Source organism: Mesorhizobium sp. EU05-FHT14A09, assembly GCF_058790995.1.
Window position 1 is genome coordinate 1 of sequence record NZ_JBYTDF010000001.1, and the last position, 226437, is coordinate 226437.

At 63.3% G+C, this 226437-nt stretch carries 205 protein-coding genes (1 of these 205 only partly in view); 124 read left to right on the forward strand and 81 right to left on the reverse strand.

Features of this window, described 5'->3' with window-relative positions; translation table 11 throughout:
- The coding region (locus tag AC3WTO_RS00005) for a filamentous hemagglutinin family protein (protein WP_492558399.1) at positions 1-11529 on the forward strand (11529 nt) is incomplete at its 5' end.
- A gap of 517 nt (positions 11530-12046) precedes the next feature.
- Positions 12047-12529: an SRPBCC domain-containing protein gene (locus tag AC3WTO_RS00010; RefSeq protein WP_492458638.1), complete on the forward strand. Its 483-nt coding sequence runs from the start codon at positions 12047-12049 to the stop codon at positions 12527-12529.
- A 180-nt stretch (positions 12530-12709) separates the two neighbouring features.
- Here the strand turns inward: AC3WTO_RS00010 and AC3WTO_RS00015 are convergent, their stop codons facing one another.
- Complete coding sequence (locus tag AC3WTO_RS00015) at positions 12710-13126, reverse strand: nuclear transport factor 2 family protein (protein ID WP_492458639.1); 417 nt, start codon at positions 13124-13126, stop codon at positions 12710-12712.
- A 112-nt stretch (positions 13127-13238) separates the two neighbouring features.
- Here AC3WTO_RS00015 and AC3WTO_RS00020 point away from each other — a divergent pair, with 112 nt between their 5' ends.
- The 10 genes from AC3WTO_RS00020 (at position 13239) to speD (ending at position 22671) form a co-directional block, all read left to right on the forward strand.
- Complete coding sequence (locus AC3WTO_RS00020) at positions 13239-14126, forward strand: LysR family transcriptional regulator (protein ID WP_492458640.1); 888 nt, start codon at positions 13239-13241, stop codon at positions 14124-14126.
- A 295-nt stretch (positions 14127-14421) separates the two neighbouring features.
- Entirely contained in the window at positions 14422-15429 is a 1008-nt protein-coding gene (locus tag AC3WTO_RS00025) for an SPFH domain-containing protein (protein ID WP_492458641.1), read from the forward strand.
- A gap of 77 nt (positions 15430-15506) precedes the next feature.
- Positions 15507-16184, forward strand: coding sequence for a DUF4178 domain-containing protein (locus tag AC3WTO_RS00030; protein ID WP_492458642.1), 678 nt, complete (start codon positions 15507-15509; stop codon positions 16182-16184).
- A complete protein-coding gene (locus AC3WTO_RS00035; protein ID WP_492458643.1) occupies positions 16184-17488 on the forward strand; it encodes a DUF4178 domain-containing protein in 1305 nt (434 codons plus the stop codon). The genes AC3WTO_RS00030 and AC3WTO_RS00035 overlap by 1 nt, the downstream gene beginning before the upstream one ends.
- A gap of 10 nt (positions 17489-17498) precedes the next feature.
- Complete coding sequence (locus AC3WTO_RS00040; protein WP_492458644.1) at positions 17499-17636, forward strand: hypothetical protein; 138 nt, start codon at positions 17499-17501, stop codon at positions 17634-17636.
- Between the two features lie 9 nt (positions 17637-17645).
- The gene (locus tag AC3WTO_RS00045) at positions 17646-17873 is read left to right on the forward strand and encodes a DUF350 domain-containing protein (RefSeq protein ID WP_492458645.1); all 228 of its coding nucleotides are present in this window, start codon (positions 17646-17648) and stop codon (positions 17871-17873) included.
- Between the two features lie 36 nt (positions 17874-17909).
- A complete protein-coding gene (locus tag AC3WTO_RS00050; protein ID WP_492458646.1) occupies positions 17910-19421 on the forward strand; it encodes a polyamine aminopropyltransferase in 1512 nt (503 codons plus the stop codon).
- Between the two features lie 111 nt (positions 19422-19532).
- A complete protein-coding gene (locus tag AC3WTO_RS00055) occupies positions 19533-21167 on the forward strand; it encodes an FAD-dependent oxidoreductase (protein WP_492458647.1) in 1635 nt (544 codons plus the stop codon).
- Complete coding sequence (locus AC3WTO_RS00060) at positions 21167-22291, forward strand: hypothetical protein (protein WP_492458648.1); 1125 nt, start codon at positions 21167-21169, stop codon at positions 22289-22291. The genes AC3WTO_RS00055 and AC3WTO_RS00060 overlap by 1 nt, the downstream gene beginning before the upstream one ends.
- Positions 22291-22671: an adenosylmethionine decarboxylase gene (gene speD, locus AC3WTO_RS00065; RefSeq protein WP_492458649.1), complete on the forward strand. Its 381-nt coding sequence runs from the start codon at positions 22291-22293 to the stop codon at positions 22669-22671. Before AC3WTO_RS00060 ends, speD begins: the two co-directional genes overlap by 1 nt.
- A gap of 179 nt (positions 22672-22850) precedes the next feature.
- Here the strand turns inward: speD and AC3WTO_RS00070 are convergent, their stop codons facing one another.
- The gene (locus AC3WTO_RS00070) at positions 22851-23744 is read right to left on the reverse strand and encodes a LysR family transcriptional regulator (protein WP_492458650.1); all 894 of its coding nucleotides are present in this window, start codon (positions 23742-23744) and stop codon (positions 22851-22853) included.
- Between the two features lie 149 nt (positions 23745-23893).
- Between AC3WTO_RS00070 and AC3WTO_RS00075 the strand changes: the two genes are divergently transcribed.
- Positions 23894-25417: an MFS transporter gene (locus AC3WTO_RS00075; RefSeq protein ID WP_492458651.1), complete on the forward strand. Its 1524-nt coding sequence runs from the start codon at positions 23894-23896 to the stop codon at positions 25415-25417.
- Positions 25418-25646: 229 nt separating this feature from the next.
- Positions 25647-26726 carry a ribosome small subunit-dependent GTPase A gene (rsgA, locus tag AC3WTO_RS00080; protein ID WP_492458652.1) on the forward strand — a complete coding sequence of 360 codons (1080 nt, stop codon included), beginning with the start codon at positions 25647-25649 and terminating at the stop codon, positions 26724-26726.
- A 114-nt stretch (positions 26727-26840) separates the two neighbouring features.
- Here rsgA and AC3WTO_RS00085 read toward each other — a convergent pair whose 3' ends face one another.
- Entirely contained in the window at positions 26841-27329 is a 489-nt protein-coding gene (locus tag AC3WTO_RS00085; RefSeq protein WP_492459992.1) for a hypothetical protein, read from the reverse strand.
- Between the two features lie 135 nt (positions 27330-27464).
- Positions 27465-28043 carry a TetR/AcrR family transcriptional regulator gene (locus AC3WTO_RS00090; RefSeq protein ID WP_492458653.1) on the reverse strand — a complete coding sequence of 193 codons (579 nt, stop codon included), beginning with the start codon at positions 28041-28043 and terminating at the stop codon, positions 27465-27467.
- 301 nt (positions 28044-28344) lie between these two features.
- On the opposite strand from AC3WTO_RS00090, the gene AC3WTO_RS00095 reads away from it, so the two are divergent.
- The 7 genes from AC3WTO_RS00095 (at position 28345) to AC3WTO_RS00125 (ending at position 35457) form a co-directional block, all read left to right on the forward strand.
- On the forward strand, positions 28345-30309 hold the full coding sequence (locus AC3WTO_RS00095) for an oleate hydratase (protein WP_492458654.1): 1965 nt from the start codon (positions 28345-28347) through the stop codon (positions 30307-30309).
- A gap of 239 nt (positions 30310-30548) precedes the next feature.
- Entirely contained in the window at positions 30549-31334 is a 786-nt protein-coding gene (locus tag AC3WTO_RS00100; RefSeq protein ID WP_492459993.1) for an amino acid ABC transporter ATP-binding protein, read from the forward strand.
- 43 nt (positions 31335-31377) lie between these two features.
- Entirely contained in the window at positions 31378-32175 is a 798-nt protein-coding gene (locus tag AC3WTO_RS00105) for an ABC transporter substrate-binding protein (RefSeq protein ID WP_492458655.1), read from the forward strand.
- A gap of 167 nt (positions 32176-32342) precedes the next feature.
- Complete coding sequence (locus tag AC3WTO_RS00110; RefSeq protein ID WP_492458656.1) at positions 32343-33050, forward strand: amino acid ABC transporter permease; 708 nt, start codon at positions 32343-32345, stop codon at positions 33048-33050.
- Positions 33047-33727, forward strand: coding sequence for an amino acid ABC transporter permease (locus AC3WTO_RS00115; RefSeq protein WP_492458657.1), 681 nt, complete (start codon positions 33047-33049; stop codon positions 33725-33727). The genes AC3WTO_RS00110 and AC3WTO_RS00115 overlap by 4 nt, the downstream gene beginning before the upstream one ends.
- Positions 33728-33742: 15 nt before the next feature.
- Positions 33743-34429 carry a helix-turn-helix domain-containing protein gene (locus AC3WTO_RS00120; RefSeq protein WP_492458658.1) on the forward strand — a complete coding sequence of 229 codons (687 nt, stop codon included), beginning with the start codon at positions 33743-33745 and terminating at the stop codon, positions 34427-34429.
- Positions 34430-34455: 26 nt separating this feature from the next.
- The gene (locus tag AC3WTO_RS00125) at positions 34456-35457 is read left to right on the forward strand and encodes a 1-aminocyclopropane-1-carboxylate deaminase/D-cysteine desulfhydrase (RefSeq protein WP_492458659.1); all 1002 of its coding nucleotides are present in this window, start codon (positions 34456-34458) and stop codon (positions 35455-35457) included.
- Between the two features lie 38 nt (positions 35458-35495).
- Here AC3WTO_RS00125 and AC3WTO_RS00130 read toward each other — a convergent pair whose 3' ends face one another.
- The 5 genes from AC3WTO_RS00130 to AC3WTO_RS00150 all read right to left on the reverse strand — a co-directional run bounded on the left by AC3WTO_RS00130 (position 35496) and on the right by AC3WTO_RS00150 (position 39745).
- A complete protein-coding gene (locus tag AC3WTO_RS00130) occupies positions 35496-36287 on the reverse strand; it encodes an ABC transporter ATP-binding protein (RefSeq protein WP_492458660.1) in 792 nt (263 codons plus the stop codon).
- A 118-nt stretch (positions 36288-36405) separates the two neighbouring features.
- Positions 36406-37101, reverse strand: coding sequence for an ABC transporter permease (locus AC3WTO_RS00135; protein ID WP_492458661.1), 696 nt, complete (start codon positions 37099-37101; stop codon positions 36406-36408).
- On the reverse strand, positions 37098-37817 hold the full coding sequence (locus tag AC3WTO_RS00140) for an ABC transporter permease (protein WP_492458662.1): 720 nt from the start codon (positions 37815-37817) through the stop codon (positions 37098-37100). Before AC3WTO_RS00140 ends, AC3WTO_RS00135 begins: the two co-directional genes overlap by 4 nt.
- The gene (locus AC3WTO_RS00145) at positions 37814-38668 is read right to left on the reverse strand and encodes a transporter substrate-binding domain-containing protein (RefSeq protein ID WP_492458663.1); all 855 of its coding nucleotides are present in this window, start codon (positions 38666-38668) and stop codon (positions 37814-37816) included. Before AC3WTO_RS00145 ends, AC3WTO_RS00140 begins: the two co-directional genes overlap by 4 nt.
- A gap of 177 nt (positions 38669-38845) precedes the next feature.
- Entirely contained in the window at positions 38846-39745 is a 900-nt protein-coding gene (locus tag AC3WTO_RS00150) for a LysR substrate-binding domain-containing protein (protein ID WP_492458664.1), read from the reverse strand.
- Positions 39746-39869: 124 nt separating this feature from the next.
- Between AC3WTO_RS00150 and AC3WTO_RS00155 the strand changes: the two genes are divergently transcribed.
- On the forward strand, positions 39870-40415 hold the full coding sequence (locus AC3WTO_RS00155; RefSeq protein WP_492458665.1) for an Lrp/AsnC family transcriptional regulator: 546 nt from the start codon (positions 39870-39872) through the stop codon (positions 40413-40415).
- Positions 40416-40442: 27 nt separating this feature from the next.
- Here the strand turns inward: AC3WTO_RS00155 and AC3WTO_RS00160 are convergent, their stop codons facing one another.
- The 6 genes from AC3WTO_RS00160 to AC3WTO_RS00185 all read right to left on the reverse strand — a co-directional run bounded on the left by AC3WTO_RS00160 (position 40443) and on the right by AC3WTO_RS00185 (position 47023).
- The gene (locus AC3WTO_RS00160) at positions 40443-41594 is read right to left on the reverse strand and encodes an NAD(P)/FAD-dependent oxidoreductase (protein ID WP_492458666.1); all 1152 of its coding nucleotides are present in this window, start codon (positions 41592-41594) and stop codon (positions 40443-40445) included.
- The gene (locus AC3WTO_RS00165; RefSeq protein ID WP_492458667.1) at positions 41578-43011 is read right to left on the reverse strand and encodes an FAD/NAD(P)-dependent oxidoreductase; all 1434 of its coding nucleotides are present in this window, start codon (positions 43009-43011) and stop codon (positions 41578-41580) included. Before AC3WTO_RS00165 ends, AC3WTO_RS00160 begins: the two co-directional genes overlap by 17 nt.
- Before the next feature lie 2 nt (positions 43012-43013).
- A complete protein-coding gene (locus AC3WTO_RS00170; protein ID WP_492458668.1) occupies positions 43014-43313 on the reverse strand; it encodes a (2Fe-2S)-binding protein in 300 nt (99 codons plus the stop codon).
- Between the two features lie 112 nt (positions 43314-43425).
- Positions 43426-44940, reverse strand: coding sequence for an argininosuccinate lyase (argH, locus tag AC3WTO_RS00175; protein WP_492458669.1), 1515 nt, complete (start codon positions 44938-44940; stop codon positions 43426-43428).
- A gap of 11 nt (positions 44941-44951) precedes the next feature.
- Positions 44952-45422 carry a cupin domain-containing protein gene (locus AC3WTO_RS00180; protein WP_492458670.1) on the reverse strand — a complete coding sequence of 157 codons (471 nt, stop codon included), beginning with the start codon at positions 45420-45422 and terminating at the stop codon, positions 44952-44954.
- Positions 45423-45586: 164 nt separating this feature from the next.
- The gene (locus AC3WTO_RS00185) at positions 45587-47023 is read right to left on the reverse strand and encodes an aldehyde dehydrogenase family protein (RefSeq protein WP_492458671.1); all 1437 of its coding nucleotides are present in this window, start codon (positions 47021-47023) and stop codon (positions 45587-45589) included.
- A gap of 221 nt (positions 47024-47244) precedes the next feature.
- Here AC3WTO_RS00185 and AC3WTO_RS00190 point away from each other — a divergent pair, with 221 nt between their 5' ends.
- Positions 47245-48372 carry an aminotransferase class I/II-fold pyridoxal phosphate-dependent enzyme gene (locus tag AC3WTO_RS00190; protein ID WP_492458672.1) on the forward strand — a complete coding sequence of 376 codons (1128 nt, stop codon included), beginning with the start codon at positions 47245-47247 and terminating at the stop codon, positions 48370-48372.
- Positions 48373-48385: 13 nt separating this feature from the next.
- Here AC3WTO_RS00190 and AC3WTO_RS00195 read toward each other — a convergent pair whose 3' ends face one another.
- The gene (locus AC3WTO_RS00195; protein ID WP_492458673.1) at positions 48386-49342 is read right to left on the reverse strand and encodes a Rossmann-fold NAD(P)-binding domain-containing protein; all 957 of its coding nucleotides are present in this window, start codon (positions 49340-49342) and stop codon (positions 48386-48388) included.
- A 377-nt stretch (positions 49343-49719) separates the two neighbouring features.
- On the opposite strand from AC3WTO_RS00195, the gene AC3WTO_RS00200 reads away from it, so the two are divergent.
- Positions 49720-50757: an ABC transporter substrate-binding protein gene (locus tag AC3WTO_RS00200; RefSeq protein ID WP_492458674.1), complete on the forward strand. Its 1038-nt coding sequence runs from the start codon at positions 49720-49722 to the stop codon at positions 50755-50757.
- Positions 50758-50854: 97 nt separating this feature from the next.
- On the forward strand, positions 50855-52612 hold the full coding sequence (locus AC3WTO_RS00205; protein WP_492458675.1) for an ABC transporter permease: 1758 nt from the start codon (positions 50855-50857) through the stop codon (positions 52610-52612).
- Positions 52613-52931: 319 nt separating this feature from the next.
- On the opposite strand, the gene phnF is transcribed toward AC3WTO_RS00205, so the two are convergent.
- Positions 52932-53669 (reverse strand): phosphonate metabolism transcriptional regulator PhnF, encoded by a 738-nt coding sequence (gene phnF, locus AC3WTO_RS00210; protein ID WP_492458676.1) that lies wholly within the window; start codon positions 53667-53669, stop codon positions 52932-52934.
- A 103-nt stretch (positions 53670-53772) separates the two neighbouring features.
- On the opposite strand from phnF, the gene phnG reads away from it, so the two are divergent.
- The 13 genes from phnG (at position 53773) to phnN (ending at position 64535) form a co-directional block, all read left to right on the forward strand.
- Complete coding sequence (gene phnG / locus AC3WTO_RS00215; RefSeq protein ID WP_492458677.1) at positions 53773-54228, forward strand: phosphonate C-P lyase system protein PhnG; 456 nt, start codon at positions 53773-53775, stop codon at positions 54226-54228.
- On the forward strand, positions 54228-54839 hold the full coding sequence (gene phnH / locus AC3WTO_RS00220) for a phosphonate C-P lyase system protein PhnH (protein WP_492458678.1): 612 nt from the start codon (positions 54228-54230) through the stop codon (positions 54837-54839). Before phnG ends, phnH begins: the two co-directional genes overlap by 1 nt.
- A 3-nt stretch (positions 54840-54842) precedes the next feature.
- Positions 54843-55952, forward strand: coding sequence for a carbon-phosphorus lyase complex subunit (locus AC3WTO_RS00225; protein ID WP_492458679.1), 1110 nt, complete (start codon positions 54843-54845; stop codon positions 55950-55952).
- A complete protein-coding gene (locus tag AC3WTO_RS00230; RefSeq protein ID WP_492458680.1) occupies positions 55949-56878 on the forward strand; it encodes an alpha-D-ribose 1-methylphosphonate 5-phosphate C-P-lyase PhnJ in 930 nt (309 codons plus the stop codon). The genes AC3WTO_RS00225 and AC3WTO_RS00230 overlap by 4 nt, the downstream gene beginning before the upstream one ends.
- Positions 56879-56931: 53 nt before the next feature.
- Complete coding sequence (gene phnK / locus AC3WTO_RS00235) at positions 56932-57690, forward strand: phosphonate C-P lyase system protein PhnK (RefSeq protein ID WP_409934620.1); 759 nt, start codon at positions 56932-56934, stop codon at positions 57688-57690.
- A gap of 9 nt (positions 57691-57699) precedes the next feature.
- Positions 57700-58407 carry a phosphonate C-P lyase system protein PhnL gene (gene phnL, locus AC3WTO_RS00240; RefSeq protein ID WP_492458681.1) on the forward strand — a complete coding sequence of 236 codons (708 nt, stop codon included), beginning with the start codon at positions 57700-57702 and terminating at the stop codon, positions 58405-58407.
- A 2-nt stretch (positions 58408-58409) separates the two neighbouring features.
- A complete protein-coding gene (locus AC3WTO_RS00245; protein ID WP_492458682.1) occupies positions 58410-59108 on the forward strand; it encodes a DapH/DapD/GlmU-related protein in 699 nt (232 codons plus the stop codon).
- A gap of 126 nt (positions 59109-59234) precedes the next feature.
- Positions 59235-60086, forward strand: coding sequence for a phosphonate ABC transporter ATP-binding protein (phnC, locus tag AC3WTO_RS00250; protein ID WP_492458683.1), 852 nt, complete (start codon positions 59235-59237; stop codon positions 60084-60086).
- Positions 60087-60112: 26 nt separating this feature from the next.
- Positions 60113-61105: a phosphonate ABC transporter substrate-binding protein gene (gene phnD, locus AC3WTO_RS00255; protein ID WP_492458684.1), complete on the forward strand. Its 993-nt coding sequence runs from the start codon at positions 60113-60115 to the stop codon at positions 61103-61105.
- A 186-nt stretch (positions 61106-61291) separates the two neighbouring features.
- On the forward strand, positions 61292-62110 hold the full coding sequence (phnE, locus tag AC3WTO_RS00260; RefSeq protein ID WP_492458685.1) for a phosphonate ABC transporter, permease protein PhnE: 819 nt from the start codon (positions 61292-61294) through the stop codon (positions 62108-62110).
- Complete coding sequence (locus AC3WTO_RS00265; protein WP_492459994.1) at positions 62110-62835, forward strand: DUF1045 domain-containing protein; 726 nt, start codon at positions 62110-62112, stop codon at positions 62833-62835. Before phnE ends, AC3WTO_RS00265 begins: the two co-directional genes overlap by 1 nt.
- A gap of 1 nt (position 62836) precedes the next feature.
- Positions 62837-63970 (forward strand): alpha-D-ribose 1-methylphosphonate 5-triphosphate diphosphatase, encoded by a 1134-nt coding sequence (locus tag AC3WTO_RS00270; protein ID WP_492458686.1) that lies wholly within the window; start codon positions 62837-62839, stop codon positions 63968-63970.
- Positions 63963-64535: a phosphonate metabolism protein/1,5-bisphosphokinase (PRPP-forming) PhnN gene (gene phnN / locus AC3WTO_RS00275; RefSeq protein ID WP_492458687.1), complete on the forward strand. Its 573-nt coding sequence runs from the start codon at positions 63963-63965 to the stop codon at positions 64533-64535. The genes AC3WTO_RS00270 and phnN overlap by 8 nt, the downstream gene beginning before the upstream one ends.
- 25 nt (positions 64536-64560) lie before the next feature.
- Here phnN and AC3WTO_RS00280 read toward each other — a convergent pair whose 3' ends face one another.
- The 9 genes from AC3WTO_RS00280 to AC3WTO_RS00320 form a co-directional block, all read right to left on the reverse strand.
- On the reverse strand, positions 64561-66168 hold the full coding sequence (locus AC3WTO_RS00280) for a GMC family oxidoreductase (protein WP_492458688.1): 1608 nt from the start codon (positions 66166-66168) through the stop codon (positions 64561-64563).
- On the reverse strand, positions 66165-67679 hold the full coding sequence (locus tag AC3WTO_RS00285) for an FGGY-family carbohydrate kinase (protein WP_492458689.1): 1515 nt from the start codon (positions 67677-67679) through the stop codon (positions 66165-66167). Before AC3WTO_RS00285 ends, AC3WTO_RS00280 begins: the two co-directional genes overlap by 4 nt.
- A 161-nt stretch (positions 67680-67840) precedes the next feature.
- Entirely contained in the window at positions 67841-68680 is an 840-nt protein-coding gene (locus AC3WTO_RS00290; protein WP_492458690.1) for a class I fructose-bisphosphate aldolase, read from the reverse strand.
- Positions 68671-70389 (reverse strand): glycerol-3-phosphate dehydrogenase/oxidase, encoded by a 1719-nt coding sequence (locus AC3WTO_RS00295; RefSeq protein WP_492458691.1) that lies wholly within the window; start codon positions 70387-70389, stop codon positions 68671-68673. The genes AC3WTO_RS00290 and AC3WTO_RS00295 overlap by 10 nt, the downstream gene beginning before the upstream one ends.
- A 19-nt stretch (positions 70390-70408) precedes the next feature.
- On the reverse strand, positions 70409-71398 hold the full coding sequence (locus AC3WTO_RS00300; protein WP_492458692.1) for an aldo/keto reductase: 990 nt from the start codon (positions 71396-71398) through the stop codon (positions 70409-70411).
- Positions 71395-72375, reverse strand: a complete 981-nt coding sequence (locus tag AC3WTO_RS00305; protein WP_492458693.1) for a sugar-binding transcriptional regulator — start codon at positions 72373-72375, stop codon at positions 71395-71397. The genes AC3WTO_RS00300 and AC3WTO_RS00305 overlap by 4 nt, the downstream gene beginning before the upstream one ends.
- 5 nt (positions 72376-72380) lie before the next feature.
- A complete protein-coding gene (locus AC3WTO_RS00310) occupies positions 72381-73364 on the reverse strand; it encodes an ABC transporter permease (protein WP_492459995.1) in 984 nt (327 codons plus the stop codon).
- A 16-nt stretch (positions 73365-73380) separates the two neighbouring features.
- Positions 73381-74919: a sugar ABC transporter ATP-binding protein gene (locus AC3WTO_RS00315; protein ID WP_492458694.1), complete on the reverse strand. Its 1539-nt coding sequence runs from the start codon at positions 74917-74919 to the stop codon at positions 73381-73383.
- 78 nt (positions 74920-74997) lie between these two features.
- Entirely contained in the window at positions 74998-76029 is a 1032-nt protein-coding gene (locus AC3WTO_RS00320; RefSeq protein ID WP_129411012.1) for a substrate-binding domain-containing protein, read from the reverse strand.
- Between the two features lie 265 nt (positions 76030-76294).
- Between AC3WTO_RS00320 and AC3WTO_RS00325 the strand changes: the two genes are divergently transcribed.
- The 6 genes from AC3WTO_RS00325 (at position 76295) to AC3WTO_RS00350 (ending at position 82955) form a co-directional block, all read left to right on the forward strand.
- Positions 76295-77326, forward strand: a complete 1032-nt coding sequence (locus AC3WTO_RS00325) for a DmpA family aminopeptidase (protein WP_492458695.1) — start codon at positions 76295-76297, stop codon at positions 77324-77326.
- Positions 77327-77761: 435 nt separating this feature from the next.
- On the forward strand, positions 77762-79081 hold the full coding sequence (locus tag AC3WTO_RS00330; protein ID WP_492458696.1) for an NAD(P)H-dependent oxidoreductase: 1320 nt from the start codon (positions 77762-77764) through the stop codon (positions 79079-79081).
- Positions 79082-79093: 12 nt separating this feature from the next.
- Entirely contained in the window at positions 79094-80128 is a 1035-nt protein-coding gene (locus AC3WTO_RS00335) for a thiamine pyrophosphate-dependent dehydrogenase E1 component subunit alpha (RefSeq protein ID WP_492458697.1), read from the forward strand.
- Entirely contained in the window at positions 80128-81126 is a 999-nt protein-coding gene (locus AC3WTO_RS00340) for an alpha-ketoacid dehydrogenase subunit beta (protein WP_492459996.1), read from the forward strand. Before AC3WTO_RS00335 ends, AC3WTO_RS00340 begins: the two co-directional genes overlap by 1 nt.
- A 2-nt stretch (positions 81127-81128) precedes the next feature.
- Positions 81129-82469 carry a pyruvate dehydrogenase complex dihydrolipoamide acetyltransferase gene (locus AC3WTO_RS00345; RefSeq protein WP_492458698.1) on the forward strand — a complete coding sequence of 447 codons (1341 nt, stop codon included), beginning with the start codon at positions 81129-81131 and terminating at the stop codon, positions 82467-82469.
- A gap of 147 nt (positions 82470-82616) precedes the next feature.
- A complete protein-coding gene (locus AC3WTO_RS00350) occupies positions 82617-82955 on the forward strand; it encodes a hypothetical protein (protein WP_492458699.1) in 339 nt (112 codons plus the stop codon).
- Between the two features lie 134 nt (positions 82956-83089).
- On the opposite strand, the gene AC3WTO_RS00355 is transcribed toward AC3WTO_RS00350, so the two are convergent.
- Together AC3WTO_RS00355 and AC3WTO_RS00360 are read right to left on the reverse strand one after the other, a co-directional pair.
- Positions 83090-83764 carry an HAD family hydrolase gene (locus AC3WTO_RS00355; RefSeq protein ID WP_492459997.1) on the reverse strand — a complete coding sequence of 225 codons (675 nt, stop codon included), beginning with the start codon at positions 83762-83764 and terminating at the stop codon, positions 83090-83092.
- Between the two features lie 71 nt (positions 83765-83835).
- A complete protein-coding gene (locus tag AC3WTO_RS00360; RefSeq protein WP_492458700.1) occupies positions 83836-84477 on the reverse strand; it encodes a hypothetical protein in 642 nt (213 codons plus the stop codon).
- Positions 84478-84758: 281 nt separating this feature from the next.
- Between AC3WTO_RS00360 and AC3WTO_RS00365 the strand changes: the two genes are divergently transcribed.
- The 5 genes from AC3WTO_RS00365 (at position 84759) to ptsP (ending at position 89625) form a co-directional block, all read left to right on the forward strand.
- Positions 84759-85196 (forward strand): transcriptional regulator GutM, encoded by a 438-nt coding sequence (locus AC3WTO_RS00365; RefSeq protein WP_492458701.1) that lies wholly within the window; start codon positions 84759-84761, stop codon positions 85194-85196.
- Between the two features lie 153 nt (positions 85197-85349).
- Positions 85350-86111, forward strand: a complete 762-nt coding sequence (gene srlA, locus AC3WTO_RS00370) for a PTS glucitol/sorbitol transporter subunit IIC (protein ID WP_492458702.1) — start codon at positions 85350-85352, stop codon at positions 86109-86111.
- 15 nt (positions 86112-86126) lie between these two features.
- Positions 86127-87134 carry a PTS glucitol/sorbitol transporter subunit IIB gene (gene srlE / locus AC3WTO_RS00375; protein WP_492458703.1) on the forward strand — a complete coding sequence of 336 codons (1008 nt, stop codon included), beginning with the start codon at positions 86127-86129 and terminating at the stop codon, positions 87132-87134.
- A 25-nt stretch (positions 87135-87159) separates the two neighbouring features.
- Positions 87160-87540 carry a PTS glucitol/sorbitol transporter subunit IIA gene (locus AC3WTO_RS00380; RefSeq protein ID WP_492458704.1) on the forward strand — a complete coding sequence of 127 codons (381 nt, stop codon included), beginning with the start codon at positions 87160-87162 and terminating at the stop codon, positions 87538-87540.
- 108 nt (positions 87541-87648) lie between these two features.
- On the forward strand, positions 87649-89625 hold the full coding sequence (gene ptsP / locus AC3WTO_RS00385; RefSeq protein WP_492458705.1) for a phosphoenolpyruvate--protein phosphotransferase: 1977 nt from the start codon (positions 87649-87651) through the stop codon (positions 89623-89625).
- A 42-nt stretch (positions 89626-89667) separates the two neighbouring features.
- Here the strand turns inward: ptsP and AC3WTO_RS00390 are convergent, their stop codons facing one another.
- A complete protein-coding gene (locus AC3WTO_RS00390) occupies positions 89668-90459 on the reverse strand; it encodes a hypothetical protein (RefSeq protein ID WP_492458706.1) in 792 nt (263 codons plus the stop codon).
- 260 nt (positions 90460-90719) lie between these two features.
- On the opposite strand from AC3WTO_RS00390, the gene AC3WTO_RS00395 reads away from it, so the two are divergent.
- Entirely contained in the window at positions 90720-91631 is a 912-nt protein-coding gene (locus tag AC3WTO_RS00395) for a sugar-binding transcriptional regulator (protein WP_492459998.1), read from the forward strand.
- 16 nt (positions 91632-91647) lie between these two features.
- Here AC3WTO_RS00395 and AC3WTO_RS00400 read toward each other — a convergent pair whose 3' ends face one another.
- Positions 91648-92637: an AraC family transcriptional regulator gene (locus AC3WTO_RS00400; protein WP_492458707.1), complete on the reverse strand. Its 990-nt coding sequence runs from the start codon at positions 92635-92637 to the stop codon at positions 91648-91650.
- 75 nt (positions 92638-92712) lie between these two features.
- Here AC3WTO_RS00400 and AC3WTO_RS00405 point away from each other — a divergent pair, with 75 nt between their 5' ends.
- A complete protein-coding gene (locus tag AC3WTO_RS00405) occupies positions 92713-93924 on the forward strand; it encodes an MFS transporter (protein WP_492458708.1) in 1212 nt (403 codons plus the stop codon).
- An 83-nt stretch (positions 93925-94007) separates the two neighbouring features.
- Here AC3WTO_RS00405 and tolA read toward each other — a convergent pair whose 3' ends face one another.
- From tolA to AC3WTO_RS00425, 4 genes are all read right to left on the reverse strand, one after another.
- Positions 94008-94937, reverse strand: a complete 930-nt coding sequence (gene tolA, locus AC3WTO_RS00410) for a cell envelope integrity protein TolA (RefSeq protein WP_492458709.1) — start codon at positions 94935-94937, stop codon at positions 94008-94010.
- On the reverse strand, positions 94934-95389 hold the full coding sequence (gene exbD, locus AC3WTO_RS00415; RefSeq protein ID WP_492458710.1) for a TonB system transport protein ExbD: 456 nt from the start codon (positions 95387-95389) through the stop codon (positions 94934-94936). The genes tolA and exbD overlap by 4 nt, the downstream gene beginning before the upstream one ends.
- Positions 95390-95399: 10 nt before the next feature.
- The gene (gene exbB, locus AC3WTO_RS00420) at positions 95400-96506 is read right to left on the reverse strand and encodes a tonB-system energizer ExbB (protein ID WP_492459999.1); all 1107 of its coding nucleotides are present in this window, start codon (positions 96504-96506) and stop codon (positions 95400-95402) included.
- 319 nt (positions 96507-96825) lie between these two features.
- The gene (locus AC3WTO_RS00425; RefSeq protein ID WP_492460000.1) at positions 96826-97320 is read right to left on the reverse strand and encodes an Lrp/AsnC family transcriptional regulator; all 495 of its coding nucleotides are present in this window, start codon (positions 97318-97320) and stop codon (positions 96826-96828) included.
- Between the two features lie 201 nt (positions 97321-97521).
- Between AC3WTO_RS00425 and AC3WTO_RS00430 the strand changes: the two genes are divergently transcribed.
- From AC3WTO_RS00430 to AC3WTO_RS00445, 4 genes are all read left to right on the forward strand, one after another.
- Positions 97522-98727, forward strand: coding sequence for a diaminopropionate ammonia-lyase (locus AC3WTO_RS00430; RefSeq protein ID WP_492458711.1), 1206 nt, complete (start codon positions 97522-97524; stop codon positions 98725-98727).
- The gene (locus AC3WTO_RS00435; RefSeq protein WP_492458712.1) at positions 98724-99887 is read left to right on the forward strand and encodes a M20 aminoacylase family protein; all 1164 of its coding nucleotides are present in this window, start codon (positions 98724-98726) and stop codon (positions 99885-99887) included. The genes AC3WTO_RS00430 and AC3WTO_RS00435 overlap by 4 nt, the downstream gene beginning before the upstream one ends.
- Positions 99888-100208: 321 nt before the next feature.
- Positions 100209-101948, forward strand: a complete 1740-nt coding sequence (locus tag AC3WTO_RS00440) for an ABC transporter permease (protein ID WP_492458713.1) — start codon at positions 100209-100211, stop codon at positions 101946-101948.
- Between the two features lie 23 nt (positions 101949-101971).
- Positions 101972-103282, forward strand: a complete 1311-nt coding sequence (locus AC3WTO_RS00445; RefSeq protein ID WP_492458714.1) for an ABC transporter ATP-binding protein — start codon at positions 101972-101974, stop codon at positions 103280-103282.
- Positions 103283-103297: 15 nt separating this feature from the next.
- Here the strand turns inward: AC3WTO_RS00445 and AC3WTO_RS00450 are convergent, their stop codons facing one another.
- The 3 genes from AC3WTO_RS00450 to hemN all read right to left on the reverse strand — a co-directional run bounded on the left by AC3WTO_RS00450 (position 103298) and on the right by hemN (position 106236).
- Positions 103298-104170 (reverse strand): undecaprenyl-diphosphate phosphatase, encoded by an 873-nt coding sequence (locus tag AC3WTO_RS00450; RefSeq protein ID WP_492458715.1) that lies wholly within the window; start codon positions 104168-104170, stop codon positions 103298-103300.
- Positions 104171-104294: 124 nt separating this feature from the next.
- Positions 104295-104822 (reverse strand): DedA family protein, encoded by a 528-nt coding sequence (locus AC3WTO_RS00455; protein WP_492458716.1) that lies wholly within the window; start codon positions 104820-104822, stop codon positions 104295-104297.
- A gap of 67 nt (positions 104823-104889) precedes the next feature.
- Positions 104890-106236 carry an oxygen-independent coproporphyrinogen III oxidase gene (gene hemN, locus AC3WTO_RS00460; protein ID WP_492460001.1) on the reverse strand — a complete coding sequence of 449 codons (1347 nt, stop codon included), beginning with the start codon at positions 106234-106236 and terminating at the stop codon, positions 104890-104892.
- Between the two features lie 163 nt (positions 106237-106399).
- Between hemN and AC3WTO_RS00465 the strand changes: the two genes are divergently transcribed.
- Complete coding sequence (locus tag AC3WTO_RS00465; RefSeq protein ID WP_492458717.1) at positions 106400-107128, forward strand: Crp/Fnr family transcriptional regulator; 729 nt, start codon at positions 106400-106402, stop codon at positions 107126-107128.
- Positions 107129-107144: 16 nt separating this feature from the next.
- On the opposite strand, the gene AC3WTO_RS00470 is transcribed toward AC3WTO_RS00465, so the two are convergent.
- Positions 107145-107612 carry a hemerythrin domain-containing protein gene (locus AC3WTO_RS00470; RefSeq protein WP_492458718.1) on the reverse strand — a complete coding sequence of 156 codons (468 nt, stop codon included), beginning with the start codon at positions 107610-107612 and terminating at the stop codon, positions 107145-107147.
- Positions 107613-107801: 189 nt separating this feature from the next.
- Here AC3WTO_RS00470 and ccoN point away from each other — a divergent pair, with 189 nt between their 5' ends.
- From ccoN to AC3WTO_RS00570, 20 genes are all read left to right on the forward strand, one after another.
- The gene (ccoN, locus tag AC3WTO_RS00475; protein WP_492458719.1) at positions 107802-109412 is read left to right on the forward strand and encodes a cytochrome-c oxidase, cbb3-type subunit I; all 1611 of its coding nucleotides are present in this window, start codon (positions 107802-107804) and stop codon (positions 109410-109412) included.
- Between the two features lie 10 nt (positions 109413-109422).
- Positions 109423-110154, forward strand: a complete 732-nt coding sequence (gene ccoO / locus AC3WTO_RS00480; RefSeq protein ID WP_492458720.1) for a cytochrome-c oxidase, cbb3-type subunit II — start codon at positions 109423-109425, stop codon at positions 110152-110154.
- A gap of 12 nt (positions 110155-110166) precedes the next feature.
- Complete coding sequence (locus AC3WTO_RS00485; RefSeq protein ID WP_129410980.1) at positions 110167-110325, forward strand: cbb3-type cytochrome c oxidase subunit 3; 159 nt, start codon at positions 110167-110169, stop codon at positions 110323-110325.
- The gene (gene ccoP, locus AC3WTO_RS00490) at positions 110322-111185 is read left to right on the forward strand and encodes a cytochrome-c oxidase, cbb3-type subunit III (RefSeq protein ID WP_492458721.1); all 864 of its coding nucleotides are present in this window, start codon (positions 110322-110324) and stop codon (positions 111183-111185) included. The genes AC3WTO_RS00485 and ccoP overlap by 4 nt, the downstream gene beginning before the upstream one ends.
- 143 nt (positions 111186-111328) lie before the next feature.
- A complete protein-coding gene (gene ccoG, locus AC3WTO_RS00495; protein WP_492458722.1) occupies positions 111329-112888 on the forward strand; it encodes a cytochrome c oxidase accessory protein CcoG in 1560 nt (519 codons plus the stop codon).
- On the forward strand, positions 112885-113382 hold the full coding sequence (locus AC3WTO_RS00500) for a FixH family protein (protein ID WP_492458723.1): 498 nt from the start codon (positions 112885-112887) through the stop codon (positions 113380-113382). The genes ccoG and AC3WTO_RS00500 overlap by 4 nt, the downstream gene beginning before the upstream one ends.
- Positions 113379-115649, forward strand: a complete 2271-nt coding sequence (locus tag AC3WTO_RS00505) for a cation-translocating P-type ATPase (RefSeq protein WP_492458724.1) — start codon at positions 113379-113381, stop codon at positions 115647-115649. The genes AC3WTO_RS00500 and AC3WTO_RS00505 overlap by 4 nt, the downstream gene beginning before the upstream one ends.
- Positions 115646-115801, forward strand: coding sequence for a cbb3-type cytochrome oxidase assembly protein CcoS (gene ccoS / locus AC3WTO_RS00510; protein WP_492458725.1), 156 nt, complete (start codon positions 115646-115648; stop codon positions 115799-115801). The genes AC3WTO_RS00505 and ccoS overlap by 4 nt, the downstream gene beginning before the upstream one ends.
- A 194-nt stretch (positions 115802-115995) precedes the next feature.
- Entirely contained in the window at positions 115996-117039 is a 1044-nt protein-coding gene (locus AC3WTO_RS00515) for an isopenicillin N synthase family dioxygenase (protein ID WP_492458726.1), read from the forward strand.
- A gap of 38 nt (positions 117040-117077) precedes the next feature.
- The gene (locus AC3WTO_RS00520) at positions 117078-118403 is read left to right on the forward strand and encodes an O-acetylhomoserine aminocarboxypropyltransferase/cysteine synthase family protein (RefSeq protein WP_492458727.1); all 1326 of its coding nucleotides are present in this window, start codon (positions 117078-117080) and stop codon (positions 118401-118403) included.
- A 46-nt stretch (positions 118404-118449) separates the two neighbouring features.
- Positions 118450-119481 (forward strand): ABC transporter substrate-binding protein, encoded by a 1032-nt coding sequence (locus tag AC3WTO_RS00525; protein WP_492458728.1) that lies wholly within the window; start codon positions 118450-118452, stop codon positions 119479-119481.
- A gap of 11 nt (positions 119482-119492) precedes the next feature.
- Positions 119493-120482: an ABC transporter permease gene (locus AC3WTO_RS00530; protein WP_492458729.1), complete on the forward strand. Its 990-nt coding sequence runs from the start codon at positions 119493-119495 to the stop codon at positions 120480-120482.
- On the forward strand, positions 120476-121264 hold the full coding sequence (locus tag AC3WTO_RS00535) for an ABC transporter ATP-binding protein (RefSeq protein ID WP_492458730.1): 789 nt from the start codon (positions 120476-120478) through the stop codon (positions 121262-121264). The genes AC3WTO_RS00530 and AC3WTO_RS00535 overlap by 7 nt, the downstream gene beginning before the upstream one ends.
- Positions 121265-121281: 17 nt before the next feature.
- Positions 121282-121596, forward strand: coding sequence for a hypothetical protein (locus AC3WTO_RS00540; protein WP_492458731.1), 315 nt, complete (start codon positions 121282-121284; stop codon positions 121594-121596).
- Positions 121593-122618 (forward strand): isopenicillin N synthase family dioxygenase, encoded by a 1026-nt coding sequence (locus AC3WTO_RS00545; RefSeq protein WP_492458732.1) that lies wholly within the window; start codon positions 121593-121595, stop codon positions 122616-122618. Before AC3WTO_RS00540 ends, AC3WTO_RS00545 begins: the two co-directional genes overlap by 4 nt.
- A 337-nt stretch (positions 122619-122955) precedes the next feature.
- On the forward strand, positions 122956-123990 hold the full coding sequence (locus AC3WTO_RS00550; protein ID WP_492458733.1) for an amino acid ABC transporter substrate-binding protein: 1035 nt from the start codon (positions 122956-122958) through the stop codon (positions 123988-123990).
- A gap of 21 nt (positions 123991-124011) precedes the next feature.
- The gene (locus AC3WTO_RS00555; protein WP_492458734.1) at positions 124012-125202 is read left to right on the forward strand and encodes an amino acid ABC transporter permease; all 1191 of its coding nucleotides are present in this window, start codon (positions 124012-124014) and stop codon (positions 125200-125202) included.
- The gene (locus tag AC3WTO_RS00560; RefSeq protein WP_492458735.1) at positions 125199-126278 is read left to right on the forward strand and encodes an amino acid ABC transporter permease; all 1080 of its coding nucleotides are present in this window, start codon (positions 125199-125201) and stop codon (positions 126276-126278) included. The genes AC3WTO_RS00555 and AC3WTO_RS00560 overlap by 4 nt, the downstream gene beginning before the upstream one ends.
- A 31-nt stretch (positions 126279-126309) precedes the next feature.
- Complete coding sequence (locus tag AC3WTO_RS00565) at positions 126310-126777, forward strand: GNAT family N-acetyltransferase (RefSeq protein ID WP_492458736.1); 468 nt, start codon at positions 126310-126312, stop codon at positions 126775-126777.
- Between the two features lie 53 nt (positions 126778-126830).
- Positions 126831-127202, forward strand: coding sequence for an endonuclease domain-containing protein (locus AC3WTO_RS00570; protein WP_492458737.1), 372 nt, complete (start codon positions 126831-126833; stop codon positions 127200-127202).
- A 205-nt stretch (positions 127203-127407) separates the two neighbouring features.
- Here the strand turns inward: AC3WTO_RS00570 and AC3WTO_RS00575 are convergent, their stop codons facing one another.
- From AC3WTO_RS00575 to AC3WTO_RS00620, 10 genes are all read right to left on the reverse strand, one after another.
- A complete protein-coding gene (locus AC3WTO_RS00575; RefSeq protein WP_492458738.1) occupies positions 127408-128577 on the reverse strand; it encodes a cystathionine gamma-synthase in 1170 nt (389 codons plus the stop codon).
- Positions 128574-129962, reverse strand: coding sequence for a pyridoxal-phosphate dependent enzyme (locus AC3WTO_RS00580; RefSeq protein ID WP_492460002.1), 1389 nt, complete (start codon positions 129960-129962; stop codon positions 128574-128576). The genes AC3WTO_RS00575 and AC3WTO_RS00580 overlap by 4 nt, the downstream gene beginning before the upstream one ends.
- A 289-nt stretch (positions 129963-130251) precedes the next feature.
- The gene (locus AC3WTO_RS00585) at positions 130252-131007 is read right to left on the reverse strand and encodes an MBL fold metallo-hydrolase (RefSeq protein WP_492458739.1); all 756 of its coding nucleotides are present in this window, start codon (positions 131005-131007) and stop codon (positions 130252-130254) included.
- 144 nt (positions 131008-131151) lie between these two features.
- Positions 131152-131943, reverse strand: coding sequence for an ATP-binding cassette domain-containing protein (locus tag AC3WTO_RS00590; RefSeq protein ID WP_492460003.1), 792 nt, complete (start codon positions 131941-131943; stop codon positions 131152-131154).
- A 4-nt stretch (positions 131944-131947) separates the two neighbouring features.
- A complete protein-coding gene (locus AC3WTO_RS00595; protein ID WP_492458740.1) occupies positions 131948-132838 on the reverse strand; it encodes an ABC transporter ATP-binding protein in 891 nt (296 codons plus the stop codon).
- Positions 132835-133686, reverse strand: a complete 852-nt coding sequence (locus tag AC3WTO_RS00600; RefSeq protein ID WP_492458741.1) for an ABC transporter permease — start codon at positions 133684-133686, stop codon at positions 132835-132837. The genes AC3WTO_RS00595 and AC3WTO_RS00600 overlap by 4 nt, the downstream gene beginning before the upstream one ends.
- A complete protein-coding gene (locus AC3WTO_RS00605; RefSeq protein WP_492458742.1) occupies positions 133679-134689 on the reverse strand; it encodes an ABC transporter permease in 1011 nt (336 codons plus the stop codon). Before AC3WTO_RS00605 ends, AC3WTO_RS00600 begins: the two co-directional genes overlap by 8 nt.
- 47 nt (positions 134690-134736) lie before the next feature.
- Positions 134737-136272, reverse strand: a complete 1536-nt coding sequence (locus tag AC3WTO_RS00610; protein ID WP_492458743.1) for an ABC transporter substrate-binding protein — start codon at positions 136270-136272, stop codon at positions 134737-134739.
- A 59-nt stretch (positions 136273-136331) separates the two neighbouring features.
- Positions 136332-136733 carry a RidA family protein gene (locus tag AC3WTO_RS00615; protein ID WP_492458744.1) on the reverse strand — a complete coding sequence of 134 codons (402 nt, stop codon included), beginning with the start codon at positions 136731-136733 and terminating at the stop codon, positions 136332-136334.
- 57 nt (positions 136734-136790) lie between these two features.
- The gene (locus AC3WTO_RS00620) at positions 136791-138359 is read right to left on the reverse strand and encodes a phytoene desaturase family protein (protein WP_492458745.1); all 1569 of its coding nucleotides are present in this window, start codon (positions 138357-138359) and stop codon (positions 136791-136793) included.
- Between the two features lie 138 nt (positions 138360-138497).
- Here AC3WTO_RS00620 and AC3WTO_RS00625 point away from each other — a divergent pair, with 138 nt between their 5' ends.
- The 7 genes from AC3WTO_RS00625 to AC3WTO_RS00655 all read left to right on the forward strand — a co-directional run bounded on the left by AC3WTO_RS00625 (position 138498) and on the right by AC3WTO_RS00655 (position 146448).
- The gene (locus AC3WTO_RS00625; RefSeq protein WP_492458746.1) at positions 138498-139289 is read left to right on the forward strand and encodes a cyclase family protein; all 792 of its coding nucleotides are present in this window, start codon (positions 138498-138500) and stop codon (positions 139287-139289) included.
- Between the two features lie 11 nt (positions 139290-139300).
- Positions 139301-140866, forward strand: a complete 1566-nt coding sequence (locus AC3WTO_RS00630) for a phytoene desaturase family protein (protein ID WP_492458747.1) — start codon at positions 139301-139303, stop codon at positions 140864-140866.
- Positions 140863-141348 (forward strand): MarR family winged helix-turn-helix transcriptional regulator, encoded by a 486-nt coding sequence (locus AC3WTO_RS00635; protein WP_492458748.1) that lies wholly within the window; start codon positions 140863-140865, stop codon positions 141346-141348. The genes AC3WTO_RS00630 and AC3WTO_RS00635 overlap by 4 nt, the downstream gene beginning before the upstream one ends.
- Before the next feature lie 107 nt (positions 141349-141455).
- Positions 141456-142052 carry a VOC family protein gene (locus AC3WTO_RS00640; RefSeq protein WP_492458749.1) on the forward strand — a complete coding sequence of 199 codons (597 nt, stop codon included), beginning with the start codon at positions 141456-141458 and terminating at the stop codon, positions 142050-142052.
- 12 nt (positions 142053-142064) lie between these two features.
- Positions 142065-144218: a thiamine pyrophosphate-dependent enzyme gene (locus AC3WTO_RS00645; protein ID WP_492458750.1), complete on the forward strand. Its 2154-nt coding sequence runs from the start codon at positions 142065-142067 to the stop codon at positions 144216-144218.
- Entirely contained in the window at positions 144215-145786 is a 1572-nt protein-coding gene (locus tag AC3WTO_RS00650) for an indolepyruvate oxidoreductase subunit beta family protein (protein WP_492458751.1), read from the forward strand. The genes AC3WTO_RS00645 and AC3WTO_RS00650 overlap by 4 nt, the downstream gene beginning before the upstream one ends.
- Positions 145787-145935: 149 nt before the next feature.
- Positions 145936-146448: a MarR family winged helix-turn-helix transcriptional regulator gene (locus tag AC3WTO_RS00655; RefSeq protein WP_492458752.1), complete on the forward strand. Its 513-nt coding sequence runs from the start codon at positions 145936-145938 to the stop codon at positions 146446-146448.
- 60 nt (positions 146449-146508) lie between these two features.
- On the opposite strand, the gene AC3WTO_RS00660 is transcribed toward AC3WTO_RS00655, so the two are convergent.
- The 3 genes from AC3WTO_RS00660 to AC3WTO_RS00670 form a co-directional block, all read right to left on the reverse strand.
- Entirely contained in the window at positions 146509-147432 is a 924-nt protein-coding gene (locus AC3WTO_RS00660; protein WP_492460004.1) for an ABC transporter permease, read from the reverse strand.
- Complete coding sequence (locus AC3WTO_RS00665; protein WP_492458753.1) at positions 147432-148211, reverse strand: ABC transporter ATP-binding protein; 780 nt, start codon at positions 148209-148211, stop codon at positions 147432-147434. Before AC3WTO_RS00665 ends, AC3WTO_RS00660 begins: the two co-directional genes overlap by 1 nt.
- Before the next feature lie 176 nt (positions 148212-148387).
- The gene (locus AC3WTO_RS00670) at positions 148388-149374 is read right to left on the reverse strand and encodes an ABC transporter substrate-binding protein (RefSeq protein WP_492458754.1); all 987 of its coding nucleotides are present in this window, start codon (positions 149372-149374) and stop codon (positions 148388-148390) included.
- Between the two features lie 178 nt (positions 149375-149552).
- Here AC3WTO_RS00670 and AC3WTO_RS00675 point away from each other — a divergent pair, with 178 nt between their 5' ends.
- From AC3WTO_RS00675 to AC3WTO_RS00705, 7 genes are all read left to right on the forward strand, one after another.
- Positions 149553-150293, forward strand: a complete 741-nt coding sequence (locus AC3WTO_RS00675; protein WP_492458755.1) for a GntR family transcriptional regulator — start codon at positions 149553-149555, stop codon at positions 150291-150293.
- 389 nt (positions 150294-150682) lie between these two features.
- Entirely contained in the window at positions 150683-153007 is a 2325-nt protein-coding gene (locus tag AC3WTO_RS00680) for a bifunctional salicylyl-CoA 5-hydroxylase/oxidoreductase (protein ID WP_492458756.1), read from the forward strand.
- Complete coding sequence (locus AC3WTO_RS00685) at positions 153004-153783, forward strand: SDR family NAD(P)-dependent oxidoreductase (protein WP_492458757.1); 780 nt, start codon at positions 153004-153006, stop codon at positions 153781-153783. Before AC3WTO_RS00680 ends, AC3WTO_RS00685 begins: the two co-directional genes overlap by 4 nt.
- 24 nt (positions 153784-153807) lie before the next feature.
- Positions 153808-154263 (forward strand): cupin domain-containing protein, encoded by a 456-nt coding sequence (locus AC3WTO_RS00690; protein ID WP_492458758.1) that lies wholly within the window; start codon positions 153808-153810, stop codon positions 154261-154263.
- Positions 154264-154374: 111 nt separating this feature from the next.
- Positions 154375-155217, forward strand: coding sequence for an enoyl-CoA hydratase family protein (locus tag AC3WTO_RS00695; protein WP_492458759.1), 843 nt, complete (start codon positions 154375-154377; stop codon positions 155215-155217).
- Positions 155218-155219: 2 nt separating this feature from the next.
- Positions 155220-156410, forward strand: a complete 1191-nt coding sequence (locus AC3WTO_RS00700; protein WP_492458760.1) for an acyl-CoA dehydrogenase family protein — start codon at positions 155220-155222, stop codon at positions 156408-156410.
- A gap of 11 nt (positions 156411-156421) precedes the next feature.
- A complete protein-coding gene (locus tag AC3WTO_RS00705; protein ID WP_492458761.1) occupies positions 156422-156859 on the forward strand; it encodes a RidA family protein in 438 nt (145 codons plus the stop codon).
- A 239-nt stretch (positions 156860-157098) separates the two neighbouring features.
- On the opposite strand, the gene kynA is transcribed toward AC3WTO_RS00705, so the two are convergent.
- Genes kynA through AC3WTO_RS00720 form a run of 3 tightly spaced genes read right to left on the reverse strand, consistent with a single transcriptional unit; the run spans position 157099 to position 160747 of the window.
- Positions 157099-157935 (reverse strand): tryptophan 2,3-dioxygenase, encoded by an 837-nt coding sequence (gene kynA, locus AC3WTO_RS00710; RefSeq protein WP_492458762.1) that lies wholly within the window; start codon positions 157933-157935, stop codon positions 157099-157101.
- Positions 157932-159125 (reverse strand): kynureninase, encoded by a 1194-nt coding sequence (gene kynU / locus AC3WTO_RS00715; RefSeq protein WP_492458763.1) that lies wholly within the window; start codon positions 159123-159125, stop codon positions 157932-157934. The genes kynA and kynU overlap by 4 nt, the downstream gene beginning before the upstream one ends.
- Before the next feature lie 2 nt (positions 159126-159127).
- A complete protein-coding gene (locus AC3WTO_RS00720; protein WP_492458764.1) occupies positions 159128-160747 on the reverse strand; it encodes an AMP-binding protein in 1620 nt (539 codons plus the stop codon).
- Between the two features lie 230 nt (positions 160748-160977).
- On the opposite strand from AC3WTO_RS00720, the gene AC3WTO_RS00725 reads away from it, so the two are divergent.
- Complete coding sequence (locus AC3WTO_RS00725) at positions 160978-161808, forward strand: hormone-sensitive lipase (protein WP_492458765.1); 831 nt, start codon at positions 160978-160980, stop codon at positions 161806-161808.
- Between the two features lie 4 nt (positions 161809-161812).
- Here the strand turns inward: AC3WTO_RS00725 and AC3WTO_RS00730 are convergent, their stop codons facing one another.
- The 5 genes from AC3WTO_RS00730 to AC3WTO_RS00750 are packed head-to-tail and all read right to left on the reverse strand — an operon-like array spanning position 161813 to position 165423.
- A complete protein-coding gene (locus AC3WTO_RS00730; RefSeq protein ID WP_492458766.1) occupies positions 161813-162313 on the reverse strand; it encodes a V4R domain-containing protein in 501 nt (166 codons plus the stop codon).
- A complete protein-coding gene (locus AC3WTO_RS00735) occupies positions 162310-163071 on the reverse strand; it encodes an HpcH/HpaI aldolase family protein (protein ID WP_492458767.1) in 762 nt (253 codons plus the stop codon). The genes AC3WTO_RS00730 and AC3WTO_RS00735 overlap by 4 nt, the downstream gene beginning before the upstream one ends.
- Before the next feature lie 13 nt (positions 163072-163084).
- Entirely contained in the window at positions 163085-163615 is a 531-nt protein-coding gene (locus tag AC3WTO_RS00740) for a flavin reductase family protein (RefSeq protein WP_492458768.1), read from the reverse strand.
- Entirely contained in the window at positions 163615-164709 is a 1095-nt protein-coding gene (locus AC3WTO_RS00745) for an LLM class flavin-dependent oxidoreductase (RefSeq protein ID WP_129410939.1), read from the reverse strand. Before AC3WTO_RS00745 ends, AC3WTO_RS00740 begins: the two co-directional genes overlap by 1 nt.
- Positions 164710-164712: 3 nt before the next feature.
- Positions 164713-165423 carry a GntR family transcriptional regulator gene (locus AC3WTO_RS00750; protein WP_492458769.1) on the reverse strand — a complete coding sequence of 237 codons (711 nt, stop codon included), beginning with the start codon at positions 165421-165423 and terminating at the stop codon, positions 164713-164715.
- A 262-nt stretch (positions 165424-165685) separates the two neighbouring features.
- On the opposite strand from AC3WTO_RS00750, the gene AC3WTO_RS00755 reads away from it, so the two are divergent.
- The 3 genes from AC3WTO_RS00755 (at position 165686) to AC3WTO_RS00765 (ending at position 168628) form a co-directional block, all read left to right on the forward strand.
- The gene (locus AC3WTO_RS00755) at positions 165686-166900 is read left to right on the forward strand and encodes a pyridoxal phosphate-dependent aminotransferase (protein WP_492458770.1); all 1215 of its coding nucleotides are present in this window, start codon (positions 165686-165688) and stop codon (positions 166898-166900) included.
- 69 nt (positions 166901-166969) lie between these two features.
- Positions 166970-167773 (forward strand): ABC transporter substrate-binding protein, encoded by an 804-nt coding sequence (locus AC3WTO_RS00760; protein WP_492458771.1) that lies wholly within the window; start codon positions 166970-166972, stop codon positions 167771-167773.
- A gap of 180 nt (positions 167774-167953) precedes the next feature.
- On the forward strand, positions 167954-168628 hold the full coding sequence (locus AC3WTO_RS00765) for an amino acid ABC transporter permease (protein WP_239366173.1): 675 nt from the start codon (positions 167954-167956) through the stop codon (positions 168626-168628).
- A 168-nt stretch (positions 168629-168796) separates the two neighbouring features.
- Here the strand turns inward: AC3WTO_RS00765 and AC3WTO_RS00770 are convergent, their stop codons facing one another.
- Positions 168797-169555, reverse strand: a complete 759-nt coding sequence (locus AC3WTO_RS00770) for a YbaY family lipoprotein (protein WP_492458772.1) — start codon at positions 169553-169555, stop codon at positions 168797-168799.
- A gap of 235 nt (positions 169556-169790) precedes the next feature.
- On the opposite strand from AC3WTO_RS00770, the gene AC3WTO_RS00775 reads away from it, so the two are divergent.
- The 3 genes from AC3WTO_RS00775 to AC3WTO_RS00785 all read left to right on the forward strand — a co-directional run bounded on the left by AC3WTO_RS00775 (position 169791) and on the right by AC3WTO_RS00785 (position 173980).
- Complete coding sequence (locus tag AC3WTO_RS00775) at positions 169791-170768, forward strand: sugar-binding transcriptional regulator (protein WP_492458773.1); 978 nt, start codon at positions 169791-169793, stop codon at positions 170766-170768.
- A 94-nt stretch (positions 170769-170862) separates the two neighbouring features.
- Positions 170863-172920 carry a bifunctional aldolase/short-chain dehydrogenase gene (locus AC3WTO_RS00780; protein ID WP_492458774.1) on the forward strand — a complete coding sequence of 686 codons (2058 nt, stop codon included), beginning with the start codon at positions 170863-170865 and terminating at the stop codon, positions 172918-172920.
- Positions 172921-173113: 193 nt separating this feature from the next.
- Entirely contained in the window at positions 173114-173980 is an 867-nt protein-coding gene (locus tag AC3WTO_RS00785) for an NmrA family NAD(P)-binding protein (protein WP_492458775.1), read from the forward strand.
- Between the two features lie 73 nt (positions 173981-174053).
- Here the strand turns inward: AC3WTO_RS00785 and AC3WTO_RS00790 are convergent, their stop codons facing one another.
- The 3 genes from AC3WTO_RS00790 to AC3WTO_RS00800 form a co-directional block, all read right to left on the reverse strand.
- The gene (locus AC3WTO_RS00790; RefSeq protein ID WP_492458776.1) at positions 174054-175109 is read right to left on the reverse strand and encodes a substrate-binding domain-containing protein; all 1056 of its coding nucleotides are present in this window, start codon (positions 175107-175109) and stop codon (positions 174054-174056) included.
- Between the two features lie 32 nt (positions 175110-175141).
- Positions 175142-176131 (reverse strand): ABC transporter permease, encoded by a 990-nt coding sequence (locus AC3WTO_RS00795; RefSeq protein ID WP_492458777.1) that lies wholly within the window; start codon positions 176129-176131, stop codon positions 175142-175144.
- A gap of 177 nt (positions 176132-176308) precedes the next feature.
- The gene (locus AC3WTO_RS00800) at positions 176309-177820 is read right to left on the reverse strand and encodes a sugar ABC transporter ATP-binding protein (RefSeq protein ID WP_492458778.1); all 1512 of its coding nucleotides are present in this window, start codon (positions 177818-177820) and stop codon (positions 176309-176311) included.
- Positions 177821-177958: 138 nt separating this feature from the next.
- On the opposite strand from AC3WTO_RS00800, the gene mtnK reads away from it, so the two are divergent.
- The 5 genes from mtnK to AC3WTO_RS00825 all read left to right on the forward strand — a co-directional run bounded on the left by mtnK (position 177959) and on the right by AC3WTO_RS00825 (position 184725).
- A complete protein-coding gene (mtnK, locus tag AC3WTO_RS00805; protein ID WP_492458779.1) occupies positions 177959-179230 on the forward strand; it encodes an S-methyl-5-thioribose kinase in 1272 nt (423 codons plus the stop codon).
- Complete coding sequence (gene mtnA, locus AC3WTO_RS00810; RefSeq protein WP_492458780.1) at positions 179227-180321, forward strand: S-methyl-5-thioribose-1-phosphate isomerase; 1095 nt, start codon at positions 179227-179229, stop codon at positions 180319-180321. The genes mtnK and mtnA overlap by 4 nt, the downstream gene beginning before the upstream one ends.
- Positions 180322-180773: 452 nt before the next feature.
- Complete coding sequence (gene deoC / locus AC3WTO_RS00815; protein WP_492458781.1) at positions 180774-181787, forward strand: deoxyribose-phosphate aldolase; 1014 nt, start codon at positions 180774-180776, stop codon at positions 181785-181787.
- 11 nt (positions 181788-181798) lie between these two features.
- Positions 181799-184174: an aldehyde dehydrogenase family protein gene (locus tag AC3WTO_RS00820; protein WP_492458782.1), complete on the forward strand. Its 2376-nt coding sequence runs from the start codon at positions 181799-181801 to the stop codon at positions 184172-184174.
- A 203-nt stretch (positions 184175-184377) separates the two neighbouring features.
- Entirely contained in the window at positions 184378-184725 is a 348-nt protein-coding gene (locus tag AC3WTO_RS00825; protein WP_492458783.1) for an ArsC family reductase, read from the forward strand.
- Positions 184726-184745: 20 nt separating this feature from the next.
- On the opposite strand, the gene AC3WTO_RS00830 is transcribed toward AC3WTO_RS00825, so the two are convergent.
- From AC3WTO_RS00830 to AC3WTO_RS00840, 3 genes are all read right to left on the reverse strand, one after another.
- Positions 184746-185090 (reverse strand): DUF488 domain-containing protein, encoded by a 345-nt coding sequence (locus tag AC3WTO_RS00830; RefSeq protein WP_492460005.1) that lies wholly within the window; start codon positions 185088-185090, stop codon positions 184746-184748.
- 84 nt (positions 185091-185174) lie between these two features.
- Positions 185175-186431: an aminopeptidase gene (locus AC3WTO_RS00835; protein WP_492458784.1), complete on the reverse strand. Its 1257-nt coding sequence runs from the start codon at positions 186429-186431 to the stop codon at positions 185175-185177.
- Positions 186432-186677: 246 nt separating this feature from the next.
- Complete coding sequence (locus AC3WTO_RS00840) at positions 186678-187598, reverse strand: LysR substrate-binding domain-containing protein (RefSeq protein WP_492458785.1); 921 nt, start codon at positions 187596-187598, stop codon at positions 186678-186680.
- Between the two features lie 89 nt (positions 187599-187687).
- Between AC3WTO_RS00840 and AC3WTO_RS00845 the strand changes: the two genes are divergently transcribed.
- From AC3WTO_RS00845 to sbmA, 3 genes are all read left to right on the forward strand, one after another.
- Entirely contained in the window at positions 187688-187888 is a 201-nt protein-coding gene (locus AC3WTO_RS00845; protein ID WP_492458786.1) for a hypothetical protein, read from the forward strand.
- Between the two features lie 61 nt (positions 187889-187949).
- Positions 187950-189146, forward strand: a complete 1197-nt coding sequence (locus AC3WTO_RS00850) for a YbfB/YjiJ family MFS transporter (protein WP_492458787.1) — start codon at positions 187950-187952, stop codon at positions 189144-189146.
- A 110-nt stretch (positions 189147-189256) separates the two neighbouring features.
- Positions 189257-190528 (forward strand): peptide antibiotic transporter SbmA, encoded by a 1272-nt coding sequence (gene sbmA / locus AC3WTO_RS00855; RefSeq protein WP_492458788.1) that lies wholly within the window; start codon positions 189257-189259, stop codon positions 190526-190528.
- Between the two features lie 62 nt (positions 190529-190590).
- Here the strand turns inward: sbmA and AC3WTO_RS00860 are convergent, their stop codons facing one another.
- Complete coding sequence (locus AC3WTO_RS00860) at positions 190591-191634, reverse strand: polysaccharide deacetylase family protein (RefSeq protein WP_492460006.1); 1044 nt, start codon at positions 191632-191634, stop codon at positions 190591-190593.
- A gap of 296 nt (positions 191635-191930) precedes the next feature.
- On the opposite strand from AC3WTO_RS00860, the gene AC3WTO_RS00865 reads away from it, so the two are divergent.
- Positions 191931-192596: a tetratricopeptide repeat protein gene (locus AC3WTO_RS00865; protein WP_492458789.1), complete on the forward strand. Its 666-nt coding sequence runs from the start codon at positions 191931-191933 to the stop codon at positions 192594-192596.
- 6 nt (positions 192597-192602) lie between these two features.
- A complete protein-coding gene (der, locus tag AC3WTO_RS00870) occupies positions 192603-194039 on the forward strand; it encodes a ribosome biogenesis GTPase Der (protein WP_492458790.1) in 1437 nt (478 codons plus the stop codon).
- Positions 194040-194048: 9 nt separating this feature from the next.
- On the opposite strand, the gene AC3WTO_RS00875 is transcribed toward der, so the two are convergent.
- Positions 194049-194963 (reverse strand): LysR substrate-binding domain-containing protein, encoded by a 915-nt coding sequence (locus AC3WTO_RS00875; RefSeq protein WP_492458791.1) that lies wholly within the window; start codon positions 194961-194963, stop codon positions 194049-194051.
- 137 nt (positions 194964-195100) lie between these two features.
- On the opposite strand from AC3WTO_RS00875, the gene AC3WTO_RS00880 reads away from it, so the two are divergent.
- The 7 genes from AC3WTO_RS00880 to AC3WTO_RS00910 all read left to right on the forward strand — a co-directional run bounded on the left by AC3WTO_RS00880 (position 195101) and on the right by AC3WTO_RS00910 (position 200770).
- Positions 195101-196402: an MFS transporter gene (locus tag AC3WTO_RS00880; protein ID WP_492458792.1), complete on the forward strand. Its 1302-nt coding sequence runs from the start codon at positions 195101-195103 to the stop codon at positions 196400-196402.
- 224 nt (positions 196403-196626) lie between these two features.
- A complete protein-coding gene (locus AC3WTO_RS00885) occupies positions 196627-197811 on the forward strand; it encodes a cell wall hydrolase (RefSeq protein ID WP_492458793.1) in 1185 nt (394 codons plus the stop codon).
- Between the two features lie 228 nt (positions 197812-198039).
- Complete coding sequence (locus AC3WTO_RS00890; RefSeq protein WP_492458794.1) at positions 198040-198429, forward strand: AtpZ/AtpI family protein; 390 nt, start codon at positions 198040-198042, stop codon at positions 198427-198429.
- 67 nt (positions 198430-198496) lie between these two features.
- On the forward strand, positions 198497-199261 hold the full coding sequence (locus tag AC3WTO_RS00895; RefSeq protein ID WP_326895627.1) for a F0F1 ATP synthase subunit A: 765 nt from the start codon (positions 198497-198499) through the stop codon (positions 199259-199261).
- A 65-nt stretch (positions 199262-199326) separates the two neighbouring features.
- The gene (locus tag AC3WTO_RS00900; protein ID WP_492458795.1) at positions 199327-199554 is read left to right on the forward strand and encodes a F0F1 ATP synthase subunit C; all 228 of its coding nucleotides are present in this window, start codon (positions 199327-199329) and stop codon (positions 199552-199554) included.
- Positions 199555-199667: 113 nt separating this feature from the next.
- Positions 199668-200267 (forward strand): F0F1 ATP synthase subunit B, encoded by a 600-nt coding sequence (locus tag AC3WTO_RS00905; RefSeq protein ID WP_129410912.1) that lies wholly within the window; start codon positions 199668-199670, stop codon positions 200265-200267.
- A gap of 11 nt (positions 200268-200278) precedes the next feature.
- Positions 200279-200770 (forward strand): F0F1 ATP synthase subunit B, encoded by a 492-nt coding sequence (locus AC3WTO_RS00910; RefSeq protein ID WP_492458796.1) that lies wholly within the window; start codon positions 200279-200281, stop codon positions 200768-200770.
- An 88-nt stretch (positions 200771-200858) separates the two neighbouring features.
- Here the strand turns inward: AC3WTO_RS00910 and rnhB are convergent, their stop codons facing one another.
- Together rnhB and AC3WTO_RS00920 are read right to left on the reverse strand one after the other, a co-directional pair.
- On the reverse strand, positions 200859-201530 hold the full coding sequence (rnhB, locus tag AC3WTO_RS00915) for a ribonuclease HII (RefSeq protein WP_492458797.1): 672 nt from the start codon (positions 201528-201530) through the stop codon (positions 200859-200861).
- 313 nt (positions 201531-201843) lie between these two features.
- Complete coding sequence (locus tag AC3WTO_RS00920) at positions 201844-202998, reverse strand: PA0069 family radical SAM protein (RefSeq protein ID WP_492458798.1); 1155 nt, start codon at positions 202996-202998, stop codon at positions 201844-201846.
- A gap of 145 nt (positions 202999-203143) precedes the next feature.
- Here AC3WTO_RS00920 and AC3WTO_RS00925 point away from each other — a divergent pair, with 145 nt between their 5' ends.
- Positions 203144-203650, forward strand: a complete 507-nt coding sequence (locus AC3WTO_RS00925) for a glycosyltransferase (protein WP_492458799.1) — start codon at positions 203144-203146, stop codon at positions 203648-203650.
- 7 nt (positions 203651-203657) lie between these two features.
- Here the strand turns inward: AC3WTO_RS00925 and AC3WTO_RS00930 are convergent, their stop codons facing one another.
- Positions 203658-204686, reverse strand: coding sequence for a substrate-binding domain-containing protein (locus AC3WTO_RS00930; protein WP_492458800.1), 1029 nt, complete (start codon positions 204684-204686; stop codon positions 203658-203660).
- Between the two features lie 345 nt (positions 204687-205031).
- Between AC3WTO_RS00930 and AC3WTO_RS00935 the strand changes: the two genes are divergently transcribed.
- The 5 genes from AC3WTO_RS00935 to AC3WTO_RS00955 all read left to right on the forward strand — a co-directional run bounded on the left by AC3WTO_RS00935 (position 205032) and on the right by AC3WTO_RS00955 (position 211711).
- Positions 205032-206390 (forward strand): ABC transporter substrate-binding protein, encoded by a 1359-nt coding sequence (locus AC3WTO_RS00935; protein WP_492458801.1) that lies wholly within the window; start codon positions 205032-205034, stop codon positions 206388-206390.
- A gap of 330 nt (positions 206391-206720) precedes the next feature.
- Complete coding sequence (locus tag AC3WTO_RS00940; RefSeq protein WP_492458802.1) at positions 206721-207728, forward strand: carbohydrate ABC transporter permease; 1008 nt, start codon at positions 206721-206723, stop codon at positions 207726-207728.
- Position 207729: 1 nt separating this feature from the next.
- Complete coding sequence (locus AC3WTO_RS00945; RefSeq protein WP_492458803.1) at positions 207730-208896, forward strand: carbohydrate ABC transporter permease; 1167 nt, start codon at positions 207730-207732, stop codon at positions 208894-208896.
- Entirely contained in the window at positions 208896-210569 is a 1674-nt protein-coding gene (gene bglA / locus AC3WTO_RS00950) for a beta-galactosidase BglA (protein ID WP_492458804.1), read from the forward strand. The genes AC3WTO_RS00945 and bglA overlap by 1 nt, the downstream gene beginning before the upstream one ends.
- 29 nt (positions 210570-210598) lie before the next feature.
- Positions 210599-211711: an ABC transporter ATP-binding protein gene (locus AC3WTO_RS00955; RefSeq protein WP_492458805.1), complete on the forward strand. Its 1113-nt coding sequence runs from the start codon at positions 210599-210601 to the stop codon at positions 211709-211711.
- 80 nt (positions 211712-211791) lie between these two features.
- On the opposite strand, the gene AC3WTO_RS00960 is transcribed toward AC3WTO_RS00955, so the two are convergent.
- The 5 genes from AC3WTO_RS00960 to AC3WTO_RS00980 form a co-directional block, all read right to left on the reverse strand.
- Positions 211792-212439: a dihydrofolate reductase family protein gene (locus AC3WTO_RS00960; RefSeq protein WP_492458806.1), complete on the reverse strand. Its 648-nt coding sequence runs from the start codon at positions 212437-212439 to the stop codon at positions 211792-211794.
- Positions 212440-212600: 161 nt separating this feature from the next.
- Positions 212601-212849: a DUF680 domain-containing protein gene (locus AC3WTO_RS00965; RefSeq protein ID WP_492458807.1), complete on the reverse strand. Its 249-nt coding sequence runs from the start codon at positions 212847-212849 to the stop codon at positions 212601-212603.
- 405 nt (positions 212850-213254) lie between these two features.
- Entirely contained in the window at positions 213255-213458 is a 204-nt protein-coding gene (locus AC3WTO_RS00970; RefSeq protein ID WP_492458808.1) for a DUF680 domain-containing protein, read from the reverse strand.
- A gap of 46 nt (positions 213459-213504) precedes the next feature.
- Positions 213505-213720 (reverse strand): DUF680 domain-containing protein, encoded by a 216-nt coding sequence (locus tag AC3WTO_RS00975; RefSeq protein ID WP_492458809.1) that lies wholly within the window; start codon positions 213718-213720, stop codon positions 213505-213507.
- A gap of 531 nt (positions 213721-214251) precedes the next feature.
- Positions 214252-214473, reverse strand: coding sequence for a DUF680 domain-containing protein (locus AC3WTO_RS00980; RefSeq protein ID WP_492458810.1), 222 nt, complete (start codon positions 214471-214473; stop codon positions 214252-214254).
- A 460-nt stretch (positions 214474-214933) separates the two neighbouring features.
- Between AC3WTO_RS00980 and AC3WTO_RS00985 the strand changes: the two genes are divergently transcribed.
- Positions 214934-216382 (forward strand): aldehyde dehydrogenase family protein, encoded by a 1449-nt coding sequence (locus AC3WTO_RS00985; protein WP_492458811.1) that lies wholly within the window; start codon positions 214934-214936, stop codon positions 216380-216382.
- Between the two features lie 120 nt (positions 216383-216502).
- Here the strand turns inward: AC3WTO_RS00985 and AC3WTO_RS00990 are convergent, their stop codons facing one another.
- The 4 genes from AC3WTO_RS00990 to AC3WTO_RS01005 form a co-directional block, all read right to left on the reverse strand.
- Positions 216503-217213, reverse strand: a complete 711-nt coding sequence (locus tag AC3WTO_RS00990) for an MBL fold metallo-hydrolase (protein ID WP_492458812.1) — start codon at positions 217211-217213, stop codon at positions 216503-216505.
- A gap of 7 nt (positions 217214-217220) precedes the next feature.
- Positions 217221-218387: a diphosphate--fructose-6-phosphate 1-phosphotransferase gene (locus AC3WTO_RS00995; protein ID WP_492458813.1), complete on the reverse strand. Its 1167-nt coding sequence runs from the start codon at positions 218385-218387 to the stop codon at positions 217221-217223.
- A gap of 216 nt (positions 218388-218603) precedes the next feature.
- Entirely contained in the window at positions 218604-219401 is a 798-nt protein-coding gene (locus AC3WTO_RS01000) for a L,D-transpeptidase (RefSeq protein ID WP_492458814.1), read from the reverse strand.
- Positions 219402-219466: 65 nt separating this feature from the next.
- Positions 219467-219718, reverse strand: a complete 252-nt coding sequence (locus AC3WTO_RS01005; protein WP_492458815.1) for a hypothetical protein — start codon at positions 219716-219718, stop codon at positions 219467-219469.
- A gap of 143 nt (positions 219719-219861) precedes the next feature.
- Between AC3WTO_RS01005 and AC3WTO_RS01010 the strand changes: the two genes are divergently transcribed.
- Positions 219862-220485 carry a LysE family translocator gene (locus AC3WTO_RS01010; RefSeq protein ID WP_492458816.1) on the forward strand — a complete coding sequence of 208 codons (624 nt, stop codon included), beginning with the start codon at positions 219862-219864 and terminating at the stop codon, positions 220483-220485.
- A 31-nt stretch (positions 220486-220516) separates the two neighbouring features.
- On the opposite strand, the gene AC3WTO_RS01015 is transcribed toward AC3WTO_RS01010, so the two are convergent.
- The gene (locus tag AC3WTO_RS01015) at positions 220517-223300 is read right to left on the reverse strand and encodes an autotransporter family protein (RefSeq protein ID WP_492458817.1); all 2784 of its coding nucleotides are present in this window, start codon (positions 223298-223300) and stop codon (positions 220517-220519) included.
- 259 nt (positions 223301-223559) lie between these two features.
- On the opposite strand from AC3WTO_RS01015, the gene AC3WTO_RS01020 reads away from it, so the two are divergent.
- Both AC3WTO_RS01020 and xylB read left to right on the forward strand, forming a co-directional pair.
- Entirely contained in the window at positions 223560-224885 is a 1326-nt protein-coding gene (locus tag AC3WTO_RS01020; RefSeq protein ID WP_492458818.1) for a tetratricopeptide repeat protein, read from the forward strand.
- 216 nt (positions 224886-225101) lie between these two features.
- A protein-coding gene (xylB, locus tag AC3WTO_RS01025) for a xylulokinase (protein WP_492458819.1) crosses the window boundary here: on the forward strand, positions 225102-226437 show its 5' portion. Its footprint extends 116 nt past the window's final position; the window shows 1336 of its 1452 coding nt (coding positions 1-1336); it begins with the start codon at positions 225102-225104; its stop codon lies beyond the right edge, outside the window.

Sequence of the window (226437 nt, forward strand, 5' to 3'; positions counted from 1 at the left end):
CTGGCCGGCCGCACCGTCGAGCAGAACGGCATCCTGGTTGCCTCGACCTCGGTCAACACCCGCGGCACCATCCATCTGCTCAATTCCGCGACCGACAAGGCCGGCAGCGTCACGCTCGGCGCCGGCAGCCTCACCACCATCATCCCCGAGCTGGAGAGCAAGGAGACGGCGCTCAACTCGCAGCGTGACGCGCTGATCAAGGCATCGGCCGGCGCCAACGCCCAGCGCAGCCAGTCGGCCAGCGGCGCCTTCGACAACCTGTCGCTGCTTGCCGACCGGCTCGACCAGTCGCGCATCGAGATCGTCAGCGGCGGCAATGTGGTCTTCAAGGGCGGGGCCGCCGGCTCGCTGACCATTGCCCAGGGCGGGCAGACGGCGGTATCGGCGGGGGGACGCATCGTCACCGAGGGCGGCGCCACGATCGACGTGTCGGGCGTGCGCGATGTCGTGCTGGCGATGGCGACCAACAATCTGAAGGTCAACATCCAGGGCAACGAGCTGCGTGACAGCCCGGCCAACCGCGACAAGAACGATCTGAAGAACAAGGATGTGTGGGTCGACATCCGCGACCTGATCTATGTGCCGGCCGGCACCGGTGGCTATGACGCGGACCGCTATTACACGCGCGGTGGCCTGCTCGAGGTCGGCGGCTATCTCACCAACACCGCCCATTCGATCGGCGAATGGTCGACGGTCGGCGGCACGATCACGCTGGCGGCGGCGGAGGTGGTGGCGCAGGCCGGCTCGGTGTTCGACATCTCCGGCGGTTCGCTCAAATATGAAAGCGGGGCGATCCGCACGACGAACTTCCTGGGCCGCGACGGGCGTCTCTACAACATCGACAATGCGCGCGCCGACATGACGTTCTACGGGCTCGGCCAGGGCCATGTGCGCGAGCATGCACGCTGGGGCTTCACCGAGGTGTGGACGGGTCCGTTCGGGAAGGGCCGCGAGCATGTGAGCTGGGAGGCGGGCTACACGATTGGCCGCGACGCCGGCCAGGTGATCCTGTCGACACCGACGGCGGTGTTCGAGGGCAACATTCTCGCCGATGTCGTCACGGGCACGCGCCAGCGGCAGGCACGCCCGGACGGCACCTCGGACGGCTACAAGCTCGGGCAGACGCAGGTGGCCAGGGCGGGTCAGCTCCTCGTCGGCAGCTATGGGGCGCAGGGGCGGCTCGACGCGCACAACTCCGCGATCATCATCGGCGACATCGCCGGCATCACGAAGGGTCTCGACACGAGTGCTGCACTGCCATCCACGCGCAACGGCACCTTGTGGTTCGATGCCGGACATCTCAACGCGCAGAAGCTCGGCGGGCTCGACCTTGCCACGCGCGGCAAGATCAGCATCGAGCGCGACCTCACGCTCGCCGATGGCGGCTCCCTCAACCTCGTCGCGCCTATCGTCGACTTCAAGGCCGGTCTCACGGCGCGTTCGGGCAGCGTCAGCGTCAGCAATATTCTGAAGCCGGATGTTGCATCCTCCAGCCCCATCATTCTGACCACGGGCGGTCTTGCGCAACTGACGCTGCACAGCGGCGCCACCATCGATGTGCGCGGACGTTGGATCAACGCGCTGATCAATCCGAACGAGCTGCCAGGCCAGGCCCTCCTCAATGGCGGCAACGTCACCTTCGGCTCCACGCAGAACGTGACCATTGCCGCGGGCAGCACCATCGATGCGACCTCCGGCGGAGCCATTCTTCCAAATGCCAGGACAATGGGCGGCAAGGGCGGCAACGTCACCCTGATAGCCGACAATTCTTCGCTCGGAACCGCAAGCACCAGCGGGGCGCTGGTCCTCGACGGCACAATCCGTGCCTACGGCGTCAACGGTGGCGGCAAGCTCACCATCGAATCCGGCCGGGCCGTCGTCATCGGCGGCAAGGCCCTCGAAAACAATGGTATGCTTGGCGCCGGAGAGAAGGCGCCGGCCAATCTGACGGCGACGGAAACGTTTGTCGTGCGCGCCGGCGAGATCCTGCCCGCTGACTATCGCTACATGAAGACGTTTGCGCTGCCGGGCGAAGTGCTTGGCGGAGCGCCGATGTTCTCAGGCAGCGCACCGGTCGTGCTTGCGGACAAGTGGACGCCGCCGGCCCCAACCACTTTCAGCTACACGCTGGTGGTGGACGGTGTCCAACACCAGGTCCTTGCATGGGCGCTGCCGACATTCCCGGCGGGAGCAAGGGTCTCGGGCATTATCGGGGCAGGAGATTTCCCGACGACTTTCGTGGTCCCCGGGAATGTGTTTCCTGCCGGTATTCCCATCGTGCCCACGTCGGCCACACTCGCGGCCGGCAACATCGCGCCTGTCGATGCGACCTTTGCAGCCGGCACGCAGATCGTTGCGGGATCGAGGCTGTCGCAGAGCGTCACCGTCAAGCCGCTGCTCAACATCGCATCCGGGCTGCTGCAAACCGGCTTCTCGAATTATGAGGTCAACGGACATCAAGGGCTCGTTGTCGTGCCGGGGGCAAAGCTTGACGTTGCAATGCCGGTCTACCGCTTCACCAAGGACAGCCATTCCATACCGGGCGGCAGCGATCCAACAGCCGGCTTCGAACTGTGGACACCGCCGCTGTTTCTCGAAAATCCGCTGAAGGCGGAGCTGACGCAGAGGCGCGGTGCCGGCGTGACGTTCAGATCCGACTCCAACAAGCTGGGCGGGCCGATCAGCATCGGCACAGGATCCGTCGTCTCGGTCGACCCGGGGCAGTCGATCAATGTTCTCGGCGCGGAAGGAAGCCAGGTCACGGTTGACGGCACGCTCAACGCATGGGGTGGCAAGGTTACGATCGATATCATCCGCGCCGGGGCCGATCTCGGAAACGGCGCCGCAAGCGCACGCTCGATATGGATCGGCGAGCATGCGGTTCTCGATGTCGCGGGACGGGCCGCAACCGCTGTCGATTTTCGCGGGCGTCGTTATGGCGTTGCCGCAAAGGGAGGCACGATCAGCATCGGTGGAGGGCTCGACTGGGAGGAGAAAGGCGAAGCCTTTGCTGCAGATACCTTTGTCGTGATCCGTGCGGGTGCTGTGCTGGATGCCTCCGGCACAAGCGCGGTGTTCGACCTGCCGGGAAGTGGCCGCGATCTCTATCGTGCGACAGTCGCCAGCGATGGCGGTTCGATCATCCTCAAATCGAACAACGGTCTCTATCTCGACGGTAGCCTGCGCGCGCGGGCGGGCGGCACGGGAGCGGCCGGCGGAACGCTCGCACTTGCCCTGGAAACGCCGAACTATCTGCTTTCGGGAGGTGTGGATAATGCGGTCCGCAAACCGCGCGAGTTCATTCTTGCCCAGGCGCATGGCGGCAGTCGTCTGGACGTCGCGCTGCAGCCCGGCGAAAACAACCAGACGCTGACCTACGGCTCGGCGCGACTGGGTGTCGACAAGATCGCGGCGGGCGGGTTCGACAACCTGTCGGTTCTGGTCAACGGCCTGTTGAGCTTCGACGGCGACACGTCGCTGCGCATGGGGCAAAGCCTGCGGTTCTATGCCGGCGCATACGGCCTGTCGCAGAATTCTGCGGCAAACAGCCGGGTCGATCTTGCAGCGCCCTATCTGCGTATGGCGGGCGCGACGCGGGCCGCACGTGATTTTCACATCATGCCAACCGTCATGACGATATCGAACGGCTTGTCGAAACAGAGCGACAACGCTTCTCTCTCGATGACTGCGGAAATGGTCGACATTCGCGACGACGTCGGCTTCGGCGCAAGTGCCACGATCGCGCAAGCCAGCGGGTCTGCGATTGTCGTCGACCGTCGCGGTTTTGCGACGATCGATCTTTTGAGCCATGGCGATTTGCGGTTCCTCAAGAACACAACGCTGAACAGGGTCGGCGGCAGCGACGCGGAGTTCTCCGGGCCGAAGGACCTGACCATAACCGCCGGGCAGATCTATCCGGCTACGGAAGTCAAGGCCGAAATCAAGGCCGGCAAGGTCTTGACTGTCCGGAAGGCCGAGGGAGCAACACCCGACGCGCCCTGGTCGGTATTCGGCAAGCTTTATCTCGATGCCCCGGTCATCAATCAGGGTGGTGTGATCCGCGCGCCCGGCGGCGCGCTCGAGATCGGGCGTACCGGCAACATCACGACGCTGCTGCCAGGCAGCGTCACGTCGATATCCATGGCCGGCGTGCTGATGCCCTACGGTGGCACGGTCGACGGTCTCATCTACAAGTACAACGGCCAGGACGTGACCTTTGCGGGTCTGGTTACGGACGATGTCCAGACACGCGCGACCAAAGGCATCAGCATCGGTGGCGCGAGGATCGCGGTCGAAGCCGGGGCAGTACTCGATCTCTCCGGCGGCGGTGACATTCTCGGTGCCGGCTTCGTCAGCGGACGTGGCGGCTCTGTTGACGTGCTGCGCCATGCGCTGGCCGACTCTAACCCCAGTTTGGCCTACAGCGCGTCGGGCAACACGGTCTATGCCATTGTCCCGAGCTTCAAAGGCAGTTACGCGCCGGCTACACTTGATGCCGCGAATCCGGCCATCGGTCAGCAGATCACCATCCCTGCAGGTGTCCCGGGGCTTGCCGCCGGCACCTATACGCTGCTGCCTTCCACCTACGCCCTCTTGCCTGGCGCTTTCCGCGTCGAAGTCGGCCGCAGCAATGCTTCATTGATGCCGACCACCGCGGAGCTCGGCAACGGATCCTATCTTGCCAACGGGCACATGGGTGTTGCCAATACGGCCATTCAATCCGGGCTGCCGGCACAACTCATCCTGACGCCCGCCACGGCGGTGCGTACGTATTCGAATTACAACGAGACCAGCTATGCCGCATTCGGCATCGCGCGGGCGCGGGATCTCGGTTGGGCGCGGCCGTGGACCGCGGCGGATGCAGGAAATCTCAGCTTCCTCTTCAATCTGGACGATGCCAACCCCGGCAGCGCGCTCCGCTTCGACGGCAAGGTGTTGCAGGCGGGCGCCAACGGCGGTTTCGCCGGCCAGGTTTCCGTGCGCGCGCGAGCGGATGGCGGCAAGATCGAGATCACGGCGCCCAGCTCAGCGCGTCAGGCGGGTTATGTTTCGATCAGCGCGGGTGAACTCAATGATATCGGGGCGTCCCGCCTCGTGATCGGCGGCTCGCTTTGGCAAAGGAACGGTGACTTCGGTCGCGGCCCGTATCCGGGCTCGGTGATCTCCGTCGAATCGCGTGGCGGCGAACTGGTCGTGCGCCGCGGCGCGGTGCTATCCGTGGCCGACGTTCTGCTCGTTTCGGGATATCGCCAGTCGGATATCGTGGTCGAAGCCGGAGCGTCGATCGACACGATCGGAAAGGGGGCGTCGCCCTACGATTCTTCAGCGGGCTACCTGTTCGATCCTGTAGCAGCAAGCGTGGTCGCTGTGTCGAACGGATGGCTCGAGTTCCTGCCGCCGCAAAGCGGCGCTGGCGGCCTCTTTGGTGGCGGCAATGTCAGGATCGGCACGTGCGCAGGGTCGATCTGTAGCGGCGAGACGGGCCTCTACTCGCAAGGCACCATCGCGTTTTCCTCGCAGCAGACGATCAGCCTCGCCGATTCCGTTCGCTACGGCACCAAAAATCTCGTGCTTGGCGTATCGACCGTCAACATCGGCAGCGAAGCGTCGCTTGCGGATGCCGCCAGCCGCAATGTTCTGGCGCCCGGCCTGTCGTTCAATCAAAGCATTCTGGAGCGTCTGCTTGCCGGTAACCGGGGCGTGGGCATTCCCAAGCTCGAAAGCCTCGTCCTGACCGCGCGTCAATCGGTCAATTTCTACGGAACGGTCAATCTCAGCACCGTCGATCCGGCGACCGGGCAGTCCAGCCTGAAGCAACTGGTGCTCAGCACGCCCGCCATCTATGGCTACGGCAATGCCGGCGACGTCGCGAGCCTGACCACTGGCAACCTTGTCTGGACCGGCATCAGCTCCGGAAGTTATGAAACCGGCAGCCTGCCATCGAGCGTACCGCCAGGAGCCGTCATTCCGGGTGGTGCGGGAACCGGCCGGGGCACGTTGAATATCGTCGCCGATTCAATCGAGCTCGGCTATGCCGACCGCGTGCGTGCCGATAACCAGGTCACGGTCGATCGTTTGCTTCTGGGTTTCGGTACCGCCAACCTCAATGCCGCGAAGCGCATCGGCGGCAACGCCAAGGGCACTCTCTCTGTCTACGAGACACAAGGCACCTATGTCGCTGGCAAGGGCTACAGCTACACTGGTGGCCATCTCAATCTGGTCACGCCGCTGCTGACGGGCGGAGCCGGCTCCGTGACCTCCATAACCGTCGGCGGCATGTTCAACATCTCCGCGCCGCAGGGCGAGCTTTCGAAATCGAGCGGCGACGCACTGGGCGCGACGCTCAATCTCAAGGGCAAGGCCATCAATGTCGCCGGTGCCGTGGTATTGCCGAGCGGCAAGCTCAGCCTGTCGGCTTTCGGCGACGTCACCCTCACGGACAATGCGCGCATCGACATGTCTGGCCGCGCGATCAAGATGTTCGATGTCACCAAATATAGTTGGGGCGGTGACGTCTCGATCGAGAGCGATCAAGGCAATGTGACGCAAGCGACGGGATCCGTGATCGATCTGTCGGCGCTGAACAATCAGGCCGGCAAGCTGACCGTCATCGCGCTCGGCGGCAGCGCGGGTCATATCGATCTTGCTGGTTCGATCCGAGGGACGGCGTCCGGCCGGTACGACGTCGGGGCCGGCGTGCTTACGGATTATCCGTCGGGCCGGGTGGACACACGCGGCCAGACAATCACGGACTTCGCCGGTCTCAATCAACGTCTCGGCGCTGGTGGGCTGTTCGGCGAACGCTCGTTCCAGATCAAACAGGGTGACCTCGTCGTCGGCGATGACTTGAAGGCCAACACGGTCAATCTGTCGATCGATGGCGGACGCCTGACAGTAACGGGCCATGTCGACGCCAGCGGCGAACGCGTCGGCGCCATCCGCCTCGCTGCGCGCGACGGCGTGACGCTCGGCTCCAGTGCCGTGCTTGACACCCATGGCACGGTGTTGCGCGTCGACAGCGACGGCAAGGCGATCGACGCGCCGAACCGCGCGACGGTGGAACTGACCAGCAGTCAGGGTACGATCGCGTTGCAACCGGGCGCGGCCATCGATCTGCGCGCGGCTGACGGTATCGCGCGGGGTACGCTGACGCTCAATGCCTCGCGACGCGGCGGCACGGGCACTCCGGCTGGCGCGAGGGGCATCGACGGCGCCAATGACATCGCCATCGATGCCGTCGGTCCGCTCGCCATTCGCGGTGCCAGGAGCATCGTCGTCAACGGCTTCCGCCGCTACACCGACGCGCCGCTGGCCACCGAAACGGACGTCAACGGCCGCTACAGCCAGGTCATCACCCAGGACTATCTCGATGACATCCACGCCGACAGCGAGGCTTTCATCACAGCTGCTTCGAGCAATGCGTCGCTGCGGTCGCGCCTGAGCGGATTGAGCAGCTACCGGGATGCGTTCCATCTGCGGCCGGGTGTGGAGATCGCTGGCGACACGGCCGATCGCGACCTGCGGATCGGCGGCGATCTCGATCTGTCGGGTTATCGCTATGACAGCCTCAATCCGCACTTCGCGCGGACCAGCATCTACGGTTCCGGCGAACCGGGCTCCCTCGTCATTCGCGCCGGCAGCAATCTCGACATCTACGGCAGCATCAATGACGGCTTCGCGCCGGTCGACACGCCGGACGGCAATGGCTGGGTCCTGAAGAGCGGAGTGGAGGATTACGCATCTCCCACCGTTCTGCCGACGGCCGTAACGCTGAAGGGCAGCGCGAGCGGCGCGACGACGAGTATCGCCCTCTGGGGGCAGCGCAGCCTCAACTATGACATTCCCATTCGCGCGACGACCGTGAGGACAGGCATTGTCCTTCCGATGGATGTCGCCATTGCCGCCGCGATCAACCTGCCTGTGGGAACGGTGTTGCGGGCGCCCGTCATCCTTCCCGACGGCACGGTCTTGAATGCTGGAACGATCCTCAACAGCACTACCGCGCTGCCCGCAGGTACGCGCCTTGCCGCCGGCAACCTGGTTCCGACATCGGTCGGCGAGGCGTTCGGTGTGCAGGCGATGACCGTGCCGGCGGGCACGCCGCTTAATGTCTTCGCGGCCATGATCCTTTATCTCAGTACCAATCTGACGCTGAAGGCCGGCTCCTTCATACCATCGAACAGCAATGTCCTGTTTGCGTCGGGGCCCGAGGTCGATCTGCGGCCCACGGGACCGGACGGCAAGCAGGGCAAGAGCTATGTGGTGGCGCCAATGTTGGCGCCGGGCTCATTGTCCTGGGATATCGGCCTTGTCGCCGGGGGTGATCTCGCCGCCGCCGATAGCCGCATGCTGCGTACCAAGTCTGATCTGGGCGGTCGTGGAAACATGACTTTGTCGGATCGGCACTATATGCCCGACATCACATCCGGCACCTATCTGGCCCCGATGATCACCAGTGTGATCCGCACTGGCACCGGTGATCTCAGCCTTCTGGCTGGAGGGAACTACAACCAGATATCGCTCTACGGTATCTATACCGCCGGCACGCAGTCCATGCCGATCCTCGATAAGAGCGGCGCCAACCCCTACAACCTGCCACGCGGGAAATGGGACCCAGACGCGGACTGGTCGGGCGTCAGTCCGGTGCTCGGTCCGTATTTCGGCAGCTATTCGCCCGACTACGAAGCGCTGGTCACGGGCGACAATTATCAAGCCTGGTATCCCGAGCACGGCGGCAATCTTCTCATTGCCGCGCAGGGCAATCTGGTCGGCGTCATCCAGAACGGCACCAACCCTCCGTCTTCAAATCTCAGCAGTCTGGCCGGCAACTGGCTGTGGCGCCAGGGCAGCGAGGAGGGCGGACAGAAGACAGCCTGGTGGATCAACTTCGGCACCTATGCTTCGCCCTACTACACGTATATGGGTGACTTCATTCCCCAGATGCCGGCGTTCTCGGGCTTCGGCGCGTTGGGTGGCGGCAATGTCGCGGTCAGGGCCGGCGGCGATGCCGGCGTCCAATCGGGGCGTGGCGGTTCGACTTTCCGAAGCAGCCAGGGCTTGAATATCGCCGTCGGTTCGACCGGCCGCGTGCTGGCCGACGGCAGTATCATGCGCACGGGCGGCGGCGACATTTCCGTCGATGTGGGTGGGGCGATCAACCCGCTGCATCCAAGGGAGAATGCGAGCGGCACCACCGGTCTTCAGAACGATCTTAACGGTGCTCTCGTCAACCTGCGCGGCGCGGTCGACGTTCGCGCCGGATCAATGGGCCGTATCGACCTCACATATGGTGTAACCGGCGCTACGGATCCGCGCGCGCCGGATGCTTTCTCTGCCAACAAGGGCGTGTCGAACGGCGGCATGGTGCTGGTACTGGGCGATGCAGCCACCCGCTTAGCCGCGCGCGGTGACCTTGTGCTCGGCGGCGTAGTTGATGCCGGGCTGGGACCTCAGGTCATGAACACGCCGTATACAAAGGACGGGGTGTCCTATGACGGCGGTGGCTACACCGCCTTCTCCCTATGGACGTCCGCTACTGGGTTCGACCTGTTCTCCGCGGGTGGCAACCTGACGCCCCTTGCGCGCAGAACCGCGACAGGAAATGCCTTCTCGAACGATCAGGGCTCCAGTTCGCTGCTTCCCGCGCGGATGCGTGTCGTGGCGGCGACGGGCAGTATCTATCTCGACGACGGCGGATCTCTCGTTCCATCTCAAACGGCACAGGTTGAGTTCCTTGCCGGACAGTCGATATACGGCAATGGCGCCGGGATTCATCCAAGCGCGGCTGGTCCGGATGGTATGACCAGCCCGCAAAAGCCTTACTTTTATGCCGGCTGGAAAAATGAAGCTGAGGATACTGCCTATAAATCGCCAAACGAAGGCGGGATCGGAAACCTGCGTGGAAATGACCGCGATCCCTTGCGTTTCTATGCGATCAAAGGCGATCTCGTCGGCTTGACGACGGGGCAGTTCGTTCCCGCGGGGTTTTATCCGGCCCGTTACTACGCGGCCAAGCCAGTCTCGATGCGGGCTGGCCGCGACATCGTGAGTGCCGGCGGGTTCTTCCTGCACGACAACATCGACGAAATCTCCATGGTCTCCGCGGGACGCGACATCATCCATGCCAGTTTCCAGGTCGCGGGTCCCGGCCAGCTTCACGTCGCGGCGGGGCGCAACATCTACCAGGCGGACAAGGGCCAGATCATATCGCTGGGCGCTGTCGTTCCGGGCGACAGCCGTCCCGGCGTGAGCGTCCTGATGCAGGCGGGTGTTGGGGCAAACAAGCCTGACTATAAGAAGCTCGTCGCGCTTTACCTCGACCCGGCCAACCTGGCAGTGGCGGGCGTGCCGCTCGCCGATCAGCCTGGCAAGGTCGCCAAGACCTACGGCAAGGAACTGGCCGCTTGGCTCAAGGAGCGCTATGGCTTTACGGGAGCCAGCGATGAGGAGCGTCGCGGCTATTTCGATGCGCTCGCCGCGGAGCAGCAATACGTCTTCTCGCGCATGGTGTACTTTGCCGAACTGCGCGAGAGCGGCCGCGAATACAATGATGCATCGAGTTCGCGGCACGGCTCCTATCTGCGCGGCCGTGTCGCCATCAATGCGCTGTTCCCCGAGAAGGATGCAGGCGGAAACAGGATCGTGCGCGCCGGCGACATCACAATGTTCGGCGACACGGGTGTGAAAACCCTGTTTGGTGGCGACATTCAGATGATCGCGCCGGGCGGGCAGATCGTGGTCGGCGTCGAAGGCCAGGTCCCGTCGTCGACCGCAGGCGTCGTCACGCAGGGAGCGGGCGATATCGCCATGTACTCCCAGGGCTCGGTCCTGCTCGGCTTGTCGCGCATCATGACGACCATGGGCGGAAACATCGTCGCCTGGTCGGCCGAGGGAGACATCAATGCCGGGCGTGGCGCCAAGACGACCGTGGTCTATGCCCCGCCGCGGCGGGTCTACGATAACTACGGCCATGTCACCGTCTCTCCGGGCATCCCGTCGTCGGGCGCGGGTATTTCCGCCTGCAGTACGATCGGCGGAATTGCCTGCGGCGATGTCGACCTGATCGCACCGCTCGGCACGATCGACATCGGCGAGGCAGGTGTGCGCGGCCTTGGAGTGAACGTCGCGGCGCTGCATGTCGTCAATGCCGCCAACATCTCGGCGCAGGGCAGCGTCACCGGCGTGCCGACGATCCAGGCCCCCAATATCGGCGGCCAGACGGAGGCTTCCAACACCGCCGGCGCGGCGTCTAAGGCGGCGGCCAATCCGGCCCAATCCGGAGCCAACGAGCAGCCGTCGATCATCATCGTCGAGGTGCTCAGCTTCGGCGGCGGGGAGGGAAAAGACGTGCAGCCTGCCAACCCACAAAAGCGAAGCCGTCAGAGACAAAGCAGTAACACCAATTACGAGCCCACCGGCATGGTCCGTGTCCTTGGCGACGGCGCTGTCACAGCCGAGGGGATGACACAGTTGACACAGGAGGAGCGCACTACGTTGGCCAGCCAGAAGGACTCGCCGGGCTCGCCCTGAGCAGCGGCGCAGAAGATCGTCTGGTCTGTCGGCGCCGTCGCGACCTCACACCGACGCCTGTGCTGCGGCACCATCAAAGACGACAGTGCGAGCTACGCTCGCCGCGCTTGTCAAACGCGGCCACAAGTTGTCTGAGAACGCGAGTCTCACGCCCTTCCGTGCGCCGGCGCAGCCTCAGCTCCGATCCTCTATGATGGACTCGACAAAGCTGTTGCAGCCGCGCTTGATGCGCTACCGAACTGCAGCGCGCGACGGTGTGAATTGAGTTCGGCGTCGCATGGAGGAACACGCGAAGCATCAACGACGGTAACATGGAATTCCTCGGCCGTGCCGCCACCCGCATAACTCGCTGGCGGCTTTATCTATCCGGAGTAGAGTTTGGCCGCGACGTCCGCGTGACAGGGGTCGCGAAGCGTAGCGGGTTGGCCATAGTTCCCACCTTGCCGTCCTCCGCCGGTAAAGCCTAGTTTGCGTCTTTGAAAATTTTCGTCGAATAGCGAGCATTTGGACCGAGTTTATGCCCTTTCGCACGGTTACTCAGTCCATTCGCATTGCGGCCGAACCTCGACAGATATGGGCAGCCGTCATAAGCCCCGATGCGGGCGCGAATTGGCGCAACGCTGACTTCAAAACCGATTGGCGAGTGGGCGACGCAATAGAGATCGAAGCTTTCATCGGGACAAAGCGCTACCGCGACAAAGGGCAAGTCGTGCAAGTTCAGCCCCACTCGATGCTCCAATACACCTATTGGTCAAGCGTTTCCGGTCTGCCGGAAATTCCTCAATCCTATTCGACCATCACCATGATGCTCGATCCCTGCAGCGTCGACACGGACCTGACGGTCGAACAACAGGTGCCGCCTTCCCCCGTGCGTCGCGGCAAAGGGTGGGAGATCGGCGAGGACTCTGGATGGAGACACGTGGATTTCTACTGGCGAACGACGCTCCCGATCCTGAAGCGGTTCGTGGAGCAAGAGCAGAAAAGAAATCGGCCAGGATAGATGGCATTGCTGATGCGGCGGAGAGTTGGCGATCCTCCCGATGCCGATGCGATCGATATCCAGAAGATCCCTCAGGACCGGCTTCCACGACGTTGCCTGTCGCGCTTTGCCGTTGCCGGTAATGGGTGTCGTGGCGGAGGAGCGTGCCATCACCGCCTCCTCCGCTCTGCCAAAAATTGCTCACGCGTTCGATGTCATCACCTTCTGCGCGATTTTCCAGCTCCCGTTCACCTTCAGGCACGACAGCAGATCCGTGAAGGAACGCGGCGGAACGCGCAGCTTCAATTTCACGAGCGCGAGATCGCGTTCAGCGTCGATCGACAGGATCTGGTCCTCGCGCTCGAAGCCCTGCTGCTTCGGGGCTTGCGCGCTACGCACCGCAGCCAGCCACGCCGCAATCGGCGTCACGCTCACATTGCCGTCATCGGCGACCTTCGTCACGGAACTCGACGGGTCGAAAATCAAGGCGAATTTTTCTGCATCCATCTCATAGGCGGCATCGAGATATATCTGCGCGAGCGCGCGCAGAGCTGACACGTCCGTATCCTGCAAAACCGGCATTTCGTTCCCTATCGATTGACTGTTCACACCGAGCATCAACCTGCCGGACAAATCGCGGCGGCCATCTCGTTGCCTCAACCTATGGCAAGGTCGATCATGAGTGTATCCGCATTGCATTGCATGGTTTTATGACTCATATTCATGATCGATGACCAGCCAGCTCGACGAACTTGCAACATTGGCGATCGTTGCCGCGGAGCGGAGCTTCACACGAGCCGCAGCAAGGCTGGGGGTGTCGCAATCCGCCCTGAGCCATACGATTAGGAGGCTTGAGCAGCGTCTCGACGTGCAGTTGCTTGCCCGGACGACCAAGAGCGTCGCGCCGACAGCGGCCGGCGCGGCACTCCTGCAAGAGCTGGCGCCGGCTCTCGAGCAGATCAATCGCGCGCTCGACAGCGCGCGCAGCAATCGCCACAAGCCTGCCGGGCGTCTCCGCATCATGATGTCCCGTTCGGCGGCCGAGATGGTGCTGTTGCCGCGGCTCGCTGCCTTCGCGGAAGCCTATCCCGACATCGTGCTGGACGTCGTCACGGCGACAGGCCCCAGCGACCTCGTCGCGGGTGAGTTCGACGCAGGCATCCAGCTCGGCGAGTACATCCAGAAAGACATGGTCGCCGTCCGGGTCACATCCGAATTGCGACTGGCGGTGGTCGGCTCGCCGCTCTATTTCGCCGCGAGGCGGGTTCCGCAGACGCCGAAGGATCTCACCGACCATCGGTGCATCGGCCTTCGGCTTGCGGGCGGGCCGTATCGATGGGAGTTCGAGAAGCGAGGAAAGTCGCTGTCGATAAGCGCGAATGGCCCGCTTCTGGTCGACGACACGCATCTGGTGATCCAGGCAGCGCTTGCCGGCGTCGGACTCGGGCTCGGCTATGAGGAGCAGGTCGCGGACGATATCGCGGCGGGCCGTCTCATCCGCGTGCTGGAAGATTGGACGCCGCCCATTCCGGGCTTCTTCCTGTACTATCCCAGCCGCCAGCATCAGCCGGCCGCACTGGCGGCGCTTGTGAAGGCACTGCGGTTCTCCGGTTCGTAGCGCGTTGCAGCGGACAACAAGCCGGCCTCTCGTTCGCTTCTTTCATCGTGTGGAGACAAACGTCACCGATCTCCGATCGGAGATTGCGTTTGTGCAATGCCTGCAGAATCTGCTTATTGAACAACGAGCGGTCGAACTTATCTAACAAAGTAGTTGTTGCAGGCTCTGGCGGATCGTTACTTAAAGAGCTAGTTGTCGCAGTGTTTCGAGGTGCGTTAGTCTTCCTCATATGTCGGCGGTGGTGGGTCGGATAGGCTGTCTCAGGCTTCAAATCCGGCCAAGGGGGTGAGCAGGCATGGGCATTCTGGACTTCATTTCCAAGCAATTTATCGACGTCATCCAGTGGACTGCCGACGAGCCGGGCGTGCTGGCTTATCGTTTCCCGATGTCCGGCATGGAAATTCAGAACGGCGCTCAGTTGGTGGTGCGTGAGACGCAGCGGGCAGCCTTTTTCAACGAAGGCAAGATCGCCGACGTTTTCGGACCAGGCACCTATACGCTCAATACCGAGACACTGCCGGTGCTGACCTATCTGAAGAACTGGGACAAGTTCTTCGAGTCGCCCTTCAAATCGGACGTCTATTTCTTCGACACGAAGGATCAGATCGATCGCAAATGGGGCACCACACAGCCCCTGACCATCCGTGACAAGGAATATGGGCCGATCCGCATCCGCGCCTTCGGAAATTTCTCCTACGCCATCAGCAACATCGAGGCGTTCTGGACACGCTTGGTCGGTACGGCCGAGCGCTCGACCTCCGAGATGATCGAAGGCCAATTGCGCGGCATCGTGTTGACCGCCATCGCCACGAGGCTGGGCCAGGGTAACGTCGCCTTTCTCGACATGGCGGCCAACCAGGAGGCATTCTCGCAGCAGCTTGCGGAGGCGATCGCCCCTGCGCTCCAGGCCTACGGCATAGAGGTCAAGAGCTTCTACGTCCAAAGCCTGTCGCTGCCCGAGGAGCTTCAGCGCGTTCTGGACAAGGTCAGTTCGATGAACATGCTCGGTGATCTTAATCGCTATGCGCAGTTCCAGACCGCCGAAGCGATCCCGCTCGCGGCGGAGAATCCGGGCGGCCTTGCGGGGGCAGGGGCAGGCCTTGGAGCCGGATTGGCAATCGGGCAGGCCATGGCGCAAGGCTTCGGCACGGCTGCCGCCCCGGCATCCCAGGCCGCACCGGCTCAGCCCGCAGAGGATCCGATCGAGCTTCTCGAGAAGCTGGGTGGCTTGCTGGCCAAGGGAATCCTGACACAGCAGGAATTCGACGCCAAGAAGGCCGAACTGCTGTCGCGGATCAAGTAGCCCGGGGCGGGTTCTGCCTCGGAAGCCTTGTCGGTGCCGGGATCTCCGGTGAAGCCAATCACCAACTCAGGGTACTCATGCGCAAGTTCGACTGCCCGTCCTGCGGTGCGGATGTGATCTTCCGGTCGGCGCAATCGATCTATGCGGTGTGTGCCTATTGTCAGTCCATGGTGGTGCGCACGGATATCGACGTGAAGTCGATCGGGGTGATGGCCGCCTTGCCGGACGACATGAGCCCGCTGCAACTGGGCAGCGGCGGTGATTGGGACGGGCAACCTTTCACGATCATCGGCAGGCTGAAAATCGGCTGGCGTGACGGACTGTGGAACGAATGGCACCTCCTGATGGCGGATGGCCGACGCGGCTGGATCGGCGAGGCACAAGGCTCCTTCTCCATCAGTTTCGAGATGGAGGGAACCTTGCCGCACGACGCCAAGGCGTCCCTAGACAACTGCCTGCCATTGCTGACAGGGGGGAAGGGTACCGATGAGGCGAAACCCGGTTTCTGGGTCGATCTCGGCGGCACCAGGCTGCGCGCGGTGGACATCAAGCTGGCGACCTGCCTGGGGTCGGAGGGCGAACTGCCCTTCGCTGCGCCCAAGGGACGCCGCACGATCGCGATCGACTGCGTAGGCCGGAAAGGTGAGTTCGCCACACTCGACCATGATGGCCACAAGGCCAAAGCCTATCTCGGCCGCTATGTGGAATGGGATGAGTTCCGCTTTACCAACCTGCGGCCTCTGGAGGGATGGTGATGGACGAGCAGCCTTCGATCACGCCGCCCGACCAGCCGGCGCCACGCGCGTCGGGCAGGCCGCGTACCTTCGACTGCCCGAATTGCGGGGGTGCGGTCACGCTGCGTGCGGTTGGCCTGTCTATCACCGCCACCTGCAGCCAATGTTCGTCCGTGATCGACGTCGCCGACAAGAACCTGCGCATCATCGAGGCCGCGCATGTAGCGATGCGGCATTCCGAGATTCCGATCGGTGCGCGTGCCCGGCTCAAGGACATCGAATGGGAAGTCGTCGGCTTCATGCGACGCAGCGACGGGCTGTTCTGGTGGACTGAGTACCTGCTGTTCAATCCCTACCAAGGCTATCGTTTCCTGACCGAGGAATACGACCACTGGACCCTGGTGAAGACTCTCAACCGCGACGTGCAGGGTGCAGGCAGTCAGGGCTGGGTCGAGGCAATGGGGCGCAGCTACCAGTACTTCGGGAGCGGCAACGCGCGCACCAGTTATGTTGCCGGCGAGTTCTACTGGCGAGCATCGACCTCAGACGTGACCGCCGTAACCGACTATATCGCGCCACCCTACCGGCTTATGGTGGAGCGCAATGACGAAGAAATCATCGTCTCCGAGGGCGAATATCTCGACGCGCGCCTCGTCGCGACCGCGTTCAAGCTACCCTTGCCCGTGCCTTCATCCTTCTCCGCGGGCATCAGCCAGGTCAATCCGCACAAGCCACGCCTGGCCATCCTCGTCGCTGCAGTCATTGCCGCCACGGTGTCGCAGTTCGTCTCGGCGGCGATGTCGGCCAACACGATCGTCAATTCACAGACTTACAATCTGACCGCCGCCGACAAGGGCAAGACCTTGTCCTCCGCACCGTTTCGTCTGGAGAGCCCGGGCAATGTCGAAATCGTCAGCAACTCGATCCTTGAGAACGACTGGCTCGAGCTCGATATGGTACTCGTCAATGTCGACACCGACGAGAGCTATGAGCTGTCCCAGGCGCTGGAGCACTACAGCGGCGTTGATTCTGATGGTCCCTGGGACGAAGGCAGCAACAGCAAGAGGTCGCTGTTGCCACCGGTTCCGCCCGGTACCTACAAGCTGCTGTTCGATCCGGACGCAGGGTACTTTTCCAAAGTGCCGACGCCGCCTGCGACCTCGTTGCCGAAACAGTCCGTCTATATCACTCTCCGGCACGCCGTGCCGGTCTGGTCGAACTACCTGATCGCCATAGTCCTGCTGTTGATCTTTCCAGTTATAGGCATGGTCAGGCGGTCGATGTTCGAGAAGTCGCGCTGGGAAAAGGGCGACGCTGCCGATTGATGGGGGAAACATGAGCAAGCTGCAGATGGTCTATGCCGCGTTGGTCGTGCTCGGCATGTCGGCGGCCAACTTCAACGGCTATGCCGTAACCGCAATGTTCAATGGCAAGCAGACAGCCAATCGCGATGCCAACGCATATCACAAATAGGGGGCTTCAATGGACGTGACCGGCCTGATCGATCTGAAACTCGTCGTTGCTTCCCTGGTCTATTCGGGCCTGGGCCTCGTCGTCTTTGTCGTCGCCTTCGTGCTGCTTGATCTGCTGACCCCGAAGGTACAGGTCTGGAAAGAGATTTGCGAGAAGCAGAATACGGCGCTGGCGATCTTCCTGGGATCCGTGGTGATAGGCATCGCCTTGATCATCGCCTCGGCCATTCACGGCTGACAGCGGTATCCAGTCCGGTTGGCGTAAGGCGCTTTCGTGGAAATCCTGCTCCTCTTTTCGGCTTTCGTCATCGCGACCTGCGGGCTGATCTATGAATTGATCGCCGGCACGCTGGCGAGCTATCTGCTTGGCGATTCCGTAACGCAGTTCTCGACCATCATTGGTACCTATCTCTTCGCGATGGGCGTCGGATCCTGGCTTTCCCGCTATATCGAACGCAACCTGCTCGCCTTTTTCGTTCGCATCGAGATTCTCATCGGAGCGATAGGCGGCTCTTCTGCTGCGGCGCTCTTCATCCTGTTCGACCAGGTCGCCTCCTTCCGCTTCTGGCTTTATTTCCTAGTCGGCGTGATCGGCGTCCTTGTCGGGATCGAAATTCCGCTGCTGCTGCGTATCCTGGAAGGACGGCTGGCGTTCAAGGATCTGGTCTCCAAGGTCTTTACCTTCGACTATATCGGTGCGCTGTTCGCTTCACTGCTCTTCCCGATGGTGCTGGTGCCGCATCTCGGCCTGATCCGTTCGGCCTTCCTGTTCGGCATCCTGAACACGCTGGTGGCGATCTGGATGCTCTATGCCAACAGGGCCGAGACGATACCGAGGCGTGGGGCGCACAAGGCCGCGGCCTTCATCGTGCTGGCGTTGCTCGCGGCCGGCTTCGTCTGGTCGGAACGTATCCAGTCGATCTCGGAAGCAAGCATCTATCCCGGCACAGTGATCTTCGCCGAATCCACACCCTACCAACGCATCGTGGTCACTCGGCAGCAGCGCGACATCCGCCTCTTTCTCAATTCGAACCTGCAATTCTCGTCGCTGGACGAATACCGCTATCACGAGGCACTGGTGCATCCTGCGATGAGCGCGCTGAAGGCGCCGGGCAAGGTGCTGATCATCGGCGGCGGCGACGGCTTGGCCCTGCGGGAAGTCTTGAAATATCCGACGGTCGAGACCGTGACCATGGTCGACCTCGATCCCGCCATGACCCGGCTGTTCTCCAGCAACGAGCTGATGACGTCGCTCAATGGCGGTGCCCTGTCTTCACCCAAGCTGACGGTCGTCAATGCCGACGCCTTTCTCTGGCTTCGGCAAGGCAAGTCGGCCGATACGCGCTTCGATGTGGTGATCATCGACCTGCCGGACCCTTCGAACTTCTCGATCGGCAAGCTGTATTCGCTGACCTTCTATCGGCAGCTGAAATCGGCGCTGAAGGATGACGGCATCGTGGTGATCCAGAGCACGTCGCCACTGGTTGCACGCAAATCCTTCTGGTGCGTGAACAACACGCTGGCAGCAGCCGGATACCAGACCGCAGCCTATCATCTTTTTGTGCCTTCCTTCGGAGAATGGGGGTTCATCATCGGCTCGTTTGCACCCTATCGGGTCCCGGAGCGCCTGCCCGAAGGGCTGCGCTTCCTCGATCTGCCGACCATGAAGGCAATGTTCCAGTTTCCGCCCGACATGGCGCATGTCGCCACCGCAATCCAACGGCTCGATGACCAGCCGCTGGTGCGCTATTTCGATGAGGAGTGGGGCGATTACCTCATCTATTGAACGTCGGAACACCGGTATTCGGGCCGCAAAGGCGCCTTTGATCCTGGCGTTGATGGGTGCGCGCGCATTGCTGTGCCCATCCCAGGAGTGCCAACCGGACGCGGCCTTGCCATGAGCCGGATCACCCGCAAGCAGTTCCTGGCCCTTGGAGCCGCTACGCTCGGTCTTGCTGGGACCGGGCTGGCAGGGAGGGCGCTGCCCGGCGGCTATGCTGGTGGTACGGTGCCCGGCGAGCTTGTTGGTGCCTCTTCCTCCATCGGTCATCGGCTGCGGGGCGGCGTCTTCGCAGCTCCGGGCGAAGTCCACCGGACCGATGTCGTCATCATCGGCGGTGGCATAGCAGGTCTGGGTACTGGTTATCGCCTCGCCAAGGCTGGCTACGACGATTTCCTGCTGCTCGATCTCGAAGCCACTCCAGGTGGCAATGCCGCCAGCGGACGCAACGAGGTCTGCGCTTTTCCCTGGGGTGCCCACTACGTGCCGCTGCTCACCCAGGAGGCCAGGGCAGTTCAGGCACTGTTCGAGGATTGCGGCATCATCACCGGCCGCGGTGCAAACGGTGCGCCGCTTTACGACGAATACGCCTTGTGCGCCGACCCTTCCGAACGCCTCTATCGCTACGGACGTTGGCAGGACGGGTTGGTGCCCGCGATCGGAATTACCGAAGAGGAGGCGGCAGAGACGGGCCGCTTCTTTGCCACGATGCGCGAATTCCGTCGCCGCATCGGCGGCGATGGTCGCCGCGCTTTCGCCATTCCCCTCGACCTGAGTTCACAGGACGCCGACCTCATGGCGCTCGATTCCATCACCATGGCGGACTGGATGGAACGCGAAGGTTTTCGATCTCCGGGGCTCGTCTGGTATGTCGATTATTGCTGCCGAGACGACTACGGCACGCGCTCGAAGGATGTCTCGGCCTGGGCCGGCATCCATTATTTTGCCGCCCGTAACGGCAGGGCGGCCGAAGCCGAAGAGCAGGGTCTGGTCACCTGGCCCGAGGGTAATGGCTATCTCGTACGGCGCCTTGCAGAGGTTCTCGGCCCGCGCGTTCGGCAGCGGGCGCTGGCCTTTGCTGTTGAAACGAGCGGGGAGCGCGTGCTGGTCGACGTCTGGGATGCGGCTAGGGACGAGACCTTCCGTGTCGAGGCGAAAGCCGTGGTGCTGGCAACGCCGCATTTCGTCACGGCGCGACTGATCAAGGATACAGCCCTTGCGGCGGGCTTTTCCTACGCACCCTGGGCGGTGGCCAACATAACCCTCGACAGCATGCCGGGCGGCAAGGGCGCGGGCCTGAGCTGGGACAACGTCGTCTTCGACAGCCCTCTTCTGGGTTATGTCGTGGCCACCCATCAGCTCACGCAGATGCGCCCGACGAAGACCGTGTTGACCTATTACTGGCCGCTCAGCCACCTGCCTCCGGAAGAGGCGCGGCGGGAAGCCCTGGCGCGGCCATTGCAGGCTTGGCAGGACCTCTTCCTGAGGGAGCTTCTCACTGTCCATCCCGAGCTGGACGGCCATGTCAGGCGGGTCGATGTCTGTGTCTGGGGGCATGCCATGATCCGGCCGGTACCGGGCTTCATCTGGGGAGCGCAGCGGCGGGCAGTCCTCATGCAGAAGCCGCCTGTTTTCACCGCACATTCAGACATGAGCGGCATCTCCATCTTCGAGGAGGCCTATACACATGGGGTTCGTGCGGCCGAGAATGTCATGACCTATTTCGGTCATCCGTTCGAGACGGTGCTGTGATGGCGCATTCCCTTCTCAAGACCCAGCCCTGGATATTCTCGGCCCGCTTCGATCTCGGCTTGATCCTGGCGCCGGCACTGTTGGTGACGCTGGCTGCACTGGCTTGGCCCCTGCTCGGCAGTCAGGCAGACGATACATCGCCCTGGATCTGGCTGACGCTGGTGGTCGGGGTCGACGTGGCTCACGTCTACTCCACGCTGTTCCGCACCTATTTAGACCGTGCCGAATTGAGCGCACGGCCCTGGCTTTATGGCTTGACGCCGCTGCTGGCGTGGCTCGGCGGCAGCCTGCTCTACTGGTGTGGCAGCCTCTTGTTCTGGCGCGTACTCGCCTATGCCGCCGTGTTCCACTTCGTGCGCCAGCAATACGGGTTCATGATGATCTATGCGCGCCGGGAACGCGGCTTGCCGCCACTCTTCCGGCGCATCGATCAGGCTGCGATCTACGGCGCCACGCTCTATCCGCTGATCTATTGGCATTGTAACCGGCGGCAATTCTCCTGGTTCATCGACGGCGACTTCATCCGCCTCGACCTGCCGTTGCTCGCCACCGTCGCCGGCCTGGGATACGGCATCATTCTGGCCGCCTACGTCGTCAAGGAGGTCATGCTGCTGCGCCGCGGCATTGGCTTCAACCTGCCGCGCAATCTGCTTCTGGCCGGCACCGCAACGTCCTGGTTCATCGGCATCGTGCTCTTTGATAACGACCTGGTCTTTACCGGTACCAACATCATCGCCCACGGCATTCCTTACATCGCGCTGATCTGGGGCTATGGCCGCAACCAGGCGCGGCTTCAGGGCGCGCGCAGTTCTTTCCTCGCGCCCTGGATTGCCCGCCTGTTCACCTGGCGGGCAATGCCGGTCTACATGATCATCCTTTTCGGCCTTGCCTATCTGGAGGAGGGCTTTTGGGATGGTTTCGTATGGCGCGAACATGGCGGCATCTTCGGCGTCTTCACCGCTCTGCCGTCGCTGGGTTCTTCCGACGCCATGATCTGGCTGGTGCCGCTGCTTGCGATGCCTCAGGCCACCCATTACATCCTCGATGCCTTTATTTGGCGCATGCAGACAAGGGACACAGATTGGAAGCGGGTGCTGTTCGCGCAAGAGCCGGGGCGGTCCTGATGGACGCCGGTGTAAACGATCAGCTTCAGGCCGGGCAGGCCCAGCCCTTCGCCCCGGGTCTGCACCTGCTCGTCGATTTCTGGGAGTGTCGCGGTCTGCGGGATGCCGAGGGCATCGAGCGGACCTTGCGCGAGGCAGCGGCTGCCTGTGGTGCCACGGTGCTGCATGTCATGCTGCACAATTTCGGCGAGGGCGGTGGCATCACCGGCGTCGCCTTGCTCGCCGAATCTCATATCAGCATCCACACTTGGCCCGAAACCGGCTATGCAGCGCTCGACATCTTCATGTGTGGCCGCTGCGATCCGCGAGCAGCTCTGCCCGTGCTGGAATCCTGGTTCTCACCTGGTGGTACCAGGATTACAGAGCATCCAAGGGGATAGGGTTGCGAGCTTATCGAAGTTGAGGACAGCTTTCGCCAACTCGTTTGGCGGACAATGGCCAATCTGCCGCCGCATGCCGTGTCATGGTTCGTCCCTGGCCAAATAGGCGTTTCGCCGGATCACAGCCCTTGGGCAAATTCGATCTGTCGGCCAGCATCTGCCGCTTCACGATACGCGGTTCAATGCGCGAGCGCCGCGGCGGGCTCAAGTCTCGCAAGCGTGGCAGCAGGACGATGTTCGCGAAACGCCGCGGCAAGCGTTCTCAGCGTCGCCCGCGACCTGGTGTCTGTCAGCGTCGACAGCAGGATGATTTCCGATGAGGGAAGTGCCGGCAGTCCAAACCGCCGGCTGACCTCGACCGTGCCGGACGGCGCCAGCCGGCACGAGAACACCGATGCCGCGAGGCCAGCGGCGACGGCTTCCGCGACAGCAAACGTGCCGCAGCCGAGGAACACTTCCGTCCAGGCGATGCCGGCATCGTCCAGTGCGCGCGTCGTCAGATTGCGGATGGCGCAGGTCGGCGAGGAGGCGGCCAGCCGCAGCGGCTCGCCTGCGCGATGCTCGAAATCCGGGGTGGCGAACCAGCCGAAATCCTCCTGCGCGAGCACTTCGCCATCCCGCCGGTCATCTTCCCGGCGAATGATCGCGGCGTCGATGTCGCCGCGATCGAAAGCGGCGAGCAGGTCGCCGGGATCGTCGAGCCGCACTTCGATGGTGAGGGCGGGATCGTGCGCGTTCAGCCGCGCCAGCAAGGTCGGCAGCTCAGGCGCTCCGACATGGCTCGCGATGCCGAGTGCGAAGCGGCGCCGAGTCGACGCCAGGGTGGCCATCGCCCGGTCATGCGCGGCCAGAAACTCGCGCGCGGCGTCGACGAACAGCGCGCCCTGGGCTGAGAGACGCACCTGGCGCGGCGTCCGCTCGAGCAGCTTTTGGCCGACCTGATCTTCCAGTCTTTTCAGCTTCACGCTCATCGCACCCTGCGTGGTGCCAAGCGTTGCGGCAGCGCGCGTGAAACTCTGGAAATCGGCGATGGCCAGGAATGCCTTTACGGCGTCGACGTCCAATGTGGCCATGCCATCCATCCGGATTTGTTGTCACTGAAATGTAGGTTCATCCAATTCTAAAATCATCCGCCAGAACCTAGTTTTTCGCCCGACGCGCAACATGCGTCGGGCCCGCGCTTGACCGTCGGCCGCCGCCCCAATCTGTCGAAAGGCTGACCATGCCAAATGCCCTGACCCGCCAAGGCGTCGTCGTTCTGTCCGCCGTCTGTCTCGCCTGCCTGATGTTCGGACTGGAGATCTCCAGTGTCCCGACGATCCTGCCGACGTTGGAAAAGGTGCTGCATGCGGATTTCAAGCAGCTGCAGTGGGTGATGAACGCCTACACACTCGCGGTGACGACCGTGCTGATGGCCGTCGGCACGCTGGCGGATCGTTATGGGCGCAAGCGCGTCTTTCTCATATCCATCGCGGTCTTCGGCATCGCATCGTTGATCTGCGGCGTCGCCGGAGATGTGCGAACCCTCATCGTGGCGCGGTTTCTTCAGGGCATGAGTGGCGGCGCGCTGCTGATCTGTCAGATCGCGGTGCTCTCGCACGCGTTTCAGCAGGGCCGGGAGCGCGCGATCGCTTGGGGCTGGTGGGGCGTCATCTTCGGCGTCGGGCTGGGCTTCGGACCGATCATCGGCGGCGGCATCGTCGCCGTTTCGAACTGGCAGTGGGTGTTTCTCATCCATGTGCTGCTGGCTGTGATCACCTTCCTGCTCACGCTGACTGGCGTTGATGAATCGAAAGATCCGCAGGCAGGCAGGCTCGACATCGCAGGCATCCTCACGCTGTCGCTGGCCGTCTTCTGCCTTGCCTTCTACATCACGCAGGGACCGGACTTCGGTTTTGCCAGCGCGACCGGCCTTGCGGTTCTCGGCTTATCGTTGGCGAGCTTCATTGCCTTCGTCATTACCGAAAAGGTCAGTGTGCGTCCGATGTTCGACTTCTCGGTGTTCGGCATCCGCCCTTTCTCTGGTGCGATCATCGGTTCGGCGGCGATGAACATCTGCTTCTGGCCGTTCATGATCTATCTCCCGATCTGGATGCAGGTCGGCCTCGGCTATGACAGCGTCACGGCCGGCCTCGCCCTGCTTGCCTACACTGTGCCGACCTTGGTCATGCCGCCTTTCGCGGAGCGCCTGTCACTTCGCTATCAGCCGAGCCTGGTCATCCCGGCCGGCCTGTTCACGATCGGTATCGGGTTCTTCCTGATGAGGTTCGGCATTGCGTCGGCGCATCCGAGCTGGCTGACGATGCTGCCAGGATGCCTGATCGCCGGCGTCGGCCTCGGCATTGCCAACACCCCGGTCACCAACACGACGACGGGCGCAGTCTCAAGCGACCGGGCTGGGATGGCGTCGGGCATCGACATGAGCGCGCGCATGGTCTCGCTCGCGGTCAACATCGCCATCATGGGCTTCATCCTGGCGAGCGGCGTTGCCGTGCATCTCAGGCAGGCGCTGCCGGAACTGGACATCACCCAGATCCGGCCGCTCGCCGAGAGGATTTCCGCCGGCGCCAGCGCTTCGATCCCCGGCGTGACGGATGTCATCGTGCATCAGGCGCTCGCAACCGGCTTTGAATGGGTGACGCTGTATGGCGGGATTGGAGTCTGGATCATGGCCGCGTTGAGCTTGCTGACCTTCAACGCAGGGGTGTCTCGCAAGCCGAAAGCTTCGCAGACCGGGCAATCGTAGTGAAACGGGGCGCAAAATGGAGAGTGCGCGATATTGCGAGGACGACGCCCTCTGGTATAGGTTCACTCCCGGATTGAACAGCAACGCGAGCAGAAAAGGAGTTGTCACATGATTGTGCTTGTCGCCAACGCGCTCCGCTGCGCCGCCCGTTCGGCTGCCCTGACGACAGGGAACTGATCAGCCTTTGGCCGGCGCCTTATATGGCATCCCGACCGAAAGATTTATCCAAGTGCTTGAAACCTATGGCTGGAGCGAAACGCTCCAAAACGCATTCCTGCCGCATGCCGCGTCAGGGCTCGTCCCTGGCCGCGTGATCGTTCAACAGCGTGGCCTCTACCGCCTGATCACACCCGTTGGCGAGTTGAGCGCCGGTCTCGCCGGCCGCTTTGCCTTTACCGCCGGCGAAACGGAGCATCCGGTCGCCGGCGACTGGGTGGTGGTGGCGGCACGCCCCGACGAAGGGGCGGCGACGATCCACCATCTGCTGCCGCGCACCACCTGCTTCCGGCGCAAGGCCGCCGGTACCGGCGAGACAGCCCAGGTCATCGCCGCCAATGTCGACCTGGCGCTGCTCGTTGCGTCGCTGAATGCCGACTTCAACCCGCGGCGGCTCGAACGCTACCTTGCCGTCACTCGGGAGAGCGGCGCCACGCCGGTCATCGTTCTGACCAAGGCGGATGTCTGCGACGATCCCGCCGGTCCCATCGCCGCCGCCGAAACCGTGGCGCTCGGGGCCAGCGTGATTGCCATGTCCTCGCTGACTGGGCAGGGGCTCGACACCGTGCGGCGTCTGATCCTGCCTGGGCACACCGCGGTGCTGCTCGGCAGTTCCGGCACCGGCAAGTCGACCCTGCTCAACGCGCTCGCCGGCAAGGCTCTTATGGCGACCCAGGCCATCCGCGAGGACGATGCACGCGGACGGCACACCACGACCCATCGCGAACTCGTGCTTTTGCCGGGCGGCGGGCTGGTGCTCGACACGCCTGGCATGCGCGAGCTCGGGCTGTGGGACACCGGTGCAGGTCTCGCGGCAACCTTTGCCGACATCGAGGAACTGGCGGGCCGATGCCGGTTTCGCGACTGCGGCCATGGTGGCGAGCCGGGCTGTGCCATCGGTGCCGCTCTGCAGGACGGAAGCCTGTCCGAGGATCGCTGGCTGAGCTACGGAAAGCTGCAACGCGAGCTGGCATATCTCGACCGCCGCGATGATCCTGTGGCGCAGGGTGAGGAGCGCCGCAAATGGGTCCGTCTCAACAAGGACTACCGCAGCCGCAAGCGCGAGAAGGGCAGGGGCTGGGCTGACGAGTGAGGGGTTCTGGGCCCTGTTGTCGATATCTGCCCTGCAGCCATAGCGCTGCAGGGCATGCTGTCTGCATGGCGGAAAACCCCTGGAGGCAGGCCGGGTCTCGACGGCGGTATGGCACTACCTTTGTTTCGCGGCAGCCTGCCTTGCCAGGTAGATGATCTGAGCTGCCAGACCAAACACGAGAATGGCCAGCAGCCCGCCCTGTGCGCCGAGCAGCAGCGGCGATTTCAGGTCGGTCACGAAGGGGTGACCATCCGGAACGCGGCGCAGCACCTCGGTAATGGTCGGCAGCAGCAACAGAAACGCGCTTACGCTCAGGCAAATGGTCTCGACGTATCTGGCCAGGCGCGTTGGGCCCAGGATGCGATCGATCCCGTAACCTGCGAGCAGGAACAGGATGGTCAAGGCTCCGATGGCGTAGCTGACCGCTTGATGTGCCACAAAGAAGGCCGTTGTCGCGCCAATGAGCATGGAAACAAAATAGATTGTTCCCGGCGTGGAGCGGGGAACGATCCGACCATGGCGGGCGAACATATAGAGCGCCACGGGAATGGCTGGCAGGCTGCCGAGTGTATGGACCCAGCCGAGCGGAGAAATTCCGAACATGGGAGATTGCCTTTCATCGAACAGAGAAGAGGTGATCAGGCAGACCGTCGACAACAGCCTGCGATAATGAAGAAACTATCTACTAGTCGGTAGGTATTTCGAGCATGTGTTCACCTCCTTGGCCGGTTCCAAGTCTCAAGCGGCTATACGATCCAAGAAGGGGCGGGTTACTGCACCGAAAGTGCGGGCATCGCCGTAAGCGCGCGCCGACAGCATCGCGCCATGCACCGTGGCCATGAACGTTTCGGCGTCGGCGCGGGCTGTGCCTGTCAGGGTAAGACGGCCTTGTGCAGCGCCGCGCTCCAGGACGGAGGTGAGCCAGTCCGAGAGACCTCGAAAATGCGCGCGCACTTCAAGGACGACGGCTTCCGGGAGAACCGGAATCTCACCGGCAAGCAAGGCGCAGACACAAAAGGGATGGCTCGCATCAACGATACAGCTCTCCCAGTAGCCGACATAGGCGCGGAGTTGATCGAGCGGATCGGAGACATTTCGTTCCAGCTCGGCGAGGCCGGCCGCAGCCTCCTCGCGATACTGTGCAACCAGCTTGCGGACCAGATCTGATTTGCTGGGGAAATGATGGTGAATGCTCGCATTGCGAATGCCGACCACGTTGGAGATGTCGGCATAGCTGAAGCTGTTGTAGCCGCCCCTGATGATGAGAGAGCGCGCGCAGCGCAGAATTGCATCGGCCTTGGTTTGCAACTTATCCATAACACAGCCTACCAACTAGTAGGTAGAAAGTCAAATGTCGCAAGCGGCTCATGTCGGTTTGGTATCTTCGACGGAAGGCGAGTGCTGCAGAAGCGTGCTCTGTTGGATCGCACACTTTGTAGCTGAACCAGGATGCGGGGAAGCGATAGCTGAAGCTCCATCGTGTCGCAGTCTGCCGCAATGGTTGTCTTTCCCCACCTGCCATGCACCGGTAAGCTGGCACGCGTGCTGGCATCGACGGACGCTTCATCCCGGCGTCTGTCGGTCAGCGAATGTTGTCTTTCAGCGGAGCAAAGTTGCCATGACCAAAGCCCCCGACGCCAACAAGACATTCAAGGTGGAGAACGACACCACGGCCGGATACTGGCACCATCGTGCCGAAAACACGCTGCCGCCGCCCGACATGATGGGCGCTTACATGCGCAACAAGCCGGTGCCGGGAAACCAGGTCAAGGGCAGGAAGGCGTGGATCATCGGCAGTGGCATCGCCGGCCTTGCGGCCGCCTTCTACATGATCCGCGACGGCGGCATGGCGGGCAAAGACATCACCATTCTCGACGCCATGCAGATCGAGGGCGGATCGCTCGACGGCGCCGGCAATCCCGAGGAAGGTTACATCATCCGCGGCGGTCGCGAGATGAACTGGAATTACGACAATCTGTGGGACATGTTCCAGGATGTCCAGGCTCTGGAATTGCCGCAGGGATACAGCGTGCTCGACGAGTACCGCCTCGTCAACGACAACGATCCCAACTATTCGAAGTCCCGCCTGATGCATAAAAGAGGTCAGATTCGTGACTTCTCGACACTCGGCCTTTCGCGCTCGCAGCAATGGGAGCTGATCAGGCTGCTGCTGAAGCGCAAGGAAGATTTGGACGACGTCACCATCGAGCAATATTTCAGCCCGGGCTTCCTCGAGACCAATTTCTGGTACCTCTGGCGCTCCATGTTCGCCTTCGAGAACTGGCAGAGCCTGCTGGAGATGAAGCTCTACATGCATCGATTTCTGGATGCGATCGACGGGCTGACGGACCTCTCCGCGCTCGTCTTCCCGAAATACAACCAGTACGACAGTTTCGTGCGTCCGTTGGTGAACCACCTCAAGGAACGCGGGGTGGTCGTTCAGTTCGATACGCGCGCCTTCGATCTCGACATGGCGGTGGAAGGCGACAGTCGTACCGTTACGGCAATCCGCGCCAAGGTGAAGGGCAAGGACACCTCGATCCCGGTCGGGTCGAACGACGTCGTTTTCGCGCTGACGGGATCGATGACCGAAGGCACCGCCTATGGCGACATGGACAATGTGCCGGTGCTGGAGCGCGGCAAGCATGAACCTGGCGAAACGAGCGACTGGGCGCTGTGGAAGAACCTGGCGGAGAAGTCACCGATCTTCGGCAAGCCGAAGAAATTCTACGGCAATGTCGACGGCTCGATGTGGGAATCGGTCACGCTCACCTGCAAGCCATCGCCTTTGGTCGAGAAGCTGAAGGAACTCTCGGTCAACGATCCCTATTCGGGCCGGACGGTGACCGGGGGGATCATCACCTTCACGGATTCCAACTGGGTGCTGAGCTTCACCTGCAACCGGCAGCCACATTTCCCGGATCAGCCGGGCGATGTCCTGGTTCTGTGGGTCTACGCGCTGCTGATGGACAAGGACGGCAACTACGTGAAGAAGCCAATGCCGGCCTGCACGGGCAAGGAGATCATCGCCGAGCTCTGCTATCACCTGGGTATCGAGGACCAGGTCGATGCCGTCGTTGCCAACACCAAGGCGCGGCTTGCGCTGATGCCCTACATCACCGCCATGTTCATGCCACGCGCCGCCGGAGACAGGCCGCATGTCGTGCCGGCAGGATGCACGAACCTGGCGCTGATGGGGCAGTTCGTCGAAACCGCGAACGACATCATCTTCACCATGGACAGTTCGATCCGTACCGCGCGCGTCGGCGTCTACACGCTTCTGGGCTTGCGCAAGCAGGTCCCGGATATCAGCCCGGTCCAATACGATATCCGCACGCTCCTCAAGGCCGCGCGGGCGCTCAACAATGACGAACCGTTTCCGGGAGAGCGGCTGCTGCACCGCTTGCTGGACAAGACTTATTTCGCGCACATCCTGCCGCCGCTCCCGGATCAGGAATCCGCCTGGCGTGAGAAGGCAGAAGGAGAGCTGGCGGAATTGCTTGGCGCGGGAGGCCAGGCGTTCGGCCGGATCGCCGGTTGGCTGGAGACGGTCCGTGACAATCTGCGCGGAAAACGCCCATAGTCCGCTTTGCAGGCAGTTCGTTTTTTAAGCGAATGCTGCCTGGCACGGATGCGTGACTCAAACCGACCGGCGGGCCGATCCCTTGCACTATCGACCGCCGGTTCCAAGCTCTGATCTTTGGTCGGATTGGTGCATCAGCTGCGGCTAAATTTCAAAAAAATTGTTTGATTAAAAAAAATTTGACGAAGGAGTTTTGAGGCGATAGAAGCCCTCCCAACCTCGGGAGGAGGAGCAAATTGCTGCAGGCGCGCAAGGCGGGGTCACAAGCGACCTCGGTGTCGATTGAAATCCAGAATGTCGAAAAGCGGTATCCGGCCACGGGCAATGGTCCCGGCACGCATGCGCTGCGCGATGTGTCGCTTTCGGTCCACAAGGGCGAGGTCGTGGTCATCATCGGTCCGTCCGGGTCCGGGAAAAGCACCCTGCTTCGAACGATCAATGCGCTCGAGACGGTCGACGGCGGCTCGATCGTGGTGGACGGTGTCTCGGTTACCGACAAGGCGACCAACCTGCCGGCGTTTCGCAGCCGGGTCGGGATGGTGTTCCAGCACTTCAACCTCTTTCTTCATATGACCGCCTTCAGCAACGTCGTCCTGCCGCCGATTGCCGTGAAGGGCGTCAGCAAGACCGATGCCGAAGCCGCGGCCAACAAATACCTCGCCAGGGTCGGCATGCTGGATCGCGCGCATGCCTATCCGGCGCAGCTCTCCGGCGGCCAGCAGCAGCGCATCGCCATTGCACGCGCCCTGGCGATGGAGCCGCAGGTGATGCTGTTTGACGAGGCCACCTCCGCCCTTGATCCCGAGGCCGTTGGCGGGGTGCTGGACCTCATGCGCGAACTCGCCGGCGAAGGCATGACGATGGTCGTCGTCACGCACGAAATGAGCTTCGCGCGCGAAGTGGCGGACCGGGTCGTGTTCATGGACGCGGGTGCCGTCGTCGAAACCGGCACGCCGGAAGAGATCTTCCAGAACGCAAGAAGTGAGCGGACGCAAAAGTTCCTTTCACTCGTTGGGTCGGCGTGAGCGATCGCGCCGGATTTGTTTGTTCACAAAAAAGGGGAACCTCATGAAGCAGCTTATCAAGTCACTTGCCGTGGCAGCGGTCGCGCTGGTGTCGGCCGTTACATCACAGGTCGCGCATGCAGACGATGTCATGGACCGCATCCTGCAGCGCGGTGAACTCCGCGTCGGCGTGCAGACCCAGGGCGAGCCCGTCAGCTTCGTTGACAAGAACGGTGCACGCACCGGCCTGGCCATCGAGATCGTGCAGATGATGGCGGCCGATCTCAACGTCAAGCTCGTCATCCAGGACTACGACTGGAAGGGCCTGATCCCGGCGCTTCTTGCCGACAAGTTCGACATCCTGGCCGCCGACATGACGCCGACGCCGCAGCGCACGGCGCAGCTGCTGTTTTCGCGGCCGTTCTTCTATCAGGACACTGTCGCCTTCGTGAAGAAGGACAGCCCGTACAAGACCTGGCAGGAGTTGAACGCCAGCGGCCTCAACGTCGGTGGCGTCCAGGGCGGCACCTACATCACCACCATCAAGGACTACCTGCCGCAGGCAACGGTGAAGGAATTCGCGAGCGGACCGGCCAGCGCCCAGGCCGTTTCGGTGGGACGCGTCGATGGCGCCATTTCCAGCGCCGGCAATGTCGCTGCCTACTCCACCAGTTTTGACAATTTGCGCATGCTCGAAGGCAACATCACCCGCGAGCCGCTGGCATTCGCCACCCGCAAGGACAACATCCAGCTGAAATTCTGGATGGACAACTGGATCGAGCTCAGGACCGCCGACCGGAAGCTCGACAATCTGGTCGACTACTGGTGGACGAGCATGAAGTGGGAAAAGGACCACAAGTAAAATCCGAACTGCTTCCCCGGTGGTCAAACCGCCGGGGAAGTGCGTGTCTCCGCTGGAGCAATTCCGGGAAAAGTGCGTAGCGGTTTTCCGTCCGAAATTGCGCAAAAACAAAGAGTTAGAGTGTTTTCCGCGTTTCCGAAAACCGGAAACGCTCTAGGGAAAAAGCAATGTCTGAATTCTGGAGCGCCGTGCAGTCTGTGTTCAATTATCGGTTTGTGCTCCAGTACCAGGACCAGTTCCTGCTGGGCATCTACAACACGATCATTGCCGCAGGCCTGAGCCTCGTCCTGTCGCTGACATTTGGTTTCGCTGTTGCCTTGATGCGACTTTCGGGCCGCAAGCCTCTCGTCTACGCGGCAACCTCGTACATTCAGATCATCCGGTCGACGCCGCTGCTGCTGCAGATCTACATCGTCTATTTCGGGCTGCCGAGCCTGATCCCGGCCATGGGGCGCATGCCTGAGATCGTGCTTGGTACGATCGCACTCACGCTTCACACCACCGCCTATATGGCCGAGATCATCCGTTCGGGCATCCTGTCGGTGCCGCGCGGCCAGCGTGAAGGCGCCATCGCGGTCGGCATGACGACCCTCCAGCAATATCGCTACGTCATCCTCCCGCAGGGCATCGTCAATGTCATACCGGCATTGCTCGGGCAGACCGCGATCCTCATCAAGGACACGTCGCTGCTGTCGCTGATCACCGTCTTCGACATCGTGAGCGCCGGCATGCTGCTCAACAGCGATCTGGTTCGCCCCAATGAAGGCTTCCTCACCGTCGCGGCGATCTTCCTGGTGTTTTACCTTGTCATGGTGTTCGTCTCGAATCTTGTCGAGACCCGTCTGGCCGGACGGGGCTGGAGGAGTGCGGCATGAGTCATTCCGTCGACATCTTCCTGGCCGTGCTGCCGGCACTCTTCGCCGGTTTTGTCGAGACCCTCAAACTCGCGCTTGCAGGCATCGTGTGGGGGTCGCTCCTCGGCATCGGGCTCGGTACGCTGCGCGGCCAATATGTGAGGATCGCAACCCCGATCATCGGCGGCTATCTCCATATCCTGCGCGGAACGCCGTTCCTGGTACAGCTCTACATCATCTACTTTGTCCTGCCCAATACCGGATGGCGGTTCCTCCAGTTCGATTCCTGGACGGCGGCAACGATCGGACTCGGCATCTACACGTCGAGTTATGTGACCGAGATCGTGAGCGGCGCCATTCGCGCTATTCCGCGCGGACAATGGGAGGCAGCTTTCGCTCTTGGCTTCACCCGCCTCAAGACACTGCGCCTCATCATCCTGCCCCAGAGCATCGGCCTGGTGCTGCCTTCGCTCGGCGGCGTCTATGTGACCCTGATCAAGGCAACGTCGATCGTCTCGGTCGTCGGGATTGCCGAACTCATGCGTCAGGCTGAAATCCAGATCGTGCGGTTCCCCGGCGATATCCTGTTTATCTATGCAATCGCCGGGGCCCTCTATTTCGCCTTCTGTTTTCCGGTACTCATGCTGGTCGGGAAGCTCGAGAAAAGAGCCACCCGAGGACTGCAGGTCAGGGTCTAGAAAGGATCAATTCCGGTGCCGAAATCCAAACAGCAGATCAGTGCGCCATCGACCGAAACCGGCAGGTTTCAGTTCGAGACCGCCATGAACATCATGGCGACGCTGGTCGCCCAGTTCGGTTCGAATTGCCAGGCCTCTCTCTATGAAATCCGGGAGGGGGCAGCTCAGCTGCGCGCCTCGGTGGGGACGGTCATGGACATACCGCAAGGGTCGCGCCTGTCTTCCGCCCTGCTTGAAAAATTCCGGCAGGCGTCGCTGAACCGCGCACCGCGCATGCAGTTCACGGGCGCGACGCCCGACGGCCGGCGGCTGAGTTCTTCGCTCACCGCGATAACCGATACCGCGACCGGCGAAGAGATCGGCCTGCTCAAGATCGATTTCTGCATCGAGCATCTCATCTCCAGCATCGATGTGCTGCAGACCTATTGCGGTATCGACGAGCAGTCGAGAACCGAGGAGTTGAACGAAGACGATGACATTGGCCGGCGTGTCGACGGCATCATCGCCGAGGCATTCACCAATGGCAGCCGGGAGAAATTGTCCGGCAAGGAATACCGCCTGGATATCGTGCGGCGCCTCGAGGAGAAGGATGTCTTCCGTGTCAAGGGCGCCGTTGAGATCGTCTCGGGCCGGCTCAATGTCTCGAAATACTCGATCTACAACTATCTCGACCAGGTGCGTCGAGCCCGTCCTTCCAAATGATCCTGAAGACTGAACCGGAATACAGCATGCTCACTCGGACCTTGCCTTTCACAGCACCCAGACAGATCGTCCTTGAGAGCGCGACGCCATTCCGGCGCCTGAAGAACCTTGAAAAGGCGCTAGGTTGCGAAGGCCTCTTCATCAAGCGCGACGACCACATGGAAATCGCCCTCGGTGGCAACAAGCTTCGCAGCCTCGAATTCTGGCTTGGCGCTGCCATGCAGGCAGACGCCGACATTCTCCTTGTCGCTGGCGGTCCCATGTCGAATCTGTGTCGCCTCACGGCGGCAGCCGCTGCAATGCACGGTTTCGATTGCATCGTGTTCCACAACGCCGAAGCATCGGAGACCGCGAAACAGAAGTCGTTCCTCAACAAGGTCTTCGGCGCCGAGGTTCGTTATCTCGGCAATCTGAGCGAGGACCTGCGCGCAAAAGCGGTTACCGATGCCGCGGAAGAACTCAAGGCTGCCGGCAGGAAGCCCTACATCGTCGGGGACGCCATCGTCGGAGCGATGGGCTATGCCGTCGCGGCTTACGAACTCCACCAGCAGGCCCAGGCCGATGATGTCAATCTGCGCCATGTGTTCCTGAGTGGTTCCATGGGGCCGACGGAAGCGGGCTTCATCTTTGGCAATGCGCTTCTCGGCAACCCGTTCACGGTGCATCTTGTCAGCGTCGAATACGGTCAGGCCGAACTCGCCGCGCGCGTGGCCCGCATCTATGACGGCCTGAGATCAGCCACGCAATTGGCGGCTCCATCTGTCGAGGATCTGCCGATTCACTACCATATGGACTATCTCGGTGACGGTTATGGGCGTCCCACGCCGGAAGCGGAAAAGGCTTTGCTCATGCTCGCGCGCGCCGAGGGAATTCTCACGGAGTATGTCTATACCGCCAAGACCCTCGCAGGCTTTGTCGACATTGCAGGCAACGGCTGTATCCCGGCCGGCGAAGCCAGCTGCGTGTTGCACACCGGCGGCGTCCCATCCCTGTTTTCGCAATTCGATCTGTTCAAGTCGTTGCACTGACGCAGGTCCAAACAAACCATACCGCGCCTGGAATTGCTCTAGCGAACGGACTTCAGGAACGCACCGAGACGTGGGCTGCGCGGCTGGCGCAGCACTTCGGCCGGTGCTCCTTCTTCCTCGATGCGGCCGTCATGAAAGAACACGACCTTGTCGCAGACTTCGCGGGCGAAGCTCATTTCATGTGTCACGACAAGCATGGTCCGGCCTTCCTTCGCCAGGGAGCGGATCACGGCCAGAACCTCGCCCACCAGTTCGGGATCGAGCGCGGAGGTCGGTTCGTCGAACAGCAGCAACTCCGGCTCGACGGCGAGCGCCCGCGCGATGGCGACGCGCTGCTGCTGGCCGCCTGATAGTGACGTCGGATAGGCGTTGACCTTTTCGTGCAGGCCGACCTTGGCCAGCAACTCCATGGCCTTCTCCACCGCCTGCTGTCGCGGCACGCCATGGACGTGGACGGGAACCTTGATGATGTTCTCCAGCACGGTCCAGTGTGACCAGAGATTGAACTGCTGGAACACCATGCCGGTACGGCGGCGCAGCCGCTCGACATCCGCCTGGGCGGGAGCCTTGCCACCGCCTATCTCCAGGCTTTGGCCCTTGAAGTCTATTTCGCCGGAGCTCGGCGTTTCGAGGAAATTGAGGCAACGCAGAAACGTGCTTTTTCCCGATCCGCTGGCGCCGATGATCGAAACCACCTGATGCTCATAGGCCTTGAAGGAGACGCCCTTGAGCACCTCGACGGCGCCGAAGCTCTTGCGCAGATCCCGCGACTCGATGGTTGGCACCGCGGACGCGGATTTGCCGGCAGGCAGTTCGATCACACTCATCATTTCCTCCGGTGGTGCTCTTGCGGCGGCACAAAGGATCCCGCCTGGCACGCCATTGCTGGAATGCGCATTCTTGCTGTCGTCTTGTCGGGTAGGCTGACGGGTCGGCGCTGCTTGCGCCTCAGCCTTCCATCGCCAGGCCTCCGCTGCGCTTGATCCGGCCTTCAAGCAGCCGCACCCCGAAACTGAGCACCATGTTGAGTGCGAGATACACCGCCCCCGCCGCCGCGAAGACTTCGATCGGGGCATAGGTTTCCGAGGCCAGGATACGCGCCTGCCCGGTCAACTCGATGATCGTGATGGTGCTGGCGAGCGATGTGCCCTTGAGGATCAGGATCAATTCGTTGCCATAGGCCGGCAACATGGTGCGCAAAGCCTGCGGGAAGACCACCAGGCGAAACCGCTGCGTGGCGGTGAGGCCGAACGCCTTGGCGGCCTCGACCTGCCCGCGCGGCACCGCAAGCAACCCGCCACGGATGATCTCGCTGCCATAGGCCGCCGTGTTCAGCGACAGCGCAAGGAGGGCGCAGGCATAGGCTTCGCGGAAGATCGGCCACAGAATGGAGCTGCGCATCGCGTCGAGCTGGCCAAGCCCGTAATAGACAAAGAAGACCTGCGCCAGCAGCGGGGTGCCGCGAATGACGTAGACAAAGGTATAGGCAAGCGCGGAAAGAGCGCGAATACCCGAAAGCCTTGCCGCTGCCAGCAGCACGGCCAGCATGAAGCCGAGCGCGATCGAAGTGAGCGCCAGTTCCAGCGTCAACGGCAGTGCCGACAGCAACGCCGGAAACGAGCCGAAAAGCACATCCCATCTCATTTGCCGTATCCCCCGATGACAGAGCGGCTGAAATGACGTTCAGCGCCCTCGAACACCTTGTTCGAGACGGACGTGAAGAAGAGAAAGATGACGATGGCGACCATATAGAACAGGAATGGGCTGCGCGTGGAGCCTGCGGCCACGTCGATGGTGCGCATCAATTCGACCAGCCCCGTGACCGAGATCAGTGCGGTGTCCTTCAGAACGAGCTGCCAGACATTGGCGATAGAGGGCAGGGCGTAGCGCAGCATCTGCGGCAGCTTGATGCGGAAAAACAAAGTGGAGCGCTTCATGCCGAAGGCATGCGCGGCTTCGATCTGTCCTTTCGGTATCGCCTGGAATGCGCCACGAAACACCTCGGCGCTGTAGGCTGCGCAGATCAGGATGATGGCAAGGACACCAGCGCTCAAGGCGTCTGCAGCGACGGCACCGGAGTAGCCCATTGCGTTGGCGACATGGCGATAGAACTGGCCGCCGCCGAAGAAGAGCAGGTAGATAACCAGGAGTTCGGGCACGCCGCGGACAACGGTCACATAGACCCCCGAAACGGCGCGCAGCAGGATATTTGGAGAGAGGCGAGCCGCTGCAATCGGTAGCCCCACCACAAGCCCGCCGGCAAAACCCAGTGCCGCAATGACCAGGGTCATTGCAGCACCGTACGCCAGCTCGTCGCCCCAGCCGGTCGGGCCGAAAGCGAGAAGGTCGAGGGTCTTCATTTGGTAGCGTTTTCCGGGATCGAACCGTCGACGCCGATCCACTTAACGCTCATCTTGGAGATGCTGCCGTCCGTGGTCGCTTCGCGGATCGCCTTGTCGAACTGCTCGCGCAATTCCGTTTCCTCGCCCTTGCGGAATGCCAGCGCCACGCCCTTGCCGAGCGCACCGCCTTTGAGCGCAGGACCGAAGGCGACGAAATTCTTGCCCGCCTTTTTCTGCTCGCCGATGAAGTTGAGCGTCGAGCCTGCCCCGTCGACGGCAGCGTCGATACGGCCGGCTACCAGGTCGAGCAGCATGTTCTCGCCCTTGTCATAGATCTTCACCTTGACGCCCGGAAAGGTCTCCTCGAAGAACTTCGCATGCGTCGAGGCGCGTTCCACGCCGACGGTTGCCTCCTTGAGCGCTGTGGCGACATCACCGATGACGGCCTTGTCCTTGTCGCTCATCGTGCCCAGCAGGATGGTCGTGCCTTCACCGCTCTTGAACTGGCCGAGCGTGCTGTCGCCGGAGGCGATGAGGCGCGTCGGGCCTGCATAGTAGGGGATCGAGAAATCGACGGCCTTGGCGCGTTCGTCGGTGATGGACAGCGACGCGAGGATGGCATCGAACCGCTTTTCGTTGAGGGCCGGGATCATGCCGTCGAAATTCTGGATGACCCACTCGCATTTGACGTTCATGCGCTTGCAGATGTCATCGACCAGATCGACTTCGAAGCCGATCAGCTTGCCTGAAGGATCGGTATAGTTGAATGGCGCGTAGGTGCCGTCGGTTGCGAGTTTCACCACCCGCTGCTCGGCCGCATGAACGGTGCCGGCTCCGGCGACAAGCATCGCCACGGAGACAAGCAGCATTCGTCTCTTCATGTTCATTTCGCTCACCCTCTGTTCTTGTTCACGCCGCCATGGAGCGCCCGGAACGGACGTCTTGCGCGGAGCCCTGTCGAGAGTAGGCCGAAAGACAGCCACGTTTGGTCAAACGAACAGCGACGGGCGGCAAAAAATGTCCGGTTTGGCGTCCTGCCCGGCAGTTTATTTTGCCAACTCCACCTGGGTCCCCTGGCTCTTCAGCCAGGTGACGAAGGCCTCTGGAACCCGCCCCGGAGTATGGACAACGGCATAGTAGGCTCCGAGTACCACCTCGACCGACGGGCACAGCTGGACGATGGTGCCGGCTTCCAGCAGGGAGGAGACGAAGACAGTGTTGGCCTGGGCGACGCCGAGGCCCGAAAGGCAGGCATCGATCGATGCTTCGTCGGTGTCGAAGACCATGCTGCGACCCCGTGGCTCGAAGGGGATGGCTGCGCCCTTGCACCACTGCCGCCAGGACCACGCATCCGCCGTGTCCTGCAGGATCGGCAGATCGAGGACCTGAGCCGGATCGATATCGGCGGTCGATCCAGCCAGAAGTTGCGGACGGCAAATGGGCGCGGTGGTGTCGGCCAGGAACAGCTCGCCCTCTGCGTCGGTTGTCGGCAAGCTGCGCGCATATCTGATTTCGATGTCGATCCGGTCGCTGCCCGCCGCTCCGATGGTGCGAAAGCGCAGGTCGACCCCCGGATGGTCGAGATGATAGTGCTCGATCCTTGGGATCAGCCAGCGCTGCGTCAATGTCAGCGGTGCCCGTATGGTGAGTTTGGCGGCCTCGCCTGAAACCTCGCGCACGCCCTTGCGCACTTCGGCCAGCGCATTCCTGACATGGCCGAGGAAAGCTCTGCCCGTGTCGGTCAGTTCGATGGCGTTGTGGCTGCGCTGGAACAGCGTCACGTCGAGAGATTGCTCGAGAAGCTTGATTTGCCGGCTCACCGCGCCGGGCGTCAGGTTCAATTCCGAGGCTGCCAGCGTCAGGCTGCCGAAACGGGACGCAGCTTCGAATGCGACCAGCGTGTTGAGCCAGGGCAGTCTGACGGTCTCTGCATGTTTGACGCTCATTCAGGCGTTACCATTTTTCGATTGCAAGCCCAGGGCGTCCTCTCATTCTGGCAGAGCCCCAGCAGACCGACTGGCCAGCAGCGCCGTGCAGCCCCCAGTTGAGCCTCGTCAGGAGAAAAACACAATGAACATGGTGCCTTTGAAACCGGAATTCGCCGGCCTGCCCGGCAAGGTCGACCGCATCGATCTGCGCATCCTCACCGAATTGCAGAAGAACGGCCGGATCACGAATTTCAAACTGTCCTCGATTGTCGGCATCTCTGCCAGCCCATGCCACAAGCGTGTGCGCCGGCTGGAAAAGATGGGGCTGATCAGCGGCTACCGGGCCCAGATCTATTGGTCACGGCTTTACTCGAACGTCATGGTCTTCGCCGCCGTGTCGCTCAAGAACCACGGCTCGGCCGACTTCCAGACCTTCGAGCGTCGTATCAAGCACCATCCGGAAATCACCAACTGTTTCGGACTGTGCGGACCTTACGACTATATGCTGCGCTTCGATTGCCGCGATATCGCCGCTTATGAAGCCATCTCGCGTGAGCTTCTCGACGGTAACGTCTCCTTCTCGCGTTTCGACAGCTTCGTGGTGCTGCGCGAGATCAAGAACGAGCCTTTGTCTCCGGCCGTCGCTTCGCTGCAGGGATCGCAGGACGAGTTGCGGCGGGTCGCCTGATCCCGGTCGTGTTCGTGCCGTCCTGTTTCAGGCAGTCTGGGCCTGCATTGGTTTCCTCGTGGCTTCAAACCGGTATGGGTCGAAGCCCTCGATCTGTGTGGATGTACGGCCGTCGAGCACCAGTTCTGTAACCACTTCGCCGATGCCGGGGCCAAGCTGGAAGCCGTGTCCGGAAAAGCCGAAGGCATGGATCAACCCGCCGACGGCACGGCTCCTGCCCAGAAACGGCAGCGAGTCCGGCGACTTGCCTTCAACGCCGGCCCAGCTGCGGATGAAATTGCGGCCACGCAGGAAAGGCAGCACGTCGACGGCGATGCGCGACGCGTCGAACAGGTTCTGTGGAACATACTTTGCCCGGCCGGTGTCCAGATCGGCGCGACCCGGGCCACGTCCGAACAGCAGATTGCCCCGCCCGATCTGCCGCGCGTAGAAGAAGCGTCCATTGACCGGATAGTCCACTGTCGAGGTGACCATGCGCGGAAATGGCTCGCTGACCACCATTTGCGGCGCCATCACGTCGAGGGGAAAGATTTCCGAGAACTGCGCCGCGAGACGTGCGCCCCAGGCGCCAGCGGCATTGATCAGGGTGGGGGCGCGGGCTTTGGTCCCGGATTCGGTTTCGATCTGGAAGCATGTTCCATCATGGCGGGCAGTCCGCACCGCATCATACTCGCATATGTCGGCGCCAAGCCTGCGTGCGGCAATGGCAAATATTGGTGTGACCAGCCGCGGATTGGCCGCGCCATCACCGGCAACGAAGCATCCGCCGAGCACCTTGGTGCCGATCCAGGGGAATCGTCTGGCCACCTCGGCTCCTGTCAGCATCTGCGCACCGACGCCATGACGTTCAGCCATGACCGACCATTGTTCGACTGCCGCCATGTGCTCTGGCCGGTCACAGATCTCGACATGTCCGGTGATTTCTGTCTCGCAGCTGTCACCGACAAGCGCTTCGATCTTCTGCCATTGCCTGCGGGCACGCAGGCTGAGCGGCAGTTCAGGTTCGGCGCGGCCGTTGGTGCGCAGGCCGCCGAAATTCACGCCACTGGCCTGGGCGCCGACCGCGCCGCGTTCGAACAGGCTGACCCGAGCGCCCCTGCGTGCGAGATAGTAGGCCGAACAGACGCCGGCTATGCCGCCGCCGACGATGATGACGTTCGTCTCAAACAACTTGGTCATCGCCATCACGCTTTTCGCAATCACGCATCCAGGCATCGACCTGCAGGTCGGCCTGGCTGCAAGTGCGCCCATAGGAGATCGGTTTCACGGGTCCCTGTCCACGCAGCTTGCCGACCTGGTCCAGCGGTTTTCCGGTTGCTGCCGAAAGCAGTTCGGCCAGGACGGGTCCGCAGACACGGCCCTGGCAACGTCCCATACCCGGACGGGCAAGCGCTTTCAGCCTGTTCACTTCCTGTGGCTCGAACCGGTCGATGGCAGCCCGGATCTCACCGAAAGTGACATTCTCGCAGCGGCACAGGATTGTTTCGTCCGGCGCCTCGCCGATCCAGTCGGCAGGAAAGGGAAAGCTCGTCTCGACGCCTTTTCGGAATGCGGCCAGCCGGCCGAGATCACGCTCGATCTGGCGTAGCCGAGCCTTGGGTGCTGGCAGGCCGATATCGGCAACTAGCGCCAGCGCCGCACGCTCGCCAGTCAGTTCGGCGACATCGGCCCCACCGATCGCACTGCCGTCGCCAGCGACATAGATGCCATCGCCTGCACGGCCCTGTCCGTCATGAGCAACGACCCATTGCCGGTTGGCAGCGTCGAAGCGCGTCCGGCATCCGGCGATCTCGGCAAGCTGCATTTCCGGACTGAGCCCGAAGCCCAGGCCAACGGCGTCGCATGGCACGAACGTGTCCCGGCCGCCGGCGCTGAAGTGGATGCCTTCGACATTGTCGGCACCTGAGACCGAGCGCAGTCGCACACCTTCACGCAGCATGATGCGCTTGCGCGAAAGATAACGGCGATAGCCAAGGCCGCGCAGCAGCATGCCAGGCATGCGGGCCATCTGCACGGCACCACGGACCTTGTCGGTGTAAGAGGAGGAGTCGAGCACCGCCACGACATTGGCGCCGGCCTTGGCGTATTGGTAGGCGACGAGATAGAGCAGGGGCCCGGTGCCGGCGAAGACCACGGCGCGACCGATGGAACAGGCCTGGTTCTTGAGTGCGACCTGCGAGCCGCCAAGCGTGAAGACGCCGGGCAAGGTCCATCCCGGTATCGGGATGATGCGGTCCATCGCACCTGTGCTCAGCACCAGCCTGTCGAACTCAACCCTGTCCGTGCCGGATGCGTCGCTGGTGTGCACGGCATCATCGAAAATGTTCCAGACCAGCGTGTTGGGTCGATAGTCGATTGCACCGGCCAGGGCATCGAACATGTCGTGAAGGTGTATCGCCTTCGGCGCGTCATCCCCATAGAGGCTGGCCGGCGGCCGCTTGAAACCGGCGGGCTGGCGCCTGTAGATCTGGCCGCCGCTTGCCGGCGCCTCGCTGATCACAGTGAGGTTGCGGCAGCCGGCGCGATAGAGCGTTTCCGCTGCCCGTGAACCTGCCGGTCCGCTGCCCACCACGACGATACGTTCATTGCCGGCCATGATCACCTCGCCTCGCGCGTCATGACATCCATGCCGTCGCGGACTTCGGTGGTGCAGGCGCGAACCCGTTCTCCTGAAGAAAGCATCAGCCAGCAATCCTGGCATGCGCCCATGTTGCAGAAGCCGGCGCGCGGTCCGTCACCGAATTCGGAATGACGCAGCCGACGCCCGTTCAGGAGCATCGCGGTCAGCAGTGTGTCGCCGCCGAGACAGGAGACGCTCTCGCCATCGATGCGGATATGAACGGGCGCCCTGTCGGCCTCGCCCAAGCGGATGAATTGTCCTGCGCTGCTGCCTGTCATCGGATCACAACTCTGAAATACCAGCACCAGACTAGCGGCCGTCTGCCCGCAGACTTTCCCAAATGGCATGTCGCAACGGACAGATTCTTCCAAAGACCGGATGCCTGCAGCATCAGTTTGACGAGGCCACTTGCCGGAGCTTTTCGAGCTGCGCCTCCAGCCGCCCGCGTGCCGATGCGAGATGCACGTGAAGAGCGTCGAGCCCGGCTCGATCGCGATCCACCTCGACCAGGGCTGTCGTTATCATGGTCCGTGTCTCGGCTGGTGAGGCGGCGCCTGCCGATCGCCTCGCCTCGATCGAACGGCTTGGGTCGAGTGCTTGGAGGACGGCTTCATCCGGCAGGTCGATTGTCTGGCCCAGTACCCGCGCGATCGCATCGAGCACGTCGCCATATCCGATCTCGCCCGGCTTCACGCTGCGTTCCAGCGCGTCCCTGACCAGATCGGCCACGACGTGGTGCGCCTCACGAAACGACAGGCCCGCTTCGCGTACCAGGCAGTCGGCAAGGTCGGTCGCTGTCGAGAAACCAGCGCCGGCGCGCTGCTGCATCGTCTCGACATCGGGTTCGATCTTTTCGGCGACGAGACGGGTAATCGTCAAAGCATTGCCGGCGAGGTGCAACGATGGCCAGAGCGGCGCCAGCGATGAACGACCGGTGTCGCCGGCGTGGCTGAAATGTCCGCCCTTGAGGATCGAGAATGTCGCGGTGAGGCCGCCGATCACTTCACCGGAACTGGCCTTCAGATATTCGACCGCCACCGGGTTCTTCTTCTGCGGCATGATGCTTGATGTGCCGGCGATGCTATCGGGAAAACGAACAAGGCCGAATTCCTGCGTGCCCCAGACATACATGTCCTGTGCGAAGCGCCCCCAAGTGGCTGCCATGGCCAGAACGGCGGCGCCTGCATCCCAGGCGTAGTCGCGTGACGCCACGGCATCCTGCGCATGGATGTGGATGCCGCCAAAGCCGAGTAGGTCGGATACCTGCTGCCTGTCGATGGGGAAGGAGGTACCGGCAAAAGCGCAGGCTCCGAGCGGACAGGAGTCCGCCGCGCGATAAGTGTTGAACAGCCGCGCGGTGTCACGCGCCAGGGCCTGTGCGACGCCTGTCAGATAGAAGCCGAACGTGACCGGCTGCGCCGGCTGCATATGCGTGTAGCCGGGCATGATGGTGTCGGCAAATTCGCGTGCCCGATGCAGAAGGGTCTGGCGCAGCGCGATGGTTTTCGCCAGGAGGTCGAGAACCACCCGCCGCATTGCCAGCCGGTCGAGTGTTGCATTGATATCGTTGCGGCTGCGCGCGACGTGCAGCCGCCCACCCGCATCCGCGCCCGCGCGGGCCATCAGCAGCGCCTCGAAATTGAAGTAGCCGTCCTCGCGGCCTGGATCGCGCGGAACCGCATGATCGCCGCTGTCCCGGATGCCGGACAGTGCTTCGGCAAGCTCGCGCGCGACCGCAGGTTCGATCAGCCCGGTCCTGGCCAGCATGACGAGATGGGCCTCGTTGATCGCGCACAGGTCGTCGATGCCATGGCCCAGCTCGCGCTCGATGCGTGGCATGAAAACGAGCTGGAGAATTTCGGGGGCCAGCGGCTCGGCAAGACGCGGCGAAACCTTCGATTGCATGGTGCCGGGCCTCAATAAGGGGTGCCGTCCTTGCGCACGAAGCGGCGGCTGCGGCCATCGGGTATCTGCAGCAGGTCGTCATCTGGATAGGTCGATACATTGGCTTCGGCAAAGCTTGCCACCTCGACGAACACGACCGGCGTGTTGCCGCGGTTGACGATCTGGTGGCCGTTGGCCTCGCCCGCCGGGAAACCGATCGCCTGGCCGGCCCGCACCAACTGCTCGCCCTGGTCGGTGACCAGCGTCGCTTCGCCCTTCAGGACGATGATGAGTTCGTCCTCATGGCTGTGCCAGACCCTGAGCGATGACGCACAGCCCGAAGGCAGCTCGACATGGACGGCCGACAGATTGCCAAGGCCCGCGAGCGAGCCAAGCCGCCGCTTGCGGCGTCCCTTGACCCGCTCCTGCAAATGGTCGGGATAAGTCGACCTTGTATCCGGCTCGATGTTTTCGGGATCGATCACGCGCGGCGAATTGGACATCATGGCTCCTTTCAAGCGCCGGCCTGCTGGCCGGTGTCAGAAGCCGACGATAGGCTGTCGGCCGGAACACAAGTTTTCGTTTCCTTCGTCGCGGCGAGCGGTTTTTGTCGCCTTCCCGGGGGTCGTGACAGAAGGTGTCGCGCCACGTTGCGGGCAAGCAGAGCCTAGTCTGCGATGTAGGCGGTCTTGGTCTGGGTGAAGAATTCGATCGCGCCCAGTCCCATTTCCTTCGGCCCATAGGCTGAAGCACCACGGCCGCCAAACGGCACGTGATAGTCGGAACCGACGGTAGGCAGGTTGACCATCACCATGCCGCTGTTGCTGGCGCGGATGAAGGCGCGGGCTTTCGCGTGCGAGGATGTGAAGATGCCGGCGCTGAGGCCGAATTCGGTGGCGTTGGCCTGTCGCACCGCATCCTCGAAGTCGCTAGCCTTGAACACCGAGACGATCGGCCCGAAGACCTCCTCTCGATTGATGTTCTGGTGCATGGCGCCATCCAGGAAGATCGCCGGCTCGAAATAATAACCGTTCGCCGGCGCCGCAAGCACGCGACCGCCGAACGCGTGCCGCGCACCGTCGGACGGTGCGGTTTCCGCATAGCGGGACACACGCTGCAATTGTGCGGCACTGACCAGCGGACCGATGTCGGACGCACTATCCAGTGCATGCCCGACGCGCAGCTTGGCTGTGCGTTCGACCAGCCGTTCGACAAAGTCGTCATGGACGTTCGCGTCGACGATGATGCGGCTCGATGCGGTGCAGCGTTGCCCTGTCGAATAGAAGGCGCCGCGTACCGCCGCGTCGACGGCCTTGTCCAGGTCAGCGTCGTCGGCAACGACAAGCGGGTTCTTGCCGCCCAGTTCAAGCTGCAGCTTGGCACCGCGGCCAACGACCTGTGCCGCGATCATGGCACCGACAGCGCCCGAGCCGGTGAAACTGACAGCGTCGACATCGCGATTGGAGACCAGCGCCGCGCCAACGTCGCCGCCGCCCATGACCATCTGGAAGACGCCGCGCGGAGCGCCGGCATCGTGCAGGATGCTGGCCAGCTCCCAGGCGATGGCATTGGTCAGCTCCGACGGCTTGAGGATGACACAGTTGCCGTAGGCCAGCGCCGGAGCGCTCTTCCAGGCGGGTATCGAGAACGGAAAGTTCCAGGGCGTGATCAGGCCGACAATGCCAACCGCCTCACGCCGGACATCGACGTCGACGGCCTTGCGCACCGAACGCAGGCTGGCACCGGCGAGACGCACGGCTTCGCCGGCGAAATACTTGAACGTATGTGCCGCCTTGGTCACCTCGGCGACGGCCTCCGGCAAGGTCTTGCCTTCTTCCCGCGACAGCAGCGTCGCCAGGTCCTGCGTTCGCCCTGCAATCTTGTCGGCCGCCCGGTCGAGGATATCGAAGCGCTGCTGGGGCGATGTTTCCTTCCAGTCGGCGAAGGCCTTGCGAGCCGCGCTCACGGCGTCGCTCACGTCGTCGGCGCTGGCAGTGGCAAAGCGGCCGATCGGCTCGCTTGTATCGGATGGGTTGTAGCTCGCGCTGCAATGCTCGGCCGGACGCCAGGCGCCGTCGATATAGTTGTTCCTGACCTGTGGCATGCAAGACCTCGCTGTGAACAGCGGCACGCCCGAATGCGAGTGCCGCGCGCCCCTGTATGGCGCGGGCGTAGAAGAATATGCTGTCATTGCCAGACGCGGCGTGGACAAATTCTGCCATGGTGCTGGAAGCTTCGACCGAACCTTGCAGCGGGCGACACTAGCCTCGCGTTCTTGATACATCGCGCCGCCCGGCCGATGACGCACTCTCGATGGGAAGCGATATGCGCATTGATCTTTTCGAACTCGAACGCAGCCAGTCGATCTGGGAAAACACGGTCGAATACAATCTGACCGAGAGCGGGCTGCATCCTTTCACGCTGCGCGAACTGCTCGACTCGCAAGAGATCGAAGCGCTGCTCGAATTGCCGCTGGGCTATGGCCATACCGAAGGCGAGCCGGCATTGCGCGAAGCGATCGCCTCGCTCTATCCCGGTGCCACCGCCGACAATGTCCTTGTCACCACCGGATCGTCGGAGGCTAACATGCTTGCGGTGATGAGCCTGCTCGAAAGCGGCGACGAAGCCATCATCGTCACACCCAATTTCATGCAGTTGCCGGGACTGGCAAAAGCACTGGGCGCAAAAGTGCACCAGGTGCCGCTGCGGCTGTCCGGCCATCGCTGGACACTCGACCTCGATGAGGTGGCCCGGGCGATAACACCGCAAACCAGGCTGATCTCGGTATGCAATCCGAACAACCCGACCGGCGGCGTGCTTTCCCTAGAAGAACGGTCGGGATTGGCATCGCTTGCCGCACGCCACGACATAGCGCTTCATGCCGACGAGATCTATCGCGGCGCCGAACTGGCCGGGCCGGAGACCGAAACGCTTTTCGCGACAGCGCCGACCACAGTCATAACCGGCGGCACGGCGAAGGCGATGGCGCTTGCAGGATTGCGCATCGGCTGGATCGTGTCGTCGCAAGATATCATCGAGAAGGCGATGCAGCGGCAGGACTACACGACGATCGGCAGCAACACGCTCGGGCAACGGATCGCGCTGTATGCCCTGCAGCCGGAAAAGCGCGCCCGGATCGTAGCCCGCAACCGTCACCTTCTTGCCCGTAACCTCGACCAGCTTTCACGCTGGATAGCGACGCACCCCGGGATTTTCAGCTGGGTGCTGCCGCAAGCTGGAGCGATGGCCTTCCTGCGCTACGACCTTCCTGTTTCCTCGGAGGAGTTGTGCCGCAGGCTGCGCGAGACGCAGAGCGTTTTTGCGGTCGCCGGCAGTTGGTTCGGCATGGAAGGACACCTGCGCCTGGGCATAGGCGGCGAGCCGGAGCATCTCGGCGCCGCCCTGCTGCGGGTGGACCGGTTCCTGCAGGACGATTTCCCCGTCATGTCTTGAAACCGGCGAGAGTTCAATCCAGGAGACCGAGCTTCCGGCACACGGCCTTGGCCAGGACGATATCCTGAACGGCAACGCCGGTGAGGTCGACGATGGAGATGTCGTTGGCCTGCCGTCGACGCCGATCCGCTCCGGAAATGATCTCGCCGAGCTCGACAACGCGTTCGGGGGCAAGCAGGCTCCGCACGATGGCATGATGGATTTCGCCGCGCTCGAAACATTGCAGGCGGCTGTCGGCGACGACGGTTGTCGCCCTGCCGAGCAGGGTTGCATCGATTTCCGATTTTTCAGGCGTGTCGGCGCCCATTGCCACAATGAGCGTTCCTGGCCGGACATGATCGTTCATCAGATATGGCGTCTTTGACGCGGTGGTGGTCACGATCAGGCGCGCATGCCTGGCAAGTTCCGCCGGCGACCCGGACGCGGTGGCTTTGAAGCCAAGAGCGGCGATATCGGCAGCGCAGCTTTTTGCCTTTTCCGAATTGCGCGCCCAGACCAGTACATTTCTGCAGGGGGTCACTTCGCGCAAAAACTGCGCCTGTAGCCGTGCCTGGCTGCCGGAGCCGCAAATGCCGATGCAATCGAGCTCGGCCGGCAGCAGCCATCTGGCGGCAACCGCTCCGGCAGCCGCGGTGCGGATGTCGGTGAGGTGGCCTTCATCCTGCAGTATTGCCAGAAGCCGGCCGTCGCTGGCGCTGAAGACCAGCACCACGCCTCCGGAGGAGGGCAGGCCGATGGAGGGGTTTTCATAGAAGCCGGTGGCGATCTTGACGACAAAGACGCCGTCGCCGTGCACGGCGCCGTATTTGATATGCATCTCGCCCGGTGGTTGCTCGAACAGCAGTTCGCCAACTGGCGGAATTGTCGCCAGGCCTTGAGAATAAAGGCTGAATGCCGTCTCAATTTCGGCGACGACGTCGATACCCGATAGGGTCTTTTTGATCTGGGCAAGATCTACGACAGCGGTCATGTCAATCTCCGGAAGCCGACCATCGATCATAGCTTCCGACGGTGCCATTTTCTGCCGAATGCTTTGCAGCAAAAGCATTTTTTCCCGAACAAGGCACGAACCTCGATCATCGGCTGTGAGCCTCGGCAGTTGGATGGCTTGCCTAAGTCCGAGCCGCTTCCCCGCGGGACGCAGACATCTCCCCGCGAGCTCGGTCTTGAGGAGAACTCAAGCAGTCAATTCGTTTAGTCGTTTGACGGACTCCCTGGCCAAGATCACGTTTTCCCTACCGCTGAGGGGCGGTCAGGGCCACCGAATTGCTGATCGTGGGCAAACGCCGCGCGCGTCTCGAACGCGCCGGCGCGAGGCATGGTCGCGTCCAAAAATGGGAGAACGGAATGTTGCAGGCGAAACTGTGGGTGACGGCGATCGTCGCCGCGCTGTCTTTGGCGAGTGCCGGCGCTCGGGCAGAATCCGACCCGGCATTGATAGAGGCGGCCAAGGCGGAAGGCACCGTTACCTGGGCGAGCGGCCTCATCGTCAACCAGGCCGTTCGGCCGGTGGCCGCCGCCTTTGAGAAAAAATACGGCATCCGCGTCGAGATCGCGAATGCGGACAATCTTCTGTTGCGCATGACCAACGAGGCAAGTGCCGGCAAGCCGACGATCGATATTTTCGACAATGCCGGCGACACCATCTCGGCCATGCGTGCGGCCGACCTGATCGTTCCTTACGCCTCTCCGGAAACGGCCCGATATCGGCCGGAGCACAAGGACGCCGAGAACTATTGGGCCTCATGCTGCGTGTTCTTCTACACGGTAGCGATCAACACCGACATGGTGAAGCCCGAGGACGAGCCCAAGAGCTATGAGGATCTGCTCGATCCGAAGTGGAAGAGCAAGATGGTCTGGCAAAACAACGAGAACTTTGCCGGCCCTCCGAGCTTCATCGGTGCGCGGCTGATCTCAATGGGCGAAGAGGCCGGCATGGCCTATCTCGAAAAACTGGCGAAGCAGAACATCACCCGTGTTCCCGGAAACGCCCGCAAGGCTCTCGATCAGGTTATTCTTGGCCAGTACCCACTGGCGATAACGGCGCTCAACCATCACGTCGTCATCAGCGCCAGCCAGGGCGCGCCGATCAAATGGCTGAAGATCGGACCCGTGGCCAGCACCGCCGAGACGGTCGGCCTGGTCAAGGGGGCGGCACACCCGAACGCTGCCAAACTGCTCTTCGACTACCTGCTGTCGGCTGAAGGGCAGAACGTGCTGCGCGAAGCCAACTACCTGCCGGCCGATCCGAACGTGCCGGCCAAGGTACCGGAACTGAAACCCGATCAAGGCGGCTTCACGGCAGTCCCGATCCTGCCTTCGATGAACCAGGAGCAGCTGCCGAAATGGCTTGAGATCTACAAGCGTCTGTTCGTCGCCGGCTAGTTCGCTCCATGAAACCACAACGGGGTCGCTCCCGGCGGCTCCGTGACCGTTCCTTGCAAGGAACCACAAAAGCGGGCGTGGCAGCTGAGGTGAAACGATGAGCGATGACATTCTGGCATCACGGCGGCGACAGGCGTTGAGTTTCCTCAACGTCTTCACGGCGCTTCAGCGGAGGCCGATCTCGGTCATCAGTGCGGTGATGGTCCTGGTGATGGCGGCGTTGATGCTGCCGCCGCTGTTCATCCTGCTGCGCAACAGCCTGACAGTGGCCAATCCCGACGGCTCCCGCGGCGCTTTTACCTTCGAGAATTATTCCCGGATCCTGTCGCAACCGGACCTCTATGTCAGCGCTTGGAACACGGTCCAGTTCGCCGGCCTGTCGACTGTGATGGTGCTGATCATCGGCGCCTTCCTGGCCTGGATCGTCGAGCGGACCAACGCGCCGTTCAAAGCACTTGCCTATCTCACCACGATCATCTCTTTGGGCACGCCGTTCATTCTCTACACGGCTGCGTGGCTCTACGTGCTGGGCAGAGCGGGACCGCTCAACGATCTCTATCGGAGCCTGACCGGCCGCGCGGACCTGCTGTTCGACGTCAACACGATCTGGGGAATGGCGCTGATCGAGACCTTCGTCTGGATGCCGCTCGTCTTCCTGATGTTCTCCGCCGCCTTTCGTGCCGCCAATGCGGAGATGGAGGAAGCCGCCCGCATGAGCGGCGCCTCGGTGTTCGCCATGTTCTGGCGGGTGTCGATACCGCTGGTCTGGCCGGCGATGGCAGCGGTCGCGATGTTTGTCTTCATCAACACGTTGCAGGCTTTCGATGTGCCCATTCTCGTCGGCGTCCCGAGCAACATCAACGTCCTGAGCAGCGACATCTATTTCGCCATTCGCGAGGTGCCCCCGAAGCTCGACCACGCCAGCGCCTTCTCCATCCTGCTGATCCTTGCGATATCGTGCCTGATGGTCTGGTACGGCCGCCTGTCACGCAATGCCGACCGGTTTGCCAGCGTGACCGGCAAGGGTTACCGACCGCGCCCGATCGATCTCGGCCGTCTGCGCTGGCTCGGCGGCGCGTTCATCCTGGTCGATTTTTTCATCGTACTGCTGGTGCCGATCGCAGCACTGATCTGGATCGCGGCAACGCCTTTCATGGCGCCGATGCGGTGGGCGAACCTGAAGCTGCTGACGATGAAGAATTTCAATGCGGTTTTCGAGGAGAGCTCCTATCTCGAATATGCCACCAACACGATCACCATCGCAGCCGTCGCCGCCTCGGTGGCGGTCTTGCTGACCATCATCATCGGCTGGCTGACGGCGCGCCGCGCGCCCGGCAGCTCCATGCTCGATCAGCTCAGCACCGTGCCGATGCTGTTTCCAGGCATCGTTATGGGGGCAGCTGTCATGCAGATCGGCTTGCAGATACCGTTCGCCATCTACGGCACGATCTGGCTGCTGGCCCTTGCCTTCGTCATCCGGGCGGTGCCGTTCAGCCTGCGCTACACCTATACGGGCGTGCTGCAGATCCATCGCGAACTCGAGGAGGCAGCGTCCATCTCAGGGGCTTCGCCGCTGCAACTCATTCGCCGCATCGTCGTGCCGCTGCTGTCGCCGGCCATCGTCTCGGCCTGGCTGTTCGTCTTTCTCAGCGTAGGCAAGGAACTGGCGATTTCGGTGCTTTTGTCAGGGCCGCGCTCGCAGACGATCGCGGTGGCGATGTTCGACAAGGCTACCAACGGCCAGGAAGGTGAACTGGCGGCTTTCGGGCTGGTCTGGGCCGGCCTGATGACCATCGTTGCCGGAATTGCCTATGCCTTCATCCGCCGCAATTCGGGCGCGGCATTCGCCAGATGAGTTGCGTCCAAGCGACGCGTTCGCCCCCGTCGCGGATTTGCGGTCTTCCGAAAATCGACTCCCGATTTCGAGCCGGTGCGCCGGTTCACGATCCGTTTGCCGAAGAATGCCACCTGGGTGTATAATTCGTGAGGTCGACAGCCGAAACAGGGCTCGGCTGCAGAGGGCGACATCCAGCCCGTTAAAGGAGGGTATGCTATGGCATTCCTCCACTTCGACACAAACCGTCCCGTACACTTCCTTTCGGATTGGGGTGTTCCGATCGCGGCAGCTTTCATCATCGGCTGCTGGATCGCCCTGATGCTATGGGGCTGAGCGCCTAACCAGGGCTGACCGTCAGCTCGACGCGATCGGCCGAGAAACGCGTCTGTGAATACTGGATTGGCTTGTCGCTGCTGTCGACATTGATGCCACGCGCGACCAGCACGATGGCGCCAGGTGAAAGCTGCAGATCACGCGTGTCGGTGTCGTCGGCATGGCGCGCTTCGATGGTTGTCGAGGCGCGGCGATAGTCGGTGATGCCTGACAGTGCCAGCGCTTGGGTGATCGAGTGGGTGCTGGCGAAATAGTCGGCGATATCGGGGAATTGCGCGGCACGAAACCACGCAGTGGACCGAGAGACAGGAATGCCATCGGCGAGGCCGCGCATCTCGAGGCGGATGACTTCCTCGGATGTCTCCAGCCCGAGCGCTGCGGCAACCGTGGCGCTGGCCGGCTCGCGCGCATGGTCCAGCAGTTCAATCTGGCGGTCCCGCGCCTGGCCTTCGAGGCCGGCGGAGAAGCGTGTCCTGGCGCCGATCGGATAGGTCAGGCGCCTCTGGCGCCGCACATAGGTGCCGCGTCCCTGTTGGCTCCGAAGCACGCCTTCATGGACAAGGGCCGCAATTGCCGCGCGCACTGTATGCCGGTTCACGCCGAACCGTGTCGCCAGCTCGGCTTCGGGCGGCAGGCGGCCGTTGTCGTCGGCCAGACCGCTGCCGATGCCGCGCCGGATCTCGTCGCCGATCTGTCGCCACAGCGCGACGCCGACCCCTCGATGCAATGCCGACTTCGACATTTTTCCTCACATCACCATTGTTGTCATTCTTCCGTCATTCAACGGGTCTAAGACAAGTTAAGTTATCTAGTTGTCTAGATCAATAGACAAATTTGAGGTTGGCATGAATATCACGGCGGATCAAACCGCGCGAAAGGACCGGATGGCGGTTCTGGCGCGCTGCAGCACTGAACGGCTGAATGCGTTGTGGGCGACGCTCGGGCTGCAGCCCAGGCATACGCCTTTGCGTGGTCCCGAGGCTGGCCTGGTGATGCTGCGTGGACGCGTCGGCGGCACCGGCGAACCGTTCAATGTCGGCGAGGCGACCGTCACCCGCGCCAGCGTGAAGCTGGAGGACGGCTCTGTCGGTCATGCCATGGCGCTTGGCCGCGATCACGCCAAGGTGCGGCTTTCCGCAATCATCGATGCGCTCTGCCGCAACGCCGAAACCGCGGCGCGCATCGATGCCGAAGTGATCCAGCCGATGCGGCGCGAACTCGATCAAGTCGATGAGGCGCGTCGCCAGCAGACTGCTGCCACGCGCGTCGACTTTTTCACCATGGTGCGAGGAGAGGACTGATGCTGAACGAAGCAATTGCCCTTGAGGGTGGATTCTCCAATCCTGTTCTCAACGCCCAGTCCGTCTTTCGTGCCGTCATGGATGCGATGGCGAAGCCTGCGACAATCGTCGAGATCGATACCGTTGTGGCGCCGCCAGTGCCGCTCGGCCGCGCTGCGGGCGCCGTGGCCTGTGCGCTGATCGATGCCGATACCCCCTTCTGGCTGGATGCCTCGCTGGCGGAACATGCCGCGTTGCGCGCCTGGCTTGCCTTCCACACCGGTGCCCGCGAGATGGCGACCTGTGGCGATGTCGCTTTCGCCCTGGTCGGTGCTCCCCTCACCATGCCGCCGCTGGAGCGCTTTGCTCAAGGGTCCCAGGAATATCCGGATCGTTCCGCCACGCTGATCCTGCAACTGCCGGGCCTGGATGGGGGTGCGCCGCTGACATTCGAGGGGCCGGGCATCCGTGATCGTGTCGTGCTGGCGCCACGCGGCCTGCCGCGGGATTTCGCCGCCCAGTGGAAGGCCAATCGCAAGCGGTTCCCGCGCGGCGTCGACCTCATCTTCACCACGGGCGATGCCATCGCCTGCCTGCCGCGCTCGGCGCGCCTCGTCGAGATGGAGGGCTGATCGATGTATGTTGCAGTCAAGGGCGGCGAGGCCGCCATCGATAACGCCCACCGCTTGCTGGCCGATCGCCGGCGCGGCGACAGGTCGGTGCCGGCGCTGACGCTCGAGCAGATCACCGAACAGCTCAGCATCGGCGTCGACCGCGTCATGAGCGAAGGCTCGCTCTATGATCGCCGGCTGGCGGCGCTCGCCATCAAGCAGGCGCGTGGTGACCTGATCGAGGCCATTTTCCTGGTGCGTGCCTATCGCACCACGCTGCCGCGCTTCGGTCATAGCGAACCGGTCGACACCGGCGCCATGCTGGTCGAGCGGCGCGTGTCCGCCTGCTACAAGGACCTGCCCGGCGGCCAGCTTCTCGGTCCCACGTTCGACTACACGCATCGTCTGCTCGATGAGGAACTCGAAGGCGATCCGCAGGTCGAGACCGGTGCGCTGCGCGGCGGTGTCCAGGAACCGGTCATGCGCGTGGCCGACATCCTTGGCCAGGAGGGCCTGATCGAGGACGACGACGTCATCGATCCCGCGTCCGAACCCGGTGACATCAATCAGACGCCGACGGAATTCCCGATGTCGCGCGCCATGCGGCTGCAATCGCTGTCGCGTGGCGACGAAGGGTTCCTGCTGGCGCTCGGCTATTCGACACAGCGCGGTTATGCGCGCAGCCATCCCTTTGTCGGCGAAGTCCGCATCGGCGAGGTCGATGTCGAGGTGTTCATGCCGGAACTCGGCTTCGCCGTTCCGGTCGGCCGTGTCCAGGTCACCGAATGCCAGATGGTCAACCAGTTCAAGGGATCGGCCAAGGCGCCGCCACAGTTCACGCGCGGCTATGGCCTTGTCTTCGGCCAGTCCGAGCGCAAGGCGATGGCAATGTCGCTGTGCGACCGCGCATTGCGCGCGGAAGAGCTGGGTGAGGATCTTGTTGCTCCGCCGCAGGACCAGGAATTCGTACTGTCGCATTGCGACAACGTCCAGGCCACCGGCTTCGTCGAACATCTGAAACTGCCGCACTACGTCGATTTCCAGGCCGAGCTCGGTCTGGTTCGCACCATGCGCTCCGAATACGAGCAGCGCACCGGCGAGGCGGTTCTTGAAACAAGGGAAGCCGCCGAATGAACGCGCACACCCAAGCATCCAACTACAACTTCGCCTATCTCGACGAGCAGACCAAGCGCATGATCCGGCGCGCCATTCTCAAGGCGATCGCGGTGCCGGGCTACCAGGTGCCGTTCGCCAGTCGCGAAATGCCGATGCCCTATGGCTGGGGCACCGGCGGTGTGCAGGTGACGGCCTCGATCCTGGGGCCGGACGATGTGCTGAAGGTCATCGACCAAGGGGCCGACGACACCACCAACGCGGTCTCGATCCGCAAGTTTTTCCAGAAGGTTGCCGGCGTCGAGACGACCACGAGCACTGAAGACGCGACCATCATCCAGACCCGCCACCGCATTCCCGAGGCGCCGCTGCAGGAAGGCCAGGTGCTGGTCTACCAGGTGCCGATCCCCGAGCCGCTGCGTTTCCTCGAACCGCGTGAGACGGAAACCCGCAAGATGCATGCGCTTGAGGAATACGGCCTCATGCATGTGAAGCTCTACGAGGACATCGCCAGGAACGGCCACATCGCCACCACCTATGCCTATCCGGTCAAGGTCGAGGGCCGTTACGTGATGGACCCGTCGCCGACCCCGAAATTCGACAACCCGAAGATGCATATGTCACCGGCGCTGCAGCTGTTCGGCGCCGGGCGCGAGAAGCGCATCTATGCGGTGCCGCCGCATACCGAAGTAATCAGCCTCGACTTCGAGGACCATCCCTTCGAAGTGCAGCGTTTTGACAAGCCCTGCGCCCTGTGCGGCGCCGAGCAGGTCTATCTCGACGAAGTCGTGCTCGACGATCGCGGCGGGCGCATGTTCGTCTGTTCCGACACCCACCATTGCGAAAGCCGCCAGGCCGCTGGCCATCGCGGCGACCAGGCCGCAGGCCATAGCGGCGACCAGGCCGCAGGCCATAGCGGCGAAATGTCCGGCGAGGCCCTGTCATGACTGTTTCGGTGAGGATCGACAACTCCGAGGTCGAAACCGACAATCTGCCGCTGATGTCGGTCAGGTCGGTGAGCAAGCATTATGGCCAGCGCATCGGCTGCGCCGATGTCGATTTCGACATCTGGCCGGGGGAGGTGCTGGCGATCGTCGGCGAGTCCGGTTCGGGCAAGACGACACTGCTGAATTGCATCTCCACGCGCCTTGCCCCGACGACGGGGACGGTGTCCTACCGGATGCGTGACGGCGAAATGCGCGACCTCTACGGGCTGGGTGAGGCCGAGCGCCGCCTGCTGCTGCGCACCGACTGGGGTTTCGTTCACCAGAACCCGGCCGACGGCCTGCGCATGACGGTTTCGGCCGGCGCCAATGTCGGCGAACGCCTGATGGCGGTCGGCGACCGGCACTACGGCAACATCCGCGCCACCGCCACCGATTGGCTTGGCCGTGTCGAGATCGATGCCGACCGCATCGACGACCAGCCACGCGCCTTTTCCGGCGGCATGCGCCAGCGCCTGCAGATCGCCCGCAACCTGGTCACTGCGCCGCGTCTGGTCTTCATGGATGAGCCGACCGGCGGCCTCGATGTCTCGGTGCAGGCGCGCCTGCTCGACCTGCTGCGTGGCCTGGTTCATGATCTCGGCCTTGCCGTCATCATCGTCACCCACGACCTCGCCGTCGCGCGCCTGCTGTCGCATCGCATGATGGTGATGAAGGACGGCCGTGTCATCGAACATGGGCTGACCGACCGTCTGCTCGACGATCCGCAGGCGCCCTACACGCAACTGCTCGTTTCTTCGATCCTGCAAGTCTGAGGCGCGGTGATGACGCAACTTCTCAACGTTTCCGGTCTGGCCAAGACCTTCACCATGCATCTGCGCGGCGGCATCGAGCTGCCGGTGATCGCGGACGCCACCTTTGTGCTCGAAGGTGGAAAATGCGCCGTGCTCGGCGGCCCGTCCGGCGCCGGCAAGAGCTCGATCCTCAAAATGCTCTACGGCAACTATGCCGTGAACGAAGGCAGCATCGAAATCCTGCATCGTGGCCGCATGGTCGACCTGGCCAGCGCCGCCCCGCGCACGGTGCTTGAGATCCGGCGCGAGACGATCGGCTATGTCAGCCAGTTCCTGCGTGTCGTGCCGCGCGTCAGCGCGCTCGACATCGTGGCGGAGCCGTTGGTCGAACGCGGCGTCGATCGCAGCAAGGCTGCCGAGAAAGCGCGCGACCTGTTGAGCCGCCTCAACCTGCCGGAGCGGCTTTGGGCATTGCCCCCCGCGACCTTCTCCGGCGGTGAACAGCAGCGCGTCAACATCGCGCGCGGCTTCATCACCGGCCATCCTGTGCTGCTGCTCGACGAGCCGACCGCTTCGCTCGACGCCACCAACCGCGCCGTCGTCGTAGAGATGATCGCGGAAAAGAAGCGGGCAGGGGTGGCCCTGCTTGGCATCTTCCACGACGCCGACGTGCGCAATGCGGTCGCCGACATCGTGATCGACGTTACCGGCTTCGCGCCGGACCGAAAGGCAGCCTGACCATGCCCCGTCTTTCCGAGACCCCGTTTGTCGATCCGACAGCCCGCCTTGAGAACTGCACCCTCGGTCGCTACACGGAAGTGACCGAGGGTTGCCGGCTCATCGAAACCGAGCTCGGCGACTATTCCTACATCATGCCGAACGGCCAGACCTGGTGCGTGACCATCGGCAAGTTCGCCAACATAGCCGCCTCCGTGCGTATCAACGCCACCAACCATCCGATGTCGCGCGCCACGCTGCATCACATCACCTACCGGGCCGGCGACTATTTCGAGGACGCCGCGCATGAGGACGATTTCTTTGCCGCGCGCCGCGCCAACCGCGTGGTGGTCGGCCACGACACCTGGATCGGTCACGGCGTCACCATCCTGCCCGGCGTGACCATCGGCGACGGTGCCGTCGTCGGTTCAGGTGCCGTCGTCACCAAGGATGTCGAGCCCTATACGGTTGTCGCTGGTGTGCCGGCTAAATTCATGCGCCGCCGTTTCGAGCCGGCGGTTGCCGAACGCATGCAGGCGCTGGCCTGGTGGGATTGGGATCACGCCAGCCTGCGCGCCGCACTCGACGATTTCCGCAACCTGAGCGCCGAAGCTTTCCTCGAACGCTACGAAGACCGGTCCGGCAGTCCGATATCGGTGAATGGTCACACAGCTGACATGAACGGTACATCGGACCGTCATCGACAAGCAGTAACCGGGTAACCAATTCCGGCTGGGCGTCGCGGCCTTGCCGGTCGCGGTCGCATGTCCGGACAAGCAAGCAACTCGCGTCCATCGACGACCACTCAATTGGTGCTGGGGCCAAAGGCCCAAACCAGGAGCGATTTCATGAACGCCATCAGCATACGAAACCTGTCGAAGAATTTTGGCAAGAAGCGCGCACTCGACAATGTCAGCCTCGATATCGGCAAGGGCGAGATGGTTGCGCTGATCGGCGCCTCCGGCTCCGGCAAGAGCACGCTGCTGCGCCACATCTGCGGACTGGAGACCGGCCAGACCGGCTCCAGCACGATCGAGATTTTCGGCGCCAGCCTGCAGAACAATGGCCGGCTCTCGGGTGGCGCCCGTGGGCTTCGCCGCAACATCGGCGTGATCTTCCAGCAGTTCAATCTGGTCAACCGGCTTTCCGTTCTGTCCAATGTGCTGATCGGCAATCTCGGCCGCATTCCGGTGTGGCGCGGCACGCTGGGTCTGTTCAGCGCCGAGGAAAAGCGGCTCGCCCGCGAGGCGCTGGCCAAGGTCGGCATTCCGGAAGTCGCCTGGCAACGTGCCTCGACCCTGTCGGGTGGCCAGCAGCAGCGCGCGGCGATCGCCCGCACGCTGGTGCAGCGCTCCAACATCCTGCTTGCCGACGAGCCGATCGCCTCGCTCGATCCGTCTTCGGCACGCCGCGTCATGGAAGTGCTGGCCGGCGTCAACCGCGAGGAGGGCATCACCTGCGTGGTGTCGCTGCACCAGGTCGAATACGCGCGTCGTTATTGCCCGCGCACCATCGCCTTGAAGGACGGCCGCGTCGTGTTCGACGGCCCGTCCACAAGGCTTACCCACAGAACCCTGGTCGAACTCTACGGCTCGAATTCCGAGGAGTTGATCCTGCCCGAGGCTGTTCCGGATTTCGTACCCGACTATCCGGAACCTGCAACCACCAAGAACCCGGACATGGCGCCGGCTTTCGCCTGAACAGAAAACCAACAGGAGACGTTGACATGAACGCTATGCTCAAGGCCATCGCCGCCACGGCGATCGCCTTCACCCTCACCGGTGCCGCTTATGCCGAGGAGATCAATTTCGGCATCATCTCGACCGAATCCCAGCAGAACCTCAAGCCAAAGTGGGAGCCCTTCCTCGCCGACATGAAGAAGGAAACCGGCCTCGATGTGAAGCCGTTCTTCGCTTCGGATTATGCCGGCGTCATCGAAGGCATGCGTTTCGGCAAGGTGCAGATGGCCTGGTACGGCAACAAGTCGGCCATGGAAGCGGTCGATCGCGCCGACGGCGAGATCTTCGCCCAGACCGTCTCGGTCGACGGCAACCCCGGTTACTGGTCGCTGATCCTGGCACCGAAGGACAGCAAGCTCAACACCGTTGAAGACCTCTTGAAGTGCGACAAGACCCTGAACTTCGGCCTCGGTGATCCGAACTCGACCTCGGGATTCCTGGTACCGACCACCTTCGTCTTCGCGGCGAACAAGATCGACCCGAAGAACTGCTTCAAGGCGGTCACCAACGCCAACCACGAGACCAACGCGATGGCCGTTGCCAACGGCCAGCTCGACGCGGCCGCCAACAACACCGAGAACCTCGCCCTCATCGAGAAGAACCAGCCGGCGGCCTTCGCCAAGATCAAGGTGATCTGGAAGTCGCCGCTGATCCCGTCCGATCCGATCGTCTGGCGCAAGGAACTGCCGCAGGCGACCAAGGACAAGCTGAAGAACTTCATCCTGACCTACGGCACCGACAAGTCGAAGGGTGACGTCGCCAAGGAAAAGGAAATCCTGGCTGGCCTGCAGTGGGCGCCGTTCCGCGCCTCGGACAACGATCAGCTGCTGCCGATCCGCGTCATGGAGCTGACCAAGGCCAAGGCCAAGATCGAAGCCGACGCCAACCTCTCGGACGCCGACAAGAAGGCCAAGATCGAGAAGATCGAAGCCGAGAAGGCCGGCTACGAAGCCAAGATCAAGGCCAAGGGCCAGAGCTGATCGGCTCGCGGCCGGCTTGATGGGCATGGCCTTTCGAGGGCATGCGCCGAGCCTGAACAGGAGTGCCGGGCGGATCAACGCCCGGCACAACCGGAGCAGAGGACGAACCCGCTCCATGTCTTTGTTTTGTCGCATGATCTTTGACCGAAAACGTCTTTTCGGGATCATGCTCCAGCGAGAATGACGATGACCCAAACGACGCATATCGGTGAAACCGACAAGCCACGCCCTGAGATCGGGCGCGACTGGACCCGTGATGTCTGGACTGCCGTCAGCTGGATCGGTCTGGCTGTGCTTCTGATCTGGAGCTGGGCACCGGCCGAGATGTTTCGCTGGACCTATCTCTTCACCGATGCCGGCAACATGGCGCAATACGCTGCCGGCTTCTCGCACCCGAATTTCGGGGAATGGCGCTATTACCTGCAGGAGATGCTGGTCACCATCCAGATCGCGCTCTGGGGCACCTTCCTGGCGGCGATCCTGGCGGTGCCGTTCGGCATCCTGTCGGCCTCCAACATGGCACCCTGGTATATCGTCCAGCCGGTGCGTCGTCTGATGGACCTGTTCCGCTCCATCCATGAACTCGTTTATGCGGTGCTGTTCGTCGTCGCCGTCGGTCTCGGGCCTTTCGCCGGCGTCATGGCGCTGTTCATCCACACCACCGGTATCCTTGCCAAGCTGTTTTCCGAGGCTGTCGAGGCGATCGATCCGCGCCCTGTCGAGGCGATCCGCGCCACCGGCGCGACGCGCCTGCAGGAGGTGATCTTCGGCGTGGTGCCGCAGGTCATGCCGCTGTGGATGTCCTATGCGCTCTACCGCTTCGAATCCAATGTGCGCGCCGCCACCGTGCTCGGTGTCATCGGCGCCGGCGGCATCGGCCAGGTGCTGTTCGAAAGCATCCGTGGTTTCTATTACCCCGAAGCCGCCGCAATGCTCATCATCATGCTGGTCACGGTGTCGTTGATCGACGTCATCTCGCAGCAGTTGCGAAAGCTGTTCCTGTGATGCGCTACGCAGTCTACTTCACGCCTTCCGAGGATGACCCGCTGACCAAGGCGGCGTCCAACTGGCTCGGCCGCGATGCTTTCACGGACGAATTGCTTGTCCCGCCTTCATTCGACGGTTTGCCGGCTGAGGAAGTCTCCAGGTTGACGGGCGAACCCCGTCGGTATGGCTTCCACGGCACCATCGTCGCGCCGTTCCGGCTCGCCGATGGCATCGGCCTGGCCGATCTCGAGGAGAGCTTCGACCGCTTCTGCGCCAAGACGACATCCTTCTTCATCGAAGGCCTGCGGATCGGGCCGCTGGGTCCGCTCGGACAGCTTGGCTCATTTCTGGCACTGCTGCCCACTGAAACCGAATACCAGCTCTCCGCCTTTGCAGCCGATGCCGTCCTGCATTTCGCGCCGGTGCGGGCCGCGCTCACCGAAGCCGAGATCGAGCGGCGCGATCCATCCCGGCTCACGCCGCGCCAGGCCGCCTATCTCAGGCGCCACGGCTATCCTTTCGTGATGGACGAATTCCGTTTCCACATGACGCTGAGCGAGCGTCTGCCCGAGGAGATGCTGGCGCGGGTGCAGCCGGCACTGGAACGCCGCTTCGAGGCGTTCACCGGCCGACCGTTCGCCATCGACGGGCTCGCCCTGTTCATCGAGCGTGAAGCCGGCGCGCCCTTCACCGTGCATTCCTACCGGCCGTTGCGGCCACTTGAAGCCAGAAAGTCTGCCTGAGATGTCCCAAGAGATCGTCCTGAAAAATGCCCGCGTCGTCCTCGAGGACGAGATCGTCAACGGATCGATACTGTTCCGCGACGGCAAGATCGCCGCGATCGATAGCGGTGCGGCGGCAACCGGCGAGGATTGCGAGGGCGACTATGTGGTCCCTGGCCTCGTCGAACTGCATACCGATCACCTCGAGGCGCATTACTCGCCGCGCCCGGGCGTGCGTTGGGACTCCATCGCTGCCCTTCAGGCACATGACGCACAGGTCGTCGCCTCAGGCATCACCACCGTCTTCGACTGCCTGCGTCTCGGCTCCGACGAGGATGGCGGCTTCCAGAAAGGCGAGATGCGTGCCATCGCCGATGCCATCGAGATCGCCGTCGCTGAAGACCGGCTGCGTGCCAGCCACCTCATCCACCTGCGTTGCGAGGTCTCGGCGGCCGATGTTCTCGACCAGTACGAAGACTTCAAGACCGATGGTTTTGTCCGGCTCGCTTCGCTGATGGACCATGCGCCCGGCCAGCGGCAATTCCAGACGCTGGAACAGTATGCCCTCTATTACAAGACCAAGCGCGGTCTGGACGACGCGGCTTTCGAGCGGTTCATGGCCAAGCGTGTCGCCGCTTCACAGAAATACTCCGCCAGCCATCGCAAGACCATTGTCGAGGCCTGCAGCGAGCGCGGCATCGCGCTCGCCAGCCATGACGACGCCACCGTCGAGCATGTCGAGGAATCGATCGCTTTCGGCGTCAAGCTGGCCGAGTTCCCGACCAGCATGGAGGCGGCCAGGGCTTCGCATGACGCCGGCATCTCGGTGATGATGGGCGCGCCCAACATCGTGCGCGGCAAATCACACTCCGGCAACATCGCGGCACGGGAGCTCGCCGAGGCTGGCGTGCTTGACGTGCTGTCGTCCGACTATGTGCCGTTCAGCCTGATGCAGGCGCCGTTCATCCTGGCCGACGGGGGCAGGCCACTCAACGAGACGATCAAGCTGGTCACCGCCGCGCCGGCGCGCACGGTTGGCCTGGCCGACCGTGGCCGCATCGCGCCCGGCCTGCGCGGCGACGTCGTGCGCGTGCGCCACACCAGGGGCGTTCCAGTCGTACGCTCCGTCTGGCGCGAGGGTCGTCGCGTTGCCTGATGCCAGCCTGCCAGGCACACTCGTCGTCGTTGTCGGCCCGAGCGGCGCCGGCAAGGACAGCGTCATCGGTTATGCGCGCGAACGCCTGGCGGCGCGCAGCGACATCCTGTTCGTGCGCCGCATCGTCACGCGCGAGGCGGCGGCCCATGCCGAGGACCATGACAGCCTGAGCGAAGCCGCCTTCGACGAGGCCAGGAAGGAAGGCCGCTTCGCCGTCAGTTGGCAGGCGAACGGGCTGAGTTATGCCTTACCGCGCAGCACCATGGACCATGTTGGCCGCGGTGGCACCGCCATCGCCAACGGCTCGCGCGGCGCTATAGAGGATATTCGTGCCGCCTTTGCCAATGTCATCGTGGTCGGGGTTACGGCCAGGCCGGAGATCATCGCGGCCAGGCTTTCAGCGCGTGGACGCGAGACCGCTGAAGAGATCGGCCGCCGTGTCGAGCGCGGTTTGAAGCTCGGCGCCCATGGCCAGGACATCACCATCGACAACAGCGCCGAACTCAGGACCGCAGGCGAAGCGCTGATGTCGATCATCACCGGCCGTCTGTCGCTGGCCTCGTAGTCGAGCAGTTCCTGCAACCTGCCGCTCACCGATCCTGCAGGATCATCTCCGATGCCTTCTCGGCGATCATAATGACCGGAGAATTGGTGTTGCCGGAGACGATCGTCGGCATGATCGAGGCATCGACGACGCGCAGGCTGCCGAGGCCGTGCACACGCAGCCGGTCATCGACCACCGCCATGGCGTCCGAGCCCATCTTGCAGGTGCCGACCGGGTGGAAGATCGTCGTGGCGATGTCGCCCACCTTGCGCACCAGGTCATCGCGGCTGATTACCTGTGGCCCGGGCAACATCTCCTCCGGCTCGAAGCGGGCAATCGCCTTTGCCTTCATCAGCCGCCGGGCGTGTTCAATCGAAGCGACCGCGACGTGCCGGTCGCCTTCGGTCGACAGGTAGTTCGGCCGGATCTTCGCCGCCGCTTTCGCATCCGCGCTTTCCATATGCACGCTGCCGCGGCTTTCGGGCCGCAGGTTGCAGACCGAGACGGTCACCGCCGGGAAGCGATGCAGTGGCTCGCCCAGGCGGTCGGTGCTGAGCGGCTGTACATGATATTCGAGATCCGGCGTGGCGAGGCGCGCATCCGAGCGGGCGAAGATGCCGAGCTGGCTCGGCGCCATGGACAGCGGGCCGCTGCGCCATAGCGCGTATTCCGCACCCATCGCCGCACGGCGCACGAGATTGTGGTAGCGCTGGTTCAGCGTATCGGCGTTCTTGACCTTGAACACGGTGCGGATCTGCAGATGGTCCTGCAGGTTCTCGCCGACGCCTTGCAGGGCATGCCGCGTCTCGATGCCCAGATTGGACAAAAGGTCCGGCTGCCCGATGCCGGACAGTTCGAGGATCTTCGGCGAGTTGATGGCGCCGGCGGCCAGGATCGTTTCTCCGGCCCTGGCGAACAGCAGCTTGCCGTCATGGCGAAACACCACGCCGCTGACGCGGCGGCTCTCGAAGGCCAGCCGCTCGGTTTCGGCGCCGGTCAGCACGCGCAGGTTCGGGCGGTCGGCGATGCCGCGCAGGAACGCCTTGGAGGTGTTCCAGCGCACGCCCTTCTTCTGGTTGACCTCGAAATAGCCGGACCCTTCATTGGTGCCGCTGTTGAAGTCTTCGGTGCGCGGGATGCCGAGCTCTTCCGCCGCGTCGCGAAAGGCATCGAGGATCGGCCAGGACAGGCGCTGCTTTTCCACCCGCCATTCGCCGCCGGCGCCGTGCATGGCGCTGTTGCCGCCGTGATAATCTTCCGACTTGCGGAAATAGGGCAAGACGTCGTCCCAGCCCCAGCCGCCATTGCCGGCCTGGCGCCAGCCATCATAGTCGGCGGCTTGGCCGCGCATGTAGATCATGCCGTTGATGGACGAACAGCCGCCCAGCACCTTGCCGCGTGGGTAGTTGAGGCTGCGCCCGTTGAGCCCGGCATCCGGCTCGGTTTTCATCAGCCAGTCGGTGCGCGGATTGCCCATGCAGTAGAGATAGCCGATCGGAATGTCGACCCAATGATAGCGGTCGCTGCCGCCCGCTTCGAGCAGAAGCACCTTGTTGCGCGGGTCGGCCGACAGGCGGTTCGCCAGCACGCAGCCGGCAGAGCCGGCGCCGACGATCACGAAGTCGAATTCGCCGAAGGAGACGGGTTCGGTCACGGCTGCGCCTGCATCTTGGCGATGCGCTCCCACAGCGGACCCATCGCCTGGTTGATCTCGCCGTAGAGTTGGTAGCGCGCAGCATAGGCAGCGGCAATCGAGCCATTGGGCGTATAGTGCCGCGCGGCCGCGGTCATCGCCGCAGCGCCTGCCGCAAAGTCGGCGAAGACACCGACGCCTGTGCCGGCGGCGATCGCCGCACCCAGTGCACCGGTCTCGCGGCTCCTGGCCACGGTGACAGGTACGCCCAGCACATCGGCGAAGATCTGCGCCCAGACACCGCTGCGCGAACCGCCGCCGGACAGCACCGCTTCGTCGAAATGCGCGCCGGCCCGGTAAAGTGTCTCGATATGGCGCTTGTGTTCGAAGGCAACGCCCTCGAACAGCGCCCTCAGCATATGCGCGCGGCCATGCCAGCCGGCGATGCCATAGAAGCCGGCACGTGCGCGCCCGTTCTGCTGCGAGCCGTAAAGGAAGGGGTGATAGATCGGCACATCACCTGTCGGATCGACGGAAGCGACCAATTGACTGGCGTGTTCGAACGGCGATTTTCCATCGCCGGCTTCGTGTTCGAGGAATTCGCGGGCGATCCATTCGAGATTGGCGGCCGAGGTGGCGCTGGATTCGATGGCCAGATAACGCTGCGGATCGAAGGTCGACAGCATGAAGATCGACGGGTCGCGGATCGGCTCGTCGGTGATGACCTGGTTGATGCTCCAGGTGCCGGCGATGATCGAGGCGGCACCCGTACGCGTCACGCCCGAGCCGATGGCGCTGGCCACCACGTCGAACAGGCCCGCGACCACCGGGGTTCCGGCCCTCAGCCCGGTCAGCTCAGCCACCTGCGCCGTGACATGGCCGGCGATCTCCGCCGATTCCAGTGCCGGCGGCAACAGGTCCATGCAGTCGTCGAGGCCGTAGGCGGCGAGCAGGCCCTGCTCGTAGCGGCGCGCCGGCATGGTGAGCAGGCCGCAGCCGGACATGTCGGTGGTGTCGCTCGACCGCGCGCCGGTCAGCCGGTTGACGACGAAATCCTTGCACAGGAACACGGTGCCGATCTGCTTGAACAGTTCCGGGGCGAAACGCTTGATCCAGGCAAGCAGCGTCGGCGTCTGCGCCGCCCAGGGGCGCTGCAGGCAATGGGGATAGGTGCGGTCGCCGACATTGTCTTGCGCCCATTCGGCGACGATGCCGACGCCGCGTGTGTCGAGCGACTGGATGCCGATCAGCGGCCCACCGTCGTGGTCCAGCGCATAGAGGCCGTTGCCGTGCCCGGCGCAGCCGATGGCGACGATCTCGCCGGCATCGATGCCGGCCTGCTCGATGCAGCGACGGATCACCGTGACGGCATTGGCCCACAGTTCATTGAGATCGCGCTCGACATGGCCGGGCTTCGGCATCGACGAGCGCCCGTCGAGCGCGGCGACTGCCAGCTCCTGGCCGCTGGTGTCGAAGATGATGGCCTTGATGACGGTGTTGCCGGCATCAAGGCCCAGAATGTAGCTACCCATCGGCTCCTCCCGAGGTCGAGGTCGCTGTAAATTCTACTCTGGCGGCCATCTGTTGTGGTTTTCTGCGCTTCCGGTGCTCACGGACCTATGTCCGCTGCGCTCCGGTTCTCGAAAACCGCAACAGCCGACTCGCCATAGCGAATTTCCAGACGACCTCTTGCTTAAGCTTGGTTGTACAGGTCCCAGGCCGTGGCGCCATCCGCGTTGTCATGGATGATCGCCATCAGGCCGCGCACGACGGCGCTCGGATTGGCGTGCTGGTAGATGTTGCGGCCGTAGACCATGCCGAGCGCACCCTGCGCCATCAGCGCCGCCGACTTGTCGAACACGGCGCGCAGGTCCTCCTTGCCGCCGCCGCGCACCAGCACCGGGCAGCGCGCCGCTTCAACGACGCGGTGGAAGTCTTCCGCCCGGGTGGTCGGGTCGGCCTTGACCACGTCCGCGCCCATCTCGCGCGCCAGGCGTGTCAGCGTCACGATCTTCTCGGCATCGCCGTCCACCATGTAGCCGCCCTGTTCGACCGGCAACATGGCCAGCGGCTCGATCATCAGCGGCATGCCGTATTTCTCGCAATCGGCGCGCACGCGGGAGATGTTCTGCACGCATTGCTTGAACAGGTCCGGCTCGTCGGGCAGCATGAACAGGTTCACCACCACGCAGGCAGCGTCCATCTCGATGGCGCCGATCAGCGGTTCGGCCTCGTTCTGCAGCAAAGCCCACATCGCGCGATGGCGGATCCGGTTGTAGGGGTTGCCCATGTCGAGGCGCATGACCAGCGCCGGCTTGTCCTTGCCCGGAACATCCTGCAGCAGGTCGGCCTGGCCGTAATTCATCTGGATGGCATCGGGGCCGGCCTTGACCAGCTTGTCCACCACGCCTGCCATGTCCTCCAGACCGACCAGGAAGCTCGGCTCGTTGCAGACGCCATGGTCGATGGCGACGTCGAGGCAACGGCCATTGCCGAACAGCCTGTTCATGCGGACTTTTTTGTTCACGCGCATATCGCGCTCCTTTTGTTGTCTGTCTCGGAGGGATTGGAGAGGTCGACGCCGTGCTGGTGCTTGAGCAGGGCGATGAACGCGGCATGCTCCTGCCCGGCCTGCTTGGCATTCCAGGCCTTGTGGGCGGCAAGAATATCGAGCACCGCGTCGACGAGCGCGGTCGTCAGGCCGCCGGTGATGGCAATGGTGGTTCGGCGCAGGAAGATGTCGGCCAGTGTCTCGACCTGCTCGCGCTCGACGATCAGCCGGATTTCATTGTGGCTGTAGCCGTAGCCCGGCAGCATGGTGTCGGGGGTCCTGGAAAGCTCGTCGGCAACGGCACGGGCCGAACTGCCGTAGCGTTCGAGCAGCGTCTGCGCGCGTGTCTTGCTGAGCTTGTATTCGGACGCCACGGCCGCGCACCATGTTGCGGTGTCGGCCGGAAAATCCCGGCCGCCGCCGATCGCCAGATCCTCGGTACCGATTTCTCGGGTCAGGCCGAGGCGCTCCAGCGCCATGTCGGCAGCCAAGGCGCCGAAGGAGCGGAAGGTGGTCCATTTGCCGCCGATCATGCACAGCGTCGCCGGCACCATGCCGTTGGGTTCGACGAATTCGCAGAAATGGTCGCGCGGGATGCGCCCGGTGAAGCTGTCCTGACTGGCGGGCAACGGCCGCACGCCCGAGAAGCGGAAGATGATTTCTTCTTCGGCTATCCTGATCGATGGAAACACGAAGGCCAGCGACTGCAGGATGTATGCCAGCTCATCGTCTTCGCAGCGCACCTGATCGGGGTCGTCGACGCGAATGTCGGTCGAGCCGATCAGCACCTTGCCGAGATAAGGGAACAGGATGCAGATGCGTCCGTCCTCATTCTCGTAGTAGATCATCTGGCCGGCGAGCGCGTCGTGGAGTTCCTGGCTGTCGACGATGATGTGCGATCCCTTGGTGCCACCCATCATGGTTGGTGCAAGCGCGCCGATCGATGTGTTGGTGAGGTCGATCCAGCCGCCGGTGGCATTGATGATCAGGTGCGGGCGCACCGGCAGCGTTTCGCCGGAGATGGTGTCGGTCAGCGTCAGGCCGTCGGTATCGGAACCAATCCGGGCATAGTTGAGTGCATGCGCCGTGGGCGAGGTCGCCATGGCGTCGTGCAGCATTTCGAGGCCCAGCCGTTCCGGCCGGCTCACCCAGGCGTCGTAATAGGTCGCGGAGCTGCGCGTCGCCGGATTGATCGCCGGCCAGGTCTCCAGTGTCTTCCGGGCGCCGCGGAACTTGTGCACCGGCATCAGCCGTCGCGACGCCGTGAAGACGTCGTAGAGCGTCAGCCCCGCCTTGATGACGAGCGCCCCACGTCGGCTGGGACGCCGGGTCAGGCCGAGGAAACGCACCGCGCCGTTGGCGATGCCGGAGAAGGTGTCGAAGATCGGCACGGTGGTGGGCAGCGGCGCGACATAGTGAGGGGCGTTGCGCAGCAGCCGGTCGCGTTCGAGCAGCGATTCCTTGACCAGCTTGAATTCGCCGTTCTCCAGATAGCGCAGGCCGCCATGCACCATGCGCGAGAGTGCTGCACTGGCACCGCTGCAATAGTCGCCCTTTTCGGCCAGCAGCACGTCGACGCCCTGCAGGGCCAGCTCGCGGAAGACGCTGATGCCGTTGATGCCGCCGCCGATCACCAGCACGGCAATATCCGGCCGCTCTCGCAGCGCGGCGAGTGTTTCGTTGCGCTTCATTGCAGAATGTCTCGCTTAATCAGGCATCCAACTGGGTCAGATGCGTGGCTATCGCTTTGTCTATGGCGGCCAGTTCCGCTGAATTGAGCCTGACCTCTCCGGCGCGCGCATTGTCACGCGCCTGTTCCGGATTGCGGGCGCCGCACAGCGCGAAGGTGATGCCGGGCTGCGCCAGCGTCCAGGCGATCACGATCTGCGCCATCGAGGCTTTGTGTTGCTCCGAGATCGGCTGGATCGCCTGCTTCAGCGCCGCCACCTTCTGCCGGTTCGATGCCGAGAAGCGTGGATTGTCCTTGCGCTGGTCGTCACCGGAGAAGGCCCGGCCGGGATCGATCGAGCCGGTGAGCAGGCCGAGCGCCAGCGAGGAGTAGCTCAGCGTCGCCACATTGTGTTTCTGCGTGATCGGCAGCAGCGTGCCTTCGATCTCGCGGTCGATCATCGAATAGCGTTCCTGGATCGCATCGAGCTGGCCGGCGGCGACATAGTGCTGGAGTTCTGCGGCGTTGACGTTGCTGGCGCCGATCGCGCGGATCTTGCCGGCAGCCTTCAGCTTTTCCAGCGCGGCGACCGTTTCCGCGATCGGTGTCGTCGGATCCTGCCAATGGGTGATGTAGAGGTCGATATGGTCGGTGCCGAGCCGGCGCAGGCTCTGTTCCACCTCATAGGCGATGCCGTCGGCGCCGAGGTAGCGGTGCACCGGCTTGTCGTCCTGGTCGAAGAAATGGTTGCCTTTGCCGGAATGCCAGTTCAGGCCGCATTTCGTCGCGATGACGACCTTGTCGCGCTTGCCTTTGATCGCCTTGCCGACGATTTCCTCGCTGCGGCCGAGGCCGTAGGCAGGCGCGGTGTCGATCAGGCTGACGCCGGCATCGATCGAGGCTTCGATGGCCTTGATGGAAGCCTGCTCGTCGGTGCCGCCCCACATCCAGCCGCCGATAGCCCAGGTGCCGAGGCCGACGGCGGACGCCTGGATGCCGGATGCGCCGATGGCGCGTTGGATCTGTGTCATGCTGCTTCTCTTTCGGCGAGGTCGATGATGCCGAGGCCGGTCGCCTCGTCGGTGACGATGATATCGAGATGGTTGCCGCGCATGGCCGACAGGATCGGCGCGACCTTGCTCGGCCCGCTGGCGATGCCGATCGAGCGCGGGATGGTAGCGAATTCGTCCAGCGTCAGCGAAACAAGCGAGCGGTTCAGCGTGTAATCACTAAGCCTGCCGTCCCGATCGATCAGATGCGCCAGCAGTTCGCCCGAGGCGCCCGAGCGTTCGATGGCCTGGCGGTCGGCGCTGGAGGAGGGGTGCAGGTCGTAATAGGAGGAATCGTCGGTCAGGATCGAACCGACGCCGACCACGGCGATGGTGGCTTCGCGCGCCCGGCGGAACACGTCGGCCACGGCGCGTACGCCCATCAGCATCTCGCGCTGTTCCGGCGTGTCGGCAAACAGCGGCGCGTGGATCTGAAAGGCGCGGCCGCCGAGCTTGTCGGCCATCAGCGAGGCGACGTGGTTGACGTCGGTATAATGCTTGCCCTGCACCAGCCCGGTCGCCGGTATCACCTCGACATCGTAGCTGCGGTTGGGCTTGAGCCCGGCGACCAGCGCGCTGACGCCCTTGCCGCCGGTGATCGAGATGGTGTCGCCATCCTTGATCGTTTCGAGCAGCAGATTGGCTGCCGCCTCGCCGACGCGCTGCAACGCCGTCTGCGGGTTGTCCGAAACCGTCGGCACCACCACCGCGCGTTCGATGCCGCCGAGCCTGACCAGCCGCGTTTCGAGGTCGACCAGATGGTCGATCGGCGACTTGATCTTGATCTCGACGAGGCCGAGCTGATGGCCGCGCTTGATCAGGCGATTGACGGTTGCATGCGAGATGCCGAGTTCCTTGGCGATCTCGGCCTGCGTCTTGCCCTCCATGTAGTGGAGGACGAGCGCCTGGTGCATCTGGCGCGCGGTCGAGATGTCGTCGCGTGTGCTGGGAGGTGCCATGGTTCTTACGACTTCTTGGCGTGCAGGAAGTGGTCGGCCGAGACCGCCGCCAGCAGGATGCAGCCCTTGATCATGTCCTGCCAGTAGACGGAGATGTCGAGCAGGATCAGCGAGCTGGTCACCACCGACAGCAGCGCGATGCCGAGGATGGCGCCGAAGATCGTGCCCGAACCGCCCTTCAGCGAAGCGCCGCCGATGACCGCTGCCGCGATGATGTTGAGTTCCATGCCCGCGCCGAAGGTCGGCGTCGCGGCGCCGAAGCGCGCCATGTAGATGACGCCGGCGACGCCGGAGAGCGTGGCGCACAGCACCGTCACCCAGAATTTCACCTGGTTGGTCTTGATGCCGGAGAACTGCGCCGCCTTCTCGTTGGAGCCGGTGTAGAACACCTTGCGGAAGGCGGTGGCGCGCCGCAGCAGGAAGTCGAAGATCGCCACCACGACCACGAAGATGATGATGACATAGGGAACGCCCTGGAAGCTGCCCTGGCCGATCGCCTTGAACTCCGGCGGCAGCGTGAACAGCGACAGCGGCGTGCCCTTGGTGATGACCAGGCACAGTCCGCGTACGATCACCATGGCGGCCAGCGAGGTGATGAAATGGTTCAGCCCGACAACGGTGACGAAGAACCCCATCACCGCGCCGATCAGCGCGCTGACCGCGATGCCGATCAGGCTGGCGGTCCACGGGTCCAGCCCCATCAGGAACAGCGCCCCGGAAACCACCATGGAGAAGCACACCACCGAGCCGACCGACAGGTCGATGCCGCCGACGATGAGCAGGATGGTCATGCCGACCACGACGATGCCCTCGATCGAGAAGCCCATCAGCATGGCGCGGAAGTTGCCCCAGGTCAGGAAGTGCGGCGAGGCGAAGCTCATGGCGATGCACAGTGCCAGGATGATCACGATCAGGCCGGCTTCGCGCATCGAGGCAAGCCGGGCGAAGCTGGAACGGCTCGGGCCCATGGCCTTGATGTCGGCATGCATGACGGTTTCTCCCGCTCTAGACATGGTTCATCTGTCCCTGGTTTGCTGCGCTTGGCTGCACGCCCGAGGCCAGCATGATGATGGTTTCCTCGTCGAGCTGGCCAGCGCCGAGCTCGCCGGCGATCGCGCCTTCGCGCACGACCAGGACGCGGTCGCACAGGCCGATGAGTTCGGGCAGCTCCGAGGAGATGACGAGAATGCCGACGCCCTGGTTGGCGAGGTCGCGCAACAGACGGTGGATCTCGACCTTGGCGCCGACATCGATGCCGCGGGTCGGCTCATCCATGATGATGACCTTGGGCGACACCGAAAGCTGCTTGGCGATCGCCACCTTCTGCTGGTTGCCGCCGGAAAGCGTCGAGACAGGCGCGTCGATGCCGGCCATGCGCACGCCAAGGCGTTTGGCGAGGCTCACCGCCTGGTTGGCTTCGGCGCGACGGTCGAGCAGGCCGAAGCGGCCGGTGAGCTTGCCGAGATCGAGCGCCGACACATTGGCTGCGATCGACAGATCGAGAAACACGCCGGAGCCCTTGCGGTCCTCGGAAAGGTAGACGAGGCCGGACTGTACGGCGTCGGCATAGCTGCGGATGGCGAGTGGCTTGCCGTCGAGCGCGACGCTGCCGGCGCTGGCTTGCCGCAGGCCACAGATCGTCTGGGCGATCTCGCTGCGTCCGGCCCCGATGAGGCCGCCGATGCCGAGGATTTCGCCCACCTTCAGGTCGAGGTCGACATTGGCGAAGCGGCTACCGTCGGACAGGCCCTTGACCGAGAGCAGGGTCCGGCCGGATGCGGCATCCGAGGCGAGCTTGTCGGGATAGAGCTGGGTGATCTCGCGCCCGACCATCTTGCGCACGACGTCATCGGGTGAAGTCGCTGCGATGGCTCCGGTCGCGACATAGCGCCCGTCGCGGAAGACGGTGACGCGGTCGCAGAGCGAGAAGATCTCGGCCATGCGGTGGCTGATATAGATCACGGAAATGCCGCGCGCCTTCAGGTCGCGCACGATGGAAAACAGCCGCTGGGCCTCGGTTTCGGTCAGCGCCGCGGTCGGCTCGTCGAGTATCAGCACCTTGCAGTCGAGGGTGAGCGCCTTGGCGATCTCGACCAGTTGCTGGCTGGAAATGGAAAGGTCGGCGACCTTGGTGCGCACCGGAATGGGCGCGAGCTGGTTCATCGCCTTCTCGGCCTGCGCATAGACTTCGCCATAGTTCATCAGCGGCGCACGACGGGCGTTGATTGCCGCCATGCAGATGTTTTCGGCCACCGTTGCGTCCTGGCAGAGCGCGATCTCCTGGTGCACCAGCGCGATGCCGAGCTTCTGCGCTGCTGCGGGCGATGCGATCGCGACTGGCTGGCCGTCGATCAGAATCTCGCCTTCGTCGGGCTGCAGCACGCCGCCGATCATGTTCATCAGCGTCGACTTGCCGGCGCCGTTCTCGCCGCACAGCGCATGCACCTCGCCGCGCCGCAGCTCGAGCTCGACGCCGCTCAGCGCCTTGACCGGGCCGAACGCCTTGGAAAGGTTGCGGATCTGAAGGACGGGCGCGTCAGTCACGCCATGCTCCTGCGAAAGGGTCTGAAAAGGTGCCGGAAGGGATTGTCCCTTCCGGCCAGTCGGTGGTCGGGCCGAAGCTTACTCTTCGATGCCCTTGGTGCCACGCCGCTTGAGATACTTGTCCCAATAGAAATCGTCGGCGTTGTCCTTGGTGACGATCGAGAAGCCGTTGTCGACGAACGGCACCTTCATGGCGTTGGTGCCGGCGCGCTTGGCGTCGTTCATCGGGTCGATCAGTTCGGGGTGCTTGGCCAGCCAGAGCAGCATGAAGCCCATATAACCCTGCATGCCCTGGTTCGGGTTGACCGAACCGAAGATCTCGCCGGCCTTGATCATGTCGAGGATCTTGGCGTTGACGTCGGCGAGCATGACCTTGATCTTGCCGCCGCCTTCCTTGGCCGCCTGCGCCGCGCCGATCGCCGAATTGGCTTCCGGCATGAACACGGCGCCGAGATCGGGGTGCGCCTGAGCCAGGCTGAGCACCGCCTGATAGGCCTTGGTCGGATCCTGGTTGGAAGCGGCGCGGCCGACGAGCTTCATGTCGGGCCACTTGGCTTCCATGCGGGCGACGAAAGCCGCAACGCGCTTGTCGTGATTGTCCTGGCCTGGGTTCTCCAGCACGGCATATTCGCCCTTGCCGCCCATCGATTCCGCGACGGCGTCAGCGGCATAGGTGCCTTCGGCAACGTTGTCGGAGGTGATGTAGGAGACGCGCTTGGAATTCGGCGAGTCAGCGGCGAAGGTCACGACCGCGGTGCCCTGTTCGATGGCGCGGTTGATCGGCTCGATGAATGGATCGGAGTTCATCGGGTGAACCAGGATGCCGGCTGGCTTCTGGGCGAGCGCCTGGTCGAAGCTGGCGATCTGCTTGTTCACGTCATATTCCGGCGTGCCGGTATAGGCGGTTTCGCAGCCGAACTGCTGGCCGGCCTGCTTGAACATCTCATAGACCGGGAACCAGTATTCGACGCCTGAGACCATGACGTTCATGACGTATTTTTCGCCGGGCTGGCATTTGAACGGGTTGGCGGTTTCAGCAAGCGCCGGAGCCGAACTCATGAAGGTCGACGCCGCTGCCGCCATGGCGAGCGTGCTCAGAAATTTGCGCAAGTTTCCTCCCTTGGCCGAAGCCATTCCTCAAGAACCGTCGCGGCGCCTGCGCGCCGTTTCATGGATTGATTTGCAGCCGGACTTCCTCCCGAAGCCGGCAGCAGGATCATTGCAGCACGCGACGATACTGTCAATAAAATTCATATACTGAAATATATTTCAGATCAATCGGCCATTCAGCGGAAAATGCACGCCCCATGGCTTGCGCGAACCGGACCGGTTCTGGCAACTGGCCATGCCTTCGCGGCTGCGGCAAGGAGCAATGATGACCGTTAGTGTCCGGGATTTCGGCTTGAGCTGTGGCTCGATGCCTGCGGGTGCCTTGAACGCCATCACCGATGTCGCTGGTGTTCGTATCGGCCATGTCACGTTGCGCGACGGCGATATCAACACCGGTGTCACCGCCGTCCTGCCGCATGGCGGCGATCTCTTTCGCAGCAAAGTGCGGGCGGCGGCCGAAGTCATCAATGGTTTCGGCAAGACTGTCGGGCTGGTGCAGCTCGATGAACTCGGCACCATCGAAACGCCGCTGCTTTTGACCAACACGCTTTCCGTCGGCACCTGCGCCACCGCCCTGGTCCGGGAAGCGATCCGGCAGAACCCGGACATCGGCCGCCGTACCGGCACCGTCAATCCGCTCGTCGCCGAATGCAATGACGGTCCGCTCAACGACATCCAGGCGCTGGCGGTCGGTGAGGAGCACGCACTGGCCGCCATCGAAGCCGCTGGGGGCGGGCCGGTCGAACAGGGCAGCGCCGGTGCCGGCACCGGCATGACCTGCTTCGGTTTCAAGGGCGGCATCGGCACGGCATCGCGCCGCATCAGCCTCGATGGGCAAGAACATCATCTCGGCGCGCTCGTCCTCTCCAATTTCGGCCGTGCCGGTGATCTCGTCCTGCCGGATGGTCGCCGTCCTGACCCGCGCCGGCCAGCCGAGGCGGAAAGCGGCTCGGTGATCATCGTGCTTGCCACGGACATTCCGCTCGAGCACCGCCAGTTGAAGCGTGTCGCCCGCCGCGCCGGCGCCGGCATCGCCAGGCTCGGCGCATTCTGGGGCCACGGCAGCGGCGACATCGCCATCGCCTTCTCGACCGCCGATGCAGTCGACCATGATGAGAAGCGCGGCCTTGTCGCAGTCCGGGTGCTGAATGAGTCGCGCATTGACCTGCTGTTCCAGGCTGCCGCCGAGGCTACCCAGGAAGCGGTGCTGAACTCCATGCTCGCTTCGCCGGCTTTCGAAGGCAGGGGCGGCACGCGCCGGCCATCCCTGGCCGATTGGCTGCGCGCCAACGCCTGACTTGCCTTCTCCCCTTGAGGGCTGTGCGAACATCCTATCGAGCGAGCACGGCGCCGCCCCTCATCGCCCTGCCGGACACTTCTCCCCGTATAGTGGCGGGGAGAAGGAGGCTGACCGCAACGACGGTGCCCGTTCTGCAAGGCTGGCAATTGACGAAATCTGTGGCGGGAGCGTTCCTCTCCCCGTTCTACGGGGAGAGGGTGCCGGCAGGCGGGTGAGGGGCGGCGCCGACTTTCAGCCCCCGATCATAGCCTTTTGAACGACGATGCAACCCTCGCGGGCGAACCCCTGCGGAGCGCGCCTGTGCGCTTCCGGATTGGATGTCCACAATCCTCTGCTGCCACCGAAGTTTATGGACATTAGTCTTGACAGAAATACATATGTTCAATACCCGTCAGGCATCAGAACAGCCTGCATGTGGGAGGAGTGACTGCTATGGCTTCCAATATTGCGTTGACGGGCCTTGCCCGTGATCTCGAGGAGCGCGGCAAGTCCGGAAAGCCGATCCGCATCGGCCTGATCGGCTCGGGCGAGATGGGCACCGACATCGTCACGCGCGTCGCCCACATGTCCGGCATCGAGATCGGCGCGATCTCCGAATTGAACATCCCCAACGCCCACAAGGCCGTGGACATCGCCTTCCAGGAGGGCGGTCATTCGAAGGAAGTTTCGAACGCTTCGGCGATGACCGAGGCCATGGAAGCCGGCAAGGTTGCCGTCACCAACGACGCTGACCTCATCATCAACAATGACCTGATCGACGTGGTCATCGATGCCACCGGCGTTCCGGCTGTCGGCGCAGAGATCGGCCTGCGCGCGATGGAGCACGGCAAGCACCTCGTCATGATGAACGTCGAGGCCGACGTCACCATCGGCGCCTATCTGAAGAGCGAGGCCGACCGGCTCGGCGTCACCTACTCGCTCGGCGCCGGCGATGAGCCGTCCTCCTGCATGGAGCTGATCGAATTCGTCTCCGCCATGGGCCATCCCATTGTCGCTGCCGGCAAGGGCAAGAACAATCCGCTCAACATCGACGCCACGCCTCCCGCCTATGAAGAAGAGGCCGCCCGTCGCCACATGAATGTGCGCATGTTGGTCGAGTTCGTCGACGGCTCCAAGACCATGGTCGAGATGGCGGCGATCGCCAACGCCACCGGCCTCGTGCCCGACAAGGCCGGCATGCATGGGCCCGCCGCAACGCTCGGCGAACTCAACAAGGTGCTGATCCCGGAGAAGGACGGTGGCGTCCTCTCCAAGGTCGGCGTCGTCGATTATTCCATCGGCAAGGGCGTTGCGCCTGGCGTGTTCGTCGTCGCCGACATGTCGCATCCGCGCGTCTCGGAGCGCATGGAAGACCTGAAGATGGGCAAGGGCCCGTACTTCACCTTCCATAGGCCCTATCACCTGACTTCGCTCGAAGTGCCGCTCACCTGCGCCCGCGTCGTCCTCTACGGCAAGGCCGACATGGTGCCGCTGGCCAAGCCCGTTGCGGAAGTCTGTGCCGTTGCCAAGAAGGACATGCAGCCGGGCGACAGGCTCGATGCCATCGGCGAGTACTGCTACCGCGCCTGGATCATGACCGCTCCGGAAGCCCGCGCCGCCAAGGCCATTCCATGCGGCCTGCTGCAGGGCGGTTCGGTGACCGCGCCGATCAGGAAGGGCGACCTGATCACCTATGCCAACGCCGCTCCGGCGCCCGGCTCCAAGATCGCCGAGCTGCGCGCCCGGCAGGACAAGCTCGTCTACGGTAACTGAGGAAGCATCATCATGGCCACCGCCAGGAAAGCCGCGAACAGTGACGCGGCACAACCCAACCTGCCATTTGCCTTCCGCAAATATACGCCTGAGCAGCTGCGCGAAGTGCTGCACAAGATGTACCTGATCCGCCGCTTCGAGGAGGGCGCCGAAGACGCCTACATGCGTGGTCTCATCCACGGCACCATGCACCTGTCCATCGGCCAGGAAGCCAGCGCTCTGGGCATCTGCATGCCGCTCACCGACCAGGACCAGATCACCTCAACCCATCGCGGTCATGGCCACTGCATTGCCAAGGGCGCGGATGTGAAGCGCATGTTTGCCGAGTTCTTCGGCAAGACCACCGGCTACTGCAAGGGCCGTGGCGGTTCCATGCACATCGCCGACGTCACCAAGGGCAATCTCGGCGCCAACGGCATCGTTGCCGGCGGCATCCCGATTGCTGTCGGTGCGGCCCTGGCTGCCAAGAAGCTCAAGAACGGCAAGGTCGCCATCTCCTTCTTCGGCGACGGCGCCAACAATGAGGGCGCCTTCCACGAGGCGCTCAACATGGCTGCCGTCTGGAAGCTGCCGGTGATCTTCGTATGCGAGAACAACGGCTACGGCATGTCGACCTCGACCGAGCGTTCGACGGCGGTCAAGAACATCGCCGACCGCGCCAGCGCCTATGCGATGCCCGGCGTCATCGTCGACGGCAACAATTTCTCCGAGGTGGCCGAGGCCGCCGAAGCCGCAGTCGAGCGTGCCCGCGCCGGCGAAGGCCCGACGCTGATCGAATCCAAGACCTATCGTTACCGTGGCCACTCCAAGAGCGATCGCAACCGCTATCGCACCAAGGAAGAGATCGAGGACTGGATGGCCAACCGCGACCCGATCGCGATGTTCGAAGCCGAGCTCAAGGAGTTCGGCATCATCGACGACGCCGGCATCGAGGCCGTGCGCGAAGCGGTGAAGAAAGAAATCGCCGACGGCATCGAGTTCGCCAAGGACAGCCCGAGCCCGGAAATCCGTGACCTTGAGAATTACGTCTATACGGAGGTTGCGTGATGGACGTCGCAGTGCGTGAACTGAGTTATGCCCAGGCCATCCAGGAAGCCATGGCGATCGCCATGGAGCAGGATGAGCGCGTCTTCCTGATGGGCGAGGATATCGGCGTCTATGGCGGCGCCTTCCAGGTCACCGGCGATCTGGTCGAGCGCTTCGGCTCCGAGCGCGTCATGGACACGCCGATCTCGGAACTGGGCGGCGCGGGGGTCGCCGTCGGTGCTGCGCTCACCGGCCTGCGTCCGATCTTCGAGTTCCAGTTCTCCGATTTCGCCACGCTTGCGATGGAGCAGATCGTCAACCAGGCCGCCAAGATGCGCTTCATGCTGGGCGGTGAGGTTTCGGTTCCTGTGGTGATGCGTTTCCCGGCCGGTTCCGGCACCGGTGCTGCCGCGCAGCACAGCCAGAGCCTGGAAGCCTGGCTCGGCCATGTGCCTGGCCTGAAGGTCATCCAGCCGGCAACCCCGCATGATGTGAAGGGGATGCTGCTGGCAGCGGTCGCCGATCCGGATCCGGTCATGATCTTCGAGCACAAGCTGCTCTACAAGATGAAGGGCCCGGTGCCGGAAGGCCATTACACCGTGCCGATCGGCAAGGCCGACATCCGTCGCCAGGGCCGCGATCTCACCATCGTCGCCACCTCGATCATGGTGCACAAGGCGCTTGAGGCGGCAGCTGCGCTGCAGGCCGAGGGCATCGACATCGAGGTCATCGACCTGCGCACCGTGCGCCCGATGGACAAGCAGACCATCATCGACAGCGTCAAGAAGACTTCGCGGCTGCTGTGCGTCTACGAGGCGGTGAAGACGCTGGGCATCGGCGCTGAAGTCAGTGCCGCGGTCGCCGAGAGCGATGCCTTCGATTACCTCGACGCACCGATCGTGCGGCTGGGCGGCGCCGAAATCCCGATCCCGTACAATCCGGATCTGGAGAAGGCGACGGTACCACAGGTGCCGGACATCATCGCGGCAGCCCGCGACCTCGCCAAGGGAAAGCGCTGACGATGCCGGTCGAAGTCATTCTTCCCAAGGTCGACATGGATATGGCGACCGGGCAGATCTCGCGCTGGTTCTTCGAGGAAGGCGCCACAGTCAAGCAGGGCGACGTCCTGTTCGAGATCGAGACCGACAAGGCCGCGATGGAGATCGACGCGCCGGCTTCCGGTACGCTGCGCAACATCACCGGCAAGGAAGGCGTCGACATCCCGGTCGGCGCCCCGGTTGCCTGGATTTATGCCGAGGGCGAGGAAGCTGCCGCACCCGCCGCGGCTGCGCCGGCACCTGCCGAACCGCAGCCTGTCGTGAACGGCAAAGCCGAGACACCGATGTCCTCCTCCCAGGACAAGGCCGCGCAGACCGCGCTAGCCGTGCAGGAAACGCCTGCGCCGGCCGGCGCGGTCCGCGCCACGCCATTGGCGCGCCGCCTGGCGCGTGAGGCAGGGCTCGACCTGGCAGGTGTCACCGGTTCCGGCCCGCATGGCCGCGTCGTTAAGGCCGATGTCGAGGCAGCGATCGCCGGTGGCGGTGTGGCCAAGGCTGCTCCGGCTTCGGCGCAAGCGGCCGCCGCTCAGGCTGCCGCGCCTGCGGTCAAGCCGATGTCGGACGAAGCGGTGCTCAAGCTGTTCGAACAGGGTTCCTACGACCTCGTCCCGCACGACAATATGCGCAAGACCATCGCCCGCCGTCTGGTCGAGGCGAAGTCTACCATCCCGCATTTCTACCTCACCCTCGACTGCGAGCTGGACGCGCTGCTCAAGCTGCGCTCGGAGCTCAATGCCGCCGCCCCGATGCGGAAGACCGAAAAGGGCGATGTCCCTGCCTACAAGCTTTCGGTCAACGACATGATCATCAAGGCGATGGCCCAGGCGCTGGTAACCGTGCCGGATGCCAATGCATCGTGGACGGACAGCGCCATGGTCAAGCACAAGCACGCCGATGTCGGCGTGGCGGTGTCGATCCCCGGCGGCCTGATCACGCCGATCGTCAGGAAGGCCGACCAGAAGACGCTGTCGGTCATCTCCAACGAGATGAAGGATCTTGCCAGGCGGGCCCGCGACCGCAAGCTGAAGCCGGAGGAATACCAGGGCGGCACCACGGCGGTGTCAAACCTCGGCATGTTCGGCATCAAGGACTTCGCCGCGGTCATCAACCCGCCGCATGCGACGATCCTGGCGGTTGGTGCGGGTGAAGAGCGGGCTGTGGTGAAGGGCGGCGAGATCAGGATCGCCACCGTCATGTCGGTGACGCTGTCGACCGACCATCGTGCCGTCGACGGTGCGCTGGGAGCCGAACTGCTCGGCGCCTTCAAGCGCATCATCGAAAACCCGATGACCATGCTGGTCTAAAATTCCTCCCGGCGGGGGCGCCGTCTCTCTTCGGGGAGGCGGCGATAGACCATGGGCATCTCCCACCGTCGTGCGACCCGGACGGTTCTGCATGGCGAACCAGTCGGGAATCGCATTAGCTGGCATGAAATTCTGCCAGGGCATGCCGTGACCAATCCAACCGAAATCTCGCTCGTCCCCCCACAGATTGTCGCTGACAACGCAGCGAAAGGCCTGCGCCTGCGCGAACGGTTTGGCCGCAGCGGCACCGAGATCGGTGTCGGCCGTGCCCGCGAACTGGTCGAGCGCCGCGCACTGCAGCCATCGATCATCCGGCGGATGGTGAGCTTCTTTGCCCGTCACGAGGTCGACAAGCGCGCCAGGAACTTCGGCAATGAGGACAATCCCTCCGCCGGCTATGTGGCGTGGCTGCTGTGGGGTGGCGACGAGGGCCGTGCCTGGGCCATGGAGCTGAAGAAGGTCATTGGCAACGCGCCGGATATCTAGAGCGTTTCCGTTTTTACGGAAACGCTGAAACGCTCTACCTCTTGGTTCTTACGCAATTCCTGACGCAGAACCGCTGCGCCGTTTTGCTGGAATTGCTCCAGCCTGTCCGCCGCAGTCGTTCGCTTCGCCGATCTTCAGAGCTGGAAGCCGAGCCCGCTCAACCTGTCGGAAATCTCTCTCCAGCTCGTACAGGCCGCATGTGCGCCCTGCGCCTTGAGTCGCTCGGCATGGCCGGCATAGGTATGGCCGCCGCCGGTGTAGCCGATCGCCGTCATGCCGGCGGCAACCGCGCCCTCGACACCAAAAGGCGAGTCCTCGATCACCACGCAGTTCAATGGATCCGCGCCCATTTTCTCGGCGGCATAAAGGAAGATGTCCGGTGCCGGCTTGCCGCGCTTCACCATCGAGGACGAGAAGATCGCCTTGCCGAAATGCGGTGCCAGGCCGGTGACGGCGAGGCTGTGATGGATGCGCTCCAGTGACGAGGAGGAGGCAACGCAGCGGTCTGCCTTCAGCGTGCCGAGGAATGGCGCGATGCCATTGGTCGGGTTGAGCTTCTCGCTGAACAGATCGCGTGTCACCGTCCACAGATCGCCTTCCTGCTTGGGCTGCAGGTAATGGCCGGTCAATTCCTTGATCCGGATGATGATGTCGGCCTGCTTCATGCCGACGCATTGGGCGATGACGTCGGCGCCGACGCCGCTCATGCCGTGCTTTTCGTAGACACGCTCATAGGCTTCCGCGGCCAGCGGCTCGCTGTCCACCAGAACGCCGTCGCAATCGAAGATGATCAACTGTTGTGCCGCCACGCCACGCCTCGAACTGTCCGATAATTGCGGCACATCGCTATCGGCAAAGAGACGAATGTTCAAGCGGGCCGTCAGGCCTGATGCCCAACTTTCCGCTTTGCGCTGGTTTCGAGCGCAGCCTGCATCGCCTGCCTGGACTGCGCGCTGTCGGGCACGATCCAGTTCGGTTCGGCGCCGAGGAAGCGGTCCAGGAAGGCCACCGCATAGGCCGGCATTTCCGTGACGTTTTCGCGGTAGGACCACCAGGTGCGCAGGTCGTCGGCGCACTGGTCGATGGTTGGCGTCTGGCCGAATTCCTGTTCGTACACGGCGGCGATCGCCGACACGCAGTAGTTGGTGTAGAGGAATCCTTCCGGCCAGAACTGCACGATTTCGGCCATGCCTGCATCGGCTGGCGGCAGGTCGGGGCGCGGCCCGCTACCGATCGCCTTGGCTGGTTCCTGGCGGATCAGTTCGCGCAGTACGAGGCCGGCGGCGAAAATGATGAAATCGGCGCGGTTCACCTCGGCAAAACGCTTCTGCGCTTCCATGATCTCGATCCAGTCGAGGAAGGCCCTGGTCAATCGCGTTTCGTCGATCTCGAACCGCAGTCCATAGGTTGCCTCGACCGAGCGCGCGCTCGCACGAAATGTCGCGCGAAACCAGCGCAGGCGTCGCAGCTGATGGCCAAGATCCGGCATCAGGGCCAGTTCGTCTTTGAATCGCAGGTCCATTGCACGTCCTTTGAAGCCAATTCTAGAGCGTTTTCGCTCTCACGGAAACGCGGAAACGCTCCATTTTTGTTTTGCGCAATTCCGGATGGAAAACCGCCGCGCACTTTTCCTGGAACTGCGAGCACAGGCGCTGTCCCTGCCAAATGCGGTGGATCAACCGTTTCAGAGTTCAGGCTGAAAATCATACATATTGACATCCGAGAAAACAAATGTTCTCTAACTTTCGTCTTGGTACTGTCATGAAGCGATGGCGGGCCAGGGGCTTGGGAGGAGATATCCTGATGGCAATATGGCAGTGGGCACTGCTCGCGCTTGCGCTCGTCTGGGGACTGCAGTCCCTCGGCGTCTGGCTGCAGATGCGGCACTATTCCGACGTCTTCAAAGGCATCACCAACAAATATGCCGACGGCTTCGTCGGCGCCGGCAATCATCGCGGCCGCTTCGCCAAGGGCATCATTGTCCTGGTCGTGGTGACGCCGGATCTCGTCGTGCGCCGCCTGCTCGTGATGAGCGGCCGGTCGGTGTTCGCCAAATTCCGGCGGCATGAAGAATTCGAGGGCGTCGCCCTCGATCGTATCCGGTCCAATCCTGCGATCATGGGAGAGGGGGAGCCCGGTGTGGCCGAGGCCGTGAAGCGGGCGATCGAACAGATCGACCGGGCACGACTGGAGCCGGGAAAGAAGCCGGGTCTTACCGGCTTGAAGACAGTCAGCGCATAGCGCAATTCCAGCAAAAGTGCGCAGCGGTTTTGCGTCCGGAATTGCGTGGAAACAAACAGTTGGAGCGTTTCCGCGTTTCCGTGAAAAACGGAAACGCTCCGGAACGAACGCTGCTGCCGCAGGGACAGACGGCGGACGGCCCAAGGAGGAGATATGTCTGTAATTTCATTGTTGGCGCAGCACGCCGACATGGCCGTCCAGCACCTGCACGCAGCAGGTACGGTGGTCCAGGATGCTGCTTTACACGGCAAGCTTGCCGTCTCTCATGCCAGTGACAATCTTGTCGTTCTGGCGCAGGCCGACAGCGGCCCGATCACCGTCGAACAGTTCAAGGAAAAGCTGAACGAAGTCGCCAAGGAAGAGCAGCTCGGCTGGCTGACCGCCATCGGCAAATATTTCATCGGCATCTTCCAGAAGGGCGGCGAGGTCTTCGCCGGCTTCGTCACCGGCATCATTCCGACACTGGTAGTGTTGATGACGGCGTTCTACGCCATCACCGAACTGGTCGGCGAAGAGCGCGTGCATGGTCTTGCCCGTGGCGCCGGTCGCATCGCGCTCACCCGTTACACGGTGCTGCCGCTGCTTGCCGTCTTCTTCCTGACCAATCCGATGGCCTATACCTTCGGCTCCTTCCTCGAAGAAAAGCACAAGCCGGCCTTCTATGACGCGGCCGTGTCCTATGTGCATCCACCGCTCGGTCTGTTCCCGCACATCAATCCCGGCGAGTATTTCGTCTGGGGCGGCGTGCTGGTCGCGCTGCTCGAACTGGAGAAGAAGGGCGTTGTCGTTGCCGGCTACCATATCAAGGTGGCCATCTGGTACGCCATCGTCGGCCTCGTCGTGATCCTGCTCAAGGGCATGCTGACCGAGCGCATCACCGCCATCATGGCGCGCCGCCAGGGCGTCGAGCTGTAAGGGGCGGGAAACATCATGGCAAAGACCTACAAGGCCGTAAAAATCTCCAAGGGCTCCGGAGGCTGGGGCGGTCCGCTCGTCATCGAGCCGACCGCGCAGCGCAACAAGGTCGTCTCCGTCACCGGCGGCGGCATCCATCCGATCGCGCAGCAGATCGCCGAAATGACCGGGGCTGAAGCCGTCGACGGCTTCAAGTCGCCCCCCATCGAAGGCGAGATGGCAGTTGTCGTCGTCGACTGTGGTGGTACTGCGCGCTGCGGCGTCTATCCACGCAAGCGCATCCCGACCGTCAACGTCACGCCGGTCGGCCAGTCCGGGCCTCTCGCCCAGTTCATCCTGGAAGACATCTATGTTTCGGGCGTCAAGCCGGCCAACATCGTCATGGCCGACGGCTCGGAGGCGGTAACCACTGCGGGGGGAGCAGCGGCAATGAGTTCGAGCAACAGCAATTCGCCGGCGGCCGCGGCCCAGCCGCAGCCGAGCGAAGGTGGCATGATCGGGCTGATCTCTTCGATCGGCCGCGTCATGGGGCGTGTCGTCGGCATCTTCTTCAATGCCGGTCGCCGCACCATCGACCAGGTGATCCGCAACGTTCTGCCTTTCATGGCGTTCGTGACCATGCTGATCGGCCTGATCCTGTACACCGGGATCGGCGACGTGCTGGCGCAGCCGATGGGCCCGCTCGCCAACAACATCGTCGGCCTGCTGATCATCTCGGCGATCTGCGGCCTGCCGTTCCTCTCGCCCATTCTCGGGCCGGGAGCGGTCATCGCCCAGGTCATCGGCGTCGCCATCATCGGCCCGCAGATCGCCAATGGCACCATCTCGCCTGCAATGGCATTGCCGGCGCTGTTTGCCTACAATACCCAGGTCGGCTGCGACTTCGTTCCGGTCGGTCTGGCGCTTGGTGAAGCCAAGCCCAAGACGATCGAGATCGGTGTGCCGGCGGTGCTCATCAGCCGCCAGATCATGGGTCCCGTGTCCGTGCTTCTCGCATGGGTAGTCAGTCTGCTGGTCCTGTAACGACAAGAAGGAGTACCGCCGCATCATGACGGTTCTGTTGGAAACGCGGGTAACCGCAGTTGGACCCGAAGTGGCGGATCTCGCCGAGGGCGGTGTGGTCATCCTGTTCGCGGATGGCTCGCCGCCGGAGCTCGCCGAGGTCTCGGTGATGCACAAGGCCGTACAGGGCCCCAGCGACGGCGCGCCGCAGGTCGGCGCGTCGATCGCCATCGGCGCGGTGTCGGCAACGATCACCGCAATCGGCTCCACCGCGTGGAGCAAGGTGCGCGAGATCGGCCACGTCGTCATCTCGTTCAACGGTGCGACGGAAGCGGAACGGCCTGGTGAAATCTGCGCCAGTGCCGTCGACGCCGAGGAACTCGTCCAGGCCCTCAGGCAGGACGCCCTGATCACCATCGCCGCCTGATTCCTGGCGCCGCGGCCCTGCGCAGGTCGTGGCGCTTTTTCTTTTCAATCGCGCAGCTTCGGGTTGGAGCAACACTCCAGGGCCGGAATATCTGATAGGATTGCCTGTATGGAACGCTCGACCATCGTCAGAGTGCATGAAGGTTTGCACGCTCGCCCCGCGACCCGCTTCGTGCGGCTTGCCAAGAGCTTCGAGTCCGAGGTCGAAATCGTGAAGGCGGGCAAGGCGGTGAGCGCCAAGAGCTCGGTCAAGCTGATGCTCCTGGGCGTGAAGGAGAACCAGGAAGTCACCGTGCGCGCCAATGGCGCCGATGCCGCCGAAGCGGTCGAGGCGCTGATCGGCTACCTGGAAAACCCACGCGCCGGTGTCGAGGAAGACGATGCCGGTGGCGAGCACAAGGAACTCAATGGCGAGGCGGCCAAGCCTGCTGTGCTCGCCGTCGCGCTTGAGGCGACGCCATCGAACGGTCTGCGTGGCATTGCCGCCAGCGAAGGCGTTGCCGTCGGTCCGGCCTTCGCGCATTTCCCGCCGGAAATCCGCCCGCAGGCACGCACACTCACCTCGCAGGAGGCTGAGGCCGAGATCGTGCGCTTCGGTCATGCCGTCGCTGCCGTACAGGCGCGCATGGACAAGGCGCTGGCCAGCGAAACCCTGGCCGGTGGTGACCGCGGCATCGTCGCTGCCCTGCGCGATCTTGCCGCCGACGACACGCTGATCGGCGACGCCGAGGCGATGATCCGCGGTGGCAGCGACGCCGTCGCCGCCGTCATCGCCACCGCCGCCAGGCTCGCCGCGGAATTCGGGTCGGTCGAGGATCCTTATCTCAATGCCCGCGCCGACGATGTCCAGGCGGTCGGTCGCCAGATCTGCCTTGCCTTGCTCGGCCAGGACGATATCAGCCTGGAGGATATTCCCCAGGGGGCGATCCTGATCGCCGAGGACATCGGCGCATGGGATCTGTCGCGCGCGCCGCTGAAGCGTATCGGCGGCATCGTTTGCGGCCATGGCGGAGCGACCTCGCATATCGCCATCATCGCCCGTTCGCACGGTATTCCGGCGGTACTCGGGCTTGGCGTTCGGGTCATGGAACTCCGCGATGCAAAGCAGGTTGCCCTCGACGGCAACAGCGGCCTCGTCGTTGCCGACCCGGCCGCGGATACCCAGGCCGACTATGCCAACCGCATCGAGGCGGCAGCCAAGGAGCGCCACGCGCTCGACGTGTTCAAGGATGTCGCGCCGAAGCGCGCCGATGGCACCGTCATCGAAGTGGCCGCCAATATCGGGTCGCTGGAAGAGATCGAGGCGGCGCAGGCGGCAGGCGCCATGGGCGTCGGCCTGTTCCGCACCGAGCTCCTGTTCATGCGCCACATGCATCTGCCGTCGGAAGACATGCAGGCCGAGACCTATGCGGCACTGGCGCAAGCCTTTGCGCCGCATCCCGTCATCGTGCGCACGCTCGACATCGGCGGCGACAAGCCGGTTGCCGGCATCGAGTTTCCGGAAGAGGAAAATCCGTTCCTCGGCTGGCGCGGCATTCGCATGTGCCTCGACCGGCCCGACATCTTCAAGCCGCAGCTCAAGGCGTTGCTGCGTGCCGCCGTGCACGGCAACGTCAAGGTGATGCTGCCGATGGTGGCTGATCTCGGCGAGGTGCGGCGGGCCAAGGCGCTGATCGACGAATGCGCCGGCGAGCTGCAGCGTGACGGCGTGCCTTTCGCGCATTTCCAGCTGGGCGTGATGATCGAGACGCCGGCAGCCGTGCTGATCGCTCCGTTGCTGGCGAAAGAGGTAGCCTTCTTCTCCATCGGCACCAACGACCTGACCCAGTATGTCATGGCCGCGGACCGCCTCAATCCTACGGTTGGCGCGCTGAACGATGTCGCCAATCCGGCGGTCATGGCGGCGATCGAGATGACTGCGAAGGCCGCTGTCGAAGCCGGCATCATGGTCGGCATGTGTGGTGAGGCCGCTGCCCGTCCGGATCTCATTCCGGAATTCCTGCGCATGGGGCTGACCGAATTGTCGATGAGCCCGGCCTCGATCTCGCGTGCCAAGAAGCGCATCGTTGAGCTGGCGAAGGCATAAGCTGCCGAAAACGTTCGAGCGTCCGGGCGGACGCTCGGCGTTTTACAGCAGATGTGCCTGCAGCGTGGCGAACACCGTCGTCAGCTCGTCCAGCGGATCGTTGCCGTTGCAGGCCGCCAGGATGCGGTCGAATCTGGCATCCGTGGCGAGCAGGGCGATCTCGAGCAGGTCGGGTTCGGGCTTCGTGCTGGTGTCGACGCTGGCAAGCCCGACCGCGAGCGCGACCGGCGCCAGGCAGGAAACCGCAAATGTGCGGCCCGGGGCGATGCCAGCCGATGGTGTCTCGGCTGGTCGCAGCGGGTCATGGTGGAGGAATTCCACGAGAAGGGCCGCGCTCAATGCCGCAACCAGTGCGACGCGGCCGGCCCAGTCGCTTTCGCGGCTCAGCCTGTCGAGGAGTTCGGCATGTTGTCGCTCGACCGCTGCGTGCACGCCGGTGAAATTGGCTTCGCGCACCCGAACGCTGTCCGCCTTCCGCTCGGCAAGCACGGCCTTGACCAGCGCATACATGTCGCGCCGGAACGCGCGTTCGCCGGCCAGCGCCGCATCGCCATAGGTAAAGTAAACACCGAGCGGCTTCGGCGTCAGCCCGTTCATGCGGCCGCTGCGCTCGCGCGGCACCAGCGTTTCGGCTACCGACATCATGTCGTCGAAGGCGCTGGCGGCATGGCTGAGCAGCCCCTCGATCTCGCGGATCGGAAAAGACGGACGCGCTGTCTCTGCGCCATGCCGTGCCAACTGGCCGTCATGCCTGTGACGGCGGATGACGTGGCGCACGTCGCGCAGCCGGTCCTTCAGGTTGACGCGGACCTCTTCGGAGATTTCACGCAGCATTGTCTGTTCTCTGCTTCTGATCAGCCGGTATAGGCGGCATGGCCGTGGCAGCCAATTGTTTATATCGTGCAGGACCGGCCAAAAGGCGATAGTGGCCGTATGACGAATCGGGGAACGGTTCGTTCGCAGTGCTTACGGGGAGGGATGCAGTGGCAAGAAAGCCGCAGCGGCAGGCGGGGACGGCGGAGGGCGGAACCGGTGAGAACGGTACGGTTGCGGCCGAGAGCAAGGCCGATCGCCTGCGCATCCGCGCCGCCTGGATGTATTTCATCGAACAGATGACCCAGAACGAGATCGCCGACGTTCTCGGCGTCGGCCGTGTCACCGTCGTGCGCATGCTGGCCGAGGCCCGCGCCCGCAATGAGGTGAAGATCGCCATCGAAAGCGAACTGTCCGAGATCGTGCGGCTGGAACGGGCCCTGGAGCGGACCTTCGGTCTTGAACAGGCGCTCGTCGCCCCGCTCTCCAGTGCGGAGTCGGATCCGATCCCCAGCATTGCCGCCAAGACGGGCGCATATCTTTCGGAAGCCATGCGTTCGGGCATGCGCGTCGGCGTCGGCTGGGGCCGCACGCTGTTTTCGACCTTGCCTTTCATCGGCGCCAAGTCGCTGAACGATTTCAAGGTGATCTCGCTGCTTGGCGGCGTCGGCGTGGCGCGGCGCTACAACCCGGCGGAATTCGCCTGGCGCTTTGCCCAGGTCTTCCAGGGCGACGGCTATCTCATTCCGGCGCCGGCCGTGGTCGACAGCGCCGAGACCAAGGTGGCGCTGGTGGAGCGCTGCGGGCTGGAAGAAATCTTCGAGATGGCCGACGCATTGGACGCCGTCTTGCTTTCGATCGGTGGCATCGCGTCGGCGACGACTTTCTATCGCGGCGGCTTCCTGAAGGAGGCGGACCGCGAAGCGCTTGTCGCGCGCGGTGCCGTCGGCGACCTTCTGTTCCACTTCTTCAACCGCAACGGCGATCTCGTCGAGCATCCGGTGAACGACCGCGTGATGTCGGTGGAAGTCGACCGCCTGCGCCGCGCGCCTCTTCGCATTCTCACCTCGGGTGGGCAGGAAAAGATCGAGGCGCTGCTCGGCGCCATGCATCTCGTCAAGCCGACGGTGCTGATCACCGACGAAGAAAGCGCACGGCGGATGCTGGAGGCGCAGGGCAGCGCCGCCGGCTGACAGCCATGGAAAGCTGTCAGATGTTCGGAATTTCTATGTAATCCTCGCCGCGGAAATGGCTTGGTGGTGCGCCGATCACCCGCTTGAAGGCACGGCTGAAGGCGGCTTCGGATTCATAGCCGAGCCGGTTGGCGACGACCGCGATCTTCATGCGGTCATGCGTCAGCCACTGCCTGGCCTGATGCATGCGCACCTGCGTGACATATTTGGCGGGCGTCTCGCCGACGGTCGAAGCGAAGCGTTCGGCAAAGCCTGAGCGCGAGGCGCCCATGCTGCGCGCCAGCGTCTCGACGCTCCAATCACGGTTCGGCTCGAGATGGATCGCCGCCAGCACCTTGCCGAGCTCGCGGTCGCGCACCGCCGCGATCCAGCCTTTTGAATTGCCGCAGCCACGCTCGACCCATGAGCGGATGATCGAGGCAGCCAGCACATCGGCCAGCCGGGCGACGATGCCGGCGGAACCGACGCGCTCCATGTTGATCTCGCGCGCCATCGCCTCCAGCAGATGCGGTATGCTTGGCTCGTATTCTTCCAGGCCATGCGTGCGCATGACATCCGGCATCATGCCGAGCAGCGGGTGCAGCCTGTCGAGGTTGAAATACATGGTACCGCAGAACAGCAGCGTGCCCGGTGCGCAGTTTTCCGTCTCGGGCTCCGTCCTCATGCAATAGACGTTCTTGCAGATTTCGGTGACCTCGTAGCCCTTGAACTGCGTGGTCGGCACTTCGGGCGAACTCGCCAGCGCGTGCGGCGCGCCGCGTGGCACCAGCACCGCATCGCCGGCTTTCATCTCGAACCAGTCGCCATTGGGCATGCGCATCCAGCATGGCTTCTGGCCGACGAAGTAGAAGCGGGCGGCATCCTGCGCCGGGAACTCCAGGCCCCAGGGCTCCTTCATTTCGCAGCGGCCGTACTGCACGCCGTCAAGGCGAAGGCCGCGCAGGATGTCGGTCAGCGGATCTCCGGTCGGGAATGGCGATGAATTTTTGGACGAACGGTCAAGCATATTGGTGTTTCTAACATGGAAACTCCAGGCGGTCACCTCCATCTGTTGCACTGCAAACCAATTCGGAGACTGACCATGACCGACCCCGCGACAGCGGCGCTGGACGCGCCCGTATTGTCCTCTGCCGAGGAACGCGCCGATCCGGCCTGGGGAGCCGTCGTCTCGCTGGCGCTCGGTGTGTTCGGTCTCGTGACGGCGGAGTTTCTCCCCGCCAGCCTGCTGACGCCGATGGCGCACGACCTTGGCGTCAGTGAAGGCGCCGCCGGCCAGGCCGTGACCGCCACGGCCATCGTCGGCGCCATCGCTGCGCCCACCATGGCGATCATCACCCGCCGCCTCGACCGCAAGATCCTCATGTGGGTGCTGACCTTCCTGCTCATCATCTCCAGCCTGATCGCGGCATTTGCCTCCTCCCTCGGCATGCTGCTGGCGGCGCGTGTCGTGCTTGGCGTCGCGCTCGGTGGTTTCTGGGCGATGTCGGGCGCCATGACCATGAGGCTGGTGCCTGTGCGGCTGCTGCCGCGGGCGATGTCGATCATCCTGGGCGGCGTCTCGGTGGCGACGGTCTGCGCCGCGCCAGTCGGCGCCTATGTCGGTGATGTCTGGGGCTGGCGTACCGCCTTCCTCATCGCGGCCATTGTCGGCGCCGTGACATTGCTGGCGCAGGTCGCCACGCTTCCGAGCCTGCCGCCGTCCGGCATCGCCAGCCTGCGCACGCTGGTGGATGTCGCCAAGCGTCCGGCCATCGCCGTCGGCCTGCTGTTCATCCTGTTCATTGCGTCGGGCCATTTCGCGGGCTTCACCTATGTCCGCGCCTTCCTCGAACAGGTTCCGGTCCTGAATGTCGAAAACATCTCTCTGGTGCTGCTTGCCTTCGGCATCGGTGGTTTCGTCGGCAATCTCGTCGGTGGCTTCGTGGTGGAGCGCAGCCTGAAGCTTGCCTTGGGCATGACGCCGCTTCTGATCGCGATCTCGACGCTGGTGCTGCTGGCCTTCGGCGCCTCGCCGCTGACCTCCGCCGTCGCCGTCACCACCTGGGGCTTCGCCTTCGGCGCCATCCCGGTGTCGGTGCAGACCTGGATGCTGCGTGCTGCGCCCGACCAGGCTGAAAGCGCCGGCGGCCTCATGGTCACCGCTTTCCAGGTGGCGATTGCAGCAGGTGCCGTCATCGGCGGCCTGCTGGTCGACCACATCGGCGTCTCCAGCGCCTTTGCATATGCCGGCATCGCGACGTTGCTGGGGGCGCTGACGGCGTTCGTGATTGGGCCGAAGACCGGAAAGGCCTGAGTGCCGGTTGGCATTTCGTAGATGAAATGAAAACGGCGCGGGCATCAGCCCGCGCCGTTCGCGTTTGTTGGAGAGCTTTTGCGTCAGCGCGCTCGCAATTCCACCGGAATGAGCAGGTTGCGTCCGGAGGCTGGGACCGAATCCGGTGGTGCGGGAACAGGTGATGCGCGTCGCACCAGCGACAGGGCCGCATCATCGATCGCCTTCTCACCGGACGCGCGAACCAGCGAGGCGGATACCACGGCGCCGCTGGAATTGACGGAGAAGGCGACATAGGCAACGCCACCCCGACGCATGTTCGGCACCGACCGCATATAGCGCCTGATATGGGCAACGACCTGCGAATTCCATTTCTGCGGCGACACCGAGCTGCCTGCGCTGCCGCTGCCCCCGCCATTGACCTTGCTGTTGACGCCAGCCTTGGCCGCTTTCTGCTGGGCGACCGAATTGGCAGGCGTCTTCTTCTCGACCTTCTCCGGCTTTTCGGCCTTTGCCTCTTTGACCGGCTCGGGCTTCTTCTTCTCGACCGGTTTCTTTTCGCGCACCGGCTTCACCACCGGCTTCGGCTTCTCGATCTCGGGGCGTGGTTCGGGGATAGCCACTGCCACTTCCGGCAAGGGTGCTTCGACGAGGTCCGGTATGACTTCTTCGGCGACTTCAGGCGCCGTCTCGGCCTCCGGCTCCGGTTCCGTCACCTCTTCGACCGGTTTTTCGACCTGTTCGACAGGGTCGATCTGTTCCGTGATTTGCTGCGGTGTCGGCGAGGCCACGCTGTCGATCGGGTCAGCCGCATCGACCGCTACCGGATCGGCATTGATGACCATGGGTGGCAGCTCGAGCATGACGGCAGGCGGTGCCGAGGGCGGCGGGGAGACTTCGGCACCCCTGCTGCCCAGATACCAGCCGCCGCCGGCATGGATCGATGCCACGATCAGCGCAGCACCCGACCACAACGCCAGCTCGCGGCGGTTCATGCCGCCGAGCAGGCCGCCATGTGCCGCCGCCGCTGTCACTGCGCCGCCCCCGGAGCGGGCGTCGCTGTCGGGAGCGTTTCCAGCCCGACCAGCGCAACCTTGAGGTAGCCCACACCGCGCATCAGGTTCATCACCTCCATCAACTCGCCATAGGCGACGCCGCGGTCGGCGCGCAGGAAGATGCGCTTCTGCTTGTCGCCCTTGGCAATGGTGTCCAGCTGCTGCTGGAAAGCAGGGCGATCGACGGTGTTCTGGCCTATGGCCAGGGTGAGGTCGTCCTTCAGCGTGACGTAAAGCGGCTCTTCAGGCTTGGGGGAGGGCGTCGCCGTGGAAGCGGGCAGGTCGACATTGATGTCGACGGTCGCCAGCGGTGCGGCGACCATGAAGATGATGAGCAGGACGAGCATGACGTCGATGAACGGCGTCACGTTGATCTCGTGGTTTTCCTGGAGTTCCTCGTCGTCGAACGATTGCTTGATGCCGCCGGCCATCGCGCTTCTCCTAGAGGGCTACCGATGGAGCCTGATGGCCGTTCGCCGGCCTGCCAGCCGGTGCCGCGACGTGCGGGCGCGCCGTGGCATGAGCCGGCCCGACACGATCGAGATCGCGGCTGACCAGGCGCTGCACGCCGGCCGCGGCGTCAGCCAGGCCCTGGCGATAGCCGGTGATGGAGCGGGCGAAGACATTGTAGATCACCACCGCCGGGATCGCGGCGATCAGGCCGACGGCGGTTGCCAGCAGCGCTTCGGCGATGCCCGGAGCGACGACGGCAAGATTGGTGGTCTGCGCTTCGGAAATGCCGATGAAGGAGTTCATGATACCCCAGACCGTGCCGAACAGGCCGACAAACGGCGCGGTCGAGCCGATCGTGGCGAGCACGCCGGTGCCGCGGCTGAGCCGGCGGCCGGCCTGCGCCTGCAGACGCATCAGCCGCGATTCCACACGCTCCTTGACGCCGGCGGCATCGTAGCTACCATCGTCCTGGCGCGACATTTCCAGTTCTTCGGTCGCTGCGCGCACCAGCACGCCGCCGATGCCGGCACCCTTGCCGAGTGCCTGTGTCGCGTCTTCGAGCCGGCGTGCGCCGGTGATGCCGCGCAGGGCCTTGGCAAGGCGTGCCTTGGAACCTGCGATCTCCAGCGATTTGGCAAGCCACACCGTCCAGGTCACCAGCGAGGCGAAGGCCAGGCCGATCATCACGCCTTTCACCACCCAGTCCGCGCTCATGAACATGCCCCAGGGGGACAAATTGTGCGGTAGGGTCGCCTTGGCGGTCGATGCTGGTTCAGCGCCGGGCGCCGGGGCCAATTCGGTGGGTGCGGGCTGCGCTGCCGGGGCAGGCTGCGCCGACATAGCAGGCGCGGGTTGCATCGCCGGAGCGGGCTGAGCCGCGGGAGCCGGAGCCATCGCTCCACCCTGCGCCGAATTCGTGTTTGGCGCAGCCGTGCTTTCACCGGCGGGCACCACGCTCGGCGCGTTGTTCTCGATCGCCTGTTGCGCCAGCGCAGGGGCGACGTTCACCGCGATGATGCCCGCGAGCGCCACGGTGCGCAGCACCTGGCCAAATGAGGTCTTCCGGCCTGTCCGCGTCGCGACAGTGAGGCGCATATCGTCTTGCAAGGTCTCGTCTCCACTTTACGGAGCCGAGACGATCCGGCGGTTGGTGATGATCCACTCAGGTCTCGGCTCATACGAGCGAGAGCGACCTAACATTGTTGAGTATGATTATCAAGAATTTGCGACTTCACTTTGCATATCTTTTGCCCAGGCAATTCGCACGACCCGGACCAGCACCAACGGTCATATCGAATGACCGTTGGAGCGCGCGACCGCGCGCCGCGCCCATTGGCGCGTAAGCCAAGCGGCCCGGATGGGCCGCGCCGGCGATTGAGGCGTCCTGGATGTGTCGACATCCAGGACTTTGGTATTAAGCCGCGCCGGACGGCGTCAACGGCACGGTGAGCCCGACCTTGACGCGGTCCATGGCAACGAAGGTGCGGAATTTCTTGACGTTGTTGTTGGAGAAGAACAGGCGGCGCGTCAGCGCTTCATAGTCGGCCATGCTCGGTACGATGACGATCAGGATGAAATCCGCTTCGCCGGTCACATAATAGCATTGCTGCACTTCCGGCGCTGCCGAGAACTCCCGCTTGGCCACGTCGAGCAGTTCGGCGGTCTCGCTGACCACCTCCACCTCGACGAAGATGGTGATGGCCTGCCCGACCTTGGCGGGATCGACGATGGCGACATTGGCTGCGACCACTCCGGCCTCTTCGAGGCGCCGGATGCGCCGCTGCACTGCCGGCGCGGAAAGGTTCACTGCCTCGCCGATCAGCCGCTGCGGCGTTGCGTTGTCTTTCTGCAGGATGGCGAGGATCGCCAGATCGAAACTGTCGAGCTCGACTGCCGGTTTCGCCACCATCATGCTCCATGAAACAAACTTGCGCGAGTCCGGGTAGAATACAGCGCAATTTGCGCTTCTGATGCAATACATCTTCACGGAAACCCGGAGTGTTTCCGTTTTTTCGCGGAAATGCGGAAACGCTCTACCTCTTTGTTTTACGCAATTCCGGACGGAAAGCCGCTGCGCCCTTTTCCTGGATTTGCTCTGGAGAGAGCCACAATGTTCCTGCTCAACAGCAATCCCGACCACAACACCCCTTTGCTTCCGGTCGATGCCGAGATGCTCGGCGCTTCAGCCACGAGCGCGGTGGGGCGTTTCCTCGAATTTCGCGACAATGCAGGCGCCACGCCGCTGCTGGCCTTGCCGGCGCTGGCGGATGCGCTGGGTGTCGGCGCGATCCATGTGAAGGACGAAGGTCAGCGCCTCGGCCTCGGCAGCTTCAAGGCGCTCGGTGGTTCCTATGCGGTGATCCGGCTGGTGCTGGAAGAAGCGGCGCTTCATTTCGACTGTGACCTCGGTTTTGCCGATCTTGGTCGCCCGAGCGTACGGGCGCTGGCCGCGAGGAAGACCTTTGCCTGCGCCACCGACGGCAATCACGGCCGCTCGGTCGCGCAAGGGGCGCAGCTTGTCGGCGCGAAGTCCGTTGTCTTCGTCCATGCTGGTGTCAGCGACGACCGCGTCGCCGCGATCGCCCGCTTCGGTGCTGAGATCGTGCGCATCCACGGCACCTATGACGAGACGGTGGCCGAGGCCGCACGCGTTGCCGAGCGCGAAGGCTGGTCGATCGTGTCGGATACGTCATGGCCGGGCTACGAGCGCGTTCCAGGCCTGGTCATGCAGGGCTACACCGCCATAGCGCACGAAGCGTTGAACCAGCTCGACAGGCCGCCGACCCATGTCTTCGTGCAGGCCGGCGTCGGCGGCATCGCTGCCGCGCTGGCCGGGCACTTCGCCGACACACTTGGCGAAAGCCGTCCGAACTTCGTCGTGGTCGAGCCGGCTCGCGCCGCCTGCATCCTGGCAACCGCCCATGCCGGTCGTGTCGCCAGGATCGAGCATGGCGAACCGACCGTGATGGCGATGCTGGAATGTTATGAGCCTTCGCTGGTCGCCTGGCGCGTGCTGTCGCGTGCCGCCGATGCCTTCATGGCCGTTGAGGAAGACGACGCCATCGCGGCCATGCGGCGCCTGGCGCGGCCGGCGGGGCGGGATCCGGCGATCGTGTCCGGTGAAAGCGGTTGTGTCGGCCTCGCCGGGCTGACCCGCGCGCTGGCTGATCCCGAACTGAAGGCGGCGCTGCGTCTCGACGCTGCGTCCCGCATCCTTCTCGTCAACACCGAAGGCGCGACCGATCCAGGTCTCTACGAACTGCTCGTCGGCGCCAGCCCGGCCATGGTCGCCAACCGCGAGGGAGTTTCCGCATGACCGACACAGCTCTGCTGGAACGCGACATGACGGCGTGGCGGCGCGATCTGCACGCCCATCCGGAGTTCGGTTTCGAGGAAACGCGCACCGCGGCCTTCGTTGCCGCGAAGCTGCGCGAATTCGGTCTCGATGTCGCCGAAGGTGTCGGCGGCACCGGCGTCGTCGGCACGCTGAAGCGCGGCTCGAGCAATCGCGCCATTGCGTTGCGTGCCGATATGGATGCCTTGCGCATCAGTGAACAGGGAAGCGCCGACCATCGGTCACAGAATCCGGGTGTCATGCATGCCTGCGGCCATGACGGCCACACCGTCATGCTGCTTGGTGCAGCCAGGCGACTGGCCGAGGAGGGTGGGTTCGATGGCACCGTTCGTTTCATCTTCCAGCCAGCCGAAGAATGGGGCAAGGGCGCACTCGCCATGCTCGACGACGGACTGATGACGCATTTTCCGTTCGAGGAGATCTACGGCCTGCACAACATGCCCGGGCTGCCGGTCGGCCATTTCGAGACGCGTGCCGGCTCGTTCATGTCGGCCGAGGACAATTTCGAGATCGTGCTCAAGGGAGTCGGCGGCCATGCCGCCAGGCCGCATTGGGGCAATGAGGTGCTGGTCGCCGCCTGCGCGCTCGTCACCAATTTGCAGACCATCGTGTCGCGCCGCCTCAGCCCGACTGATATCGGCGTCGTTTCTGTCACCGAGCTGATCACCGACGGCACGCGCAACGCACTGCCCGGCCTTGCCCGGATTCTCGGCGATGCCCGCAGCTTCCGGCCGGAGGTCAGCGCCGAGATCGAGCGGCAGATGCGCATCATCGCCGAGGGCACCGCACTCGCCCATAATGTCGGCGCCGAGGTGATCTACACGCGCGAATTCGTGCCGCTGGTGAATGACGCGGCGCTGGTTGAAGAGGCTTTTGCCGCAGCCGCCACCGTCTTCGAACCGCAGGCGGTGGCGACCGCGCGGGAGCCGATGACCGGTTCGGAAGACTTCGCCCGGTTCCTCGACCATGTCCCGGGCTGTTTTGTCTTCGTCGGCAATGGCGAGAACTCCGCGCCCCTGCACAATCCGACCTTCGACTTCAACGATGCCGGCCTGCTGCACGGCTCGAACTTCCACGTCGCCATCACCCGGCGCCGTCTGCCGGAGCGTAAAGTGTCTTGAAGGCCGACGAGCCGTCTCTTCCTGGCGCGTCTGCGGAGTATGGTTGCCAGAAAGCGCGACATGCCTTGTATCGCCATGGTTGGAGCGGGAAGCCAAGCTGAACGTCCAGCACACTTGCAGCCTGCCAAAGAGAACCAACTGCCTGCTTGCCCTTCGCTTTTTCGGCTGTTCACGGTTTTGTGTTCGTTTTTCAGCCTTGGCTGGAAACCGCCGTCACAATGCCGACACACGCCTGAAAATAGGACTTGCGCGAAAGCTGCGTCGATGAGACGGAGCCTTCGCTCACAATCATCCATTTCCCCTTGCTGACGGGGGTGCGTCATGCCGGTCCAGAAATACGTTCCGCTGGCCATCCGGCGCTCGGTGCTGCCGAGCGCGTGGGATATCATGGCGCTCCTGCTGGTTGTCGGCGCGATCGTGCTGATTGCCTATGGCGCGGAAGTCACCACCGAGCCACTGTCGGCGCTCGACGCGACCCCGCTTTCGCTCGATCCCGCCAATCTGCCGGTTTATGCGCTGCGCACCACGCTGCGCATGCTGCTGGCGATCGTGCTGTCCACCATCTTCACCTTCATCTATGCCGCCGCCGCCGCGAAAAGCCGGCGTGCCGAGATGGTGCTGGTGCCGATGCTGGACATCCTCCAGTCGGTGCCGATCCTCGGCTTCCTCACCTTCACCGTCACCTTCTTCCTCAATCTGTTCCCCGGCTCGGTGCTGGGGGCGGAGCTGGCCTCGGTGTTCGCCATCTTCACCAGCCAGGCCTGGAACATGACCTTTTCCATGTACCAGTCGATGCGCAATGCGCCGGCCGACCTGGTGGAAGCGACCCGCAGCTTCCATTTGACCGGCTGGCAGCGCTTCTGGCGGCTCGACGTGCCCTTCGCCATGCCCGGTCTGGTCTGGAACGCCATGATGTCGATGTCGGGCGGATGGTTCTTCGTGGTCGCGTCGGAGGCGATCACCGTCGGCAACACCACCGTGACCCTGCCGGGCGTCGGCTCCTATGTGGCGCTGGCCATCCAGCAGCAGAACATCGCGGCGATCGTCTATGCCGTCATCACCATGCTGGTGGTGATCATCCTCTATGACCAGTTGCTGTTTCGCCCGCTGGTGGCCTGGGCCGACAAGTTCCGCTTCGAGACGACGGCATCGGCGGATGCGCCGCAGTCCTGGATGCTCGACCTGCTCCGCCGCTCCCGGCTGGTGCGTGTCCTCGTCACGCCGCTTGCCTGGCTGGCGCGGACGGTATGGACCCTTCGCCTGCCTGCAATGCCGGCTTTCGGGAGCGCCGAGCTTGGAAACGGCGCGGCGCGTTCACGCCTGGCTGACGGGCTCTGGATCGGGCTCATCGCGCTGGGCGCCGCCTATGGCGCCTATATCAGCATTGCCTATCTCAGGACCACTGTCGGCTGGCTCGACGTCGCCACCGTGCTCACCGACGCCTTCATCACGCTGGCGCGCGTCATCGTGCTGATGGCGCTGGCGACACTGCTGTGGGTGCCGGTGGGAGTCTGGATCGGCCTGCGCCCGAAGCTTGCCGAGAAGGTGCAGCCATTGGTGCAGTTCCTGGCCGCCTTTCCCGCCAACATCGCTTTCCCGGTGTTCGTGGTGCTGATCGCCCACTACGATCTCAACCCGAACGTCTGGCTCTCTCCGCTGATGATCCTGGGCACGCAGTGGTACATCCTGTTCAACGTCATCGCCGGTGCCTCGGCTTTCCCGAGCGACCTCAAGGAAGCGGCGCGCAGCTTCCACATCGCGGGCTGGCGCTGGTGGTTCAAGGTGATCCTGCCCGGCATCTTTCCGTACTACATCACTGGTGCGATCACCGCGTCGGGTGGCTCGTGGAACGCCTCGATCGTTGCCGAAGTGGCGAGCTGGGGCAACGAACAGCTTACCGCGCGCGGCCTTGGCGCCTACATCTCCAAGGCGACGTCCGCCGGTGATTTTCCGCGCGTCGTGCTCGGCATCGTCGTCATGTGCCTCTTCGTCACTCTCTTCAACCGTCTGGTCTGGCGCCCGCTCTATGCCTTTGGCGAGCGCCGGCTGCGTCTTGCGTGAACCATTCCATCGGGAGCCCTGCAATGCTCGATCAAGTCATCAGGAAGCCGCTCATCGATATCCGCCAGGTCTCGCGATCCTTTCCGAAGGGCAGCGGCAAGGACGTGACGGTGCTGGAAAATGTCGACCTGACCATTCGCGAGGGCGAGCTGGTCGGTCTGCTCGGTCGCTCGGGCTCCGGCAAGTCGACGCTGCTGCGCATCATCGCCGGTCTGGTTGCGCCGTCGTCCGGCGTCGCCGAGTGCCGGGGCTCGGAAATCCAGGGGCCGCCATCGGGCGTCGCTATGGTGTTCCAGTCCTTCGCGCTGTTTCCGTGGCTCACCGTTCTGCAGAACGTCGAACTTGGCCTGGAGGCGCAAGGGGTCGATCGCGCCGAACGCCGCTCGCGCGCGCTGGCGGCTATCGACCTGATCGGCCTCGACGGTTTCGAGAACGCTTTCCCGAAGGAGCTGTCGGGCGGCATGCGCCAGCGCGTTGGCTTCGCACGTGGACTGGTGGTGCATCCCGACCTGCTGTTGATGGACGAACCGTTCTCGGCGCTCGACGTGCTGACCGCCGAGACGCTGCGCACCGACATGATCGATCTCTGGGTAGAAGGTCGCCTGCCGATCAAGTCGGTGCTGATCGTCACCCACAACATCGAGGAGGCGGTGCTGATGTGCGACCGTATCCTCGTATTCTCCTCAAATCCGGGTCGCGTCGCGCGCGAACTGAAGGTCGACCTCCCGCACCCGCGCAACCGCCTCGATCCAGTCTTCCGGCAACTGGTCGATTCCATCTATGCCATCATGACGCAGCGCGCCGAACCCAAGGCTCTTTCCAAGGAAGGTATCCCCGGCGCTGGCATCGGCATGGTGTTGACCCATGTCTCGACCAACGTGCTCGCCGGTCTGATCGAGGCGCTGGCCGCTGCCCCCTATGATGGGCGTGCCGACCTGCCTGTGCTGGCGGGTGCCTTGCAGATGGAGGCGGACGAGATCTTCCATCTCGGCGAGACGCTGCAACTGCTGCGCCTGGCCCAGCTCAGCGAAGGTGATATCGAACTGACGGATGCCGGCAAGCGCTTTGCCCATATGGAAACGGACGATCGCAAGCGGCTGTTTGCCGAGCACATCTCGGCCTATGTGCCGCTGATCGGCCTGATCCGCAGGGTGCTCGACGAGCGTCCGTCCCACGTTGCGCCCGTAGCGCGCTTCCGCAATGAGCTGGAAGACTACATGACCGAGGACTATGCCGACGAAACGCTCAAGACGGTGATTTCATGGGCGCGCTACGCCGAGCTGTTCGCTTATGACGAACACAGCGAGTTGTTCAGCCTGGAGAACCCGCAATAGGCGAGACTGCCTGGATCATGCCAGCCAGCCAACGGCTGCGCCGACCAGCAGCAGGATGCCGATGGCGGCGCGGTAGAAGACAAATGGCCAGGTCGAAAAGCGCTCCAGGAAACGCATCAGCCCCCAGATTGCCGCAAAGGCTGAAAGGCTGGCGATAACGAGACCGAAGATCAGGACGTGCCAGGCTTCGGACGGGATGTGCGCCTTGTGGAGCACCCAGATCTCGTGCAGGCCGGCAAGTGCGATCGCCGGAATGCCGATCAGGAAGGAGAAGCGCGCGGCCTCTTCGCGCTTGAGGTCGCGAAACAGCGCCGCCGTGAGCGTCGAACCGGACCGCGAGATGCCAGGGATCAGGGCACCAACCTGGGCGACGCCGACGATCAGCGCGTCACGCAGGCGCATTTCCTCCACCGTCCGGCGATGCTTTGCCATCCGCTCGGCGACACCGAGCAGCACGGCCAATGCTACCATCGAGCAGCCGATCACCACGATGCCGCGCAGGGGCGAGTCGCAGCGGTTGAGCAGCGGTGACAACAACAGGCCACCGATCACGATGGGAATGGTTGCCAGCACGATACCGATGGCCAGGCGCCAGGTTGGGCTGGCAAAGTTGCCGGTACGCAGGGCCGTCACCGAGCCGCCGACAAGGCCGGTCACATCACGCCAGAAATAGCTGATCACTGCCGCCAGCGCTGCCAACTGCATGGCTGCGGAGAACGCGGAGCCTGGATCCTGCCAGCCGAGCAGGGCCGGTACGATGCGCATATGTGCGGTAGACGAGATCGGCAGCAATTCGGTGATGCCCTGTACCACGCCGAGCACCGCGACCTTTGCATAGCCAAGCGTCGCGAAGCCGATGTCAACGCCTTCCGAACATGCGTTTGCCATGACTGTCCCTCTCATCCCCGAGGTCGCGAGATCATCGCGGCCACTCCGTCTCCTCTCTCGCGAACCAGGCTGGCGGGATTAAGTCACGCGTGGATGAACTTTGCGTGATCGATGTGGTCGAGCGTCAGATCCAGCCCTGTGCCCATTTGAGACCGAAAGCGCCGGGTGCGAGGATGCCGGCTGCCCACAGCATTGCCGACGTCACATTGGCAAGCTGGAAGGCTAGAGGCGACATCTCGCAGATGCCGGCCACCAGTGGCATCGACGCACGCAGCGGTCCGGAGAAGCGTCCGATGAAGACGCCGAGCAAGCCCCAGCGTTCGAAGAAGCGGTGGCCGCGCTCCAGCAGGCCCGGATTGCGCGACAACGGCCAATAGCGCACCACGTCGTGCTTCAGCTTCTGGCCGATCCAGAACGAGAGCCAGTCGCCGAAGAAGGCGCCGATCGCCGCTGCCGCCCACAATGGCCAGAACGAAATGCCGCTCTCGCCGATGAGGAAACCAATACCGAGCAGGATGACGGTCGCCGGCACCAGCAGGGAGATGAAGGCGAGGGATTCGCCGAACGCGAGCGCCATGACGACCAGGAAACCCCATCCCTGGTTGGCCCGGACAAAATCGACGGCGGTTTGGGTCAGTGCCTGAAAATCCATGCTCAGGCCCTAGACGAAGTCGCCGGCTTTCGAAACCCGTTTCCGTCCGGCGCGCTGGATCAGCTTGTCACACCGCCGCCGAATGGCGGGCAGCACCTGTCGCAAGATAACTGTCGAAATGCGCCGCGATGGAGCGCACGAAAGGCTTGGCCTGCTCGGCGACACTGAACGTGCCGCCATAGGCAACCAGGCCGCTCGACGGGTCGACGGCAAGGATATAGGCATCGCGCAGGACGGGTCCGGCGGCCTCGCCGAACCGCACCAGAAGCTCGGCTTGCGAGAATGCAGAATCGCACATCAGCCGCTCGATCACCCAGCCGCGTGCGCGATCCTGCTGCGTCAGGGTGATGCCGCGCACCGTCGCCAGTTCGCCTTTTTCCACCAGCTTCTGGTATTCGCCGGTCGCCGGCATGTTCTGGACATAGCCTTGCGGCAGTCGCCCGATCGAGGACGCGCCCAGCCCGATCAGCGCATCGGCGCTGTCGACCGTATAGCCCTGGAAGTTGCGTTTGAGGGAGCCGTCCGTCAATGCCCGTGCCATGCTGTCGTCCGGCCAGGCGAAATGGTCCAGTCCGATTGCCACATAGCCGGCGCCGGCGATCATTTCCGCCGCCAGCTGCGATTGCGCCAGCCGCTCGGCGGCGCCGGGCAAGGCAGCTTCGTCGATCATCTTCTGGTGCTTCTTGAACCATGGCACATGCGCGTAGCCAAACAGCGCGATGCGGTCGGGACGCAAAGAGAGTACCTGTTCGACGGTGCGCGCGACGGTGGTCACCGTCTGATAAGGCAGGCCGTAAAGCACATCGAGATTGACCGAAGAGACCTCGCGCGCCCTGACGCTCTCGACCACCCAGCGGGTCTGTTCGAAACTCTGCTCGCGGTTGATCGCGCGCTGCACGGTTTCGTCGAAGTCCTGCACGCCGAGGCTGGCCCTGGTCATGCCGATTGCCGCCAGGGCATCGAAACGCCCATCGTCCATGTCGTTGGGGTCGATCTCGACGCTGATTTCGGCGTCGGCATGGAACCGGAATGCCGTGCGCAGCGCTGTGTCCACCAGGATCATGTCGTGCGGGCTGAGCAATGTCGGCGAACCGCCACCGAAATGCAGTGCGCTCACTTCGCATGAGCCATCGAGCAAGGCGCCGACTGTCCTGATTTCCCGTCGCAAGGCATCGACATAGCGCCGGACCGGCGCATAGGAGAGCGTCTGTTTCGTGTGGCAGGCGCAGAACCAGCACAGCCGGTCGCAATAAGGAACATGGGCGTAGAGGGACAGCGTGCTGCTGGCAGGCAATGCCGTCAGCCAGTCGCGATAGGTCTGTGCCGTGACGGCCGGATGAAAATGCGGCGCCGTCGGATAGCTGGTGTAGCGCGGCACCGGGGCCGAATAACGATTGAGGAAAATGTCCTGCATGGCAGCCCTCGAGATCATCGATTTCTCCTGACCGCGATCATGAACCGCGCGCCGGATCGGGCTCTTGATCCAGGTCAAATCGCGCCGGAGACAAACTGACGCGGGATTTCCTGGGCCGGACGGGGTAGAAGGAAAGGGTTAGCAACGCGGGGGCGCGATTGGCATGAACCTGCGACAGGATGTTCATAACGCAGGGATTCCGGTTCTCTGCCAGGCATGCGAGGCGCGCCATCGTGGTGTCTGCGGCGCGCTCGATTCCGAGCAGCTTGTGGCGCTGGCGAAGTCCTCTTCCAAGCAGAGCATCGAGCCGGGTGCGGAACTGGTCGGCGACATGGAGACGGTAGATCATTACTCCAACGTGCTGGCTGGTGTCGTCAAACTCACCAAGACCTTGTCCGATGGCCGCCAGCAGATCGTCGGCCTGCAGTTCGCGCCCGATTTTCTGGGACGCCCGTTCAAGAGCGAAAGCGCCGTCAATGCCGAGGCTGCGACGAACGTGTCGCTGTGCAGCTTTCCCAAGGCTGCCATCGAGCGGATGATGAAGCAGAGCCCGGAGCTCGAAAACCGGTTGCTGCGCCAGACGCTGAAGGAACTCGACGAGGCGCGTGACTGGATGCTGACGCTTGGCCGCAAGACGGCGGCGGAGAAGGTCGCGAGCTTCCTGCTGCTGATCGCCAATCACATCGACCCGACCTTGGGCGAAGGCGAGGAAAAGGTAACCTTCGACCTGCCACTGACGCGCGCCGACATCGCCGATTTCCTCGGCCTCACCATCGAGACGGTCTCGCGGCAGTTCACCAAGCTACGCGCCGATGGTGTCATCAGCATCGAGAACAACCGCCACGTCACCGTGGCGCGGCGTGAAAGGCTGGAGGCCCGCGCCGGGCACTGAGGGCGGTTGGCGTTTTCTAGCCCAGGATAGCCGGTAGCACATGCTCCCGTTCGAAGGCGATGTGACGCCGCAGCGTTTCGAACAGTCCCCGCAGCATGAAGCCCATCGCTTCGGCATTGGCGATCGGTTCGCCGTGACCGACGGCCAGCAGGATCTCGGTCACTTCGTCGGCAAAACTCTCGTCCTCGACATGTTCGACGCGAAGTCGATGAATGGTCAGGTCGGCGTCGGCTGAAGCCGCAGCGAAGGCCGGAAAGATCACATCATTCTCATAAGCGTGCGCCTGCCGCAGCAGCGGTACCAGCAGGCTGGCTATGCGCAGGCATTCGGCCCGGCACACGCCATCCGGCAAAGCATCGGCCACTGCCTCCAGCGCCGCGCAGAGCGCGAGCTTGTTTTCATGGACACGCTGCATGACCAGCGCCGGGCGTCTTACCTCTTCCCGCATGGCTGCCCCCGAGCGTGGTGGCTCGCCGGCCGCCATGGTCCTTACCTGTCGTTCACCTCGCACAGACGCCCTCCGCACCCCTTGTCCAGCCGTCAAGACTGGCAAGGAGCGACCGTCGAGGCTTTGACCTGGATCAAGGCGGACGCCTTCGCTTTGTCGGAAACGGGGCAGGAAAGACCGCATGGGGATGTGGTCTCGATGCTGGACAAGCCGAGGGATCGCTCGATGAGATATGGAGCCGAAATTGCCTGGATGAGCCTGGCGACGTTCCTGGCGCTGCTCGGCGCCGGCTTCGCCGCCGATGCTCCGTTCCGCGCGCATATGTGGGTGCTGTTCGCCGTTCTGGCCATCGGCACCATCGTGCTGCTGCGCAACGTCAGTTTCGAGCCGGAACCGCCGGTGGATCAATCCGCCTATATGGACGGACCCATCCGCTATGGCGCCGTCGCGACCGTATTCTGGGCGCTGGTCGGGCTGCTGGTCGGCGTCGTCATCGCGCTGCAGCTGGCCTTTCCGGACCTCAACCTGGAGCCCTGGTTCAACTTCGGCCGCATGCGGCCGCTGCACACCTCGGCGGTCATCTTCGCCTTTGGCGGCAACGCGCTGATCGCGACCTCCTTCTATGTCGTGCAGCGCACCTGCCGTGCGCGCCTCTTCGGTGGCAATCTCGCCTGGTACGTGTTCTGGGGCTACCAACTCTTCATCGTCATGGCCGCCACCGGCTATCTTCTCGGCATCACCCAGAGCCGTGAATATGCCGAGCCGGAATGGTACATCGACCTGTTCCTGACCGTCGTCTGGGTCGCCTATCTGGCGGTCTTCCTCGGCACGATCCTGAAGCGCAAGGAACCGCATATCTACGTCGCCAACTGGTTCTATCTGTCCTTCATCGTCACCATCGCGATGCTGCATGTGGTCAACAACCTCGCGGTGCCGGCCTCTTTCCTCGGATCGAAGAGCTATTCGCTGTTCTCCGGCGTGCAGGATGCGCTGACGCAATGGTGGTATGGCCACAACGCGGTCGGCTTCTTCCTCACCGCCGGCTTCCTCGGCATGATGTATTATTTCATCCCCAAGCAGGTGAACCGGCCGGTCTATTCCTACCGGCTGTCGATCATCCACTTCTGGTCCCTGATCTTCATGTACATCTGGGCCGGGCCGCATCACCTGCACTACACCGCGCTGCCCGACTGGGCGCAGACGCTGGGCATGGTGTTCTCGATCATGCTGTGGATGCCGTCCTGGGGCGGCATGATCAACGGCCTGATGACGCTCTCCGGCGCCTGGGACAAGCTGCGCACCGACCCGATCGTCCGCATGATGGTGACGGCGGTGGCCTTCTACGGCATGGCCACCTTCGAGGGGCCGATGATGTCGATCAAGGCCGTCAACTCACTGTCCCACTACACCGACTGGACCATCGGCCACGTGCATTCCGGCGCGCTCGGCTGGAACGGCCTGATCTCGTTCGGAGCGGTCTACTTCATGGTGCCGCGCCTGTGGAACCGCGAGCGCCTTTACTCGGTGCGCATGGTCAACTGGCACTTCTGGCTGGCGACACTCGGCATTGTCATCTACGCCGCCTCCATGTGGGTGTCGGGCATCATGCAGGGCCTGATGTGGCGTGAATACGATGAGCAGGGCTTCCTGATCTATTCCTTCGCCGAGTCCGTCGCCGCCATGCATCCCTACTACGTCATGCGCGCCTTTGGCGGTGCGCTCTACCTCTCCGGCGTGGTGATCATGGCCTGGAACATCTTCATGACCATTCGCGGCCACCAGCGCGAGGAAGTGCCGACCACCGGTACGACGCCCGCCCTGCAGCCGGCCGCATAGGAGTTCTCACATGGCTTTGATGGACAAACACGCGCTCATCGAGCGCAACGCGACGCTGCTGCTCGTCGGCTCGTTCCTGGTCGTCACCATCGGCGGCATCGTCGAGATCGCGCCGCTGTTCTATCTCGAGAACACCATCGAGAAGGTGGAAGGCATGCGGCCCTATTCGCCGCTGGAGCTGGCGGGCCGCAACATCTACATCCGCGAAGGCTGCTATCTCTGCCACAGCCAGATGATCCGGCCTTTCCGCGACGAAGTCGAGCGCTACGGCCACTACAGCCTGGCGGCGGAGTCCATGTACGACCATCCGTTCCAGTGGGGATCGAAGCGCACCGGGCCCGACCTCGCGCGCGTCGGCGACCGCTATTCCAACGAATGGCATGTCCAGCATCTCAGTGATCCGCGTTCGGTGGTGCCGGAATCGATCATGCCGCGCTACGCCTTCCTGAAGGACGTGCCGCTGTCGCCCAAGGGCTTCTCCACGCAGCTCGTCGCCAATGTCGATGTCGGTGTCCCTTACACCCAGGAGATGATCGACAACGCGGAAGCCGACCTTGTCGCGCAGGCCAATCCCAATGCCGACACCTCCGCTCTGTCGAAGCGCTATCCGAAAGCCAAAACAGGCGACTTCGATGGCAACCCGCAGAAGGTGACGGAGATGGACGCGCTGGTCGCCTATCTGCAGATGCTCGGCACGCTGGTCGATTTCTCGACCTATGACGAAGCCGCCGGCTACCGCTGACGGAGGCGCGAGATGGAAACCTACACCGCCATGCGCCACTTCGCCGACAGCTGGGGGCTGCTCGGCATGACCGTCTTCTTTGTCGGCGTGGTGCTCTTCACCCTTCGCCCCGGCAGCAGGAAGCATGCCGATGCGGCAGCCAGGATACCGTTCGAGGACGACAAGCCATGACCGAAAAACACATCGATGAGGTTTCCGGCGTTTCGACCACCGGACATGAATGGGACGGCATCCGCGAACTCGACAACCCAATGCCGCGCTGGTGGCTGTGGACGTTCTACGCGACGGTCATCTGGGCGATCGGCTACACCGTCGCCTATCCGGCATGGCCGCTTCTGACATCCGCCACCAGCGGCGTGCTCGCTTATTCGAGCCGCGGCGAGGTCAAACAGGAACTGGCGGCCGCCAGTGCTGCCCAGGAAAAGTACATCGCCGCGATCAAGGCGAAGTCGGTGGATGAGATCGAAGCCGACAGCAGCCTGCGCGACTTCGCCACCGCTGCCGGCGCGGCGACCTTCCGCGTGAATTGCGTGCAGTGCCATGGTTCGGGCGCGCAAGGGTCGCTAGGCTTTCCCAACCTCAACGACGACGAATGGCTGTGGGGCGGCTCGGCCGACCAGATCCACAAGACCATCACCCACGGCATCCGCTTCGCCGACGATCCCGACACCCGCACCTCCGAAATGCCTGCCTTCGCCGAAATGCTCAATGCCGGTCAGATCGGCGATGTCAGCGCCTATGTGGCGAGCCTGTCGGGGCCGGTCAGCGATCCTGCGAAAGTCGAGCCCGGCGCCAAGGTCTTCGCCGACAACTGCGCCGCCTGCCATGGCGCCAATGCCAAGGGCAACCGCGACCTTGGCGCGCCGGACCTGACCGATGCGATCTGGCTCTATGGGTCCGGTGAACGCGCCATCGCCCAGCAGGTGAGGGCACCCAAGAACGGCGTCATGCCGGCCTGGGGCGCAAGGCTGGGCGACATCAAGGTCAAGGAACTGGCCGTCTATGTGCATTCGCTGGGGGGAGGGGAATAGGGTCCGCCTAAATCTGTTCCCCTGGGGCCCGGCGACGGGACCCGTCGAAAGGCGGGTCCCGACAGCACATCGACCGCTTGATCTCGGTCAAGGCAAATCCGCCCAGCCAGGCGCATGCAGGGTGAGAAGCGTGGGAATGCGTGATGCTTGATGTTGGAGAGGTCGAAAGGCTGGAAGCGGAGGCGGTCAATTCCGCCAGGATCCGCCAGCCTCTTTATGCGGCGCGCAGGAAGATCTTTCCCAAGCGTGCCTCCGGTCAGTTCCGCCGCTTCAAGTGGATCGTCATGGCGATCACGCTGGGCATCTACTACCTGACGCCCTGGCTGCGCTGGGACCGTGGTCCCTATGCGCCCGACCAGGCCGTGCTCGTCGATCTCGCCAGCCGCCGTTTCTATTTCTTCTTCATTGAGATCTGGCCGCAGGAATTCTTCTTCGTCGCCGGCCTGCTGGTGATGGCGGGCATCGGCCTGTTCCTGATCACGTCGACGGTCGGCCGCGCCTGGTGTGGCTATACCTGCCCGCAGACCGTCTGGGTCGATCTCTTCCTCGTGGTCGAACGTGCCGTCGAGGGTGACCGCAATGCCCGTATCAAGCTGGACGGGGCTCCCTGGTCGGCCGGCAAGATCGTCAAGCGTTTTGCCAAGCACGCCATCTGGCTGCTGATCGCCGTCGCCACCGGCGGCGCCTGGATCTTCTATTTCGCCGATGCGCCGATGCTGCTCGGCGAAGTGCTGACCGGCCAGGCCGCGGCCGTTGCCTACATGACCATCGCGGTGTTGACCGCCACGACCTATATTTTCGGCGGGCTGATGCGCGAGCAGGTCTGTACCTACATGTGCCCGTGGCCGCGTATCCAGGCTGCGATGCTCGATGAGAATTCGCTCACCGTCACCTACAACGACTGGCGTGGCGAACCGCGTTCGCGCCATGCGAAAAAGGCGCTTGCTGCCGGCGAGAGCGTCGGCGATTGCGTCGACTGCAACGCCTGCGTCGCGGTCTGCCCGATGGGCATCGATATCCGCGACGGCCAGCAGCTCGAATGCATCACCTGCGCGCTCTGTATCGACGCCTGCGACGGCGTCATGGACAAGATTGGCAAGGAGCGCGGGCTGATCGCCTATGCGACCCTGAACGACTACAACGCCAACATGGCGCTGGCCACGGGCAACGGCGCCCATGCGATCGAGCCGGTCCTGGTCAGGCAGCCGGGCGGGCGCCTCTCGGACAGGGTGGCCCAGTTTCATCTTGGCAAGATCTTCAGGCCGCGCACCTTCGTCTACACCGCCGTGTGGGCCTTGATCGGCCTTGCCATGCTTTATGCCCTGCTGACGCGCGAACGGTTGCAGCTCAACGTCCTGCACGATCGCAATCCGCAGTTCGTAGTGCTGGCGGATGGCGCCATCCGCAATGGCTACACCGTCAAGCTGCTCAACATGATCCCCGAGCCACGCACCATCCGGATCACGCTGGAGGGGTTGCAAGGGAGCGCCATGAACGCGGTCGGCGCTGGGCAGGCGGAAGGCGAAACCCTCGCCGTCGAGGTCGAGCCGGACCGGCTGAAATCGCTCAAGATCTATGTGCGGCAGCCGCGCGATCTGGTGCGCCCCGGCAGCACGGCCTTCCGCTTCGTCGCCAGGGACGCCGGTGGCGCCGAGACCGCCAGCTATGACGCCAATTTCATCGCCCCGGAGGCATCGAGATGAGCACACGCCATCGCCCCACCGGTGAGTTCACCGGCCGCCACATGCTGATCATCACCCTCACGTTCTTCGGTGTCATCATCGCCGTCAACATGACGATGGCCACGCTTGCGCGGTCGAGCTGGACCGGTCTTGTGGTGCAGAACAGCTATGTCGCCAGCCAGCAGTTCAACAGGAAGGCGGAGGAGGGACGCGCGCAGGCGGCGCTGCATTGGCGAGGCAAGTTGACGGTCGCCGATGGCGTGATCCGCTATGCGCTGGTCGATGCCGCCGGCAAGCCCGTCTTCCCCGCCGGCGTGAAGGTAACGCTCCGGCATCCGGCCTATGATGCCGAGGACCGCACGGTCGAACTTGCGCCGGAGCCGGGCGGGGCTTTCAGCGTCAGGCAGGCGGTGCGCGACGGTGCCTGGATCATCGAGGTCGATGCCGATATCGGGCGCGGCTCGCCGTACCGGCAGGTGCAGCGTGTCTTTGTGCGTGGCGGAGCAATCCAATGAGTTGCTGTGCACCGGGTATCGAATCCGCGCTCGACCTCGATCAAGCCGGCGCCCCATCCGTCGACGAGATCAGGCTTGCCAGCCGTCCGCTCGGCGGAGGGCTTTCGCAGGTCGACTTCGCTGTCCCCGGCGTGCATTGCGCTGCCTGCATCCGCACCGTCGAGACCGCCTTGCAGAAATTGCCGGGCGTGGCAGGTGCACGCGTGAACCTGTCGACCAAACGCGTCTCCGTGCGGCTGCGCGAAGGAGAACTTCCGCCACTGTTCGCGACACTTTCCGGGCTTGGTTACGAGGCGCATCTGTTCGATCGCGTAGACGACACCGGCAAGGACCCGGTGCTGGCCGAACTGGTCCGCGCCGTCGCCATAGCCGGTTTCGCCGCTACCAACATCATGCTGCTGTCTGTCTCCGTGTGGTCCGGCGCGACGGACGCCACGCGCGACCTGTTCCACTGGGTCTCGGCACTGATCGCCATTCCGGCCCTGGTCTTTGCCGGGCGCATCTATTTCCGCTCGGCCTGGAATGCGCTCAGCCATGGCCGCATGAACATGGATGTGCCGATCGCCGTCGGCATCACGCTGGCTTATGGCCTCAGCCTCTACGAGACGATCAACCATGGCCCGCATGCCTATTTCGACGCGTCGGTGTCGCTGCTGTTCTTCCTGCTGATCGGTCGCACGCTCGACCACGTCATGCGCGAGAAGGCGCGCACGGCGGTGAGTGGTCTGAGGCGGTTGGCCGCGCGGGGTGCGACGGTTGTCGCCGGCGATGGTTCGCTGAGCTATATGCCGGTCGAGGAGATCGCCAAAGGCGACGTGATCCTCGTCGCTCCGGGCGAGCGCGTGCCGGTCGATGCCCTTGTCATGCAGGGTGCCTCCGAAGTCGATCAATCCCTGGTCAACGGCGAAAGCGAGCCGGAGGCGGTAGACCGCGGCGCAGTGCTCCAGGCCGGCACACTGAACCTCACCGGTGCGCTGACGGTTCGGGCGACCGCCACGGCACAGGATTCCTTCCTGGCCGAGATGGTGCGGCTGATGGAGGCGGCGGAAGGTGGCCGGGCGCTCTACCGGCGCATCGCCGACCGGGCATCCGCGCTCTATGCGCCCGTCGTGCACCTGACCGCGCTGCTCACCTTCATCGGTTGGCTGGTCGTTTCGGGCGATTGGCACCAGGCGATCACCATCGCCATTGCCGTGCTCATCATCACCTGTCCCTGTGCGCTCGGCCTCGCCGTGCCGATCGTGCAGGTGGTGGCCGCGCGCCGCCTCTTCGAACGCGGCATCATGGTCAAGGATGGCTCGGCTATGGAACGGCTCGCCGAAATCGACACGGTGGTGTTCGACAAGACCGGCACGCTGACGCTCGGTGCGCTCAGGCTGGTGAATGGCGACCGGATCGCATCCGTCGACATGGCTGTGGCTGCACAACTGGCGGCGCATTCCAGGCATCCCGTCGCGCGTGCCATCGCGGATGCCTGTCCGGGCATATCGTTCCAACCTGATCTTCTGGAAGCGGTCAGCGAAGTGCCCGGTTTCGGACTGGAGACGTCGATGAACGGTTCGGTCTGGCGGCTCGGTCGGGCGCAATGGGCACTGAAGGATTGCAGCGAGGCGACCGGCACCGTTCTGACCCGCGACGGTGTCCTGCGCGCCAGCTTCGTCTGCGAGGACAGGCTGCGCGCCTGTGCGGCCGAAACCGTGGCGAAGCTGGCAGCGCTAGGCCTGACAGTGGAGATGCTGACCGGCGACCACGACGCCAATGCCAGACCCATAGCCAGGCAGCTCGGCATTGATGCTTACCGTTCTGGCATGCTGCCGGGCGAAAAGGTCGCGCGCATCGCTGCGTTTGCCGACAGTGGCGGCAGGGTTCTCATGGTTGGTGATGGTTTGAACGATGCGCCAGCGCTGGCTGCCGCCCATGTCTCGATGGCGCCGGCGACCGCCGCCGATATCGGTCGCAACGCTGCGGATTTCGTCTTCTTGCGTGAGAGCCTTGCCGTGATCCCCTTCGCGCTGGAGATCTCTCGCAAGGCGGGCCGGCTGATCCGGCAGAACCTGGGCTTCGCCATCGCCTACAATTTCGTCGCGGTGCCGATCGCCATCTTCGGTTATGTCACGCCGCTGATCGCCGCGATCGCCATGTCGCTGTCCTCGATCATCGTCATCGCCAATGCCATGCGCCTGGCCAGCGGCTCGAGGGCTTCCGGTAAGGAAGCCGTGATGGACACAGCAGCGCCGATCGGCTTGATCGGACGGCCGGCGCAATGAGCAATCTCGTCGTCCTGATCCCGGTAGCGCTTTTGCTTGGTGGGGCTGGCCTCATCGCCTTCCTGTGGGCGTTGCGCAGTGGCCAGTATGAGGATCTCGACGGCAGTGCCGCGCGCATCCTCATCGACGATGAGCGCGCCGATCAGGCATGACGCCATCGGTCTTCCCAGCGCCATACACGCCGCGCCTCTTTAGTCTACGAATTTTGTAGGGTTAGCAAAAAATCGCGCCGATCGCGGGGCTCGGCACGCGGGATTTTTCGCGTTCCAGTGTCAAAGGGTCGGTCGTTCCTTTGATTTTACCGATGTCATTGCCACCCTTAAGGACCAGCCAAGAGGGCCTGAAAGTGAGCAATACCACCGCCATCCAATCCATTCCGGTTCTGGATTTCTCCCTGTTTGAAACCGATCCGACCGCTTTCCTCCGTCAGCTGAAGCGTGCATCGCGCGATGTCGGCTTCTTCTACCTCACCGGCCACGGCATCCCGCAAAGCCTGATCGACGATGTGCTGGCGTCGTCGCGTCGCTTCTTCGCACTGCCGGAAGCCGACAAGCTCGAGATCGAAATGGTCAACTCGCCACATTTCCGTGGCTACAACCGTGTCGGCCAGGAACTGACCAAGGGCCAGCGTGACTGGCGCGAGCAGATCGACATCGGTTCGGAGGCACCCGCGCTGCCGTTCGGCAAGGACCAGCCCGCATGGACCCGGCTGCAAGGGCCGAACCTGTGGCCCGATGCGCTGCCGGAATTGAAGCCGATCCTGCTCGAATGGCAGTCCGAACTCACCAGGCTGGCGACGCGCCTGCTCAAGGCTTTCGCCGTGGCGCTGGAGCAGGACCGTGATGTGTTCGAGACTATCTATGGCGGCCAGCCCAATCATCTGATCAAGATCATCCGCTATCCCGGCCGCGATGCCACCGAAAGCGAACAGGGTGTCGGCGCCCACAAGGATAGTGGCTTCCTTACCCTGCTGCTTCAGGAAAAGCAGAAAGGTCTGGAGGTCGAAATCGAGGATGGCCGCTGGATCGAGGCCGAGCCGCGCCAGGGCACTTTCGTAGTCAACATCGGCGAACTGCTGGAACTGGTCACCGACGGCTATCTGAAGGCGACCGTGCATCGCGTCGTCACGCCGCCGGCCGGTACCGATCGTCTGTCGGTCGCCTTCTTCCTCGGTGCGCCGTTCGACGCCGAGGTGCCGCTGCTCGACTTGCCTTCGCATCTCAAGGCACAGGCCGGCGGCATCACGCGCGATCCGCACAATCCGCTGTTCCGCAATTCGGGTCAGAACACGCTGAAGAGCCGACTGCGCTCGCATCCGGATGTCGCCGCGCGCCATCACGCCGATCTTCTCGCCGCCCAGGCGCGCACCGAGGCCGTGCCTGTCGCCTGAAACACGAAACCGATGGATCGAAACGAGGAGCAGACGAAATGACGCTGGAAAATCTCTCTGCCGAAACGCTTGCCCTGCATGGCGGCAGCTGGCGCGCGGATCCCGCCACGGGAGCCGTGGCGGTGCCGATCTACCAGACCACGTCCTATCAGTTCCAGGACACCGATCATGCCGACCGGTTGTTCTCGCTCGATGAAGTCGGTCACATCTACACCCGCGTCTCCAACCCGACGCAGGATGCCTTCGAACAGCGCATCGCTGCACTCGAAGGCGGCGCCGCGGCGCTGCTTCTCTCATCAGGCCAGGCGGCGTCGGCCTATTCGGTGCTGAACCTCGCCGGGGCCGGCGACAACATCATCTCGTCCACCGGTCTCTATGGCGGCACCTGGGCGCTGTTTGCCGCCACACTCAAGCATTTCGGCGTCGAGGTGCGTTTCGTCGACGCGTCGGACCCGGAGAATTTCCGCCGCGCCACCGATGAGCGCACCCGTGCTTACTACGCGGAGTCGCTGCCAAATCCGAAGCTGCAGGTCTTCCCGATCAAGGAGGTCGCCGACATCGGCCGCTCGCTCGGCGTGCCGCTGATCGTCGACAACACGGCGGCTCCCCTGATCATCCGGCCGTTCGAACATGGCGCAGCGGTCGTCGTTTATTCAGCCACCAAATACATTGGCGGCCATGGCACCTCGATCGGCGGCGTCGTCATCGACGGCGGCAATTTTCCCTGGGAAGAGCATGCCGACCGGTTCCCGACCCTGACACAGCCGGACCCCAGCTATCACGGCAAGGTCTGGGTGGAAGCGGCCAAACCGCTCGGCCCGGTTGCCTATGTACTGCGCATCCGTACCGTGCTGCTGCGCGATGTCGGCGCGGCCATCAGCCCGTTCAACGCCTTCCAGCTCCTGCAGGGTCTGGAGACGCTTCCGCTGCGCATCCGCCAACACAACGAGAACGCCCTGAAGGTTGCCGAATATCTCAAGGGTCACCCCAAGGTCAGCTCAGTCATCTTCCCGGGCTACCAGGAAGGTGAGGACAAACGTCGCGCCGATGCCTACTTCCGACACGGCAGCTATGGTGCGCTGGTCGGCTTCGAATTGAAGGATGGACGTGAGGCCGGCCGCAGCTTCATCAACGGGCTGAAGCTGCTCTACCATGTCGCCAACATCGGCGACGCGCGCTCGCTGGCCATCCATCCATCGACCACCACGCATTCGCAGCTCTCCGCCGAGGACCAGCTCTCCTCCGGCGTGACGCCCGGCTATGTGCGGCTGTCGATCGGCATCGAGCATCCCGACGACATCATCCGTGATCTCGAACAGGCGCTCGACGGCGCCATCGGCGAACAGGAACGGAAGGCCGCCTGAGCATTGGCGGCGGACCTTGGCGATCTGAGGAATGTGGGAGAGGGCAATGGCATCGATTGAAAACACAAGCGGGCGCAAGTTCACCCGGCGCGGTCTGTTGCGGACGGCCGGCGTGTTGGGCGCTGGAGCAGCGGCGGCTGGTCTGCTCGCCCGACCGACCAGCTATGCTATTGCCGGCAATGCAACCAAGGTTCGGGTGTCGTGGACAGAGTTCGCGGCCTGCCACTCGCCGATCGCCTTCGCGCTGTCGAAAGGCATCTATGCCCAGCATGGCCTGGACATCGAACTCTACTATCAGGGCGCCAGCGGCCAGACGCTGATCCAGTCCATCGCCACCAACAAGACCGATGCCGGCGCCGGTCTGCTCTACGATTGGGTGAAGCCGCTTGAACAAGGGCTCGACGTCAAGCTGTTCGTCGGTTCGCATGGCGGCTGCACCCGGCTGCTCGCTTCGAAGGCATCGGGCATCACGACACTGGCCGGGCTGAAGGGCAAGACCATCGTTTCCTACGATGTCGCCAGCCCGCCGAAGCATTCCTTCCAGGTCGCGCTCGCCAAGGCCGGGCTCGATCCGGAACGTGACGTCAACTGGATCAACGTACCGTTCGATCTCGTCGGCGAGACGGTGAACAAGGGCGATGCCGACGCACTCGCCCATCTCGATCCCTGGGCCTATTCGCACAAGAAGAAATTCGATCTGGTCGAGGTAGCCAACACGCAGACCGGTTCCTTCGACGGCGCCGTCTGTTGCGTGCTCGGCGTCAACAAGACTTTCCTGGAGGCCAACAGGGATGCCATCCGAAGGCTGGCGGAAGCTGACATAGCCATCCACGAATATTCCGCGGCTCATCCCGATGAAGTCGCCAAATGGTTCGTCGACAATCTCAATCCGGGCTTCCCGGTGGAAGACATCCGCGACCAGATCGCATCCTGGACCCTGCACAACCACCCGATCGGCAAGGAATTGCAGGACCAGGTGAAGTGGGCGGCCGATGACCTTGCCCTGATCAAGGTGCTCGACCCGACCACCAGCCCGGCCGAACTGGCCAGCCGCGTCACCGTCGACATCCTGGCCTGAGGCGGCACGGCATGAGCGCGGCAGCCGAAGGTGGCACATTTCCCGTCGCTCTCGGCGGTGCCGTCTGGAAGCGCGGCCTGCTCGCAGCTGCAGCCTGGATTGCGGCGGCGATCGTGACCGTTGCCCTGCCGGACGTGGTGCCATGGGGTAGTAGCGATCTCTTCGCTGGGCTTCTGGTTGCCGGCGGTGTTCTGCTGGCGCTCGCTTCCCTCGTGATCGATCGGCTGGGCCGGTTCGGTCGCTGGCTCCAGCATTACGGACCATGGTTCATCGCGCTCGGTGTCTGGCTGGCGCTGTGGGAGCTGGTGACCGCCAAGTTCGGCTGGCTGCCGAAACCGTTCTTCTCGCCGCCGCACGGGCTGCTGCACGTCTATGTGGTCGACCGGGAGCGGTTGCTGATCTGCATCGCCTATACCGCGCGCCTGTGGTCCATCGGCTTCACCACCGGCATCGTGCTCGGTTTCTTCGGTGGTGTCGCGCTTGGCTGGTCGCAGACCTTCTCTTACTGGGGCATGCCGATCCTGAAGCTGATCGGCCCGGTGCCGGCGAGCGCCTGGATTCCGGCGACATTCTTCCTGTTTCCGACCACCTTTCAGGCCAGCATCTTCCTGGTCGCGCTGGCGTCCGGCGTGCCGGTGGCGATCCTGACGGCATCGGGCGTCAACTCGGCCAGCCGCAGCTACTATGATGTCGCCCGCACACTCGGTGCTGACAACCGCTTCCTGGTCTGGCGTGTTGCCGTGCCCGCCGCACTGCCGAACGTCTTCGTAGGCCTGTTCATGGGCCTCTATTATTCCTTCGCGGTTCTGGTTGTCGCCGAGATGCTCGGCGCGAAATACGGACTCGGCTGGTACCTGCAGTTCCAGACCGCCTATTCGGCTTACGCCAATGTCTATGCCGCGCTCATCATCATGGCGTTGATCTGCTCAGGTCTGGTGAAATTGCTGTTCGTGGCGCGTGATCGCCTGCTGTCCTGGCAGAAGGGCGTGGTGCAATGGTAGCAGCCGCGATCCATCCCGATAGGCAGGCGATAGCTGGTGTCGCTGTGGAATTCCACGGCGTTTCCCATGCCTATGAGCTGGACGGGAACGCCTTGCCGGTTCTGCAGGAATTCAGCCTCTCCGTCGCCCCGGGAGAGTTCGTCGCTCTGCTCGGCCCGTCGGGCTGCGGCAAATCCACCTTGCTGCGGCTGGCGGCCGGGCTGGAACAGCCGGTGCGCGGTACGGTTTTCGCCGAAGGCACCGTGGTCGCAAAGCCTGATCCGGAACGCGTTCTCGTCTTCCAGGATCCGACACTGTTTCCATGGCGCTCGGTTCGCGACAACGTGGCGGTCGGGCCGCAGGCGCGCGGCATTCTGGCAGCCAGCCAGTCCCGCATCGATGAGGCGCTGAAGCTGGTCAAGCTCGACGCTTTCGCTTCGGCCTTTCCGCATCAGCTCTCCGGCGGCATGGCGCAGCGCGCCGCTTTGGCACGAGCCCTGGTCAATGACCCGCGTCTGCTTCTGCTCGACGAGCCGTTTGGCCGCCTCGATTCGTTGACCAGGCTTTCCATGCAGCGGGAGTTGCTGTCGCTCTGGCAGCAGGCCGGCTATTCGGCGCTTCTGGTCACGCATGATGTGGAAGAGGCGCTGCTTCTGGCGCAGCGCGTCATCGTGCTGTCCGAACGTCCAGCCCGCATCAAGGCCGACATCGCCGTCGACCTGCCTTATCCGCGCCGCCGTGATGACCCGACCATCGTCGCGCTGCGGCGGCAGGCACTTGAGATACTGGGGTTCGCGGAATGAGCGTTCGGTCGAAAAGAATGGCCAGGACTGCCTTGCCATGGCTCGAACTCGCCGGCGTTCTGCTGGTGATGGTCAGCATCCTGTGGTGGGCTGTCGTCTATGCGCAGGTGATGGCGAACACCGGCTTCTCACCGGCGCGCACGCTGCCCTGTCTGATCTACACGTCGGACCGTTGCTCGCTGGCGATGGCGCTGTGCAAGGATTGGCATTTTCTCGGCATCAAACGGTATTCGGCGGAACTGCTGTGGCTAGGGGTGGCAGCAGCGGCGATCGCGATCTTGGTGGGTGGGCTTTTCGGCAACACGGACAGACCGGAGGAATCCCGAACATGACCAGAATCGTACCTGTGCTCGATCTCAGCCGCCTCGACCAGGGCGCGTCGGAGCGGCGCACCTTCCTGGCGGACCTCAGGTCGGCAGCCCGCGATGTCGGGTTCTTCTATCTTGCCGGTCACGGCATTGCCGTCAGCGAGATCGAAACCGTACTCGCTTCGGCAAGGCGTTTCTTCGAACTGCCGGAGGACGAGAAGCTCAAGATCGCCATGGTCAACTCGCCGCAGTTCCGTGGCTATACCCGCACCGGTGGTGAGCTGACGCGCGGCAAGGCCGACTGGCGCGAACAGCTCGACATCGGCGTCGAACGCGAGCCGATCGCGCAGAAGCCAGGCGTCGCCGCCTGGACGCGCCTGCAGGGGCCGAACCAGTGGCCGAGGCTCTATCCGGAGCTGAAGCCGGTGCTGCTGTCCTGGCAGGCGCAGGTGACCGAGGTGGCGATCCGCCTGCTCAAGGCTTTCGCACTGTCGCTGGAACAGCCGGAGGATGCCTTCGACGCCATCTATGCCGGCGAGCCCAACCACCGCATGAAGATCGTGCGCTATCCCGGCCGCGACCTCACCGGCAGCGAGCAGGGCGTCGGCGCGCACAAGGATGGCGGGTTCCTGACGCTTCTGTTGCAGGATCACAATGAGGGCCTGCAGGTCGAGTATGACGAACGCTGGGTGCCGGTCGATCCGATCCCCGGCACGCTGGTCGTCAACATCGGCGAACTGCTGGAACTGGCTTCCAACGGCTATCTGCGGGCCACAGTGCACCGCGTCGTCACGCCGCCCGCCGGCATCGAACGCCTCTCGGTGCCGTTCTTCTTCAGCGCGCGGCTGGACGCTTCGATCCCGCTGCTCGACCTGCCATCCAACCTGGCGGCGGAAGCGCGTGGACCAGCCAGCGATCCCGACAATCCGCTATTCCGCAATGTCGGCACCAATGTCCTGAAGAGCCGGCTGCGCTCGCATCCGGACGTCGCCAGGCGGCACTATGCCGACCTGCTTGAAAGCGGCTTTGCTTCGGTCGCTGCCTGATCCGCATTTCGTCTCCTCTCACCTCGGCCGGGCTCACGCCCGGCCAATTTTTTTGAAGTACCAAGCGCGCGCCGCTTCCACCTCCAAAGCTTCTCTTTTTCGGCAAAGCGCTTCCCGGAATGGCGCAATTTTGGATTGTCGTTCCTTAGTCTACAAATTTTATGGAGTTACCGTCTGTCAGGGTCGGCGAAAAGGGGCTGAGCGCGATCGTTTCGGGTCGGCCTGTCAGAGCAATTCCAGGAAAAGTGCATCGCGGTTTTCCGTCCGGAATTGCGCAAACATAGAGGGCTTGAGCGGTTCTGCACGGAACCGCTCTGCGGAATCAGGAGTTATCGAGATGACATTTTTATCGCAACCCGGCGGCCTCTGGCGCCGTACGGTGGCGGCGTCGCTGGTCGTGGCAGCGACCGCGTTTTCAAGCGTGGCCGATGCCGGCCCGACGCTGGACAAGATCAAGCAGCGCGGCGCAATCAAGGTCGGCGTCGGCACCACGCCGGGCTTCTTCGCACCGGGCGACGACGGCCAGTGGAAGGGCTTCTTCGTCGACTACGGCAAGGCGCTTTCCATCACCGTGTTCGGCACGCCGGACAAGGTCGAGTTCACCAATTCCTCGCCGCAGCAGCGCCTGCCGGCACTCCAGGCCGGAGAGTTCGACATCCTGCTTTCGGGCGTGACGGTGACCATCGCCCGTGCCCTGCAGCTCGGTTTCCACTTCGGCCCGACCGTATTCTATGACGGGCAGGGCATCCTGGTCCGCAAGGACCTCGGCGTGACCAAGGCAGCTGAACTCGACGGCGCCACCATCGGTGTGCAGAGCGGCACCACCGGCGAGCTGAACATCGCCGACTTCTTCCGCAAGACCGGCAAGAAGTTCACGCCGGTGACGATCGAGGAAACCGGTGAGTTCATCAACGCGCTGGAATCCGGCCGCGTCGACGCCATCACGCAGGACAGTTCCGATCTCGTCGGCAAGCGCACCCAGCTGAAGAAGCCGGATGACTATGTCATCCTGCCGGAGCGCCTGTCCAAGGAGCCGCTGGCTCCGGCCATCGCCGGTGGCGACGATCGCTGGCAGGAACTGGTCAACTGGACCGTCAACGTCACCATCCAGGCCGAGGAATGGGGCATTACCTCGAAGAACGTCGACGAGTTCCTGAAGTCGGAGGATCCGGCGATCCAGCGCTTCCTCGGCGTCGATCCTTCGCTGGCGCAGGCCACCAACCTCGATCCGAAATGGGCCTACAACATCATCAAGACGGTGGGCAATTACGGCGAGATCTTCGACCGCAACCTGAAGCCGCTGGGCTGGGAGCGCGGCTACAACAATCTGTGGTCGAACGGCGGCCTGCTCTATTCGCCGCCTTTCCGCTGAGCTGACCGAGCTTCCTGAACCATGGCGACGACCGAAATCGTGCCGGGCCGCGATCGGCCCGGCCTGCTGAGCCGGCTGACCGGCTGGTGGGGGCCACGACCCTTCATCCAGCTGGCTGTCTTCGTCGCGGTCGTCGCTTTGTTCTGGCTGCTGGGCGCCAATGTCGCCGACACCATGCGGCGCATCGGCGTCACGCCGGGTTTCGGCTTTCTCGAACGGTCGGCCAATTTCGAGATCGGCGAAAGCGTCATCGCCTTCAAGGCGGGCGATCTCTACGGCTGGGCAATCCTCGCCGGTCTCATCAACACCGTCAAAGTGGCCGTGCTCGGCTGCGTTCTCGCAACTGTTCTGGGCGTCGCGCTCGGTGTCGCCAGCCTGTCCGGCAATCTGCTTCTGGCGACGCTCGTGCGCTGGTATGTCGAACTGATCCGCAACACGCCCCTGCTGCTGCAGCTGTTCTTCTGGATCGCGCTCGCCAAGTCCTTTCCGCCACCCAGGCAGGCGCTGTCGGCTTTCGACGCTCTCTTCCTGTCCAATCGCGGCGTCTTCGTGCCGGGCATCATTCTCGAGGAGTTTTCCAGCCGGACGCTGTTGCTGCTGGTCGCCATCGTCTTGTCTTATGGCCTCTATCTTTACACCGCGTACCGCCGCCGTCGGCTGAGGTTCGGCAATGGTATAGTCGCTACGCTCGTTCTGCTGGCTGCCGCCGGCACGGCGTTTCCGGCCACCGGCGCCATGCTTGCGCTCGACATGCCGGTGCTCGGCGGTTTCAACATTCGCGGCGGCTACAGCCTGACGCCGGAATTCGCGGCACTGCTGGCCGGCCTCACCGTGAAGTTCTCGGCCGCGATCGCCGAGATCGTGCGTGCCGGCATCCAGTCGGTCTCGCGCGGGCAATGGGAAGCAGCGCGAGCGCTTGGCCTGCATCCGGGGCAGATCATGCGCCTGGTGGTGCTGCCGCAGGCGCTGCGCGTCATCACGCCACTGATCACGTCGAGCTATCTCGACCTGACCAAGGATTCCAGCCTGGCGGTCGCCATCGGCTATCCGGACCTCGTGTCCATCATCAACACCACCGCCAACACCACCGGCCAGTCCTTCGAGGCGCTGGCCATCCTGATCGGCATCTATCTTGCCCTCAACCTGTCGGTGTCGGCGCTGATGAATGTCTACAACCGCAGGGTCGCCTTGCGCGGAGACGTTTCGCGATGAGCCTCGTCGATATCGCTTCCCTGCCGCTGATGCGCCGCTCCTTCGACTGGAAACCGCTGTGGAACGGCCTGTTTGGCACCAGGCTGAACACGGCGCTGACCGTGCTCACCCTTGCCTTCCTGGTCTGGCTGTTGCCCCCGCTGTTACGCTGGCTGGTGCTCGACGCCACCTGGACCGGCACGGCGCAGGACTGCGCCGCGGCATCGGGCGCCTGCTGGGCCTTCGTGACAGCCAAGCTGCGCTTCATCCTGTTCGCCTTCTACCCGCAGGACCTGCAATGGCGGCCGACAGCGGCACTCGTCCTGCTGCTCGGCCTGCTCGTCATCACTGCTCAGCCGCGCTTCTGGCGGCGCGAACTGTTGATCGCCTGGCTGTTGGTCATCGGCCTCTGTTGGGCGCTGCTGACCGGAACGCTGACCGGATCGCCGGTGCCGTCCAACCAGTGGGGCGGGCTGCCGGTCACCTTGCTGGTCTGGTCGGTCTGTTTCGGGCTCTCGATCCCGCTGGCGGTGCTCCTCGCGCTGGCGCGGCGTTCGAAGATGGGCGGCCTGCGCACGCTGGCGGTGCTGTTCATCGAACTGATGCGCGGCACGCCGATGGTGGCGATCCTGTATGTCGCGATGCTGATCCTGCCGATGGCCATTCCCGGCGGCCAATTCGTCGACAAAACGGTGCGGGCTATCCTCATGATCACGCTGTTCTGGTCGGCTTATGTCGCCGAGGTGGTACGTGGCGGATTGCAGACCATCCCGCATGGCCAGGAAGAGGCGGCCAAGGCGCTCGGCCTCGGCTATTGGCGCACCATGCAGCTGATCGTGCTGCCGCAGGCGCTGCGCCAGGTCATTCCCGGCATGGTCAACCTGGCCATCGGCTTCCTGCTCGCCACCTCGCTGCTTGCCGTCATCGGCATCTTCGACCTGCTCAACGCGGCGCGTGCCTCGACCACCGACCCGAAATGGCTGGGTTTCTACGATGAGGCTTATCTGGTTGCCGGCGTCATCTATTTCCTGTTCTGCTTCGGCAGCTCGCGTTATAGCCGCTGGCTGGAGACGCGGCTGAGGGCACCACACCATTGACCCTGTAGCGATCGTCTCACCGGAGATCGCCATGCCGTCAGAGACCAGCATCGAGATCAGGCCGCTCGCTCGCCATGATGCGCCGGCCTTGGCCGCGCTGATGGCTGACTACGCCGCCGCCATGGGCGGTGCAGTCCGGCAGCCGAGGCCGGAAGCCGCGCTGCGTCTTTTCGACGAACCGATGGCCGGGCTCGTCGGTGCCTGGAACGGCGGCGCGCTTGTCGCTTTCGCCCTGTTCTTCGACCTGCCCGAGACGATCTCGGGCGAAAGGGCAGGGCAACTGGACGACCTTTACGTGTCGCCGAACGCGCGCGGCCACGGCCTCGCCAAGGCACTGATCGCGCACCTCACCGAGCTCGGTCGTGAACGCAACTGGGTTCACCTGCGCTGGCTCATGCCGGAAGACAACGCCGCTGCCCTGCGCGCCTATGAAGGCATAAGCGAAGCAGCCCCCTGGCAAAGCCGTGTCATCTGGCTGCGCAGGGAGCTGGAGTATTGAGGGGTTTCTTTCCGGGGATGGTGCACAGCAGCTGGCCAAGCTAGGCTGTTCGCATGCCACATACACCTGTTCAACCCGGGAAGCGCAGTTTTGCCAAGACACTGCGGCGCGACATGACCGAGGCGGAAGGACGGCTTTGGGAACAGCTTCGTGGTCGCCGGCTCGAGGGTCTGAAATTCCGTCGACAGGTGCCGATCGGTTCATATGTTGCAGATTTCTTCTGCGCAGATGCCATGTTGATCGTCGAGGTAGACGGCAGCCAACACGCCGATTCAGTGCACGATCGACAGCGTGCCATGGCTCTCAAGGCGCTTGGTTTCCGAGTTCTGCGCTTTTGGAATGACGAAGTACTGCGTGAAATGAATGCTGTCTGCGACACCATCATTGCGTATGCCAAGGATCAAAATCTCGAGCCATGGCGATGATCTGCCTTCTCCCCTTGAGGGAGAAGGTGGCTCGGCGCGTAGCGCCGAGTCGGATGAGGGGTGTTGGAAGAAGCGAGGCGCTGCAGGAGCGAGCACCTGTCTCAGCAAGACACAAACTTGAAAAGCCGCACTCCGTCCAGCACCCCTCATCCGACCTCGCCTTTGGCTCGGCCACCTTCTCCCTCAAGGGGAGAAGGGGAATTACCTACGCCGCCAGTGCCTGTGCCAGGTCGGCGATCAGGTCGTCGGCATCCTCGATGCCGGCCGACAGCCGCACCAGGGAATCCGAAATGCCGAGGGCTGCCCGTTGTGCGGCGGGGATCGATGCATGCGTCATCAGTGCCGGATGTTCGATCAGGCTCTCGACGCCGCCCAGGCTCTCCGCCAGCGCGAACAGGCGCGTATGCTCGAGGAAACGCTTGGTGCCGGCGAGGTCGCGGTCGAGCTCGACCGTGATCATGCCGCCGAAGGCATCCATCTGTGCCTTGGCGAGCTGATGCTGCGGATGGCTTTCCAGGCCCGGATAGAGGACACGGCGCACATCCGGACGCGCCTCGAGCCAGCGCGCGATGGCAAGCCCGTTGGCGGAATGGCGTTCCATGCGCAGCGCCAGCGTCTTCAGGCCGCGCAGCGCCAGGAAACTGTCGAATGGCCCCGAGATGGCGCCGACTGCGTTCTGCAGGAACTTGAACTGGTCGCGCAGTTCGGCATTGTCGCCGACCGCCACGACCCCGCCGACCATGTCGGAATGGCCGTTGAGATATTTGGTCACCGAATGCACGACAATGTCGATGCCGAGCTCCAGCGGCCGCTGGATGTAAGGGCTGCAGAACGTGTTGTCGGCGACCGTGAGCACGCCCTTGCGCCGGGCCAGCGCTGCGACCGCGGCGAGGTCGACAAGCCGCAGCAGCGGATTGGTCGGCGTCTCCACCCACAGCAGCTTGGTTTCCGGCCGGATCGCCGCCTCGACGGCGGCGAGATCGGTGAAATCGGCAAAGCTTATCTGCAGCCCGGCCGAGCGCTTGCGCACGCGTTCGAGCAGGCGGAACGTGCCGCCATAGATGTCGTCGGTCGCGACGATATGGGCGCCGGCATCGAGCGATTCCAGGATGTTGGCGATCGCCGCCAGGCCCGATGCATAGGCAAACGCCGCCGAACCGCTTTCGAGATCGGCCACCGCCCGCTCGAAGGCGAAGCGGGTCGGGTTCTGGCTGCGGGCATATTCGAAGCCCTTGTGCACGCCCGGCGACTGCTGCGCATAGGTCGAGGTGGCGTAGATCGGCACCATCACAGCGCCGGTGGTCGGGTCGTGGCTCTGCCCGCCATGGATGGTGCGGGTCGAGAAAGCGAGCCTGTTCTTGCCCTGGATGGTCATCGGTTGCGCCTCAGATGGTTGATCAGGTCGATACGGGTGATGAGACCGACGAATTCGTCGCCGTCGAAGACGATGGCGACTTCGTTGCGGTCGAAGACAGGCAGCAGCGCGTCCAGCGTCTGGTTGGCCTGCAGCGTGTGCAGATCGGCGGTCATGGCCGTGCGCACCGGCTGGTCGAAACGCTGCCAGCGGCCATCATACGGCCCGTCGACATTGCCCAGGATGTCGCCTTCGTCGACGATGCCGACCAGCCTGCCATCGTCGAGCACCGGCAATTGCGAGACGTCGCCGCGCCGCATGCGCCCATAAGCGGTGAGCAGCGTGTCGTCCGGTCCCACGAACACCGTGCCGCCCTCGCGATGCGAACGCGCGACCAGGTCCGAGAGATCGCCATGCTGTTCACGCTCGGCCAACCCCTGTTCGGCCAGCCAGAAATCGTCGAACACCTTGGAGAGGTATTTGTTGCCGCTGTCGCAGACGAAGGTGACGACGCGTTTCGGCACCTTCTGCTCGCGGCAGTAGCGCAGCGCCGCCGACAACAGTGTGCCGGAGGATGAACCGGCCAGGATGCCTTCCTTCGAGAGCAGGTCGCGCACCGCCAGCATCGAGTGCCGGTCCGACACCGAATAGGCCTTCTTGACCAGCGAAAGGTCGCAGTTCGGTGGCACGAAATCCTCGCCGATACCTTCCACCGTCCAACTGCCGGCCTCGACCATCTCGCCGGTCTTCACCAGCGGCGCCAGCACCGAGCCGACCGGATCGGCCAGCACCATCTCGGTTTTGGGCGAGACGCCGGCGAAGAAGCGGCCAAGGCCGGACAGGGTGCCGCCGGAACCGACGCCGACAACCACCGCGTCGACATCGCCGTCGAGCTGCTGCCAGATCTCGGGGCCGGTGGTGGTCTCGTGCGCCAGCGGATTGGCCGGGTTGGAGAACTGGTTGGCGTAGAAGGCGCCGGGGGTCTCGGCGGCCAGCTTCTCGGCCATGTCCTGGTAATATTCGGGGTGGCCCTTGCCGACATCGGAGCGGGTCAGCCGCACCTCAGCGCCGAGCGCCCGCAGGTGCTGCACTTTTTCGCGTGACATCTTGTCGGGCACGATCAGGATGATGCGGTAGCCGCGCGGGATACCGACCTGGGCAAGGCCAAGGCCGGTGTTGCCGGCGGTCGCTTCGATGATGACGCCGCCCGGACGCAGCCGGCCGTCGCGTTCGGCCTGGTCGATCATCGAGCGGGCGATGCGGTCCTTGATCGAGCCGCCGGGGTTCTGGCTTTCCAGCTTGATGAACAGCCGGCACTTGCCGGTATCGAACTTCTTCAGCTCCACGATCGGTGTCTCGCCGATCAGGTCGAGCACCGATGCGACGGGCGGCTGCAGCCGCTTCATCGCGCCACCATGTTCCGTTTCTGCTTTCGCGCCCATCGCAACGCTCCCTACCGGATTGCTGCCGGCATGCGTCCTGATCGCAGAAGCGATGGCTTCTTGTCGAAGGAAAGAATTTCCTTTGATCGACGATCAGTAGAATGTCGTTTCAGTTCTCCGGAATTCTGGTCTCCAGGCGACGCAACCATGCTCAGCATGAGAATGGTTTTCGCCAATCACATGCAAACAATATGGCGTTGCAGGCGCGGTTGGCCAGTCCTATCCGCCTAGTGGTGGGGGAGCCGGCCTCCGTTCAGCTCTTTTCGATGTGCACCGTTTCCCCATCGGCCGGGATCAACAGCTGGGCGGCGTCGATGCCAGCGGCCTCGGCTGTGCTGCGCAGTGCAGCCCGGTCGATCGTGGCGTGGTCGAGCGCTTCCATATGCACGGCAATCACCTTGGCCTGCGGTGCCGAACGCGCCACATCGACGGTCTGTTTGTCATCCATGACGATCAGCTCGCCATCCCAGCGTGCGCCACAGGAATGGGTGATGACGATGTCAGGCTTTGTCGCTGCGATCGTTTCAACGACCGGCGGATAGAGCACCGTATCGCCGGCCCAGTAGAGCGATGGCTCGCCCTCCGCCTCCAGCGAGAAGCCGATCACCGGCCCCATCTTCTCGACCACCGGTCCCAACCCATGGCTGCCGTCGCGGCGGGTCAGCCTGATGCCGTTCCAGGTTCGTTCGGAAGCAAGCGTCGTGACATTCTCGAAACCGAAGCCGCGGATGGTCTCTTCGTTGCCCGGCTGGCAGATCAGCGGCAGGTCCTTTGCGATCACCGCCTGCGCCACGGTGTCGAAATGGTCGGCATGCAGATGCGAGACGATGACCAGGTCGACTCCGGCGAGGATTTCCTCGATGTCGACCGGCAGGTCGACCATCGGGTTCGGCGAACGTCCGGTGAAGGAAGGGCGGCTGTGCTTGTCGCCAAGGTCCGGGTCGACGAGCAGCGTCTTGCCGGCGACTTCGATCTTCAGCGCGGCGTTTCGGAACAGGCGGATCTTCATGATGTCCTCGGCAAAGATGCGACAGTGCCGATGTGTACCCCGCTCTTGATCCGGGAGAAAGGCAGGGCAGCACCTCTCGCAGCCGGAGGACGAAAAAAGATCGTCGTCCTCCTCCTCCTCCGGGATAGAACTGCCGCGTCAATCCTACCAGCGGATCGAAGGATCGGGTGTCGGAATGGCATCGAGCAGTTCGCGCGTATAGGCGTGCTGCGGCCGTTCGAACAGGTCGGCGGTCGCCGCATCCTCCACGATCTCGCCGGAACGCAACACGATGACACGGCTGCACAGCCGGCGGATCACCGACAGGTCGTGGCTGATGAAGGCGAGTGTCAGCCCGAGCTCTGCCACCAGCTTCTCCAGCAGCATCAGCACCTGCGCCTGCGAGGACACGTCGAGGCCGGACACGATCTCGTCGGCGAGGATGAATTCCGGCCGCATCGCGATCGCACGGGCGATACCGACGCGCTGGCGCTGGCCGCCGGAGAGTTCGTGCGGATAGCGCCGCGCGAAATCGGCCGGCAGGCCGACATGTTCCAGTGCCTCCCTGACGCGTGGATCGTTCGCCCTGGCATTCAGCGGCGCCGCCACCGTGTGCCCGACGGTCAGGCGCGGGTTGAGCGACGACAGCGGGTCCTGGAAGATCATCTGGATGCGCGGTCGAAGCGGCCGCATGGCGGCATCGGAAAGATGCGCGATGTCGTGCCCGTCGAACAGCATGCGGCCGCCGCTCGGCTCGGTCAGCCGCACCAGCGTGCGCCCGAGTGTCGTCTTGCCGGAGCCGGACCCGCCGACGATGCCGAGCACCGCGCCACGCGGGATGGTGAAGCTGACGCCTTTCAGGATCTTCAGTCGCGGTGCTGGTCCGAACAGCGGCTTTCGCGTCATGTCGGCGACATCGACGATGAGGTCCGAAACCTCGAAGATGTTGTCAGCCATCTTGTCAGCCACGGGCGCCTCCATTCGGACGCCAGGCGCTGTCGCTGGCCGCGACCTCGGTGGCGACGGCATCGAGCACCGCGCGCGGCACCGGCTTCAGCGACGAGGCTGGATCGGTATGGCGTGGCGTTGCCGCCAGCAGCGCCGAACTGTAGGGGTGCTGCGGAGCCGCGAAGAAGCGTTCCACCGTGGTGTCTTCCACCACCTTGCCGGCATAAAGCACCGAAAGCGTGTCGCAGACCTTGGAGACCACGCCGAGGTCATGGGTGACGAACAGCAGGGCGGTTCCGTGGCGCGCCTGCAGTTCGGAGATCAGTTTCAGGATCTGCTTCTGCACGGTGACGTCGAGCGCCGTGGTCGGTTCGTCGGCAACGATCAGCTTCGGCTCGGCGGCGAAGGCCGAGGCAATCAGGATGCGCTGGCGCATGCCGCCGGACAGTTCGTGCGGGTAGAGCCGCATGACGCGCTCGGGCTCCGGAATGCTGACTTCCGCCAGCACTTCCAGAGCGCGCGTGGCGGCCCGCGCCTTCGTCCAGCCGAGAATGTCTACGAGGCGATCGGTGATCTGCGGGCCGATGCGCCGCGATGGATTGAGCGCCGTCAGCGGATCCTGCGGGATCAGCGCCGCCTTGGCGCCGATCAGCCGCCGGCGCTCGCCAGGCGACACTTTCTGCAGGTCCTGGCCGTCGAGCAGGATCTCGCCTTCGATGATCTCGACGGCCTTGGGCAGCACGCCGAGCACGGCCTTGCCGATCATGCTCTTGCCGGCGCCGCTTTCGCCGACCAGCCCACGCACGGAGCCGGCCGGCAGGCTGATGTCGACCGACCGCAGCAGGCGCTGGCTGGTGCCCGCAAGCCGCGCCGACAGTCCGCGTATCTCCAGGAAGCCGCTCATCGCAGCACCGGATCGAAACGTTCGCGCAGGCCGTCGCCGAATTGCGCGAAGGACAGCACGGTGAAGAAAAGCGCAATCAGCGGGAACACCAGCACCCACCAGGCCTGATGGATGCTGGTGCGGCCTTCCGCGATCATGCCGCCCCAGGTCGGCTGGTCGGTTGAGATCGACAGGTTCACGAACGACAGGATCGCCTCGACGATGACGGCAATGCCCATTTCCAGCGTCAGCAGCGCGATGATGGTGGGCAACACATTGGGCAGGATCTCGCAGGCCAGCGTGCGCAGTCGCGTGAAGCCCGCCACCTTGGCGCTGTGCACATAATCCATCTTCGACTGGTTGAGCGTTTCGGCACGCACGACGCGGCAGAAGCGCGTCCAGTCGATGATGACGATGGCGAGGATGACGGAGGTGAGGCCGGTGCCGAGCACCGCGATCAGCAGGATCGCGAACAGCACCGGCGGGAACGCCATCCAGATGTCGACCAGCCGGCTGATCAGCCGGTCGGCCCAGCCGCGATAGAAGCCTGCGACGAGGCCAAGCGCCGAGCCGAGCAGGCAGGTGGCGGTGCCGGCGATCAGGGCGACGATCAGTGCAATGCGTGCACCATGGATGATGCGCGACAGCACATCGCGGCCGAGGCTATCGGTGCCCAGCCAGTAGCCTGGTTCGGCGCCGGCCACCCAGGCCGGCGGCAGCCGGCCGAGCATCAGGTCCTGCGCCAGTGGGTCATGCGGGCTGATCCATGGTGCCAGCAGCGCCGCCAGCACGAACAGGGTCAGCCACAGGGCCGACAACCAGAGCCTTGCGCCAGCGCGCCGGCGTATCGAACCGCGTCCGTCAAGCATGGCGCAGCTTCGGGTTGAGGAAGGCATAGGTCATGTCGACGGCCAGATTGACGAAGGTGAACAGGATGGCGAACAGGATGACGATGCCCTGGATCAGCGGCAGGTCGCGGTTGATGACGGCGTCGATCGCCATGTTGCCGAGCCCTTCATAGGAGAACAGCCGCTCGATGATGACGGTGCCGCCGATCAGGAAGGTGAACTGCACGCCGACCAGGGTCAGGGTCGGCAGGATCGAGTTGGGCAGGGCCTCCGACAGGATGACCTTGGTTTCCGAATAGCCCTTGGTGCGGGCGAGCACGGAATAGTCGAGGTTGACCGTTTCCTTGAGCGACTGCTTGAGCAGTTGCGAGATAATCGCGGCCAATGGCAAAGCGAGCGCGAGAGCCGGCATGAACATATGGGAAAGCAGGTCTGCCAGGATGTCGAAGCGCAGGCGCAGGATGCTTTCGAACAGATAGAACTGGCTGGTGAAAGGCAGTTCCAGCCGCGGCGACACCCGGCCGGAAATCTGGAAGACGGGCCAGAGCACGCCGAACAGCAGGATCAGCGCCAACCCCCACAGGAAATCCGGAACCGACAGGCCGATACCGTTGGCGACGTCGATGCCGGCCTCCGTCTTGCGGCCCCGGAAGCGTGTTCCGAGAATGGCCAGCGTCACCCCGATCGCCACAGCCATCACGAGCGCCATGATCGACAGTTCCAGCGTTGCCGGCAGCCGGTCGAGCACCAGCGACAGCACCGGCTGGCGCGTCGAGATCGAGGTGCCGAAATCGCCGTGCAGCACATTGCCGAACCAGATGACGAACTGTTCGAAGATGGATTTGTCGAGCCCGTAGAGCGTCTTCAGCCGTTCGATATCGGCATCGGTCGCGCCGGGCGGCAGCATCATGGCGATGGGATTGCCTGGCACCACGCGGATGACGACAAAAACGATCACCGCCACGCCGAACAGCGTGATCAGCGTGGTGATGAGCCGGGAGACGGTCTGGCGAAGAAGCAGCATGAGGGATGATCTCCGGCCCGGCGCGAACCGGGCCGGGGAACTATAGCTTATGCGCGCTTGATCAGGTGCGGCAGCAGCGCGCCCGACTTGTGCGGCGTCACCTTGAGGCCTTCGCGGTGCACGATTGGTTGCGCATATTGCAGCAGCGGGATCACCAGCCCTTCTTCGGCGATGTAGCGATCGACATCCTTCCAACCCTGGATGCGCTTGGCTTCGTCCTTCTCACCCCACAGCGGGATGATGCGGTCGACGAGCTCCTTGCCGTCCCAGACCGAATGCGGGCTCGGGCCGAACATGGCAAAGCCGGTCGAGGTGGTCGGGTCCCCAACGGCGTTGCCCCAGTTGTAGAAGGCGGCCGGTGCCAGCTTGTCGGCGGCGCGCAGCTCGTAGTGCTGCGCGATCTCGTAGACCTCGATCTCGGCTTCGATGCCGACCTTGCGCCACATGCCGACGATCGCCTGGATCATCTCGTAGTCTTTCGGCTTGAAGCCGCGCGTGGTCTGGATCTTGAACTTCACCGGTTTCTCCGGCGAATAGCCGGAAGCGGCGAGCAGCTTCTTGGCTTCCTCGACATTCGCATCGACCTTGATCGAGGCGTCATAGGCCGCGTATTCCGGCGTCTCCAGCGTCGACAGCGGCACGCCGTAGCCGCGCAGCAGGCGGTCGATCAGCAACTGCTTGTCGATGGCCTTGATGGCGCCGAGGCGCACATTCTTGTCCAGCATCGGGTCGACGTCGTTGATGAAGATCATCGCGATGTCGGAGACGGTTTCGCAGCTGCCCTTGAGCTTGCCGCCGGTCAGCCGGTCGTATTCCTCATACGGGATTTCCAGCGTCACGTCGGAATTGCCGGATTCGACTTCGGCGACGCGGCTGGCGGCATCGGTGACGAACTTGATGGTGACGGTTTCGAAATCCGGCTTGCCGCCCCAATAGTCGGGATTGGCCTTCAGGCGCACGAAGGCGTTGCGTTCGTAGCGGTCGACCATATAGGGGCCTGTGCCGATAGGCTTGGCCTCGAAGCCTTCCGCGCCGACCTTTTCGTAGTAGGCCTTGGGCAGCACATAGCCGGTCAGGAACGACATCCACTTGAAGATGGTCGGCTCGAACTCAATGACGTCGGCCTCGACGCGGTTGCCGTCGACCTTGAAGTTGCCGACCTTCGACCAGACGAACTGGATCGGATTGCCGGTTTCGGCCTTGCCGGCGCGCGCCAGCGACCAGGCGACGTCCTCGGCCGTGAAGGGGCTGCCGTCATGCCATTTGACGCCTTCGCGAACCACCAGGAAGATCTTGGAGCGGTCGTCGTTCCAGCCCCATTCGGTGATCAGCCCCGGCGCGAAGGACAGGTCCGGGTTCTGGTGGATGAACATGTCGAACACGGACTGGTAGAAGCCCTGGATGGTCGGGTTCACCGCCGACGGGCCGACCGTCGGATCCCAGGAAGGCAGGTTGACGTTGTAGGCGATGGTGAGCTCGTCCTTGCCCTGGGCAAAGACTTTGCCCGGCAGCGTCAGGCTGGCGGCAGCCACACCGGCGCCCGCCAGTTTCAGCAGGGTGCGTCTGTTTGTATGTCCGTTCATCATTGTGTTCCCCATTGTTGTGATGCCCATTATTGTTTCGTGCGAGGCAATCGGCTTGCTCAGAGCGCCGCGGTTGCCTCGATCTCGATGAGAAATTCTGGCATCGCCAGCGTCTGGACGCCGATCAGCGTGTTGGCGGCAGGCGTCGCATCGCCGAAGAAGGCCTTCACTTCGGCCTCGATCGGGCCAAGCTTGTCGGGCGTGTGGTTGACGACATAGGTCCGCAGCCGCACCACGTCGCCGGGTGTGGCGCCGACTTCCGCCAGCACGGCCTTGAGATTGGCCAGTGCCTGGCGTGCCTGCGCGGCCAGGTCGCCCGGTCCGACGAGTTCGCCGGCGCTGTTCCAGGCAACCTGGCCTGCCATGTGCAGGGTGCGCCCGCTGTTCTGCTCGACGGCATGGGAAAATCCGAACGGCAGCGACTTGTACATGCTGTCGGGGTTGATCGCCTTGCGCTTCATATTGGTCCTCCCACCTCTGGAGCCCGCTCCCCGCGAGCTTTGTTTTGAAGATTTGTTTCAGCCGCCTGCCAGTTGCTGCGCGAGCAGAAAGCCGGAGCCGGCGCCGACGCCCGCGCCGGGCCATGTCGCGGCGCCGGCCAGATGAAAATTGCGCACCGGCGTGCTCCAGTCGGCCGAGCCGGTTGCCGGCCGGAACAGGAAATTCTGTGACAGGTGATGGCTGCCGCAGATCTGGTCGCCGCCGACCAGATTGGCGTTGCCGCTTTCGAGATCGAGCGGGCTCACCACCGTGCGTTCGATGATCTTGCCCGAAAGGCCCGGCGCATAGCGTTCGATGATGGCAATCGCCCGGTCGGCATAAGCCTCCCGTACCGTTGCCCAGTCGCGATCCTGGATCACGCCGGCTGCGTCGCCCCTGATCTCGGCGGGCACGACGCGCGTCTGCAGCCACAAAATATGCTTGCCGTTCGGTGCGCGGGTGGGATCGATTGCGGTCGGCTGGCCGACCACGATCACCGGCTCGGCCGGCAGCAGGCCCGCCTGGGCTTCCTGATAGGCGCGCGCCATGACATCCAGGGACGGCGCGACATGCACATAGGCGAAGCGCTGCAGGTCAGGGTCGGCCCAGTCCGGCAGTGAATCCACCGCCAGATGGATCATCATGGTGCCGGGCGCATGGCGGAAATCGCGCATCTTGCGGTCGAAACCGCTGTTGCCGGAGCCCTCCGGCAACAGCCCGGTCAACGCCTTTGGCGAAACGGTTGCGATGACGGCACGGCTGGCCTCGATGCGGCGTCCATCGGCCAGCACCACACCCGTCGCCCGGCCGCCGGCGGTGACGACACGCTCGACCCTGGCATTGCACTCGATGGTGCCACCATGGCCTTCGACCATGGTCGTCAGCGCCCGGATCATGGTGTCTGCGCCACCCTTGCCCAACACCATGCCGAAGCTCTGGTTGGCCATGCCTTCGAGATAGGGGAAGACCGCCCCGCCGGCGATATCGGGCGCGAAATCCAAATGCATGCCCCAGGCGCCGAGCATCGCCTTGACCTCGTCGCTTTCGAAGGTCTCATCCAGCCAGGCGCGCGGTGACGACAACAGGAAACGGCCGAGGTCGAGGGTGCCGGAAATGCCGTCCTTGCGCAGCAGTGAAAACAAGATACGTGCAAGTGCACGCTTTTTCATCGAACTGCCGAGGATCGAAAAGATCCGCTCGGCCCGCGCCGGAAAGGCCTTGACCAACGTCTCCCAGGTCTCGCCGTCGCGTGCTGAAACCGCGCCGATGCGCGCCATCGTCTTTGCCAAGTCGGTGGATACGCCCAGCCAGCGTCCGTCCGGGAACACCGAAGCGAAACAGTCCTGGACTGGTGCAAATTCCAGTCCATGTTGTGCCAGTTCTGCGCCGTAAACCCGGTTGAATGCAGAGCCTGCGAACAGGCTGAGGTTCATGGCGGCGAGGTCGTGGCGATAGCCGGGCCTGGTCAGCTCAAGCGTCTTCACGGCGCCGCCCGGGCGGTCCGCCGCCTCGAACAGACCGATCTTCCAACCGCGTTTGGCGAGATGCGCCGCACAGGCAAGTGCGTTGTGTCCCGCGCCAATGAAAATGGCGTCGTATTTGGTCATGGAATTAGTTCACCCTTAAAATGATATTTGCATACGCATCTAAATTCGTCTAGCCTGATCTTCGGGAAAAACCGGTGCTGCCGCGATTGCTGGCGCCCGGTCAAAAGAATGAAGAACATGCAATCAGGAGGATTGAATATGACCGCTGCAAATGCGCTTGCCGGCCTGGCCGAGCTTCTGGTGAGTGGAAAGGTTGACGTCGTTGACCTGTCCGCGCCGCTGGGTCCGGACACTCCGCTTCTCAAGCTTCCGCCGGAGTTCGCGGTGGATACGCCGAAGATCGAGATCCACACCATCTCGGAATACGACAAGAACGGTCCGTTCTGGGCCTGGAACTGGCTGAAGATCGGTGAGCATTCCGGCACGCATTTCGATGCGCCGCACCACTGGATCACCGGCAAGGAATATTCCGACGGCTACACGGACACGATTCCGGTCAGCAACTATGTCGCGCCGGTCAACGTCATCGACTGCTCGGCCGAGTCGGCGGCCGACAACGACTATCTGCTCACCGCAGAAGGCGTGAAGGCCTGGGAAGCCAAGCACGGCGCCATCGGCAAGGGCGAGTGGGTGGTGATGCGCAGCGACTGGGACAAGCGCAACGGTTCCGAGGCGTCCTTCCTCAACGCCGACGCCAACGGCCCGCATTCGCCGGGACCTTCGGTCGACTGCATCGAATACATCATCGAGCGCGGCGCGATCGGCTGGGGCACGCAGTGCATCGGCACCGATGCGGGTGCGGCCGGCGGGATGACCCCGCCATTCCCGGCGCACAACCTGATGCACAAGGCCAACCGTTATGGCCTGGCCAGCCTCTGCAATCTCGACAAGCTGCCGGCCAAGGGTGCGATCCTGATCGCCGCGCCGCTGAAGATCGTCAAGGGCACCGGCAGCCCGGTGCGTGCTCTGGCGCTGGTTCCCCGGGTCTGATCGGAGCTACCGTGGCCTACGATCACATCATCATCGGCAGCGGCATCAACGGGCTCGTGGCGGCAGCGATGCTGTCGAAATCGGGCGCGCGGGTGCTGCTCCTGGAGCGCGAGCAGCGCCTCGGCGGCTGCATGTTCAGCACCGAGGCAACGCTTCCGGGCTTCACGCATGACGTGATGGCGGCCACTTTCGTTCTTTTCCTGACCGGGCCTGCCCATGCTGCGCTCGGTCAGGATCTCGCCCGTCACGGGCTCGAATTCTGCCATACGCCGCATCCGACGGCGGCACTGCGTCCCGACGGGTCGAGCGTCGTGCTGACCACCGACCGTGCCGCCAATGTCAAGGCCTTCAATGGCCTGTCCTCGGGTGATGGCGATCGTCATGCCGCCGATGTCGGTTCGATCGAAGCCAGCGCCGGACTGCTGTTCGGTCTGCTCGGCGGCCAACTATGGAGCCTCGCCACCGCGAAACTGCTGGCGCGCGAAGCCTGGCGGCGCGGCCTGCGCGGCCTGGTCGACTATTTCGGCGGTGCCCTGGCGCCGGCACGCGACTGGCTGGAAACAAGCTACAAGTCGCCGAACATCCAGGCCTTGCATGCGCCTTGGGCGCTGCATTGCGGACTGTCGCCGGAAGACACCTATTCCGCCCAGATGGGCAAGGTCATCGCCTTCGCGCTGGAAGCGGCGGGTGCGCCCATCGTCAAGGGCGGCGCCGGCAGGGCCGTCGATGCTTTCCGCGCGCTGATCCAGGAACAAGGCGGCACGATCCGGACCGGCGCCGATGTCGAGCGCATCCTGGTTCGCAACGGCAAGGCGACCGGTGTTCGGCTTGCCGGCGGCGAGGAGATCGGCGCTTCGAATTCCGTCATCGCCTCCGTTGCGCCGGGCCAGCTCTACGGGCGCCTGCTCGGTCCGGATGCACCATCACCAGCCAAGGATGCGACCCGCGCCTATCGCCACGGTCGTGGCAACTTCCAGCTTCACTACGCGCTCGACCGCGCGCCGCGCTGGCGCGCCGAGGGTCTGGAGAAGGTTGCGCTGATCCATCTCACCGACGGCATCGACGCCGTTTCCAAATCGCACAACGAGGCGACCCGCGGCATGCTGCCGGTTACGCCGACCATGTGTGTCGGGCAGCCGGCTTCGCTCGATCCGTCGCGCTGCCCCGAAGGCAAGGCGATCCTCTGGATCCAGGTGCCGGATGCGCCACGCCTCATCAAGGGCGATGCAGCCGGCGAGATCGCCGTGCAGGGCACATGGGATGATGCGACGCGCGAGGCGTTTGCCGACCGCCTCGAAGCGATCCTGGCGAACCACATCGAGGGTTTCCGCGAAACGGTGCTGGCGCGGCGCGCCTATTCGCCGGCGGATCTCGAAGCGATGAACATCAATCTGGTCGGCGGCGATCCTTATGGCGGCGCCTGCACCATCGACCAGTTCTTTGTCTGGCGGCCATTCGCAGGGTCGGTCAACCACCGCAGCGCGGTCAAATCCCTTTATCACATCGGCGCCTCGACCCATCCGGGTCCGGGTCTTGGCGGTGGGTCGGGCTTCCTCGTGACCAAGGAGTTCCGGTGAACGAACGCACCATCATAGGCGACGATACCGAAGGGCCACGGCTCGGCGAGATCGGGTTGCAGCAATTTGCGCCCTATCTGATGAACCGCATCATGGGCCGCTACAATGCCTCGTTGCGCGAAGACCTCGCCAAGCTCGGCCTGACCACGCCGAAGATGCGGGCGCTGGCCGTGCTGTCGGTGATCGACAATCTCGCCATCAGCCGGCTGGCCGTCTACGCCATCACCGAGCAGTCGACGCTCAGCCGCGCGCTCGATGCGCTGGAGACCGACGGGCTGGTGCGGCGCACCGCCGATCCGGAAGACAGCCGTGCCACGCGCATTTCCATCACCGAGGCCGGTCGCGCCGCCTTCGAGACGCTGTGGCCAACCATGCGTGATACCTACAACCACATGTTCGCAGGCATCGATGCGGCAGAGCACGCCGCATTCGTGGCGACCCTGCAGAAGATCCTGCTCAACGTGCGCAAGCATGAATTCTGACCGACCTGGAGCATTTCCGTTTCTCCCTGGAAGGCTCCAGCTCCTACGCAACAACCGAATGATCTGAAGGCATAGAATTCCAGCCAAGCATCGATCCGAGGACCGAGATGAGCAAGAATTTCCTGATCGCAACCGCCTTCGCCGCCATGCTCTGGCCGGCACACGCCGTGGCCGAGCCGATGCCCGGGGTTCGCGGCATCAATCACATCGGCCTCACCGTACCGGACATCAAGGCGGCTGAGGCATTCTTCGTCGATGTGATGGGGTGCCAGAAGGCGACGAGCTTCGGCCCGTTTCGCGACGACAAGGGCGACTTCATGAAGGATCTCGTCGACGTGGATCCGCGCGCGGTGATCAACGAGATCACCTTGCTGCGCTGCCAATCCGGCTCGAACATCGAGTTGTTCGACTACAGCGCGCCCGACAAGAAGGACGTGCGACCACGCAATTCCGACAATGGCGGCCACCACATCGCCTTCTATGTCGACGACATCGATGCGGCGGCGAAATATCTGACCGCCAAGGGCATCCGTACCCTCAAGGGGCCGATGCCGATCAATGAAGGCCCCGTCGCCGGCCAATCCATTCTCTACTTCTTCACGCCGTGGGGCCTGCAGCTCGAAGCCATCTCTTTCCCGAAAGGCATGGCCTACGAGAAGAATGGCGGCACGGTGTTGTGGTCGAACACGGACCCATCGAAATAAGGAAGACTTGCCATGGCTGAACGGTCATTCGCCAAGGAGGTGAAGAAGCTGAAGCTCGGAGCCGGTGAGGAGTTTACCGGTGAAGGGATTCTGGCCATCACCAAGGCACTGCTGCAATGCGGTGTCGGTTATGTCGGTGGCTACCAGGGCGCACCGATCAGCCATCTGATGGACGTGCTGGCGGACTCCCAGGAAATCCTGGCCGAGCTCGGCGTGCATTTCGAGGCGAGCGCCTCCGAAGCCACCGCCACCGCGATGTTGGCGGCCTCCGTACACTATCCGATCCGTGGCGCCGCCACCTTCAAGTCGACGGTCGGCACCAACGTCGCTTCCGATGCATTGGCCAACCTTGCTTCCGGTGGCGTCACCGGCGGTGCATTGATCATCGTTGGCGAGGACTACGGCGAAGGTTCCTCCATCATGCAGGAGCGCAGCCACGCCTTCGCCATGAAGAGCCAGGTCTGGCTGCTCGATCCGCGTCCGAACCTGCCGTCGATAGTGGCCGCCGTCGAGCACGGCTTCGAATTGTCGGAAGCCTCCAACACGCCGGTCATGCTGCAGGTGCGCATCCGCTGCTGTCACGTGCACGGTTCCTTCACTGCCAAGGACAATGTCCGGCCGGCCATGACCGTCGCCGACGCGCTGGACAATCCGCGCCGCGACACGCAGCGCATCGTGCTGCCGCCGGCCTCGTTCCTGCACGAAAAGGAAAAGATCACCAAGCGCCTGCCGGCGGCCATCGACTACATCAAGCGCCACCAGCTCAACGAGACCTTCGGCGGTTCTGGCAAAGTCGGCATCATCATGCAGGGCGGCATGTACAACGGCGTCATCCGCGCGCTGCAGCGGCTCGGCCTTGCCGATGTCTATGGCGAGACGGAAGTGCCGCTGCACGTGCTCAACGTCACTTATCCGCTGGTAGAGGACGACCTTGTCGCCTTCTGCGCCGACAAGGATGCGGTGCTGATCGTCGAAGAAGGTCAGCCCGACTATATCGAGCAGGCACTGGGATCGATGCTCTACAAGGCCGGCGCTTCGGTGAAGCTGGAAGGCAAGGGCGTGCTGCCGATGGCCGGCGAATATTCCGGCGATGTCATGCTGTCCGGCATCGGCGCCTTCATGCGCAAGCATGGCAGCGACCTGCTGGCGCCGGAGATCCGCGCGCCCAACGTGCCGGCGCCGCCGATCTTCGACGATCTCGCCAAGACGGTGCCGATGCGCCCGCCAGGCTTCTGCATCGGCTGCCCGGAACGGCCGATCTTCGCTGCCACCAAACTGGCCGAGCAGGAATTGGGCAAGCACCACATCGCATCCGACATCGGCTGCCATCTGTTCTCGATCATGCCGCCCTTCGAACTGGGCGCCACGACGATGGGTTATGGTCTCGGCCCGGCTTCGGCTTCCGCCTTCAATTCGCCGGAAGCCAAGCGGCGCTCCATCTCCTTCGTCGGCGATGGCGGCTTCTGGCACAACGGCTTGACGTCCTCGATCGGCAACGCGGTCTTCAACAAGAATGACGGCGTGATCGTGGTCGTGGACAACTACTATTCGGCGGCGACCGGCGGTCAGGACGTGCTGTCCTCGCGCGCCTCCAATCGCACCAAGTCGACCAAGCATCCGATCACCGACGCCATCAAGGGCATGGGCGTGACATGGGTGCGCCATATCGAACGCACCTACGATGTCGGCACCATGCGCGACGCGCTGAAGGAGGCGCTGACGACGGAGGAGAAGGGGCCGAAGGTCATCGTCGCCTCGTCCGAATGCATGCTCAACCGCCAGCGTCGCGAAGCGCCGCTGAAGAAAAAGGCGATTGCCGAAGGCAAGCGCATGGTGAAGACCAAGTTCGGTGTCGACGAGGATGTCTGCACCGGCGATCATGCCTGCATGCGTCTCTCCGGCTGTCCGTCGTTGACGGTCAAGCATCTCGACGATCCACTGCGTGATGACCCAGTTGCGGCGATCGACGAGAACTGCGTCGGCTGTGGCAATTGCGGCGAGGTGGCCGATGCCGCTGTGCTGTGCCCGTCCTTCTATCAGGCCGATGTGATTTCCAACCCGACGGGATGGGACCGGTTCTGGTTTGGCCTGCGCCAGCGCGTCATCACCGCGCTGCAAGGCTGGCGCGAACGCGGCCGGCCGGTGTTTGGAGATGTCGCGGCATGAAGTTTGGTTTGCCGGAGGGGCCGGATACGACCGGCCGCATCATCAAGATCTGTATCCTGGCCGTGGGCGGGCAGGGCGGCGGCGTGCTGAGCGGCTGGGTAACCGATGTCGCTCAGCGCGCCGGCTGGCATGTCCAGTCGACTTCAGTGGCCGGTGTCGCCCAGCGCACCGGCGCCACCATCTATTATGTCGAGATGCTGCCGCGTGACCCGGAGCGGCCGAACGACCATCCCGTTCTTTCGCTCAGCCCTTCGCCGGGCGATGTCGATATCCTCATCGCCGCCGAGCTCGCCGAAGCCGGCCGCGCCGTGCTGCGCGGTTTCGTGACTCCCGATCGCACCACGCTGATCGCCTCCAGCCACCGCATGCTGGCGGTGTCGGAAAAGATCGTCCCAGGCGACGGCCGCGCCGATTCTGATACGGTGTCGCGTCGTTCCGGCGAGGCCGCCAAACGGCTGATCCATTTCGACATGGAAGCGATGGCCAAGAAGGCCGGCAGCGTGGTCTCTGCAAGCCTGTTCGGGGCGCTGGCGGGTTCCGGTGAATTGCCTTTCTCGCGCGAGCAGTTTGAGGCGACCATCAAGGCGGGCGGCAAGGGAACCGAGGCGAGCCTCGCCGCCTTTGCTCTCGCCTATGATCGGACTGCCGGCGCCGAAGCGCCCGCTGGGGCTCCCGATACAAAAGCAAAACAGACCAGGGATACGGTGCTGCCGAAGTCGTTGCAGCGCGGATGGGAAGCCCTGTCTGCCAGGGCGGCGGCGCTGCCGCAGCCGGTTCGCGAACTGGCTGAGCCCGGACTGCGCAAGGTGGTCGACTTCCTCGATCTTGCTTATGGCGAAGACTATCTGTCGGAGCTTGAGCGTCTGGTGGCGGCGGACAGCGAGGCCGAAGGCTATGCCTTTTCGCGCGAGGCTGCGAAGTATGTCGCCAACGCCATGGTCTATGACGACATCATCCGTGTCGCCGACCTGAAGACCCGGCCAGCGCGTTCGCAACGCGTGCGCGACGAGGTGCACCTCGGCAAAAGCCAGACGCTTGCAACGACCGAATATTTCCACCCGCGCATGGAAGAAATGGTCGGCCTGATGCCGGCCGGTCTCGGCGCTGCGCTGGAGGCACGGCCAAGGATGATGAAGGCATTCAATCGCTTCATCGATCGAGGCCGCCGCATCCGCACCGACACGATCTTCGGCTTCGGCATGTTATGGACGGTCGGTGGCCTGCGCCGCTGGCGTCGTGGCCTGCTGCGCCACAAGGTCGAGGCGGCGCATATGCGCGAATGGCTGCAGCTTGCGGAGGCAGAACGCGGCCGTGACTATGCACTTGCTGTAGAAGTGCTGAAGTGTCGGCGCCTGATCAAGGGCTATTCCGATACCCATGCGCGCGGCCATTCCAAGTTCGACAAGGTGCTGGGCTGCCTGCCCATGCTGCGCGGACGCGGCGATGCGGCGGACTGGGTAAGGCGTCTGCGCGAAGCGGCTCTTGCCGATGCCGATGGTGTCGCTCTCGACGGTGCCATCAAGACGGTGCGCTCCTTCGCGGATGATTCCAGTAAATTGGCTGGGTGATTTGAGCCGGTCCGTTCCGATTGACGGACCCTGCAGTTACTTTATGCTTTGACCATCACGGATGGAGTCGAGGCCATCTGCGAGCCGCGCCGGGGGGCGCGGTGTGTTTGATGGGGCGCCCGCGTGATGCGGCAGGGGTGGGTTCATCGATGGCGGATACAGATATCGAAGGCTGGCTCGATAGCGAGACCAAGGCGGCGGAAGCGCCGGCCGATCATGGCGACGAGACGCGGCTGTGGTTGCGCCTGCTCACCTGCACGACACTTATTGAAGCAGAGATCCGCCGCCAGCTGCGCGAGGAATTCGACTTTACCTTGCCGCGTTTCGATCTGCTGGCCCAGCTCGAGCGGGCGGAAGACGGCATGGTGCTGGGCGAGGTTTCGCGCCGCATGATGGTGTCGGCGGGCAATCTCACCGCATTGGTCGAGCGCCTGGTCGAAAGCGGCCATATCAGTCGCACCACCTCGCCAACGGACCGCCGTGTACAGATCGTGGCGCTTACCGACTTCGGCCGCAAGGAATTCCGCAAGATGGCTGATCGCCATGGCGATTGGATCGGTGCGCTGTTCCAAGGATTGTCGCCACGCGACCGCGAGGTGCTGATGAAGGAACTTGGCAAGCTGAAAGGCTCGATCCGTGGCGCGCTTGCGGATAACGCTTGACCGGAAACTCTTCCTGAATTGAAAAGGCCGCGCAGCGTTCGCTGTGCGGCCTTTGTTCTGTCACTCCCGCATCACTTCGCGGGCGGCGCCGGGTGACCTGCCGCGCTTCAGGCTGGGCAGCGCCAGCATCAGCAGCACGAACATGCCGGTAGCCAGCTTCAGGTCGGGCGGCGGCATGCCGGCGGCCAGACACAGCGAGACGAGCTGGTAGTAGACGACAGCGCCGACGAAAGGTGCTGCCAGTTGCCGCAGCACCGTCTGCTTGCCGGTGATCGCCTCGCCGATCATCAGCGCGGCCAGGCCGTTGATGAGGATGCCGAGGCCCATATTGACGTCGGCGAAACCCTGCGACTGCACCATCAGGGAGCCACTGAGCGCCGAAAACGCGCTCGCCAGGCCAACACCGCCGATGGTCGCCGTCCAGACATTGATGCCCTGGGCTTCGGCCATGTCGGGATTGGCTCCGACCGCGCGGATGCCGGTGCCGCGTTCCGTCTTGAAGAACAGATAGAGCAGTATGAGCACGAGCAGGCCGAGCGCACCGGCAATGACGATCTTGGTGCTCGGGAAGCCCGGCTGGCCGAAGGGCGACCACTGGAACAGCGAAGGCATGCCGAACACCGACAGGTTGGAGCGGCCCATGATGCGCAGATTGATCGAGTAGAGCATCGTCATCATCAGGATGCCGGCGAGCAGCGTGTGAATACGGAAGCGCAGGTGGATGTAGGCCGTGCAGCAACCCGCGGCGAAGCCGGCGATGAGTGCGGCAGCGATCGCCGTCAGCGGCGACTGTCCGGCCGCCAGAAGCACGCCGGCGACACAGCCGCCGAGCGGGAAGGCGCCCTCGCTGGTGAGGTCCGGGAAGGAGAGCATCCTGAACGGGATCATGATGCCGAGCACCACGAAGGAGAGGATGAGGCTCTGCGCCAGGGTGACGGGAACGAGCGCGACAAAGCTCGAGAAAATGTCCTGGATCATGGCGATCAGCTCGCGAGCAGCATGCGGTCGCTCTTGACGGCGAAATGGCCGATCAGGTCCGCAACGGAGGTCTGTTTCTTTTCCTCGCCAGTGATTTCAAGGCGGACCTTGCCGGCGTCGAGCATGATGATGCGGTTTCCATAGTCGACGGCGTGCTGCATGTTGTGCGTGACCATCAGCGTGGTGAGCTTCAGCGCCTCAACCGCACGAATGGTCGCCTTCATGACGATATCGGCCGTGCGCGGGTCGAGCGCGGCGGTATGTTCGTCAAGCAAGAGCAGTTCCGGTTCGCCACCCACCGCCATGATCAGCGAAAGCGACTGGCGCTGGCCGCCGGAAAGCAGTTCGACGCGGGTATCCAATCGGTTCTCAAGCCCAAGGCCGAGCAGTGCCAGGCGCTCCTTGTATGCGGCAAGCCGCGTGGCGTTGAGCCCCTGGCGCAGCCGGCGCTTCTGGCTGCGCAGGTCGGCCAGCAGCATGTTCTCGGCCACCGTCATCGAGGCGGCCGTGCCCTTCATCGGATCCTGGAAGACGCGAGCGAGCTTGGCAGCCCGCTTGTAGACCGGCATCCCCGTCACGTCGGTTTCGTTGATCTGCACCTTGCCGGTGTCGAGTATCAACGCGCCGGAGATGGCATTGAGCATGCTGCTCTTGCCGGCACCGTTGGAGCCGATGACAACGCCGAAATCACCCGTCTTGAGCGAGAGGCTCAAGCCGTCGAGCGCGATCTTTTCGTCGGCCTGTCCTTTGAAGAATATCTTGCGTGCCGATTTTATTTCCAGCATCCGCACCCTCCCGGCGCAACGGTCCGGCGGCGGGTTCCGCCGACCATGACGCGCGCTGTCCAATCTTTCAGGAGCCGCTGTGCATCACAACGGCAGCAGCTTCCTGGTGCTTAAGAAAAAGCGGCGCCCGAGTGTTCAGTTCCGGGCGCCGCCACGCTGTCCTTACTTTACCGAACTCAGTCGGCGAAGCACTTGCAGTCGTCCAGCGCCGCCGGGATCTTGATGCCGAAGTCAGCCGCGACCTTCTTCGAGATCAGCGGGCTGTGATCGGCATAGGCCGGACGGAACGGCGGGATTTCCTTGGGGTCCTTGCCCTTCAGGATTTCAGCAGCGATCTTGCCTGCGGCTAGGCCGACCTGATCGTAATTGACCGCGAAGCTGGCCGGAACCACGCCCTTGCGCACGGCACCGTCGTCGGAGTTGACGATCGGGATTCCGGCCTGGCGGGCAGCGGCCGAAACGGCTGCGATCGCCGGCTGCAGGAGGTTGGAAGCAGGCGTGTAGATCACGTCGGCCTTGCCGGCCAAGGAGGCGATGCGCTGCTGGATGTCGTTGACGTTGTCGACGCCGACTGCAACCACTTCGAAGCCGGCCTTGGGCGCGGCTTCCTTGATCTTTTCGAGCACGGCCACATCATTGGCCTCGCCCGGATTGTACGGAACGCCGAGGCGCTTGGCCTCGGGCAGCAGCTTCTTGGTGAATTCCATCACCGCTGCCACGTCCTGCAGGTCGGACGAACCGGTGATGCCGGTGTCGCCGGCTTCCCACGACGGGACCAGCTTGGCGGCGACCGGGTCGGTCACGGCGGTGAAGACGATGTTGATGCCGCTGCCGGCGAGCTGCTGCTTGGCGATCTGCGACACAGGGGTGGTCACGGTGTAGATCAGCTTCGGGTTTTCCGCCTTCAGCTTCTCGATCATCTGCGGCACCAGCGTGGCGTCGAAATTGGTGTGGCTTTCGGTGAAGACCACATCCTTGCCCTCGACGAAGCCGTTTTCGGCCAGGCCCTTCTTGAAGCCGGCGATCGAGGCGTTGAGCTGCGGATGCTCGCCGAAATTGGCAATGCCGATACGGATCGGATCTGCGGCGGCGTTGACGACGCTGGCGATCAGCGAACCTGCAAGTACTATTCCGGACAGCCATCCGGCCTTAGACGAAATCATGTTTTCCTCCCAGATTTGGCAAGCGGCCGTCTTCTCCCCGGCGCCCCAGATTGCATCATAACCGGTCGGCAAACCTTGTCAAAAGGTTTATATATAAAATATCTGCTGTGGATGTTTGATATATTATTTTGCCGATCGGCCCGCCAAATATATGATCCTTGCGTGGAGGAAAAGTGCGATGCGGGATGAGGAGCCCTCGACCAAGACGGAAGCGGCCTACTGGCGGCTGCGGCGGGACATCCTGACCACGCGGCTGGAGCCGGGTACGCCGTTGAAGCTCGGCGCGCTGAACCAGATCTATGGCTTCGGCTGGACGCCGTTGCGCGAGGCGTTGTCGCGGCTGGAAGCGGAGAAGCTGGTCACTGCGGTGAGCAACCGTGGCTTCGCGGTCGCACCGGTTTCGCGCGCGGAGTTGGAGGACCTCATCCGGGCCCGCGAAGTGGTCGAGCTGCCACTGCTGGAGGAGTCCATCCGCAAGGGTGGAGCCGAATGGGAGTCGGCGGTGGTCACCGCGCATTACCGGCTGTCCCGTTGTAAATTTTCGCCGGAAGATCCGTCCGAGACTGCGATCGAGGAGTGGGATGAACGCCACGCCGCCTTCCATGCGGCCCTTGTCAGCGCTGCGAGCTCAGCCTGGCTGCTGCGCTTCCAGGCTATGGTCTACGACCAGCTTCGCCGCCATCAGCACTTCCTCAGTCTCGCACCGATGCTGCGCGCTGCGCGCGGCCGTGGCGGCAATTTCGAGAAGGCGGTTGCGGCGTTGCATGACGCCATGGGCATCGATCATCACACGGAGCTGATGGATGCGGCCTTCGACCGCGATATCGAGCGCGCCCGGGCTTTGATGACGGAGCACATCTCCTTCACCTTGCAGGCTTTCGTCACTTTCGAAGGCGTTGACGCCGGCGAGGCTGCCTGACATCGGGAATGCTGGCTGCGGGTGCAAGCCCCCTCTCCGTCTCGCCCTTTGGGCGATCCACCTCTCTCCGCCTTCGGCAGGGCGAGGAACCGCAGTTGAAGTGCCTGCGCCTTTCCAGCTTGGGTTCCTCGCCCCCGTAAAGCGGGGGAGAGGTGGATCGGGCAACGCCCGAGACGGAGAGGGGGGCACTCGAGACAACACAGAAAATCACGCTCTTGAGCGGCTGCCGGTCCCCGGCTGGGGCTGGGCCATCGGCGAGGTTGTGCGACGCCGGTCGAAAGATCGTCTGCGACAATCATTTTAAGCTTGAAATATATTCGGATAGGCTCCACTATCCTTTCATGGTTCACGCACGGCCTCGATTGGCCGTGAGCAGAGCGGAGATGACCATGAAGATCGTGTGTATCGGTGGCGGACCGGCTGGGCTCTATTTTGCCCTGCTGATGAAGAAGCAGAACCCCGAACATCAGGTCACCGTGGTCGAACGCAACCGCCCCTTCGACACCTTCGGCTGGGGGGTGGTGTTCTCCGACGCCACCATGCAGTCGATGCGCAAATGGGATCCGGAAACGGCGGCGACCATCGAGGACGCGTTCAACCACTGGGACGACATCGAGCTGGTGTTCAAGGGGCGCAAGATCCGCACCACCGGTCACGGCTTCGTCGGCATCGGCCGCAAGAAGATGCTGAACATCCTGCAGGATCGCTGCATCGAACTCGGCGTCGAGATGGTGTTCGAACGTGAAGTGAACGGCGACGAGGAATTCCCCGACGCCGATCTCATCATCTCGTCGGACGGCGTCAATTCGCGTATCCGCAACAAATACGCCGACATCTTCCAGCCAGACATGGTGATGCGGCCGAACCGCTTTATCTGGCTCGGCACCAGCAAGGCCTTCGACGCCTTCACCTTCGATTTCCAGCGCACCGAGCATGGCTGGTTCCAGGCCCATATCTACCGCTTCGACGACAACACCTCGACCTTCATCGTCGAAACCACCGATGAGGTGTTCAAGGCGCATGGCATCGACGAGATGGACCAGGACCAGTCGATCGCCTTTTGCGAAAAGCTGTTCGCCGAAACGCTGGATGGCCACAGCCTGATGACCAACGCGCGCCATCTGCGCGGTTCGGCTTGGCTGAATTTCGGCCGCCTGATCTGCGGCAAGTGGAGCCATTTCAACGGCAACAGCCATGTCGTGCTGATGGGTGACAGTGCCCACACCGCGCATTTCGCCATTGGCTCGGGCACCAAGCTTGCCATCGATGACGCGATCGAGCTGACCAACCAGTTCAACATCGCGGGGCACGACGCCAAGAACATTCCGGTCGTGCTCGAGGCCTATGAAGAAGTACGCCGTGTCGATGTCGCGCGCATCCAGAATGCCGCCCGCAATGCCATGGAATGGTTCGAGGTGGTCGGCACGCGTTATGCCGACACGCTGGAACCGGAGCAGTTCATGTATTCGATGCTGACGCGCTCGCAGCGCATCAGCCACGAAAATCTGCGTCTGCGCGACAAGGATTGGCTGGAGGGTTACGAGCGCTGGTTCGCCGAGCGTGCCGGCGCGCCGGCCCAACCGAATGGCCGCCCGATCCCGCCGATGTTCACGCCCTACAGGGCGCGTGGCCTGACGCTGCACAACCGCGTCATCGTCTCGCCGATGGCGATGTATTCGTCCAAGGACGGCATGCCGAACGACTTCCATCTCGTCCATCTCGGCTCCCGTGCCATGGGCGGCGCCTCGTTGGTCTTCCCGGAAATGATCTGCGTGTCGCCTGACGCGCGCATCACGCCGGGCTGTCTCGGCCTGTGGAACGAGGAACAGAAGGAAGGCTACCGCCGTCTCGTCGATTTCGTGCACAACGACACGCCGGCCAAGATCGGTATCCAGCTCGGCCATGCCGGCCGCAAGGGTGCGACCAAGGTCGCCTGGGAAGGGACCGACCAGCCGGTGGAGCAGGGTGGTTGGCCGCTGATCTCGGCCTCTGCGATTCCCTATCTGCCCAATTCGGATGTGCCGCGCGCTGCCACGAAGGAGGATCTCGAAAGGATCAAGGCGGATTTCGTGCAAGCCACGAAATGGGCTGACGAAGTCGGTTTCGACATCCTCGAACTGCACTGTGCGCACGGCTACCTGCTCTCCGCCTTCCTGTCGCCGCTGACCAATCTTCGCGACGACGAATATGGCGGAGACCATGCGGCGCGCGCCAGATATCCGCTCGAGGTCTTCCAGGCGATCCGCGCGGTGTGGCCCGAGGACAAGCCGATCTCGGTCCGCCTCTCGACCAATGACTGGTATGAAGGCGGCAACACGCCGGAGGACGCCGCAATCTTCGCGGCCATGTTCAAGGACGCCGGTGCCGACCTCATCGACTGCTCGTCGGGGCAGGTGGTGAAGCAGGAAAAGCAGGTCTTTGGCCGTATGTGGCAGACGCCTTTCTCCGACAAGATCCGCAACGAGGTCCAGGTGCCGACCATCGCCGTCGGTGCGATCTCTGAGGCCGACCACGCCAATTCGGTGATCGCGGCCGGCCGCGCCGATCTCTGCGCCATCGCCCGTCCGCATCTTGCCGACCCGTCCTTCGTCATGCACGAAGCTGCCAAGGTCGGTTATTCCGGCCAGGTCTGGCCGAAGCAGTATTATGCGAGCCGGCAGCAATATGAGGCCAACCTGGCCCGCGCCGCGGCCGAAGCGTCGGGGCGCAAATGAGCGCAACGCGTCACGCTTTCATCACCGGTGCCGGCAGCGGCATCGGCCGTGCCATCGCGCTCGCATTGGCACAGAGCGGGCATGTCGTCTCGCTGGCCGGCCGCCGCGCCGGACCGCTGGAAGAGGTTGCCGGGGAGATTGCGGCCCGTGGTGGCCGATCCGTCGTGATCGATGGGTTCGACGTGACCGACGCCGAGGCGATCGCAGCGGGAAGCGCCAGGGCGATCGCCGCCTCGGGTGACGTGTCGGTTCTGGTCAACTGTGCCGGTGAGGCGCCATCAGCGCCCTTCGAACGCACGGATGCCGCACTTTGGGGCCGCGTCATCGGTATCAACCTGACCGGCACCTTCCTCGTCACGCAGGCCTTGCTGCCATCGATCCGCAAGGCTGCAAAGGGTCGCATCGTCAACGTCGCCAGCACCGCCGGCTTGACCGGCTACGCTTACGTTTCGGCCTATTGCGCCTCCAAGCACGGCGTCATCGGCCTGACCAGGGCGCTGGCGCTGGAGCTTGCCCGCACCGACATCACCGTCAACGCCGTCTGTCCGGGTTTCACCGACACGCCATTGCTCGACGGCGCGGTCGACACCATCGTCGGCAAGACCGGCCGCACCGCCGATGAGGCCCGCGCCAGCCTTGCCCGCGCCAATCCGCAGGGTCGTCTGGTGACGCCGCAGGAGGTGGCCGATGCGGTGCTGTGGCTGGCGTCCGAGGGAGCGGGCGCCATCACTGGCCAGGCGATCGCCGTTGCCGGCGGTGAGGTCATGGCAGGCTGACTACAAATAAAAAGGGAGGAACACATGACTGAAAAAGCATTGGAAAAAGGCATCACTGAAAACGGCACCGGCTACGAAGAAACCGAGTGGAACATTCTCGGCCAGCGCTATTTTCCGAAGGCCACCTGCGCTTCCAGCTTTGCCTTCGAGACCAACAGCGAAGCCGGACAGTTCGTGCCGGTCCACATCCATCCGACGCAGGAGGAATTCATCCTCGTGCAGGAAGGGCAACTGGAACTGAAGCTCGACGGCAAGTGGTCCACGGCCAAGGCCGGCGATCTGGTGCGCTTGCCGCGCGGCGTTCCGCACGGCTATTTCAACAAGTCCGACAAGCCGGCGCGTGCGCTGTTCTGGGTGTCGCCCGCCGGTAATCTCGAGGACCTGTTCAGGAAACTGCACAACCTCACCGATGTCGAGGAAGTGGTGCGGCTCTCGGCTGAACATGACGTGGATTTCCTGCCGCCGTCGGCCAACGACTGACGACCGGCCCGCATAACAGGACGACACACCGGCCCGCCGATGGGCGTGCCGGAAGCAAGCAAGGCCTGCACGCCGATAGGCGTACTGGAATCAAGCAAGGACAAATGAGCGATGACCGACGCGATGCTGGACAAGAAGCGCCCCTTCAAGGGCCACGAGGCCAAGCACTTCCTGTTCGAGACCGATGCGGATGGCCGTGTCGCCACGATCACGCTCAACCGGCCGGAGCGCAAGAACCCGCTGACCTTCGAAAGCTATGAGGAGCTGGGCGACCTGTTCCGCTCGCTGCACAAGGCCAGCGATGTCCGTGCCATCGTCCTGGCCGGCGCCGGCGACAATTTCTGCTCTGGTGGTGACGTGTTCGAGATCATCGAACCGCTGACCAAGATGGCGATGCCGGAGCTTCTGGCCTTCACCCGCATGACCGGAGACCTGGTTCGCCAAATCCGCGCCTGCCCGCAGCCGATTATCGCCGCGGTCGACGGCATCTGCGCCGGCGCAGGCGCGATCCTGGCGATGAGTGCCGACTACCGTGTCGCGACGCCTGAAGCCAAGACCGCCTTCCTGTTCACCCGCGTCGGTCTGGCCGGCGCCGACATGGGCGCTTGCGGCATTCTCCCGCGCATCATCGGCCAGGGCCGTGCCGCAGAGTTGCTGTTCACCGGCCGCTCGATGTCGGCCGCCGAAGGCCATGCTTGGGGGTTCTACAATGCGCTGCATGAGCGCCCCGTCATGCTGGCCGAGGCGCAGCGTTTCGCCCGCAATCTCGCCGATGGACCGTGGTTCGCGCATTCCATGACCAAGAAGATGCTCGACCAGGAATGGTCGATGGGCATTGAAGAACTGATTGAATCCGAAGCTCAGGCGCAGGCCATCTGCATGGCGACGGGCGATTTCCGCCGTGCTTTCGAGGCCTTCGCTGCCAAGACGAAGCCGGTTTTCGAAGGGAACTGACGATGGACAATCCGCAGCGTTCCGGCGGCCCGACGCGGGATCATCTCGACTGGCCGTTCTTTGCCGAGAACCATAGGAAGCTTGCTGCCGACCTCGATCATTTCGTCGGCGGCGGTGGTCTTGGCCACATCGACCACCACGATGCCGACGGCGCCTGCAAGGGGCTGGTTCGCAAGCTCGGCGCCGGCGGTTTCCTGCGCCATTGCGTGCCGTCGGAATTCGGCGGCGCGGCTGTGGAAATCGACAGCCGTTCGCTCTGCCTGGTCCGCGAGACGCTCGCTTATGCCGACGGGCTGGCGGATTTCGCCTTTGCCATGCAGGGCTTGGGCACCGGCGCCATCAGCCTGTCCGGCTCGCCTGAGATCAAGCAGAGCATCCTGCCAAGGATCGCCAAAGGCGAGTTGATCTCGGCCTTCGCATTGACCGAGCCGGAAGCCGGTTCGGATGTGGCCGCGATGAGCACGTCGGCCGAGCGCCAGGGCGACGAATTCGTGCTCAATGGCGAGAAAGTCTTCATCTCCAACGGCGGCATCGCCGACGTCTACACTGTCTTTGCCCGCACCGGCGAAGCTCCGGGAACGCGCGGCATCTCCGCCTTTGTCGTCTATGCCGACACGCCCGGTTTCCACATTGCCGAGCGCATCGAGACGATCGCGCCGCATCCGCTGGCCCGCATCCGCTTCGAAAACTGTCGCGTACCGGCAGCCAACCTGCTCGGTCAGCCGGGCGAGGGTTTCAAGATCGCCATGCGCACGCTGGACATCTTCCGCCCGTCGGTTGCCGCCGCTGCCCTTGGTTTCGCACGGCGTGCGCTCGACGAAGCGGTGGCGCATGCCAAGGCGCGCAAGATGTTCGGCGCCACGCTTGCCGATCTGCCGACCGCGCAAAGCACGCTGGGCGAGATGGCAACGGCGATCGATGCCGCGTCGCTCCTGACCGTGCGCACCGCCTGGCGGCGCGACGTGCAGAAATTGCCGATCACCCGCGAAGCGGCGATGGCCAAGATGACGGCCACCGAAAACGCGCAATGGGTGATCGACCAGGCGCTGCAGATGTTCGGCGGGCGCGGCGTACGCGTCGGTGAGATCACCGAGACGCTGTACCGCGAGATCCGAGCGCTGCGCATCTATGAGGGCGCAACGGAAGTTCAGAAGCTGATCATCGGCCGCGAGCTGATGAAGGCCGGGAAATGACTGGAGTAGACATGACTGTGACCGCAATCTCCGAACACAAGGCCGCCACGACGCCGCACCGGGTGCTGCAGCCCGAAGGCTGGGCGAAGCCGATCGGCTACGCCAACGGCATGGAGGCACGCGGCCGTACCATCTTCGTCGGCGGCCAGATCGGCTGGAACAGCCAGTGCAAGTTCGAGGTGCATGATCTGCCGGGCCAGATCCGGCAGACGCTGGAGAACGTCATCGCCATCCTGCGTGAGGGCGGCGCCGGCCCCGAGCACATCACGACCATGACCTGGTACGTGACCGACCGGAAAGCCTACTCCTCGTCGCTGAAGGAGATCGGCGCCGCCTGGAAGGCGACCATGGGCCGCAACTTCCCGGCCATGGCAGTGGTCCAGGTGTCGGGCCTGATCGAGGACGAAGCGCTGGTGGAAATCCAGGCAACCGCGGTCGTCCCTGACTGAGGAGGTTTGACGTTCTCTTTCGGACTGCGGTGCTGCCCCTCATCTGCCTGCCGGCATCTTCTCCCCGTGAACGGGGAGAAGTCCGCTCCCGCCAAGGCCTTCGCCAATCGCCGGCGTTGCAGGAATAGCGCCGTCATCGCGGCCAGCGTCCTTCTCCCCGTCACTATACGGGGAGAAGTGCCCGGTAGGGCGATGAGGGGCCGCGCGGGCCAAGCGATTCTTGGCCGGGACGGCGGGCCTTATAGTACCGTGCGAACGGTCCACAGTTCGGGGAACAGCACCACTTCCAGCATCTTGCGCAGATAGGAGACGCCGCCGGTGCCGCCGGTGCCGCGCTTCAGGCCGATGATGCGCTCCACCGTGGTGACGTGGTTGAAACGCCAGCGCCGGAAGTAGTCCTCGAAATCGACGAGCTTTTCGGCGAGTTCATAGAGGTCCCAGTATTTCTGCGGCGCGGCATAGACTGCCTTCCACGCTTCCAGAACCTGCGGGTTCTCCTCGCGCGTCTCGCGCCAGCTGGTGCGGGTGGCGTCGGCGCCGATGTCGAAGCCGTTGCGCGACAGAAGCAGCAGCGCCTCGTCATAGAGGCTGGGTTCGGCGAGGATTTCCTCGAGCTTGGCGATCAGGTCCGGCTGATGCGCGTGCGGTCCGAGCATGGCCGCATTGCGGTTGCCGACCATGAATTCGACGGCGCGATACTGATAGGACTGGAAGCCGGAGGACTGGCCGAGCGAGTTGCGGAACTCGGTGTATTCGCTGGGTGTCATGGTACGCAGCACGTCCCAGGAATTGTTCAACTGCTCGAAGATGCGCGCCACGCGCGTCAGCATCTTGAACGCCGGCTGCGGCCGGTCGGAACGGATCTCGCGCATCGCCGAGCGGATCTCGTGGATCGCCAGCTTCATCCACAGTTCCGACGTCTGGTGCTGCACGATGAACAGCAGTTCGTCATGGGCGGTGGAAAGCGGCTCCTGCGCATCCAGGATGCGCTCAAGGTGCAGATAGTCGCCATAGGCCATGCGTTCCTTGAACGACATCTGCGCGCCTTCCTGGGAAGGATCGTAGGGCTTGCTCATGTCACCAGCGCCTTCTTGCGGTACTGGGGCTCGTCCCAGAGCTTGTTCTTCATGACGTCTTCCAGGATACCGACCGCGCCGAGCACTTCCTGCTCGCCGATGTAGAGCGGCGTGAAGCCGAAGCGGACGGCGTCGGGCGCACGGAAGTCGCCGATCACGCCGCGCGCGATCAGCGCCTGCATGATGGCGTAGCCTTCAGGGTGGCGGAACGACACCTGGCTGCCGCGTTCCGCACCGTTGCGCGGCGAGGCGAGCGTCAGCTCCGGGCAGCGTGCCTCGACCTCGCGGATGAAGAGATCGGCGAGCGCGATCGACTGTTTGCGCACGTCGGCCATCGACACGCCGTCCCAGGCATCCATCGCGGCATCGAGCGCGGCCATGGCGATCACCGCCGGGGTGCCGACGCGCATGCGGTCGATGCCGGCGCCCGAGCGGTAGTCGAGGTCGAAGGCGAAGGGGCTCTCATGGCCGAGCCAGCCGGACAAGGCAGGGCGCACCTTGCCGGCATGTTTCGGTGCGACATAGATGAAGGCCGGGGCGCCGGGACCGCCATTGAGATATTTGTAGGTACAGCCGACAGCGAAGTCGGCCTTGGCACCTTCGAGGTCGACGGCCAGAGCGCCGGCCGAATGCGCCAGATCCCAGACGGTCAGCACGCCGGCGGCATGCGCCTTGGCCGTCAGCTTCTTCATGTCGTGCAGGCGGCCGGTGCGGTAGTCCACCTCGGTGATCATCAGCACGGCGACGCTGTCGTCGATCGCTGCCTCGACCTCTTCCGGATCGACCACTTTCAGCTCATAGCCCTTGTCGAGCGAGCGCAGCAGACCCTGCGCCATATAGAGGTCGGACGGGAAGTTGCCGTTGTCGGAGAGCACGACGCGTCGCGACGGATTGAGCTCCAGCGCGGAGGCAAGCGCCTGATAGACCTTGATCGACAGCGTGTCGCCGACGACGACCGTGCCTTCGGGAGCGCCGATCAGCTTGCCGATGCGGTCGCCGAGCTTGCGCGGCTGCAGCATCCAGCCGGATGCGTTCCAGCCGCGGATCAATTGCTCGCCCCACTGCGCGGTCATCATCTCCTGCACGTGCTGGGTCGCGCTTTTCGGCAGCGGCCCCAGCGAATTGCCGTCGAGATAGAACACGCCGTCCGGCATGTGGAAGAGGCTGCGCGTCCTTGTGAAGTCGGTCATGGTCAGTGCGTGTCTTTCAAGCGGAAACGTTGGATCTTGCCGGTCTGGGTTTTCGGCAGCGCATCGATGAACTTGATCGAGCGCGGATATTTGTAAGGCGCGATGGTCGCCTTGACATGGTCCTGCAGGCGCTTGGCGGTCAGCTCATCGGCTGCCACGCCTGCCACCAGCACGACATGCGCCTGCACGATCTGGCCACGCTCCTCGTCGGCCGCGCCGATGACGGCGCATTCCTTGACGTCGGCGTGCGACAGCAGCGCTGCCTCCACCTCCGGCCCGGCGATGTTGTAGCCGGCCGAGATGATCATGTCGTCGGAGCGTGCGGCGAAGTGCAGATAACCGTCCTCGTCCTGGAAGAAGGAATCGCCGGTCAGGTTCCAGCCCTTGCGCACATACTTGGTCTGGCGGTCGTCGGCCAGATAGCGGCAGCCGGTCGGTCCGCGCACGGCCAGCCGCCCGACTTCGCCGCGCGGCAGCTCGTTCATGTCGTCGTCGACGATCTTGGCTTCATAGCCGCCGACGGGCTTGCCGGTGCAGGCCGGCTTGGAATCGCCGAAACGGTTGGAGATGAAGATGTGCAGCATCTCGGTGGCGCCGATGCCGTCGAGCATCGGCTTGCCGGTCTTCTCCATCCATTCCTCGTAGACCGGCGCCGGCAGCGTTTCGCCGGCCGATACGGCGGCGCGCAGCGAGGAGAGGTCGGCGCCCTTGTCCATCGCCGCCAGCATGGCGCGATAGGCGGTCGGTGCGGTGAAGCAGACGGTGGCGCGATAGATCTGGATGATCTCGACCATGTTGGGCGGCGAGGCGTTCTCCAAAAGGGTGGCGGCCGCGCCGAAGCGCAGCGGGAAGATCGCCAGCCCGCCGAGGCCGAAGGTGAAGGCGAGCGGCGGCGAGCCGATGAAGACGTCTTCCGGCGTCACGCTCAGCACTTCGCGGGCATAGCCGTCGGCGATGATGAGAAGATCGCGGTGGAAATGCATCGTCGCCTTCGGCATGCCGGTGGTGCCGGAGGTGAAGCCGAGCAGGGCGACGTCGTCGCGCCCGGTCTTGACCGCATCGAAGCGCACCGACTTGTCGAGCGCGACGCGGTCGAGTTCCGCGTCATGATTGGCGGTGCCGTCGAAGCCGATGACCTGCTTCAGGAAGTTGCTCTGCTTGGCGCAGGCCACCATCTCCTCCATCAGCCGGGTGTCGCACAGCGCCAGTGTGATCTCGGCCTTGTCGATGATCTGGGCAAGCTCGCCGGCGCGCAGCATCGGCATGGTGTTGACCACCACGGCACCGGCCTTGGTCGCGGCGAGCCAGCAGGCCACCATGGCCGGGTTGTTGGCCGAGCGGATCAGCACCCGGTTGCCCGGCTTGACGCCGTAATTCTCGACCAGCGCATGCGCCAGCCGGCTGGTCCAGTCGGCCAGTTCCTTGTAGGTGCGGCGGCGGCCGTTGCCGATCAGCGCGGTATGGTCGCCGAAGCCCTTTTCGACCATGCGGTCGGTCAGTTCGACGCCGGCATTGATGTGATCGGGATAGTCGAAGCCGTCGAGCAGGAAGTCCGGCCAAAGGTCCGGGGGCGGGAGATTGTCTCGTGCAAACGTGTCGGTATGCGCCGTCGGCCCAAGCATCTCGTTCGATCTCCCAGCTTCCGTAAGGTCTACGCCGGCCATCTTGGTGGGGCCTTGTTCTGGGGTGGTAGGAGCAGCCCTGCCGCGTCCCCACCCGTTCCGCTGATGGAAACGCTCGCATAGCGCCAAAGTTATTTCAAGCATAAAGTTTATCGTTGCGCTGGCCCGGCGCTTGCCTATGGTAGAGGCCGAGGATGCCGGCCGCAGTCGGCAGGGAAGGGACAGCGAACATGGTCGTTCACAACATCGTCGACTGGGACAATGCCTACACCAACGGCGCCAACATCGCCGGCGGCGACCGCTGGCCCACGGCCTGGGTGGCGCCGGCGGCAGCCTATCGCGACGAACTGGCGGCGTCCGGCCGCGCGCAGCTCGACATCGCCTATGGTCCGGCAACACGCAACCGGTTCGACCTGTTCCTGCCGGCCGGCACGCCGAAGGGCCTCGTCGTCTTCGTGCATGGCGGCTACTGGATGGCGCTCGACAAGAGCTTCTGGTCGCATCTGGCGCGCGGCGCCGTCGAAAGCGGCCATGCGGTGGCGATGCCGTCCTATACGCTGGCGCCCGAGGCCCGCATCGGCCAGATCTCGGCCGAAATCGCTGCGGCGATAACCAAGGCTGCGGAGCTGGTCGCCGGCGACATCCGCCTGACCGGCCATTCCGCCGGCGGTCATCTGGTCACGCGCATGATTGCGGCGACGTCACCGTTGCCGGAGGCCGTGCGCAGCCGTGTTGTCAACACCGTCTCGCTGTCCGGCGTGCATGACCTGCGGCCGATCATGAACACCGGGATGAACAACACGCTGAAGATCGATGCCGCGGAAGCCGCCGTCGAGAGCCCCGCTTTGCTAGCACCGATGGATGGGGCGCGGCTGGTCTGTTGGGTCGGTTGCGGCGAACGCGCGGAGTTCATCCGCCAGTCGCAGCTTCTCGCCAACATCTGGACCGGGCTTGGTGCCTCGACCGGCTTCTACGCCGAGCCGGACCGTCATCATTTCAGCGTCATCGATGGTTTGGCCGATGCCGCGCATCCGCTGACCCGGACACTGCTCGAAGGTTAGTTCTTCAGACCTGCCGTGCCTCGAAGCGGCAGGCTGGAGCCCCGCAAGCCACGCATTCGGTTTCGCGTGCGACGACGTCGTCCCTGTCCAGCACCATGCGGCCGACCGCTGTCGCCATGCCGGCGATGGCGTGGCAGACCGGTTGCGAAGCGGCGCCATAGCCGGCCGCGAACGGGCTGTTGCGAACGGTGAGGTCGATGCCGGAAGAATTCCGCGCAAACGACCATGCGCCCCAACCCAAGTCGGGCGCGGTGTTGGCCACCGTCGCCAGCAGGGCGCCGACATCGCCGCCGCCATGCGCCTTGTAGGCACGCGCGCTGTCGCCGCCCATTTCGATCACCGAAGCTGCCAGTGCTTCGAGCGCCTTCCGCCGGGTCTCGTCGTCCAGGCGACGGAATAGCCCCATAAGCGCCTCGGGCCGCATCAGCATGTAGCGGCGGCTTTCGTCGAGCACTTGGCCATTGGCGCCATCGAAGTCCAGCCGTTCGCGAAAGGGCGGCTTCATGATGCCGCTCCGGCGAAATCTCGCACCACGCCGTTGAAGGCGTCGCGCACCACGTCGACATCGGAGGCGAGCACAACAAGGTGATAGCCCTCGGCACGCCGCTCGAGCGCCTTGTCGATGGTGCCGGTGAAGATGCCGCACGGGATGCCTGCCTTCGCACAGGCTTCCTTCACGCGCATGCAGCCTTTTTCCACAACGTCGCCCCCATGGCCCTGTGCCGCATAGGAGATGCCGAGATCGCCGGTGCCGATCAGCACGAAGTCCAGCCCGGGCGTGGTGAGGATTGCCTCGGCCTGGTCGACCCCTGCAGCGGTCTCGATCATCAGTCCGACGGCGACATGTCCCGCCCGTTCGAGATAGGTGCCGAACCCCATCGACAGCGGCCGCACGCCGCCACCCGAGCGGTGGCCGTGCGGCGGGAAACGGGCGGCGGAGATCGCCTGCTCGGCCTGCGAACGGCTTTCGATCAGCGGCACCAGCACGCCGTCGCAGCCGGCATCGAGCGCATTGCCGATCGCCGTCGTCGAACTGTCCGCGACGCGTGCGATCACCGGAGCGGTGCCGGCTGCAATGCCGACGGTCGTCTCCAGCGAGCGGCGATCCCACAGCCCGTGCTGCAGGTCGATGACCAGCGCATCGGCGCCGGAATGCGCCGCCATTTCGGTGATCGAGGCATGGCCGAGCGTCAGCCAGACCAGGCCGAGCTGATCGTTGGCGGCAAGCCGGGTCTTCAGCCGGCCGGACAGGACAGGGGACATCGGCTGGTCTCCGCTATTGGCCGTTTAGGGTGAGGAAGCGCCCGTGGGCGTAGAAGATCGGTTCGCGCTCGACACGGTCGAGCGTCACCTTGGTCACCAGCCCGATCAGGATCAGATGCGAGGCGCGTGCGATGATTTCGCCGACCCGGCATTCGAACATGGCGCGGGCGCCGACCAGCAAGGGGGCGCCGGCGTCGCCACGCACCCAGGAACCCGCCGAGAACCGCGCCACGCCCTTGGCCGTCGTCATGCCGCCGAACACGCGCGCGACATTTTCCTGGTCCGCTGCCGGTAGATTGACGGAAAAACCCATGTCCTGCCGGGTAAGCGAAGCGAAGGTGCTGTTCTTGTGCACGCAGGCGAGCAGCGAAGGCGGCTCGGCGCTGAACGAACAGACGGCGGTTGCCGTCAACCCGAAGCAACCATGCTCGGCATCTTCGGCAGCCAGGATCGCCACGGCACCGGCCATCGCACGCATGCCTTGCTTGAAGCCGCGCGGGTCGACCGTGCCGTGCGCGGGCAGCGCGCCGGTTGCCACGTCCATCAGTTCATCCTCAACCCGGCCTGGCGCATCAGCGGCAGCACGCGGTCGCAGAAGAACGGCAGGTCGTAGGTGTAGTTGACGAAGGAGAGGGCGGCGCCTGCATAACCCTGCTCCATGATGCGGATCAGGTCGTCGACGATCTTCTCAGGCGTGCCGACCAGCGGGTAGGTGCCGGCGCCGCCGGCAAAACGCTGCCGGTATTCGGTGAACGCCTTGTCGTCGTGCGAATGGGCGAATTCCTTCTTCTTCTTCATATGCTCGTCGACTGCACCCTTGTCGGCGAGTTCGAGCGCATAGCGACGGTAATAGTCCTCCGCCTCCTGCTGAGTTTCACGGCAGACCACGTGGCAGACCGTGTAGACACCGACGTCGCGGCCGACTTCGGCGGCGCGGTTGGCGATGTCGACGACATGGGCGCGACCTTCCGAGATTTCGGAAAAGGTCGAGAACAGATAGTCGCAATGGCGCGCCGCGTAGTTGCGGCCCGGCGCACCGAAGGCGGCGTTCATCGTCACCGGGCGCGGCGCCTGCAGGCTGGCTGGCCGGCTCACCACGCCCTTGAGGTCATAGAATTCACCGGCGAAGTCGAACGGCTCGCGCGACTTGTAGGCGCGTTCGATGATGGTGATCCATTCCTCGGCCTGGTCGTAGGTGCGTTCGCCGACCGTCTGGCCGAACATCGCGAACTCATCCGGGTTCCAGCCGCAGACGATGTTGAGCCCGGCGCGGCCGCCCGAGATATGGTCGACGGTGGCCAGCGCCTTGGCGGCCTGCAGTGGATGGACCAGCGGCACGTGCACGGTCATGAACAGGGCGATGTTTTCCGTCGCCGTCGCCAGTCCCGCCGCCCAGGTGAAGGTCTCGAACGACCATTCGCGGGCATGGGTGACGCCGCCGAAGCCGCGCCAGCGCGCGATCGGCAGCAGGAATTCCAACCCCGCGCTATCGGCGATGCGCGCCGCGTTCAGATTGTCGTCCCACCGGGCACGCCACCGCTCGGGCGCCGTCGTCATCGCCAGGCCGCCATCGGCGTTCATGGAGAAGACGCCAAGCTTGAACTTGTTCGGGCCCTTGAGCGGATGCGGCTTGATCATTTGCTATTGTCCCTGGGAGCGCCGGCCTTCCTCGCCGGCGGTTTCCAGCGCTTTGGTGAGCGCGACGAAACGCTCCTCGGCATGCTGGATGAAGGTGGTCATGTGGTCGAACGCGGCCATCGAGTCGCGGCTTGCGAAGGCGTCGTAGAGCCTGCGCATGCCGGCCAGCACGACCGCCTGCGTCGGCTGGTGCGTCAGCGTGCCGAGGCGCACGACCTGCACGTGGTCGGCGAAGCGGGCGATGGCCGAGGCAAGCCTGTCATTGTCGACGGCTTCCAGCCATGAGCGGCGGAAGCGGACATTGGCCTGGAACAGGAGCTCGGCATCGGCGGTCGCGACGGCTGCCTCGGCATCCTTCAATGCAGCGGCCAGGCGCTCCATTCCGGCGGCATCCAGCGTGCGCGCGGCATGGGCCGCGGCGCGCGGCTCCAGGCAGCGCCGCACCTCGAAGATGTTGGCGACATCGGTCGGCGTCAGCGTTGGCAGCATGAAGCCGCGCGTGGTGCCAACGAGATATCCCTCATGCGTGAGCTGAAGCAGGGCTTCGCGCACCGGCATGCGGGACACGCCGAGATTGCCCGCGATTTCCACGTCGACCAGGCGGTCGCTGGGGCCGAGGACGCCGCGATGGATGCGGTCGCGGATGTCTTCGTAAATCTGCGCGCGCAGGCTGCTGCCGGAGCCCTTGAACGGCCGGGTCATCTCCTCAGACATCAGACCCTCCGTAAATCAGTATACTGTTTTTCATCATTTTCCCGCCATGAGATGTGTTGGTTGTTCGGCGTGTGCACGACAGGATTGGCTCAAAACATCAAATTTCACCAAAGCTAACGCGCATTTTGAAAGAAGCGCAAGCTGGTCAGTAAAAAATTTTAGGCTTGAACAGTATACTGTTTCGTGCGTTATTAAGTCAGCAGAGAAGAGCAAAGCCCGCAGCAGACGTGGCTTCGTATGGCTTTTGGGAGGAATCGCTATCATGACCTTGAGCAGAAGTCGTGCATCCGCCTATCCGGCGAATGTCCGGCCCTTTCCGCCGCTCGAGGGCATTCGCCCGCAGATCCAGGACCTTCGCACCGAGAACATCGCGCAGCTGGCCGCCAAGGCGCAGAGCCTCGGCGATGTCATCCCGCTCTGGTACGGCGAGGGCGATATGGTCACGCCGGGCTTCATCATCGATGCCGCCAAGGCGTCGCTCGATGCCGGCCAGACTTTCTACATCCCCAACATGCGCGGCCTTGGCTCTTTGACCGCAGCGCTTTCCGATTATCAGAGCAGGCTGCATGGCCGCCCGATCGCGGTCGACCGGTCGACGGTGACGCCCGGCGGCATGCATGCCGTGATGCTGGCGATGGAACTACTGGTCGATGTCGGCACCAACGTCGTCTACATCGAGCCGCAATGGCCTAACATCCACAATGCCATCCATCTGGTCGGCGGCGAGCCGCGCCCGGTGGCACTGGCCTTCGATGGTGAATGGCGGCTCGACCTCGACGCCGTGTTCGCGCGCTGCGACGCCCGCACACGGGCCATCTTCCTGTCGACGCCCAGCAATCCGCTGGGTTGGACGGCGACGCGCGAGGAGCTGCAGGCACTGCTCGATTTCTCGCGGCGAGCCGGCATCTGGATCGTCTCCGACGAGGTCTATGGCCGCCTCTATTTCGACGGCGAGGTGGCGCCTTCCATGCTGCAGATCGCCGAGGACGACGATCGTGTCCTGGTGGTCAACTCGTTCTCCAAGGCCTGGGCGATGACCGGCTGGCGCATCGGCTGGCTGTCGCATCCGACCGGTGTCGCCGACCAGATCGCGGCCATGACGCAATATGCCAACAGCGGTACCGCCGCCTTCGTGCAGGCTGGTGCCGAAGCCGCGCTGCGTCAGGGTGAGCCGCTGGTGGCGGAAATCCGCGAGCGGGCCAGGCTCGGCCTCGACATTGCTTATGAGGCGCTGGCCAGGCTAGACGGCATCATCCTGCCGTCGAAGCCGAAGGGCGGCATGTATGCGTTCTTCGCTTTCGAAGGGCAGGATGATTCGCGCGAGGCCTGCGCCCGCGTCATCGAGAAGGCGCGTGTCGGCCTGTCGCCGGGCTACCTGTTCGGCAACGCGTCGCGATCTTTCCTCAGAATGTGCGTGCTGCGCGATCCGGACCAGATCCGGCAAGCCGCCGCGCGCATGGTGTCGGCACTTTCATGACGAAGGGTCGCGTCCAGACAGGCCCATCCCGCCGCAACGAACCGGTGGATAAATAGAAGGGGAACCAGAATGCTCTTGAATCGCCGCAACTTGATCAGCGCCTTTGCTGCGCTGACGATGGGCCTCGGTGCTGCGTCGCTGGCGCATGCCGAAACCTTGCTCGTCGGCGCCTATCCGGCCAACCCGCCATGGGAAAACAAGCTCGAGAACGGCCAGTTCGAAGGCTTTGAGGTCGATCTCGTCAAGGAGATCGGCAAGCGCATCGGCTCTGAGGTCGAAATCCAGGACCTCGGCTTCCAGGCGCTGTTCTCGGCCACCGTTTCAGGCCGCATCGATCTTGCCATCTCCTCCATCACCATCAACAACGACCGCTTGCAGAACCAGGCCTTCACGCAAGGCTACTATGACAGCGACATCGCGCTGGTAGCCAAGAAGGACACTCCGCTGAAAACGCTGGAGGACATGAAGGGCAAGACGGTCGGCGCCATCTCGGCTTCGGTCGGCGAGGCCTGGATCAAGGCCAACACCGAGAAATACGGCATCAAGGAATATCGCGGCTACGACACGCAGCAGAACCTCATCCTCGACGTGCAGTCGGGCCGGCTCGATGGCGGTGCCATCGGCGACATTGCCGGCTTCCAGTTCGCTTTCACCAAGATGCCTGACATGGCGGTGGTGACGGCAATCCCGACCGGCGACAAGTTCGGCATCATGATGAAGAAGGGGTCGCCGCTGCTCGAAAAGGTCAACGGCGCCATCGACGCCATCAAGAAGGACGGCACCATGGCCGCGCTTCACAAGAAGTGGCTGGGTGCGGATGCCGCCGCGGATTCGTCCACCAACAAGATCCTGCCTATTCCACAGGCCCAGTAAGCCCGGCGGGGGCTTGGGAGATGCCGGTGGCGACACGTTGGCGCCGCCGGCATCGCATTGTCAGGCGGGCTGCCAGGGGCAGCCCGCTACGTTAAAACTAACCGCGACCAATCCTGGCCATCACCAGATCGCCGGCTGCCTCCGGGCCAGCGGCAACAGCAACGCGGACGGATCGTCACGATGGGATTGTTAGAAACCTTCTTCAACTGGGACGTTCTTGTCCGTGCCTTCCCGATGCTGATCCGGGGGCTCGGCAACACGCTGCTGCTTGGTTGCGCGGCCATTGTCTTCGGCGGACTTCTCGGCTTGGGCGTCTGCCTGATGCGCCTCTACGCGCCGAAGCCGCTGCGCCTGCTGGCAGTCGGCTTCATCGACATCTTCCGCGCGACGCCGATCCTGGTCGTGCTGATCATGATCTACTACGCGCTGCCCTTTGTCGGCATCCGGCTGTCGGCCTTCACTTCCGCCACGCTCGCCCTCTCGATGGTGCTGGGCGCCTTCACGGCGGAAGTCTGCCGCGCCGGCATCGAGAACATTCCCAAGGGCCAGTTCGAGGCGGCGGCGGCCCTCGGCTTGCCGTTCTGGACCGCCATGCGCAAGGTGATCCTGCCGCAGGCGCTGCGCATCGTCGTGCCGCCGCTCACCAGCAATGCGGTTTCCATCTTCAAGGACACTGCGCTGGCTTCGGTGGTGGCGATGCCGGATCTGCTCAAGCAGGCGACCGACGCGCAGGCTTTGATGGCCAACCCGACACCGTTGGTGGGCGCGGCCCTGATCTATCTGCTGTTCCTGTGGCCGCTGGTCCGGCTGGTCAGCTGGCTGGAGCAGCGCTCCAAGGCTGATCCGAGGGCGTAATACCAACGGTCATTTAATGACCGTTGGAGCGCGCGACTGCGCGCCGCGCCCGTTGGCGCGAAGCCAAGTGGCCCGGATGGGCCACGCCGGCGATTGAGGTGCCCTGGATGTGTCAACGTCCAAAAAGGCCGGTCAGGTGAAGCCTGACCGGCCTTTTGTTGATGACAATCAGCCGATGCGTGCGAGCACCGCCACGGCACGGCCGCGCCTGTCCAGCAAGGTCAGCTTGCGGCGGCGCTGGTCGATGCGCCAGCTCCGTGCTTCGCCGAGGGCCGCGTGGAACTTACTTTCCTGGTCCATGATCGCCGGCGCGCAGGCCATCTGCGTGCTCATCAGCGAACCGAAGCGGATGCGGTTGCCGGTGATCTTTGCGCTGCCGCCATAGCCATTGCAGCCGCCCTTGCCGGATACGCCGCCATTGGGGTCGATCTTCAGCGTGGTCTGCAGGTTGTCGATCACGCCGCGACCGTTGATGTCCTCGGCAAGCCATTCGCCGGCAATGCCGAGTTCGGCGCTCGGTTCACCCGCAACACGCTCGACGCGGATCTCCGTGTTGTTCGGTCCGCCGTCGAAAACGGTATGGCGCGTCGTGTTGATGAACAGCAGCTGTTTGCCCTGGGTTATGCGGGCCTGCAGCGCGTAGGTGCGCCCCTTGCGGATCTGGCTTGAATCGAACGCCAGCCTGTAGCGGATCGGGCTTGCCCTGGCGCGGCGGATGACATGGCGGGCGATGGTCCTGGCAGGTGCATCGGCCAGCGAGATGTCGACCAGAGAGACCTCGACCGTCGAGTTCGGCGGCAGCATCATCCGTTCGCGATAGGTCACCGTTCCGGTCAGCGTCATGCTTCGCGCTTCGGCCTGTACCGCAGGCAAGGCGAACGCAACGGCCATCAGTCCGATCATGTTGCGGCGGTTGAGGTTCATCATGGCAATCCTTTCCGTGGTTGGCCGGTCCTGCGATGGTGCGGACTGGCCGGACTGTCTCCCTGTCGTGCTCTTAAGAGGCAAGGTATGAACCCTTGCTGAACAGCTTTCGGTTGCGACTTTGGCGGTGACGGCAATCTAGATTATCATGTCTGGTCAGGTGTGCATCCTGGTCGAAACAAGCCTGTTTGACTTTTGTCAGTCGTCGTGAATAATGTCGAAAACGAGATTTTCGACCATGGCGATCCGGGCGGCAGACCAGATCATTCACAAGGCAGCGTGGCTTTATTACACGCATGGACTGCGCCAGGACGAGGTGGCGAAGAAGCTCGATATCTCGCGCGCTTCCGTTGCCACCTATTTGCGCAAGGCGCGTGAGACCGGCATCGTCAACATCTCCACGTCCACCCAGCTTTTCACCGAAGATACGCTGGCGCGGGAAGTGGAGGATGCGTTCGGGCTCACCACCGTCTGGATCGCGCCGCAGGACCGCCAGGCGCTCGATGCCGGTATCGAAGTGCCGGCCCTTGCCGCCGGGGTTTTCCTCGAACTCGTCAATCGCGGTGACCGTATCGGCGTCGCCTGGGGCCGCACCGTCTACGCCGTTGCCGATGTGATGTCCTTTGCCGACCTGCAGGACGTCACCGTCGTGCAGCTCTGCGGCAATCTCGGCGCACCGTATTCGCAGCGTCCCGACCAGTGCACCATGGAAATCGCCCGGCGCCTCAACGCCAGGGGCCTCAACTTCTACGCGCCGTTGTCGCTCAGTTCCGAGAGGCTGGCGCGCGAACTGCGCGACGAGCCGGTCATCAAGGAGCAGCTCTCGCTGGTCGCACGCTGCGATCTGGCGCTGTTTTCGGTCGGCACCATTGATGCCGAAAGCCACATCGTCAAATGTGGTGCGCTGACGCCGGCCGAGATGTTCGCGTTGCGCGACCAGGGCGCGACAGGCGTCATCGCCGGCCAGCTCATCGACGCCACCGGCAAGCTGCTCGATTGTGACTACAACCGGCGTGTCATCTCCGCCGATCTCGCCTCGATGCGCGCAATCCCCAAGCGCATGATGGTGGTGCAGGAAGACAACAAGCTGGAGCCGCTGCAGGCAGCCCTTGCGGGCGGGCTCTGTTCCCATCTCGTACTCCCCGCCGGTCTGGCACGGCGCCTGCTCGAAGCGGCTCCGCGCCTGTCGCAAAAGCAAGATCAGCCTGACCTATAAAAACCCGACAGCCACCGGCAGGCCGAAACGCCTGTCGGTTGGCCGATGCATGCAACCTGACCTCTCTATCCCAATTGAAAATGTGGACGACCCGATGAAAAATCTCTGGAACGACGCCGAAGCCGAAAATGTGGTGAAGGCCTATGCGGCAAAGGGCGTGGACCGTGATCTCGCGCTGCGGGTCTACACCACACGCCTGCTCGGCGGTGAGCCGAGGCTCGTCCTGCATGGCGGTGGCAACACTTCGGTGAAGACCAAGGTGACCGACTTTGTCGGCGACGAATGGGATGTACTCTGCGTCAAGGGCAGCGGTTGGGACATGGCTGTCATCGAGCCGCAGGGCCTGCCAGCGGTGAAGCTCGGTGCGCTGCTCAAGGCACGCAAGCTGGACAGCCTCTTGGATGAGGACATGGTCGCGCTGCAGCGCGCCAATCTGATCGATCCGTCCTCGCCGAACCCGTCGGTCGAGACGCTGCTGCATGCCTTCCTGCCGCACAAATTCGTCGACCACACCCATTCGACCGCGATCCTGGCCATCGTCGACCAGGGCGGCGACAGCGAGGCGCTGTCGAAGAAGGTGTTCGGCGACAAGATGGGTTTCGTGCCCTACATCAAACCGGGTTTCGACCTCGCCAAGGTCGCGGCCGACGTCTACGACGCCGATCCGAGCGTCGAAGGTCTGATCCTCGACAAACATGGCATCTTCACCTTCGGAGATGACGCCAGGCAGGCTTACGATCGCATGATCCACTATGTGACGATGGCCGAGGACTATGTCGCGAAGAACGGCAGCAACCCGCCGAAGCCTGCGTCGCTGCCGGCCACGCTGGCGAAGCCGGAAGAGGTCGCCTCGATGCTGCGCGGCGCCGTCGCCGTCGCCAGGGGTGAGGGCCGCTTCGACCGAATGGTCAGCGATTTCCGCACGTCCGACGCCATCCTGGAATTCGTCAATTCGGCCGCCATTGCCGACTACGCTGCTGCCGGTGTCTCGACGCCGGACCTGTCGATCCGCATCAAGACCGGCCCGATGGTGTTGCCGGCGCCGGATGCGTCCGATCTTGCCGGTTACAAGGCCGAGATCGGCAAGCGTGTCGCGACCTACATGGCCGAATACACCCGCTACTTCGAAGAAAATGATGCGCTCGACGGCGTCAAGCGCACCATGCTCGATCCGATGCCACGCCTTTCGCTGGTGCCGGGACTTGGCATGTTCGGCCATGGCCGCACGCTGAAGGACGCCAGGATCGCTTCCGATGTCGGCGAGATGTGGATCGAGGCGGTCAAGGGCGCGGCAAGCGTCGGCACCTTCCGTCCGCTCGCCAAGTCCGACCTGTTCCCGCTCGAATACTGGTCGCTCGAGCAGGCCAAGCTCGCTTCCAACAAGCCGAAGCCCCTGACCGGCCAGATCGTGCTGGTCACCGGCGGTGCCGGCGCTATCGGTGCCGCGACAGCCAAGGCCTTTGCCCGTGAAGGCGCGCATGTCGTGGTGGTCGACCTCGACGCTGCCAAGGCGGCGGAAGCGGCCAAGGCTGCTGGTAACAACTCGATCGGCGTCGGCGCCGACATCACCAATCCCGCCGAAGTACGCGCGGCCTTCGACCAGGCGGTTAAGCTGTTCGGTGGCATCGACATCGTCGTCTCCAATGCGGGCGCCGCCTGGGAAGGCATGATCGCCGACATCGACGACGCCCTGCTGCGCAAGAGTTTCGAGCTCAACTTCTTCTCGCATCAGAGCGTGGCGCAGAATGCGGTTCGTATCATGCGCGAGCAGGGCACTGGCGGCGTGCTGCTGTTCAACGCCTCCAAGCAGGCGGTGAATCCGGGTGCGAAGTTCGGCGCCTACGGCCTGCCCAAGGCTGCGACGCTGTTCCTGTCGCGCCAGTACGCGCTGGAATATGGTCCGATCGGTATCCGGTCGAACGCCGTCAACGCCGACCGCATCCGCTCCGGCCTGCTGACCGATGCCATGATCGCCAGTCGCTCCACCGCACGTGGACTGTCTGAGAGAGACTACATGTCCGGCAACCTGCTCGGCCAGGAAGTCACCGCTGACGACGTTGCCCAGGCGTTCCTGCATCAGGCGCTGGCAGAGCGCACCACCGCGGATGTGACGACGGTGGACGGCGGCAACATCGCTGCAGCGCTGAGATAGTCTGGCTCACGCTCTGGCTTGCAGAGCGGTCCCGATAAACCCTGACGGAACAATGGGCGTCCTTGCGGCGCCCGTTGTTTTTGAATCTCTGCGTTGATTTTGTTCTGTTGAAGCAAGTGTCAGAAAAATACGACTGACACCGCCGGCATGCGCCCATAGATCTGCAACCCCGCAATCAAAAAGGGGTGCCGATGTGAATGAAGAGTCTTCCGAAATCCTTGTTCTTGGCGCCACTGGAACCGTGGGCAGTCTCGTGCTTGCCGAACTGCTCGCCGGACAGCATTGCGTCAGGTCAGGATCGCGTTCGCCGCATCCGTTGCTCGGCAACGCGCCGCATCGTCCGGTCGATACGAAAAGCGGCGCCGGGCTTTCGGAAGCCTTGGACGGGGTCGCGAAGCTGTTCCTCGTCACGCCCGACATGGACGATCAACAGGAAGCGGAACTGAGGATCGTCGACGGGGCGGCAGCGGCCGGTGTCAGGCATGTGGTGAAACTGTCAGCCTTCCGGGCCGAGGAGGAGAGCTATCTTCTGGGGCGGACACATCGGCGGATCGAAAGGCACATCGAGACTTCGGGCATGACGTGGACGTTCCTGCGCCCATCGGCCTTCATGCAGAACTTCGTCACCTACTACGCGCCGGCATTGCTCAGCGAAGGGCGGCTGCGGCTGCCCTGTGGCGATGCCCCCGTCAGCTTCATCGATGCCCGCGATATCGCAACGATCGCTGCAAGGGCTCTGACGGACCCAGCCTATCGCAATATAAGCTTCGAGATGTTTGGCCCGGAGCCGCTTTCCTATGCGGATGCGGTGCGCATCTTCTCGGCTCGGATGGGTTTCGACTGTGCGTACGAGCCCATATCCGATGAGGAATATTGCTGGCAGATCGGCGGGCCGAGCCAGACCTTCGAACGCATCGCCGATCTGTTTCGCTGCTACAGTTCCGGTCGTGCCGCGGGAGAGGCGTTCGACATGATGGGCCATGTCGGCAGGCCGTTGCATACGATGAGCGAGTTTTCCCTTGCCCATCGCGAGAGGTTCCTCTCCGGGCGAGCTCGCTGAGCGGCCAGGACGATACCTCGCACGCAAAACAGCCCGCCGAGGCGGGCTGTTCTCATCGTGTCGTCGTTGATGCTTACTTGGCGTTCGGGTTCGGCATCCACTTCGGCATGGCGACATCGGCATGAGCGAACTGTGGCAGCTTGGCCGACAGCTCTTCCATATTCTTGATGTCCTTTTCGACCAGTTCCTTCTGGGTGATCAGCGTCGGCGGCACGATCACGCTCTTGCCCGGGTCCTCGCCGGCCAGCAGCTGGGCCAGCGCACGCACCGAGACCTGGCCGACGACAGCCGGGTTGGTGGCGGCGGTGGCTGCCCAGGCGCTGTCAGGCTCGCGCATCGCGGCGATGTCGGAGGTCGAGATGTCGGCCGAATAGATCTTGACGCCCTTCGACAGGCCGGCCTCGTCCACGGCGATCTTCACACCCTTGGCGAATTCGTCGTACGGCGCGAACATCACCTTGATGTCGGGGTTCGCCGACAGAACCGAACGGGCTTGGTTGGCGACCGAGTTGGCGATCGGGTTGTCGAGAGTGCCGAACTGAGCAGATTCCTTGATGCCCGAGTACTTCTTCTTGAACTCTACCCAGGTTTCGTTGCGGCGGTCGAGCGGCGCGATGCCGGCGACGTAGACATAGCCGGCTTTCCAGCTTTCGCCATTGTCCTTGATCGCCTGTTCGAGCGCGAGGCGGGCCAGGTCGCGGTCCGACTGTTCGATCTGCGGGATCTTCGGGTTTTCGACATTGACGTCGAAGGCCACCACCTTGATGCCGGCGTCGACCGCACGCTGGGCGGCTTCCTTCATCGATTCCGTCAGGCCGTGCTGGATGATGATGCCGTTGACGCCAAGCGCGATCGCCTGGTCGACCATGTCGGCCTGCAGGGCAGCATCCTGCTTGGAATCCAGCACGCGCAGGTCAACGCCGAGCGCCTTGGCCTGCGATTCCACGCCGGCGAGGTAAGCCTGGAAGAAGTCGCCCGTCGAGAGATAGCGCACCAGCGCGATCTTGACCTGGCCCGGCTTGTCGAACGGCGCCGGCTTGTCCTGCGCCAGCGCTGGTGAGAAGCCCAGCGCCGTCGCGCCGAGCAGGCCGACGGCCAGCTTGGCGAATGTTCTGCGATCGAATTTCATTTAAGTCCTCCGCTTGGTTTTGATTGCCGCAGTTACCGTTTGGCCCTGGTCGACAGGGCGAATGTGAAGACGAGTGCGACGACGAGCACAGCCCCCTTCACGAAATCCTGGGTGTAGTAGGGCGCGTTCATCATGGTCAGGCCCTGCAGGAGCACGCCGACGAACAGCGCGCCGACGGCGGTGCCGAAAGCATTGGGCTTTGAGGCGCCCAGCACGGCGAAACCGATCAGCGCCGCCGCCACCGCGTCGAGCAGCAGATTGTTACCCGAGGCGATGTCGCCGCGTCCAAGCCGTGCGGCGAGCAAAATCCCGCCGATTGAGGCGAATATGCCGGAAATGACATAGGCCCAGATCTTGTATGCCTTGACAGGCGCGCCGGCGAGTTCGGCCGCCCGCTCATTGGAGCCGACGGCGTACATCATGCGGCCGAAGCGCGTGTATTCGAGGAAGAACCAGATCGCCACCGCCAGCACCACCAGCACCACGACGGAGACTGGCAACAGGTTCGGTGCGAAGAAATCGAAACGGTAGCGGCCGAGCGCCAGGAAGGCGTCGCTGAACTTGCCGGGGGCGACCGAACCGTCGGGCATCGTCATGCCGGCTGCGATCGAGCGGCCCTCGGTCGGAATGCGCTGCAGGCCAAGCAGCAGGAACATCATGCCGAGCGTCGCCAGAAGATCCGGCACGCGCATATAGACGATGAGGAAGCCGTTGATCAGGCCGATCAGCACGCCGATCGCCAGGCAGACCAGCACCGCCACCAGCGCGTTCTGGTTCAACACCACCATGACATAGGCGGCTGCCATCATGGCGCTTGTCGCCACCGATCCGATGGAAAGGTCGAAGCCGCCGACCACCAGGGTCGCGGTCACGCCGAGCGCCAGGATGCCGGTGATCGCCACCGACTGGAAGATGAACACCGCACTCTGCGGCGACACGAAGCCGTCGGCGGTGGAAGCAAAATAGGCAACCAGTACCGCGAACAGCACGAGGAAGCCGTAACGCACGGCGATATCACGCATTTAGGCGCAGACCTCGCTGAAGCAATTCCAGCAAAAGTGCGCAGCGGTTTTGCGCCCGGAATTGCGTAAAAACAAAGAATCAGAGCGTTTCCGCGTTTCCGTGAAAAACGGAAACGCTCTGCTCACAAACCCACCGGCTAGCTGCGCCATTCGCGCCCCCTTTATCGTTATCATTGTTCAGGCCGCGCCCCGCGCCGTCTGGCCGGCGACTTCCGCCAGCAGCCGGTCCATGTCGATACGCTCGTTCCTGTGTTCACCGACGATCGTGTGCTCGGACATGACCAGGATGCGGTCGGCGGTCTCGACCGCCTCGTCGATCTCGGTGACGAAGACCACTGTCGCGCGTCCGGCGGCACTAGCCCTCAGCTTCGCGGCGATGTCACGCCGCGCGGCGATGTCCACGCCCTGGAACGGCTCGTCCAGCATGAACAGCGAGGAGGGCTGCGCCATCCAGCGCGCCACCATCACCTTTTGCTGGTTACCGCCCGACAGCGTCGACATCTCGTCCTTCTCGGTGCGGCAGACGATGCCCAGTTCTTTGATCTGGCGGCGGGCAATGGCGCGTTCGGCGCCGCGGCGCAGTACCCCGAACGCAGAAATCCGCTTCAGGAACGGCAGGCTCATATTCTCATAGATGTTGAAGGCGCCGATGATGCCGCTTTCGCTGCGATCCTTGGCAACCAGGAAGGCGCCTGCGTTGATCGCTTCCGCCGGCGTGCGTGGGGCGTAGCTGCTTCCGTTCAGCGTCATCGAACCGGCAAGCGGCTGGCGCATTCCGAACAGCGTTTCGGCCAGTGCAGTCTTGCCGACGCCGACCAGGCCGGTAATCGCCACGATCTCGCCGTCGCCCAGGGAAAGCGAGATCGGCCTGGCGCCGTCGGCGATCACCACATTGTCGGCGGTGAAGATCGTCCTGCCGCCCGAATTGGCGGCGAAGGCGCTCTGGTGGACCTTGCGGCCGAGCATCGCGTTGACCGCGCCTTCATAGTCGAGCGGCTTGCTGTCGAACGTGCCAACGATCTGGCCGTCACGCAGCGAGACGATACGATCGGCCAGGCGGCGGATGTCCGACATGCGGTGCGAGATATAGAGAATGGCGACGCCGTGCGACTTCAAGCGGTCGACCAGCGCGAACAGGCGGTTGGCCTCGGCGCTGGACAGCGACGAGGTCGGTTCGTCGAGGATCAGCACCTTCGGTTCATGTGCCATGGCGCGCGCGATCGCCACCATCTGGCGGTCGGCGAGCGTGAGATCGGCGATCGAGGCGCTGAGGTCGATGTCGAGCCCCATGCGCTCGGCAACGGCGCGGGCCTCGCGCTGCACGCGGCGCGGGTTGAAGATGAGAGGCTGGCCTGTACCGCTGAGGCGGTCGAGTGTCAGGTTGGTACCGACGTCGAGCGCGGCGACCACGCCGTCATTGATGTTCTGGTGCACGGTGACGACGCCGGCGCGGATGGCCTCCGCTGGCGTCTTCGGCGCGAAGTCGGCGGCGCCCAATGTCATGGCGCCGCCATCACGCGAATGGACGCCGCTGATGACTTTCACCAACGTCGACTTGCCCGCTCCATTGGCGCCCATCAGCACCGTCACCTCGCCTGGATGCAGGTCGAGGCTGACGCCGCCAAGAACTTGGATCGGGCCGAAGGACTTCTTCAGATCCGCGATGCGGAACACGGCTTCTGCGGCCATATTCTCCTCCTTGACCTCGACGCTAGGAACAATCTCGTCATTTGTCAACACGATTGACAAATGACAGAATGGTTCCTAGCCTTTTACCTGTCATGACCGTTCGCTAACAGAAACGGGGACGCGGATCGGGAGGCCGACATGGCAAAAAATGCTTCGTTCGAAGCGCTGACGGTTGAAACTTTGCCCACACGGCTCGGTGCTCTCGCGGCACTGACCGAGCAGCTCGGCGACGATGTTTCTGCCTGGCGTGTACGCGAGGTCGGCGACGGTAATTTGAACCTCGTCTTCATTGTCGAAGGACCTGCCGGCTCGGTGGTCGTCAAGCAGGCGCTGCCTTACGTGCGACTGGTTGGCGAAAGCTGGCCGCTGCCTCTGAAGCGCTCCTTCTTCGAATATCACGCGCTGGTCAGGCAGGAGGCGCGCGCCGGTGTCGGCACCGTGCCCGCGATATTGCATTTCGACGAGGCCCAGGCGCTGATCGTCATGGAATATCTCACGCCGCACATCATCCTGCGCAAGGAACTGATCGCCGGTCGCGAATTGCCGCGCATCGGCGTGGACCTCGGCCTGTTCGTGGCGCGCACGCTGTTCCGCGGCTCCGACCTGCACATGGCGGCGCGCGACCGCAAGGCCGACCTTGCGCTGTTCGCCGACAATGTCGAACTGTGCGACATCACAGAGAACCTGGTTTTCACCGATCCTTATTTCGAAGCGAAACTGAATCATTACACGCCGGCGCTTGAGCCGTTGGTCGCCGAGCTGCGTGCCGACCGCGACCTCAAGGTGGAGGCGCAGCGTCTCAAGCATCTGTTCGCGGCCAATGCCGAAACGCTGCTGCATGGCGATTTGCACACTGGCTCCGTCATGGTGACCGACACCGACACCCGCGTCATCGATCCCGAGTTCGCATTCTACGGACCGATGGCATTCGACGTCGGCATGCTGCTGGCCAATTTCTGGATGTCCTATTTCTCGCAGAGTGGCCACGAACGAGATGGCTCGCGCGAAACCATGCGCGCCTACCTGCTCGAGACCGTCACCTCGATCTGGGCCGTCTTTCGCACCGAGTTTTCGAGGCTCTGGCGCAGCGAACGCGCAGGCATGCTTTATGCCCGAAGCCTGTTCGAGGATCGTGGCGACCCGCTCGGTTCCGAACAGGCGCTCGACCGTATGGTGCACGACATCTGGCAGGATCTTCTGGGTTTCGCCGGCGTCGAATGCCACCGCCGCATCCTCGGTCTCGCCCACAATGCCGATTTCGAGACCATCGAGGACGAAGCGAAGCGTGCCGTCTGCGAGGCCAAGGCGCTGCGTTTCGGCCGCCACATCGCGGTCAACCGCCGCGCCATCCACAGCATCGAAGAGGTCAACGCGTTCGCCGCGCTGATCGAAAAAGGAGCATACGCGTGAACGTAGGCGGCAAGCATTTTCGCACCATCTGGCTGAACGAGGACGGCCGTTCCGTCGACATCATCGACCAGCGCTGGCTGCCGCACGAGTTTCGCGTCGTCACCCTGTCGACTGTTGCTGATGTCGCTGTCGCCATCCGTGACATGTGGGTGCGCGGCGCTCCGCTGATCGGTGTTACCGCGGCCTATGGCATGGCGATCCAGATGCAGGCCGATGCATCCGATGCCGCCCTCGATGCCGCCTGGGAACAGCTCAATGAGACGCGCCCGACGGCAATCAATCTGCGCTGGGCGCTCGATGAGATGCGCAAGCTCTTGAAGCCGCTGCCGGTCTCCGAGCGTGTTGCCGCGGCCTACAAGCGCGCCGCCGAGATCGCCGACGAGGATGTCGAGCTCAACCGCTCGATCGGCGGCAACGGCCTTGCCATCATCAAGGAGATCGCCGCCCGGAAGAAGCCGGGCGAGCGCGTCAACATCCTCACCCATTGCAATGCCGGTTGGCTGGCGACGGTTGACTATGGCACCGCTACCGCCCCGATCTATCTGGCGGTCGAGGCCGGGATCCCGGTCCACGTCTATGTCGACGAGACGCGCCCGCGCAACCAGGGCGCCCAGCTCACCGCCTGGGAAATGGCCGGGCACGGCGTGCCACACACCTTGATCGTCGACAATGCCGGCGGTCACCTGATGCAGCATGGCGAGGTCGACATGGTCATCGTCGGCACCGATCGCACCACCGCAAATGGCGATGTCTGCAACAAGATCGGCACCTATCTGAAGGCGCTCGCCGCCAGGGACAACGACATTCCCTTCTACGTCGCGCTGCCGTCGCCGACCATCGACTGGACGGTGTCGGACGGTCTGAAGGAAATCCCGATCGAGGAACGTTCCGGCGACGAGGTCTCCTTCGTGCAGGGCAAGACCGAAACCGGCGAGATCGCCCGCGTGCGGGTGTCCCCGGAGGCGTCGCCTGCCGGCAACCCGGCTTTCGATGTGACGCCGGCACGTCTCGTTACCGGCCTGATCACCGAACGCGGTGTCGCCAAGGCTTCGCGCGACGGACTGGCGGCCCTGTTTCCTGAGCGGAAGTAGGGCCGCGAGGACCTGCGATAGTCTCCCCACGCTTTGGTCGCCTGGTTTCCGCTGAGCGGGAATGTGTCGCCGTCTCGCGGGTGGTGCATCCTTCGAGCCTCGCCCCCATGATTTTTCGCTATTATTCCAGCGGTTTGCGAGCTAGCTCCTCAGGATGAGGGCCGTCGGCGCAAACCTCTACTGCAGTGTCATCTTTCAGTTTTGGGAAGGCTTCGCACAACGGGTCCTTTTCCTGAGGCGCGAGCCTGCAACGCGTTGAAAATGCTAGCTGACCGCCATGCGGGCGAGCCTCGAAGGACGCACCAAACCGCAACATCAAACAGCCGAAATCCAGAGACGGCCTCTCCTGCCCAGACCGATTGAGCCTTGGCGGGCTTCGCGATTCGCGCAATATGGACGTTTCGGCACGGTCGTCTTTTGCTGTCACCGTCCGGGCGTATGGGAGGTGTGAGATGAATGTCGTCGACAAGCACAGGGGTGGCCAGCCGGCCGGCGCTGCCGCCTTCGCCAACCAGCCGCACCCTTACAACCCGCCGATACCGTTTTCGCTGGACCCGATCGAGGCTGTCCGCGTCAATCTGAGTGCCGCCGAACGGCGCACGTCGTCGCTTGGCGGTCGCCGCACGGTCAAGAAGGAATGGCAGGCTGCCTGGCTGGTGCGTGCCCTGCAATGCATCGATCTCACCACGCTGAACGGCGACGACACCGCCGGTCGCGTGCGCCGTCTCTGTGCCAAGGCACGCCAGCCGCTGCGCGCCGACCTGCAGGACGCGCTTGGCCTCGGCGACCGCACCATCACCACGGGCGCGGTCTGCGTCTATCATCGTTTCGTGGCCACCGCGGTCGAGGCGCTGCAGGGCTCGGGCATTCCCGTCGCCGCCGTCTCCACCGGCTTTCCGGCCGGCCTTTCGCCGCTCGACACACGGCTGAAGGAGATCGAGGCTTCGGTCGCCGATGGCGCCGAGGAGATCGACATCGTCATCACCCGCGAACATGTGCTGACTGGCAACTGGCAGGCCCTCTATGATGAGGTGAAGGCCTGCAAGGAAGTCTGTGGGCCGGCGCACATGAAGACCATCCTGGCCACGGGCGACCTGCAGACCTTGCGCAATGTCGCCCGCGCGTCCTGGGTGTCGATGATGGCGGGATCCGATTTCATCAAGACCTCGACCGGCAAGGAGGCGATCAATGCGACGCTGCCGGTTACGCTGGTGATGATCCGCGCCATTCGTGAATACCGCGAGATGACCGGGCATGTCGTCGGCTACAAGCCGGCCGGCGGCATCTCCACCGCAAAGGATGCAATGGCCTACCTCGCGCTGATGAAGGAAGAACTCGGCAACGACTGGCTGCAGCCCAATCTGTTCCGCTTCGGGGCTTCGTCGCTGCTTGCCGACATCGAGCGCCAGCTCGAGCACTACGTCACCGGTCGTTACGCGGCCTTCAGCCACCACGCTATGGCGTAACGGAGGTCTCCATGTCGATTGCTGAAATCCTGGACACGATGGAATACGGCCCTGCGCCGGAAAGCGACAAGGAAGCCGGCGCCTGGATCAAGGGGCTGGGCGGCGAAACCAGGCTGTTCATAGGCGGTGCCTGGAAGAAGGCGAAGTCGGGTGAGAGTTTCGAGACCACGTCGCCAGCCAGCGGCGAGGTGCTGACGCGCCTGGCGCAGGCGAATGCCGCCGACGTCGACGCCGCGGTCAAGGCTGCCGCCAAGGCGCAGCCGGGCTGGGCCGCACTTCCCGGCCATCTCCGTGCTCGTTATCTCTATGCCATCGCCCGGCTGATCCAGCGCCACAGCCGCCTGTTCGCGGTGGTGGAAACGCTCGACAACGGCAAGCCGATCCGCGAAACCCGCGACATCGACATCCCGCTGGTCGCCCGCCATTTCTACCATCATGCCGGCTGGGCGCAGCTGATGGACGGCGAGCTGGCCGACAGGGAGCCTCTTGGCGTCTGCGGCCAGATCATCCCCTGGAATTTCCCGCTGCTGATGCTGGCCTGGAAGATCGCACCGGCGATCGCGCTCGGCAACACCGTGGTGCTGAAGCCGGCCGAATACACGTCGCTGACCGCGCTGCTGTTCGCCGAAATCTGCCAGAAGGCCGGCCTGCCCGAAGGCGTGGTCAACATCGTTACCGGTGACGGTGCGACCGGCGAGGCCATCGTCAATCATCCGGGTGTCGCCAAGATCGCCTTCACCGGCTCGACCGAGGTCGGCCGCCGCATTCGCGAGGCGACTGCCGGTTCCGGCAAGAGCCTGACCCTGGAGCTCGGCGGCAAGTCGCCCTTTATCGTCTTTGACGACGCCGATCTCGATGCTGCGGTGGAGGGCGTCGTCGACGCGATCTGGTTCAACCAGGGCCAGGTCTGCTGTGCCGGCTCGCGCTTGCTGGTGCAGGAAAGCGTGCAGGACCGTTTCACGGCCAAGCTGATTGCTCGCATGGAGACGCTGCGCGTCGGCGATCCGCTCGACAAGGCGATCGACATCGGCGCGATCGTGCATCCGGTGCAACTGGCGCGTATCCGCGAACTGGTCGATATCGGGGTCAAGGAAGGTGCGGTTCTTCACCAGCCCAAATCAGGCGTGCCGGCGAAAGGCTGTTTCTATCCGCCGACACTGCTGACCGGCGTGCACCCGGCCGCCACCGTCTCGCGCGTCGAGATCTTCGGGCCGGTGCTTGTCGCCACCACATTCCGCACCCCGGCTGAGGCGGTCGAGCTCGCCAACAACACCGAATATGGGCTTGCCGCCTCGATCTGGTCGGAGACGCTGTCGCTGGCGCTGGACATTGCGCCCAAGCTGAAATGCGGCGTCGTCTGGGTCAACGGCACCAACATGTTCGATGCCGGTGTCGGCTTCGGCGGCTATAAGGAATCCGGCTATGGCCGCGAAGGCGGCCGTGAAGGCCTGGCCGCCTATTGCAAGCCGAAATGGCTGGCCAAGGCCAAGCCGATTGTCGCCGCGCCGGCCGTCGAACCCAATGGTGACGTTGTTTCGACCGGCTTCATCGACCGCACCGCGAAACTCTATGTCGGCGGTAAGCAGGCGCGGCCGGATGGCGGCTATTCCCGCCCGATCGTTTCGCCGTCGGGTGCATTGGTCGGCGAGGTCGGCGACGGCAACCGCAAGGACATCCGCAATGCAGTGGAGGCTGCGCGCAAGGCGACCGGCTGGGCGACGACCGCCGAGCACAGCCGCGCGCAGATCCTCTATTACATCGCCGAAAACCTTGACGCGCGCGCCAGCGAGTTCGCCGATCGCCTTGCTGCGATGACCGGCAAGCGCAAGCAGGATACCGCCCGGGAGGTTGCCGCCTCCGTCTCGCGACTGTTCTCCTACGGCGCCTGGGCCGACAAGTTCGAAGGCGCGGTGCACAAGCCGCCGCTGCGCGGTGTTGCGCTCGCCATGAACGAGCCGCTCGGTATCCTGGGTGTCGCTTGCCCGGAGGAACATGGTTTGCTTGGTTTCGTCTCGACCTTGGCGCCGGCGATCGCCATGGGCAACCGGGTCGTGGTGCTCCCATCCGCGCGCCAGGCGCTCGCCGCTACTGATTTCTACCAGGTGCTGGAGACGTCCGATGTGCCGGACGGTGTCGTCAACATCGTCACCGGCGATCGTGATGCGCTGGCGCTCGAGTTGGCCAAGCACGAAGAAGTCGATGGCACCTGGTATTTCGGCGGCCGCGATGCGGCAGCGAAGATTGAAAAGGCTTCGACTGGCAACCTCAAGCAGGTGTGGACCGAGACGGTCCAGCGCGACTGGTATGACGCACGCCAGGGTGAGGGCAGGGAATTCCTGTCCCGCGCCGTCCAGGTCAAGAACATCTGGGTGCCCTACGGCGAGTAGCGTTTCTTCCTTCCCCCGTTCTACGGGGAGAAGGTGCCCGAAGGGCGGATGAGGGGCAGCACCACGCGGCGGACGCTGGCTCTGCCCCTCACTGTCCTGTCGGACATCTCTCCCCGCAAGCGGGGAGAGAGTAGCAGCTTCGATGCGGCGCCCACGTCGAGAATCGGCTACTCGATCCCAAATCACGATCTGAGGACCTCGCCTTGACCATCACCATGTACGGCATCCCGAACTGCGACACGATCAAGAAGGCGCGCGTCTGGCTCGAGGGCCATAAGGTCGGCTACGCTTTCCATGATTATCGGGCTTCGGGCCTGGAGGCCGATCGCCTGCAGGGCTGGATCGACAGGCTCGGCTGGGAAGTGCTGCTCAACAAGGCGAGCACTACTTTCAGGGAGTTGCCGAACGACAAGAAGCAGGGCCTCGACGCCAAAAAAGCCAAGGCTCTGATGCTGGTCAGCCCGACGATGATCAAGCGTCCGGTGCTCGATCTGGGCGACCGCCTGCTGGTCGGTTTCAAACCGGATGTCTACGAGCGCGAGCTCGGCTGAGGCGATTCCAGCAAGAAGCGCTAGGCTCGCCTCTGCAGATAATCCGCCAGCGCTACCGCATTGTTGTAGCGCTCCTCATGTGCGCCGTAGAGAAGGGTGACGCGACCGTGCTCCAGCAGGCTGGCCAGTTCGCGCAGCGGCTCCTGCATGTCGGCCAGTTCGCCCTCATATCGCCTTTGGAATTCCTCCCAGCGCTCAGGCTGGTGGTCGAACCATTTTCGTAGGGCATCGCTCGGCGCGATGTCCTTCAGCCACAGGGTCAAGGCGGCTTTTTCTTTGGTCATGCCGCGTGGCCAGACGCGATCGACCAGGACACGCTGGCCGTCCGAAGCCGCAGCCGGCTCGTAGATCCGCTTGACGACGATATTGAAAGCCGTGGGTTCACCTCCATGGTGCGCCGGGCGTCCAGTCGGGCGGGATCCCGCACGACTGCTGTCAACAAGTCTCCGTCAGGCCCATTCGCCCTGGCGCATCACCGGCACCGTGCTGCCATCCTTGTTGACGCCGTCGATGTCGACCTTGTTGGAGCCGATCATCCAGTCGATGTGGATGAAGCTCTTGTTGCCGCCGCGCGCTGCGATCTCGTCCTGCGAAAGCTTGTCACCGCCGACGAAGCATTTCGAATAGCATTGGCCGAGCGCAATGTGGCAGGAGGCGTTTTCGTCGAACAGCGTGTTGTAGAACAGGATGCCGCTTGCAGAGATCGGCGACGAATGCGGCACCAGCGCCACTTCGCCCAGGCGGCGTGCGCCTTCGTCGGTGTCCAGCACCTTCTGCAGTACGTCTTCGCCCTTGGCTGCCTTCGCCTCCACGATGCGTCCTTCTTCGAACCGCACCGAGATCTCGTCGATAAGCGTGCCCTGGTAGGACAACGGCTTGGTCGAGGACACATGGCCGGTCACACGGTGTGCGTGCGGGGTTGTGAAGACTTCCTCGGTCGGGATGTTCGGATTGCAGGTGATGCCGTTCTTGGCGGTCGAAGCGCCGCCCATCCATTCATGCCCATCGGCGAGACCAACAGTCAGGTCAGTGCCCGGACCCCTGAAGTGCAAGGCATGGAAATTGTGTCCGTTCAGCCATTTCGTGCGTTCGGCCAGCGCGGCGTTGTGGGTCTTCCAGGCGCCGATCGGATCATCATTGTCGACGCGGCTGGCCGCGAAGATCGCGTCCGCCAGCTTGGCCACTGCAACATCGTCGGTTTCGCCCGGGAACACCTGCTTCGCCCAGGCGAGTTCCGGATAGGCGACGATGTTCCAGTTGATGTCGAAGCCGGTGATCTTTTCCAGTGCCGGCTGGTAGGCAATCGAATTTGCCTTGTTGGCGCGCGAAACCTTGGCCGGATCCTGGGCCGACAGCAGCGACGGGTCGTCGCCGCGCACGGCCAGCCGCGCGGCGTTGTTGGAGAAAGCTTTGGCCATGCCTTCGTAGAGCCAGCCGGCGGCGCGGTCGAAACCGGCATCGGCGCCGTAGCGGAAGCGGGCCAGCGTGATCTCGTCGTCGTTGAAGATCGGCGTCACCAGTCCGGCGCCGGCCCTGTAGGCATGCTCGACAATCTTGCGGGTCAGCGGGAGCGCTGCGATCGACGATGTCAGCACCAGGTCCTGGCCGGGCTGCAGCTGCAGGCCCACCTTGACCACCACTTCGGCCAGGCGTTCGAGCTTCACCGGATCGATGGCAGCGGAAAAATCGCGGGCGTGGGATGTCATGGTCAGGCCTCAGCTGTTGGAGATATCTATCTACATAGACCGCTGCTGCGCCGCTTTCCACACCGCATCGGCCCGAAAATCGACAGTCGATTTTCGGAAAGCACGATGCGCAGCAAAGAGTATCGGCCCGAAAATCGACAGTCGATTTTCGGAAAGCACGATGCGCAGCAAAAGAGCATCGGCCCGAAAAACGACCGTCGATTTTCGGGAGGCGCGATACGCAATCGAAAGAGCCGAGCGTTGGTCTCAGGCGATGACGGGCTCGCTGGGCGTGGCGAATGTCGCCATGGTCACGTCGATCTCTTCGCGCAGCCATGCCTTGAAGTCGCGCACCTTGCGGCTATCCGGCTCATCTGGAGCCGTCACCATCCAGTAACCGAGACCGCTCGGGGCTCGCACTCCGAAAGGAGCAACCAGACGTCCGTCCGCCAGCGCATCCGCGCACAGGAGTTGCCAGCCCAGCATGACGCCATGGCCGGCGATGGTCGATTCCAGGCACAGCATCGGATCTGTGAAGGAAGCGCCCTTGAGCAAGGTCACCGGCTCGGCCCCGGCCGCGCGGAACCAGTTCTCCCAGGCGATCATCGTGCGCTCGTCGGTGATCGCATAGGCCTTGGCGAGATCGGCTGGCGTCTTCAGTTTCGCTGCGATGGACGGCGCGCAAACCGGGAAGATCTCCTGGGCCAGCAGCAGTTCCGCATGCAGGCCGGGCCATTTTCCATCGCCGAGCCTGATGCCGATATCGACCTCGGAATTGCCGGGATCGATCAGCCTGACCGAAGCGTCGATGCGCAGGAGCACATTGGGATAGCGGGTGAAATGTCGTGACAGCCTCGGCATCAGCCATTTCGAGGCGAAGGCCGGTGCCACCGAAACCACCAAAGTGCAGCGCGAGGCATCGTCCGCCAGAGCCACGGCTTGCGTCAGTTCGCGAAAGCCCTTGCCGAGCCGTGTCGCGAACTGGTTGCCGAAATCGGTCAGCACAAGACCGGCGGGCGTGCGCTCGAACAGCGCGAGCCCGAGCTGCCGTTCGGTGCGGTTGATCTGCTGGCTGACTGCGCTCGGCGAAACGCCGAGCTCACTGGCTGCAGATGACAGCGAGCCCAGTCGTGCGACGGCCTCGACGGCACGCAGCCCGTTGAGATGAATTCGGTTCAAGGGAGCCATGAAGTTTTTCTAAACTCACGCGGTGCAAATCTCAATTGAATCTCTTCGGTTCGGTGGCAAAATCCTGAGGCTGAAAGAGAGCTGCCGCCATGACGCTTTTCTCCTTGCTGAATCCGTTCAGGGAACTGTTGCCAATCCGCCCGACCGATGGAGACATTGCCGGCTGGGTTCGTGATCCGCTTTCGCATCCGGTACTCGACACCATGTCGGAGCGCGAACTGGGCGACATGCCATTCAGGCTTACCGCGCGACGGACCGACTTTGAAATGGTACGCTGCTGCGGCGCCTGACGCGAACTGGCCCAAACAAAACGCATTGCCTCGCAGGCGCACAGTTTTATTGTGCGCTGCAATGAACGAGACACCGGCCTCTCCGCTGCGTTTTGCCCTTGCCGGCATGGTCGCCATGGCCGTCGCCATGGGCATAGGCCGTTTTGTCTACACGCCGATCCTGCCCGGCATGATGGAAGAACTCCATCTGTCGGCGGGAGATGCCGGCCTGATCGCGTCTTCCAACTATCTCGGTTATCTGCTCGGCGCTTTCACTGCCGCCGGCGGGTGGGCGCACGGCCGTGAGCGTGTCGTCATGCTGGGCGCATTGGCTGCCAGCGGCATTCTGGCCGGCCTGATGGGCTTCACGGATTCGACCGCGGCATTCCTCGTCATCCGCTTCTTTGCCGGCGTCGCCAGTGCCTTCGTCATCGTCTTCCTGGCGGCGATCGTCTTCAGTCACCTTGCCGTCGCTGGCCGCAACGGATTGCAGGCACTACATTTCAGTGGCGTCGGTCTTGGCATTGCCGGTTCGTCTTTGATGATGGCTCTGCTGGTCAGCAGCCACGCCACCTGGGTGGCGGGCTGGATGGTGGCCGCGGTACTCTCCCTTGTGGGTTTCGTTATCACTGTTCTGATGATCGATCGCGGCCCGGCACTGAGCGCTGGTTCAGGGCGGGAGCCTGCTTTGAAATGGAGCACCCCGCTGGTGAAAGTCACCATTGCCTACGGGATGTTCGGCTTAGGTTACATCGTTACCGCTACCTTCCTCGTGGCCATCGTGCGCCAGGGCGGCGGCAGCCGGACCTTCGAGGCCATGGTCTGGATGGTGACCGGCCTTGCCGGCATGCCTTCGATCTGGCTGTGGCAGAAGATCGCCGGCAAGACCGGGCTCTACGTCGCCTATGCCCTGGCCTCCCTGGTCGAGGCGGTTGGCGTGACCGCCAGCGTCGCGATGAGCCTGCCGGTCGGGCCGTTGCTCGGCGGTTTCTTCCTCGGTTGCACCTTCATCGCCATCACTGCGCTCGGCCTGCAGGCGGGCAGGGTGCTGTCACCACAGGCACCGCGCCGCGCCTTTGCCCTGATGACGGCAAGCTTCGGCATCGGTCAGCTGATCGGCCCGCTGGTCGCTGGCGTGCTGGCGGAGCGTTCAGGCGGCAGTTTCTTCGTGCCGTCGATCGCGGCGGCCATCGTCCTGGTCATCTCGGCAGCCATCGTCTGGTCGGCTGGCCGTGACGTCAGGCAGCAAGTCCAAGAAGAAGCCCGCTCGCCAACGTGACGAAAAAGTAATTCGCCACGGGGCCGGGGCACCATTCCTTTGCCGTAAAAACTATGACTTGATGGCTGCGAATCGCAATCGCGCTCGCGCGTCATCTGGGGCTGGCCAACGTGTTCGTATCCTTCTTTCCGAAGCCGAAGCTGTTTTTCCTTTCGGCCGCGGCATGGTCGCTTTTCCTGATTTTGCTATGGTTTTTTGGCGGTCATCAATTTGGTTCGGTATTGGGGCCCGCTGACCCCAGCGCGCCGCCGGCCATCGGCATCAATGTGTTCTGGTCGAAGCCATTCCTGTGGTTCTACATCTACTATGCCGCCAGTGTTCTGATCTTTTATGCGTTCTGGGCCTGGTTCTCGCCACACCCATGGCAGAACTGGTCAATTCTGGTCGCCGCGGTCGTCCTGTTCTTCATCTATTTCACCGTTCAGGTCAGCGTCGCGGTCAACAACTGGTACGGACCGTTTTACGACTACGTTCAGGGCTTGATGTCCGGAAGCAGGCAATCGACGAACAGCGAGTTTTACTGGGGCGTCGCCAGTTTTGCCTGGCTCGCGCTGCTCGGCATGAATGTGCAGGTGATCAACGCCTTCGTCGTCCAGCACTGGATCTTCCGCTGGCGCACGGCAATGAACGACTATTTCATGGGCAATTGGGAAAAGCTGCGCCACATCGAAGGCGCCTCCCAGCGTATCCAGGAAGACACCATGCGTTTCTGCCAGATCATGGAGGATCTGGGGGCGACGTTCGTAAAGTCGATCATGACCTTGATCGCCTTCCTGCCCGTCCTGATCCAGCTGCAGCAGCACATTACGGAACTGCCCATCGTCGGTGCCATTCCGCAGCCGCTCGTGATCGCGGCGCTGGTCTGGTGTGTACTTGGTACGGTCGCGGTGATGGTGGCCGGCGTCAAGCTGCCGGGCCTGCAGTTCCGCAACCAGCGCGTCGAAGCTGCCTACCGCAAGGAACTCGTCTACGGCGAAGACCATGCCGACAGGGCGCAGCCCGTCACCACCACGGAGTTGTTCAACAACGTCCGCCGCAACTACTTCACGCTTTATGCCCACTACGTTTATTTCAACGTCGTTCGCTACACCTATCTGCAGGCCGACGGCATCTATGCGCTCCTGATCCTGGGGCCGTCACTGGTGGCGCACAAGATCACCTTCGGTGTGTTCAGCCAGATTTCGAATGCCTTCGACCGTGTCGCGAATTCCCTGCAGTTCCTGCTCAATTCGTGGTCGACCATCGTCGAGCTGCAGTCGATCCACAAACGTCTGCGTGCGTTTGAAGCGACGCTGGCTGGCGAACCGTTGCCGACCATCGACCAGCATTATCTGGATCGCCAGAACAGCGGCATGCGGCCCGAGGATCAGCCGGCGTCATAGTCGTTGCTGGTAAGATGACGTGGGCGGCGTCAGCGCATGACCCCGAAAGGACGGGCGGCGCTCTAGCCGCCCATCGTCGCCGGCTTTACCGGCTTGCCCCTGGCCAGGTAGTCGCGATAGCTGATGCATTCCACATCGGCTTTCACGCAGACGTCTCCCGCGAAACGCTCCAGCGCGTTCCAGTAGGTGCCGTCGTTCATCAGCGTGAAGTGGAAGCCGAGTTCGAGCGGGATACGCTGGCCGCCATATTGCTTGTCGAAGGCGGCGCGGAAGGCTTCGTAGGTGCGTTCCTCGAATTCCTTGGCCTGGCTCGGCCGTTCGAAACCACCGGAGTGGCGCACGAACAGATTGTAGTCCATGGCGATGACGGGGCGTCGCTTAGGCCCTTCCGGGATCAGCGGCAGTGAAAACCGTGTCATCGCGCCGGATTTCGTCGGCACGGCAGGTCCCTGCGAAACGCCGCTGGCGTCATAGGTGAAACCGGCTTCCGGCAACGCCTGATAGAGGCCTTTTCCGGTCGAAAGATAAGGCGCCCGGAAACCGGTCACCGACCTGGCGAGCGCGCGCCAGCCGGCCGGCTCGGCGCTGATGCCGTTGATCGTGTAAGCGTTCTCCAGGATGCGTCGCGCGGCGCCGAGCTCTGCCAGCCAGTCGCTCTTGCTCCAGTCCTTGCCGTCGAAATGGCCGCAGGCGTGGCTGCCGAGATCGTGCCCTTCCGCGACCGCCAGGTTGATCTGCTCCAGCCGTTCCGCCACTTCTTCCTTTGAAGCGGCAAAGCCGATGTTCGACTTGCCGGTTCCCTTGGGGGGCGTGACGTAGTTCTTGCGGGTTTCTTTCGACAGCAGGAAGACGCAGGACAGGAAATAGCTGAAATGCGCGCCGGTGCGCTGCGCCAGCGCGCGGCTGCGTTTCCATTGCGCAATGTCGCGCGCGTTGTCGAAAGAGATGATCACCACCTGCTTGGGCGCGGCAGGCGTGCGCGACCGCGGCGGATCGGCAAGCGCCGTGGTCGTGGCGGCGGCGATCAGGCCGGAACACGCGAGCACGCGGAACAAACTGGGCATCATCGGTACAAAAACTACAATTCGTCCAGTTGGATAAGCGATTGCCGCTGCCCGGGCAATGGTGATGGTTCACTCGTCTAGTCGTGAAATGTGGCGCCGGTGCGGTCCCTAGAGCGTTTCCGTTTTTCACGGAAACGCGGAAACGCTCTAGGTTTTGTTCTCACCGCATTTTTGTAACGCCAAGTGATTCCACTTGACTACAAATGCTCGAAGATGTTGAGGAAAAGGTCAGCAATGCCGATTTTCCGGCTCCCCCCTTCCATGCCGACAAAATTCCGCTACAAGGCGGGGCTCATCTTTTGGCTCGGCATTTTGGCTGGGCGGCAACGGTTTGATTGATGTCCGACGACAGTTTTATCCGCGAAGTCAACGAAGAGATCCGCAGTGACCGCGCCAAGGCGCTGTGGGATAACTATGGTCCGATCCTGCTCGGCGCTGCCGTGCTGATCGTGCTCGGCACTGCGGCTTTCGTCGGCTACCGTTATTGGGACACCAGCCGCGCCAACCGTTCCGGCGATGCTTTCTCGCAGGCGCTGACGCTTGCCAATGCCGGCAAGCAGGATGACGCGCTGACCGCGCTGTCCGCATTGGAAAAGGACGGCTACGGCGCCTATCCGCTGCTGGCCCGCATGCGTGCAGCCACAGTCAAGGCCGACAAGGGCGATTTCGCCGGTGCGGTTAAGGACTTCGATGACGTCGCCGCGGACGGCGCCTTCCCGGCCTCGATCCGCGACATAGCACGCCTGCGCGCCGGCCTGCTTCTGGTCGACAACGGCAGCTTCGCCGACGTCTCCAGTCGCGTCGAGGCGCTGACGGCTGACACCAACCCGCTGCGTCATACTGCGCGTGAGGCGCTCGGCCTGTCTGCCTGGAAGGAAGGCAAGCCGAAGGACGCGCTCAAGCTTTTCGAACAGATCGCCGCCGACGAGGGCGCGCCGGGCAATGCCCGCCAGCGCGCCTCGATGATGGCAGATCTGATCCGCGGCTCCGGCAACGCATCGTGATGGGTAATGAGCTTCAAAGTCGCCATCATCGGCCGGCCTAACGTCGGCAAATCCACGCTTTTCAACCGTCTCGCCGGTCGTAAGCTGGCTCTTGTCGACGATACGCCTGGTGTCACCCGCGACCGTCGCGTTCATCCCGCCAAACTCTACGACATCACCTTCGACGTGGTCGACACGGCGGGTTTCGAGGATGCGCCGGCTTCGACGCTGCCTGGCCGTATGCGCCAGCAGACCGAGATTGCCATCCGCGAAGCCGACCTGATCTTCTTCCTGATGGATGCCAAGGCCGGCCTGATGCCGGACGACCGCACCTTCGCCGAAGTCGTTCGCCGTTCCGGCAAGCCGGTTGTGCTGGTGGCCAACAAGTCCGAAGCCCGGGGGGCACAGGGCGGCATGCTGGAGGCCTGGGAACTTGGGCTCGGCGAACCGGTGCCGGTTTCAGCCGAACACGGCCAGGGCATGCCGGATCTGCGCGATGCGGTGATCGAAGCACTTGGCGAGGAACGGGTCTTCGGGGAAGACGAGGACGCCAGCGACGAGATCGCCATCTCCGAAGTGCTGATCGGCGAAGACATCGCTGATCCCGACGCCGACGATGTGCCGGCCTATGACGAGGAAAAGCCGCTCCGCATCGCCGTGGTCGGCCGACCCAATGCAGGCAAGTCGACCCTGATCAATGCGCTGATCGGCGAGGAGCGCCTGCTGACCGGCCCGGAAGCAGGCATCACCCGCGATTCCATTTCGGTCGACTGGGACTGGCGCGGGCGCCAGATCAAGCTGTTCGACACCGCCGGCATGCGCCGCAAGGCCAAGGTGCAGGAAAAGCTGGAGAAGCTTTCGGTCCACGATGGCCTGCGCGCCATGCGTTTTGCGGAAGTCGTCATCATCGTGCTCGACGCGACGATACCGTTCGAGAAGCAGGACCTGCAGATTGCCGACCTGATCATCCGTGAGGGCAGGGCGCCGGTCATTGCTTTCAACAAGTGGGACCTGATCGACCATCCGCAGGAAGTGCTGGCGGAACTGCGCGAGAAGACCGAGCGTCTGCTGCCGCAGGCGCGCGGCATCCAGGCTGTCACCGTTTCGGCGGAGACCGGGCGCGGCCTCGACAAGCTGATGGATGCGGTCGTGCGCACCCACAAGGTCTGGAATAGCCGTGTTTCCACCGGCAAGCTGAACCGCTGGCTGGAAGGCATACTGGCGCATCATCCGCCGCCCGCCGTCGCCGGCCGCCGGCTCAAGATCAAATATGTCACCCAGGCCAAGACACGCCCGCCGGGTTTTGTCGTCTCGTGCTCGCGGCCGGATGCCTTGCCGCAATCCTATGTGCGTTATCTGGTGAACAGCCTGCGCGAATCCTTCGACATGCCCGGCGTGCCGATCCGCATGGCATTGCGCACCTCGGACAATCCTTTCGCCGGACGCGCCCGCAAGAAGAGCTGAGGCTGCCGGTCAGGCGACGCTGCGAAGGCGCGCCTGAGCCTGCTCTCCGGGCAGCGCTGCGCGCGCCGCCTGCAGCAGGATGTCGGCCAGCCGTTGCGTGACCGCATCGGCCTCCGCATCCTTCCTGAGCAGTCGCAATCCGATTTTCGGCAGTGCGGGCAGTCCCGTGGCGTCGGAAGACAATGCCTTCACCGTTGGCGGCAGGCCGATATCGGTGCGGATGGTCAGGCCGAGGCCGGCAGCCACCGCGGCCCAGATACCGGCGAGGCTCGGGCTGGAGAAAGCCAGCCGCCATGGTCGGTCGGCGCGGTCGAGCCGTTCGGTCGCGATCGTGCGCAGCAGGCAGGGCGCTTCCAACGACACCAGCGGCAGCGATGGCTCGCGCCAGTCCGCCATGTCGCCATTGGCCGGACCGATCCAGCGCAACTGCACATCGGCGATCAGGTCGCTGTTGGGCTGCGCCGTGCCGTTGTCCCAGGCCAGCGCCAGGTCGAGGCTGCCGGCGAGCACCCGTTCGGCCAGTTCCTGGCTGCGCGTGATCCTGGCCTCGATCTTCACTTTGGGATGGGCGCGGGTGAAGCGGCCGAGCACCTGCGGCAGCACCATCTCGCCGAAGTCCTCCTGCAGGCCGAGCCGCACCCAGCCTTCCAGCTCGACGTCGCGCACCGCGGATGCCGCCTCGTCATTGAGGTCGATCAGCCGCCGCGCGTAGCCGAGCATCACTTCACCCGCTTCCGTCAGCGTCAGCCCGCGCCCGGCCTTGCGGAAGATCGCTGTGCTGGCCTGGTCCTCGAGCTTCTTCAATTGCGCGCTCACCGCCGAGGTCGACCGGCCGAGGCGTTCAGAGGCCTTGGCGAAACTGCCGAGTTCCATGCCGGTGACGAAACTGCGCAGCGCGTCGAGATCGAAGGTGGTGCGGCTCATGTCTCTTCTCTCGTTATTCGTCCTGAATTTCAGGATTATAAGTCAAAAACTTCCTGATTTTTCGGATGAAGCTATGGGTGTAGTCAGGTTTCGTCAAGGCCGCCCGCTTGCGGCAGCGCGAAACAAGGACGTCACGCATGTCGCCAGAAATGTCGGTTCACCGCCTTTCATCGCCAGCAGGAGCTTGCGCCGTCGTCGAGGAATTCACCGCCGCACCGCCGCGGTTTGCCGCTGGCCATCGTTGGAAGGTGCTGGGCGTCGGTGTCGCCGCCAATGCCTGCTTTTCGATGATCTTCGCCGGCCTGCCCAGCACGGCCGTCGCGATGCGGACCGACTACCATCTCTCCAATTCCGACCTCGGCCTGGTGCTGGGGTGTCTTGGTCTCGGCGTCGCCATCAGCGAACTGCCCTGGGGCTTGCTCACCGATCGCTGGGGTGATCGCCGCGTGCTGCTGGCCGGGCTTGGCTCCCTGATGATCTGGCTCGGGCTGATGCTCGCCTTTCTGGTGCCGTCGCAGGGCTATACGCCCAGCGTTCTTTTCCTGGCCACAAACCTGCTTGTCGTCGGCCTGCTCGGCGGCAGCGTCAACGGCTCCAGCGGCCGCGCCATCATGGCCTGGTTCGGCGAGGGCGAACGTGGCTTCGCCATGAGCATCCGCCAGACCGCCATCCCGCTTGGCGGCGGTCTCGGCGCCTTGCTGTTGCCGTCGCTCGCCGAAGGCCTGGGCTTCGCGGCGGTCTATGCGCTGCTGGCCGTGACGGCGGCGGCCTGCACCTTCTTCACCTGGCTCTGGCTGCACGAGCCGTTATTGCAGCGGGCGGCGCAGCCGGTTCTGCCTGTCTCCGCGCCCGCCCCACTGCGCAGCGTCGCCATCTGGCGCCTCGCCGTGGCCGTCGGCATTCTCTGCTTTCCGCAGGTGGCGGTGCTGACCTTCACCACCGTCTTCCTGCACGACTTTGCCGGCATCGGCACGCTGGTCACCAGCGCTGCCCTTGCCGCCGTGCAGATCGGCGCGATGGTGATGCGCGTCTGGAGCGGGCGCTGGACCGACCGCCACCGCAACCGCCGCGCCTATCTGCGCTTCTGCGCGTTGCTCAGCGGCATCGCCTTTGCCGTCCTCACGCTGCTCGTCGCGCTCGCTGCTCCCGGCAGCGCCGCATTCGCCGCAGCACTCGTTGCCACGCTGGTCTTTGCCGGCATCAGCGTTTCGTCCTGGCATGGCGTCGCCTATGCCGAGATCGCCACGCTGGCCGGCGCAAGCCGGGCCGGAAGCGCGCTCGGTCTTGCCAACACGCTGGTCTTCGTCGGCTTCTTCCTAGTGCCGCTGTCGATCCCGCATCTTTTGGCGGCTACTTCCTGGAGCGGCATCTGGATGGCCGCGACGGCCTGCGCGCTTGTCGCCTGGCCGATCCTGCTGAAGCCCGAGCCGCGGGCCTGAGGCTAGAGCATGATCCCGAAAAGTGGGAACCGGTTTTCGGAAAAGATCATGCTCCAGCAAAGAGATAGAGCGGGATGCCAATTCAACGCAGTCGCATTCCGCTCTAAGCGACGGGGCAGGCGTCCCGCTTTCGGACACAGGGGCGGCCGATCGTTAACCGACCATCAAGGTTAATGCTTCATTTTGTTTTCCAGTGGCTTTTGATCAGCGTCCTGGAGAGTTCCGTGCATCGACGATTCGCAAAGCGGCTTCTGGCCGCTGCCGGTGACCGCAAATCTCTCCTGTCCCCGCTTGCCGTCGGCCTCGGCATCTGGATCGGTTTCCCCACCGCCGTCGCCTACCAGGACATGACCAGCCTGATCTCCGGCCTCGAATCTTCCAACGCCCGCTGGAACGCCTATGTGCAGAAGGCCGCCGCCGGCTCCATCCACGCTGCCGAACTGCCTTTCGTCGACAAGGATGCCGTCACCGGCTCGCTCGCCGGCTCGGGTGTGCAACTGCCCGGCATCGGCACCGTCGCTTTCAGCGGCAAAGTCACCAAGACCGGAGAGGTTTCCGACGAAGCCCGTGTCCAACGCGCCGACAAGAAGGGACGCATCGTCAAGATCGCGCCTGTGGCGCCACCGAAGAACTTCTCCGCCGGTTCGATCTTCCAGCGCACCTCATCGCTGCTGCGCCCGAGCCTCGACAGCGGATTGAAGCTCGCCTTCGCCAAGCCTGACATCAAGGGCAAGGAAGTCCAGATCGCCTCCGCCTTCCACCTGCGTGAGGAGAAGAAGAAGGACAACGGCGTGCCGACGATGCTGGCCAGCCTCGTCAACAACAACAACGCCGATGTCCTCGCCACCGCCTACGCCCCGGCCGAGCCGGACTATGCCAAGGCGTCGCCCTTCGAGGCGCTGCTGCAGGATGAGAAGCCGGCTGGTGGCCGTTTCATTCCACCGCTCGGCAAGGGTGACCACGCCTGGATGCAGACCCCCTTGCCGGCTTCGGTATTCTCCCAGCCCGAGCAGAAGTGCCTCGCCAACGGCATCTATTTCGAGGCGCGCAGCGAATCGCTGCGCGGCCAGGCTGCCGTCGCCCAGGTCATCCTCAACCGTGTCCGCAATCCGGCCTATCCCAAGTCGATCTGCGGCGTCGTCTACCAGAATGACGACTGGTTGAACCGCTGCCAGTTTTCCTTCGCCTGCGACGGTCGCCGCAAGCGCATCACCGAGCCGCAGAACTACAGGGTTGCGCAGGAAATCGGCATGGCCGTCACCGCCGGCAAGATCTTCCTGCCGGAAGTCGGTTCCTCGACGCATTATTACGCCGCCTATGTAAGCCCCGGCTGGGCGCGGGCGATGAAGAAGATGACCAGGATCGGCCTGCACATCTTCTATCGCACCTATGGCGGCGGCTGGAGCTGACCCTGACGGCGCCGCATTCGGCCCGGCCAAGGGGGCAGATTCTCTCCCCTGCCTGTCCACTTCCTGTCGGGCACGATGTCGCACTTATTTAAGTGCATGATTTCATTTCATAAAATACTTGCCGACAAAGCTTCCCCCTCGGCTTGACGGGGGGAAGGCCTCTAACTATGTTGCCCGCGACTTGAAAGCGGGCGAACGGCGACGTTTTGGCCGGGTAGGGAGGTTACGATGGCCGACAAGCCAGACGGAACCGGACGGACAGGCGGCGACGGCAAGCCGGGCTTTCACGACGACGATCTTGAGCGCCGCCGGCGCGCCCTTGAAGCCGGTCTGGCGACGAGGCATCCGGACAGGAGCCAGGGGGAAGAAGCGGCGAATGCCGGTCGTACCTCAGGGTATGGTCAGGCCTTCAAGCTGTCGAGCGAGTTCATTGCCGGCATAGCGGTCGGCACCGGGCTTGGCTGGATGGTCGATCGTCTTGCGGGCTCATCGCCCTGGGGTTTGATCGTCGGCTTGCTGCTCGGCTTCGGAGCCGGCATATTGAATGTGTTGCGCTCTGCGGGGTCTGTCGCCGAGTTCGGACAGGGCGGTAAAGGCCCGGACGGTCCAAAGAATTGAAGTACGGCTTCGTACCGAAGCCGGAATGAACGCAAAAAGCCTGAATGGCTTTCGAGAGGGTTAGAAAGTGGCAGCAGCTGACAAGGTCGATCCGATCCATCAGTTCCACATCAACAACATCGTTCCGCTGAATATCGGCGGCTACGATGTTTCCTTCACCAATTCCGCGCTGTTCATGGTCGTCACCGTGGTGCTGGCGTCGGGTTTCCTTCTTCTGACCACGTCCGGCCGCGCGCTGATCCCGACCCGTCTGCAGTCGGTGTCGGAAATGTCCTATGAATTCGTCGCCTCGATGCTGCGCGACGCCGCCGGCTCGCACGGCATGAAGTTCTTCCCGCTGGTGTTCTCGCTTTTCATGTTCGTGCTGACCGCGAACCTGCTCGGCCTGTTCCCTTACTTCTTCACCGTCACCACCCACATCATCGTTACCTTCGCGCTCGCCGCCTTGGTCATCTGCACGGTGATCCTCTATGGTTTCTACAAGCATGGCTTCGGCTTCCTGAAGCTGTTCGTGCCAAGCGGCGTGCCGGGCATCCTGTTGCCTCTCGTCGTCGCGATCGAGGTTATCTCGTTCCTCTCGCGCCCGATCAGCCTCTCTGTTCGTCTTTTCGCCAACATGCTGGCCGGTCACATCACGCTCAAGGTCTTCGCCGGTTTTGTGGTGACGCTGACGTCGATGGGCGCTGTCGGCATTGCCGGTGCGGTGCTGCCGCTGATCATGACGGTCGCCATCACCGCGCTCGAAATCCTGGTCGCTTTCCTGCAGGCCTACGTCTTCGCGGTGCTGACCTGCATGTATCTCAACGACGCCGTCCATCCGGGCGGACACTAAGCGAATACCCGGCGCAACCCGCCGGCCAATCCAAGCAATCCAGATTCATCAAGGAGTTAATTGAAATGGACGCTGAAGCCGCAAAGTACATCGGTGCTGGTATCGCTTGCCTGGGCATGGGCGGCGCAGGCATCGGCCTCGGCAACATCTTCGGCAGCTACCTGGCTGGCGCTCTGCGCAACCCGTCGGCTGCTGACGGCCAGTTCGGCCGCCTGATTTTCGGCTTCGCCGTGACGGAAGCTCTGGGCATCTTCTCGCTGCTCATCGCCCTGCTGGCGCTGTTCGGCGGCTGATACAAACCTGACGCAGGCCGGCGGCACGCTGCAGCCGGCCTGATTTTCAGGCCAGCTGGCCGTTTGTAACGCGGCCGGCCTGACTTCTGAGCCAGAATGACAGGAACCACGAGATGTTCGTGACACCAGCCTATGCTGAAGAGGCCGCGCCTGCCGCTGCCGGCGATCATGCTGCGCATGGCGAGACGCAAGCCGGCACCCAGGTGCCAGCCGAAGGCGGCCATGGCGGAAATACCTTCCCGCCGTTCAATCCTGCCACCTTCTCCTCGCAGCTGTTCTGGCTGGTGATCACCTTCGGCCTGTTCTACATCTTCCTGAAGAAGGTCGTGATGCCGCGTCTTGGCGGCATCCTTGAAGTGCGTTCCAACCGCATCGCGCAGGATCTCGACCAGGCAGCCAAGCTGAAAGGCGAGGCGGATGCCGCAGTTGCTGCTTACGAGCAGGAGCTGGCAGAGGCCAAGGCCAACGCCAACACGATCGGCCAGAAGTCCCGCGACGAAGCCAAGGCGGAAGCCGAGACCGCTCGCAAGAGCGTCGAAGCCGGCCTTGAGAAGAAGCTGGCCGAAGCCGAAGAACGCATCACTGCGATCAAGACAAGCGCGATGAAGGATGTCGGCTCGATTGCCGAGACGACCGCCTCCGCCATTCTCGACAGTCTGGTCGGCAAGTCCGACAAGGCCGAAGTGGCCGCCGCTGTCAAAGCCGCTCGCTGAGGAGACCCGTCATGGACGCCACATCTCTCGCGACAGTCTGGGCAACGATTTCGCTGTTCATCCTGCTCGGTGCCATGATCTATCTCAAGGTCCCGGGTACGCTGGCGAAGTCGCTGGACACCCGCGCCGACAAGATTCGCTCTGAGCTGGACGAAGCCCGCAAGCTGCGTGAAGAAGCGCAGTCGCTGCTGGCTGAATACCAGAAGAAGCGCAAGGAAGCCGAAAAGGAAGCGGCCGACATCGTCGAGGCTGCCAAGCGTGAAGCCAAGGCTTTTGCCGAGGACGCGCACAGGAAGACCGAAGACTATGTTTCGCGCCGCACCGCGGTTGCCGAGCAGAAGATCGGTCAGGCTGAGCGTGAGGCGATCGCCGAGGTTCGTGCCAGCGCCGTCGACCTCGCGGTAGAGGCTGCCCGCACCGTTCTCGCCGCCAAGGTCGATGCCAAGGCTGCCGGCGATCTCTTCAAGACCTCGCTGCAGGACGTGAAGTCGAAGCTCAACTGAGCTGCCGGTTCGATTGATCTTTGAGAAGCCGCTGGGGAAACCTGGCGGCTTTTTCTATGGCATTACAGGTCGCGGGATGAAGAGGGCTTCAGTCCTCGACTGCCGCCGCCTCGAGGCGAAACGGCGCGAAGGAAACCCGGTGCAGGCGCTGCAGCGGGCCATGGGCTGCAATGGCCGAGCGATGACGCGCCGTGGCGTAGCCCATATGCACTTCGAAGCCATAATGCTCATGGCGACGGCCACAGCCGGTCATCATACGATCGCGCATCACCTTGGCGACGATCGAGGCGGCTGCGATCGACTGCGAGCGCTGATCGCCCTTTACTAGCGCGCGGCCTTCGCATGGCAGTCCGGGCGGAACATCGCGGCCATCGGCCAATGCCAGCTTCGGCTGTAGGGAAAGTCCATTGAGCGCGCGTCGCATCGCTTCCAGGCTGGCGCGCAGGATGTTGGTGCCGTCGATGCCTTCTGCGCAGATCGAGGCCATGCCGATTGCCTGCGCCTTGGCCAGGATCACCTCGAACAGGGCCTCGCGCTGCGGCAGCGATAGCCGTTTGGAATCATCCAGCCCTTCGGGAATGTCATTGGGATTGAGCACCACCGCTGCGGCCACGACGGGTCCTGCGAGCGGCCCGCGCCCGGCCTCGTCCATGCCGGCAACCGGCCACAGGCCTTGCCGGATAGCCTTCTTCTCGATCGAGAAGTCCGGCTTTTCGACGATTTCGAACAAGAGCGGAGAATCGGAACGCATGCGAGCCATGATACGGCGAAGACTCGCACCCGTCCCGATTCTCCGCAAGCCCTCAGGCCAGCAGGGGAAGCTGGCGGAGAGCACCGTCTGACGGCCGGGGGACAGGGCCGGACGGGATCTGTCTGTCCAGGCGGATGCCTGGACGCCTCGGCGTTGCCGCGAAAAACGGAAACGCTCCAGTCTCGCGCATGACCCCGAAAATCGGAATCGATTTTCGGAAAGGGGGGCGGCCTGCGCCACCCGGGGTGGCCTGCGCCACCCGTCATGCGCCAAATCAAAGTGTTAGAGCGACCTTTGCGCGTCCGAAAGGACGCGCGGCGCTCTAAAGCAGCTTCAACTGCTCGAACGGGCGCGCGGCCGGAACGAACTGGTCCGTCCGCAATTGCCGCCGCTCGAGATTGAGACCGAGCCGCTTGGCGGCGATCTCGAAGCGCCGGCCGATCTGCCAGGCATAAGGACCGGCGCCTTTCATGCGCTTGCCCCATTCCGAATCGTAATCCTTGCCGTCACGCATCGAGCGGATCAAGGACATCACGTGCCGGTAGCGATCTGGGTAGTGACGCAGCAGCCAGTCCTTGAAGATCGGGCTGACTTCCAGGGGCAGCCGCAGCACCACATATCCGGCCTCACGCGCACCAGCCGCATAGGCGGAATCAAGGATACGCTCGATCTCGGCATCGGTGAGGCCTGGAACGATCGGCGCCACCATCACGGAAGCCGGAATGCCGGCATCTGACAACTGCTGGATCGCTTCCAGCCGTTTGGTCGGTGTCGAGGCGCGTGGCTCCATGGTGCGGGCAAGCATGCGATCCATCGTCGTCACCGACAGCGCGACCTTGGCCAGTCCGCGTTCGGCCATGCGCGAAAGGATATCGATGTCACGCGTCACCAGCGCCGACTTGGTGACGATGCCGACAGGGTGGCCGCGCGCCTCCAGCACCTCCAGGATTTCGCGCATGATCCGGTATTGCCGTTCGATCGGCTGGTAGGGATCGGTGTTGGTGCCGATGGCGATGGTGCGCGGCTGGTAGCCTTCCTTCGACAGCTCCTTGTCGAGCAGGCGCGCTGCGTCGGGCTTGGCGAACAGCTTGGCTTCGAAATCGAGCCCGGCCGACAGGCCCATGAAGGCGTGCGTCGGTCGCGCAAAACAGTAGACACAGCCATGCTCGCAGCCGCGATAGGGATTGATCGAGCGATCGAAGGAGATGTCTGGCGATTCATTGCGCGTGATGATGGTGCGCGGCTTCTCCACCTGCACCTCGGTCTTGAATGGCGGCAGTTCTTCCAGGGATTCCCAGCCATCGTCGAAGACATGGCGGCTGACCGGCTCGAAACGGCCCGACGGGTTGATGCCGGCGGAGCGGCCGCGATTGCGCTCGGGTCGTACGCGCATTCCGCTCTGGTCCAGCATGGCATTCGCCATCTCGGCCCTTCCGGCTCCGAAAGCCGCAATGTCGGCACGCACGACTTGTTCCATCTTGGCTCTTTCCCAGGGGCTTTCTGCGGGGCGTCGAATCGCTGTCCTCATGAAATTATTCCTATCCGCATTGTTAGAACAAAGCAAGAACTTTGATCGGCGAAGATGGCTGGCGCTGGTCGCGGCTTTCCGCTATTCGGCAGGAATGCTCAGCGTCCTGATTGAAACGCGGAATGACGAAGAGGCGCTGGCGCGCACGCTGGCCTCGCTGGTCGGCGGCGTTGTCGAAGGCATGGTCCGCGAAGTGATCGTCTGCGATCTGGGCTCGGTCGATCAGACCGCCAAGGTGGCTGAACACGCTGGCTGCCGCTATCTGGCGGCGGGCGGTATCGGCGCCGGGATCGCTGCGGCCAAAAGCGACTGGTTGCTGCTTCTGGAGCCGGGCGCGAGGCTGGTCGAGGGTTGGGCGGATGTCGTCGCCGACCATATCGCCCATTCCGGCAAACCGGCACGGTTTTCATCGGCGCGCGGCGCGCGCGTGCCCTGGTTCAGAACGCTGTTTGCGCGACGGAACCCGGTTGCCAACGGCCTCGTCGTCAGCCGCAATCAGCTGGCCGCATCGCGACAGGCCGCATCCGGCGCGCAGGCGCTGGCTGCCGGCATGCGAACCGTATCGCTGCCGGCCGATATCTGGCCGGCTCCTGGCCGATAGCTCAGGATCAGGCACAGGCGGGGACGCCTGCGATCGAAGCCCTGACGACAAGGTCGACGGGCCAGACTTCGCCGCGGGCGCCATCCTCCAGGCCGGACAGGCGTGCGATCAATCGCTCCGCCACCCTGGCGCCGGCCGCGCGGATCGAGGAGCGGGTGGTCGACAGCGGGATCGAGAAGTTCTCCGGCTTCAGCCAGGAAAAGACGTCGTCATGCGCAATCAGCGACAGGTCGCCCGGTATGGTCAGGCCGAGTTCGCGAACGGCGCGCACTACGCCCAGCGCCATGATCAGGCTGGAGCAGAGGATCGCCGTCGGGGCGTTGCCACCCTCCAGGACGCGCCTTGCCGCGCGGTATCCGTTTTCTTCCGTCATCACGGTCGAGAAAACCTGATCGGGCGGTAAGGCCAGTCCGCTGCCGGCTAGGGCGCGTCGCACGCCGCGCTCGCGATGGATGGCGAAGGTCTCTGTGTCGTCGCCATTGATCAGGGCAATCCGCCGGTGGCCAAGCTGGATCATCAAGCGCGTCGCCTCGTGAAAGGCGCCTTCGTTGTCGATGTCGAGATAGGGGTACTCGAAATCGAAGCCGTCGCTGCGGCCATGCACCAGGAAGGGCAGGCCAAGTGTATCGAGCAGCGCGACGCGGCTGTCCTGCGGGCGCGGTGAGGAAACATAGACCGCATCGACCTGCTTGTTGGCGACGATGCGTCGGTAGGTCGTCTCCTGTTCTTCCGCGTCGGCCGGCGACAGCACCAGGTCGAGTTCATGCGCGCGGGCATAGTCGCCCAGTCCCGACAGGAACTCGACGAAATGCGGATCGATGTCGACAGCCGAGCCGGTCGGCAGCACATAGCCGATCATGCCGGTCTTGCCGGTGGCCAGCCGGCGTGCGGAAGGGTTGGGGCGATAGCCGTGGCGTTTGGCGGCATCGACGACACGCCGCCGTGTTTCCTCATTGACCTCGGGATAGCCGTTGAGAGCGCGGCTCACCGTGGTCTGCGAGAGTTGCAGCATCTGCGACAACTGCTTGAGGTTCAATTGCGCCTCCCAAAGCGCTTGGAGAGCCTTCTTGGCCTTGGCAGCCAAGTTCAGGAAGAAAGGTCACTCTAGGTCCAACTGATGCGGCTTTGAAGTGAATTTGCTGCTGCGGTGCCGAAAATCCATGCTGCGTTGCGATTTTCACGTCGTGTTTCAGTCATTTAAATCGATTAATTGGGCATGGTCTTGACTCTTTTCGATTTCGGTGGCGAGATACGCGAAGCCAAAGCGCTTTGAATGCCGGTTTCGGAAGGTTGCAGACCTTTTCGGGCTCGGGCACAGTCAGGCGACGTCGGCGGCGGAATGGAGGTTCCGTCGGTATCCGATCCAGAGGGAGGATTGCAGATGAAGAAGCTGTTGTTGCTGGGCACGGCGTTTGCTGCGCTGGCCTTGGCTGTGCCTGCGCAGGCCGCCGAATTGAAGTTCAAGCCCGGCGAGGAGTCCAAGTTCAACTGGGCCAACTATGAAGACCTGAAGAAGGTCGACCTCAAGGGCGAGACGTTGACCGTTTTCGGTCCGTGGCGTGGTCCCGACGAGACGCAGTTCCAGTCCGTCCTGGATTATTTCCGCGAGGCGACCGGGGTCACCATCAACTATTCTTCCTCGGAAAACTACGAGCAGCAGATCGTCATCGATACGCAGGCCGGCAGCCCGCCGAACATTGCCATTCTTCCGCAGCCGGGCCTCATCCAGGATCTCGCCTCGAAAGGCATGCTGACGCCGCTGGACGATGCGACCGCGGCCTATGTGAAGGACAATTACGGCGCCGGCCAGAGCTGGGTCGATCTCGGCACCTACAAGGACAAGGACGGCAACGCCAAGTTTTTTGCCTATCCCTGGAAACAGGACCTGAAATCGATGGTCTGGTACGTGCCGGAGAACTTCGAGGAGAGCGGCTACAAGGTCCCCGAGACCTGGGAAGACATGATGGCGCTTTCCGAAAAGATCATTGCCGATGGCGGCGTGCCTTGGTGCATCGGCCTCGGTTCGGGTGGCGCCACCGGCTGGCCGGCGACCGACTGGGTCGAAGACATCATGCTGCGCACGGTGAAGCCCGAGGTCTATGTCAAATGGACGAAGAACGAGGTTCCCTTCACCGATCCGCAGGTCGTCAACGCGCTGAAGGTCTTCAACGACATCGTGCAGAACCCGAAGATGGTTGACGGTGGCACCGCCGCGGTCGCGGCGACCGACTTCCGCGATTCACCCAAGGGCCTCTTCAGCGTGCCGCCGAAATGCTACATGCACCGCATGGCCTCGTTCATCCCGTCCTTCTTCCCGGAGGGCAAGAAGCTCGGCGAGGACGCCGACTTCTTCTACCTGCCGCCGATGGCATCGCACGCCGATCTCGGCAAACCGGTGCTGGGTGCCGGCACTTTCGCGATGGTCACGAAAGACTCCAAGGCAGCTCGTGCCTTCATCGAGTTCCTGAAGATGCCACTGTCGCATGAGATCTGGATGGCGCAGTCGGGCTTCCTGTCGGCCCTGAAAACGACGAAGCCGGAAGCCTATGCCAACGACATCCTGCGGCGCGAAGGCGAGGTGCTGCTCAACGCCTCGACCTTCGGTTTCGACGGATCGGATCTCATGCCCGGCAAGGTCGGCGCCGGCTCGTTCTGGACCGGGATGATCGACATGGTTGGCGGCAAGGCGCCCGACGCGGTCGCGGCCGATATCCAGAAGAGCTGGGACGGCATCAAGTAGGACCCTGGCATCGTACTGCAAACCAAGAGTGCGGCCTCCCAAGGCATGCCGGTCCGGGCAAATAGGCCCCGGATCGGCCTGGGGAACCTGGAGGCTCGGAGCAATTCCAGGAAGAGTGCGTAGCCGTTTTCCGTTCGGAATTGCGTACAGCAAAAAGTCGGAGCGTTTCCACGAAAACGGAAACGCCCCATGGAAAAGAGGAAACTGAACCATCCCGGTGGCGTGTTTGCGCTGCCTGGCGGTGCTTGCACTGAATTTTGCATTCCCGGCAGGTTCCGGTCGAAGTTCGAGGCAGGTGCAGTCACGGATCCGCAGCAAGGGGAGGAACCCATGGCGGCTCAGATCTTTTCGGCCATTCTCGTCATTCTGATCGGTGTCGGCGGCTGCGTCGCCTATTTCTGGGGCGCCAACAAACTTGTCGACCTCATCTTTCCCGCGCGCGGCGTCAGCGGCCAGGCGGCGATCGACAATCTGCGTCGTCAAGGCCTGATCCGGCCATGGCTGTTCATCGGGCCGGCGCTGATCCTTCTCGTCGTCTATCTGATCTATCCGGTCGTCAGCACCGTCATCACCTCGTTCCAGGACAAGTCCGGTCACGGCTTCGTCGGGCTCGCGAACTACCAATGGGCCCTTGGTGACGGGCAGTTCCGCAACTCGATCTTCAACAACATATTGTGGCTTCTGGTCGTGCCGGCCGCTTGTACGTTCCTCGGCCTGGTCATTGCCGTGCTCACCGACAAGATCTGGTGGGGCACCATCGCCAAATCGCTGATCTTCCTGCCGCTCGCCATCTCCTTTGTCGGCGCCAGCGTGATCTGGAAGTTCATCTACGAATATCGCGGCGAGGGTCAGGTGCAGATCGGCGCGCTCAACGCGCTTGTCCAAGGGCTTGGCGGCGACCCCCAGGTTTGGATATCGATGCCGTTCTGGAACAACTTCTTCCTGATGGTCATCCTGATCTGGATCCAGACCGGCTTCGCCATGGTCATCCTGTCCTCGGCGTTGCGCGGCATCCCCGAGGAGACCATCGAGGCGGCCGTCATCGATGGCGCCAATCCCTTCCAGATTTTCTGGAAGATCATGATCCCGCAGATCTGGGGCACGATCATCGTGGTGTGGACGACCATCACCATCCTGGTGCTCAAGGTCTTCGACATCGTGCTGACCATGACAAACGGCCAGTGGAACAGCCAGGTGCTTGCCAATCTGATGTTCGACTGGATGTTCCGTGGTGGCGGCGATTTCGGCAAGGGCGCGACCATCGCGGTCATCATCATGATCGCCGTCCTGCCCATCATGATCTGGAATATCTACCAGGCGAACAGGGAGGGCTTGTGAGATGGCGCACGCGAGCGGCAAATCGGCCGGCCGGTCTTCCTTCGGTACATGGGCGGTCCACATAGCGGCGCTGCTTTTTGTCATCGTCTGGACGATCCCGACACTCGGCATTCTGGTCACGTCCCTGCGTGACAAGGACCAGATCGTCGGTTCGGGCTGGTGGGCTTCCTTCTTCAGTTCGACGCAGGTGCAGCAGGTGCGCCTGGCCGCGCCCGACAAGCAGGTCGAGAAGGACGGCAAATTCGTCATCGAAGGCAACGTCTTCGAAAATCCGGGCAGCACCCAGGTTTCGGCCTTTGGCGCACGCGCCCAGGAGCCGACCAAGTTCCAGGTCGGCACCGTCGCCGACCTTGGTGAAGGCGAGACACTGCAGGTCTCCGCCGATGGCAGCTATGTGCAGTCCTCGACCAAGAAATTCGAAGGGTCGCGCGGCCAGCGTGTCTACTTCTCCTCGACCGTTCCGCCGCGATTCACCACCGAAAACTACGGCAACGTGCTCACCTCCGAGGGAGTCGGCCGTTCCTTCCTGAATTCGCTGACGGTGACCATTCCCGCCACGATCATCCCGATCATGATCGCCGCCTTCGCTGCTTACGCCTTGGCCTGGATGCGGTTCCCGGGGCGTGCGCTGTTGATCGCCGTCATCATCGGCCTGCTGGTCGTGCCGTTGCAGATGGCGCTCATACCGCTGCTCGAAATGTACAACGGTGTCGGCAACCTGTTCGGCGTTCCTTCCAAGACTTATCTCGGCATCTGGCTGGCGCATACCGGCTTCGGCCTGCCTTTCGCCATCTACCTGCTCAGGAGCTACATCGCCGGCCTGCCGCGCGAGATCATGGAGTCGGCCCGCATCGATGGCGCCAGCGATTTCGAGATCTTCATGAAGATCGTGCTGCCGCTGTCGTTCCCTGTGCTCGCATCCTTCGCCATCTTCCAGTTCCTGTGGGTATGGAACGATCTGCTGGTGGCGATGGTTTTCCTGGGCACAGGCGCCAACGAGCTGGTGCTGACAGGCAAGCTCAACGCTTTGTTGGGGTCGCGCGGCGGGGACTGGGACATCCTGACGACATCCGCTTTCATCACGATCATTCTGCCATTGATCGTGTTCTTCTCGTTGCAGCGCTACTTCGTGCGTGGCCTGCTGGCAGGTTCGGTCAAAGGAGGTTGATGGTGAAGCAAACGATGCAGCGCAAGTCCGAGGCAGCCATGCCGGCGGTCGATCGCGACTGGTGGCGTGGCGCGGTGATCTATCAGATCTATCCGCGCTCCTACCAGGACACGAACGGCGACGGCATCGGCGACCTCAAGGGCATCACCGCCCGGCTTGGCTACATCGCTTCTCTGGGGGTGGACGCCATCTGGATATCGCCCTTCTTCAAGTCGCCGATGAAGGATTTCGGCTACGACGTCAGCGATTATTGCGACGTCGATCCGATGTTCGGCTCGCTGGCGGATTTCGATGCGCTGGTGACCGAGGCGCATCGGCTCGGCCTCAAGGTGATGATCGACGAAGTGCTGTCGCACACCGCCGACATCCATCCCTGGTTCGCCGAAAGCTGCTCCAGCCGCGACAATCCGAAGGCTGATTGGTATGTCTGGGCCGATGCCAGGCCGGATGGCACGCCGCCCAACAACTGGCTGTCGATCTTCGGCGGTTCGGCATGGCAGTGGGATACCCGCCGCCAGCAATACTACATGCACAATTTCCTCTCCGAGCAGCCGGACCTGAACTTCCACAACCGTGAGGTACAGGACGCGCTGCTCGACATCACCCGTTTCTGGCTCGAGCGCGGCGTTGACGGTTTCCGTCTCGACACCATCAATTTCTACTTCCACAGCGAGGGCCTGGAGAACAATCCGGCGTTGCCGCCGGAAGAGCGCAACGACCAGACGGCGCCGTCGGTGAACCCCTACAACTACCAGGATCACATCTACGACAAGAGCCGGCCGGAGAACCTGGCGTTTCTCGAGCGGTTCCGCGCTCTGCTCGACGAATATCCCGCCGCTGCGGCTGTCGGCGAAGTGGGCGACTCCCAGCGCGGGCTCGAAGTCGTTGCGGCTTACACAGCCGGCGGCAAGCGTGTGCACATGTGTTATGCCTTCGACTTCCTGGCACCCGAAAAGATCAGCGCTGCCAAGGTGCGTGCGGTGCTGGAAGCGTTCGGTCGTGTTGCCAGCGACGGCTGGTCCTGCTGGGCATTCTCCAACCACGATGTGGTGCGCCACGCCTCGCGCTGGGCTGCCGGCGAGGCCGACCCGGTTGCCTATCTCAAGCTTGTCTCGGCGCTGCTTCTGTCACTGCGCGGCTCGGCCTGCATCTATCAGGGCGAAGAGCTCGGTCTCGGCGAGGCCAACCTGTCCTTCGAGGATCTGCAAGACCCGTACGGCATCCGGTTCTGGCCGGAATTCAAGGGCCGTGATGGCTGCCGCACGCCGATGGTATGGGAAGCGGCTTCGCCTCATGGCGGCTTCTCAACCGCCAGGCCGTGGTTGCCGGTGCCTGGCGAACATCTGTCCAAGGCAGTCAATGTCCAGGAAAGTGACAGCGCATCGCTGCTGCAGCACTATCGCCGCTTCCTTGCTTTCCGGCGCGCCCACCCGGCACTGGCCAAGGGGGACATCGAGTTCATCCAGGGGCAGGGCGATGTCGTCGTCTTCTCGCGCGAGGAGGGCAATGAACGCATCGTCTGCGCGTTCAATCTCGGCAACAGCATCACCGAAGTGGATCTCGGTGGCGGACGTTCCTTGCAACCTTTGCCGGGGCATGGTTTTTCTTCGCAATCGGGGACCGGCAAGCTTCGCCTTGGCGGTTATGGAGCCTGGTTCGGGCGTCTCGCCTGAACCGAAAACAAGAATAAAGGGAGGAAACAATGGCCGATCTGACCCTCAGGCAAGTGAAGAAGTCCTACGGCAACATCCATATTCTTCACGGCATCGACCTCGACATCAAATCGGGCGAGTTCATCGTCTTTGTCGGTCCGTCCGGCTGCGGCAAATCCACTTTGTTGCGCTCCATCGCCGGCCTTGAGGAAATCACGTCGGGCGATTTGAACATTGCCGGCGAGCGGGTGAACGATGTGCCGCCGTCCAAACGCGGCATCGCCATGGTCTTTCAGTCTTATGCGCTCTACCCGCACATGACCGTCTACGACAACATGGCTTTCGGCATGAAGATCGCCGGCGAGAAGAAGGAAGAGATCGACCGTCGCGTCAAGCAGGCGGCCGAGATCCTGCAGCTGACCAAATATCTTGACCGCCTGCCCAAGGCGATGTCGGGCGGCCAGCGCCAGCGCGTCGCCATCGGCCGTGCCATCGTACGCAATCCGAAGGTGTTCCTGTTTGACGAGCCATTGTCGAACCTCGACGCCGCGCTGCGTGTCGCCACCCGTATCGAGATCGCCAAACTGAAGGAATCGATGCCCAACACCACGATGATCTACGTCACCCACGACCAGGTCGAGGCGATGACGCTGGCCGATCGCATCGTGGTGCTGAAGGATGGCCACATCGAGCAGGTCGGTACGCCGATGGAACTCTACAAGCGCCCGGGCAACCTGTTCGTCGCGCAGTTCATCGGTTCTCCGGCCATGAACATCCTGCCGGCTACCGTGGACAAGTCGGGGGCTTCGACCGCGATCAGCCATGTTGGCGGCCGCAAGGCCTCCGTGCCGATTGCAACACCGTCTGGCGCGCAAGGTGCGGCAATCTCGTTCGGCGTGCGTCCGGAGGATCTGTCCATCGCCACCGGTTCCGATTACCTGTTCGAAGGCAAGGTCGACTACATCGAACAGCTCGGCGAAGTGCAACTGGTCTATGTCGATATCGGTCGCGGCGACCAGCCGCTTACCGCAAAGCTGCCAGGCAATGTCGAGGTCCAGCGCGGCAGCAGCCTCAAGCTCACCGCCAATGCCGACGATCTGCATATCTTCGATGCCGACGGCCGGTCGTTTGCCCATTACGAGGCCGCAGCCAAGGCCGCCTGAAGTTCGTCATCAGTGCCAGAAACAAGAGGGCCGTCGGCCCTCTTGTCGTTTTTGATCACCTGGATTCGGGGCTGTTGCCGTCAATCATCTCTCACGACGGTCAGATGTGTTGCTTTCTCCGTCGCCACCCGGTCGGTGATGCGGTAGCCGAGAGCTGCGAGGTCGATATCCGAAAACAGGTTTTCGCCCGAGCCCATCAGAAAGGGGGCGACGGCGAGATGAAGGTCATCGACAAGCCGTGCCTTGAGATATTGCTTGAGCGTTTCGACGCCTCCGCCAACCCGGACATCCTTGCCTGCAGCTGCCTGCCTGGCTTGCGCCAGCGCGTCCTCGAAGCCGCTGGTGACGAAATGGAAAGTCGTGCCACCTTCCATGGTAATCGGTGCTCGAGCGTGGTTGGTCAGCACGAAGACGGGTACGTGATAGGGCGGGTTGTCGCCCCACCAGCCTTTCCAGGTCTCGTCCGGCCAGGGACCGCGCACAGGCCCGAACATGTTGCGGCCGAGGATCCAGGCGCCAAGGTTGTCGAAGCTGCGCGTGGCGAACTCGTTGTCGATATCCTTCAGCCCTTCTCCGCCGCCAGTCATCGCCTGGAAAGTGTCTGTTTCGAAAAACCAATCATGCAGCTTTTCGCCGTTTTCGCCGAGCGGGTTTTCGAGGCCCTGGTTCGGTCCGGCGCCGTAACCATCTTGCGATATCGAGAATGCGCGAACCACCAGTTTGGACATTTGGATCCCTATAACCAATTGCGATTTGCAACCGGTTATAGGGAGAGTGATCTTGAAATGCAACCAGTTTTCCGGCCAGGCGGATTTGGCTAGGGGCACAGCGCCGCAAAACAAAAGCGGCGGGTGAACCCGCCGCTTTGCACTCAAGACATGGTCGCTGCTTAGCGGTTGCCGAAATGGTCAACCCGGTAGTCGATGGCGGCCTGGTCAGCCTTGTCGGTTGACGTCGACTGGCCACCGTTCAGCCACTGCAGGGCAGCATTGTGCGTGGCGATCGAGGCGGTATGTCCCGTATCGACAGCTGTCGCATGCGGGTTCGAGCCGGCATAGGCATCAAAATTGTCGCTGCCAGCGAAAGCGGCGCCCGAGGCAACCAGGAGAGCGGCAGCAGTGAGAGCAAGGGTCTTCATTTTCAAACTCCAACGTTCGGTTTTTTCCGTCCGTCAGCGGCGTGTTCTTGGGAGGTCATCGCGTCGTTCGGACATGACATAAATGAAAATCGGCGGCAAAAGGTTCCCATCACAACAATGTTTATTGCTGGGTTGCGATTCCCTCTTGAAGTTTCTCGTGATAATCACCGGTGGTGAGTAGATGTATGTGTTTTCAACATGTTGCGATGTTGGAGAATTTATTATCAAGGAATATTGTGAATATTATAATTCGTACTTGATGAAGGGTTTTCATGCTCACCCGAGCGGTGTGATAATTTGATCCATCTGGAAAAGAGTGCGCCTGATCGTGCTACGCAAACGAAAAAAGCGGTGGGCAAGCCCACCGCTTTTTGAAGCTGGATGCCGGCAGTACCGGCAGCCAGATTAGCTGTTGCCGCCGAGGCGCGGAGCACCGTCGGTGATGGTCTTTGCGGTTTCCTGCGAGGAAGCCGAACCATTCTGAACCGAAGCGGTGTAGGAGCTGTCAACGTTCGAATAGGTATGGTTCGAACCGTAGTGGTCGCTGCCTGCGAAAGCGGAACCGGCGGCAACCAGGAGGGCGGCGGCGGTGAGAGCAATGGTCTTCATTTTCGTATCTCCGAAATCTTCAGTGAATTTTTGTGTCAGTGAATGATTAGCTGTTGCCACCAAGGCGCGGAGCGCCGTCGGTGATCGGCTTCACAACCGAAGAAGCGGCGTCATGCTTGGCCACATCGGACTTGACCGAAGCGGTGTAGGCGTTGTCGACGTTCGAATAGGTGAAGTTCGAGCCGTAATGGTCGCTACCGTTGGCAAAAGCCGAGCCGGCGGCGACGAGGAGGGCAGCAGCAGTAAGAGCAATCGTCTTCATTTTCGTACTCCAAATTTCTTGTTCCGTCCGTCAAGCGGCGTGGTCTCTTGGGAGGCAATCTCGTCGTTCGGACAACACAGAAATGGGAATGCCACGGGAAAGGTTCCAATCACGAGAATGTTTATCTGCCATGCAAAAATGGCTCTTGAAGTTTCTTCGTGGAGACATATGCGTGCTATTGATTTGAATAATTTCAATAACTTAGGTGGTTGATATTTTCATGGTATGAAAAAACATACCGGAGATTGTTCAGGCTGCGCTGAACGGATTGTCGTCGCTGAGTGAACAATATTGATAGGAAGCGTCTAAAATAATTGACGTTCGGCGGTGCTCAACAGGAGCGAGCCTGACGATGAGAGCGCCAAATTGTAACCCTTCGCCGGCTCGCCGCGATCGGTGACCTTGTCTTTGCGAGCAGTCGGCGGGAGGGCTGGTTGGGAAAGACCTTGCTTGGTCGCCAAACGAAAAAAGCGGCGGGCAAGCCCACCGCTTTTTCCACGCCGGCAAAGCCGGCAACTGGTTCAGCTGTTATTAGCTGTTGCCGCCGAGGCGCGGAGCGCCATCGGTGATCGGCTTGGCAACAGTGCTGGCATCGTGCGAGCCGCCCTTCACCGAAGCGGTGTAGCCGCTGTCGACGGTCGAGCCGACGGCCTGCGGGTTGGAGCCTGCATAGGCGTCGAAGTTGTCGCTGCCCGCGAACGCCGAACCAGCGGCAACCAGGAGAGCAGCAGTAGCAAGAGCAATCTTTTTCATTTTCGTACTCCGAATTTCAATGTCTGTCCGTCATGCGGCGTGTTCTTGGGAGGAATTCGCGTCGTTCGGACAGGGCGTATCTGGGAAAGGCCCGGCCAGGTTTCCAATCACGAAAAAGTGCCGCCTGGACCATGGAAATGATCCTTGAAACGGTGGGCTTGAGGACTAGATTTCAAAATTAGAATAATAAAAACAATTGGATGTGCTGGTTGACGATTGGCTGATACGCAAAAGAGTACCAAGTCGGCGTTCACACCGTGCTGCACGCATCGTCAACATTCACGATGCCAATCGCACCGAGGGTCCCAACCATCTGGCCTCACGCAGGCTGCATACTGAGGCTTGAGTAGCCCCTTGCCGCAAGGCTAGAACACTGCCGCAACGCCAAAAAACCATGTCGGTTTCACCGCCCGCGCTTGTCGGGCCGGCTGTTAGAACAGTCGCGAACAGGGAGAACAGAATGCTGCGTAAGACGGATTTCTTCATCGACGGCAAGTGGGTCGCACCGGTCGCCCCGAAGGAACTCGAAGTCATCAATCCAGCCGACGAGCAGCCCTTCGCCGTCATTTCGCTGGGTTCTGCCGCCGATGTCGATAAAGCGGTCGCTGCCGCACGCCGCGCTTTCGAAAGCTGGAGCCGCACCAGCCGCGAGGAGCGCCTTGCGGCGCTGGAGCGTCTGCTTGCTGCCTACAACAGGCGAATGGACGACATGGCCAAGGCCATTTCGGATGAAATGGGTGCACCGATCAAGCTGGCGCTGGAAGCCCAGGCTGCGTGCGGTGCCGGCCACATCAAGGCCTTCATCCGCACCCTGAAGGACTTCCATTTCGAAACGCCGCTCAGCGAGCGCAACAAGGAAGAGCACATCGTCTATGAGCCGATCGGAGTCTGCGGCCTGATCACGCCGTGGAACTGGCCGATGAACCAGGTGACGTTGAAGGTGGTGCCGGCGCTTGCCGCGGGCTGCACCGTGGTGCTGAAGCCGTCCGAGATCGCGCCGGTCTCATCCATTGTCTTCGCGGAGATGATGGAAGAAGCCGGTTTCCCCGCCGGCGTGTTCAACATGGTCAACGGCGATGGCCCAACCGTCGGCGAGGCGCTGTCGCGTCACCCCGGCATCGACATGATGTCCTTTACCGGTTCGACGCGCGCCGGCATTGCCGTGGCCAAATCGTCCGCGGATGGCATCAAGCGTGTCGCGCTAGAGCTTGGCGGCAAGTCGCCCAACATCGTCTTTGCCGACAGCGACCTTCCGGAAGCGATCGCACGTGGCCTGGCACATTGCTTCGAAAACACCGGACAGTCCTGCAACGCGCCGACCCGCATGCTGGTCGAGCGCCCGGTCTATGACCGTGCCGTCGGCCTCGCCGCCGACTATGCGGCCACCGTCAAGGTCGGCAATCCGGCAGAGGACGGCGACCACATCGGTCCACTTTCTTCCGAAGTGCAGTTCAACAAGGTGCAGAGCCTGATCGAAGCGGGCATCAAGGAAGGTGCGCGTGTGGTGGCCGGCGGCCTTGGCCGTCCGGAAGGCTTCAACCGAGGCTACTATGTACGCCCGACCGTCTTCGCCGATGTCAACAACGACATGACCATCGCGCGCGAGGAGATTTTCGGGCCGGTGCTGGCGATGATCCCCTTCGATAGCGAGGAAGACGCCATCGCGATCGCCAACGACACGCCCTATGGCCTCTCCGGCTATGTCCAGACCCAGGACAAGGTAAAGGCGCAGCGTGTGGCCCGCCGCATCCGCGCCGGTATGGTCCAGATCAACGGCGCCGACAGGCCTTATGGCAGCCCCTTCGGCGGCTACAAGGCGTCCGGCCTCGGTCGCGAGGGCGGCAAGTGGGGTCTCGAGGACTTCCTTGAAGTCAAGGCGATCTCCGGCTGGGACGAGCAGGTCGGTTAAACCGACCGGGTCTGCCAGGCCGCCCGGCGTCTTCGCCGACTGCTGCCCAACGAGCAAGAAAGGCGTCGCTTTGAGCGGCGCCTTTTTCCGTTGCATTGGACACAGGGCGGGAAAAATCTGTCAGATTCGGCCCAGATAGGCTCGGGCGATCTCCTGCATCCGGCTGCGATCGAAGCGCGGGCCATGGCCGCCGTGGCCAAGGCCGATCGGCAGTTCAAGCAGCCGCTGCATGGTGTGGCGGTAGACGGCTGGGTCGGAGTCGGGCAGGTCGTCGAGCAACGTGTCGTCATAAATTGCGTCGCCGCTGAAGAAGAGCCCGTCACGCTCGTCGAACAGCGCGATCGAATCCGGCGAATGACCAGGCAGGTGCAGAACGGTGAAGCAGCGGTCTCCAAGGTCGACACGATCGCCTTCGGCCAGAACACGCGTCAGGGGAGCCGGTTCGATGCGATAGCCCTCGCGGCTCCAGCCGGGGTAGGGCAGGCGCGACACCGCGCCTTCGAGCTGGCGGAATTCATGGGCGTAGGTGGCAGCGTCGCCCATGCGGGTGAATTCGACCGCACTCTGGCGTGGCCCCGCGCGCTCGGCGAATTCGTGCAGCGAGCCGACATGGTCGAGATGGATATGGGTTGCGACCACCAGCAATGGCTTGCCCGCCGGTGTGTCGATCTCCGGCGCCAGCGGGAAGATGCCCATCCCGGTGTCGACCAGCAGGTCAACATCGCGCCCTTTCAGATGCCAGATATTGGCGCTCATATAAGGATGCACGAAGGGTTCCGTGATCAGTGTCAGCGCGGCATCGAGCGCCGTCTTGCCGAACCAGCCTGTCACGCCATCCTCATACGAATGGTTTGCCGACCTGATATTTGGCCGGCACCAGCCGATGCAGATAGGCGAGGCCGGCTTCGGAAAGGTTGTTGGCATCCTTGAGCATGAAGTCGTCGGGCATGTGCCTGGTCTTGGCGGCAACGCTGCTCAACGGCACCTTCCTGAACACGGTTTTGCTGCCGTCATATTGCAGTGCCACCGAACCGCCGCCCTCATCCGCCACACCGATGGCAAAGGCGCCGGCATCGAAGGCTTCCTGCGCGTCGACAGGGCTGATCGCGCCGATATAGCCGCGTGGCATGTAACCGAGCGCGTCGACGCGGGCGCGCTTGCCGGGCAGCCTTTCGGCCAGCGCCTGCTCGAAGGCGCGGTTGAGGTCGCTGCCGGAGAGCTTGACATTGCCATGTGCGTCCCGCTCGACCTTGTCGGAGCCGACGATCGTTTCGACCAGTGAACGGCCATCCGCGGTCGAGACGCCTTCGGAAACGGCGACGATGCAACGCTTGTGCTTCGCCATCGTCGCTTTGACGTCATCGATGAAACGGTCGACCGAGAAGGCCCGTTCAGGCACGTAGACCAGGTGTGGACCGCTGTCGCCGTCCAGCCGCCAGGCGGCGGACGCTGCGGTGAGGAAGCCGGCATGGCGACCCATGACGATGCCGACATAGATGCCGGGCAGGGCACGGAAATCGAGATCCACCGACAGGAAGGCCCCGGCGACGAATTCCGCCGCCGAGATGAAGCCGGGCGTGTGGTCGTTCTCGACGAGATCGTTGTCGATGGTTTTCGGCGCATGCACGAAGGCGATCTTGCCGCCGGCTGCATCGGTGAGGATCTGCTGCGTACCGGAGGTGTCGTTGCCGCCAATATAGATAAAGGCGTCGGCACTCGCCTTTTGCAGGCCTTTCAGGACCAGGTCGCAATAGGCGGCATCCGGCTTGTCGCGGGTCGAGCCCAGAGCTGCCGACGGCGTGCGCCCGATCAGCCTGAGCTGGTCTTCGCGCATGTCGGTCAGGTCGACATAGTCGCCGTCCCGCACGCCGCGCACACCGTGGCGGGCACCGAGGACACGGGCGCCGGGATGTTTCCTGCGAACTTCGAGGACCGCGCCGACCACTGTCTGGTTGATCACCGCGGTGGGGCCGCCGCCCTGGGCGATAACGAAAGTTCCGGCCATTGTTCGATCCTCCCGAGACCTATGGAGAGGAACTTTCGCCTGTATTCCGGCGGGACGCAACGGGGGATTTTAATCGATTAGCGGCAGGCAGTCGTGAGTAGGCAGTCGGCAATCGGAAGAGCTGTCTGCGGCGCAGTCTGGTTCTTGCAAATACCGCTTGCGCGGGGCACGCCAAATCGTCGGCAATTCGACTGCCGACTGCCGACTGCCGACTGCCTAAGCTACAACAATCGGCACCTTGTTCGGCGACGCCTTGACCCGGTTGTACAGGTCGATGACATCCTGGTTGATCATGCGCACGCAGCCGGACGAGGCCTGGGTGCCGATCGTCCACCACTCCGGCGAGCCGTGCACGCGGTAGCCGGTGTCCTGGCCGTCCTTGTAGATATAGTGTGCACGCGCGCCCAGCGGATTGTCGAGGCCGCCCGGCTGGCCACTGGCCCACTTCACCAGTTCGGGCTTGCGCGCGATCATTTCCCGAGGCGGCGTCCAGGTCGGCCACTCCTTGGTGTACTGGATCACCGCGCGCCCGCTCCATTCGAAGCCCGCCTTGCCGATGCCGACACCGTAGCGGATGGCCTCGCCACCTTCCTGCACCCAGTAAAGATGACGTTCGTTGAGCCTGACCACGATCGTGCCGGGTGCTTCGCCTGTCGGGTCGACAACGATCTGGCGGCGGAATTCCGCCTTGACCTTCTGGAACGGGATGGCCGGGACGACGAAGCCGTTGTCGGTCAGCGAGGCATACATCGCGCTGTTGTCGGTGATGTTCCTGTCTACACTGATCGGCGGGATCGGGCGGATCGACCCGGTCGACATGTCGTCGAGTGGCGGCATGTTGCTCGAGGGACCGACCGGACCGAGCGACGGGATGTCCAGGGTCTGCGAGCAGCCGGAAGCGCCAAGCAGGGTCATGATGCCGAGACCGGAAAGCACGGAGCGGCGGGAAATGATGGTGTTGGATTCCGGGAAATCGACGCTGGACGAAGGCGTCAGGTCTTGCGGCTTACGCATGCACACTTTACCCCATACGAACGGCCGGGATCACATGCCCGCCGGATGCGTCGCATTTTCACGATTCATGGTTTAAAAAGCGTGAAACCCTTGCGAAGCCTGCTTTTGCGGTCTCCTGTACGGTTTGGCGGCGTCTTCTCTGCCTCACTTCCGGCGGTTCCTGCATCAAAACTCCCAGCTTCGGTCACAATGCCGGCACGGGTCTCGCCTATCTGTTCCGTCGATCCTTGAGCATCGATTTTCGAACTGGAACGGGCCTTCGCATGGCAAGCCGCGACGACCGATATGGCACTGCTTTCATCGGCCACCATGGCCATCGCGTGCGCTGCCGCGCTCGTTGCGCCGCGCGTGCCGAGCGGCGCGACCTGATGCCTGTCTGTGGCGTAAGACCGTGCCGCAAAAACCGCTTTACATCCCGCTGAAGGCAGGGATTTATCCTGTTCTTTGACAGGAGAGACTCATGTCGTTCGAGAATTGGGCAGCCTTTGCCGCTGCATCTTCCATCCTGCTGATCATTCCAGGTCCGACCATCCTGCTCGTCGTCTCTTATGCGCTCGGGCAAGGCTGGCGCACGGCGTTGCCGATGGCGATTGGCGTGGCACTCGGCGATTTCACCGCCATGACGCTGTCCATGCTTGGCATCGGCGCGTTGCTGGCCGCTTCGGCCACCGTCTTCACGGTGCTCAAGGTGATCGGTGCCGCCTATCTCGTCTATCTCGGCATCAAGCTGTTCCGTGCCGGTGGCACGCTGGAAGCGACACCACGCCACGATGCGGTATCGGCAGCGAAGATGATGGCGCATGCCTGGTTGGTCACGGCGCTCAATCCGAAGAGCATCACCTTCTTTGTTGCCTTCTTGCCCCAGTTCATCGACCGGCATGGCAATTTCTGGACGCAGATGGCGATCTTCGAAGCGACCTTCCTCACGCTCGCCTTCGCCAACGCTTTCGGCTATGCGCTGGTCGCCTCCCGGGCGCGCAACGTGGTGCGCAACCCGAAGGCGATCCGCATCTTCAATCGTACCGGCGGCACGTTGCTGGTTGGCGCCGGCATTGCTACGGTCGCGATGCGATCCGGCAGTTGAAAGCTGCGGGGCTGCTAAGCCCCGCCTGCCTCTACCACTTCACGCTGAGGCCGAGATTGCCTTCCCAGACCCGGCGCTTTTCTCCGCCGAGATTGGTGGTGTAGTCGGCCGTTGCAAAGACGCTCAGCGTTTCGGAAAGCTTCGCTACCACGCCGCCGCCGACTTCCAATGATGTGCCGCCGCGCTCGACATCGATCGGATCGCCGCCGAAATTGACGCGGTCGGTGCCATCGAACTCGTGCCAGAGATTGGCTTTCAGGTAAGGCTGCAACATCGCGGTGCCCAGCGGCATCGCACCCTGCAGGCGCAGGCCGATCCGGCCGGTGACGCTGTCGTCATTGTCGAAGGACACGGTAGAGAAGCGATCTTGCTGCCCGTCGAGTGACAGGTGCTGCCAGATCAACTGCGCCTGTGGTTCGAGTGTCCATTCCGACGAGAGCTGGATCGGATAGCCGCCTTCGAGCGACAGGGTGACGCCGGCACCATCAACATCGATGCCGACGTCGCGGTTCGATGTCGCCTTGCCGTCGAGCCAGGTGCCCATGACGACGCCGTCCAGATACCAGCCGCCTGGGCCGATATGCGTCCAGTAAGCGCCCAGGCTTGTGGCGTTGAGGTCAAGATCGCCGACGCTGAGATTGTTCCATCCCAGTGCCTGGCCGCGGATGTCGCCATCCATGCGGGTGTGGCCGATGAACAGCCCGGCCCGGTTCTCGTGTCCGGCCGGTCCTTCCCAACCGATCAGATCGGAGCCGACCTGGAAACCGAACAGATGACCATCGAAGGTTGGTGTGACAGTGCCGCCCCAATTCACTTCGGCGTCCTGGCCGAAGATACGCCCCCAACTGCCGGGCAGCATGCCTACTCCGCCGAGCAGGATTTGCTCGCCACGTCGTTCGTGGAAGGTGCCGAGATTGGCGCTCATCAGATAGTAACCTGCCGGCGGCAGCACCGCATAGGTCGGCACTTCGACGCGGTAGAGCGGCACGGCGGTCCCGGTCACGCGGGTGGCGCCAGGTGATGGTGGCATGGCGCTCCCGTCCGTCGGCGGTGTCGTCGTCGGCACGTCCGGCGGGGGCGGGGGAGGATCCGGCGGTGCCACCGCAGGAGGCGGCGGCGGCGCGACCGGCTGCTGATCGGTCGGGGTCACAGGTGGTGCCGGATCGACGGGATTGGGATTACCCGGCGTGGCCTCCGGCGGGACCGGCGGAGGCGGTGTGACCGGCGGCGGCGCCGGTGGTTCCGGCTCCGGCGGTATTGGCTGCGGTGGCGGTGGTGTGGGTTCCAGCGGATCCGGCCCCGGGGCTGGATTGGACGTGATCAAGGTCGAGCGCAGATACCAGTTCTCGTTGCTGCCGGCACTGACCCCGCCTCTGAAAAGATAGTATTCGTAGGCGCCCGCCGCCACCGGGCCATTGAGCGCGAAGGCGTTCGCCGTGGTGGAGCCGCCATTCACGGCCTGCACCACCATGATGCCATCCTGCGTCGTAGCCGCGCCGGCGCCACCGACATTGACCACGGTGATGCTGGTTCCGCCGCTTGCCGTGCCGCCGGAAATGACCAGCTTGTCGGAAGCCGAGGAATCGTCGCCGAGCGCGGTCTGCAACAGCAGCAGGCCGTCATTGCCGCTGTAGTTTCCGGCGATGGTGAAGGTATCGGTCAGGCTGTTGCCGCCATTGGTAAGATCGATGCGTCCGGCATTGACGACATTGGCAAGCTGCCCCGCCGTGAAAGCCGAGACGCCGCCATTGCCACCGCCGCCATAAAGTGTGCTGGTGGCATCGACGTTGAGCGTGCCGGTTCCGGTGCCGGCGTCGCCGAGTGCCAGTGTTCCACCGAATTTCAGTTCGGTATCGTTGGTGGCGTTGACGGTTTCCCAGTTCTGCAATCGGGACACATTGGCAAAGTCGACGTTGGAGAGGGTGATCGCATCGGTACCGAGCCCGCCGCTGATCGCCTTCGTGGCGCCGAGATTGCCATTGTTGAGGTTGCTCAGCGCGGCAGTATCATTGTCGCCGCCGAGGTCGATCGTGCCGTAGATGATGCCGCCATTGCTCCAGGTGAAATTGTCTTCTCCGAACGAGAGCAGGACATCGCCGCCGATCGAGCCGCCCGTCACCGTGACGCTGTCGTTGCCGCCGCTGACGCTGATGTTGCCGCCGATCGTACCGCCGGAAATGATGACCGTATCCTGGTCGAAGCCGGTGACGAGGTTGCGGTCGATCGTGCCGCCGGACATGTTGAAGTAGTTCTTGTCGAGCTTCATGTTGACGCGGCCGATGCGTCCACCACTCATGAAGGCTTGGTCACCGTCGTCGAAGAAGTCGACGATACGGCCGCCCGACATGAAGAAAGTGTCCAGCGCATCGCCCTGGTTGAGCGAACCGATCTGGCCGCCGCTCATCTGGAAGCTGTCGATGCCGGCGCCTTGCTGGACATTGCCGTTCACCGTGCCAGCGCCGATGACGAAGCTGTCCTGGCCATCGCCCTGATCCACTGCGCCGGTGATGGTGCCGGATTGCATCTCGATGCGGTCGGCGCCGACGCCATAGGTGACGTTGCCGGTGATCTGCCCGGTGCCTGCGGCCGGAAAGACCAGCGTGTTGTTGCCGCCGGTATCGAGAAGATTGCCGAGCGCCGTACCGCTGTCACAGATGACGGTGTCGTCGCCGGGAGAAGAGGAAAGCACGCAGGCTGCCGAAGCGGGGGAAGATGGCAGCAAGCTGAGAAGGAGCGAGGTGGAGGCCAGCAATCCGAGTTTTCCGCGAACGGATAACCTGACCCGGTACGACCGGGTCGAATGGTGTTGCCGCATGAATGGTGTCCCTCTCAATCGCTTGTTTTTGTTGGTCTATGAACCTTTCGTCCCGACAAACCCCAAAATATCCCCGCACCACCGATCACGCTGGCTGCCACAAAGAAGCCATGATTTGCCTCGTGCTTCCAAACACGGTTTGTTGCCATGGTTTATTATTTGCGAATGTTCGGAAATGCCGACTTTCGGGCAAGGACCGGCTTTCCTTGAAAGAGGCTCGCAAATCATATTGCTTGGCGGCGAACAGGACGGAGCAGCGATGACGACCACCGACACATCCGGCCTCGCTTTGACAGGCGCTTCGGCGCCCGCCCGGGAGCACTATCTGCGCGGCCTCTCGGAACTGCAGCGTTTCGTCGGTGATCCCGTTGGTTCGGTCGACCTGGCGATTGCCGAGGCACCAGGCTTCGTCATGGCGCATGTGCTGAAGGGCTATCTGTTCGGACTTGCAACGGAACGCGAGGCGATGACGGTCGCACGTGCCTGCCATCAAGCCGCGCTGCCACTTGCCGCGACAGCGCGGGAGCAGGGCCATGTCGCCGCACTCGGCCATCTGGCGGTCGGACGCTGGCATGAAGCGTCGCGTGTGCTGGAGGACATTACGATCGAGTTTCCGCTTGATGCCCTGGCCCTGCAGGCGGGGCACCAGATCGATTTCTTCACCGGCAATGCCCGCATGCTGCGTGACCGTATCGGCCGGGCTTTGCCAGCCTGGGACAAGGCGATGCCGGGTTGCCATGCCATTCTCGGCATGCAGGCCTTCGGGCTGGAAGAAACGGGCGACTACAAGCGTGCCGAACAGTTTGGTCGTGCCGCCATCGAGCTCGAACCGCGCGACGGCTGGGCGCAACACGCTGTCGCCCATGTCATGGAGATGCAAAGCCGCCAGCGCGATGGCATTGCCTGGATGCACGCCAACAAGGAAGGCTGGACGCGTGAGAGCTTCCTGCAGGTGCATAATTGGTGGCATCTGGCGCTGTTCCACTACGACCTCGGTGAAACCGAAGAGGTGCTCTCGCTGTTCGACGGGCCGATCTACGGCAAGCGCTCCACACTCTCGCTCAACATGGTCGACGCTTCGGCTATCCTGTGGCGTCTGCATCTTGGCGGGGTCGATGTCGGCAACCGCTGGGCGGACCTGGCCGCCAACTGGGCGCCGAAGGCCGCGGCTGGCAACTACGCCTTCAACGACGCCCATGCGATGATGGCCTTCGTCGGCGCCGGACTGGAGGCGTCAGCCAGAACGCTGCTCGAAACGCAACATGAAGCGATGCAGGCTGGTGACGACAACGCCGCTTTTACCCGGGATGTCGGCCATCCCGTGACCCTGGCCATGAAAGCCTTCGGCGAAGGCAACTATGCGGAGACCGTGCGGTTGCTGAGGCCGATACGCGCTGTCGCGCACAGCTTCGGTGGCAGTCACGCTCAGCGCGATGTCATCGATCTTACCTTGATCGAGGCAGCGCTGCGCAATGGCAACACGCCGCTGGCAAGAGCGTTGACGGCCGAACGTGCGCTGGCGCGGCCTGAAAGTCCGCTGTCGACCCTGTTCACACGCCGTGCTGCGGCGCTGGGCGCGAATTGACCTCATCCGGCCCTTAAAGTAGAACTGGCGATTATATTTTTCGATACTCGAAAAATATAAGAAGGTGCGATCGAACGACACTAGAGCGTTTCCGTTTTTCACGGAAACGCGGAAGCGCTCTAAGTTTTTGTTTTCGAAGCATTTTTGTAACTCCAAGTGATTCCACTTGGCTACAAAATGCTCTAGGTCGCAAGTCGACCGGATGGGGAGGAAGGCATGTATCTCGGGCTCGATCTCGGCACTTCCGGCATCAAGGCACTGCTGATTGACGACAGGCAGCGTGTTGTCGGTTCAGGTCATGCCTCACTTGATGTGTCGCGTCCGCATCACGGCTGGTCGGAACAGGATCCGGCCGAATGGATACGCGCCTGTCGCGAGGCCATTGCCGAGCTCAGGGCCGCGCACGCCAGGGAATTCGCGGCGATCAAGGGCATCGGTCTCTCCGGCCAGATGCATGGCGCGACACTGCTGGATGCCGCTGATGCCGTGCTGCGACCCTGCATCCTGTGGAATGATACGCGCAGTTTTGCCGAAGCCGCGAAACTCGACGCCGAACCACGCTTTCGCAAGCTCACCGGCAACATCGTTTTCCCGGGTTTCACCGCGCCCAAGCTCGCATGGGTAAGCGCAAACGAACCGGCCATTTTTGCCAAGGTCGCCAAGGTGCTGTTGCCGAAGGACTATCTGAGATTCTGGCTGACAGGCGAGCACATTTCGGAAATGTCGGATTCGGCGGGCACTGCCTGGCTCGACGTCGAAAAGCGGCGCTGGTCCCCGGAACTGCTGGCCGCCACCGATCTCGACGAAAAGCATATGCCGGCACTGGTCGAGGGTACTGAAAAGGCAGGCGGATTGCGCGCTGAACTCGCCTCGGAATGGGGCTTGAGCGCGGGTATTCCGATTGCTGGCGGTGCCGGCGACAACGCCGCTTCCGCCTGCGGCATGGGCACGGTGGGGGAGGGCCATGCCTTTGTCTCGCTCGGCACCTCGGGCGTGCTGTTTGCAGCCAATGCATCCTACCTGCCCAATCCGCAAAGTGCGGTGCACACCTTCTGCCATGCCTTGCCGGCGACCTGGCACCAGATGGGTGTCATCCTGTCGGCGACGGATTCGCTCAACTGGCTGTCGAGCATTACCGGCAAGAGCGCCGGCGATCTGACGGGAGAACTCGGCGATGTCCTCAAGGCACCCGGCGGCGTCACCTTCCTGCCTTATCTGTCGGGCGAGCGCACGCCGCACAATGACGCCGCCATTCGCGGCGCCTTTGTCGGGCTCGAGCATGAATCGCATCGTGCTGCGCTGACGCAGGCGGTGCTCGAGGGCGTCGCCCTTGCCTTCCGCGACAGCCTGGAGGCCTTGCGCACCGCCGGAACGACGCTCGAACGCGTCACCGCGATCGGTGGTGGCTCGCGTTCGCGTTATTGGCTGAAGGCGATCGCCACTGCGCTCGGCATTCCGGTCGATGTGCCTGCCGACGGCGATTTCGGCGCCGCGTTTGGCGCGGCGCGGCTTGGCCTCATTGCGGCAAGCGATGCAGATCCGCTCGCGGTGT

What these genes read in the sequence shown, in the direction of transcription:
- rnhB (WP_492458797.1), bottom strand. Translation starts at nt 201,530, where the DNA reads ATGGCTCGCATGCGTTCCGATTCTCCGCTCTTGTTCGAAATCGTCGAA.
- AC3WTO_RS01000 (WP_492458814.1), bottom strand. Translation starts at nt 219,401, where the DNA reads ATGCGTAAGCCGCAAGACCTGACGCCTTCGTCCAGCGTCGATTTCCCG.
- AC3WTO_RS00800 (WP_492458778.1), bottom strand. Translation starts at nt 177,820, where the DNA reads ATGGCCGCAGAAGCCGTGTTCCGCATCGCGGATCTGAAGAAGTCCTTC.
- AC3WTO_RS00180 (WP_492458670.1), bottom strand. Translation starts at nt 45,422, where the DNA reads ATGTCCAATTCGCCGCGCGTGATCGATCCCGAAAACATCGAGCCGGAT.
- AC3WTO_RS00735 (WP_492458767.1), bottom strand. Translation starts at nt 163,071, where the DNA reads ATGTCCCCTGTCCTGTCCGGCCGGCTGAAGACCCGGCTTGCCGCCAAC.
- AC3WTO_RS00685 (WP_492458757.1), top strand. Translation starts at nt 153,004, where the DNA reads ATGAGCGCAACGCGTCACGCTTTCATCACCGGTGCCGGCAGCGGCATC.
- ccoO (WP_492458720.1), top strand. Translation starts at nt 109,423, where the DNA reads ATGGCTTTGATGGACAAACACGCGCTCATCGAGCGCAACGCGACGCTG.
- AC3WTO_RS00900 (WP_492458795.1), top strand. Translation starts at nt 199,327, where the DNA reads ATGGACGCTGAAGCCGCAAAGTACATCGGTGCTGGTATCGCTTGCCTG.
- AC3WTO_RS00845 (WP_492458786.1), top strand. Translation starts at nt 187,688, where the DNA reads ATGACGCTTTTCTCCTTGCTGAATCCGTTCAGGGAACTGTTGCCAATC.
- AC3WTO_RS00590 (WP_492460003.1), bottom strand. Translation starts at nt 131,943, where the DNA reads ATGGCTGACAACATCTTCGAGGTTTCGGACCTCATCGTCGATGTCGCC.
- AC3WTO_RS00300 (WP_492458692.1), bottom strand. Translation starts at nt 71,398, where the DNA reads ATGACACAGATCCAACGCGCCATCGGCGCATCCGGCATCCAGGCGTCC.
- phnL (WP_492458681.1), top strand. Translation starts at nt 57,700, where the DNA reads ATGACGCAACTTCTCAACGTTTCCGGTCTGGCCAAGACCTTCACCATG.
- kynU (WP_492458763.1), bottom strand. Translation starts at nt 159,125, where the DNA reads ATGACCGACTTCACAAGGACGCGCAGCCTCTTCCACATGCCGGACGGC.
- AC3WTO_RS00935 (WP_492458801.1), top strand. Translation starts at nt 205,032, where the DNA reads ATGAAGAAGCTGTTGTTGCTGGGCACGGCGTTTGCTGCGCTGGCCTTG.
- AC3WTO_RS00610 (WP_492458743.1), bottom strand. Translation starts at nt 136,272, where the DNA reads ATGAACGGACATACAAACAGACGCACCCTGCTGAAACTGGCGGGCGCC.
- AC3WTO_RS00725 (WP_492458765.1), top strand. Translation starts at nt 160,978, where the DNA reads ATGGTCGTTCACAACATCGTCGACTGGGACAATGCCTACACCAACGGC.
- AC3WTO_RS00295 (WP_492458691.1), bottom strand. Translation starts at nt 70,389, where the DNA reads ATGAAGCGCAACGAAACACTCGCCGCGCTGCGAGAGCGGCCGGATATT.
- AC3WTO_RS00960 (WP_492458806.1), bottom strand. Translation starts at nt 212,439, where the DNA reads ATGTCCAAACTGGTGGTTCGCGCATTCTCGATATCGCAAGATGGTTAC.
- phnH (WP_492458678.1), top strand. Translation starts at nt 54,228, where the DNA reads ATGCTGAACGAAGCAATTGCCCTTGAGGGTGGATTCTCCAATCCTGTT.
- AC3WTO_RS00130 (WP_492458660.1), bottom strand. Translation starts at nt 36,287, where the DNA reads ATGATGAGTGTGATCGAACTGCCTGCCGGCAAATCCGCGTCCGCGGTG.
- AC3WTO_RS00980 (WP_492458810.1), bottom strand. Translation starts at nt 214,473, where the DNA reads ATGAAAAAGATTGCTCTTGCTACTGCTGCTCTCCTGGTTGCCGCTGGT.
- AC3WTO_RS00440 (WP_492458713.1), top strand. Translation starts at nt 100,209, where the DNA reads ATGCCGGTCCAGAAATACGTTCCGCTGGCCATCCGGCGCTCGGTGCTG.
- AC3WTO_RS00095 (WP_492458654.1), top strand. Translation starts at nt 28,345, where the DNA reads ATGACCAAAGCCCCCGACGCCAACAAGACATTCAAGGTGGAGAACGAC.
- AC3WTO_RS00445 (WP_492458714.1), top strand. Translation starts at nt 101,972, where the DNA reads ATGCTCGATCAAGTCATCAGGAAGCCGCTCATCGATATCCGCCAGGTC.
- AC3WTO_RS00400 (WP_492458707.1), bottom strand. Translation starts at nt 92,637, where the DNA reads ATGCTTGACCGTTCGTCCAAAAATTCATCGCCATTCCCGACCGGAGAT.
- AC3WTO_RS00045 (WP_492458645.1), top strand. Translation starts at nt 17,646, where the DNA reads ATGGACGTGACCGGCCTGATCGATCTGAAACTCGTCGTTGCTTCCCTG.
- AC3WTO_RS00185 (WP_492458671.1), bottom strand. Translation starts at nt 47,023, where the DNA reads ATGCCACAGGTCAGGAACAACTATATCGACGGCGCCTGGCGTCCGGCC.
- AC3WTO_RS00575 (WP_492458738.1), bottom strand. Translation starts at nt 128,577, where the DNA reads ATGACCATCCAGGGCAAGAACAGGCTCGCTTTCTCGACCCGCACCATC.
- bglA (WP_492458804.1), top strand. Translation starts at nt 208,896, where the DNA reads ATGGTGAAGCAAACGATGCAGCGCAAGTCCGAGGCAGCCATGCCGGCG.
- AC3WTO_RS00875 (WP_492458791.1), bottom strand. Translation starts at nt 194,963, where the DNA reads ATGAGCCGCACCACCTTCGATCTCGACGCGCTGCGCAGTTTCGTCACC.
- AC3WTO_RS00190 (WP_492458672.1), top strand. Translation starts at nt 47,245, where the DNA reads ATGCGCATTGATCTTTTCGAACTCGAACGCAGCCAGTCGATCTGGGAA.
- AC3WTO_RS00105 (WP_492458655.1), top strand. Translation starts at nt 31,378, where the DNA reads ATGAAGCAGCTTATCAAGTCACTTGCCGTGGCAGCGGTCGCGCTGGTG.
- AC3WTO_RS00780 (WP_492458774.1), top strand. Translation starts at nt 170,863, where the DNA reads ATGAAAAATCTCTGGAACGACGCCGAAGCCGAAAATGTGGTGAAGGCC.
- AC3WTO_RS00680 (WP_492458756.1), top strand. Translation starts at nt 150,683, where the DNA reads ATGAAGATCGTGTGTATCGGTGGCGGACCGGCTGGGCTCTATTTTGCC.
- AC3WTO_RS00205 (WP_492458675.1), top strand. Translation starts at nt 50,855, where the DNA reads ATGAGCGATGACATTCTGGCATCACGGCGGCGACAGGCGTTGAGTTTC.
- AC3WTO_RS00890 (WP_492458794.1), top strand. Translation starts at nt 198,040, where the DNA reads ATGGCCGACAAGCCAGACGGAACCGGACGGACAGGCGGCGACGGCAAG.
- AC3WTO_RS00620 (WP_492458745.1), bottom strand. Translation starts at nt 138,359, where the DNA reads ATGACCAAATACGACGCCATTTTCATTGGCGCGGGACACAACGCACTT.
- deoC (WP_492458781.1), top strand. Translation starts at nt 180,774, where the DNA reads ATGAATGTCGTCGACAAGCACAGGGGTGGCCAGCCGGCCGGCGCTGCC.
- AC3WTO_RS00985 (WP_492458811.1), top strand. Translation starts at nt 214,934, where the DNA reads ATGCTGCGTAAGACGGATTTCTTCATCGACGGCAAGTGGGTCGCACCG.
- AC3WTO_RS01020 (WP_492458818.1), top strand. Translation starts at nt 223,560, where the DNA reads ATGACGACCACCGACACATCCGGCCTCGCTTTGACAGGCGCTTCGGCG.
- AC3WTO_RS00580 (WP_492460002.1), bottom strand. Translation starts at nt 129,962, where the DNA reads ATGAAGCGGCTGCAGCCGCCCGTCGCATCGGTGCTCGACCTGATCGGC.
- AC3WTO_RS00025 (WP_492458641.1), top strand. Translation starts at nt 14,422, where the DNA reads ATGGGCATTCTGGACTTCATTTCCAAGCAATTTATCGACGTCATCCAG.
- AC3WTO_RS00305 (WP_492458693.1), bottom strand. Translation starts at nt 72,375, where the DNA reads ATGGCACCTCCCAGCACACGCGACGACATCTCGACCGCGCGCCAGATG.
- AC3WTO_RS00040 (WP_492458644.1), top strand. Translation starts at nt 17,499, where the DNA reads ATGAGCAAGCTGCAGATGGTCTATGCCGCGTTGGTCGTGCTCGGCATG.
- kynA (WP_492458762.1), bottom strand. Translation starts at nt 157,935, where the DNA reads ATGAGCAAGCCCTACGATCCTTCCCAGGAAGGCGCGCAGATGTCGTTC.
- AC3WTO_RS00760 (WP_492458771.1), top strand. Translation starts at nt 166,970, where the DNA reads ATGCTCTTGAATCGCCGCAACTTGATCAGCGCCTTTGCTGCGCTGACG.
- AC3WTO_RS00600 (WP_492458741.1), bottom strand. Translation starts at nt 133,686, where the DNA reads ATGCTTGACGGACGCGGTTCGATACGCCGGCGCGCTGGCGCAAGGCTC.
- AC3WTO_RS00795 (WP_492458777.1), bottom strand. Translation starts at nt 176,131, where the DNA reads ATGCGTGATATCGCCGTGCGTTACGGCTTCCTCGTGCTGTTCGCGGTA.
- AC3WTO_RS00550 (WP_492458733.1), top strand. Translation starts at nt 122,956, where the DNA reads ATGACATTTTTATCGCAACCCGGCGGCCTCTGGCGCCGTACGGTGGCG.
- AC3WTO_RS00450 (WP_492458715.1), bottom strand. Translation starts at nt 104,170, where the DNA reads ATGGCAAACGCATGTTCGGAAGGCGTTGACATCGGCTTCGCGACGCTT.
- AC3WTO_RS00910 (WP_492458796.1), top strand. Translation starts at nt 200,279, where the DNA reads ATGGACGCCACATCTCTCGCGACAGTCTGGGCAACGATTTCGCTGTTC.
- AC3WTO_RS00505 (WP_492458724.1), top strand. Translation starts at nt 113,379, where the DNA reads ATGAGTTGCTGTGCACCGGGTATCGAATCCGCGCTCGACCTCGATCAA.
- AC3WTO_RS00325 (WP_492458695.1), top strand. Translation starts at nt 76,295, where the DNA reads ATGACCGTTAGTGTCCGGGATTTCGGCTTGAGCTGTGGCTCGATGCCT.
- AC3WTO_RS00225 (WP_492458679.1), top strand. Translation starts at nt 54,843, where the DNA reads ATGTATGTTGCAGTCAAGGGCGGCGAGGCCGCCATCGATAACGCCCAC.
- AC3WTO_RS01010 (WP_492458816.1), top strand. Translation starts at nt 219,862, where the DNA reads ATGTCGTTCGAGAATTGGGCAGCCTTTGCCGCTGCATCTTCCATCCTG.
- AC3WTO_RS00525 (WP_492458728.1), top strand. Translation starts at nt 118,450, where the DNA reads ATGGCATCGATTGAAAACACAAGCGGGCGCAAGTTCACCCGGCGCGGT.
- AC3WTO_RS00195 (WP_492458673.1), bottom strand. Translation starts at nt 49,342, where the DNA reads ATGACCGCTGTCGTAGATCTTGCCCAGATCAAAAAGACCCTATCGGGT.
- exbB (WP_492459999.1), bottom strand. Translation starts at nt 96,506, where the DNA reads ATGCGCCTCACTGTCGCGACGCGGACAGGCCGGAAGACCTCATTTGGC.
- AC3WTO_RS00345 (WP_492458698.1), top strand. Translation starts at nt 81,129, where the DNA reads ATGCCGGTCGAAGTCATTCTTCCCAAGGTCGACATGGATATGGCGACC.
- AC3WTO_RS00340 (WP_492459996.1), top strand. Translation starts at nt 80,128, where the DNA reads ATGGACGTCGCAGTGCGTGAACTGAGTTATGCCCAGGCCATCCAGGAA.
- AC3WTO_RS00605 (WP_492458742.1), bottom strand. Translation starts at nt 134,689, where the DNA reads ATGCTGCTTCTTCGCCAGACCGTCTCCCGGCTCATCACCACGCTGATC.
- der (WP_492458790.1), top strand. Translation starts at nt 192,603, where the DNA reads ATGAGCTTCAAAGTCGCCATCATCGGCCGGCCTAACGTCGGCAAATCC.
- hemN (WP_492460001.1), bottom strand. Translation starts at nt 106,236, where the DNA reads ATGCAGGACATTTTCCTCAATCGTTATTCGGCCCCGGTGCCGCGCTAC.
- AC3WTO_RS00230 (WP_492458680.1), top strand. Translation starts at nt 55,949, where the DNA reads ATGAACGCGCACACCCAAGCATCCAACTACAACTTCGCCTATCTCGAC.
- AC3WTO_RS00425 (WP_492460000.1), bottom strand. Translation starts at nt 97,320, where the DNA reads ATGGTGGCGAAACCGGCAGTCGAGCTCGACAGTTTCGATCTGGCGATC.
- speD (WP_492458649.1), top strand. Translation starts at nt 22,291, where the DNA reads ATGGACGCCGGTGTAAACGATCAGCTTCAGGCCGGGCAGGCCCAGCCC.
- AC3WTO_RS00530 (WP_492458729.1), top strand. Translation starts at nt 119,493, where the DNA reads ATGAGCGCGGCAGCCGAAGGTGGCACATTTCCCGTCGCTCTCGGCGGT.
- AC3WTO_RS00085 (WP_492459992.1), bottom strand. Translation starts at nt 27,329, where the DNA reads ATGTTCGGAATTTCTCCGCTCGGCTGGGTCCATACACTCGGCAGCCTG.
- AC3WTO_RS00360 (WP_492458700.1), bottom strand. Translation starts at nt 84,477, where the DNA reads ATGGACCTGCGATTCAAAGACGAACTGGCCCTGATGCCGGATCTTGGC.
- AC3WTO_RS00560 (WP_492458735.1), top strand. Translation starts at nt 125,199, where the DNA reads ATGAGCCTCGTCGATATCGCTTCCCTGCCGCTGATGCGCCGCTCCTTC.
- AC3WTO_RS00925 (WP_492458799.1), top strand. Translation starts at nt 203,144, where the DNA reads ATGCTCAGCGTCCTGATTGAAACGCGGAATGACGAAGAGGCGCTGGCG.
- AC3WTO_RS00665 (WP_492458753.1), bottom strand. Translation starts at nt 148,211, where the DNA reads ATGCTGGAAATAAAATCGGCACGCAAGATATTCTTCAAAGGACAGGCC.
- AC3WTO_RS00655 (WP_492458752.1), top strand. Translation starts at nt 145,936, where the DNA reads ATGGCGGATACAGATATCGAAGGCTGGCTCGATAGCGAGACCAAGGCG.
- srlA (WP_492458702.1), top strand. Translation starts at nt 85,350, where the DNA reads ATGTCTGTAATTTCATTGTTGGCGCAGCACGCCGACATGGCCGTCCAG.
- AC3WTO_RS00570 (WP_492458737.1), top strand. Translation starts at nt 126,831, where the DNA reads ATGCCACATACACCTGTTCAACCCGGGAAGCGCAGTTTTGCCAAGACA.
- AC3WTO_RS00430 (WP_492458711.1), top strand. Translation starts at nt 97,522, where the DNA reads ATGTTCCTGCTCAACAGCAATCCCGACCACAACACCCCTTTGCTTCCG.
- AC3WTO_RS00585 (WP_492458739.1), bottom strand. Translation starts at nt 131,007, where the DNA reads ATGAAGATCCGCCTGTTCCGAAACGCCGCGCTGAAGATCGAAGTCGCC.
- AC3WTO_RS00365 (WP_492458701.1), top strand. Translation starts at nt 84,759, where the DNA reads ATGGCAATATGGCAGTGGGCACTGCTCGCGCTTGCGCTCGTCTGGGGA.
- AC3WTO_RS00035 (WP_492458643.1), top strand. Translation starts at nt 16,184, where the DNA reads ATGGACGAGCAGCCTTCGATCACGCCGCCCGACCAGCCGGCGCCACGC.
- phnF (WP_492458676.1), bottom strand. Translation starts at nt 53,669, where the DNA reads ATGTCGAAGTCGGCATTGCATCGAGGGGTCGGCGTCGCGCTGTGGCGA.
- AC3WTO_RS00700 (WP_492458760.1), top strand. Translation starts at nt 155,220, where the DNA reads ATGGACAATCCGCAGCGTTCCGGCGGCCCGACGCGGGATCATCTCGAC.
- AC3WTO_RS00650 (WP_492458751.1), top strand. Translation starts at nt 144,215, where the DNA reads ATGAAGTTTGGTTTGCCGGAGGGGCCGGATACGACCGGCCGCATCATC.
- AC3WTO_RS00020 (WP_492458640.1), top strand. Translation starts at nt 13,239, where the DNA reads ATGACCAGCCAGCTCGACGAACTTGCAACATTGGCGATCGTTGCCGCG.
- ccoG (WP_492458722.1), top strand. Translation starts at nt 111,329, where the DNA reads ATGCTTGATGTTGGAGAGGTCGAAAGGCTGGAAGCGGAGGCGGTCAAT.
- phnD (WP_492458684.1), top strand. Translation starts at nt 60,113, where the DNA reads ATGAACGCTATGCTCAAGGCCATCGCCGCCACGGCGATCGCCTTCACC.
- AC3WTO_RS00200 (WP_492458674.1), top strand. Translation starts at nt 49,720, where the DNA reads ATGTTGCAGGCGAAACTGTGGGTGACGGCGATCGTCGCCGCGCTGTCT.
- AC3WTO_RS00435 (WP_492458712.1), top strand. Translation starts at nt 98,724, where the DNA reads ATGACCGACACAGCTCTGCTGGAACGCGACATGACGGCGTGGCGGCGC.
- AC3WTO_RS00745 (WP_129410939.1), bottom strand. Translation starts at nt 164,709, where the DNA reads ATGATCAAGCCGCATCCGCTCAAGGGCCCGAACAAGTTCAAGCTTGGC.
- phnG (WP_492458677.1), top strand. Translation starts at nt 53,773, where the DNA reads ATGAATATCACGGCGGATCAAACCGCGCGAAAGGACCGGATGGCGGTT.
- AC3WTO_RS00310 (WP_492459995.1), bottom strand. Translation starts at nt 73,364, where the DNA reads ATGCATGCCGACATCAAGGCCATGGGCCCGAGCCGTTCCAGCTTCGCC.
- phnK (WP_409934620.1), top strand. Translation starts at nt 56,932, where the DNA reads ATGTCGGTCAGGTCGGTGAGCAAGCATTATGGCCAGCGCATCGGCTGC.
- AC3WTO_RS00075 (WP_492458651.1), top strand. Translation starts at nt 23,894, where the DNA reads ATGCCAAATGCCCTGACCCGCCAAGGCGTCGTCGTTCTGTCCGCCGTC.
- AC3WTO_RS00135 (WP_492458661.1), bottom strand. Translation starts at nt 37,101, where the DNA reads ATGAGATGGGATGTGCTTTTCGGCTCGTTTCCGGCGTTGCTGTCGGCA.
- AC3WTO_RS00720 (WP_492458764.1), bottom strand. Translation starts at nt 160,747, where the DNA reads ATGCTTGGGCCGACGGCGCATACCGACACGTTTGCACGAGACAATCTC.
- AC3WTO_RS00540 (WP_492458731.1), top strand. Translation starts at nt 121,282, where the DNA reads ATGGCCAGGACTGCCTTGCCATGGCTCGAACTCGCCGGCGTTCTGCTG.
- AC3WTO_RS00125 (WP_492458659.1), top strand. Translation starts at nt 34,456, where the DNA reads ATGCTCACTCGGACCTTGCCTTTCACAGCACCCAGACAGATCGTCCTT.
- AC3WTO_RS00285 (WP_492458689.1), bottom strand. Translation starts at nt 67,679, where the DNA reads ATGGGTAGCTACATTCTGGGCCTTGATGCCGGCAACACCGTCATCAAG.
- AC3WTO_RS00690 (WP_492458758.1), top strand. Translation starts at nt 153,808, where the DNA reads ATGACTGAAAAAGCATTGGAAAAAGGCATCACTGAAAACGGCACCGGC.
- AC3WTO_RS00865 (WP_492458789.1), top strand. Translation starts at nt 191,931, where the DNA reads ATGTCCGACGACAGTTTTATCCGCGAAGTCAACGAAGAGATCCGCAGT.
- AC3WTO_RS00750 (WP_492458769.1), bottom strand. Translation starts at nt 165,423, where the DNA reads ATGTCTGAGGAGATGACCCGGCCGTTCAAGGGCTCCGGCAGCAGCCTG.
- AC3WTO_RS00625 (WP_492458746.1), top strand. Translation starts at nt 138,498, where the DNA reads ATGACCGCTGCAAATGCGCTTGCCGGCCTGGCCGAGCTTCTGGTGAGT.
- AC3WTO_RS00920 (WP_492458798.1), bottom strand. Translation starts at nt 202,998, where the DNA reads ATGGAACAAGTCGTGCGTGCCGACATTGCGGCTTTCGGAGCCGGAAGG.
- AC3WTO_RS00755 (WP_492458770.1), top strand. Translation starts at nt 165,686, where the DNA reads ATGACCTTGAGCAGAAGTCGTGCATCCGCCTATCCGGCGAATGTCCGG.
- AC3WTO_RS00520 (WP_492458727.1), top strand. Translation starts at nt 117,078, where the DNA reads ATGACGCTGGAAAATCTCTCTGCCGAAACGCTTGCCCTGCATGGCGGC.
- AC3WTO_RS00405 (WP_492458708.1), top strand. Translation starts at nt 92,713, where the DNA reads ATGACCGACCCCGCGACAGCGGCGCTGGACGCGCCCGTATTGTCCTCT.
- AC3WTO_RS00835 (WP_492458784.1), bottom strand. Translation starts at nt 186,431, where the DNA reads ATGACATCCCACGCCCGCGATTTTTCCGCTGCCATCGATCCGGTGAAG.
- AC3WTO_RS00880 (WP_492458792.1), top strand. Translation starts at nt 195,101, where the DNA reads ATGTCGCCAGAAATGTCGGTTCACCGCCTTTCATCGCCAGCAGGAGCT.
- AC3WTO_RS00905 (WP_129410912.1), top strand. Translation starts at nt 199,668, where the DNA reads ATGTTCGTGACACCAGCCTATGCTGAAGAGGCCGCGCCTGCCGCTGCC.
- AC3WTO_RS00850 (WP_492458787.1), top strand. Translation starts at nt 187,950, where the DNA reads ATGAACGAGACACCGGCCTCTCCGCTGCGTTTTGCCCTTGCCGGCATG.
- AC3WTO_RS00545 (WP_492458732.1), top strand. Translation starts at nt 121,593, where the DNA reads ATGACCAGAATCGTACCTGTGCTCGATCTCAGCCGCCTCGACCAGGGC.
- ptsP (WP_492458705.1), top strand. Translation starts at nt 87,649, where the DNA reads ATGGAACGCTCGACCATCGTCAGAGTGCATGAAGGTTTGCACGCTCGC.
- AC3WTO_RS00110 (WP_492458656.1), top strand. Translation starts at nt 32,343, where the DNA reads ATGTCTGAATTCTGGAGCGCCGTGCAGTCTGTGTTCAATTATCGGTTT.
- AC3WTO_RS00115 (WP_492458657.1), top strand. Translation starts at nt 33,047, where the DNA reads ATGAGTCATTCCGTCGACATCTTCCTGGCCGTGCTGCCGGCACTCTTC.
- AC3WTO_RS00940 (WP_492458802.1), top strand. Translation starts at nt 206,721, where the DNA reads ATGGCGGCTCAGATCTTTTCGGCCATTCTCGTCATTCTGATCGGTGTC.
- AC3WTO_RS00705 (WP_492458761.1), top strand. Translation starts at nt 156,422, where the DNA reads ATGACTGTGACCGCAATCTCCGAACACAAGGCCGCCACGACGCCGCAC.
- AC3WTO_RS00395 (WP_492459998.1), top strand. Translation starts at nt 90,720, where the DNA reads ATGTATTTCATCGAACAGATGACCCAGAACGAGATCGCCGACGTTCTC.
- AC3WTO_RS00455 (WP_492458716.1), bottom strand. Translation starts at nt 104,822, where the DNA reads ATGGATTTTCAGGCACTGACCCAAACCGCCGTCGATTTTGTCCGGGCC.
- AC3WTO_RS00290 (WP_492458690.1), bottom strand. Translation starts at nt 68,680, where the DNA reads ATGCGCGTGAACAAAAAAGTCCGCATGAACAGGCTGTTCGGCAATGGC.
- AC3WTO_RS00140 (WP_492458662.1), bottom strand. Translation starts at nt 37,817, where the DNA reads ATGAAGACCCTCGACCTTCTCGCTTTCGGCCCGACCGGCTGGGGCGAC.
- AC3WTO_RS00060 (WP_492458648.1), top strand. Translation starts at nt 21,167, where the DNA reads ATGGCGCATTCCCTTCTCAAGACCCAGCCCTGGATATTCTCGGCCCGC.
- AC3WTO_RS01015 (WP_492458817.1), bottom strand. Translation starts at nt 223,300, where the DNA reads ATGCGGCAACACCATTCGACCCGGTCGTACCGGGTCAGGTTATCCGTT.
- AC3WTO_RS00015 (WP_492458639.1), bottom strand. Translation starts at nt 13,126, where the DNA reads ATGCTCGGTGTGAACAGTCAATCGATAGGGAACGAAATGCCGGTTTTG.
- AC3WTO_RS00955 (WP_492458805.1), top strand. Translation starts at nt 210,599, where the DNA reads ATGGCCGATCTGACCCTCAGGCAAGTGAAGAAGTCCTACGGCAACATC.
- argH (WP_492458669.1), bottom strand. Translation starts at nt 44,940, where the DNA reads ATGCAATCGAAGGTTTCGCCGCGTCTTGCCGAGCCGCTGGCCCCCGAA.
- AC3WTO_RS00145 (WP_492458663.1), bottom strand. Translation starts at nt 38,668, where the DNA reads ATGCTGCTTGTCTCCGTGGCGATGCTTGTCGCCGGAGCCGGCACCGTT.
- srlE (WP_492458703.1), top strand. Translation starts at nt 86,127, where the DNA reads ATGGCAAAGACCTACAAGGCCGTAAAAATCTCCAAGGGCTCCGGAGGC.
- AC3WTO_RS00970 (WP_492458808.1), bottom strand. Translation starts at nt 213,458, where the DNA reads ATGAAGACCATTGCTCTCACCGCCGCCGCCCTCCTGGTTGCCGCCGGT.
- AC3WTO_RS00765 (WP_239366173.1), top strand. Translation starts at nt 167,954, where the DNA reads ATGGGATTGTTAGAAACCTTCTTCAACTGGGACGTTCTTGTCCGTGCC.
- AC3WTO_RS00640 (WP_492458749.1), top strand. Translation starts at nt 141,456, where the DNA reads ATGAGCAAGAATTTCCTGATCGCAACCGCCTTCGCCGCCATGCTCTGG.
- AC3WTO_RS00465 (WP_492458717.1), top strand. Translation starts at nt 106,400, where the DNA reads ATGAACCTGCGACAGGATGTTCATAACGCAGGGATTCCGGTTCTCTGC.
- AC3WTO_RS00615 (WP_492458744.1), bottom strand. Translation starts at nt 136,733, where the DNA reads ATGAAGCGCAAGGCGATCAACCCCGACAGCATGTACAAGTCGCTGCCG.
- AC3WTO_RS00470 (WP_492458718.1), bottom strand. Translation starts at nt 107,612, where the DNA reads ATGGCGGCCGGCGAGCCACCACGCTCGGGGGCAGCCATGCGGGAAGAG.
- AC3WTO_RS00030 (WP_492458642.1), top strand. Translation starts at nt 15,507, where the DNA reads ATGCGCAAGTTCGACTGCCCGTCCTGCGGTGCGGATGTGATCTTCCGG.
- AC3WTO_RS00670 (WP_492458754.1), bottom strand. Translation starts at nt 149,374, where the DNA reads ATGATTTCGTCTAAGGCCGGATGGCTGTCCGGAATAGTACTTGCAGGT.
- AC3WTO_RS00270 (WP_492458686.1), top strand. Translation starts at nt 62,837, where the DNA reads ATGTCCCAAGAGATCGTCCTGAAAAATGCCCGCGTCGTCCTCGAGGAC.
- AC3WTO_RS00150 (WP_492458664.1), bottom strand. Translation starts at nt 39,745, where the DNA reads ATGAGCGTCAAACATGCAGAGACCGTCAGACTGCCCTGGCTCAACACG.
- AC3WTO_RS00555 (WP_492458734.1), top strand. Translation starts at nt 124,012, where the DNA reads ATGGCGACGACCGAAATCGTGCCGGGCCGCGATCGGCCCGGCCTGCTG.
- AC3WTO_RS00995 (WP_492458813.1), bottom strand. Translation starts at nt 218,387, where the DNA reads ATGGCCGGAACTTTCGTTATCGCCCAGGGCGGCGGCCCCACCGCGGTG.
- AC3WTO_RS00070 (WP_492458650.1), bottom strand. Translation starts at nt 23,744, where the DNA reads ATGGCCACATTGGACGTCGACGCCGTAAAGGCATTCCTGGCCATCGCC.
- ccoN (WP_492458719.1), top strand. Translation starts at nt 107,802, where the DNA reads ATGAGATATGGAGCCGAAATTGCCTGGATGAGCCTGGCGACGTTCCTG.
- AC3WTO_RS00975 (WP_492458809.1), bottom strand. Translation starts at nt 213,720, where the DNA reads ATGAAGACGATTGCTCTTACTGCTGCTGCCCTCCTCGTCGCCGCCGGC.
- AC3WTO_RS00055 (WP_492458647.1), top strand. Translation starts at nt 19,533, where the DNA reads ATGAGCCGGATCACCCGCAAGCAGTTCCTGGCCCTTGGAGCCGCTACG.
- phnE (WP_492458685.1), top strand. Translation starts at nt 61,292, where the DNA reads ATGACCCAAACGACGCATATCGGTGAAACCGACAAGCCACGCCCTGAG.
- ccoS (WP_492458725.1), top strand. Translation starts at nt 115,646, where the DNA reads ATGAGCAATCTCGTCGTCCTGATCCCGGTAGCGCTTTTGCTTGGTGGG.
- AC3WTO_RS00695 (WP_492458759.1), top strand. Translation starts at nt 154,375, where the DNA reads ATGACCGACGCGATGCTGGACAAGAAGCGCCCCTTCAAGGGCCACGAG.
- AC3WTO_RS00380 (WP_492458704.1), top strand. Translation starts at nt 87,160, where the DNA reads ATGACGGTTCTGTTGGAAACGCGGGTAACCGCAGTTGGACCCGAAGTG.
- AC3WTO_RS00565 (WP_492458736.1), top strand. Translation starts at nt 126,310, where the DNA reads ATGCCGTCAGAGACCAGCATCGAGATCAGGCCGCTCGCTCGCCATGAT.
- AC3WTO_RS00775 (WP_492458773.1), top strand. Translation starts at nt 169,791, where the DNA reads ATGGCGATCCGGGCGGCAGACCAGATCATTCACAAGGCAGCGTGGCTT.
- AC3WTO_RS00165 (WP_492458667.1), bottom strand. Translation starts at nt 43,011, where the DNA reads ATGGCCGGCAATGAACGTATCGTCGTGGTGGGCAGCGGACCGGCAGGT.
- AC3WTO_RS00330 (WP_492458696.1), top strand. Translation starts at nt 77,762, where the DNA reads ATGGCTTCCAATATTGCGTTGACGGGCCTTGCCCGTGATCTCGAGGAG.
- AC3WTO_RS00170 (WP_492458668.1), bottom strand. Translation starts at nt 43,313, where the DNA reads ATGACAGGCAGCAGCGCAGGACAATTCATCCGCTTGGGCGAGGCCGAC.
- AC3WTO_RS00265 (WP_492459994.1), top strand. Translation starts at nt 62,110, where the DNA reads ATGCGCTACGCAGTCTACTTCACGCCTTCCGAGGATGACCCGCTGACC.
- AC3WTO_RS00245 (WP_492458682.1), top strand. Translation starts at nt 58,410, where the DNA reads ATGCCCCGTCTTTCCGAGACCCCGTTTGTCGATCCGACAGCCCGCCTT.
- AC3WTO_RS00160 (WP_492458666.1), bottom strand. Translation starts at nt 41,594, where the DNA reads ATGACCAAGTTGTTTGAGACGAACGTCATCATCGTCGGCGGCGGCATA.
- AC3WTO_RS00965 (WP_492458807.1), bottom strand. Translation starts at nt 212,849, where the DNA reads ATGAAGACCCTTGCTCTCACTGCTGCCGCTCTCCTGGTTGCCTCGGGC.
- AC3WTO_RS00010 (WP_492458638.1), top strand. Translation starts at nt 12,047, where the DNA reads ATGCCCTTTCGCACGGTTACTCAGTCCATTCGCATTGCGGCCGAACCT.
- AC3WTO_RS00485 (WP_129410980.1), top strand. Translation starts at nt 110,167, where the DNA reads ATGGAAACCTACACCGCCATGCGCCACTTCGCCGACAGCTGGGGGCTG.
- AC3WTO_RS01005 (WP_492458815.1), bottom strand. Translation starts at nt 219,718, where the DNA reads ATGGCCATGGTGGCCGATGAAAGCAGTGCCATATCGGTCGTCGCGGCT.
- ccoP (WP_492458721.1), top strand. Translation starts at nt 110,322, where the DNA reads ATGACCGAAAAACACATCGATGAGGTTTCCGGCGTTTCGACCACCGGA.
- AC3WTO_RS00090 (WP_492458653.1), bottom strand. Translation starts at nt 28,043, where the DNA reads ATGGATAAGTTGCAAACCAAGGCCGATGCAATTCTGCGCTGCGCGCGC.
- AC3WTO_RS00770 (WP_492458772.1), bottom strand. Translation starts at nt 169,555, where the DNA reads ATGATGAACCTCAACCGCCGCAACATGATCGGACTGATGGCCGTTGCG.
- AC3WTO_RS00535 (WP_492458730.1), top strand. Translation starts at nt 120,476, where the DNA reads ATGGTAGCAGCCGCGATCCATCCCGATAGGCAGGCGATAGCTGGTGTC.
- exbD (WP_492458710.1), bottom strand. Translation starts at nt 95,389, where the DNA reads ATGGCCGGCGGCATCAAGCAATCGTTCGACGACGAGGAACTCCAGGAA.
- AC3WTO_RS00730 (WP_492458766.1), bottom strand. Translation starts at nt 162,313, where the DNA reads ATGAAGCCGCCCTTTCGCGAACGGCTGGACTTCGATGGCGCCAATGGC.
- AC3WTO_RS00155 (WP_492458665.1), top strand. Translation starts at nt 39,870, where the DNA reads ATGAACATGGTGCCTTTGAAACCGGAATTCGCCGGCCTGCCCGGCAAG.
- AC3WTO_RS00840 (WP_492458785.1), bottom strand. Translation starts at nt 187,598, where the DNA reads ATGGCTCCCTTGAACCGAATTCATCTCAACGGGCTGCGTGCCGTCGAG.
- AC3WTO_RS00945 (WP_492458803.1), top strand. Translation starts at nt 207,730, where the DNA reads ATGGCGCACGCGAGCGGCAAATCGGCCGGCCGGTCTTCCTTCGGTACA.
- mtnK (WP_492458779.1), top strand. Translation starts at nt 177,959, where the DNA reads ATGGCAAAAAATGCTTCGTTCGAAGCGCTGACGGTTGAAACTTTGCCC.
- AC3WTO_RS00820 (WP_492458782.1), top strand. Translation starts at nt 181,799, where the DNA reads ATGTCGATTGCTGAAATCCTGGACACGATGGAATACGGCCCTGCGCCG.
- AC3WTO_RS00675 (WP_492458755.1), top strand. Translation starts at nt 149,553, where the DNA reads ATGCGGGATGAGGAGCCCTCGACCAAGACGGAAGCGGCCTACTGGCGG.
- AC3WTO_RS00595 (WP_492458740.1), bottom strand. Translation starts at nt 132,838, where the DNA reads ATGAGCGGCTTCCTGGAGATACGCGGACTGTCGGCGCGGCTTGCGGGC.
- phnC (WP_492458683.1), top strand. Translation starts at nt 59,235, where the DNA reads ATGAACGCCATCAGCATACGAAACCTGTCGAAGAATTTTGGCAAGAAG.
- AC3WTO_RS00645 (WP_492458750.1), top strand. Translation starts at nt 142,065, where the DNA reads ATGGCTGAACGGTCATTCGCCAAGGAGGTGAAGAAGCTGAAGCTCGGA.
- AC3WTO_RS00390 (WP_492458706.1), bottom strand. Translation starts at nt 90,459, where the DNA reads ATGCTGCGTGAAATCTCCGAAGAGGTCCGCGTCAACCTGAAGGACCGG.
- AC3WTO_RS00790 (WP_492458776.1), bottom strand. Translation starts at nt 175,109, where the DNA reads ATGAAATTCGATCGCAGAACATTCGCCAAGCTGGCCGTCGGCCTGCTC.
- AC3WTO_RS00740 (WP_492458768.1), bottom strand. Translation starts at nt 163,615, where the DNA reads ATGGACGTGGCAACCGGCGCGCTGCCCGCGCACGGCACGGTCGACCCG.
- AC3WTO_RS00335 (WP_492458697.1), top strand. Translation starts at nt 79,094, where the DNA reads ATGGCCACCGCCAGGAAAGCCGCGAACAGTGACGCGGCACAACCCAAC.
- AC3WTO_RS00500 (WP_492458723.1), top strand. Translation starts at nt 112,885, where the DNA reads ATGAGCACACGCCATCGCCCCACCGGTGAGTTCACCGGCCGCCACATG.